203 protein-coding genes (1 of these 203 running past the window's edge) are annotated in these 211,924 nt (G+C 61.3%); 106 read left to right on the top strand and 97 right to left on the bottom strand.

Annotated elements, in window-relative coordinates; translation table 11 throughout:
- Both HK439_RS26780 and HK439_RS02680 read right to left on the bottom strand, forming a co-directional pair.
- On the bottom strand, positions 1-346 hold the 5' end (the start) of the coding sequence (locus HK439_RS26780) for a VOC family protein (protein ID WP_235987540.1). Its footprint begins 635 nt before the window's first position; 346 of the gene's 981 nt are visible here — the first part of the coding sequence; its start codon is at positions 344-346; the stop codon falls past the left edge of the window.
- A 26-nt stretch (positions 347-372) separates the two neighbouring features.
- Positions 373-999: a TetR/AcrR family transcriptional regulator gene (locus tag HK439_RS02680; protein WP_190289828.1), complete on the bottom strand. Its 627-nt coding sequence runs from the start codon at positions 997-999 to the stop codon at positions 373-375.
- 222 nt (positions 1,000-1,221) lie between these two features.
- On the opposite strand from HK439_RS02680, the gene HK439_RS02685 reads away from it, so the two are divergent.
- The 3 genes from HK439_RS02685 to HK439_RS02695 are packed head-to-tail and all read left to right on the top strand — an operon-like array spanning position 1,222 to position 4,280.
- A complete protein-coding gene (locus HK439_RS02685; RefSeq protein WP_190289829.1) occupies positions 1,222-2,406 on the top strand; it encodes an aminotransferase in 1,185 nt (394 codons plus the stop codon).
- Positions 2,407-2,418: 12 nt separating this feature from the next.
- Entirely contained in the window at positions 2,419-3,447 is a 1,029-nt protein-coding gene (locus tag HK439_RS02690; RefSeq protein ID WP_190289830.1) for an asparaginase, read from the top strand.
- Between the two features lie 32 nt (positions 3,448-3,479).
- Positions 3,480-4,280 carry a dimethylarginine dimethylaminohydrolase family protein gene (locus HK439_RS02695; RefSeq protein ID WP_190289831.1) on the top strand — a complete coding sequence of 267 codons (801 nt, stop codon included), beginning with the start codon at positions 3,480-3,482 and terminating at the stop codon, positions 4,278-4,280.
- A gap of 31 nt (positions 4,281-4,311) precedes the next feature.
- Here HK439_RS02695 and HK439_RS02700 read toward each other — a convergent pair whose 3' ends face one another.
- From HK439_RS02700 to HK439_RS02710, 3 genes are all read right to left on the bottom strand, one after another.
- On the bottom strand, positions 4,312-4,779 hold the full coding sequence (locus HK439_RS02700; RefSeq protein ID WP_190289832.1) for a copper chaperone PCu(A)C: 468 nt from the start codon (positions 4,777-4,779) through the stop codon (positions 4,312-4,314).
- A 14-nt stretch (positions 4,780-4,793) separates the two neighbouring features.
- On the bottom strand, positions 4,794-5,447 hold the full coding sequence (locus tag HK439_RS02705; protein ID WP_190289833.1) for a cytochrome c oxidase assembly protein: 654 nt from the start codon (positions 5,445-5,447) through the stop codon (positions 4,794-4,796).
- 136 nt (positions 5,448-5,583) lie between these two features.
- On the bottom strand, positions 5,584-6,945 hold the full coding sequence (locus HK439_RS02710) for a TIGR03808 family TAT-translocated repetitive protein (protein WP_190290016.1): 1,362 nt from the start codon (positions 6,943-6,945) through the stop codon (positions 5,584-5,586).
- Positions 6,946-7,152: 207 nt separating this feature from the next.
- On the opposite strand from HK439_RS02710, the gene HK439_RS02715 reads away from it, so the two are divergent.
- Positions 7,153-7,428, top strand: a complete 276-nt coding sequence (locus tag HK439_RS02715) for a hypothetical protein (protein WP_190289834.1) — start codon at positions 7,153-7,155, stop codon at positions 7,426-7,428.
- A gap of 3 nt (positions 7,429-7,431) precedes the next feature.
- Here the strand turns inward: HK439_RS02715 and HK439_RS02720 are convergent, their stop codons facing one another.
- Both HK439_RS02720 and HK439_RS02725 read right to left on the bottom strand, forming a co-directional pair.
- A complete protein-coding gene (locus HK439_RS02720) occupies positions 7,432-8,025 on the bottom strand; it encodes a pyroglutamyl-peptidase I (protein WP_268956865.1) in 594 nt (197 codons plus the stop codon).
- Between the two features lie 169 nt (positions 8,026-8,194).
- Positions 8,195-8,668 carry a YHS domain-containing (seleno)protein gene (locus HK439_RS02725; RefSeq protein WP_190289836.1) on the bottom strand — a complete coding sequence of 158 codons (474 nt, stop codon included), beginning with the start codon at positions 8,666-8,668 and terminating at the stop codon, positions 8,195-8,197.
- Between the two features lie 231 nt (positions 8,669-8,899).
- On the opposite strand from HK439_RS02725, the gene HK439_RS02730 reads away from it, so the two are divergent.
- On the top strand, positions 8,900-9,487 hold the full coding sequence (locus HK439_RS02730; RefSeq protein WP_190289837.1) for a TetR/AcrR family transcriptional regulator: 588 nt from the start codon (positions 8,900-8,902) through the stop codon (positions 9,485-9,487).
- 9 nt (positions 9,488-9,496) lie between these two features.
- On the opposite strand, the gene meaB is transcribed toward HK439_RS02730, so the two are convergent.
- Positions 9,497-10,495, bottom strand: a complete 999-nt coding sequence (gene meaB / locus HK439_RS02735) for a methylmalonyl Co-A mutase-associated GTPase MeaB (RefSeq protein ID WP_190289838.1) — start codon at positions 10,493-10,495, stop codon at positions 9,497-9,499.
- 118 nt (positions 10,496-10,613) lie between these two features.
- On the opposite strand from meaB, the gene HK439_RS02740 reads away from it, so the two are divergent.
- Positions 10,614-11,648 (top strand): phytanoyl-CoA dioxygenase family protein, encoded by a 1,035-nt coding sequence (locus HK439_RS02740; protein WP_190289839.1) that lies wholly within the window; start codon positions 10,614-10,616, stop codon positions 11,646-11,648.
- Positions 11,649-11,669: 21 nt separating this feature from the next.
- Here the strand turns inward: HK439_RS02740 and HK439_RS02745 are convergent, their stop codons facing one another.
- A complete protein-coding gene (locus HK439_RS02745) occupies positions 11,670-12,260 on the bottom strand; it encodes a DUF1131 family protein (RefSeq protein ID WP_190289840.1) in 591 nt (196 codons plus the stop codon).
- A gap of 483 nt (positions 12,261-12,743) precedes the next feature.
- On the opposite strand from HK439_RS02745, the gene HK439_RS02750 reads away from it, so the two are divergent.
- Together HK439_RS02750 and HK439_RS02755 are read left to right on the top strand one after the other, a co-directional pair.
- Complete coding sequence (locus HK439_RS02750; RefSeq protein ID WP_190289841.1) at positions 12,744-13,148, top strand: MerR family transcriptional regulator; 405 nt, start codon at positions 12,744-12,746, stop codon at positions 13,146-13,148.
- 434 nt (positions 13,149-13,582) lie between these two features.
- On the top strand, positions 13,583-13,987 hold the full coding sequence (locus HK439_RS02755) for a MerR family transcriptional regulator (RefSeq protein WP_190289842.1): 405 nt from the start codon (positions 13,583-13,585) through the stop codon (positions 13,985-13,987).
- 56 nt (positions 13,988-14,043) lie between these two features.
- Here the strand turns inward: HK439_RS02755 and HK439_RS02760 are convergent, their stop codons facing one another.
- From HK439_RS02760 to HK439_RS02780, 5 genes are all read right to left on the bottom strand, one after another.
- Positions 14,044-14,625 carry a TIGR00730 family Rossman fold protein gene (locus HK439_RS02760; RefSeq protein ID WP_190289843.1) on the bottom strand — a complete coding sequence of 194 codons (582 nt, stop codon included), beginning with the start codon at positions 14,623-14,625 and terminating at the stop codon, positions 14,044-14,046.
- Between the two features lie 60 nt (positions 14,626-14,685).
- The gene (locus HK439_RS02765) at positions 14,686-16,074 is read right to left on the bottom strand and encodes a dipeptidase (RefSeq protein ID WP_190289844.1); all 1,389 of its coding nucleotides are present in this window, start codon (positions 16,072-16,074) and stop codon (positions 14,686-14,688) included.
- Between the two features lie 88 nt (positions 16,075-16,162).
- A complete protein-coding gene (locus HK439_RS02770) occupies positions 16,163-16,639 on the bottom strand; it encodes a GNAT family N-acetyltransferase (protein WP_235987544.1) in 477 nt (158 codons plus the stop codon).
- A gap of 200 nt (positions 16,640-16,839) precedes the next feature.
- Entirely contained in the window at positions 16,840-18,501 is a 1,662-nt protein-coding gene (locus tag HK439_RS02775) for an acetolactate synthase large subunit (RefSeq protein ID WP_190289846.1), read from the bottom strand.
- A gap of 454 nt (positions 18,502-18,955) precedes the next feature.
- Positions 18,956-20,515 (bottom strand): helicase HerA-like C-terminal domain-containing protein, encoded by a 1,560-nt coding sequence (locus HK439_RS02780; protein WP_190289847.1) that lies wholly within the window; start codon positions 20,513-20,515, stop codon positions 18,956-18,958.
- 169 nt (positions 20,516-20,684) lie between these two features.
- On the opposite strand from HK439_RS02780, the gene HK439_RS02785 reads away from it, so the two are divergent.
- The gene (locus HK439_RS02785) at positions 20,685-21,074 is read left to right on the top strand and encodes a DUF2780 domain-containing protein (RefSeq protein ID WP_190289848.1); all 390 of its coding nucleotides are present in this window, start codon (positions 20,685-20,687) and stop codon (positions 21,072-21,074) included.
- A 462-nt stretch (positions 21,075-21,536) separates the two neighbouring features.
- Here HK439_RS02785 and HK439_RS02790 read toward each other — a convergent pair whose 3' ends face one another.
- Positions 21,537-22,238, bottom strand: a complete 702-nt coding sequence (locus tag HK439_RS02790) for a helix-turn-helix transcriptional regulator (protein ID WP_190289849.1) — start codon at positions 22,236-22,238, stop codon at positions 21,537-21,539.
- Between the two features lie 455 nt (positions 22,239-22,693).
- On the opposite strand from HK439_RS02790, the gene HK439_RS02795 reads away from it, so the two are divergent.
- The 4 genes from HK439_RS02795 to HK439_RS02810 all read left to right on the top strand — a co-directional run bounded on the left by HK439_RS02795 (position 22,694) and on the right by HK439_RS02810 (position 28,116).
- Positions 22,694-24,676: a methylmalonyl-CoA mutase family protein gene (locus HK439_RS02795; protein WP_190289850.1), complete on the top strand. Its 1,983-nt coding sequence runs from the start codon at positions 22,694-22,696 to the stop codon at positions 24,674-24,676.
- On the top strand, positions 24,673-26,838 hold the full coding sequence (gene scpA, locus HK439_RS02800; protein ID WP_190289851.1) for a methylmalonyl-CoA mutase: 2,166 nt from the start codon (positions 24,673-24,675) through the stop codon (positions 26,836-26,838). The genes HK439_RS02795 and scpA overlap by 4 nt, the downstream gene beginning before the upstream one ends.
- 12 nt (positions 26,839-26,850) lie before the next feature.
- Positions 26,851-27,588 carry an MBL fold metallo-hydrolase gene (locus tag HK439_RS02805; RefSeq protein WP_190289852.1) on the top strand — a complete coding sequence of 246 codons (738 nt, stop codon included), beginning with the start codon at positions 26,851-26,853 and terminating at the stop codon, positions 27,586-27,588.
- Between the two features lie 111 nt (positions 27,589-27,699).
- Positions 27,700-28,116 (top strand): cupin domain-containing protein, encoded by a 417-nt coding sequence (locus HK439_RS02810; RefSeq protein ID WP_190289853.1) that lies wholly within the window; start codon positions 27,700-27,702, stop codon positions 28,114-28,116.
- A 9-nt stretch (positions 28,117-28,125) separates the two neighbouring features.
- On the opposite strand, the gene HK439_RS02815 is transcribed toward HK439_RS02810, so the two are convergent.
- The 4 genes from HK439_RS02815 to HK439_RS02830 all read right to left on the bottom strand — a co-directional run bounded on the left by HK439_RS02815 (position 28,126) and on the right by HK439_RS02830 (position 30,730).
- Positions 28,126-28,464 carry a PilZ domain-containing protein gene (locus tag HK439_RS02815; RefSeq protein ID WP_190289854.1) on the bottom strand — a complete coding sequence of 113 codons (339 nt, stop codon included), beginning with the start codon at positions 28,462-28,464 and terminating at the stop codon, positions 28,126-28,128.
- Positions 28,465-28,898: 434 nt separating this feature from the next.
- A complete protein-coding gene (locus HK439_RS02820) occupies positions 28,899-29,396 on the bottom strand; it encodes a hypothetical protein (protein WP_190289855.1) in 498 nt (165 codons plus the stop codon).
- A gap of 138 nt (positions 29,397-29,534) precedes the next feature.
- A complete protein-coding gene (locus tag HK439_RS02825) occupies positions 29,535-30,200 on the bottom strand; it encodes a haloacid dehalogenase type II (protein ID WP_190289856.1) in 666 nt (221 codons plus the stop codon).
- A 101-nt stretch (positions 30,201-30,301) separates the two neighbouring features.
- On the bottom strand, positions 30,302-30,730 hold the full coding sequence (locus HK439_RS02830; RefSeq protein WP_190289857.1) for a VOC family protein: 429 nt from the start codon (positions 30,728-30,730) through the stop codon (positions 30,302-30,304).
- A gap of 299 nt (positions 30,731-31,029) precedes the next feature.
- Between HK439_RS02830 and HK439_RS02835 the strand changes: the two genes are divergently transcribed.
- Positions 31,030-31,887, top strand: coding sequence for a branched-chain amino acid aminotransferase (locus tag HK439_RS02835; RefSeq protein ID WP_190289858.1), 858 nt, complete (start codon positions 31,030-31,032; stop codon positions 31,885-31,887).
- 16 nt (positions 31,888-31,903) lie between these two features.
- Here HK439_RS02835 and HK439_RS02840 read toward each other — a convergent pair whose 3' ends face one another.
- The 4 genes from HK439_RS02840 to HK439_RS02855 form a co-directional block, all read right to left on the bottom strand.
- The gene (locus tag HK439_RS02840; RefSeq protein WP_190289859.1) at positions 31,904-34,564 is read right to left on the bottom strand and encodes a TRAP transporter large permease; all 2,661 of its coding nucleotides are present in this window, start codon (positions 34,562-34,564) and stop codon (positions 31,904-31,906) included.
- Positions 34,565-34,569: 5 nt separating this feature from the next.
- Positions 34,570-35,604 carry a TRAP transporter small permease subunit gene (locus HK439_RS02845; protein WP_190289860.1) on the bottom strand — a complete coding sequence of 345 codons (1,035 nt, stop codon included), beginning with the start codon at positions 35,602-35,604 and terminating at the stop codon, positions 34,570-34,572.
- Between the two features lie 206 nt (positions 35,605-35,810).
- Positions 35,811-37,211 (bottom strand): YbfB/YjiJ family MFS transporter, encoded by a 1,401-nt coding sequence (locus tag HK439_RS02850; protein ID WP_209011523.1) that lies wholly within the window; start codon positions 37,209-37,211, stop codon positions 35,811-35,813.
- A gap of 100 nt (positions 37,212-37,311) precedes the next feature.
- A complete protein-coding gene (locus HK439_RS02855) occupies positions 37,312-37,527 on the bottom strand; it encodes a hypothetical protein (protein ID WP_190290033.1) in 216 nt (71 codons plus the stop codon).
- Positions 37,528-37,596: 69 nt separating this feature from the next.
- Between HK439_RS02855 and HK439_RS02860 the strand changes: the two genes are divergently transcribed.
- The 3 genes from HK439_RS02860 (at position 37,597) to HK439_RS02870 (ending at position 39,785) form a co-directional block, all read left to right on the top strand.
- A complete protein-coding gene (locus tag HK439_RS02860) occupies positions 37,597-38,196 on the top strand; it encodes a superoxide dismutase (protein ID WP_190289862.1) in 600 nt (199 codons plus the stop codon).
- A 202-nt stretch (positions 38,197-38,398) separates the two neighbouring features.
- Complete coding sequence (locus tag HK439_RS02865) at positions 38,399-38,845, top strand: c-type cytochrome (RefSeq protein WP_190289863.1); 447 nt, start codon at positions 38,399-38,401, stop codon at positions 38,843-38,845.
- A gap of 160 nt (positions 38,846-39,005) precedes the next feature.
- Positions 39,006-39,785, top strand: coding sequence for a c-type cytochrome (locus tag HK439_RS02870; protein ID WP_419247572.1), 780 nt, complete (start codon positions 39,006-39,008; stop codon positions 39,783-39,785).
- 33 nt (positions 39,786-39,818) lie between these two features.
- Here the strand turns inward: HK439_RS02870 and HK439_RS02875 are convergent, their stop codons facing one another.
- Both HK439_RS02875 and HK439_RS02880 read right to left on the bottom strand, forming a co-directional pair.
- Positions 39,819-40,949: a CapA family protein gene (locus tag HK439_RS02875; protein ID WP_190289865.1), complete on the bottom strand. Its 1,131-nt coding sequence runs from the start codon at positions 40,947-40,949 to the stop codon at positions 39,819-39,821.
- Positions 40,950-40,953: 4 nt separating this feature from the next.
- Positions 40,954-41,307 carry a hypothetical protein gene (locus HK439_RS02880; protein WP_190289866.1) on the bottom strand — a complete coding sequence of 118 codons (354 nt, stop codon included), beginning with the start codon at positions 41,305-41,307 and terminating at the stop codon, positions 40,954-40,956.
- A gap of 167 nt (positions 41,308-41,474) precedes the next feature.
- On the opposite strand from HK439_RS02880, the gene HK439_RS02885 reads away from it, so the two are divergent.
- Positions 41,475-42,140 (top strand): Crp/Fnr family transcriptional regulator, encoded by a 666-nt coding sequence (locus HK439_RS02885; RefSeq protein WP_209011524.1) that lies wholly within the window; start codon positions 41,475-41,477, stop codon positions 42,138-42,140.
- Positions 42,141-42,270: 130 nt separating this feature from the next.
- Positions 42,271-42,459 carry a DUF2892 domain-containing protein gene (locus HK439_RS02890; RefSeq protein WP_328804093.1) on the top strand — a complete coding sequence of 63 codons (189 nt, stop codon included), beginning with the start codon at positions 42,271-42,273 and terminating at the stop codon, positions 42,457-42,459.
- A gap of 178 nt (positions 42,460-42,637) precedes the next feature.
- On the opposite strand, the gene HK439_RS02895 is transcribed toward HK439_RS02890, so the two are convergent.
- Positions 42,638-44,722, bottom strand: a complete 2,085-nt coding sequence (locus HK439_RS02895) for a S9 family peptidase (protein WP_190289868.1) — start codon at positions 44,720-44,722, stop codon at positions 42,638-42,640.
- Between the two features lie 151 nt (positions 44,723-44,873).
- Here HK439_RS02895 and HK439_RS02900 point away from each other — a divergent pair, with 151 nt between their 5' ends.
- The 4 genes from HK439_RS02900 (at position 44,874) to HK439_RS02915 (ending at position 46,879) form a co-directional block, all read left to right on the top strand.
- Positions 44,874-45,374, top strand: coding sequence for a winged helix-turn-helix transcriptional regulator (locus HK439_RS02900; RefSeq protein WP_190290018.1), 501 nt, complete (start codon positions 44,874-44,876; stop codon positions 45,372-45,374).
- Positions 45,375-45,386: 12 nt separating this feature from the next.
- Positions 45,387-45,710, top strand: coding sequence for a YciI family protein (locus HK439_RS02905; RefSeq protein WP_190289869.1), 324 nt, complete (start codon positions 45,387-45,389; stop codon positions 45,708-45,710).
- A gap of 97 nt (positions 45,711-45,807) precedes the next feature.
- Positions 45,808-46,167 (top strand): potassium channel family protein, encoded by a 360-nt coding sequence (locus HK439_RS02910; RefSeq protein ID WP_190289870.1) that lies wholly within the window; start codon positions 45,808-45,810, stop codon positions 46,165-46,167.
- 160 nt (positions 46,168-46,327) lie between these two features.
- On the top strand, positions 46,328-46,879 hold the full coding sequence (locus tag HK439_RS02915; RefSeq protein ID WP_190289871.1) for a hypothetical protein: 552 nt from the start codon (positions 46,328-46,330) through the stop codon (positions 46,877-46,879).
- 9 nt (positions 46,880-46,888) lie between these two features.
- Here HK439_RS02915 and HK439_RS02920 read toward each other — a convergent pair whose 3' ends face one another.
- Positions 46,889-48,118: an MFS transporter gene (locus HK439_RS02920; RefSeq protein WP_190289872.1), complete on the bottom strand. Its 1,230-nt coding sequence runs from the start codon at positions 48,116-48,118 to the stop codon at positions 46,889-46,891.
- Between the two features lie 168 nt (positions 48,119-48,286).
- Complete coding sequence (locus HK439_RS02925) at positions 48,287-49,135, bottom strand: SDR family oxidoreductase (RefSeq protein WP_190289873.1); 849 nt, start codon at positions 49,133-49,135, stop codon at positions 48,287-48,289.
- A gap of 112 nt (positions 49,136-49,247) precedes the next feature.
- On the opposite strand from HK439_RS02925, the gene HK439_RS02930 reads away from it, so the two are divergent.
- Positions 49,248-49,694, top strand: coding sequence for a winged helix-turn-helix transcriptional regulator (locus HK439_RS02930; protein ID WP_190289874.1), 447 nt, complete (start codon positions 49,248-49,250; stop codon positions 49,692-49,694).
- 11 nt (positions 49,695-49,705) lie between these two features.
- Here HK439_RS02930 and HK439_RS02935 read toward each other — a convergent pair whose 3' ends face one another.
- From HK439_RS02935 to HK439_RS02945, 3 genes are read right to left on the bottom strand one after another with little or no spacing between them, the layout of a single operon-like run.
- Positions 49,706-51,085: a sensor histidine kinase gene (locus HK439_RS02935; protein WP_190289875.1), complete on the bottom strand. Its 1,380-nt coding sequence runs from the start codon at positions 51,083-51,085 to the stop codon at positions 49,706-49,708.
- Positions 51,082-51,765, bottom strand: coding sequence for a response regulator transcription factor (locus tag HK439_RS02940; RefSeq protein ID WP_190289876.1), 684 nt, complete (start codon positions 51,763-51,765; stop codon positions 51,082-51,084). Before HK439_RS02940 ends, HK439_RS02935 begins: the two co-directional genes overlap by 4 nt.
- A complete protein-coding gene (locus HK439_RS02945; RefSeq protein WP_190289877.1) occupies positions 51,765-52,088 on the bottom strand; it encodes a PepSY domain-containing protein in 324 nt (107 codons plus the stop codon). The genes HK439_RS02940 and HK439_RS02945 overlap by 1 nt, the downstream gene beginning before the upstream one ends.
- 129 nt (positions 52,089-52,217) lie before the next feature.
- Here HK439_RS02945 and HK439_RS02950 point away from each other — a divergent pair, with 129 nt between their 5' ends.
- Positions 52,218-52,502, top strand: coding sequence for a PepSY domain-containing protein (locus HK439_RS02950; RefSeq protein WP_190289878.1), 285 nt, complete (start codon positions 52,218-52,220; stop codon positions 52,500-52,502).
- On the top strand, positions 52,502-53,083 hold the full coding sequence (locus HK439_RS02955) for a cytochrome b/b6 domain-containing protein (RefSeq protein ID WP_190289879.1): 582 nt from the start codon (positions 52,502-52,504) through the stop codon (positions 53,081-53,083). The genes HK439_RS02950 and HK439_RS02955 overlap by 1 nt, the downstream gene beginning before the upstream one ends.
- A gap of 62 nt (positions 53,084-53,145) precedes the next feature.
- Here HK439_RS02955 and msrB read toward each other — a convergent pair whose 3' ends face one another.
- Together msrB and HK439_RS02965 are read right to left on the bottom strand one after the other, a co-directional pair.
- Entirely contained in the window at positions 53,146-53,577 is a 432-nt protein-coding gene (gene msrB, locus HK439_RS02960) for a peptide-methionine (R)-S-oxide reductase MsrB (protein ID WP_235987547.1), read from the bottom strand.
- A 121-nt stretch (positions 53,578-53,698) separates the two neighbouring features.
- On the bottom strand, positions 53,699-54,673 hold the full coding sequence (locus tag HK439_RS02965; RefSeq protein ID WP_190289880.1) for a GGDEF domain-containing protein: 975 nt from the start codon (positions 54,671-54,673) through the stop codon (positions 53,699-53,701).
- A 571-nt stretch (positions 54,674-55,244) separates the two neighbouring features.
- Between HK439_RS02965 and nhaD the strand changes: the two genes are divergently transcribed.
- Together nhaD and HK439_RS02975 are read left to right on the top strand one after the other, a co-directional pair.
- Positions 55,245-56,735 carry a sodium:proton antiporter NhaD gene (gene nhaD / locus HK439_RS02970; RefSeq protein ID WP_190289881.1) on the top strand — a complete coding sequence of 497 codons (1,491 nt, stop codon included), beginning with the start codon at positions 55,245-55,247 and terminating at the stop codon, positions 56,733-56,735.
- A 401-nt stretch (positions 56,736-57,136) separates the two neighbouring features.
- On the top strand, positions 57,137-57,553 hold the full coding sequence (locus HK439_RS02975) for a MucR family transcriptional regulator (protein WP_190289882.1): 417 nt from the start codon (positions 57,137-57,139) through the stop codon (positions 57,551-57,553).
- 147 nt (positions 57,554-57,700) lie between these two features.
- Here HK439_RS02975 and HK439_RS02980 read toward each other — a convergent pair whose 3' ends face one another.
- Together HK439_RS02980 and HK439_RS02985 are read right to left on the bottom strand one after the other, a co-directional pair.
- Positions 57,701-58,132, bottom strand: a complete 432-nt coding sequence (locus HK439_RS02980) for a SufE family protein (protein ID WP_190289883.1) — start codon at positions 58,130-58,132, stop codon at positions 57,701-57,703.
- 331 nt (positions 58,133-58,463) lie between these two features.
- Positions 58,464-58,934, bottom strand: a complete 471-nt coding sequence (locus tag HK439_RS02985; protein WP_209011525.1) for a DUF5330 domain-containing protein — start codon at positions 58,932-58,934, stop codon at positions 58,464-58,466.
- A 322-nt stretch (positions 58,935-59,256) separates the two neighbouring features.
- Here HK439_RS02985 and HK439_RS02990 point away from each other — a divergent pair, with 322 nt between their 5' ends.
- The 3 genes from HK439_RS02990 to HK439_RS03000 are packed head-to-tail and all read left to right on the top strand — an operon-like array spanning position 59,257 to position 62,294.
- Positions 59,257-61,056 (top strand): sensor histidine kinase, encoded by a 1,800-nt coding sequence (locus HK439_RS02990; RefSeq protein ID WP_190289884.1) that lies wholly within the window; start codon positions 59,257-59,259, stop codon positions 61,054-61,056.
- 13 nt (positions 61,057-61,069) lie between these two features.
- The gene (locus tag HK439_RS02995; protein WP_190289885.1) at positions 61,070-61,858 is read left to right on the top strand and encodes a peptidoglycan-binding protein; all 789 of its coding nucleotides are present in this window, start codon (positions 61,070-61,072) and stop codon (positions 61,856-61,858) included.
- Positions 61,859-61,907: 49 nt separating this feature from the next.
- Positions 61,908-62,294 (top strand): DUF1491 family protein, encoded by a 387-nt coding sequence (locus tag HK439_RS03000; RefSeq protein ID WP_190289886.1) that lies wholly within the window; start codon positions 61,908-61,910, stop codon positions 62,292-62,294.
- Between the two features lie 28 nt (positions 62,295-62,322).
- Here HK439_RS03000 and HK439_RS03005 read toward each other — a convergent pair whose 3' ends face one another.
- The gene (locus tag HK439_RS03005; protein ID WP_190289887.1) at positions 62,323-63,954 is read right to left on the bottom strand and encodes a peptide ABC transporter substrate-binding protein; all 1,632 of its coding nucleotides are present in this window, start codon (positions 63,952-63,954) and stop codon (positions 62,323-62,325) included.
- A 193-nt stretch (positions 63,955-64,147) separates the two neighbouring features.
- Here HK439_RS03005 and HK439_RS03010 point away from each other — a divergent pair, with 193 nt between their 5' ends.
- Positions 64,148-65,449 (top strand): mechanosensitive ion channel family protein, encoded by a 1,302-nt coding sequence (locus HK439_RS03010; RefSeq protein ID WP_190289888.1) that lies wholly within the window; start codon positions 64,148-64,150, stop codon positions 65,447-65,449.
- 17 nt (positions 65,450-65,466) lie between these two features.
- Here HK439_RS03010 and HK439_RS03015 read toward each other — a convergent pair whose 3' ends face one another.
- Complete coding sequence (locus HK439_RS03015; protein ID WP_190289889.1) at positions 65,467-66,624, bottom strand: DUF2336 domain-containing protein; 1,158 nt, start codon at positions 66,622-66,624, stop codon at positions 65,467-65,469.
- Positions 66,625-67,073: 449 nt separating this feature from the next.
- Here HK439_RS03015 and HK439_RS03020 point away from each other — a divergent pair, with 449 nt between their 5' ends.
- Positions 67,074-67,943, top strand: coding sequence for a hypothetical protein (locus tag HK439_RS03020; protein WP_209011526.1), 870 nt, complete (start codon positions 67,074-67,076; stop codon positions 67,941-67,943).
- A gap of 3 nt (positions 67,944-67,946) precedes the next feature.
- On the opposite strand, the gene HK439_RS03025 is transcribed toward HK439_RS03020, so the two are convergent.
- Genes HK439_RS03025 through HK439_RS03035 form a run of 3 tightly spaced genes read right to left on the bottom strand, consistent with a single transcriptional unit; the run spans position 67,947 to position 71,490 of the window.
- Positions 67,947-68,570, bottom strand: a complete 624-nt coding sequence (locus HK439_RS03025) for a hypothetical protein (protein ID WP_209011527.1) — start codon at positions 68,568-68,570, stop codon at positions 67,947-67,949.
- Positions 68,567-69,241, bottom strand: a complete 675-nt coding sequence (locus tag HK439_RS03030; protein WP_190289890.1) for a DUF1214 domain-containing protein — start codon at positions 69,239-69,241, stop codon at positions 68,567-68,569. Before HK439_RS03030 ends, HK439_RS03025 begins: the two co-directional genes overlap by 4 nt.
- Complete coding sequence (locus HK439_RS03035) at positions 69,238-71,490, bottom strand: penicillin-binding protein 1A (RefSeq protein ID WP_190289891.1); 2,253 nt, start codon at positions 71,488-71,490, stop codon at positions 69,238-69,240. Before HK439_RS03035 ends, HK439_RS03030 begins: the two co-directional genes overlap by 4 nt.
- Before the next feature lie 89 nt (positions 71,491-71,579).
- Here HK439_RS03035 and HK439_RS03040 point away from each other — a divergent pair, with 89 nt between their 5' ends.
- Both HK439_RS03040 and HK439_RS03045 read left to right on the top strand, forming a co-directional pair.
- Complete coding sequence (locus HK439_RS03040) at positions 71,580-72,089, top strand: YcgN family cysteine cluster protein (protein ID WP_190289892.1); 510 nt, start codon at positions 71,580-71,582, stop codon at positions 72,087-72,089.
- A 286-nt stretch (positions 72,090-72,375) separates the two neighbouring features.
- Positions 72,376-73,860, top strand: coding sequence for a methyl-accepting chemotaxis protein (locus HK439_RS03045; protein WP_190289893.1), 1,485 nt, complete (start codon positions 72,376-72,378; stop codon positions 73,858-73,860).
- An 86-nt stretch (positions 73,861-73,946) separates the two neighbouring features.
- Here the strand turns inward: HK439_RS03045 and HK439_RS03050 are convergent, their stop codons facing one another.
- Positions 73,947-74,168 carry a hypothetical protein gene (locus HK439_RS03050; protein ID WP_190289894.1) on the bottom strand — a complete coding sequence of 74 codons (222 nt, stop codon included), beginning with the start codon at positions 74,166-74,168 and terminating at the stop codon, positions 73,947-73,949.
- Positions 74,169-74,541: 373 nt separating this feature from the next.
- Positions 74,542-76,170 (bottom strand): FMN-binding glutamate synthase family protein, encoded by a 1,629-nt coding sequence (locus HK439_RS03055; protein WP_190289895.1) that lies wholly within the window; start codon positions 76,168-76,170, stop codon positions 74,542-74,544.
- Between the two features lie 213 nt (positions 76,171-76,383).
- Here HK439_RS03055 and HK439_RS03060 point away from each other — a divergent pair, with 213 nt between their 5' ends.
- On the top strand, positions 76,384-76,800 hold the full coding sequence (locus HK439_RS03060; protein WP_190289896.1) for a secondary thiamine-phosphate synthase enzyme YjbQ: 417 nt from the start codon (positions 76,384-76,386) through the stop codon (positions 76,798-76,800).
- A gap of 723 nt (positions 76,801-77,523) precedes the next feature.
- On the opposite strand, the gene HK439_RS03065 is transcribed toward HK439_RS03060, so the two are convergent.
- Both HK439_RS03065 and HK439_RS03070 read right to left on the bottom strand, forming a co-directional pair.
- Positions 77,524-77,808 (bottom strand): YdcH family protein, encoded by a 285-nt coding sequence (locus HK439_RS03065; RefSeq protein WP_419247571.1) that lies wholly within the window; start codon positions 77,806-77,808, stop codon positions 77,524-77,526.
- Positions 77,809-77,949: 141 nt separating this feature from the next.
- The gene (locus tag HK439_RS03070) at positions 77,950-79,200 is read right to left on the bottom strand and encodes a HupE/UreJ family protein (protein WP_190289897.1); all 1,251 of its coding nucleotides are present in this window, start codon (positions 79,198-79,200) and stop codon (positions 77,950-77,952) included.
- Between the two features lie 187 nt (positions 79,201-79,387).
- Between HK439_RS03070 and HK439_RS03075 the strand changes: the two genes are divergently transcribed.
- Entirely contained in the window at positions 79,388-79,759 is a 372-nt protein-coding gene (locus tag HK439_RS03075) for a VOC family protein (RefSeq protein WP_190289898.1), read from the top strand.
- 10 nt (positions 79,760-79,769) lie between these two features.
- Positions 79,770-80,465 carry a helix-turn-helix transcriptional regulator gene (locus tag HK439_RS03080; RefSeq protein WP_190289899.1) on the top strand — a complete coding sequence of 232 codons (696 nt, stop codon included), beginning with the start codon at positions 79,770-79,772 and terminating at the stop codon, positions 80,463-80,465.
- Here HK439_RS03080 and HK439_RS03085 read toward each other — a convergent pair.
- Positions 80,450-81,142: a DUF1194 domain-containing protein gene (locus HK439_RS03085; RefSeq protein ID WP_209011528.1), complete on the bottom strand. Its 693-nt coding sequence runs from the start codon at positions 81,140-81,142 to the stop codon at positions 80,450-80,452. The genes HK439_RS03080 and HK439_RS03085 overlap by 16 nt on opposite strands.
- Before the next feature lie 322 nt (positions 81,143-81,464).
- On the opposite strand from HK439_RS03085, the gene HK439_RS03090 reads away from it, so the two are divergent.
- From HK439_RS03090 to HK439_RS03130, 9 genes are all read left to right on the top strand, one after another.
- Positions 81,465-81,719, top strand: coding sequence for a PepSY domain-containing protein (locus tag HK439_RS03090; protein ID WP_209011529.1), 255 nt, complete (start codon positions 81,465-81,467; stop codon positions 81,717-81,719).
- A 95-nt stretch (positions 81,720-81,814) separates the two neighbouring features.
- Complete coding sequence (locus HK439_RS03095; RefSeq protein ID WP_190289901.1) at positions 81,815-82,483, top strand: response regulator transcription factor; 669 nt, start codon at positions 81,815-81,817, stop codon at positions 82,481-82,483.
- Positions 82,473-83,879, top strand: coding sequence for an ATP-binding protein (locus HK439_RS03100; RefSeq protein WP_209011530.1), 1,407 nt, complete (start codon positions 82,473-82,475; stop codon positions 83,877-83,879). The genes HK439_RS03095 and HK439_RS03100 overlap by 11 nt, the downstream gene beginning before the upstream one ends.
- A gap of 153 nt (positions 83,880-84,032) precedes the next feature.
- The gene (locus tag HK439_RS03105) at positions 84,033-84,476 is read left to right on the top strand and encodes an RT0821/Lpp0805 family surface protein (RefSeq protein ID WP_190289902.1); all 444 of its coding nucleotides are present in this window, start codon (positions 84,033-84,035) and stop codon (positions 84,474-84,476) included.
- Positions 84,477-84,685: 209 nt separating this feature from the next.
- Positions 84,686-86,161, top strand: coding sequence for a hypothetical protein (locus HK439_RS03110; protein WP_190289903.1), 1,476 nt, complete (start codon positions 84,686-84,688; stop codon positions 86,159-86,161).
- Positions 86,162-86,251: 90 nt separating this feature from the next.
- Positions 86,252-87,703, top strand: coding sequence for a c-type cytochrome biogenesis protein CcmI (gene ccmI, locus HK439_RS03115; protein ID WP_190289904.1), 1,452 nt, complete (start codon positions 86,252-86,254; stop codon positions 87,701-87,703).
- Between the two features lie 73 nt (positions 87,704-87,776).
- A complete protein-coding gene (ccmE, locus tag HK439_RS03120) occupies positions 87,777-88,217 on the top strand; it encodes a cytochrome c maturation protein CcmE (protein ID WP_190289905.1) in 441 nt (146 codons plus the stop codon).
- Between the two features lie 64 nt (positions 88,218-88,281).
- Positions 88,282-90,273, top strand: coding sequence for a heme lyase CcmF/NrfE family subunit (locus HK439_RS03125; RefSeq protein WP_190289906.1), 1,992 nt, complete (start codon positions 88,282-88,284; stop codon positions 90,271-90,273).
- A 5-nt stretch (positions 90,274-90,278) separates the two neighbouring features.
- Positions 90,279-90,779 carry a cytochrome c-type biogenesis protein gene (locus HK439_RS03130; protein WP_190289907.1) on the top strand — a complete coding sequence of 167 codons (501 nt, stop codon included), beginning with the start codon at positions 90,279-90,281 and terminating at the stop codon, positions 90,777-90,779.
- 16 nt (positions 90,780-90,795) lie between these two features.
- Here the strand turns inward: HK439_RS03130 and HK439_RS03135 are convergent, their stop codons facing one another.
- Positions 90,796-91,791, bottom strand: a complete 996-nt coding sequence (locus HK439_RS03135; protein WP_190289908.1) for a DUF2336 domain-containing protein — start codon at positions 91,789-91,791, stop codon at positions 90,796-90,798.
- A 207-nt stretch (positions 91,792-91,998) separates the two neighbouring features.
- On the opposite strand from HK439_RS03135, the gene HK439_RS03140 reads away from it, so the two are divergent.
- Positions 91,999-93,231 (top strand): alpha/beta fold hydrolase, encoded by a 1,233-nt coding sequence (locus tag HK439_RS03140; protein ID WP_190289909.1) that lies wholly within the window; start codon positions 91,999-92,001, stop codon positions 93,229-93,231.
- A 32-nt stretch (positions 93,232-93,263) separates the two neighbouring features.
- On the opposite strand, the gene HK439_RS03145 is transcribed toward HK439_RS03140, so the two are convergent.
- Entirely contained in the window at positions 93,264-94,343 is a 1,080-nt protein-coding gene (locus tag HK439_RS03145; RefSeq protein WP_190289910.1) for a DUF2336 domain-containing protein, read from the bottom strand.
- A gap of 250 nt (positions 94,344-94,593) precedes the next feature.
- Here HK439_RS03145 and HK439_RS03150 point away from each other — a divergent pair, with 250 nt between their 5' ends.
- The 6 genes from HK439_RS03150 (at position 94,594) to HK439_RS03175 (ending at position 102,722) form a co-directional block, all read left to right on the top strand.
- Entirely contained in the window at positions 94,594-94,848 is a 255-nt protein-coding gene (locus HK439_RS03150) for a hypothetical protein (protein WP_190289911.1), read from the top strand.
- A 27-nt stretch (positions 94,849-94,875) separates the two neighbouring features.
- A complete protein-coding gene (locus HK439_RS03155) occupies positions 94,876-95,559 on the top strand; it encodes a glutathione S-transferase (RefSeq protein ID WP_209011531.1) in 684 nt (227 codons plus the stop codon).
- Positions 95,560-95,740: 181 nt separating this feature from the next.
- Positions 95,741-97,291, top strand: coding sequence for a Do family serine endopeptidase (locus HK439_RS03160; protein WP_190289912.1), 1,551 nt, complete (start codon positions 95,741-95,743; stop codon positions 97,289-97,291).
- 329 nt (positions 97,292-97,620) lie between these two features.
- Positions 97,621-98,307 (top strand): response regulator transcription factor, encoded by a 687-nt coding sequence (locus tag HK439_RS03165; RefSeq protein ID WP_328804098.1) that lies wholly within the window; start codon positions 97,621-97,623, stop codon positions 98,305-98,307.
- 4 nt (positions 98,308-98,311) lie between these two features.
- Entirely contained in the window at positions 98,312-99,745 is a 1,434-nt protein-coding gene (locus HK439_RS03170) for a sensor histidine kinase (protein WP_190289913.1), read from the top strand.
- Positions 99,714-102,722: a bifunctional [glutamine synthetase] adenylyltransferase/[glutamine synthetase]-adenylyl-L-tyrosine phosphorylase gene (locus tag HK439_RS03175; RefSeq protein ID WP_190289914.1), complete on the top strand. Its 3,009-nt coding sequence runs from the start codon at positions 99,714-99,716 to the stop codon at positions 102,720-102,722. The genes HK439_RS03170 and HK439_RS03175 overlap by 32 nt, the downstream gene beginning before the upstream one ends.
- A 7-nt stretch (positions 102,723-102,729) precedes the next feature.
- Here the strand turns inward: HK439_RS03175 and HK439_RS03180 are convergent, their stop codons facing one another.
- The 4 genes from HK439_RS03180 to HK439_RS03195 form a co-directional block, all read right to left on the bottom strand.
- Positions 102,730-102,822, bottom strand: coding sequence for a thioredoxin family protein (locus HK439_RS03180; protein WP_209011532.1), 93 nt, complete (start codon positions 102,820-102,822; stop codon positions 102,730-102,732).
- 23 nt (positions 102,823-102,845) lie between these two features.
- Positions 102,846-105,230, bottom strand: coding sequence for an ATP-binding protein (locus HK439_RS03185; RefSeq protein ID WP_190289916.1), 2,385 nt, complete (start codon positions 105,228-105,230; stop codon positions 102,846-102,848).
- Between the two features lie 334 nt (positions 105,231-105,564).
- Positions 105,565-108,210: an aminopeptidase N gene (pepN, locus tag HK439_RS03190; protein ID WP_190289917.1), complete on the bottom strand. Its 2,646-nt coding sequence runs from the start codon at positions 108,208-108,210 to the stop codon at positions 105,565-105,567.
- A 50-nt stretch (positions 108,211-108,260) separates the two neighbouring features.
- Positions 108,261-109,106 (bottom strand): alpha/beta hydrolase, encoded by an 846-nt coding sequence (locus HK439_RS03195; RefSeq protein ID WP_190289918.1) that lies wholly within the window; start codon positions 109,104-109,106, stop codon positions 108,261-108,263.
- A 238-nt stretch (positions 109,107-109,344) separates the two neighbouring features.
- On the opposite strand from HK439_RS03195, the gene HK439_RS03200 reads away from it, so the two are divergent.
- The 7 genes from HK439_RS03200 to HK439_RS03230 all read left to right on the top strand — a co-directional run bounded on the left by HK439_RS03200 (position 109,345) and on the right by HK439_RS03230 (position 113,066).
- The gene (locus HK439_RS03200; protein ID WP_190289919.1) at positions 109,345-109,647 is read left to right on the top strand and encodes a hypothetical protein; all 303 of its coding nucleotides are present in this window, start codon (positions 109,345-109,347) and stop codon (positions 109,645-109,647) included.
- A 32-nt stretch (positions 109,648-109,679) separates the two neighbouring features.
- The gene (locus tag HK439_RS03205) at positions 109,680-109,982 is read left to right on the top strand and encodes a hypothetical protein (RefSeq protein WP_190289920.1); all 303 of its coding nucleotides are present in this window, start codon (positions 109,680-109,682) and stop codon (positions 109,980-109,982) included.
- Between the two features lie 67 nt (positions 109,983-110,049).
- Complete coding sequence (locus HK439_RS03210) at positions 110,050-110,343, top strand: hypothetical protein (RefSeq protein ID WP_190289921.1); 294 nt, start codon at positions 110,050-110,052, stop codon at positions 110,341-110,343.
- Between the two features lie 58 nt (positions 110,344-110,401).
- The gene (locus HK439_RS03215; RefSeq protein WP_190289922.1) at positions 110,402-110,695 is read left to right on the top strand and encodes a hypothetical protein; all 294 of its coding nucleotides are present in this window, start codon (positions 110,402-110,404) and stop codon (positions 110,693-110,695) included.
- Positions 110,696-110,804: 109 nt separating this feature from the next.
- Complete coding sequence (locus HK439_RS03220) at positions 110,805-111,296, top strand: class I SAM-dependent methyltransferase (RefSeq protein WP_190289923.1); 492 nt, start codon at positions 110,805-110,807, stop codon at positions 111,294-111,296.
- Positions 111,297-111,334: 38 nt separating this feature from the next.
- Positions 111,335-112,507, top strand: coding sequence for a CaiB/BaiF CoA transferase family protein (locus HK439_RS03225; RefSeq protein WP_190289924.1), 1,173 nt, complete (start codon positions 111,335-111,337; stop codon positions 112,505-112,507).
- A gap of 244 nt (positions 112,508-112,751) precedes the next feature.
- Positions 112,752-113,066 (top strand): hypothetical protein, encoded by a 315-nt coding sequence (locus tag HK439_RS03230; protein WP_190289925.1) that lies wholly within the window; start codon positions 112,752-112,754, stop codon positions 113,064-113,066.
- A gap of 228 nt (positions 113,067-113,294) precedes the next feature.
- On the opposite strand, the gene HK439_RS03235 is transcribed toward HK439_RS03230, so the two are convergent.
- The 4 genes from HK439_RS03235 to HK439_RS03250 form a co-directional block, all read right to left on the bottom strand.
- Positions 113,295-114,044 (bottom strand): DUF6969 family protein, encoded by a 750-nt coding sequence (locus HK439_RS03235; RefSeq protein ID WP_190289926.1) that lies wholly within the window; start codon positions 114,042-114,044, stop codon positions 113,295-113,297.
- An 850-nt stretch (positions 114,045-114,894) separates the two neighbouring features.
- Positions 114,895-115,635, bottom strand: coding sequence for a fused DSP-PTPase phosphatase/NAD kinase-like protein (locus HK439_RS03240; RefSeq protein WP_190289927.1), 741 nt, complete (start codon positions 115,633-115,635; stop codon positions 114,895-114,897).
- Between the two features lie 14 nt (positions 115,636-115,649).
- The gene (locus HK439_RS03245; protein WP_190289928.1) at positions 115,650-116,303 is read right to left on the bottom strand and encodes a DUF6691 family protein; all 654 of its coding nucleotides are present in this window, start codon (positions 116,301-116,303) and stop codon (positions 115,650-115,652) included.
- The gene (locus HK439_RS03250) at positions 116,300-116,815 is read right to left on the bottom strand and encodes a YeeE/YedE thiosulfate transporter family protein (protein ID WP_190289929.1); all 516 of its coding nucleotides are present in this window, start codon (positions 116,813-116,815) and stop codon (positions 116,300-116,302) included. Before HK439_RS03250 ends, HK439_RS03245 begins: the two co-directional genes overlap by 4 nt.
- Before the next feature lie 376 nt (positions 116,816-117,191).
- On the opposite strand from HK439_RS03250, the gene HK439_RS03255 reads away from it, so the two are divergent.
- Positions 117,192-118,469, top strand: coding sequence for an NAD(P)/FAD-dependent oxidoreductase (locus HK439_RS03255; protein ID WP_190289930.1), 1,278 nt, complete (start codon positions 117,192-117,194; stop codon positions 118,467-118,469).
- 24 nt (positions 118,470-118,493) lie between these two features.
- On the opposite strand, the gene HK439_RS03260 is transcribed toward HK439_RS03255, so the two are convergent.
- The 3 genes from HK439_RS03260 to HK439_RS03270 form a co-directional block, all read right to left on the bottom strand.
- Entirely contained in the window at positions 118,494-119,105 is a 612-nt protein-coding gene (locus tag HK439_RS03260; RefSeq protein ID WP_190289931.1) for a DNA-3-methyladenine glycosylase I, read from the bottom strand.
- Between the two features lie 282 nt (positions 119,106-119,387).
- Positions 119,388-119,675, bottom strand: coding sequence for a YciI family protein (locus tag HK439_RS03265; protein ID WP_190289932.1), 288 nt, complete (start codon positions 119,673-119,675; stop codon positions 119,388-119,390).
- A gap of 20 nt (positions 119,676-119,695) precedes the next feature.
- Positions 119,696-120,271 carry a TetR/AcrR family transcriptional regulator gene (locus tag HK439_RS03270; RefSeq protein WP_190289933.1) on the bottom strand — a complete coding sequence of 192 codons (576 nt, stop codon included), beginning with the start codon at positions 120,269-120,271 and terminating at the stop codon, positions 119,696-119,698.
- Between the two features lie 425 nt (positions 120,272-120,696).
- On the opposite strand from HK439_RS03270, the gene HK439_RS03275 reads away from it, so the two are divergent.
- The 6 genes from HK439_RS03275 (at position 120,697) to HK439_RS03300 (ending at position 129,490) form a co-directional block, all read left to right on the top strand.
- A complete protein-coding gene (locus HK439_RS03275) occupies positions 120,697-122,580 on the top strand; it encodes an adenylate/guanylate cyclase domain-containing protein (RefSeq protein WP_190289934.1) in 1,884 nt (627 codons plus the stop codon).
- Between the two features lie 176 nt (positions 122,581-122,756).
- Positions 122,757-124,640: a dipeptide ABC transporter ATP-binding protein gene (locus HK439_RS03280; RefSeq protein ID WP_190289935.1), complete on the top strand. Its 1,884-nt coding sequence runs from the start codon at positions 122,757-122,759 to the stop codon at positions 124,638-124,640.
- Positions 124,637-126,538: an ABC transporter substrate-binding protein gene (locus tag HK439_RS03285; RefSeq protein ID WP_190289936.1), complete on the top strand. Its 1,902-nt coding sequence runs from the start codon at positions 124,637-124,639 to the stop codon at positions 126,536-126,538. Before HK439_RS03280 ends, HK439_RS03285 begins: the two co-directional genes overlap by 4 nt.
- A gap of 92 nt (positions 126,539-126,630) precedes the next feature.
- Entirely contained in the window at positions 126,631-127,656 is a 1,026-nt protein-coding gene (locus HK439_RS03290; RefSeq protein ID WP_190289937.1) for an ABC transporter permease, read from the top strand.
- A complete protein-coding gene (locus HK439_RS03295; RefSeq protein ID WP_235987549.1) occupies positions 127,653-128,828 on the top strand; it encodes an ABC transporter permease in 1,176 nt (391 codons plus the stop codon). The genes HK439_RS03290 and HK439_RS03295 overlap by 4 nt, the downstream gene beginning before the upstream one ends.
- A gap of 68 nt (positions 128,829-128,896) precedes the next feature.
- Positions 128,897-129,490 (top strand): class I SAM-dependent methyltransferase, encoded by a 594-nt coding sequence (locus HK439_RS03300; RefSeq protein ID WP_190289938.1) that lies wholly within the window; start codon positions 128,897-128,899, stop codon positions 129,488-129,490.
- A gap of 84 nt (positions 129,491-129,574) precedes the next feature.
- On the opposite strand, the gene HK439_RS03305 is transcribed toward HK439_RS03300, so the two are convergent.
- On the bottom strand, positions 129,575-129,862 hold the full coding sequence (locus tag HK439_RS03305) for a DUF1330 domain-containing protein (protein ID WP_190289939.1): 288 nt from the start codon (positions 129,860-129,862) through the stop codon (positions 129,575-129,577).
- 98 nt (positions 129,863-129,960) lie between these two features.
- Here HK439_RS03305 and HK439_RS03310 point away from each other — a divergent pair, with 98 nt between their 5' ends.
- Complete coding sequence (locus tag HK439_RS03310; protein WP_190289940.1) at positions 129,961-130,851, top strand: LysR family transcriptional regulator; 891 nt, start codon at positions 129,961-129,963, stop codon at positions 130,849-130,851.
- 6 nt (positions 130,852-130,857) lie between these two features.
- On the opposite strand, the gene HK439_RS03315 is transcribed toward HK439_RS03310, so the two are convergent.
- The 5 genes from HK439_RS03315 to HK439_RS03335 form a co-directional block, all read right to left on the bottom strand.
- Positions 130,858-131,565, bottom strand: coding sequence for an ABC transporter ATP-binding protein (locus tag HK439_RS03315; RefSeq protein WP_190289941.1), 708 nt, complete (start codon positions 131,563-131,565; stop codon positions 130,858-130,860).
- The gene (locus HK439_RS03320) at positions 131,562-132,317 is read right to left on the bottom strand and encodes an ABC transporter ATP-binding protein (RefSeq protein WP_190289942.1); all 756 of its coding nucleotides are present in this window, start codon (positions 132,315-132,317) and stop codon (positions 131,562-131,564) included. The genes HK439_RS03315 and HK439_RS03320 overlap by 4 nt, the downstream gene beginning before the upstream one ends.
- Complete coding sequence (locus HK439_RS03325) at positions 132,314-133,267, bottom strand: branched-chain amino acid ABC transporter permease (RefSeq protein WP_190289943.1); 954 nt, start codon at positions 133,265-133,267, stop codon at positions 132,314-132,316. The genes HK439_RS03320 and HK439_RS03325 overlap by 4 nt, the downstream gene beginning before the upstream one ends.
- Positions 133,264-134,148, bottom strand: coding sequence for a branched-chain amino acid ABC transporter permease (locus tag HK439_RS03330; protein WP_190290029.1), 885 nt, complete (start codon positions 134,146-134,148; stop codon positions 133,264-133,266). The genes HK439_RS03325 and HK439_RS03330 overlap by 4 nt, the downstream gene beginning before the upstream one ends.
- Before the next feature lie 111 nt (positions 134,149-134,259).
- Entirely contained in the window at positions 134,260-135,435 is a 1,176-nt protein-coding gene (locus tag HK439_RS03335; protein WP_190289944.1) for an ABC transporter substrate-binding protein, read from the bottom strand.
- 398 nt (positions 135,436-135,833) lie between these two features.
- Between HK439_RS03335 and HK439_RS03340 the strand changes: the two genes are divergently transcribed.
- The 3 genes from HK439_RS03340 to HK439_RS03350 all read left to right on the top strand — a co-directional run bounded on the left by HK439_RS03340 (position 135,834) and on the right by HK439_RS03350 (position 138,942).
- Positions 135,834-136,901, top strand: coding sequence for an SH3 domain-containing protein (locus HK439_RS03340; protein WP_190289945.1), 1,068 nt, complete (start codon positions 135,834-135,836; stop codon positions 136,899-136,901).
- Between the two features lie 161 nt (positions 136,902-137,062).
- Positions 137,063-137,572, top strand: a complete 510-nt coding sequence (locus tag HK439_RS03345; protein ID WP_190289946.1) for a hypothetical protein — start codon at positions 137,063-137,065, stop codon at positions 137,570-137,572.
- A gap of 182 nt (positions 137,573-137,754) precedes the next feature.
- Entirely contained in the window at positions 137,755-138,942 is a 1,188-nt protein-coding gene (locus HK439_RS03350) for a lytic murein transglycosylase (protein ID WP_190289947.1), read from the top strand.
- A gap of 26 nt (positions 138,943-138,968) precedes the next feature.
- On the opposite strand, the gene HK439_RS03355 is transcribed toward HK439_RS03350, so the two are convergent.
- Positions 138,969-139,535: a cupin domain-containing protein gene (locus HK439_RS03355; protein ID WP_190289948.1), complete on the bottom strand. Its 567-nt coding sequence runs from the start codon at positions 139,533-139,535 to the stop codon at positions 138,969-138,971.
- A 54-nt stretch (positions 139,536-139,589) separates the two neighbouring features.
- Complete coding sequence (soxR, locus tag HK439_RS03360) at positions 139,590-140,072, bottom strand: redox-sensitive transcriptional activator SoxR (RefSeq protein ID WP_190289949.1); 483 nt, start codon at positions 140,070-140,072, stop codon at positions 139,590-139,592.
- Between the two features lie 83 nt (positions 140,073-140,155).
- Here soxR and HK439_RS03365 point away from each other — a divergent pair, with 83 nt between their 5' ends.
- The gene (locus HK439_RS03365; protein WP_190289950.1) at positions 140,156-140,539 is read left to right on the top strand and encodes a VOC family protein; all 384 of its coding nucleotides are present in this window, start codon (positions 140,156-140,158) and stop codon (positions 140,537-140,539) included.
- A 117-nt stretch (positions 140,540-140,656) separates the two neighbouring features.
- Here the strand turns inward: HK439_RS03365 and HK439_RS03370 are convergent, their stop codons facing one another.
- The 5 genes from HK439_RS03370 to HK439_RS03390 form a co-directional block, all read right to left on the bottom strand.
- Positions 140,657-141,424, bottom strand: coding sequence for an SDR family NAD(P)-dependent oxidoreductase (locus tag HK439_RS03370; protein ID WP_190289951.1), 768 nt, complete (start codon positions 141,422-141,424; stop codon positions 140,657-140,659).
- Positions 141,425-141,645: 221 nt separating this feature from the next.
- Positions 141,646-143,028 (bottom strand): adenylate/guanylate cyclase domain-containing protein, encoded by a 1,383-nt coding sequence (locus tag HK439_RS03375; RefSeq protein ID WP_209011534.1) that lies wholly within the window; start codon positions 143,026-143,028, stop codon positions 141,646-141,648.
- 103 nt (positions 143,029-143,131) lie between these two features.
- On the bottom strand, positions 143,132-143,956 hold the full coding sequence (locus HK439_RS03380; protein WP_190289952.1) for an MBL fold metallo-hydrolase: 825 nt from the start codon (positions 143,954-143,956) through the stop codon (positions 143,132-143,134).
- An 11-nt stretch (positions 143,957-143,967) separates the two neighbouring features.
- A complete protein-coding gene (locus tag HK439_RS03385) occupies positions 143,968-144,423 on the bottom strand; it encodes a cyclic nucleotide-binding domain-containing protein (protein ID WP_190289953.1) in 456 nt (151 codons plus the stop codon).
- 89 nt (positions 144,424-144,512) lie between these two features.
- Positions 144,513-147,107 carry an ABC transporter transmembrane domain-containing protein gene (locus HK439_RS03390; protein WP_190289954.1) on the bottom strand — a complete coding sequence of 865 codons (2,595 nt, stop codon included), beginning with the start codon at positions 147,105-147,107 and terminating at the stop codon, positions 144,513-144,515.
- A gap of 217 nt (positions 147,108-147,324) precedes the next feature.
- Here HK439_RS03390 and HK439_RS03395 point away from each other — a divergent pair, with 217 nt between their 5' ends.
- The 5 genes from HK439_RS03395 to HK439_RS03415 are packed head-to-tail and all read left to right on the top strand — an operon-like array spanning position 147,325 to position 152,947.
- Complete coding sequence (locus HK439_RS03395; protein WP_190289955.1) at positions 147,325-148,545, top strand: glycosyltransferase family protein; 1,221 nt, start codon at positions 147,325-147,327, stop codon at positions 148,543-148,545.
- Between the two features lie 60 nt (positions 148,546-148,605).
- The gene (locus tag HK439_RS03400; RefSeq protein WP_190289956.1) at positions 148,606-149,826 is read left to right on the top strand and encodes a glycosyltransferase family 4 protein; all 1,221 of its coding nucleotides are present in this window, start codon (positions 148,606-148,608) and stop codon (positions 149,824-149,826) included.
- A 58-nt stretch (positions 149,827-149,884) separates the two neighbouring features.
- Complete coding sequence (locus HK439_RS03405; RefSeq protein ID WP_190289957.1) at positions 149,885-151,027, top strand: glycosyltransferase family 4 protein; 1,143 nt, start codon at positions 149,885-149,887, stop codon at positions 151,025-151,027.
- A 4-nt stretch (positions 151,028-151,031) separates the two neighbouring features.
- A complete protein-coding gene (locus tag HK439_RS03410) occupies positions 151,032-152,186 on the top strand; it encodes a glycosyltransferase family protein (protein WP_190289958.1) in 1,155 nt (384 codons plus the stop codon).
- Positions 152,186-152,947, top strand: coding sequence for a polysaccharide deacetylase family protein (locus HK439_RS03415; RefSeq protein ID WP_190289959.1), 762 nt, complete (start codon positions 152,186-152,188; stop codon positions 152,945-152,947). The genes HK439_RS03410 and HK439_RS03415 overlap by 1 nt, the downstream gene beginning before the upstream one ends.
- Positions 152,948-152,952: 5 nt before the next feature.
- On the opposite strand, the gene HK439_RS03420 is transcribed toward HK439_RS03415, so the two are convergent.
- Both HK439_RS03420 and HK439_RS03425 read right to left on the bottom strand, forming a co-directional pair.
- On the bottom strand, positions 152,953-153,420 hold the full coding sequence (locus HK439_RS03420) for a GyrI-like domain-containing protein (protein ID WP_190289960.1): 468 nt from the start codon (positions 153,418-153,420) through the stop codon (positions 152,953-152,955).
- Between the two features lie 90 nt (positions 153,421-153,510).
- Positions 153,511-154,512, bottom strand: coding sequence for an LLM class flavin-dependent oxidoreductase (locus tag HK439_RS03425; protein WP_190289961.1), 1,002 nt, complete (start codon positions 154,510-154,512; stop codon positions 153,511-153,513).
- Positions 154,513-154,621: 109 nt separating this feature from the next.
- On the opposite strand from HK439_RS03425, the gene HK439_RS03430 reads away from it, so the two are divergent.
- Both HK439_RS03430 and HK439_RS03435 read left to right on the top strand, forming a co-directional pair.
- Positions 154,622-155,233, top strand: coding sequence for a TetR/AcrR family transcriptional regulator (locus HK439_RS03430; protein ID WP_190289962.1), 612 nt, complete (start codon positions 154,622-154,624; stop codon positions 155,231-155,233).
- 102 nt (positions 155,234-155,335) lie between these two features.
- Positions 155,336-156,436, top strand: a complete 1,101-nt coding sequence (locus HK439_RS03435) for an alkene reductase (RefSeq protein ID WP_190289963.1) — start codon at positions 155,336-155,338, stop codon at positions 156,434-156,436.
- A gap of 139 nt (positions 156,437-156,575) precedes the next feature.
- On the opposite strand, the gene HK439_RS03440 is transcribed toward HK439_RS03435, so the two are convergent.
- Complete coding sequence (locus tag HK439_RS03440; protein WP_190289964.1) at positions 156,576-157,814, bottom strand: GGDEF domain-containing protein; 1,239 nt, start codon at positions 157,812-157,814, stop codon at positions 156,576-156,578.
- A 313-nt stretch (positions 157,815-158,127) separates the two neighbouring features.
- On the opposite strand from HK439_RS03440, the gene ilvD reads away from it, so the two are divergent.
- On the top strand, positions 158,128-159,972 hold the full coding sequence (ilvD, locus tag HK439_RS03445; protein WP_190289965.1) for a dihydroxy-acid dehydratase: 1,845 nt from the start codon (positions 158,128-158,130) through the stop codon (positions 159,970-159,972).
- A 77-nt stretch (positions 159,973-160,049) separates the two neighbouring features.
- Here the strand turns inward: ilvD and HK439_RS03450 are convergent, their stop codons facing one another.
- A complete protein-coding gene (locus HK439_RS03450; RefSeq protein WP_190289966.1) occupies positions 160,050-161,591 on the bottom strand; it encodes an MDR family MFS transporter in 1,542 nt (513 codons plus the stop codon).
- A gap of 129 nt (positions 161,592-161,720) precedes the next feature.
- Here HK439_RS03450 and HK439_RS03455 point away from each other — a divergent pair, with 129 nt between their 5' ends.
- Entirely contained in the window at positions 161,721-162,230 is a 510-nt protein-coding gene (locus HK439_RS03455; protein ID WP_190289967.1) for a MarR family winged helix-turn-helix transcriptional regulator, read from the top strand.
- A gap of 51 nt (positions 162,231-162,281) precedes the next feature.
- Here HK439_RS03455 and HK439_RS03460 read toward each other — a convergent pair whose 3' ends face one another.
- Positions 162,282-162,683: a PRC-barrel domain-containing protein gene (locus HK439_RS03460; protein WP_190289968.1), complete on the bottom strand. Its 402-nt coding sequence runs from the start codon at positions 162,681-162,683 to the stop codon at positions 162,282-162,284.
- Between the two features lie 502 nt (positions 162,684-163,185).
- On the opposite strand from HK439_RS03460, the gene HK439_RS03465 reads away from it, so the two are divergent.
- Together HK439_RS03465 and HK439_RS03470 are read left to right on the top strand one after the other, a co-directional pair.
- Entirely contained in the window at positions 163,186-163,737 is a 552-nt protein-coding gene (locus HK439_RS03465; protein ID WP_190289969.1) for a PAS domain-containing protein, read from the top strand.
- Between the two features lie 46 nt (positions 163,738-163,783).
- Positions 163,784-164,944 (top strand): methyl-accepting chemotaxis protein, encoded by a 1,161-nt coding sequence (locus HK439_RS03470; RefSeq protein ID WP_190289970.1) that lies wholly within the window; start codon positions 163,784-163,786, stop codon positions 164,942-164,944.
- A 35-nt stretch (positions 164,945-164,979) separates the two neighbouring features.
- Here the strand turns inward: HK439_RS03470 and HK439_RS03475 are convergent, their stop codons facing one another.
- The 7 genes from HK439_RS03475 to HK439_RS03505 all read right to left on the bottom strand — a co-directional run bounded on the left by HK439_RS03475 (position 164,980) and on the right by HK439_RS03505 (position 170,848).
- Complete coding sequence (locus tag HK439_RS03475; RefSeq protein WP_190289971.1) at positions 164,980-165,204, bottom strand: hypothetical protein; 225 nt, start codon at positions 165,202-165,204, stop codon at positions 164,980-164,982.
- Between the two features lie 33 nt (positions 165,205-165,237).
- Positions 165,238-165,462 (bottom strand): hypothetical protein, encoded by a 225-nt coding sequence (locus HK439_RS03480; RefSeq protein WP_190289972.1) that lies wholly within the window; start codon positions 165,460-165,462, stop codon positions 165,238-165,240.
- Between the two features lie 32 nt (positions 165,463-165,494).
- Positions 165,495-165,740, bottom strand: a complete 246-nt coding sequence (locus HK439_RS03485; protein ID WP_190289973.1) for a hypothetical protein — start codon at positions 165,738-165,740, stop codon at positions 165,495-165,497.
- A 67-nt stretch (positions 165,741-165,807) separates the two neighbouring features.
- Positions 165,808-166,404 carry a hypothetical protein gene (locus HK439_RS03490; protein WP_190289974.1) on the bottom strand — a complete coding sequence of 199 codons (597 nt, stop codon included), beginning with the start codon at positions 166,402-166,404 and terminating at the stop codon, positions 165,808-165,810.
- A gap of 457 nt (positions 166,405-166,861) precedes the next feature.
- Positions 166,862-167,206, bottom strand: a complete 345-nt coding sequence (locus tag HK439_RS03495; RefSeq protein WP_190289975.1) for a hypothetical protein — start codon at positions 167,204-167,206, stop codon at positions 166,862-166,864.
- Between the two features lie 76 nt (positions 167,207-167,282).
- Positions 167,283-169,460 carry an anthranilate synthase component I gene (locus HK439_RS03500; protein ID WP_190289976.1) on the bottom strand — a complete coding sequence of 726 codons (2,178 nt, stop codon included), beginning with the start codon at positions 169,458-169,460 and terminating at the stop codon, positions 167,283-167,285.
- Positions 169,461-170,011: 551 nt separating this feature from the next.
- Positions 170,012-170,848: a DUF4238 domain-containing protein gene (locus HK439_RS03505; protein ID WP_190289977.1), complete on the bottom strand. Its 837-nt coding sequence runs from the start codon at positions 170,846-170,848 to the stop codon at positions 170,012-170,014.
- Between the two features lie 211 nt (positions 170,849-171,059).
- On the opposite strand from HK439_RS03505, the gene HK439_RS03510 reads away from it, so the two are divergent.
- Entirely contained in the window at positions 171,060-172,091 is a 1,032-nt protein-coding gene (locus tag HK439_RS03510; RefSeq protein WP_190289978.1) for an LLM class flavin-dependent oxidoreductase, read from the top strand.
- 11 nt (positions 172,092-172,102) lie between these two features.
- On the opposite strand, the gene HK439_RS03515 is transcribed toward HK439_RS03510, so the two are convergent.
- On the bottom strand, positions 172,103-172,864 hold the full coding sequence (locus HK439_RS03515) for an FKBP-type peptidyl-prolyl cis-trans isomerase (RefSeq protein WP_190289979.1): 762 nt from the start codon (positions 172,862-172,864) through the stop codon (positions 172,103-172,105).
- Positions 172,865-173,026: 162 nt separating this feature from the next.
- Entirely contained in the window at positions 173,027-174,229 is a 1,203-nt protein-coding gene (locus HK439_RS03520) for an alpha/beta fold hydrolase (protein WP_190289980.1), read from the bottom strand.
- Positions 174,230-174,390: 161 nt separating this feature from the next.
- On the opposite strand from HK439_RS03520, the gene HK439_RS03525 reads away from it, so the two are divergent.
- Positions 174,391-174,624 carry a hypothetical protein gene (locus HK439_RS03525; protein ID WP_190289981.1) on the top strand — a complete coding sequence of 78 codons (234 nt, stop codon included), beginning with the start codon at positions 174,391-174,393 and terminating at the stop codon, positions 174,622-174,624.
- A 25-nt stretch (positions 174,625-174,649) separates the two neighbouring features.
- Here the strand turns inward: HK439_RS03525 and HK439_RS03530 are convergent, their stop codons facing one another.
- Both HK439_RS03530 and HK439_RS03535 read right to left on the bottom strand, forming a co-directional pair.
- Positions 174,650-175,540 (bottom strand): ROK family protein, encoded by an 891-nt coding sequence (locus HK439_RS03530; protein ID WP_190289982.1) that lies wholly within the window; start codon positions 175,538-175,540, stop codon positions 174,650-174,652.
- 2 nt (positions 175,541-175,542) lie between these two features.
- Positions 175,543-176,247: a class II aldolase/adducin family protein gene (locus HK439_RS03535; RefSeq protein ID WP_190289983.1), complete on the bottom strand. Its 705-nt coding sequence runs from the start codon at positions 176,245-176,247 to the stop codon at positions 175,543-175,545.
- A gap of 452 nt (positions 176,248-176,699) precedes the next feature.
- Here HK439_RS03535 and HK439_RS03540 point away from each other — a divergent pair, with 452 nt between their 5' ends.
- Both HK439_RS03540 and HK439_RS03545 read left to right on the top strand, forming a co-directional pair.
- The gene (locus HK439_RS03540) at positions 176,700-177,392 is read left to right on the top strand and encodes a hypothetical protein (protein ID WP_190289984.1); all 693 of its coding nucleotides are present in this window, start codon (positions 176,700-176,702) and stop codon (positions 177,390-177,392) included.
- Between the two features lie 235 nt (positions 177,393-177,627).
- Entirely contained in the window at positions 177,628-178,584 is a 957-nt protein-coding gene (locus tag HK439_RS03545; protein WP_190289985.1) for a DUF6030 family protein, read from the top strand.
- Here HK439_RS03545 and HK439_RS03550 read toward each other — a convergent pair.
- The 3 genes from HK439_RS03550 to HK439_RS03560 all read right to left on the bottom strand — a co-directional run bounded on the left by HK439_RS03550 (position 178,565) and on the right by HK439_RS03560 (position 181,197).
- A complete protein-coding gene (locus tag HK439_RS03550) occupies positions 178,565-179,488 on the bottom strand; it encodes a pirin family protein (RefSeq protein WP_190289986.1) in 924 nt (307 codons plus the stop codon). The genes HK439_RS03545 and HK439_RS03550 overlap by 20 nt on opposite strands.
- Before the next feature lie 121 nt (positions 179,489-179,609).
- Positions 179,610-180,221 carry a thioredoxin family protein gene (locus HK439_RS03555; protein ID WP_190289987.1) on the bottom strand — a complete coding sequence of 204 codons (612 nt, stop codon included), beginning with the start codon at positions 180,219-180,221 and terminating at the stop codon, positions 179,610-179,612.
- A 94-nt stretch (positions 180,222-180,315) separates the two neighbouring features.
- Positions 180,316-181,197: a LysR family transcriptional regulator gene (locus HK439_RS03560; protein ID WP_190289988.1), complete on the bottom strand. Its 882-nt coding sequence runs from the start codon at positions 181,195-181,197 to the stop codon at positions 180,316-180,318.
- A gap of 164 nt (positions 181,198-181,361) precedes the next feature.
- Between HK439_RS03560 and HK439_RS03565 the strand changes: the two genes are divergently transcribed.
- The 9 genes from HK439_RS03565 (at position 181,362) to HK439_RS03605 (ending at position 192,479) form a co-directional block, all read left to right on the top strand.
- Positions 181,362-182,861, top strand: coding sequence for a CoA-acylating methylmalonate-semialdehyde dehydrogenase (locus tag HK439_RS03565; protein WP_190289989.1), 1,500 nt, complete (start codon positions 181,362-181,364; stop codon positions 182,859-182,861).
- Between the two features lie 763 nt (positions 182,862-183,624).
- Positions 183,625-185,394, top strand: coding sequence for a thiol reductant ABC exporter subunit CydD (gene cydD / locus HK439_RS03570; RefSeq protein ID WP_190289990.1), 1,770 nt, complete (start codon positions 183,625-183,627; stop codon positions 185,392-185,394).
- Complete coding sequence (gene cydC / locus HK439_RS03575) at positions 185,391-187,073, top strand: thiol reductant ABC exporter subunit CydC (RefSeq protein ID WP_190289991.1); 1,683 nt, start codon at positions 185,391-185,393, stop codon at positions 187,071-187,073. Before cydD ends, cydC begins: the two co-directional genes overlap by 4 nt.
- Positions 187,074-187,232: 159 nt before the next feature.
- Positions 187,233-188,834, top strand: a complete 1,602-nt coding sequence (locus HK439_RS03580; protein ID WP_190289992.1) for a cytochrome ubiquinol oxidase subunit I — start codon at positions 187,233-187,235, stop codon at positions 188,832-188,834.
- A 4-nt stretch (positions 188,835-188,838) separates the two neighbouring features.
- Complete coding sequence (gene cydB / locus HK439_RS03585; protein WP_190289993.1) at positions 188,839-189,996, top strand: cytochrome d ubiquinol oxidase subunit II; 1,158 nt, start codon at positions 188,839-188,841, stop codon at positions 189,994-189,996.
- An 11-nt stretch (positions 189,997-190,007) separates the two neighbouring features.
- Entirely contained in the window at positions 190,008-190,121 is a 114-nt protein-coding gene (gene cydX / locus HK439_RS03590) for a cytochrome bd-I oxidase subunit CydX (protein WP_190289994.1), read from the top strand.
- A gap of 352 nt (positions 190,122-190,473) precedes the next feature.
- Positions 190,474-191,805, top strand: a complete 1,332-nt coding sequence (locus tag HK439_RS03595; RefSeq protein WP_190289995.1) for a sensor domain-containing diguanylate cyclase — start codon at positions 190,474-190,476, stop codon at positions 191,803-191,805.
- A gap of 147 nt (positions 191,806-191,952) precedes the next feature.
- On the top strand, positions 191,953-192,039 hold the full coding sequence (gene cydX, locus HK439_RS26625; RefSeq protein ID WP_235987570.1) for a cytochrome bd-I oxidase subunit CydX: 87 nt from the start codon (positions 191,953-191,955) through the stop codon (positions 192,037-192,039).
- Positions 192,040-192,173: 134 nt separating this feature from the next.
- Positions 192,174-192,479 carry a hypothetical protein gene (locus HK439_RS03605; RefSeq protein WP_190289996.1) on the top strand — a complete coding sequence of 102 codons (306 nt, stop codon included), beginning with the start codon at positions 192,174-192,176 and terminating at the stop codon, positions 192,477-192,479.
- Between the two features lie 66 nt (positions 192,480-192,545).
- Here HK439_RS03605 and HK439_RS03610 read toward each other — a convergent pair whose 3' ends face one another.
- The 3 genes from HK439_RS03610 to HK439_RS03620 all read right to left on the bottom strand — a co-directional run bounded on the left by HK439_RS03610 (position 192,546) and on the right by HK439_RS03620 (position 195,834).
- Positions 192,546-193,091, bottom strand: coding sequence for a peroxiredoxin (locus tag HK439_RS03610; protein ID WP_190289997.1), 546 nt, complete (start codon positions 193,089-193,091; stop codon positions 192,546-192,548).
- 311 nt (positions 193,092-193,402) lie between these two features.
- Positions 193,403-194,944: a fused MFS/spermidine synthase gene (locus HK439_RS03615; RefSeq protein ID WP_235987551.1), complete on the bottom strand. Its 1,542-nt coding sequence runs from the start codon at positions 194,942-194,944 to the stop codon at positions 193,403-193,405.
- Positions 194,945-194,952: 8 nt separating this feature from the next.
- Positions 194,953-195,834, bottom strand: a complete 882-nt coding sequence (locus tag HK439_RS03620) for an NHL repeat-containing protein (protein WP_190289998.1) — start codon at positions 195,832-195,834, stop codon at positions 194,953-194,955.
- A gap of 190 nt (positions 195,835-196,024) precedes the next feature.
- Here HK439_RS03620 and HK439_RS03625 point away from each other — a divergent pair, with 190 nt between their 5' ends.
- Entirely contained in the window at positions 196,025-198,115 is a 2,091-nt protein-coding gene (locus HK439_RS03625) for a trypsin-like peptidase domain-containing protein (RefSeq protein ID WP_190289999.1), read from the top strand.
- On the opposite strand, the gene HK439_RS03630 is transcribed toward HK439_RS03625, so the two are convergent.
- Complete coding sequence (locus HK439_RS03630; protein ID WP_190290000.1) at positions 198,106-198,453, bottom strand: hypothetical protein; 348 nt, start codon at positions 198,451-198,453, stop codon at positions 198,106-198,108. The genes HK439_RS03625 and HK439_RS03630 overlap by 10 nt on opposite strands.
- Positions 198,454-198,692: 239 nt before the next feature.
- Between HK439_RS03630 and HK439_RS03635 the strand changes: the two genes are divergently transcribed.
- Entirely contained in the window at positions 198,693-199,472 is a 780-nt protein-coding gene (locus tag HK439_RS03635; protein WP_190290001.1) for a hypothetical protein, read from the top strand.
- A gap of 453 nt (positions 199,473-199,925) precedes the next feature.
- Here HK439_RS03635 and HK439_RS03640 read toward each other — a convergent pair whose 3' ends face one another.
- Positions 199,926-200,195: a hypothetical protein gene (locus tag HK439_RS03640; RefSeq protein ID WP_190290002.1), complete on the bottom strand. Its 270-nt coding sequence runs from the start codon at positions 200,193-200,195 to the stop codon at positions 199,926-199,928.
- A 406-nt stretch (positions 200,196-200,601) separates the two neighbouring features.
- Here HK439_RS03640 and HK439_RS03645 point away from each other — a divergent pair, with 406 nt between their 5' ends.
- Complete coding sequence (locus HK439_RS03645) at positions 200,602-204,729, top strand: methionine adenosyltransferase domain-containing protein (RefSeq protein WP_190290003.1); 4,128 nt, start codon at positions 200,602-200,604, stop codon at positions 204,727-204,729.
- 7 nt (positions 204,730-204,736) lie between these two features.
- Here HK439_RS03645 and HK439_RS03650 read toward each other — a convergent pair whose 3' ends face one another.
- On the bottom strand, positions 204,737-205,213 hold the full coding sequence (locus tag HK439_RS03650; protein ID WP_190290004.1) for a hypothetical protein: 477 nt from the start codon (positions 205,211-205,213) through the stop codon (positions 204,737-204,739).
- Positions 205,206-205,502 carry a DUF5132 domain-containing protein gene (locus HK439_RS03655; protein ID WP_190290005.1) on the bottom strand — a complete coding sequence of 99 codons (297 nt, stop codon included), beginning with the start codon at positions 205,500-205,502 and terminating at the stop codon, positions 205,206-205,208. The genes HK439_RS03650 and HK439_RS03655 overlap by 8 nt, the downstream gene beginning before the upstream one ends.
- Positions 205,503-206,001: 499 nt before the next feature.
- On the opposite strand from HK439_RS03655, the gene HK439_RS03660 reads away from it, so the two are divergent.
- The 6 genes from HK439_RS03660 to HK439_RS03685 form a co-directional block, all read left to right on the top strand.
- The gene (locus HK439_RS03660) at positions 206,002-206,733 is read left to right on the top strand and encodes a GntR family transcriptional regulator (RefSeq protein ID WP_190290006.1); all 732 of its coding nucleotides are present in this window, start codon (positions 206,002-206,004) and stop codon (positions 206,731-206,733) included.
- Between the two features lie 138 nt (positions 206,734-206,871).
- Positions 206,872-208,281, top strand: a complete 1,410-nt coding sequence (gene ligM / locus HK439_RS03665) for a vanillate/3-O-methylgallate O-demethylase (RefSeq protein WP_190290007.1) — start codon at positions 206,872-206,874, stop codon at positions 208,279-208,281.
- A 391-nt stretch (positions 208,282-208,672) separates the two neighbouring features.
- Positions 208,673-209,680, top strand: a complete 1,008-nt coding sequence (locus tag HK439_RS03670; protein WP_209011536.1) for a TRAP transporter substrate-binding protein — start codon at positions 208,673-208,675, stop codon at positions 209,678-209,680.
- Between the two features lie 9 nt (positions 209,681-209,689).
- Entirely contained in the window at positions 209,690-210,208 is a 519-nt protein-coding gene (locus tag HK439_RS03675) for a TRAP transporter small permease (RefSeq protein WP_190290008.1), read from the top strand.
- Positions 210,205-211,509: a TRAP transporter large permease gene (locus HK439_RS03680; protein ID WP_190290009.1), complete on the top strand. Its 1,305-nt coding sequence runs from the start codon at positions 210,205-210,207 to the stop codon at positions 211,507-211,509. The genes HK439_RS03675 and HK439_RS03680 overlap by 4 nt, the downstream gene beginning before the upstream one ends.
- A gap of 279 nt (positions 211,510-211,788) precedes the next feature.
- Positions 211,789-211,924: PIG-L deacetylase family protein (locus tag HK439_RS03685; protein ID WP_190290010.1), on the top strand; the 136-nt coding region annotated here is incomplete at its 3' end.

A 211,924-nucleotide genomic window follows, 5' to 3' on the forward strand; every position in this document is an offset into this window, starting at 1 on the left:
CCTCCGTGTCGGAGAGGTCAACGTAGCCGGTCATGAACGGGTTGGGCGCCGGGACAAATCCTTCCGCGTAGGCGTCGGTGAAGACGAGCCGCTCGCCCGGTTTGATCTCCAGGCAAACCCCCTTGTTGTCCATCCGTTCGCCGTTCGGACCGACCATCACTGTATTCATGCGGCCGCCCGGTTTCAGGTCGAATTCGGCCTCGGCAACCGACCAGGGCTTCGGGCAGAACCACTGCCTGAAAAGGTCCGGTTCGCTCCAGCAGCGCCAGACCGCGCTGCGCGGCGCCTTGATGATGCGCTCGATTTCCAGGCTCAGGTCGGTATTGCGGAATTGCACTTCACTCATGAGACTTCCTCCCTTTGAACAAATGACTAAGCGGGCAGATTGAAGAGAAGCCGGACATAGCGTGTCAGGTGGTCGATGCTGTCGATGGCCTGTTGCGGCTCGTTGCGCGCCTTGGCGACGATGAAACCGCCCTGGATGACGGCCTGGGTGTGAAGCGCCAGGCTTTCCGCGCTGCAGGGCAGGGTGATCCTGTGACGCTCCGCGGCCGCGGCGATATCGGCAACGAGCGTGTCCGCATGTCCGCAGATGCTGTCGGCGCAGGCCTCCCGGATGGCGGGGCTGGTGTCGTAGACTTCCTGCGTCATGGTGCCGACAAGGCAGGTGAACTCCGGAACCGAGCCAGCAATCAGCGCCTTGCGGAAGTCCAGATAGCCGAGAAGCCGGTCGAGCGGGTCTTCATGATCATGATAGGGGGCCCCTTTAAAAAGGGCGCCGGTGACCTGCGACCAGTAGTCGGCGGCGGCGACGGCCAGATCGTCCTTCGTCTTGAAATGGTGAAAGAAGGCGCCCTTCGTCACGCCGGCGGCCCTGCACAAGTCGTCGACGCTGGTAGCAGCGTAACCTTGGGCACGGATGACGCTGAGCGCCGCCTCCAGCAGCTTGGTGCGGGCTACCGCTTTTCTCTTGTTTTTGGGTTCGGATGAGCTTGTCATGCTTTAACATACCAACCGGTTGGTATGTGAGTCAATCGGTATGGATCCTGTTTCGGTTTTCTGTTTTTCTGACCCTGCGGGAGGTTCCCGGCAGCGGACCGTCGATTGCGCCCCTCAGCCGGGGAAAGAAAAGGCGGTGCAAACACCTCTCGACGCGCCGGAAAACCGGCGCTACAAGCCGATTAGCAAAAAAAGAATTCGGGTGGTCCGGGGAGGGCCGTGATGAAAGCGACAAATCCCGTCTTTACCGGTCTGGAAACGACCATCTTCGAAACCATGTCGCGGCTCGCCATGACGCACAAGGCGGTCAATCTGGGTCAGGGCTTTCCGGATGTGGACGGTCCGCTCGATATCCGCCAGGCTGCGGCCGATGCGTTGATTTCCGGCCCGAACCAGTATCCGCCGATGCTGGGCCTGCCCGAATTGCGCCAGGCGGTGGCCGCTGCCAACAAGCGTTTCTACGGTCTCGACATCGACTGGCAGAGCCAGGTGATCGTCACTTCGGGTGCCACGGAAGCCCTCGCCGACTGCCTGGTGGCGCTGGTCGAGCCCGGCGACGAGGTGATCCTGATCGAGCCGCTGTATGACTGTTATCTGCCCATGGTGAAGCGGGCGGGCGGGATACCGGTGCGGTTGCGCGTCACCCCGCCGGAATGGGCGCTCGATCTGGATGCGCTGGAGCGCGCGTTCAACGACCGCACCAAGGCAATCCTGATCAACAACCCGATGAACCCGACCGCCAAGGTCTTTTCCGATGAAGAACTGCAGGCGATCGCCGACCTGTGTGTCCGCCACGATGTCTTCGCCATTTGCGACGAGGTCTATGAGCACCTTCTGTTCGACGGCGCCAGACACCGGCCGCTGATGACCTTCGACGGCATGGCGGACCGTTGTGTGCGTATCGGCTCCGCAGGCAAGACCTTCTCGCTGACCGGCTGGAAGGTCGGCTACATCACCGGCGCGCAGGAGTTGATCGACCCGATCGCCAAGGCGCACCAGTACGTGACCTTCACCACCCCGCCGAACCTGCAGAAGGCCGTCGCCTTCGGGCTGGGCAAGGACGAGAGCTACTATGACGGCCTGTCGGCCGAGCTCCAGGCCAAACGCGATTTGATGGCTTCCGGACTGGAAAAACTCGGCTTCGGTGTTCTTCCCTGCGCGGCCACCTATTTCCTGACCTGCGATATTTCCGGTCTCGGCCTCGGCGACAATGACATCGAGGTCTGCCGCAAGATGGTGGAAGAAGCCGGGGTTGCCGTGGTTCCGGTTTCCGCCTTCTATGGCGACGAGGCGCCGGGGAATTTCATCCGATTCTGCTTCTGCAAGCAGGACAGCGTGATCGAAGAGGCCATCGCGCGTCTGTCCGACTGGATGGCACCCGTTGCCGCCGGTGCCATAGGGAATTAGGAGCCTTTTTGCATGACAAACCCCGTTGCCGTCGAAGTCACGCGCGGAACGCTGGTCGAAAGCTTTCATCGGGGCACCGTCGCCGTGGCCGACACGACGGGCAGGCTCGTCTGCGCGATCGGAAATACGCGCGAGCGGGTCTTTCCGCGCTCCGCCATCAAGGCGTTTCAGGCCTTGCCGCTGGTGGAATCGGGAGCGGCCGATGCGCTCGACTTCGACGATGCGGAGCTGGCCCTTGCCTGTGCCTCCCACTCCGGCGAGGCGGTGCATGTCAATGCGGCGCGGGTGATGCTGATCAAGGCGGGGCTTTCCGAAGACGACCTGGAATGCGGCTCCCACTGGCCCCGGCGCATGGAAGATATCGCCGACCTGATCCGCGCCGACGAGACGCCATGTCCCTTGCACAACAATTGTTCGGGTAAGCATGCCGGTTTTCTTGGACTGGCAAAGGTTATGGGCGTGCCGACGCGAGGCTATGTGCTGCCCGATCATCCGGTGCAGCAGGAAATCAAGGCCGTGCTGGAACAGTTGACCGGCGACACGCTGACCTCGGACATCTGCGGCACCGACGGCTGTTCGATCCCGACCTATGCGACCCCGCTGGAAAGCTTTGCCCGGGCCTTTGCCTGTTTCGGAACCGGCGAGGGACTGGACCCTGAACGGGCCAAGGCAGCGGAACGGATCTACGAGGCCTGCGTCAACGAGCCATTCATGGTGGCCGGCACCGACCGGTTCTGCACCGATGTGATGGCAGCCTTCAACGGCCGGGTCTTCGTAAAGACCGGGGCGGAAGGCGTGTTCTGCGGCGCCGTTCCCGAACTCGGTCTCGGCATCGCGCTCAAATGCGACGACGGCGCCACCCGCGCCTCGGAAGTGATGATGGCGGCCGTTCTGGAAGCCATGCTCGAGATGAACGAGGACGAAGCCAGGACCCTCGACCGGCTGGTTAATCCGCCGGTGCTGACCCGCCGCGAGGTTCAGGCCGGCGAAGTCCGTCCGGGCAAGGATTTTCTGGCAAGTCTGAAATCCGCACTGTCCTGAAGTCCCTGCCCTCCAGACACAAGGGATCTGTGATGCCCCGCCGCGAAGGCCTGTCCTGGCGCTTTACCCATGCCATCACCCGCACACCCGCCGACAGCGTGGCAAACGGTTTGCGCGCGGTTGATGCGGGAGATCCGAGCGGCGCGGCGTTTCGGGCCGAACATGCGGCCTATGTGCAGGCGCTTGAAGCGGCCGGCCTGACCGTGGATGTCCTGCCGCCGCTCGAGGCCTATCCCGACAGCTGTTTCGTCGAGGATCCGGCATTCTGCTTGCCCGACGGCGCGATCCTGCTGCGGCCCGGCGCGGAAAGCCGGAAGGGGGAGGCAGAAGAAATCCGCGCGGCGCTGGAAAGCCGTTTCGACCGGGTTGTTGAAATCCCGGGCAGCGGTCATGTGGACGGTGGCGACGTGCTGACGCTCGACGACGAGATCCTCATCGGCCTGTCCGCCCGGACAGACCGGGAGGGCGCTGAAGCCTTTGCCGGTTTGCTTGACCAATGGGGCTATAACGCCCGCGTCGCCGAAACGCCGGAGGGCGTGCTGCATTTCAAGACAGCCTGTTCCACCCTCGGAGAGGGCGTGATCCTGGCAACGAAGGTGATGATCGACAGCGGCTTTTTCGGCAGCCGCAGAACGATCGCCGTGCCGGACGGTGAGGACTACGCGGCCAATGTCATCCGCGTGAACGACGTGGTTCTCGTCCCCGAAGGCTATCCGGAAACGCAGGCTGCAATAGAAGCAGGCGGGTTCCGGACAGTGACCGTGCCGACCCACCAGGCGCGCAAGGTGGACGGCGGCCTGTCCTGCCTGTCGCTGCGGTTCTCAAAAGCCTGACAGAGATCCTGGTCCGATCCCGGAAGACCAGTCAGTGATTGGCGCTCTTTTCGACGACGACCTCGACCGGCAGTTTGCCGGCGCTGCCGAAATCGAGAACGACTTCGAACTGGTCGCCTTCCTTGACCGTCTTCTTCAGACCGGACAGCCAGATGTGCTCCCGCCACTTGGCCATACCGAACGGCTTGTTCGGGCGCAATTCGATGCTGTCGGGCCAGCTCACCGCGCCGTCCTTTGAAATCCGGAACCGGGTTTGCTCCGCAATCGGGCTGGAAGCGCCGACAAGCTGGAGGGCCTCGGCTCCGGTGTTGAGGATCGGGCCATAGACCGCGATCCCGTCTTCGCCGTCGGCGGGCGGCGGCGCCCAGACATGGCCGACCATGATGCCGTGCAGGTTGTAGCTGTGCGCCTTGGCGCGGTCAGGCAAATGCCCGATCGCAAGGGCCAGGATGGCGGCAGCCAACAGGAGCGGAGCACGGGACAGGGAAAGATGTCGCATCGTCAAAAGCCGTTTCATTGTCTGGGGGCGTCGTTTTCGAACTGGGCCGAGGCCGTGCTCTTCAGCTTCGCGTCCTTTTCTTCCGACCCGGCCTTCAGGTCGCGGGCCGCTGCGACCTCTTTCGCCGACAGGTTCTTCTGGCGGAAGAACGTATAGGACAGGGTGATGTCATGGGCGTCCTTGGCGTCGCTGTCCTTCAGCATTTCCTCGTCGACATAAAAGACGAGCGGCATGCGGGCACTCTCGCCGGGACCAAGCTTTTCCTGGGTGAAGCAGAAGCACTCGATCTTGAAGAAATAGGGCGCGGCCTGATACGGCGTGACGTTGTAGGTCGCCTGGGCGATCTGCGTCTCGTCGCTGTTGTTCTTGGCGTAGTAGTAGACCTTCGTCGGCTCTTCGATCCGGGCCTCGACCTTGTGCTGTTCCGGACGGAACTCCCAGGAGAGACCGGGGGCCACATTGGCGTCGAAGGAGACGGTGACTTTTTCATTGGACGTCTTGGTGTCCGATTCCTTGGCGACTGCGCGCTGCACGGTTCCGCCGTAGCCGGTCAGATTGCAGAACATCCGGTAAAGGGTCGGAGAATAGCTCACCAGCCCGGTCGGTATCGCCAGCAGGATTCCGGTGACCGCGAGAATCTTTGCATGTCGGAAGCGTTTGTCGCTCATTCCACCCGTCCTGATACCAATTGCAATTGGTATAGCTCCCCAACTGCGGGAGTCCTAACATAGGTTGAGATACCGATGCCGCGACAACACCGCGCACGCGATCGGGCCCCGGTAAGGTTGTTGGCGCAGCCGCCGGTCAGGCCGCGACCTGGTTGCCGCTGACGGTGAGATTGGGCCAGTCGGTCGAGCCGTTCAGTTCGCCGGTCGCCTTGTCGAGCCAGCGGTAGCCGTTGATCGCGCCGGTCCGGCTGCCCTGCACGATATTGTTGCTGATGACCGCCGATCCCGCGCCCTCTACGACGGTAACCGCAATCCCCGTGCCGCAATCGCGCAGCATGTTCTGGGACGCGATGATGTTGCGCATGTAGGGACCCCAGCCGAGCAGCAGGCCGAATCGCGGCGCGCCCTCGATCACGTTTCCGGTAATCGTCGTGTCCGCCTCGGCGGCGATGCCGATGCCGAAGCCGGCGACCTCCGGCGGATAGGGGCCGACATCGGTCAGGTTGCGAATGAGATTTCCCGAACAGACCGCAAGCCGTCCGCCGTCCATGAAATTGGCGATGGAAACGCCGGTGGTCGCCCCGTCGATCAGATTGTTGGAAATCACCGCGCCCTGAAAGGTGAATTCGGAATAGATCGCCACTTCCCCGGAGCGCAGGCAGGAGTTGCCGGTGATTTGCACGTTGGAACCGGTGTTGGACCGGATCGCGGAAAAGGCGCAGTCGGCGATCCGGTTGCCCGAAATCACCACGCCATGGGCGCGGAATACGTTGATGCCGTTGCCCCACTGGCCGGTGCCGCCGTGCTTGGCGCCGATTCGTTCCACCCGGTTGCCGGAAACAAGCGTGCCGTCCTCGCCTTCGCTCCACCGGTGCACCCAGATGCCGCCGTTGGCGCAGTCGGTGACCACATTTCCGGTAAGCGCCAGGCCGTCGGCTTCGTTGGAGACGATGCCGGCCTCCGCCGCGCCCGACACGTGGCTATCGGTCACCCGGCCCGAACAGCGATCCATCAGCAGGCCGGTCCGGCTGGAGCCGGTTACTTCGCAATTCTGGATGGTGAGCTGGCGCACGCCGATGAAATGCAAAAGCCCGTCGGTCTCGTCGCCGATCGACCGGTTGGCTCCGTCGAAAGTGATGCCGTTGAGCCCGACATTGTTGACGCCCTTGGCCGTGGCCAGCAGTCCGCCGCCGCCCTGGTAGATCAGCCGGGTGCGCCCGGGAATGCCGACGATGAGGGTCCCGGAGGGAAAATTCAGGTTGGAGACCGGATAGGTGCCGGCCGGAAGAAACAGGGCGCGGCCCTTTTCCGCGGCCCGGTTGACCGCGTCCTGAAACAGGGCGCTCTGGTCGCTGGAAGCATTCGGATAAAGACCCAGATCGGTCGCATCGATCGATCCGCGCAGTTCGGCGACCTGGACAAGGGCGCTTGCGGCCGTGCCGGAAAGGCACAGCGCCGTGCCGCCCATTGTCCCACCAAGGAACGCCCGGCGGGTCATTCCGGCGCTGAACCTTCGGGAAACACCGGGCGTACCGGTGCAATCTGTCCCGGATTTGGAAATGCGTTTGCTCATGCCCATTCTTGAGCAAACATCGTGCCGATTAGGCGCAAACGCGTTACCCGATCCATGGTCCGCCATTGACGCCGGTCAATGTTTTCATTCCGACCATGGGCATAATCGGCTGAGGAGGAAGGGAGGCGGAAGATGATCACGATAGAGGATTGCATCGGCCTGAGCGATCTCAGGGAAGACGAAATCCTGGCCCTTGCCGAGCACGAACATATCCCTGAAATCGCGGCGGCCGCGCTGGGCGCCTATCTGCTACACGAAGACCATGGCCCCGAAAAAATCAAGGCTATGATCGAGGACGATATCCGCGCAGCCGTCGCCCGCGGCGACCAGATGCATGCGGCCGAACTGTTCATGGCTTTGCGCCACTTCCTCTATGACCACAAGGACGTGCTGACCGGCCAGAACTGAAGGTCAGATGCGCCGCCGGGTCTCTTCAAGGATGAGGATGGCCGCCTTCTCGATCTGCTGCAGCGACGGTCTTGTGTCGAAACGCCCGCGGGGCAGGGGCGGCACATGAACGAAGACGGACGGGATGCCGCTGCCGATACTGTCCCACAAGGTCGCGTTGCACAGGTAGGTGCCGGCATCGCGGGAAAGAGCGACAGGAAGGCCTGACCGCGCGGCAGCCTCGTAAAGGGCCCTGAAAGGCAGGGTGGAGGTTCTGGCCGTTTCCGCGCCGGCCTGAAGCGGAGAGGTTTCGGCATGGGCGCCGCCGGCATCCGGTTTCACCCGTGTCGCCCGATTGACTGCCCGGGTTTCGATATTGATGGTCCGGCGGCTGCCGTCGACCCCGAAATGCACGATGGCATCGGGCGAAAGGTCACGGCGCAGCCTTTCAGCGACTTCGAACCGTCCGGTCCAGGTCGTCGGCAGGATTTCAAAAAGGAAACGGGTTCCGCGAACCTCGGGGATCAGCCGCCGCGGCAGCCGCTTCATGAGGAGCGCTGTCGGGTTGACCGGCATTCCGGGGAAAGGCTCGAAGCCTGTGACAAGAACGGTTTTCAGGGGCGGCCTCCCGGAAGCTGTAAAGAGCTTGAGGGTTTGAAGAGTTTCGGCCGCAGGATCGCTCCGTTTGGAGCTTCGGACAACAGCTATTCGAAAACGGATTGCGGACGAGGCGGTGGCGCGCCTCGTCCGCAGCGAGCAGATGCAGCAGCTTGGTTCAGGAGGCTTCTTACTGCAGGTCGCTCGGAGCCTTGTCTGCGATCGCCTGCCACTTTTCATTGGCGGTCTTGATGTAGCCGGGGACGTCTTCGTTCCAGCGCTTGGACACGGCCTTGGACAGGTTCAGGTAGAGCTTGTCATCGACGATCTTCCAGACATGCGGGTCGCCGTCGAACTTGTAGCCCATGGCGGTGCCGAATGCGCAGAAGCCGCCAAACTGCGGGGCGTATTTGGCCGGATTTGCCTGGAAGGCTTCCTGGTTTTCCTTGGTTGCAAAGCGATAGGTGGCGCCCTTGTAGTCGGCGGTCAGGTTGATGTCCCCGGCCTGGGGTTCCCCGGCCTTGAAATAGGATACCGGGTCATAGCCGCGAAGCGCGAGCCCGGTGGTCGTGGCATTGACATCGACCCCGGCGGCCAGGGAATTTGCCGCAAACGCGACAAGGAGGAAAACCGCGGCAATGCCGCCGCGAATGAAGGTCGTCATGGAATGTATCTCCCTTGTAGAATGGCGATCCGGCGACGCAGAGTCGATTGAGATGACGGTTCGAATTGTGTACCATTTGGTTCCCAATCGGCCGAACCAGTCGCTGTGTCACCGGCAAGGGAAATCTAGAGTTTGGAACCGATTGGTACAAAACACATTGAGGTGATTGCCGGGTGATGAGGAACAGTCGGATCAGGACGGCTCGATCTGGGGTACAGGAGGTCGGAAAAAATGGCGCGGCCGCGTGAATTCGATCCGGACACGGCCATAACGGCTGCCATGCACCTGTTCTGGGACCATGGCTACGAGGATGCCTCTCTGGCCTGCCTGCTGGAGGCCATGAAGATCACCAAGGGGTCGTTCTACAAGGCCTTTGCGGACAAGAAATCCATCTATCTCAAGACCCTCGACTATTACGATGACAAGGTGATCGGCCGGACGGTCCGGAACCTGATGGATACGGATCAGGGAAGCGGAGCCGATCGCATCCTTGCCCTGTTTGAAGCCGTTGCAGCATCCGCCAGGACCGACGGCGACCGCTCGGGCTGCTTCCTGTGCAATGCCCTCATTGACCGCGCCGCACACGATGCAGAGATCGAGGAACGGCTGCAGGCAATGGTGTTCCGTCTTGAAAACGGGTTCAGGGCCGCGCTTGAAGACAGGCCGCATCGGCCGGATCCGGAATGGGTTCGGGCAACCGCGCGCGGTGTGCTTTCAAGTTATTTCGGATTGCGTGTGCTCGGAAAGGCCGGCCTGTCGAAGACCATGGCCGATGATTGCGTCGCCCAGGTCCGGCGGCTGATTGACCCGAAAATCTAGGCCCCGGCCTCAAATGCCGATCAGACCCGCGATCTCCTCCACCGCGATCGACACCGCCGTCTCGCCTTCGCGCACGGACGTTTCGAGGGCTTTCAGGCGGTCCGCGGTCCGCTTGTCGTTTTTGAGCGCTTCCATCATGCGCTGCTGCAGGAGATCCCACATCCAGGCAACCTGCTGGTCGGCGCGGCGGGATTGCCATTCGCCGCTCGCGGTCATTCTGGTCCGGTGCAGTTCGACCTGCTCCCAGAGCGCGTCGAGGCCTTCGTTGGCAAGGCCGGAAATGGTGATTACCGGCGGGGTCCAGGTCGGCGATTTCGGCGCCAGGATATGAAGCGCTGCCCGGTAGTCCGACGCTGCCGAGCGAGCCCGCGTGGCGCCTTCGCCATCCGCCTTGTTGACGGCGATCATGTCGGCGATTTCCAGGACGCCTTTCTTGATTCCCTGCAGCTCGTCGCCGGCGCCGGGCAGCATCAGCACGAGAAAGAAGTCGACCATGTCGGCAACGGTGGTCTCCGACTGGCCGATGCCGACGGTTTCCACAAGAATGATATCGAAGCCTGCCGCCTCGCACAAAAGCATGGTTTCCCGGGTCTTGGCCGCGACCCCGCCGAGCGTGCCCGCAGACGGGGACGGGCGGATGAAGGCATCCTTGTCGACGGCAAGCCGGGCCATGCGGGTCTTGTCGCCGAGGATCGAACCGCCGGTGCGCGTCGAGGACGGGTCGACCGCAAGCACCGCCACCTTGTGGCCGGCGGCCGTCAGGTTAGAGCCGAGCGTGTCGATCGTCGTTGATTTGCCGACGCCCGGAACGCCGGTAATCCCGACCCGAAGGGCCCTGCCGGTCCGGGGCAGCAGTTCCTGGATCAGCTCCCGGGCAATCCTGCGGTGCTCCGCCTTGCGTGATTCCACCAGGGTGATGGCGCGGGCAAGGGTCGCCCGGTTGCCGGACCGGATGCCTTCGGCAAGGGTTGGAACATCAAGGACCGGGCGGTTTGCTGGTTTCGTCATGCCCAAGGCTTAGCGGAGGAATCGCTGGCCGTCACGGTCGATCTTGGTAGAAGGCGGCAGGTAGGGTAATGATAATCAGAAGACCCGAGTTTCCAGCCTGACGTCGCGAGCCTTATCGATGAATGCCCTGTCTTATCTGAATGCGCCGATCTGGCTTCTGGGGGTCTTCGGGACGGAAAAATCCTATCGAAAGAATCCCATCATCGGCAGCCCGAAGCTGAACCGCTGGGGCCTTCACCGGAAACGGGTGCAGGTGGCAGCCGCCCTTGCCGCCTCCAGGCGCCGGCGTCTGGCTGCGTCCGTGCCTGACGAGGAGCGCCGGTTTTTCGATGAAAACGGTTATTTTCTTGTCCGCAATTTCCTGCCCGATGATCTCTACAAGGCGCTGACGGAAGAAGTCACGAGCGGACCGTTCGAAGCCCGGGAGATGCGCCAGGGCCAGACCGTGACGCGCATGACGCCCCTGCCGCCGAACGTGCTTGCCGCCAATCCGGCGCTGGCAAAAACCGTGCGGGATCCGCGGGCCAGGGCGATGATCCATTATGCCGCCTCCCAGGGCGGCCAGCCGCAGATGTTTCTGCAGACGGTGATCGCCGAACCGCAGCGCGGCAAGAAGGATCCGCAGACGGATGTCCATGCCGACACCTTCCATGCCACATCGAAGGCCTGGCTGTTCCTGCAGGACGTCGGCGAGGAGGACGGGCCGTTCTGCTTTGTGCCCGGGTCGCACAAGGTCACGCCGGAGCGCCTGGAATGGGAGTATCAGTGCTCGCTGACGGCCAGCACCGACGGGCGCAACCACCACGCCAGCGGCTCGTTCCGCATCCGGCCCGAAGAACTGGATGCGTTGGGTCTGCCGCAGCCGGTGAGGATGGCGGTGCCGGCGAACACGCTGATCGTGGCCGATACCTTCGCCTTCCACGGCCGCACGCCCTCTGACCGGCCGACCACGAGGGCCGAGGTTCACTGGCACATGCGCCGCAATCCGTTCCTGCCCTGGACCGGCCTCGACCCCTTGGGCCTGCCCGGTATTCGGGAGCGGGAACTGAAGCTTCACCTGGCCTATTCGGACCTGCGCGAAAAGGTCCTCAAAAAGCGCAACGTCTGGCGGCCGGTCGGGTCGGTGGAACTCCGCTCAGGTCCGCATATCTAGGCCCGACAAGATCCGGCCAGATCAACTCTTCGGCGGGAACCACAGGATGCGCTGGAGGCCTGCATTGCGCAGCTCGTCTTGCGGTGCAAGCCTGTCGAACGGGCCCGGATATTCGGGAATGGCGAAGACCAGTTCCACGTTCGGGGTCCCCTTGGCCTTGCAGATCGCCATCCCGCGCCACAGGTTCTTGCCCACCCGGCAATCGCTGCGCGAGGTGCCGACCTGGGCGAAGGTCATGCCGATCCGCTCGCCGTTCGGGCCCTGCAGATGGTGGGTGACACCGTGGACGGCGCGAACCTTGCCGTCCTTGCCCTTGAAGACCTGAAGAACCTGGAAGCCGTCAGAGTTGAACGCGCCGATGGCCCATTCCGTGGTGTTTTCTTCCGCCGTCTGGATCCCTTCGGCGGTGAAGCCGGGCAGGGCGGCTTCGATCGCCTTCGTGCCGTAGCGGGTATCCGCCGTAATGCCGCCGACACTGTCCCTCGAGATTTTCACCAGCGTCACATCGGATGTCTGCGCCACCAGGACCGGCCCCGTATCGTCGAGCGTGGGGGAGCAGGCGGCAACGAGATAACCGAGGAGGCAGACAATCGGGAACAGCGGCGGGCGCATGGAATAAGGTGACTCCGGCAAAGCTTTGTCCGTATTGGCAAAATGGACAGTCCGGCGGACATAGCACCGGGTGCACCCGGATGCAAAGGACCGCAGGTTGTTTGATCCAAGCCTCTTGTGCACAAGAGCGTCGATCCGCGCCCGGACATGAAATGGATCACGGCCTTCATCCGGACCGGGCAGGGGCGATGCGGCAGCCTGATTTTCTCAATTTCATCAGCGAAACGGCGGCCGTCTTACCGAGTTCATTCCCTTGAGTAAGGTGAAAAAGATATATAAAACAATTGATTATATGTCGTGTGAAAAAAATTAGACCAAATGAAAAAATTTTCTTGATTTAATTCACCGTCTGAATTAATAAATGCGCAGGTTCGTGAGGCTTGGACCTCCGTATGGCTTCAGCGTGGAAGCCCAATAGTTCGTTTCAAACATCGAAAATCGGATTTCGGCGCCTTTCGGCAAGGGGCCGGACAGGAGTTGCTCGTGGTCAGTCAATTCAAGCCACGGCCGCTACTGCGGTCAGAGAACTATACCATTTCGGATCTGGTCGAGCGCTACGATACCTCGCTCAGGACACTCCGTTTCTATGAACAGCACGGCCTGGTGCAACCTGCACGGCCAAAGCCCAATACGCGGGTCTATTCGCGGGCCGATGTCGAACGGCTCGACTTCGTGTTCGATTGCCGCCTCACGGGCATGTCGGTCCGCGCCATCGCATCGCTTCTCCGTCTCCGCGACACACTTCCGGGCAGGGACTTCGATAAGGCGCACGCCCGCGAATTGCGGAACCGGCTGTCCGAGCTGTTGCAGGAACGGGAACAGCTCGAAGAACAGAAACAGGCGCTGGAGCGCGGCCTCGGCCTGCTTGAGGAACGGCTGGCGAGCTGAGTATTCCCCGGCGTTTTCATGCACGAGCGCCGGATTCAAAATGCCTTGTGGATGCGGCCACATGTGTCGAAGGGAAATCAACAAAGCCCCGGACGCGCGCCGCATATGGCCCGGTGACATAACAACAAGGCCGGGTTACCTCCATCGACCCAAGGCAGAGCACCGCGAACCTGGTTCGCGGTGCTTTTCTTTTGCTCAGGTCCTTCCTGATCCATTTCGGCATCGATGGCGGTTCGTAGCGGTGGAATAATTATTTGTAGTGAACTAAAAAATTTTAAGAAATAAAAAATTTTGTTTGACTTCAATCTCCCGCAAGGTAATCTCTCCTGCAAGAAGGGGCGTCGACCTCTCATGGCTTCCAAACGGAAGCACGGCTGATAACCGGAAAAACTCGGACCGGGGCAATCAAAAAGAACCCGGCCAGGAGTGTGCACGTGAACAACCAGTTTCAAAATCGTCCGGCTTTGAAGTCGGGGAATTACAAGATTGCCGACCTGGCGAACCGTTACGACACGTCGTTGCGGACATTGCGCTATTACGAGCAAAGCGGATTGGTGCGGCCCCATCGACCCAATCAGCATACCCGCTTCTACTCGGAAGAGGATGTCAGCCGCCTCGATCTGGTATTCGATTGCCGGCGTACGGGAATGTCTGTTCGCGAGATTCGCGACCTCTTGCGCCAGCGCGACGAACTCGCCGACCGTGATTTCAGCAAAGCCTATGCCCGTGCCTTGAGAAAGCGGATGGCCCAGTTGCTGGAAGAACTGGAAGAGCTGGAGCGGCAAAAGACGTTTCTGAAACGCGATCTTGCCGCCCTCGACGCGTCCGATGCCGCCTAGTCGGTTCCGGTGAACCATATTCACCGGAATTACCTTTAGAATTCAGTGCCGTTGGGTCAGGTTTCGTCTTTCTTGATCCACTTCGGCGTCGATGGCGGCTCGTAGGCGCGAAAGAGATCAAGCAGGTCGCCGGGCGAACCTGCGACCTTCACCATGTCGCGCATGACCGGCTTCATGAAGCCTTCGACCGTCTGATGGTCGAAAAACGCAATCAGCTGATCATAATACCCGTCCGCATTCAGGAAGCCGCAGGGCTTTCCGTGCAGCCCGAGCTGCCCCCAGGTCCAGACCTCGAAGATTTCCTCCATGGTGCCGGCCCCGCCGGGAAGGGCTATGAAGCCGTCCGAAAGGTCGGCCATCTTGGCCTTGCGCTCATGCATGGAAGAGACGATATGCAGCTCGCTCAGTTTTTCGTGGGCGAGTTCCTTCTCCTGAAGAGCAACCGGCAGCACGCCGATCACCTGGCCGCCGGCGGCAAGGGCCGCATCCGCGACCGTGCCCATCAGACCGACCTTGGCGCCGCCATAGACCAGGGTCAGGCCCTGTTCGGCGATGATCCGGCCGGTTTCCGCTGCGACGTCGGCATAGGCCGTGCGTGCACCGAAACTCGATCCGCAAAAAACACAAACCGCTTTCATGGCATTCAATCCGCATAAGTGAAAAAGGCAGGGACCGGATGCCGGCCCCTGCACGGCAGGTCAGTCGTTCGCGAGCGCATCCAGGACCCGGGCCCAGGAGCGGATGCCCTTGTGGAAGCTCTTCTGATTGTATTTTTCATTGGGCGAGTGGATCTGATCGTCGTCGAGGCCGAAGCCGATCAGCAGGGAATCCATGCCGAGCATGCGCTTGAAGTCGCCGACGATCGGTATCGAACCGCCCATGCCGATCAGCGCTGCAGGCTTGCCCCATTCATCGGAAAGCGCCTTCCGGCCCTTTTCCAGGGCCGGCATGTCGAAATCGAGCCGCAGCGCCCGGCTGCCTTCCTTGCCCAGGAATTCGACCGAACAATCGGCCGGCACCTTGGAGCGGACATAGGCGCGGAAGGCTTCGCGGATCTTGTCCGGATCCTGGTCGCCGACGAGGCGGAAGGTGAACTTGGCGTGTGCCTCCGCGGGAATAACGGTCTTGGAGCCCGGGCCCTGGTAGCCGCCCCACATGCCGTTCACTTCCGCGGTCGGGCGGGTCCAGATGTGTTCCAGCGGCTGACGGTCCCTTTCGCCGCGCGGATATTTCAGGCCGATCTCGCCCAGGAATTCCTCCGACGAAAAGCCGAGCTCGTCCCACATCTTTGTGACCTCTTCCGGCATTTCGATGACGCCGTCATAAAAGCCGGGCAGGGTGATGTGGCCGTTTTCGTCATGCAGGCCGGCAATGATGCTGGCGACGATGTGGTTCGGGTTCTGCGCGGCGCCGCCATAGCTGCCGGAGTGCAGGTCGCGGCTGGCCGCCCTGACGATGATTTCGTCACCGAGCAGGCCGCGCAGCATCACCGAGATCGCAGGCGTATCGGCGTCCCACATGCCGGTGTCGCAGACGAGCGCCAGGTCGCAGGTCAGTTCGTCCTTGTTGGCGGTCAGGAACGGATGCAGGGACGGGGAACCGGATTCCTCCTCCCCCTCGAACAGGACCGTGACGTCCACCGGCAGGTCGCCGGTCTCTGCAAGATAGGCGCGGGCGGCTTCGACGAAGGTCATCAGCTGGCCCTTGTCGTCGGCGGAACCGCGGGCGACGATGATCTTGGTTCCGTCAGGACGGGTAACGATCCGCGGTTCGAACGGATCGGTGTCCCAAAGATCGAGCGGATCGACCGGCTGGACATCGTAATGACCGTAAAAAAGCACGTGCGGGCCCGCCTTGCCCGTCTTGCGGTGGCCGACAACCATCGGGTGGCCGTCGGTTTCGCGCACGCTCGCCTCGATGCCGATACCGGTAAGTTCCTTCGCCAGCCATTCCGCGGCAGCGCGGCAGTCCTTGTTGAAAGCCGGATCGGTGGAAATGCTCTTGATCTTCACGAGTTCGAACAGGCGCGCCAGGCTGTTGTCGAGATCGGTGTCGATCCGCGCGAGAACCTTGTCGATGGTACTCATCGGTAATTCCTATGGTTTTTGCGATTGAATTTCAGGACAGAAGCGGTTGGCCGTCAATCCGCCCCGAACCTTGGATGCCGGGCATGAATCATGGCCTTTTGTCCACATTATGCCCGCCAATTGAACTGGTCACCAGCTTCCGCCGGAAAAAGAGCGTTTCGGCGACCGGCGTATCGTAATAGCGCTCCATTGGCTCAAAACCGTGTCGTTCATAAAGCGATATCGCGCTCTTCATGGAGGGCAGCGTGTCGAGCCGCATTTCGCTGTAACCGGCCCGCTCCGCCACCTGGAGGATCGCCTCGACCAGCCGGTTGCCGAGGCCGAGGCCCCGGCCTTCCGGAGCCACGTAAAGCCGCTTCATCTCGCAGACGCCTTCCGGTTCGATCGGGCGCAGGCCGACGCAGCCGACCGCCTTTCCGTCCCCGTTCAATGCAAGCAGGATTTCGCCCTTTGGCGGCGCGTATTTGCCCGGCAGGGCTGCCAGCTCCGCCTCGAAGTCCTGGTAGGAAAGATCGATGTCCAGCCAGTCCGCATAGGCGCGAAACAGGTTCGCGGCAGCGGTCATGTCATCGGGCGTTCTGGCCGGGCGGATGAGAGGTTCGGAGGTCGGTTGCATAGGCGAAGTGGTGGGGGGTCGGGAGCAAGCCGTCAAGACCCGTTGGCGTTGCCGGTTCATGGAGTGCCGATACACTGCCGGTCAATGCGGCAATTCCGGAACGCCGAAAGAGCGCAGCGGCTTTCCTTTAGGAAAACCGCCACGCAGTCTCAGATCAGGCAGACCCTTTGCGCAAGTTCGTCGATCAGCACGCGCTTGTTTTCCGAGTAGTCGACCGGAACGGCAACCAGATGCACGCCGCCGGCCTCATAACAGGCGTTCAGGGTCGGAACGAAGTCTTCCGTCGCCTCGATCCGATGACCTTTCGCACCGTAGGATTCGGCATATTTCACGAAGTCAGGGTTTGAGAACGTCAGGCCCCAGTCGTCGAAGCCGCCCACCGCCTGTTTCCAGCGGATCATGCCGTAGGAACTGTCATCGAGGATCAGTACGACGAGGTTGAGACCGAGCCGGACCGCGGTTTCCAGTTCCTGGCTGTTCATCATGAAGCCGCCGTCTCCGCACACCGCCATGACGCGCCGGTCCGGGTGCAGCATTGCCGCGGCCATGGCCGAAGGCAGGCCCGCGCCCATCGTCGCAAGCGCGTTGTCCAGCAGGACCGTGTTGGCGACGACCGTCCGATAGTTGCGGGCGAACCAGATCTTGTACATGCCGTTGTCGAGGGCAATGATGCCGTCGGCGGGCATGACCTTGCGGACATCGGCGACGATCCGCTGCGGAATGAGCGGGAACCGCGGATCGTCCGCGCCCTCCTTGAGGTGTTCCATCACCTCCGCGCGGACCCGTTCGAAATAGGAAAAATCATGGTTCGGGGACGGGCTGAGCCGGTCGGTGAGCTTGGCGATGGTCGGTCCGATATCGCCGACGAGTTCAAGCTGCGGGAAATAGACCTCGTCCACCACGGCGGTGTCGAAGTTGACGTGGATGACCTTCTTTCCGCCCGGTCTCATCAGGAAGGGCGGTTTTTCGACCACATCGTGCCCCACATTGATCACGAGATCGGAGCGGTCGATGGCGCAATGGACATAGTCGCCGTCCGAAAGCGCCGCGGTCCCGATGTAACGGTCGCTTTGCCCCTCGACCACGCCTTTGCCCATCTGGGTGTTGAAGAAGGGAATGCCCGTTCTGGCGACGAATGTGGTCAGTTCCTGGATCACCCGTCTCCTGTTCGCGCCGGCGCCCACAAGAAGCAGCGGATATTTCGCCGCCTCGATCATCTCGACCGCTTCGTCGATCGGCCCGTCCGAACACACGGCGTAGCGCGGTGTCGTCGGCGGAATGAGCGAAGGGGCATGCACCGTCTCTTCGGCAATGTCCTCCGGCAGTTCCAGAAGGACGGCCCCCGGGCGCTCCTCGCGGGCAAGGCGGAAGGCTTCGCGCACGAGCGCGGGAATGGCGCCCCCGTTGACGATCTGGCGGGCGAACTTGGTCACCGGCCGCATGGTTGCGACCACGTCGACGATCTGGAACCGGCCCTGCTTGCTCTGCTTGATCGGCTTCTGGCCCGTAATCATCAGCATGGGAAAGGCACCGAGATCGGCGTAGGCGGCCGCGGTCATAAAGTTCGTCGCGCCCGGGCCGAGCGTGGACAGGCAGACGCCGACCTTTCCCGTCAGCCGTCCGTAAGTGGCGGCCATGAAGCCTGCGGCCTGTTCGTGCCGTGTCAGGACCAGGCGGATACTCGATTTGCGCAAGGATTCGAGGAAGTCGAGATTTTCCTCTCCCGGAATCCCGAAAATATAGTCGACGCCCTCGTTTTCCAGGGCTCTTACGAGCAGGTCCGACGCCTTAACATCCCTTGTCCCGTCCATCTGGATATTCCTTTTTCTTCAAAAACACATCGAAATGAACGCTGATGATGCCGGCGCAGGTGCCCCCTGTTTTTGGCGCCAGGACAGATCAAGGCAAAAAAATGAAGCCCCGGTCCGATACGGCCACATCAGCCCGGGCGCATCACGCCGGGGCGATTTCAGCAGTTAAAAACAACTTGCCGGGTGCAATGGCATCAAAGAGTACGCAAAGGCCATGACGCCCGGAAACCCGGGCAAGTACCTGCAGGAAGCAGTTTCGGTAGCCCGGCATGGTCCCATTGAGGCACAGAGACTGCGCCGTTGTCACGTATTACGTTACGGAGGGGAGGAATTCCGGACGGACTGCGTTGCCTGTTGTCCAAACGCGAACGTACTGGAACGTACGGCGGACGGATGTGGAATCGGCCGCGTCAAACACGGGTACGCCGGACATCCGGCGTCCCGGGCCCAGGGATCAGGAACCGCGCTTGATGCTGCCGAGCAGACCGCGCACGAGCGCCCGTCCGAGCGATGATCCGAGGCTGCGCGCGGCCGATTTCAGGCCGGCTTCGAGCACGGAGTCGCGGTTCGATCTGCGCGTGGAGCGCTGGCGCATGCTGTCGCGGCGCGGCCGGTCGTCCCGTCCGAAATCCGGGAGCTGGAAGCCGGAGCGGGTCCGGCGCGGCTCGCCGCGTTTTTCGGCATAGCGTTCTTCTTCCTGCCGCTGCCGTTCCTCCTGGCGCAGTTTTTCCTCCGCCCGTTGCGCCAGCATTTCATAGGCAGAGACCCGGTCCTTGGTCCGCTCGTAATGGCCGAAAACCGGGCTGGACTGGATCATTGTGCGCCGTTCCGCATCGGTGATCGGGCCGAGCCGCGATGACGGCGGGCGGATCAGGGTGCGCTGGACGATGGAGGGAATGCCCTTGCCTTCCAGCGTGGACACAAGCGCCTCGCCGACGCCGAGTTCGGTAATCACCCGTTCCGTATCCAGGTCCGGGTTCGGGCGGAAGGTTTCCGCGGCCGCGCGGACGGCCCGCTGGTCGCGCGGCGTAAAGGCGCGCAGTGCATGCTGGATCCGGTTGCCGAGCTGCGACAGCACCGTTTCGGGAACATCGAGCGGGTTCTGGGTGACAAAATAGACCCCGACCCCCTTGGAGCGGACCAGCCGGACCACCTGTTCCACCTTTTCGATCAGCGCCTTCGGTGCGTCGTCGAACAGCAGGTGCGCTTCATCGAAGAAGAACACCAGCTTCGGCTTTTCCGGATCGCCGATTTCCGGCAGTTCCTCGAACAGTTCCGACAGCATCCACAGCAGAAACACCGCATAAAGCCTTGGTGAACTCATCAGCTTGTCGGCGGCGAGGATATTCACCATGCCCCGCCCGTCGGGAGCCGTCCGGATGAAATCGCGGATGTCCAGCGCCGGTTCGCCGAACAGATTGTCTCCGCCCTGGCGCTCCAGCACCAGCAGGCGCCGCTGGATCGCGCCGACGGAAGCCTTGGACACGTTGCCGTACAGCTTCGACAGTTCCGCCGCCCGGTCCGAGACATGGGCAAGCATGGAGCGCAGGTCCTTGAAGTCGAGCAGAAGCAGGCCTTCGTCGTCGGCCAGTTCGAACAGGACGTTCAGGACGCCTTCCTGGGTGTCGTTGAGTTCCAGCAACCGGGCCAGAAGCAGGGGGCCGACCTCGGAGACGGTGGTGCGGATCGGGTGGCCTTGTTCGCCGAACAGATCCCAAAAGACGGCCGGGAAGGCCTCGTAGGTGTATCTGTCGGAAAAACCGATATCGGCGGCGCGTTTTTCCAGAAAATCCTTGGAAACGCCGGCTTCCGCAAGACCGGAAAGATCCCCCTTGATATCGGCGCAGAAGACAGGAACGCCGGCGGCCGAAAAGCCTTCCGCAAGGATCTGCAGCGAAACGGTCTTGCCGGTGCCCGTGGCGCCCGTGATCAGTCCGTGCCGGTTGGCGAGTTTCAGCGTGAGGGTTTCTTCCTTGTTGCTTGTTCCGATGTAGATCGTGTCGTTGCTGCTCACCCTTTGCCCCACTTTACTTTCATCCAGCGCCCGGAATGGGCTTACCAATAAAAAACAGTTCACACGACGTTACGTGACCCATCGACGCCGTGATCCCTCTACGTGTATAGCCTGTTGTACGATTTTATGGCCCTAAAACTTCATGCGGGCGCAAGATTGGGAGAAAGACATGGAAGAGCTTATCAACCGGATCGTTGCAGCTTCAGGTGTCGGCGAGGAACAGGCCCGTGAAGCCATCGCAATCATCCTCAAGTTCCTCAACAAGGATGGGCCGCAGGAACAGATGCAGCAGATTTTCGATGCCCTGCCGGGTGCGCGCGAACTGGTCGCGGAACGTGAAGGCAAGGGCGGCGGCGGACTGCTCGGCGGTCTGGGCAGCATGATGGGTGGCGGAATGGGCGCCATGGCGGCGCTGAACGAACTGACCTCTGCCGGTCTCGATATGGGGGAAGTCCAGTCCGTGACTAAGGAACTGGTTGCCTACGCCAAGGAAAAAGCCGGTGACGAAGTGGTCGACGAAGTGGTTTCGCAGATCCCCGGCCTGAGCCAGGTTCTCTGAAACCCGGTCATCTGAGCACCACGGAAACGGTCTTGAGGCGAAATCGCCCGAACCCTTCCTGACCTGGTGAGGCGGGCTGACCTGGTGAGGCGGGGCAGGATGCCGCGAAACAGGGGGCGAGGCGCACGTGTCTCGCCTTTTTCGATTCCTGCAGGCACGCTGGAGATGGTATCGGAGAAAAAGAAGCCTGGACCGCCTTTGGCCCAGCGAGCCATCATTGGCTCGTAGAGGCATTCTCATTCCAAATGCGTCGATTTCGCGACGTCTTTCTATCTGCACAGTTTTTCTAAAGCCGCGCTCCAGGCGCGTTTCTCTTTCTTTTCTCCCCGAGCCGGGGAGATGGTGGCCCCTTGGGGCCTGGCGCCGGCGGTGTCGTCGGCGCTTTCCTTTGCCCTCTCGATCGTTCGGAGTGTCCAAACGAGGGTGCTTTTCCGTCCCTAGACGTTGAAAACCTGACCGGTCTTAGACCCGGATCTGGCCGTAGCGCAGGGCTTCGATGACCGTGTGGGTCTTGTTCGAAGCATTGAGCTTGACGCTGGCGTTCTGCAGGTGTGCATGAACGGTCCGCTGTGAAATATCAAGAACGTCTGCAATTTCACTTGCGGTTTTGCCGTAAGCGGTCAGCTCCAGCACTTTCCGTTCGCGCGTGGACAGGGCACCCGGGCGTTGACCCGAAACGGCACCAAGATCCCGCAGACGCGAGAAGGCGGCAGCTGCGAGTACCTCAAGTCCGGCCAGGTCCCATTTGCTTGCGTGCAGCGAAGGGCCGCTTGCGAAGACAAATGCCTGGAACGGATGAAGTTCGGTTACCGGAACGACAATGACTTTATTGCCTTCTCCGGCAGCCGCCAGAAGGTCGGAATGCTCCATGTCACCGGCGGTGATGGTCCATTCGGTCGCACGGTTTGACGCCAGACCGAGCATCAGGGCGCTGTCGGTCGCCGAAAGCGAGGTGCTTTCGATGCCGTCATTGCGCTGATCGGGCCAGCGGAAACGATGGACGAGATTATCGATGGGCCGGTTTGGCATGGGAAGGCCGGTCACCAGAATATGGGTGGCTCCCATCCGCCGAAGGTTGGATTCAAGAATATCCAACACGTGATGAGCTGCATTCGCCTCTGAGATAGCTCTCAGCTTGTTTTTCAATTCCGTCTGATCAAGCATTGTGCACATCCATTTTTTATGCAATCTGTGATTGCTTTTTTCGAAGCGTCAGGTTGCGTTTTTCGCTTATGCCCTAACGCGCCGCCGATGGGATTTTGTAGTTGTTGTCAGCTCCTTTCTTCTTCTACAGATCGTTTGCAGAGAATCTGCGTGAATGGGATTGTGAATTTCCCATACGGCAGTTCGTTTAAATTACAATATAATCGCGCAACATACCAATGGGGAAATTGGCATGATTTGGCTTATCACGCCAGAATCTTGTCCGGTTGTTTCCGTTAGCGCGGTTTTGGAACGGACTGGAGAACTACTGCCGATTGTGAAGGTAAACGGGCAATTAATGCGCGAATCCGGAATTTTTGACTGAACGGTCGGATTATGGGTGTGTTTGATATTACCCAATCTGGCTAGTTGCCTTCATTCCTCGGGGAGGAATAAATAGGTGTCAGGAGATAAGAATGCCCCTGATACTGCCTGAAGACTTTTTGAGTTTCGACGAAAAAGCGTGGCTTGAAGCCGTTGATCGTGCCTTGAAAGGTGCGCCCAGATCGCGGCTCACCGGACGGACCGGCGATGGGCTGGAGATTCAGCCGCTGTATCGGCAGCGCAGTGATGCCCGCCCGCTGGCGACGCGGAAGGCGCAAACACCCTGGACGATCATCCAGAGGATAGATCTGCCGGATCCGGCAGCGGCCAATGCGCAGATCCTGGAAGATCTGAAGGATGGTGCGGACGGTATTGAAATCGTGCTGGCCACTTCTACCATCGCGGGCGGACAAGGCGTTCGGGTGGACGACCTGTCCGGAATGGACCAGTTGTTCGATGGGGTTCTGCTCGACCTGATCCGGCTCCGGCTCGGCGCCGGCCATGAAACCTCATCGATCGTGACGATGCTGATAGCCTATGCGGAACGCAAGGGCATCGATCCGGCAAAGCTTCAAATAAGTGCAGGGCTGGATCTTTTCGGCTGGGTTGCGCGGCGCGGCCGGTTCCGTTCGGACTTCGAGCGGGTCGAGGAGCGCATCTTCGATCTGCTGCATTTCCTGAAGGGCCAAAATCTCAAATATGAGTTCTTCTGCGCGGACGGGCGGGTCTGGCACGGGGCCGGGGCAACCCCGGCGCAGGAACTGGCCTGCGCCTTCGCGAATGCCCTTTACTGCCTTCGTTTTCTGGAGCGGGCGGGAATCGATCCGTCCGATTGGAGCGACTGGATCAACTTCACCCTGATCGCCGATGCCGACCAGGTCGGTACGATTGCCAAGGCAAGGGCGGCGCGGCGGATCTGGGCCCGGATCCTGGAGGCGTGCGGCCTGCCCCAGAAACCGATGTCGCTTCATATGCCGACGTCGCGGCGCATGATGACCTGCAATGATCCCTGGGTGAACCTGCTGCGCACGACCGTCGCCGCCTTTTCCGCTGGTGTCGGCGGCGCTGACAGCGTGTCGGTTCTGCCCTTCACCATGGCAATCGGCCTGCCCGACGGATTTGCCCGCCGCCTGGCCCGCAACACCCAGGCGATGCTGATCGAGGAAAGCAATCTTCATCAGGTCGCGGATCCGTCGGCGGGATCGGGCGCGATCGAGGCCCGCACAGATGGCCTGGTCGAGGCCGCCTGGGCGCAGTTGCAGGAGATTGAAGCCGAAGGCGGTATCTGGAAAAGCCTCGTGGACGGGAAAATCCAGAGCCGCATCGCCGCATCCCTTGCGGTTCTGAAAAAAGAGGTGGCGACGCGACAAAGGCCGATTACCGGCGTCAGCGAATTCCCCGACCTGAAGGAAACACCGGTTCCGGTTCTGGACGACAAGCTGGATGATATCGCGCCATTGAACGATCATGTCGATCTGCCGCCTCCCGGCAAGGGAGAGCGGACGGCCGCCATGAAAGAAGCCTTCCTGGGCGGGTCTTCGCTGACGGTTGCAATCGCGACGCATCCGCACGCCGAAACGCCGGTGCCTGTCGACAGGGTTCCGCAGGTTCGCCTGTCCGAGGAGTTCGAGGAGCTGCGTGAGACCGCGGCCGTTTCACGGGCCGGGACGCCGCCGATCGTGTTTCTTGCCTGCCTCGGTCCGCTTGCGCAGTTTACCGCCCGCGCGACCTGGACGGGCAATGTGTTCGCGGCCGGCGGGATCGCTTCAGTCGGCGGAGAGGCACGGTCGGATCTCGATGACCTGGTCGCCGCCTTCAAGTCGTCCGGTGCGAAGCTTGCGGTTCTGGTATCCTCCGACAAGATTTATGAAAGCGACGCCGAGGAGGCCGCGCGTGCGCTGAAGGGCGCCGGGGCGGACTATCTCTATCTTGCCGGAAAACCCGGCGACATGGAGGACAGGCTGCGTGCGGCGGGTGTCGACACGTTCGTCTATGCAGGCTGCAATGTGCTGGACCTGCTGCACGAGGCGCAAGCGCGGATCGGCCTGGTCGATTTTGAGGAGGTGCCGGCATGAGCAGGATCCCCGATTTTAACCGCGTCGGGTTCAAGGATGTCCTGGCCGAGGCGGACACCGGGAAAAGCACTTCCTGGGAAACGCCGGAGGGAATTGAGGTGTCCGGGGTTTACACGTCGGCGGATACGGCCGGTTTGAGCCACATCGACACCTGGCCCGGCCTGCCGCCCTTCCTGCGCGGCCCCTATCCGACCATGTATGTCCAGCAGCCCTGGACCGTGCGCCAGTATGCGGGCTTTTCCACGGCGGAGGAATCCAACGCCTTTTACCGGCGCAATCTGGCCGCAGGCCAGAAAGGCCTGTCGGTCGCCTTCGACCTTGCCACCCACCGCGGCTATGACAGCGACCATCCCCGGGTCGCCGGAGACGTCGGCATGGCGGGCGTTGCCATCGACAGTATCTATGACATGCGCACGCTGTTTTCCGGCATTCCGCTGGACAAGATGAGCGTGTCCATGACCATGAACGGCGCGGTGCTGCCGGTCCTGGCGCTTTATATCGTTGCAGCGGAAGAACAGGGCGTTGCCCAGGCGGATCTGTCGGGAACCATCCAGAACGACATTCTGAAGGAGTTCATGGTCCGCAACACCTATATCTATCCGCCGAAGGCCTCGATGAAGATCATCTCCGATATCTTTGCCTTCACGAGCGCGAACATGCCGAGGTTCAACTCCATCTCGATTTCCGGCTATCACATGCAGGAAGCCGGTGCGACGGCAGATCTGGAACTCGCCTACACCATTGCCGACGGCATCGAATATGCCCGGGCCGGCGTGGCCGCAGGCATGGACATCGACAAATTCGCGCCGCGCCTGTCCTTCTTCTGGGCAATCGGCATGAACTTCTTCATGGAAGTTGCCAAGCTGCGTGCCGCCCGCCTGATCTGGGCGAAGCTGATGCAGGAGAACTTCCAGCCCCAGAACGCCAAGTCGCTCAGCCTGAGGACCCACTCGCAGACCTCCGGCTGGTCGCTGACGGCGCAGGACGTGTTCAACAACGTCGTGCGCACCTGTGTGGAGGCCATGGCGGCAACCCAGGGCCATACCCAGTCGCTGCATACCAATGCGCTCGACGAGGCGCTGGCGCTGCCGACGGACTTTTCCGCCCGGATCGCGCGCAACACCCAGCTCTTCCTGCAGCAGGAATCCGGCACCACCGCGCCGATCGACATCTGGGGCGGATCCTTCTACGTCGAAAAGCTGACCAACGATCTCGCCGAGAAGGCGCTCGCCCATATCCAGGAAGTGGAAGAACTGGGCGGTATGGCCAAGGCCATCGAGAAAGGCATTCCCAAGCTCCGGATCGAGGAAGCCGCGGCCAAGACCCAGGCGCGCATCGACTCCCGCGCCCAGACCGTGGTCGGCGTCAACAAGTACAAGCCGGAATCCGAAAAGCCGATCGACGTCCTGAAGGTCGACAATGCCGAAGTCCGCGCCCAGCAGCTGGCCAAGCTGGAGCGGCTGAAGGCGGAACGCAACGAGGCCGATACGCAGACCGCGCTCGAAGCGCTGACCAGATGCGCCGAGACGGGCGAGGGCAATCTGCTCGACCTGTCGGTCAAGGCTGCGCGCGCCATGGCCACCGTCGGAGAGATCTCCATGGCCATGGAAAAGGTCTTCGGACGCCACAAGGCGGAGATCAAGTCGATTGCCGGGGTCTACAAACGGGAGGCGGGCGCCATGTCCGGAGCCATCCAGAAGGTCCAGAAGATGGTCGAGCAGTTCGAAGAAAACGACGGTCGCCGGCCGCGTATCCTCGTCGCCAAGATGGGCCAGGACGGTCACGACCGCGGCCAGAAGGTGATCGCCTCTGCCTTTGCCGACCTCGGCTTCGACGTCGATATCGGGCCGCTGTTCCAGACGCCGGAAGAAGCCGCCCGTCAGGCGGTCGAGAACGACGTCCATGTGGTCGGCGTGTCGTCGCTTGCCGCGGGTCACCTGACACTCGTTCCCGCGCTGAAAAAGGCGTTGGCCGACGAGGGTCGCGAGGACATCATGATCGTCGTCGGCGGTGTGGTGCCGCCGCAGGATTACGACGAACTCTACCGCTCCGGCGCGGCTGCGATCTTCCCGCCCGGAACCGTGATCGCTGAAGCCGCCGTCGACCTGATTAACAAACTGAACGCCGAGCTTGGCTATGAGCCCGCCCAGGCTGCGGAATAAGGGGCAGCTGTCGTGGAAGTCCACTTTGTCGGATGCGGTGACGCATTCGGCAGTGGCGGGCGCTTCAATACCTGCTTTCACGTCACCGGCGAGACGGCCAATTTCCTGATCGACTGCGGCGCATCCTCCCTGGTCGCGCTGAAGCGGGCGGATGTTGTTCTCAATGACATCCGCGTCATCCTGATCACCCATTTCCATGCCGATCATTTCGGTGGCATCCCGCCGTTCATGCTCGATGCCCAGTTCTTTTCCAGGCGCACCGCGCCGCTGACGGTCGCCGGTCCGCCCAGTTTGAAGGACTGGTTCGTCAAGGCGATGGAAACGGCCTTTCCCGGATCGTCGAAGACGAAGCCGAAGTTCGATCTGGAGCTTATGGAACTGAACGAGAAAGAGACCGTCCGGATCGACGGTCTTGCCGTCACGCCCTGGCTTGTCCGTCACGGCCCTGCGGGCGGGCCGTTCTTCGCCTATCGCATCGAGGTGGAAGACCGGATCATTGCCTATACAGGCGACACGGAATGGACCGATGCACTGATCGAGGCGGGCCGGGAGGCGGACCTGTTCGTTGCCGAAGCCTATTTCCGCGACAAGAAGGCGCCGCTGAACCTCGACCTGGCGTCGCTGGAAGAACATCTGCCGGAAATAAGACCGAAGCGGCTGGTGTTGACCCATATGTCGGAGGACATGCTTCGCCAACAGGCCGATGTGCCTTACGAATGCGCCGGGGACGGTTTGCGGATTGTCATCTGACGGTCAGCGGGAACGAGCTGTGCCAAACCCCCGCAAACAGGGGCGCGCAGGATATCGGCACGGGTATCCCTATGGTAAAAAGTGACAAGATACGATTGGGAGGAAGCGTTCATGTGGAGCCAGGCTGAACGAACCGGACTGAAGAAAGCACTCGCCGCAATTTGCGTGGGCTTGCCTCTCATGGCCGTGCCGGCCCATGCGGAAAGCCAGCTCGTTCGCACCGAACTCAGCCGGGACGACCTTTCCGGGTCGGACAAGATGGAAGTGATCGTGTCACGGCTGGAAGTCCCGCCGGGAGCAAAAATCCCGCTGCATACCCATTTCGGCGACGAGCACATGGTCGTGTTCGAAGGCGGGGACATGACCGCGCCCAACGGCAAGGTGATCACCTTCAAGGCGGGAATGACCGGCTTTTTTCCGGCCGGCAAGGTTCACGGCGGCCTGACCAACAGCAGTGACAAGCCGATGGTCGTCTACACCACCCATATCCTGGAAAAGGGCAAGCCGTTCAGCACTCCGGCGCAGTAAGCAACGCGGCTAGTCGCCTTCGACGACTGCGTAATAGTTGTATTGAAGGGCCTGCAGGCGCTGGGCCTTGAACATGGAGACCGGCGCCGGCGGGATCTCGAAGGCGACGCCGAGCTGTTTGCCGTCCCGCCAGGCGACGCGGGCAAGCGCAATGGTCTTGTCCAGGTCGTCGAAGATCAGGATTTCCTCAGGCAGCGCCACGTGGCCCGGGACCAGCAGCCGGCAGCCGCCCTTGGACAGGTCGAAAATCGTGCATTCGCTTAAGAAACGGTCGGTCAGGTCGGCGACCTTGCCGCCGCGCAGACGTGTCTTGCGTCTGGGATGGGCGCGTTGTTCTCGTTTCGGCATCGTCTCGTTACCCTCAGTTTAGGTCACGGACCCATAAATTGGGATGGAATGGTTTGAGGCGGATTGCTCCTCATCAAGGAGCGGAAGTGCAGGAAATGTGGTTCATTTTCAAACCTTTCGCGACGCAGAGGAGGAGCAATCCGGTCAAATCCGAAGGACATGGAAATGGCTTCACCTCGCAGTGTCAGGGCGCTTGACCGGGCAATGAGCCCGCTCTGCGCGCCCTTCCTCCCGATGTTTCGCCATTTCCCATGCCATTCCGCCCCAATTTATGGGTCCGTGACCTAGGGCGGCAACTGACCGGGCTATCGGGCAGGGAATGAAAGGACCGGTCAGTTGCCAACCCCGGTTCGTCGGGGGAAGGCAACCATGGAAGACGAAGGTTGCGCGAGGCTTGCCGGACGTATGCATTGCGTTGCGGCGCTGGCCGGCGTTCAGTTCGCCGGACCGGGAAGCTGCCGTTTCAGGACCGCGATCATCCTGTCGATCTCGTCCGGCGTCAGGCGCCCGTGGCCTTTGAGGAAGTCGCCGGTGTTTTTGCCTGAATACCGGCCCACGAGCAGGCCGTCCTTCACGATCAGCTGCGACCGGGCCAACTCGACCGCGCGGTCATGGCAGGTAAGGCATTTGTCGTGAAACAGCTGGCCGGACCGACGGATGGCAATCAGTTGATCGATGAGGATCTGCCGCTCGGCTTCCGCAAGCCCGCCATGGCCTCCGGCCAGGAACGTCTCGACGTCGCGGCCGGAGGCTTTGCCGACGAGCCGGCCCTCCTTGAGGTCGAGCCTGTTATGGACGAAATCGCCCGCATGGGCCTCGTGGCAGCGGGCGCAGCCTTGTTCGTAGATCGCATGGGGGTCGGTTTCCTGCGCAAAGGCGGGCGTTGTCGCCGCCAGGGCAATCAGGAAAAGAAATGCCGTCAGCCGTTTCATCGCGTTGGCCTTCCGCATCACAGGTGCGCATACTGGGGACGGATACCCTGTAAACTGACGAGGTGTCAGTCAGGCTTCCGACCGGAAATACCAATAACGCGAACCGGACCGCGGCGCGTTGACCTGCCGCAATGGCGCTTAACCCAGTGCCTGCAGTCCGCTCAGGTCGTTCAGGACCGCGGCGGGGGAGAGGTCGAGATACTCGTCCGGCATGCCGGTGCGGTTCATCCACACGGTGCGGAAGCCGAAGGCGGTCGCACCCGCTACGTCCCACCGGTTGGACGACTGGAACGACACCGTGTCCGGATAGATCCGGTAATGGGTGGTCACCATCTCGTAGACCCGGGGATCGGTCTTGTAGGTTTTCAGTTCGTCGACGGAAAACACGTCGTCGAAGAGATCGCCCAGGTTGGCGGCACTCACCGCGGCTTCCAGCATGGCCGGCGAACCGTTGGATAGAATGGCGATCTTGGCGCCGGTGGCCTTCAGGTTGGTCAGCACCTGGGGAACCTCCGGATAGCAATCGAGCTTCCAGTAGGCGTTGAGAAGATCATCGCGCAGGGATTTGTCGGCGCTCGGAACCAGGGCAAAGGCGGTGTCGAGCGCCTGCTGGGTCAAGGTCCAGAAATCCAGGTACTGGCCGCCCATCAGGGCGCGGATCCAGGAATACTCCAGCTGCTTCTCCCGCCACAACGACGACAGGCGCTGGGAATCGGGACCCAGTTTCTCCGCATGTTTGCGCACGGCCGCATGCACGTCGAACAGGGTGCCATAAGCATCGAAAACATAAGCCGCGTGGGCCATTGCACTCTCCAGACCAGTCCCGACAAAAGGGTGGCTGCAGAAAACTACCTATAATTTGGGCCGTCAAGGCGCTCTACATAGCCCAATGGTCGCAATCGAGACTATTTGATCGGGATAGCGATGTTTCCATCCCCATCGATCGGCCAGAACGGGTTGTAGGCGATCTCCAGGAGGTGGCCGCCGGGAATGGCGACATAGGAAGAGTATCCGCCCCAAAAGGCCTTCTCCGGGCGCTTGACCGGTTCTGCGCCGGCATCGACCGCCTGCTGAAAGGCCCGGTCCACCTCCGCCTCGCTGCGGCCGTTCCAGGCAATGGTCATGCCGCCCAGCGTGTCGGCGGGCAGGGCGCGGCCGATCTCCTCTTCCAGGGATTTGCGCGCATAGAGCGCCAGGATGCTGCCGCCCGTCTGATAGAAGGCGACATCGTCTTCGCCGCCGGACCGGGTCCAGCCAAGACCGTTCTCGAAGAACGCGGCGACGGCGCCGACATCGTCGACGGCGAGGGTGACAAGGCTGATCCGCTGTTCCATTTCCGGCTCTCCCATAAAAATCCAAGAAAGGAACATAACAGGAACATTTGTCTGTTTCCATAAGAGATCTGAAAATTCGGAACATGCTTGCAGCCGAACCTCTGACCGACCGGCACGACGCAAACTGATTTGTCAAAAATCTTCCGGGATCAGGAGGAAAATGAAAAATATCGTTCCCGATGACGGTCAATCGGAAAAGGTTTCGGGCATTCTTCCCGCCCCCCTGAGAAGGTGTTGACTGGGGCACATGAAAGTCGTTTTTTGCCGTACGACAAAAGCATGTGATGAGGAAACCGACCATGAGCGGCTGGAGCGAAACCTGGACCTGGATCGATGGCACCTGGCACGAGGGCAATCCGCCGATGATGGGCCCGCGCACCCATGCCTCCTGGCTCGGCTCCAGTGTCTTCGACGGCGCCCGCTATTTCGAAGGCACCATGCCGGACCTGGATCTCCACTGCAAGCGGGTGAACGATTCCGCCCTCGCCCTTGCCCTGAAACCGACCATGCAGGTCGGCGAGATGATGGAACTCGCCCTGGAAGGGGCGAAGAAGTTCTCCTCCGACAAGCAGCTCTACATCAAGCCCATGTACTGGGCGGAAGGCGACGGCGTCGGAGTCATTGCCGGCGATCCGGAGAGCACCCGCTTCTGCATGTGCCTGTTCGATGCGCCCATGGCCGGCAAGGAGGCCGCCAGCGCCATCACGCTCTCCCATTTCCGCCGTCCGACGATCGAGTGCATGCCGGTCAACGCGAAGGCCGGCTGCCTTTACCCCAACAACGCCCGCGCCATGACAGAGGCGAAGGGCAGGGGGTTCGACAACGCGGTCGTGCTCGACATGCTGGGCAATGTGGCCGAACTCACCTCCGCCAACATCTTCATGGCCAAGGACGGCGTGGTGCATACGCCGGTGCCCAACGGCACGTTCCTGGCCGGGATCACCCGTTTCCGGGTGATCAAGCTCCTGCGTGACGCCGGTTATGCGGTGCACGAGCGTACGCTGACCTATGACGAGTTCCTGGACGCCGACGAGATCTTCTCCACCGGCAACTACAACAAGGTCGTCCCGGTCAACCGCATCGAGACGCGCGATATCCAGCCCGGTCCGATCGCGGCGAAGGCACGCGAACTCTACTGGGACTACGCCCACGCCTGATACGGGCGCAGCCTACTCAGAAATACAGGAAGATATGGCGCGGCGAGGCCACGCAGGCCGCGACCGTGGCCGCGATTGACTTGGGCAGGTGCTCCTGGCTGCGCAGGCCGATCGTGCCGGCAATGGCCGCCCTGTAGGTCTTCAGCCCGCTGAGCAACGCGCCGCCGGCGGCTTTGCGCCAAACCTGTTCGGACTCGACCTGCGCCATGGCATCGGCCAGCGCGGACTGTGCCGCTTCCCGGTCCGGGGACTTTGCCCGCAAGGCCCGACGGGCCTTGCTGAGGGCAGTGTGGATGCCGGACGTTCCGGCGATATCGCTAAGCGTCGAGCGCACCGTTTCGATCCGTTCGACCAGATCTGCGGGCGGTTCGCTTTGTGCGGCGTCTTCGAGGGAGCGCAGATCAGCGGCGAATGCGGGCAGCTTGTCGCCATCTCCGATAAGCGCGATCAGCTCCGTCACCGGCTGATAGGCCTCGTCAACATCCCGGCGATAGGCGCGCCGCGCCGTGCTTTCGGCGGTCTGTATCGCGGCGAAGTCGCTGTGAAGAGCATCCCAGTCGGACGGCACCTCCGCCAGGATCGCCTCGCGCCGGGCGGTCAACTCGGTCAGGCGGTCCCGTGCCTTTTGCGCGGCCTCCTCGCTCACGGTACGCCCCGCGCGGGAGACGATCGTCTCGAGTTTCGAAATCTCCTTGTCGATCTGCCGGGCGTCCCGCTGCGACTGGCGCACGCTTGCATGGACCGGCGCATAGTCCGGCGCCGCTTCGGCCACGGACGCTTCGCTGGCTTTGATCGCGCCCATGAGCTGGAAAGCCTGCCCGGCCTTGTCGAAGGCCTTGGTCATCTCCGCGCGATATTTCGGCGGTAGCGAGGCCAGGTCCAGGGACCGCGCCCGGTCAATCGCGGCGCGGATGGTATCGCCGTTTTCCCGGAACCGGCCGGCCACATAATTCTCGATGCAATATTGCAGGCGCGGGGTGGACGTCGGCGGGGCGTTGTCCGATTGCAGCAGGATCCGGTTCGGCAGATAGGTGACCAGCGCCGGATAACCGCCGACGACGGCCAGCGCCAGCAACTGCAGGGCGATGAAAGGCACCACGCCCTTGTAGATGTCGAGGGTCCTGACGCTGACCGGCGCGACGCCGCGCAGGTAAAACAGCGCAAAGCCGAAGGGCGGGGTCAGGAACGAGGTCTGGATGACAAGCGCGATCATCACGCCGAGCCAGACGGCGGCGATATTGGCGGACGGGTCGGCGAGCAGGATCGGCGCGACGATGGGCACGACGACCACGGTGATCTCGATGAAATCGAGGAAAAAGCCGAGCAGGAAGACGATCAGCATCACGATGGTGAACTGACCCCAGAAGCCGCCGGGCAGGGTCTGCAGGAAGCCTTTCACCAGTTCCTCGCCTCCGAAGCCGCGAAAGGCGGCCGTCAGCATGACCGCGCCGAGCAGGATGGCGAAGACGAGCGACGTGGTCTTCAGCGTCTCTTCCATCACATACTGCATCGTCCGCTCGATCTTCAGCGTCCGCCATCCGCTCCAGAGGAGCGAGGCCGCGAGCGCCATTGCGGCCAATACGGACAGGACCAGGCCAACCACATCCCGGGAGGAATAGATCTTCCTCAGATTGACATCGAAATTCTGCAGGATCACGGCGATGGCCATCAGCGAACAGAGCGCAAGCAGGGTCGGCGCGAAGGCGCCTCGCTTGCCCTTGTACAAACGATAGCCCGCCATGATGGTCGCACCCGCGGCGCCGATGGCCCCGGCCTGGTTGACGGTCGCGACCCCGGTGACAATCGAGCCCAGAACCAGAAGGATCAGGGTAAGCGGTGGAACCAGCGCGACGATCACGCTGAGGAACAGGTTTCGCCCGTTCGTCTCGTCGCGCGGCATGGTCGGGGCAAGGCCGGGACGCAGCAGGGCGACGCCCGCCACGTAAAGGATATAGAGGCCGACCAGCACCATGCCCGGCACGAAGGCGCCCATGAACATTTCGCCGGCGCTGACCGAAAACACATCGAACTCGCTCGGCATGGTGAGTTCGCCGGTCGCCACCTTGTAGAGGGCGCGGCGGCCGGCATTCGCCTGGTTGACGGCGGTTGTCAGCTGATGAACCAGGATGAGCAGCACGATCGACGGCGGAATGATCTGGCCGAGCGTGCCGGTTGCCGCGATCACGCCGGTCGCAAGAGGTTTGGAATACCGGTTCCGCAGCATCGTCGGCAGCGAGATCATGCCCATGGTCACCACCGTGGCGCCGACGATGCCGGTCGTCGCGGCCAGAAGCGCGCCGACGAGGATAACGGAAATGCCGAGCCCGCCCCGGATCGCCCGGAACAGCTGCGCCATCGCCAGAAGCAGGTCTTCGGCCACCTTCGACCGTTGCAGCATCAGGCCCATGAAGATGAAAAGCGGGATCGCGATCAGCGTATCGCCGGAATCGGACCGGTAGTTGCCGCGGAAATTCAGGACCCCGGCAGACAGCCACGCATCGGGGCCGCCGCCGTGCACAAAGAACGCATCGATATCCCCGGCATAAAGATAGCCGCAGAAAGCCGCGATCCCGATCGCCAGGATCGCCGATCCGGGGATGGCGAAGGCCGCCGGATATCCCGATCCGAGCGCGCATGCGAGTACGACCACCAACAAGACGAGAAAGAAGAGTTCCATGGTCCTTACGCGTCTCTTCCTGCCGGGTGGCTGTCTGTATCTGCAGCGGGATCGCTGCCGCCGGCTTCGCCGAGGTAATCGGCCGTGCCGTCGAACAGGAAACTCACGAACGCGATCAGCATCGTGATTGCGAACAGTCCCATGAAGACGGTCATCAGGTAGAGGATGTAGAGACCGTCGCCGAGCCCCTCGATTTCGTAGGTCAAAAGGGCGCTGTTGATGACGCCGGTCTTTCCCGAGGTGCCGACGATCAGGATCAGCCAGCAGAACGGCATGCCCAGAAGCAGCGTGCCGAAGGCATTGACCAGTCCCTTGGTCCGTCGCGAGAAGCCGGCATAGAAGACGTCGACCCGGACATGCCCGTCCTGGCGCAAGGTATAGGCGCATCCGAGCAGGAACAGCGCGGCGTACCAGAAGCGCACCAGATCGGTCATGTAGAGCTGTTCATAGGAAAACATGAAACGGAACATCACAATCAGCAGCTCGGCGACGACTATGAGCAGGGCGAGCCACGTGACACCGATTGTCCGTGTCAGCGAGGCGATCACGATCCCAAGCGCGATCAGGGGCATATGCACGTAGGCCCCGCGGATTTCGGACCGGAAGAGCTCGAAGGCGAGTGTCTTGCCGGCAAGGCCGTCGATCAGATCTTCACCGCGCAGGAAGGCCAGGCTGATGTCGACCAGACCGATCAGCAGTACGGCCCAGAAGGCCGCGCGGATGAGAAACCCGTTGATCCTGTCGACCCGTTGGCTCTCGTCCCGCAACGGGCGTTCCCGGTGTCGCAGGACGTGCCAGGCAGCTGCCGGCAGGACGGCGGCATAGAGCCCGGCCTGAAGCCAGGAGCGCACATCGACCGCACCGGCGTTGAAAGTCGCGGTCCCCGGCCATCCGAGCCAGTAGACGAGAAAATCGTTGAAGAGAAAGGCGGTCAGGCAAAACAGGGTGGCCCAGCCGAAGATCCGCACCATGATCGCAACAGCACGGCCATCCGTGGTTCCGCGGGTGCCGTCGGCGGCAATTCCGTCGGTAGAGGTCATTCGAACGCTCCCCAGACGGCGGCCGGTCTTGTCCGGATTGCACGGGTTCCGGATGTTGTTCTATCGTTGCCGGTCATCGATCGCCGTATCTGCCTCCCACAGAACTGCGCCTGTTCGATACGGGGATGATAAAACCTGTAGTGGCTAGAGCTTCAAGCCTGCCTTGTCATTTTTTCCATGACAGTCGTTTGCGGGCTGTCGCAGGCTTAGTTTTCAGGCCCGTCGAGATAGCCGTTTTTCCGCAATTGGCGGATGGCGTCTATCTTGCCGCCTTCGGCCCTCAGCGTCTCGATGGCATCGACAAGGTCCGCCTTGCCTTCCGACAGAAGCTGGGCCCGCAGGCTGTCCCAGTCGGGAACGACCGGTCTGGGACTTTCCTTCAGAACCGTTTTGGTGCGCATGAGAACCAGCCCGGCTGCGACCACCAGGGAAATCGCCGCGGCAAAGGACGGGGCCTGGAAGTCGCCGGTCATTTCGTGAAGCAGGCCGGCAAACCAGGGGCCGACAACCTGGCCGAGGCCGAAGCTTGCGGTCATGATCCCCAGCGCCTGCCGCGGATCGCCGGTTGTCAGCCGGCGCGCCTCGATCAAGCCGAGCGCGGAGATCGCCACGAAGGTGCCGCCCACCAGGGCAGCCGCCACGATGATCAGGGCCGGGGTGTCGGCGGTGACGCTCAGGCCGACGCCGACGGCTTCGGCCAGACAGGCTGCGGCGAAGGCTCTGGTCGGTCCGTATCGTCCGGATAGCCGGTTCCAGACATAGATCGAAGGGGCTGCCGACAGGCCGACGGCGAGCCACACCACCGCTTCCGCCTCATTCAGTTCCGGTGTCTGCCGGGTGATGACGGAGATGAAGGTGGTCGTGATCACGTAGCCGAAACCGAACAGGCCGTATGCGATGACGAGCCGCAGAAGGTCGCCCGAATACCGGCCGCTCTTCCGGCCAGATTGGGTGTCCGGTGTTTCGATGGACCCGAATTCCTTGCGCGGTCGTGGGACGAGCCAGGTGATGGCGATCAGAAGGCCGAGCGTCGTCAGACCGCTTGCAAACCATAGTTCCTGCCAGGAAAACCCGTTTCCGCCAAGCACGGCGACCAGGATCGCGGAGAGCGCGATCCCCGAGCCGACGCCGGCAAAATGCAATGCCGAAAGGCCGGCGCGTCCGGTCATGGCAAGCTGTTCAAGGACGAGAGCCGATGCGAACACCAGCACGAAGGCACTGGCAACGCCGCCGAAAAACCGCAAAAGCAGGAACACGGCCAGATGATCCGTCAGGCCCATGGCGATCGTTGTGACGGCACTGGCGAGAAGCGCCGACAGGAACCAGCTCCTTTGGCTTCCCGGCAAGCCGCCGAGAGAGCCTGCAAGGGCGCCGACCAGATAGCCTAGAAAATTCGCCGAGGCGATCAGTCCGGCATTGGCCGCCGACAGCGGGATGCCCTCCGCCATGAACGGCAGGATCGGCGTATAGACGAACCGGCCGATCCCCATGGCGGCAGCAAGCGCAAATGCACCACCCAGGGCAAGGCGTAAGGGTGCCGTCTTGGCGGAGGGGGGATGGGGCGAGCCGGACAACGGGTTTCTCTGAGAGGCTTTGGAGAGCGGCACTCTAGATGTCCGATCGCGGAAGCGGCAAGCGTAAATGTGCCGGCGTGCATTCACATCCCCGGGTCGGCCCCTGACACGGCGGGAAGACTGGCCTGTCGCGTCACATTGACCGGCAGGCACAAACACGAGCCGCGGCGTCATGCTCTATAAAAAACAATAAAAATATTTTTTTATTTGCCGCTTCGGCGTTGCCCGAAGCGGAGAAGGCTCCTATGTTGCCCTCGAAGCGGGCCGCAATTCTACCTATGTCCCGCTTGCCGCATCCGGCGTTCGAACGAACGCGGACAGGATGCTCTAACAGTTTGAAATCGATCAAATTTTTGCCTTCATCTGCGAGCAGATGGAGGTGGTTTGATCCAGAAGCTGCCCCACAGGAGGACGTGCCATGTCATTTGAACTTCCAGATCTCCCCTACGCCTATGATGCCCTCAGCCCGTACATGTCGGCTGAAACGCTTGAGTACCACCACGACAAGCACCATCAGGCCTATGTGACCAACGGCAACAACCTGCTGAAGGACAGCGGCCTGGAAGGCAAGTCGCTGGAAGACGTCGTCAAGGAAAGCTTCGGCAAGAACCCGGGCCTGTTCAACAATGCCGCCCAGCACTACAACCACATCCATTTCTGGAAGTGGATGAAGAAGGACGGCGGCGGCACCTCCCTGCCGGGTGCGCTGGCTTCCAAGATCGACAGCGATCTGGGCGGTTACGACAAGTTCCGCGCCGATTTCCTCGCCGCCGGCGCCACCCAGTTCGGGTCCGGCTGGGCCTGGCTTGCGCTCAAGGGCGGCAAGCTGGAAATCATGAAGACCCCGAACGGCGAAAACCCGCTGGTTCACGGCGCGACGCCGCTGCTCGGCTGCGATGTCTGGGAACATTCCTACTACATCGACTACCGCAACGCGCGGCCGAAGTACCTTGAGGCCTTCGTCGACAACATGATCAACTGGGACTACGTCCTGGAGCTTTACGAAGCTGCTTCCTGATCGGAAACGAGCGATCGCATTGTAAACCCCGGCCCGGGCTTCATGCCTGGGTCGGGGTTATTTTTGGCAGTTTGTTTCCCCTTCGTTGACAGTGCGTCAATCTGTTCCGCCCGACCTCACAGGGCCGTGATTTCAAATCACCGGAGAGATAGTCCTCAATGGGGCCGGGTGGGGATCGCAAGCGTTTGAAGAGGAGAGGAACATGCGTAAGCTTGTACTTGGTGTCGCGGCTTTGTGCCTGACTGGAATGGCGGCGATGGCGGCCGATGATCCGATCGCGATCCGCAAACACATCATGGATTCCGTAGGCGCCGCGGCCGGTCTGAGCGGCGGCATGATGAAGGGGGAAGTTCCCTATTCGCCCGCGGCGGGCAAATCCGCGATCGCGACCATGGTGGCCGCTTCTGCCGCTTACGGCTCGTTCTTCCCTGAAGGGACGGACAAGGGGGATACCACCGCATCTCCGAAAATCTGGGAAGATGCCGCCGGCTTCCAGAAGGCGCTCGACAAGTTCGCTGCCGACGCGGGTTCCGCCATGGCGGCGTCCGGAAAGGACGGCCCGGCCGACCTCGACGCCTTCAAGGCGGCGATGGGACCGGTCTTCGACAATTGCAAAGCCTGCCACGAAGCCTATCGTGTGAAGAAATAGGATTTTCAACAGGTACAACATGTTCAGAAAGCTTGTCGCTGCAGTCGTCGTTCTTGGAATTGCCGCAGCAGCGGCAGGCTGGTTTCTGTCTGCGCCGGACCGCCTGCCGGAATCCGTCATCGCAAGTCTGCCGGCCGGCGATGCGGACAGGGGCGAACTGATCTTCTGGGCCGGCGGCTGCGCCTCCTGTCACGCGCCGGCCGGCGCCAAGGGGGAGGAGAAGCTCGGCCTCAGTGGCGGACAGCGTCTGGAAACGCCGTTCGGCATCTTCGTCGCGCCGAATATCTCCAGTGACCCTCAGGACGGGATTGGCGCATGGACTTTGGCCGATTTTGCCAATGCCATGCTGAAGGGCACGTCGCCAAATGGCGAGAACCTCTATCCCGCCTTCCCCTATACATCCTATGCCCGCATGAAGGTGCAGGACGTTTCCGATCTTTTCGCCTTCATGCAGTCCCTGCCGCCGGTCAGCGGCAAGGCTGCCGGCCATGAACTCGGGTTTCCGTTCAATATCCGCCGGGGCGTGGGCCTCTGGAAACGGCTTTATCTCAGCAGCGCCCCGGTTATTCCCGAGGACCAGCTGCACGGAGACACGGACCTGAGCATCCTGAACCGTGGCCGGTATCTGGTGGAAGGGCCCGGGCATTGCGGTGAATGCCATACCCCGCGGAACATGATCGGCGCGGTGAAAAAGAACCTCTGGCTGGCGGGAGCACCGGCTGCCGTGGGTGACGGGAAGGTGCCCGACATCACATCGGGCAAGAACGGAATTCCGGGCTGGAGCGCTTCTGACATCGCCTACTATCTGGAAACCGGCTTTACGCCCGACTACGACAGCGTCGGTGGTGAAATGGTGTCCGTCCAGGAGAACATGGCAAAACTTCCTGCCAGCGACCGCGAGGCGATCGCCGCCTATTTGAAGGCCGTTCCGTCCCACTGAAGGCCTTGAACCTTGCACTGGCGTCGGGCGTTTTCAGCCCCGTGTCAGCGTGAGGGTATTATCCGTATCGAGCTTCAGGTGGGAGCCGAAACGCTTGCCCTCGCGGTTCAGAACCCCGCAGATCCATTCCGTATCGTCTTGACTTGCCCGGTGAAGCCGGAATTTGCGGATCCGGAAGGGGACAAGACGGAGACCTTCAAGCGTTCCGTCTTCCAGCCGGAGCCGGGGCAGATACATGAGCACGAGATCGCTGCGATAGGTCTCATGGCCCGTGATGCCCTCATAGTCGTTGATGAAGTCGCCGCAGCCGTAAAGGATCAGCTTCTCCTTGTAGACCTCCATGGCGCGCGGATGATGGGACGAGTGGCCGAAAACGAAGTCGGCGCCGCCCGCATCGATCAGTGCATGGGCGAAGGCAACATGTGCCTCCGGAATGTCATGTCCCCAGTTGTCGCCCCAGTGCAGCGACATTACGACCACGTCTCCCGGCTGCCTGAGGGTCGACACCTGCGCGGCGATGGTTTCCGCTGTCCGGGCACAGGGATTTTCCAGGAAATGGATGCCGGGCCGGGTTTCGCTCGCCGCCGTCTCGGCGGAAACACCGCTTTCCGGAGTGCCGTAGGCAAACACGAGCACACGCCCTTCGGGCACGGGCAGAATGGCCGGCGCTGCGGCTTCGGCGAGGGTTCGCCCCGCACCGGTCCATTTGATGCCTGCTTCGTCAAGCGTTCTCAGTGTTTCGAGAAGTCCCTCCCGCTGCCAGTCCATGACGTGGTTGTTGGCAAGCGTACAGCAATCCAGTCCGGCAGCGGTGAGCACCCCGGCATTCGCCGGGTTCATCTTGTAGTGGATACCTTTCGGGGCAGGCCGTTTCGCCGTGGTGATCGCCGTCTCGAGATTGACGATCCGCAGGTCCGGCGCCCATCGCTCCAGTTCGGCCAGGGCATCGCCCCAGATGTAGGGGAAACCGACCGGCGCCGGAATCCGCCCGTTCATCTGTTCGGCAAGATGAACGTAGTCGGTTGCCCGTTTGACAAAATGTTCGTGGAGGCGCGGATCGTCCGGGTGGGGCAGCACCTGGTCGATGCCGCGACCGGTCATCACGTCGCCGGCGAGAAACAGCCGGACATGACCGGGCAGACTGTCCGTCCTCCCGGCCGTCATGTCATTACCGCCGCGGGAACGGATCGCAGCCCGCGTAGGTGGTGAAGTCGAAATAGCCTTGCATGTAGGTTATGAACGTCTGGCATTCCTGCCGTGTCTGGAAGCAGCCGGCACGCGAGCGAACGATGACGTGTTCAAAGTCGTTGATCCTGCCGCTGACGATCCCCTTCCAGCCGGTCTTGCCCGCCGCTTCGAAAGCCCTGCAGTCGTACTGGGTGCCGTAGGTCTGGGGAACCTTGGTCGGGTCATAGGTCGGCCCGAAAAGAAGATCCCCGAGAAAGCCGGCCTGGGCCATTGGAGCGGACGCGGTAAAAGCCATGAACGCGCCTGCCAGAACTGCAGCCATGCGTTTTTTCATCGGGGAGCTCCTTGTAAAATGACCTGACACCGGTCTTCTCCGATCCTCGTATCATATCGTTCGGACGGTGCATTTGATATATGCCTTGTTTCACGGAAGTCTATGCGATTGCTCGTAAATGAGGTCTTATCTGTGACCGGAAAGGAACAGGGGGCGGGATTTCTGAAATGATCGATGCAGCGGTGATAGACCGGCTTTGCCTGTCGGACCTGCCGGAGGGCGAAAGACGGCACGTGGCCGGGGCCCTGCGTATTGTCGATCTGCCCGCGGGCGCGACGGTTTTTTCACCCGGGGCGGTTTGCGCGGGCTGGATCATGGTCGAAGAAGGGTCGGTTCGGGTCGTCATGACCTCAGATACCGGCCGAGAGATCCTGCTTTACCGGGTGGCAGCCGGTGAAAGCTGTGTGCTGACGACCGCATGCCTGTTCGGCGAAGACCCTTACGCGGCAACCGGTGTCACGGAAATGGCGACGCGGGCCATTCTGGTTCCCGCCGCGACCGTGTTCCGGCTGATCGACAGGTCCGATGCCTTCCGCAAGATGGTGTTCCGGGGCTTCGGTCACCGGATCACCGATATCCTGCACACGATGGAGGATGCGGTCTTCCACCGGCTCGACGCGCGTCTCGCCGCGCTCCTGCTGGAGCGGGCCGGGGAGGACGGGACCGTGACGGCCACCCAGGCGGAACTGGCCGCCGAACTGGGCTCCGTGCGTGAGGTCGTGACCCGGAAACTCGGGAAATTGGCGGACGCCGGCGTCCTTGAGCGTCAGCGCGGCACCATTCGGGTGATGAAACCGCAGGCACTCCACCGGATGCGGCAGATCAGCGATTAGAAATTCCCTTTGCGGGTGACTAAGTCACAGACCCTTATTCAAAAACCGGATAGGCATGAGCCATAACGGCGGGGGCGGATCTGTTCGGTCCGGGCCCGGCTCAGTCAAGAGGGTCTTCACGATGAAAAACATGGGTTCTGTCGACCGCATCCTGCGTCTCATTGTCGGGATCGCATTGGTGCTCTTTGCCATTTTCGGCCCGGCCGATATCACCTGGAAATGGGTTGCCTGGATCGGCGTTGTTCCGATCGTCACCGCCCTGATCGGCTGGTGTCCGGCCTATACGGTGCTGGGCATCAAGACCTGCAAGTCCGTCTGAGAACGGACGGCCTGTCAGCCTGACGCACAGAGGCATAAGCCTCTCGTCAGGGTTTGAGTGGCCCCATCCCGCGGACCGGTCGGCCCGCGGAAACGCCTGTCAACTTGCTCTGACGGGCCGAAGCCAGCGCCTGCGGCCCCACCACTCGGCGCTGGCTCTCTTTCGCGAAATTCCGCCGTCAGGCCTTTCCCGCCACCATCAGCGCAAAGGCCTGGACGAGCGCGACTTCCTTCAGGCTTTCGAAACGGCCGGATGCGCCGCCGTGGCCGGCCTCCATGTTCGTCTTCAGCATCAAGACGCTGTCGCCGGTCTTTTTGGCGCGCAGCTTGGCGACCCATTTCGCCGGCTCCCAGTAGGTGACACGGGGATCGGTCAGGCCGCCGACGGCGAAGATCGCCGGATAGTCCTTAGCCTCCACATTGTCGTAAGGAGAATAGGAGGCGATGTACTTGTAGGCCGCTTCATCGGTGATCGGATTGCCCCATTCGGGCCATTCCGGCGGGGTGAGCGGCAAGGTGTCGTCGAGCATCGTGGCAAGGACGTCGACAAAGGGCACTTCCGCAATGATGCCGGCGAATTTCTCCGGCGCCATATTGGCGACAGCCCCCACCAGCTGCCCCCCGGCGGATCCTCCCTGCGCGATGATCCGGTCGTGGGAGGTGAATGTCTCCGCCACAAGGTGATCGGCCGCCGCGATGAAGTCGGTGAAGGTGTTCTTCTTGTTTTCCCGCCGGCCGGCCTTGTACCAGGCGAAGCCCTTGTCCTTGCCGCCGCGGATATGGGCAATGGCATAGACGAAGCCCCGGTCCACGAGCGACAGGGCGCCGGTGCTGAAGCTTGCGGGAATGGACATGCCGTAAGCGCCGTAGCCGTAAAGCAGGCAGGGCGCGGAGCCATCGAGCGGCGTATCCTTGTGATAAAGCAGGGACACCGGCACGGTCTCGCCGTCCGCCGCAGGCGCATGCAGCCGGCGCGTGACATAGTCCTCCGGATTGTGCCCGGACGGCACTTCCTGTTCCTTGCGCAAGGTCCGCTCTCGGGTTTCGACATTGTAGTCGTAGACCCGCGACGGCGTGGTCATGGACGAATAGGAAAAGCGGATCTCGGTCGTGTCGAACTCATAGCCGCCGCTGAGCCCGAGCGAATAGGCTTCCTCGTCGAAGGCGATCCGGTGCTCGATATTGTCCGCCAGCCGGTGGATGACGATCCGCGGCAGGCCGTCCTCGCGTTCGAGCCGGACCATGAAGGTCTTGTAGACGTCATGGGACAGGATCAGCCGGCCCGGCTTGTGGGGCACGAGATCGGTCCAGAACTCCCGGCCCGGCGTCGCCTTCGGCGCGGTCACGATCTTGAAGTCTTCCGCTCCGTCGACGTTGGTCAGGATATAGTAGAGGTCGCCGTTGTCTTCGACGGAGTATTCGACTCCGGTGTCGCGCGCTGCGATCAGGTGCGGCGGATCCAGCGGGCTGTGGGCCGAAATCGTCCGGACCTCCGAGGTCTCGTGATCGTGGATATGAACCAGGACCGTGTCGCCCGACTGCGTCTTGCCGACGCTCATGAAGAAGCCCGGATCCTGTTCCTCATAGACGAGGACATCGGTGGCCGGATCTTTGCCGATTTCGTGGCGATACAGCTTCGACGGACGATGGTTCTGGTCCTGGCGGACATAGAACAGATACTTGCCGTCCGCGGAAAAGACCCCGCCGCCGAACGTATCCTTGAGGTCGTAGTCCGCATCCTTGCCCGTCGTCAGGTCGCGCAGGCGCAGGGTGTAGAATTCCGAGCCCTTGTCATCGAAGGACCAGGCGAACATCCCGTGGTCGGTGGAATGGCTCGCGCCCGCGATCCGGAAATAGGCCTTGCCTTCCGCTTCCTTGTCGCCGTCCAGCAGCAGCGTCTCGTCCGACCCGTCCCGGCTGGTCCGCACGAATTGCGGATGCTGGCCGCCGGTGACGTATTTGATGCCGTAGGCATATGGCCCGTCGGGGGAGGGCACGGAACTGTCGTCTTCCTTGATCCGTCCGCGCATTTCCGCATAGAGCGTGTCCTGCAAGGCCTCGGTCGGCGCCATGATGGCTTTCTGATAGGCGTTCTCCGCCTCCAGGTAGGCGCGGATGTCGGCATTCAGAACCGACGGGTCGCGCATGACCTCCTGCCAGTTGTCATCCCGCAACCAGGCATAGTCGTCCTGGCGTTTGATTCCGTGGGTTTCAAGGGTGAGAGGCCGCGCTTCGGCGCGCGGAGGAAAAGGCATTTTTGTCATGATCCCGAGGTAGGGTTTTCCGGCGAAGAAGGCAAGGGGAACGGTTCACAGACCAAGCCGGATGGCCCGTTATGGAATTCCGATTGCAAAGTGCAATCAGAATCCGTTAGATTTATCCAGTTGCAATATGCAATTGGATTGGCGGGCGGCGATGGATCAGCGTTCTGGATGTCCGATAAACCTGGCAACGGAAATGCTCGGCGATCGCTGGAGCATGGTCATCTTGCGCGACGTGATGTTCGGAGACCGGCGCACTTTTACGGACATCCTCAACAATTCCCTTGAGGGGGTCGCAACCAACATTCTTGCCAGCCGGCTGAAAAAGCTGGTCGTGGATGACATGCTGACGGGCAAACCCGATCCAAATCACAAGCAACGCACAATCTACAGCCTGACCGAGAAGTCCATCGCGCTGCTGCCGGCGTTGATCGCCCTCGGTGCCTGGGGGAGGCGTTTCCTGCCGGCGACGCCGGAGCTGACGATCCGAAACCAACTGCTCGAAGAAGGCGGGCCGGAACTGCAGGAGGCCTTCATGGCCGAATTGCGCGAGCGGCATCTCGGCGTTCCGAACCCCCGGGAAGGCCCGTCGGTGTCGGCACAAATGCAGGCGGCCTATGAGACGGCAGTAGCCCGCACGCAGAAAGACATCTGAAAGGAGGCTAAAATGCCGAAATTCCTGACCATCGGATATGGCGACCGGGCCGGATACGACCGCACCTCGCAACCGGTCCGCGACGCCGCCCATGCGCAGGACGCAAAACTGCGTTCAGAGGGCGCGCTGATAGGAATCGCCGGAACGCCGGTGCAGGTGCGCAATCCCGAAGCCGCGGGTACGGAAACGCGGGAGGGCCCATTCATGTCGTCGACCCTGCCGGTAGCCGGTTTCGCCGTCATCGAGGCGGCCGACCTCGCGGAGGCGGTCGAGAAGGCCTCGGGCGTTCCCTGTGCGGTTGCGCATGGTGTCGTCGAAGTGTGGCCGTTGGAGTAGGCAACTGGCTTCTCAGGAATAATTCCTGCAAATTGTTGCGGGGCGCGGGATCAGTAGCGCCGCGAAATTTATTTCCCGGGTCGGCAAGGAGAAACGAATGCCTACTTTCCTGCCCAGATTTCGGCGCCTGCTGAATTGGATCCGCGACGAGTGGTACAAGACTCCGCTTCGCTACGCCGTCGGCATCCTGATTCTCGTCCTGATCGGCGGGATGTTCTTCTATCACAGGGTCGAAGGCTGGAGCCTGTTCGACAGCCTGTATTTCTCGATCATCACGCTGGCGACCGTCGGTTATGGCGACTTCTCGCCCCGGACCGACGTGGGCAAGCTCTTCACCATGGTTTATGTCTTCGTCGGCATCGGGCTCTTCGTCGGTGTGGCGACCGCAATCGCGCAGCGCTATAGCCAGCCGCATCACAAGCCGCACAAGAATGACGGGAACGACAAAGAGACTTAAGTCCTATGCCACAGCCGTCCTGTCGCTTTATTGCGTGGGATACAAGGGTGACGGGACGCGCATCAGCGCGCGGGGGAGCAGATCATAAAATCTGAGTGCACGCTTTTAAGAAATATATAGGATTGCATCATAGAAAAAAACAACTTTACAGGGAGTCTTGATGCTTAAATATCCTATCGATTATTTCATGATCGTCGTTGTTGGATTTGCGATTGGCTTTGGGACGATGTTTGTGGTCCGTCCCCTGACGCCAAGCGCAGAAATCCCGACTTTTAGTGAATTGCAGGAGAAGATTGCCGCAGGTGAGGTCGACCCGGAACCGGAGCCTGCGCAAAGGGGAAGCGTGAGAGCCACCTACACATGGCTTGAGGACACTTCCCAATTCTACGACGAAGTCGAGTATCTCATGGAAGCAAATTGTTCCGACCATGCCATGAGGGAATACGGCCGTTTTTTGAGCAGTCTGGACACGGGTGGTTTCGACCCGGAAACAGGTCGTTTGATCGGAGCAGGGGGGCATCCAATCAACTATTTCACCATGAGGAAACTGGTGAATGCGCTACTGCCGCTGCAGCCTCTGGCTTACATGAAGGATGAGTTCGTGCCGGATAATTTCAAGCCGGTGATGCAGAACGTCAGCCGCAAGAAGGACTGGACGACCTGCAAATTCAACATGCCAATGGCCGCCTTGAGAAGCCTCCTGATGAAATAGTCGGTGGGATCAGGCGACGGCCGCCCTCGGCCGTCCCTTGAACAGGATGAAGGTCATGATCGAGATGTTCATGATGTTCCAGCCGATGCCGTTCAGGAAGGCGGCCTGATAGGACCCGGTGAGATCGTAGATCCAGCCGGACATCCAGCCGCCGAGGGCCATGCCGAGAATGGTCGCCATGATGACGAGCCCGACCCGCTGGCCGGCTTCTCGGGCGGGCAGGTATTCGCGCACGATGATCGCGTAGGAGGGCACGATCCCGCCCTGGGACAGGCCGAAGATCAGCGACACAAGGTAAAGCGACGCGAGCCCGTTGAAGGGCAGGAACAGGAACAGGGCGAGGCACTGGGCCACGGAGCTGATCAAGAGGGTTTTGACGCCGCCGATGGCATCGGCCAGGAAGCCGGAAAGAAGCCGGCTGACGACGCCGCCGCCGACCATGATTGCCAGCATGTCTGCTCCCCGGGCGACCCCGTAGCCGAGGTCGACGCAATAAGAGACGATATGCACCTGCGGCATGGACATGGCGACACAGCAGCCGAGCCCGGCAAAGATCAGCAGGATCTGGAGCGAACGCGGCGACAGGCCGGCGGAGAGAGCGCCGAATTTTCCCGAGGCCGGCATGTCGGCCGACTTCGCGCTTTCCGGCGCAGGCCGGCGCAGCATCAGCGCCAGCGGAACCATGGCGACGATGCAGATCGCGGCAATCATGAAATAGGTCGTGCGCCAGTCGTTTGAGCCGAGCGACCATTTGATGAAGGACGGCCAGAGCGCGCCGGCGAGATAATTGCCGCAGGCGGCTGCAGCGACTGCAATACCCCGGCGCTTGTTGAACCAGTGGGACAGGTCGGCGATCAGCGGTCCGAAGGTCGCGCCCGTCCCGGCGCCGACCAGAACCCCCTGCGCCAGGGAAAAGGTCCAGATTCCCGAGGAAAGGCCGGCAAGGGCGAATCCGGCGCTCAGGGCAGCAGCCGAGCCGATCACGGGCCAGACGATTCCCCACCGGTCGACCAGACGGCCGACGAAGACATTGCCGGCGGCAAAGCCGAGCATGGTGAACGTGTAGGATATGGAGGCATCGGCCCGGTCGACGCCGAAATCGGCCTGAACCGCAGGCAGGACGACCACCACGGCCCAGATGCCCGATCCGCCGAGGGCGGACAACAGTATCGAGATCGCCAGACGGAACCAGGCATAGGCGCCATCCTGGGCATAGGGGTCTGCGTGTGCGGATGTCATGAGCGGCTCTTGAAATCGATATATCTGCGTATCAGATGCCGATATCTCGCACTAATAAAAAACTTTTATACATTCCTCTTACGGCGGGAATGAATGATTTTTTCGTCTGCAGGGTCCGATGTCCCCGGCAGGAACTGGGCTCCGGCCGGGGCTTCAGAACCGACGGGGTCAGCCGACTTGAACTTGCACGAAACCCTTCAAGGTCTCGCTCGGGTGCCCGATCAAACCTTCCAGGTCCTTGCTGTCGCTGTAAAGTGCGCCCCCGGCCGCTGCCATGTCCGAATCGGCGAGGATATCCGCGAACGCCTGCGGCAGGCCCGCCTGGACCAGAATGCCCGCATAAACATCCGCCGGCAGGTTGTTGAACGGGATCTTGCGCCCGGTCTGTGCCGAAATTTCGCCGGCCAGGTCGGCAAGGGTGAAGGCGCTGCTGCCGGCCAGCTCGTAGGTACGGGTCGAGGTGTCATTGCCGGCAAGGACCGCTGCCGCGGCCTCCGCATAGTCGCTTCGTCCGGCGGCCGCGATTTTACCGGTTCCCGCACTGCCGGCCACCGCACCATGTTCCAGCGCTGCGGCGACCGTTCCGGCGTAATTTTCCAGGTACCAGCCGTTGCGCAGCAGGACGTGCGGGATACCGGAGGCTTTCAGCGCGGCTTCGGTCTCCCGGTGTTCTTTCGCGAGGATCATCGGCGATTTGTCGGCATTCAGGATGCTCGTATACGCGATGAAGGAGACGCCGGCCTTCTTCGCCGCATCGATCACGGCCTTGTGCTGGCGCGCACGCTGGCCGATTTCGCTGCCGGAAATGAGCAACAGCCTGTCGACCCCCGCCAGCGCAGGGGCCAGGGTTTCGGGTCTGTCATAGTCGGCTTCGACGACGGAAACCGTCGGGCCGGAAAGATCCTGAGCCTTTTCCGGGCTGCGGACGAGCGCGCGGATACCGGCTGCGCCGGCCTTGTTCAGATGGTCTATTACGAGCCGGCCGAGCTGGCCGTTGGCGCCTGTCAGGGCAATCATGGACGGGTCTCCTTTTTATAAAAGATGTCTGACGTCCCCGATATGGCTTGCAAACTTACTTTTAGTAAGTACATACAAAAATGTAAGTTTGAAAAAAAATCTGGAGACCGACATGACTGGCGACCCGGAAATCACGTCACGGGATGAGGAAAACGGCGGTATTCCGCTATCGGAACGTCTCCACCAGCGTGGCGTGGTTTTCAGCGACAAATGTCCGTCGCGGGAAATTCTGAAACACCTGACCAGCCGTTGGGGCGTGCTTGTGCTGATGGCTCTCCTGGGTGGTCCGCACCGGTTTTCGGCGCTACGCAGGAAGATTGCAGGCGTCAGCGAACGCATGCTGGCCCAGACGCTGCAGGTTCTGGAGGCGGACGGCTTTGTCGACCGGCGTGCCTATCCGGTTGTCCCGCCCCATGTGGAATACACGCTCACCCCGATCGGCCGGGAGGCAGCGGAGAAGGTGCGTGAATTTGCCGATTGGATCGAGATCAACATCGGCCGGATACTGGAAGCCAGGAAGGAACATGAGGAAGACGGCCCGGCGGCGGCTGCCGAATAGCCCCGTCCCGTTCAGGGTATCTGGTCGTCGTCTGTGCTGTTGCCGATGGTATGGAAGCCGAGTTCGACGGCAAGGCCCGATTTCAGCGGGCGGAGCCGGAAAGTGCCGCCCCAGGCGTCTGCGATCTCCTGGACGATGGCCAGGCCCAGGCCGGCGCCGCTTGCCGACTGATCCAGCCGGCCGCCGCGCTCCAGCATTTTTTCGATCTGGTCTTCCGGAATCCCCGGGCCGTCATCCTCGATGCGGATCGTGATGCAGCCGTCGTCGGAAATGGTCCGGACAGCGACACGGGACCGGGCATGCCGGGCTGCATTTTCCAGGAGGTTGCCCAGGGCCTCTGCAAGGTCGTCCGGGTCGATCACCACACTTGCCTGCCCGTCCACGTTAAGAGCCCAGTCGAGCACAGCGCCTGCCGGGGTTCTGGACACGACGGAAATCACCCGGTCGACCGCCTCGCGGATGTTTGAGACGGCCTGGCCGGTGCCGGTTGCCAGCCGCGCGCGCGCAAGTTCGCGCTCCACATGGCGCTGCATGGTATGGGCCACGTTTTCGACATCGTCAGCAATGTCGTTCAGGCCTGCCGAGCGGAGGCGTTCGACATCGCCGAGAAGGACCTGCAGCGGCGTTTTCAGCCCGTGGGCCAGGTCGCCCGCCCGGGCCCGGGCCTTTTCGATCCGGGTCTGCCGGTCCGTCAGCAACGTGTCCATTTCGAGCGCCATCGGCTCGATTTCCTGAGGGAAGTCGGCGGTGCCGAAGCGGGCATCCGGATCCTTCCGGATGGCCCGGAGCCTCTGGCGGATGCGGTGCAGCGGCCTGAGGCCGATGCTGACCTGAATATAGGCCGCGCCGATCAGGAACAGCGCGAGCAGGATCAGGTAGGGCAGCATGTCGAAGGCAAAATCCCGGGTCGCGGACCGGACATCGCTAAGAGAAATGGCGGCGGCGACCCGTACCGTCTGGCCCCCGACGCGCGGCGAAAGCCTGACGCTGCGCTCCAGGGTCAGGAGGTCTCCGGAAACGGGGCCGGGTATGACATGCCGGTGCAGCGCGCCATGGGCCAGTTCATCGTCCGGCAATTGCAGCACGTTGTCCCACAGCGACCGGGAGCGCAGCACCGTGTCGTCGAAGGAAACCTGCCAGTAGAGGCCGGAAAGCGGCACCTCGAACCTGGGGTCGCTCGGCGTGCGTGTGAGTTCAAGCGCGCCTGTTTCCTTGTTCTGCGCAAGTCCCGAAACGATCTGGTCGAGAAACACACCGAGTTCGGTGTCCACACGCCGCTCGACGTGGCGATAGAACAGGACCGTCAGGCCCGTGGCCGAAAGCGCAAGCGCCAACAGGATGGAAATGGCTCCCGCCAGGAGCAGCCGGAGGCGCAGGGAGCCTCTCGTCATCGCGCGCTTTCTCCAGCCGCCTCTTCTCCTGCGATTGTATAGCCGAAACCGCGCCGGGTTTCGATGGCACCCGAACCGAGCTTCTTGCGCAACCGCGCCATCACCGCCTCCAGGGCGTTCGGATCGCGGGCGTCGTCGTCGCCGTAAAGATGTTCCAGCAACTCTGTGGGCGGAATGATCCGCTCCTTGTGGTGCATCAGGTAGGCGACAAGGCGGTATTCCAGCGGCGTCAGCGCAATCGGCACGCCGTTACGGGCCAGCCGCATCTGCTTCACGTCGAGGCTGAGAGGCCCGGCTTCGATGACCGGCGTGCTGATGCCTGCCGAGCGCCGGATCAGCGCGCGGGCCCTTGCCAGCAGTTCCTCCATGCGGAAGGGCTTGGGCAGATAGTCGTCCGCGCCTGCATCGATGCCCTCGACCCGTTCCGACCAGGCTCCGCGCGCGGTCAGCACCAGCACCGGCATGTGACGGTCTTCCGCCCGCCAGCGCTTCAGCACCGTCAGCCCGTCGAGACCGGGCAGGCCCAGATCCAGGATGATCAGGTCATAGGTTTCCGTGTCGCCGAGAAACCAGGCTTCCTCACCGTCGGAGACGGTATCGACCACATAGCCGGCCATGCCCATGGTGGTGACGATGTCGTCCAGGATCCGGGGTTCGTCTTCAACAACCAGAATACGCATCAGTCCGCCTTGTCTTCCAGGATTTGTGCTGTCAGGGCATCGACATAAACTTCCTGCATCTGCCCGTCCGGCGTCACGGTCTTGATTTCATAGAAATACTGGCCGTCTTCGAGTTCGAACTCGATACCGATAGTCCGCCCGCCGAGTTTGGGACGGATCTTTTCCAGGATTTGCGCCAGCGGCAGGGCCTTGTGCTGCTTCAGCGCTGCCCGGGCCTGTTCGTGGTCGTCATCGTCCGCGCGCACGTGTGATGGAAACGCGGCGACGATGAGCGCACTGGCCGTAACGATGCTGAGCAGGAGCGGGCGAAATCGGGTTTTCATGGCTTTTTTATATAGAAATGAAACTGACAAAACCCTGACATTCGACGGAAGCGGGCTGTCAGTGGCCATCGTGCATTGTCTCTTCATCGGACGGCAAGTCGCCGTTCTGCCCTTGAATGGAGTGACAAGATGAAAAAGACCCTGACCGCACTGACCCTGGCCGCTGCCCTGTCCGGTTTTGCCGGTGCCGCACTTGCTTCCGAAAGCCATGCCAACATCGACGCGCCGCGCGACCAGTGGATGTCGACCGACCAGATCTCCCAGAAGCTGACGGCCGAAGGCTACAAGGTCCGTCGCGTCAAGGAAGAAGGCGGCGCCTATGAAGTCTACGCGCTGGATGCCAAGGGCAACCGGGTTGAGGCGATTGTGAACCCGGTGACCGGCCAGATCCTGGGCAACGATCAGGACGACTGATGTCGGCGCCCGATACATATGCCGAAGCCGGTGGCGTTGAGCCGCCGGCCGCCGGGCAAAAGGCCGGCGGGGTCCGGGTTTGGGACCCGCTGGTGCGGATCTTCCACTGGTCGCTGGTTGTCCTGTTCGCGACCGCATGGCTGACCGGTGACGAGATCCGGAAAATCCACGAACCGGCCGGATACGCAATCGCGGGCCTGCTGACCTTCAGGATCCTTTGGGGCCTCGTCGGCACCAAATATGCCCGCTTTACCGATTTCATCTACCGGCCTTCGACGGTCTTTGGCTATCTGCGCGATGCGATGAAATTCCGCGCAAAGCGGTATCTCGGCCACAACCCGGCCGGGGGCGCGATGGTCCTGACGCTGATTGCCGTCATCGGCGGCACGGCGGTGACCGGCTACATGATGACCACCGACGCCTATTGGGGTGTCGAATGGGTCGCAGAAACACACGAGCTTTTGGCCAATCTGGCGATCGCCCTGGTCGGCCTGCATGTTCTGGGCGTTGTTTTCGCAAGCATTGAGCACGGCGAAAACCTTGTCCGGGCAATGGTGACGGGAATTAAAGACCCCCAATAGACCGTCACCTCGGACCGGAGGGCAGTTCGCTGCCCTCCGGTTTGCTTTTTTAGGTCCATGACCTATTCCTGATCCTGCGTAAAGCTCATCGCGTGGCCGTTCAGGCAATAGCGCAGACCCGTCGGCGGCGGACCGTCGGGGAACACATGGCCCAGATGGGCATCGCATTTCGAGCAGCGGATTTCGGTCCGGACCATGCCGTGGGTGCGGTCCTCGATCTCCGTGATTGCATCCGGGGAAACGGCCTCGAAGAAACTGGGCCAGCCGCATCCGGCGTTGAATTTCGTGTCCGACTTGAACAGCGGCTGCCCGCAGCAGACGCAATTATATTGCCCGTGCTCGAAACTGTTCCAGTAAGGCCCGGTAAACGGCCGTTCCGTCCCGCTCTGGCGCGTGACGTAATACTGCTCCAGCGTCAGCTGATCCCGCCATTCGGCCTCGCTCTTGACGATCTTGCCCATTCCGCCCGTGTTTGCCGTGTCCGTATCGCCCATGGGTGCGCGCTCCTGCTGCGTTGGGTTTTCCCGGAAATAGGCCCGGAAAGCCATTGGGGCAAGGGATGGCTGGTCACGAGTGGGAGAGGGGTCGGCCCTTCGGAGAACAGGGGGTCGGTTTTCAGGCCTCTTTCTTCTCCAGCACCAGCATGGAGAATTCCACCCGGTTGCGTCCGGCGTTTTTCGCCTTGTAGAGCGCCCGGTCCGCGATGCCGAGCAGGGCGTGATGGGTCTCCGGGCGTGACGGGTCGAGGCACAAGGATGTGGCCACACCGACGGAGGCGGTGGCCACCTGGCCGTGGTCCCGGTTCAATGCGTGCGGGATATGAAGGTCCTCGATCGACTTGCGGATGTGTTCGGCAATCGCTCGGGCGCCCTCTTCATGGGTGCGCGGCAGGATAACGGCGAGTTCTTCTCCGCCGTAGCGCGCCGACAGGTCCGCCGGACGGTGAATGGCAGATGTGATGACCCTGGCGACCTCCCTCAGGCATTCATCACCGGCCTGATGTCCGTGACGGTCGTTCAGAAGTTTGAAATGATCGAGATCCGCGATCAGCAGGCTGAGGTGGGTTTTTTCGCGCCGGGCGATCGCCCATTCCTGTTCCAGTGTTTCGTCGAAAACCCGCCGATTGGCCAGCCCGGTCAATCCGTCGGTGCGCGCCTGCCGTTCGAGTTCGGCCTCGAGCTGCTTGCGGACGGAAATGTCGCGCAGGGAGACCACAAGCCCGTTCGGCCGGCCGTTGCAATCGTAGAGCCGGCGTCCGGCCCCTTCGACCCAGACAAGCGCTCCCGATTTCGTGCGGACACGAAAGGAGGAGCGGCTCTCCTCGCGCTCGCCGGAATTCAGCTGACGGCTTGTTTCGAGCAGCCACGAGCGGTCTTCGCTGTGAATAATGTTCCAGTGATGCTCGAGAAGTTCCTGATGGCTCCAGCCGAGCAGATCGGTAGCGGATGGCGAAATATAAAGCAGGTCGCCGGTCGATCCCAGCTGCAGGACGATGTCGGAGCTGCATTCGGCCAAGGCCCGGAAATCGATTTCCGGGCATTCCGTTCCGTCAATTATCTGGTCTTTCTGCGCCTGGATTAGAGCGGACATTCGTGTTCCGGTGTTGGTCATCCTCAGTAATTATAAACTTCAAATAGAAACAAAGTGTAACCTGAAAAAAGGGGCGGTGGATATTGGTTTGATACTTAACATCGGGTGAAGTATTGGTGTTTTTTACAATGAATCGGTTCGAGTGCGGCCGATATAAAAAGAAAAAATTGCAGGGAGTGGGTTGCCGGGTGGCCAATTTCCAAATGGGGTTGCTGCGCTGTGGTTAGATATTTTCGCTCGCGACGAAGCAATCACGGGGCGATTACTTGTGCTGGAAACAATTTTCTAACCCTTGCGTGTCACATACGATCCACCTAAAAGGCCATCGTTTCCAAGGAGTTTACCGAATCGTTAAAATCCTCGGCAACATCAGCGAATTCTATATCCGGGCAACCGGAAACGAGGGGAGTACTTGTGGACGTGTCCATCAAACCGATCTCCCCTTGTCTGGGACGACACTGACACGGACGGCTTTGGATAATTGGTCCTTCTGGAGCCGGGACTTGTTTCCGGTAACCGAATGAAACTCCGGATCGACCGACAGAAGACTGACCCGAAAAGGAAGTACTTGATGAGGTTTTTGTTAGCTTTGGCTGTCCTCCTGAACTCGTCGCTCATGGCGATGGCTGCGGAAGGCGGCAATGGTGGCGGCATGACGGTTGTCGACCTGACCAATTATCCTCTGTCATGGATGGTCATCGTCGCACTCGTTGTCGCTTACGGCTTTGTCGTATGGGGCGAACAGCACCATCTGGAAAAATCGATTCCGGTTCTGATCGGCGCTGGCGTCATCTGGGCCATCGTTGGGATCGTCACTCATCTGCAACCGGATCATGTCATCGTCGAGCAGGCTGAGTTTGGTTTCGAACATTCGATCATCGAAATCGGAGAGCTGACCTTTTTCCTCGTGACAGCGATGACATATGTCGTCACGTTGCAGGAGCGCAACGTTTTCGAGATGGTGCGGTATAAATTGCTCGGCGCGGGTCTGTCGCAGCGGGCAATTTTCTGGGCGACCGGTCTTGCCGCCTTTTTGCTGTCGCCGCTGCTCGACAACCTGACCACCGCCCTTGCGCTTATCAGCGTGGTTATCGCGGTCGGTGCCGCGACGCGGGACAGGATGTTCGTATCGCTGGCTGCAATCAACCTCGTCGTTGCCGCCAATGCAGGTGGTGCGTTCAGCCCGTTCGGCGATATCACCACCCTGATGGTCTGGCAGGCGGGCAAGGTCGAGTTCTTCGAATTCTTCTCCATCTTTGTGCCGTCCCTTGTGAACTGGCTGGTGCCGGCCGTGATCATGTCGTTCGCGATCAAGTCCTCTGACGTGGAAGCCTACAACGAGCCGGTCGTGCTGAAGCGCGGCGCGCGGCGGATGATTGCCCTGTTCGCGCTGACCCTCGTCATGGCCGTGTCTGCCCACATCTTCCTGGAACTGCCGCCGGTGATCGGCATGACCACCGGCCTCGGCTTCCTGATGCTCTACGGCTATTTCCTGTCCCATCACGAGCATGAGCATTTCGAAGCGCCGGTTCTGCCGGACGGGATTCAGGATGACATGCTTGCCGTGCTGGAAACGCACTACAAGCTGAAGCACAAGCCGTTCAATCCGATGACCAGCATCAAGCGGCTCGAATGGGACACCCTGCTGTTCTTCTTCGGCATCCTGATGGCGGTTGCCGGCGTTTCCCAGCTCGGCTTCCTGTTGAAAGTGTCCGAATACATGTACGGCAACCTGGGTCCGACCTTCACCAACTCCTTTGTCGGTGTTCTGTCGGCCGTCGTCGACAATATCCCGGTCATGTCGGCGGTCCTGAAGATGGATCCGAACATGGTGCACGGGCAGTGGATGCTGGTGACGCTGACTGCCGGTGTTGGCGGCTCGCTTCTTTCGGTCGGTTCCGCTGCCGGTGTTGCGCTGATGGGGGCGGCCAAGATGGAAAATGAAGAGGGACGGTATGTATCCGTCTACACCTTCATGGGTCATCTCAAGTGGACCTGGGCCGTAGCCCTTGGCTACGCCGCCAGCATCTGGGTGCATACCCTTTTGCATCAGATGTACTGATCGTCCCAGACCAGACGTGAAATCAGGCCCGGCAGTTCCCGAACTGCCGGGTTTTCACTTTTCGGGGATACGGGAGTGTGACAAGCGCACCGGATTTTCCGGAAAATGAGTGCGCTTGGATGGTTATTTTACTGACGGTTCTATTAAAATGACTGAGGACTAGATTCTCGCCATTATTTTCTCATAATTTTGTTTAATTGGAAAAATACTGTAATTCTCGTTTTTTGGGGGTTGTCCGCTTCGAATGCCGCGTATATAAAAACGCAACCGTTGCCTGCAAAGTAGAATCATTTTTGATTTGGCGGCACGCAAGTATCTATCTATTTAGGATACTTTATGCGTTAAGCAGCTTGCGTGGCTTCAAGAGAGATATTTCCAAATCGGATAAGAATGGGTGAGAGATGACTGATAGTCCAGTAGATGCGAACCTTATTGACCTTACGGCTGACATTGTGTCCGCATATGTAAGCAACAACACTGTTGCTTCGACGGACCTCCCGAACTTGATCAATGAGGTTTATGGTGCCCTGCAGCGGACATCCACCTCCGCTCAGGAACCTGAGCCGGAGCCGTTGAAGCCGGCCGTTCCGGTCAAGAAGTCGGTCATGCCGGACTACATCATCTGTCTGGAAGACGGCAAGAAGTTCAAGTCGTTGAAGCGTCACCTGCGCACCCATTACGACATGACGCCGGAAGAGTACCGGGAGAAGTGGGATCTGGGCCCGGACTATCCGATGGTCGCGCCGAACTATGCCGCTGCCCGCTCCGAACTCGCCAAGAAAATGGGCCTGGGCCAGCAGCGCAAGCGCTCCAAGTAAGCGGCTGACTGAACGGTTCTCCGTTCCGGCCGGACCACGCGCAACAACAAAAGCTGTCCGCTTGCCGGGCAGCTTTTTTATTTGTCTGAGCAGTACTTTGCGGGACGATGCCGGTTATCGAAAATACGGTACCAGGACCGTTTCCGCTCAGGCGGCCGCCAGCGCCTCGCGGGCATCGGACTGGATCCGCGCGACCATGGATTTGAGGCCGTTGGAACGCTGCGGCGTCAGATGTTCCTTCAAGCCGAGCCTGGTGAAGACGCCGTCCACATCGGTGTCGAGAATTTCCTGTGCCGTTTTGCCTGAATAAAGGGCCAGCACCACGGCAACCAGGCCCTGAACGATCAGGGCATCGCTGTCGCCGTTGTATGTGATGACCGGTTCCCCGGAAGAGGAACGGCTGACATCCGTCACAAGCCAGACCTGAGACACGCAGCCGCGCACCTTGTTGGTGTCGTTCTTTTGTTCTTCAGGCAGGCCCGGAAGCTCTTTTCCAAGATCGATCAGGTACTTGTAGCGGTCTTCCCAATCGTCGAGGAAATCGAAGGATTCAAGAATATCGTCAAGGGATGTTGTCATGGCCTGCCAGCAAATTCGGACAATTGAGAAGTCATATAGCTTGGCAGGGGCACAATTTAAACCGGCGCGGCGCAGACAGCACCAAAAGACATGCCCTTCGGGCCGGCATTGAAGCAATAATTCGGGGAAAATCGCGAAACCGGAAAGGAAAAGACGCCGCAGGCGAAGTGGGCAGCTAATCACCTGCGGCGCAGCGGCATGTACCGCCTAAGTAGAGCCGTCGGTCCGGTCCGGGAAGGGCCAGAGGGCCTTTGCCGGTCCGGGCAAGCGGGGGCGCAAACAGCCGTTCATTCGTCCCGGAAGCGACCAGGCTCGAACAACGGCCCCGTGATCAGGTTCGAGAACCCGACCGCGGGTTGGGCCGCGGAACCGGCCCAACTCCTGTCTCCTTTGCGGAGACGGTTTTATCGTGGCCCTGCCAGGGCTGGGCCAGATCCTGTGCAGTCAAAGTGCCATTGGAAATGGCTCCGGTGATCAGGTCGCTGTTCGGATCAGTCTGCGGATGGCCGGCAGCGTCCCTCTCAGCGATCTGCGTATCCAGAAACTCGTAGACGATCCGCGCGCCGTCCCGGGCGCGGGCGCCGATCATGGCAATGGCGTTGCCGCCGGTCTCGCAGGCCTGCGGATTGCGCTTGCAGAACCCGCTGATGTCGCTGACCGCAGCCGATGCCGCAGAATAGGCCGCGACTGGGTCGACCTTGGTTGTCTCGCTTTCGCCCTTGCCCGATCCGAGCGGGATCAGAACCAGAACGAGTGTCAGCCAAAAGGCTGTCCTGAGAAGAAAGAACATGCTGCTACCCATTTATAGTTCATTCGCTTCCAGCGAGCTCGTCTGCCCAGACGGCATCGCTTTTGTTATGGCTCGCACTGTAGCAGCGACATTGAAACGCCCTGTTTCCTCGCGCGGGCGCTTTTTCATCAAATAAAACAGAAGTTTGAGGCAAATTTTCCGAGCATTTGATTCAAATTTTATCCTTTGCCCGCCAAGTGCCCGCGGGCTCATATTTTTTTCCGGAAATTCGCCCCGGCGACTTATCCTTTATCGTTCCTTAAGTGGTCGGCTGGAAAATAAAGTCTCAGACAGGGTTCCAATTCGGCCGCGTATCAGGCCTGGCAGTAGTGTAGTGCGTAACTTTCTGATCCAGCTCGCAGACGATTTGCGAAATTTCTACGGACAGCTGGATGGGTTTCTCCATCCCTCCGTTGCCGATGATCCGTGGCAGCGGCCGCGTCACAAGGCGTTTCTTGCCGGTTGCTTCCTGAGTGGAACCGCTGCCCTTGTCGTCTTGCCGCTGCACCTGGCGCTTGCCGGCCCGACGTCCCCGGCGCTGACCTTTCTGTTGGCGTTCATGCTCGGCCAATGGCCGCTGGCCCTCTATCTCCTCCAGTCCGGTAACCTGGAACGGGCGTACGGGTTTTCGTCGGCCCTGTTTGCCGCTTTCCTCGCCGGACTTTGCGCAATAACCGGCGGATTGTCCTCCTTCGCGCTGGTCTGGTTCGCGGTGGTGCCGATGGAAGCGGCGCTTTCGGGGACGCGCCGAATCATTCTGGCGGTATGTGCGGCTTGCGCCGGGCTGCTGACGCTTCTGGCCTTTCTTCCCGAATTCCCGGCCTTAAATGCAGTGTCTGATCCCGCGTCCATGCTGTTATCCGCCCTTGCTGCCTGCGTCTACATGACGGTCCTGGCGTTGCGCCTGGCGCTTGAGCAGCGCCGGGCGAGGGGGCTGATCGCCGCCGGCGAAGGCCGCTGGCGGCAACTCAACGACAGCACGCAGGAGATCGCCTGTCTGTGCCTTGCCGACGGCACGGTCAAGGTTCTCGGTGGACCGCTTGAGGATCTTCTGGGCCTGACCCAACGCCAGATTTCCGGCGACTGGCTGTTTCAGCGCCTTCTTGTTTCCGACCGGCCGCAGTATCTGACCGCCCTGGCCGAAGCCCGGGCAGGGACCGCGCCGGTTCATCTCGACGTGCGCCTGAGAAAGGGCGGTAATCGCCCGGGCGAGGAAGGTCTGGCCGAGTATGTCCGGCTGGGCCTGCAGATCAGAAAACCGGCGTCGGCATCGGCAAAAGCCGCCGCAACCCCGGCGGATACGGACAACCTGATCCTGACGCTGAAAGAGGACCTGCCGGCGGAAAGCCGGAACGCTGTCGAAAACGACAACGGAAACGACAACGGCGCCGATCGCTGGACCGGCAATATCGCTGATCTGGAAGGTCCCCTTGCCGACATCGTCAACTACGCGGATCTCCTCCGCAAATCGGCTCAGGGAAAAACCGGCTGGGCGCAGGGGTGCGAATATGCGGACCTGATTCACCGCTCAGGCGTGGAAATGCTGCAGACGGTGCAAAAACGGGACGGAGCGGTTCGCATCGAGGCCGGGCCGCGTGCGCTTTCGATCGAGCCGGTCGATCTTGAAGGAATACTGGAAAGCTGCCGGGCCATGCTCGCTCCTGTGGCCGACAGACGGAATATCGTGCTGGACATGTGCGGCAATTTCGACCTGCCGCGAATCCCCGCCGACCGGAAGGCGCTCCGGCAGATTGCGCTGGATCTCATGACCTACGCCATCCAGTCGGCCACGGCGGACGGCACCGTTCTCGTAACCGGTCAGCGCGAAGAGGGCGCTGTCCTGATTGAGCTGATCGTGACGCAAAAGGGTGCCGAACCGGCTTACGGACCGCAGGATTTCAGGACCGTGCGCGGGCAGGGGACCGCCGGGCTCCTTGATGATGCCGCCGGCGGTGAAGACCTTGCCATCGCGGCAGGGCTTGCCCGCCTTCACGGTGGCAGCCTGTCCTGCCAGGTTCGCGCAGAGGAGGGGCTCGTCATAAGTCTCAGGCTCCCTACAGGCGCTGCGAAGAGCAGTGCCCGGACCCTGATCGCGCAGGCCCGGGATGTCCCGCGGCGCAGGGCGAGCCTATGACGGAGCGGGACTCATGAGCCGGCAACGCCGTCAACAGGAACAGGAAGAAGAAAGCTCCATGGCCGGTCGCGTCGGAGGAATCGCCCGTGACAATCCGGTCGCCGCAGGCGGCACGGTGGTCATGGCGCTGACCGGGTGTCTCATCGTGGCCAATGCCCTTGGCCTGCAGTCCGGTCGCCACCCCGCACCCCTGTTCATGACACGGGACTGGGCCAATGACACGCCTGCGATGATCGAGCCGGAAGATCGTCGCGGAACGGCAATGCCGCAGGCCTCCCAGCTTGTGCTCGATCTGCAGACGGCCCTCCGCCGTCAGGATCTCTATAACGGTCCGTTGGACGGGATCAGCGGTCCGGCGACGGAACAGGCAATCCGCATGTATGAACGTGCCCAGGGGCAGGTCGAAACCGGCGAGCCGACGGAAGCCTTGCTGGCGCGGATTACGCTGCAGGGCGCCGCGCCGGTCCCGGCCGTAATTCCGGTTCCCCGGAAAAAACCGTCAGCCGACGGAGGCGAGGTCCTGGAAACGGTAAAAACCGACCCGGCTGCGCACACGCCGGAGGCCGCATCCGGGGCCGCGCCCGATACCGCACCCGAAACCGATCCGCAGATCGTTCAGATCCAGAAACTGCTGTCGGACCTCGGTTACGGTCCCTTGCAGGCCGACGGCGTCATGGGCGAAAATACGGAAATTGCGATCAAGCGCTTCCAGCTCAACTGGGATCTGCCGATTACCGGAAAGGTGTCGCCGGATCTTGTTGCCCGGCTGGAAAGTGTCAGCGGGCGCAAGATCGGAAACTGATCCGCTCTGTCGGCGGATTCCACCCGTCGTCTGGAAGATGAAGGCCTGCATGCGCGTCACATCCGATTTTTTCGTGAGCGCCCTGGTGCGCAAAACCTTCACCGGCAACGGTTTCGCTGCCGTCTCAAAACGCGGGTCCGCCGAAGCCGGTGCAATCTTCATTGTCGTCGACCGGCTCGACGGAACCTACGATTTTTACGGGCCGGCCCCGCAGGCGATGTTTTCCGACCAGCCCCAGGGCCGGCTGTTCGAGAAGATCCTGGAACGAACGGACCGGACGGGGATCGACGACCGCCTTGCCCGCGAAGCGCGCATGGATCCGGACTACTGGGTGGTCGACATCGAAGCCCGCGACGGCGCTGTCGACCTGCCCCTGGCAGAGGATGAAGGCGGGGAAAGCAAGGACGATCCGGCGAAGGGACTGTTCAGGTTTTGAAGGCACGCCGCATATCGAAGCCGTCGCCTCAGCGGGCGATCTTGTAGAGGTTCTTTGAATACCAGTTCTGCTCTACGTTTTTCACCGGCCAGTTCTTGAGATCGCTGCTCAGCAAGTAGCTTCCCGAGTAGTGATAGATCGGGATCACCGGAACTTCGTCAGCGAGGATCTGTTCGATTTCCGTATAGAGCGGAGCCGGGTTGTCCGCAGTCTTTGCCTCGCTCAGCAACGCGTCGACCCGCGGGTTGGCGTATTTGCCGTCATTGTAGCCGGAACGGCTGTCGAGCAGATCGAGGAAAGTCGAAGCCTCGTTATAATCGCCGCACCATCCGCCCCGGGCGAGGTCGAAATCCTGGTGGCCCCGGGTTTCAAGGAACGTTCGCCATTCCACATCGGCGATGTTGACATCCACCCCGAGTTTCTCGCGCCACATTTGCGCGATTGCCTCGCTGATCCGCTTGTGGGCGGCCGATGTATTGTAAAGATAGGTGAAGCTCAAGCGGTGACCGCCGGGCCCGTAGCCCGCTTCGGCAAGCAGCGCCCTGGCCTTGCTGTCCCGCTCATCCTGGGTCATCCAGAAAATGTCTGTGTCGGGCGGCTTGAACCCGGCCACAAACGGCGGGGTAAACGTATAGGCCTCGGTCTGTCCGCCACCCAGGATCTGATCTGTAATGACCTCACGGTCGATCGCAAGCGACAGCGCCTGGCGCACGCGTTTGTCCTTGAAAGCTTCTGGGCCTTTGTCCGACAGGTTGAAGGTCACATAGTAGTTGCACAGACGCGGAAAGCTGACCGTCTCGTCCGGATACCGTTTCTGGAGCTTTTGGAATATGCCCATGGGGACATCGGTCCGATCGAGATCCCCGGTAAAAAACCCGGTGATGGAGGTTTTCTCGTCGCTGATGACATGGGCTTCGACCCGGTCGAGTATGGTATGGGCGTTGTCCCAGTAGAGCGGATTGCGCACGCGCACCACGCGCTTGCCGGGCTCATGTGCGCTCAGCACATAGGCCCCGTTGGAGACGATGTGTTCCGGCCTGGTCCAGTCGCTCCCGAACTGCGCGATTATGTCCCCCGGAACGGGAAAGGTGACGGTATGGACCGTCATCTGCGGAAAATAGGGCAGGGGCTTCTCGAGGCGGACTTCAAGCGTGCGGTCGTCTATCGCCGAAACGCCCAGGTCCTCCGGCGGCTTGAAGCCTGCGCTCACGGCGCCGTTATTTTCCAGCGACATCAGCTCCATGAACCATTGATAGGGAGACTTTGTCGCCGGGTCGGCCAACCGGCGCCAGGCATAGACGAAATCCCGGGCGGTGACCGGGGCGCCGTTCGACCATCTGGCCGTGTCGCGCAGGTGGAATGTATAGGTCTTCTTGTCGGGCGAAAGATCGAAGCCGGTGGCCACACCAGGCACCAGTTCGCCGTTTTCATCCTGATTGAACAGCCCCTCGAACAGGTCGCGGACGATTTCGGCGCCCGCGACATCCTCGGTCATTTGCGGATCGAGCGAACTCGGCTCGTCCAGGATCCGGTATGTGAAACTCTGATCGTCGGCGAGCGGTTCGCCCGTGACCGGATGCGTGCCCTTCGCAAGCGCCGGTCCCGCAGCAAGCCCGATCCAGATGAGGAACAACAGCGCGGTTCGGGAGATACTGGTCATCTGATTGGCCGGGGCTTGGTATGACGTTAGGGAAATGATCGCGCGTCTTGCTCCCAAGATCAAGCAGGGCGCCCGGGCACCGGCAGTGGCCGCTAAGCCAAATCCTTGATAGTATTAGGGCAACTTGGATGGCGTGGACGGACACCAGCCCGGTGTTTTCGTGTCAATGAGCCACCTGCACCGGATGCTTCGAATGGAAACCCAAGGGGTCATCGGCGAGATACTGTACTGGGCGCGCGCGCTGCTCGATTATCTGCTGACGCCCTGGTTCTTCTACCAGGCAGCCATCATTGCGGCGCTGTTCCTGATTGCGAGGGTTCTGAGCTGGCGCGTCGAACCGAAGCTGGAAGAACGCGCGCGCACGATCAAGGGCAGGCCCGGCCTGCTGCGGGTCGTCATCGCCCTGCTACGGCGTGTCGACTGGATCCTGTTCAATGCGTTCCTGTTTGCAGCCCTTGCCATCATGCGAAGCCTCACCTGGCCGAGCCGCAGCCATTTCATTTACCTGACGTTGTCCCTGTCGTTCGCCTGGCTGTTCGTCTCCGTCCTGTCACGGGTGATCCGCAATCGCCTCCTGGCGCGAGTGCTCAGCTGGCTCGCCTGGATCTACGTCGCTCTGATTGTTCTGAATCTTGACGACGAGGCCTTTACCTTTCTCGACAGTCTCGCCCTGACCATCGGCCAGATGCGCCTGTCGGTCCTGTTGGTCTTGAAAGCCGCCCTGTTCCTGTTTCTCGCCGTCTGGCTGGCCGTGGTCGTCGGGCGCTTCCTCGACAACCAGGTTCAGAAGTCGGACGAACTGACGCCGTCGATCCGCGTCCTGACAGGCAAGATCGTCAAGATCGGCCTGATACTCCTTGCCGGAACCGTTGCCCTGTCCGCCGTCGGCATCGATCTGACCGCCCTGACGGTCTTTTCCGGGGCCGTCGGTCTGGGGATCGGTTTCGGCCTGCAGAAGGTGATCTCCAATTTCATCTCCGGCATCATCATACTGCTCGACAAGTCGATCAAACCCGGCGACACGATTTCCCTGGAAGGCACCTTCGGCTGGATCCGGGAACTGCGGGCGCGGTTCGTTTCCGTGGTCACGCGCGATGGCCGCGAATACCTCATTCCGAACGAGGATTTCATCACCCACCGGGTGATCAACTGGTCGTTCAGCGACGAACTGGTCCGGCTCGACGTTGAATTCGGCGTCTCCTATGACGCCGACCCGCACAAGGTCTCCGAGCTGGCGATCGCGGCCGCCAAAACCGTTTCGCGCGTCGAGGCCGCCCGGTCCCCGGTCTGCTGGCTGACCGGCTTCGGCGATTCGTCGCTGGATTTCGTCCTGCGCTTCTGGATCGACGATCCCCAGAAGGGCCTGACCAATGTCCGCGGCCTCGTGCTGCTGGCCCTTTGGGACACCTTCAAGGAAAACGGCATCGGTATTCCTTATCCGCACCGCGAGATCATCATGAAGGACACCGCGTCAGACGCGGGTCCGCAGTCCTGATCACCGGGAAATCCCGCTTACGCCCGCTTTTTGAAGTCCGCCACGGTTCCGGTTTCCTCCGGAACCGTCTCGCGTACCGGTGCCATTGTCTGAACGGGTTTCTTCTGTTCCGCGTCCTGGTAGACCGGTGCGGATGTGCCGGCGGGAAGGCCAAGGGTTTCGCTGGCGACCCAGCGGCGAACCATCAGGCGGGCCGCCCCATCGCTGATCGTGGAGGCGATCTGCACCAGACGCCGGATCTCGTCCAGGGTATGGGTCTCGCCGATCAAACGGATCAGCAGCGAAGCGGTCCGGGCTCCGTTGAAGCCGAGGGCCTTGAAGGCGATGGCGAGCGTTTCGCCCCCGTCTTCGGTCAACATGCGGGCAGCCGTTGCTTCCGGCAGGCCGAGTGTGAAAGCGAGGTCGGTGGCAAACTGGCTTGCCGATCCGGTCATGGCCGATTTTTGCAGCATGTCGAGCAGATGCGCCTTGAAGACCGGTCTCGGCGCCCGGCCCGGCCCCTGGCTTGCCATTTCCACCAGGCTGGCCAGCTCGGCACAGGCAATGGCCTCGGCTTTCAGTTCCCGGGTCAGATGCAGGAAGTTCGACATCAGCCGGTCCGCGCTGAGGGCGCCCCGGGCCGCCAGATCTCCGCCCAGCTCCGCCATGATCTCGCCGCGGTTTTCAACGGCGGCAAGAAGCTGCCCCTCGAGAGAAACGTCCTCCCGCTCCATGAGCATGCGGATAATGTCGGGACCGCCTTGCGCCGCAAGTGTTCTCACAAGCGATTCGCTCAAGCTGGCCCTGTCCGCGATGGCTCTGCGCAGGCTGTCCGGTCCCCGTTCGGCCTGCATGATCAGGATATCCTCAGGTATCGCAGGGGCATGGCGAAGGACCGGATAAGCGGTCAGCGGATCGCGGTCGCCGGCGAGCCGGGCAAGGATGTTGTCGGGCGTATCCGGATGACGCGCCAGCAGACAGGCGATCCGGCGTCTGTCGCGGTCGGGCGTAGTTGACAGAAGGTTTTCACTAAGCTCTTGAAAAACTGAGATTTCCTTGCGGTCGTGCTTTTCGATGCTGACAAAAAGTTCCACCGCGCTGAGCAGCAGGCCGTCGCCTGCTGCCGGGGCAGGCCTGACGCGACTATGATCGGGAGAATGAGGCTCAGCCTCTAAAAGAAACGGCTCGTGTTTCATGGCACTCGTCTACGCACAACAAAATGACAAGTCGGCCTTCCGGCTCTGTTTCGGAAAATTAGAATGAAAGCGTTAGCATCCTGTTAACCCTGAGAAACTCCTAATTGATCCGTCAGGAGTAATGCGTCGCCCGTTTGACCCATGCCGGCTCCAGTAAACGCCGGCTCGGAACAGAAGGAGTAGACGATGGGCACCTTGTTGGATTTTGCGTCCGCGCCGAGGCCCGCTTCGCGCGTTGGACCCCATCGAAACAGCGCCGGCTCGTCCAAGCCGGAACAGCGCGGGGAGGTCATCCTCTTTCCCGGTGTGCGTTACGAGAGGTTGGCACTTGATCTGTCGGCGCGAATCGGGACCATCGGTCATAAGGCCGGACCTGCCGTTCCCGATCGCGATTAACGGATAACAAGTCTCCGGCCGAGGCCATCTTCCTAAGGTGCGGAGACCGCCCGATGGGCATGAAAAATATGGGCCAGGCGGGTTCTGCGCGCCTGAGGAAGCGGGAGCCGGTACGGTCCGGTGTCACGCGCTGTGCCCATGTAGCGACCGCGCTCCTGTGTGCACTTGTTGCCGGCTGCTCCCGGCCGACCGGTGATTTCGACCGGGCCCGGCCATCGGTCATCCACGACAGGGTTATGCCCGAGGCCGGTGAGCTTGCCGCACGCAATCGCGGCGACCCGGTCTCCAAGTTCAATTACACCAATGACGAAAAGCTGCTGCGCGACCGCGGCTGGACCCTGATCCGTCCGCCCTGGACGAAGGACTGGATCGGCGGCACCGTCGTGGAATTGTCCCGTACGCGCGTTCTGCCGGAGGTGGAGGGCCGTGTTCCGCCGGACCTCTATTACATCTTCCTGAGGTCCGACAAGTTCCAATCCAGCGATGCCCGCTACGACCGGATCATCGCCGACGCCCGGGGCGATACCAAGCTGGTCTGGCCGTTCTGCGAAGTCGCACTCAGGGTCACCGAGGCGGACAGGGAACGCATTCGCACCCTGGAGGCCAAGAGGCTGACGACCGAGGAGCTCTACACGGGCGCCAAGGCCCGAGTCTGGGAAAACCAGGTGATGATCAAGTGGGTCTCCCAGGCTCTTCGTTACCGGATCAAGGCCTACCGGACAGCGCTCGACAGCCTGGAAATCGAAACCCCGTCCGGCGACCGTCTCTGGCAGGTCAACACCGCCATCAAGAAGATGGAAACCGAGGTGATCCTGGCCGAAAACGGCTGCCAGGTCGAAGACAGGTATGGTCTGGAAAAGAAGCCGAAAAGGTCCCGGATCTATAGCGGCTGGGGCACCGAACGTCCGCCGCCGGTGAAGTAGGACCTAGCCCAGCGCTCCGCAGCTTGCCGCCTGCAGCGCCTTGCCGACCAGTTTCGCCTCGCTGGGATGGGGCACGTAGGCGCGCAACAGGGCGAAGCCTTCCGTGTCTTCGGTTTCGATCACAATCAGTTCGTCCAGGTTTTCCGGCGGGTTCTCGCGCAGGATCGACAACTGCTCCGTGGTCAGCACCAGCATGGACAGGGTTTCGGAGCCGGCGGTGCGGTTGTTCAGGCTGTAGATGGTATCGCCCCTGGTGTTGAACAGACCCATCGACCAGAACGGAACCGGGATGCTGGCGGTGAACAGGACCGGGCCGTCGTCGAGCTGATAGCGGCATAGCGCGTGTTTCATCGCCGGGTCCAGGCCGGGCAGGGGCTCTGCCCCGGGAACAACGTCCGGCAGCAGGTTGAACGCGCGGTCCGGCCCGAACCGGGCCGCGTTGCTGTAGGCGCTGTGGGTGGCGTTTTGCGGGATCGTGAGCACCACCAGAATGTGCACGATCGCGGCAAGCGACACGACCGCCAGAAGTCCGGCAATCAGGTTTCCCGAGCCGCTTCGGCGGCTGCGGCGCAAATCTGCGAAACGGGACAGGGCGCTTTTCGGCTTGCTCATGCGGGACAGGATCATAGGCAGTCGATCCTGTCGATGGCGGGCATGGTAACGCCTTTCATCGCCGAGCCGGTCGAGACCGGAGCGTCGTAGAGCCTCAGATTGAATCGCAACCCGTGCGTGGTGAACGGGTCTTCGGCGAGCGGGAGCCAGTTGCCGGGCTGCGGCGTGGTGGAGGCGACGATCTCGAAACTTCCATCCGGATTGCGCAGCAGTTGCCGGCTGGTGAGATTGCTCCGCCCGGGCAGCGTTTCCACCAGCCGCCCGGAGCCATTGGTTGCCGTCAGTGTCCACAGCCGCGCGGTGGGCGTCTGGCCGTGAATTCGGTAACGGCACATGGGCTGCAGCGTATCTCCGCCGCTGTCCGTGCGGGCGATCAGCTCCACGCCTTCCCCGGACGCGAGCGGGATTTTCGCGCCCCGGGTGTAGATGGCAACGGAATAGGGATCGGCTTCGGCCGTTCCGGCGTAAGGATAGGTCTCCCACGGACCGATCCTGACCGCCATCAGCGGGCGTTCCCGCTCAATGATGAAATAGGCGGACGATATCCCGATCAGCGAGCCGGAAAACAGGACCAGGGCAAGGATCGCCAGCGCTCTCAAGGGCCGCGGGCGTTGCGGCCTCAGGATCGGCGGCAGGTCCGTTTCGTACCAGTCCGCCTCGCCGAATTGCTTCAAGGGCGCTGTCATTGCACGGCCGCCACGCTGGTTGTCGGACGGGATGCCTTTTGCGGATCGGTTGCGGCTGCCACCGGTTTGAGCGCCTTCAGTTCCTTGCCGATATTTTCCAAAAGTTCCTGGGTCTCCCGGGTCAGCAGCCGCGGTTGGGCGCGTGTGTCTTCGTCCTCATTCGCCTTTGCGACCGGAATGCGTTTCAGGCTCTCGGCATCCACGCCGGGCATGGGCACAAGTTCGACATTCTCATGGGCATAGGCCATGAATTTTTGCCAGATCATGGCCGGCAGGCTGCCGCCGGTGACCCGCCGCGTCGAAGAGAAGTCGTCATTGCCCATCCACACGGCGGCGGTGAAATTTCCCGTGTAGCCGACAAACCAGGCGTCCCGGTAGGCGGAGGTGGTGCCGGTCTTGCCTGCGGCCACGACACCGTCGATCCGCGCCCTGCGGCCGGTGCCGGCCTCAACCACGTTGACCAGGATCTCGTTCATCTCCGCAACCTTGTCCGCCGGCAGGACCCTCTTGGGCGGCGGCTCGTCGCGGGCATGGTCGTAGAGCACTTCGCCCTTCGTGTTCCTGATCTCCTCGATCGCATAGGGCGTCGCCTTGAAGCCGCCGTTGGCAAAATCCGAATAGGACCCCGCCATGTCGATCACCGAGACCTCGGACGATCCGATGGGCAGCGTCACCACATCTTCCAGTTCGTGGGTCAGTCCCATCTTGTAGGCGGTTTCGATGATCTTCTTGCGGCCGATGGCCTGGGCCAGGCGCACCGGGACAACGTTTATCGATTTGGTCAGCGCCAGTTTCAGGGTCACCGCGCCGCGATAGCTGCGGCCGTAGTTGCGCGGGCACCAGTTGCCGATACAAAGCGGAGCATCCGGCACGATACTGTCCTTGTCGTAGCCGTTCATGAAGGCGGTGATGTAAACGAAGGGCTTGAACGACGACCCGGGCTGTCGCAACGCGTAGACGGCCCGGTTGAACTGGCTTTCGCCATAGGAGCGCCCGCCGACCATGGCGACCACGGCACCGTCCGTCTGCATCGCGACCATGGCCGACTCGCCGACATCGCGGGCCTTGCCGTTTTCCCTGAGGATGGTTTCCACCGAAAGATCCGCCTGTTTCTGCAGGGCCGGATCAAGCGTGGTTCTGACAGTGACGATCCTGTCGCGCGCCAGGGCGGGATGGCTGCGTGCAAGCTTCTTCACCTCGTCCAGGGCCCAGTCGAGGAAATATTCCGGCAGCTGATCCTTGCTGCGGTCGACAGCGACGGCCGGATGGCGCCTGGCTCCGATCACCTGTCCTTCGGTCAGAAAGCCTGCCTGGACCATGTTGGTCAGAACCTCGTTGGCGCGGGCGCGCGCCGCCGGCAGATTGACGTGCGGCGCGTATTTCGCCGGCGCCTTGTAGAGGCCGGCCAGCATGGCGCTTTCGGCCAGCGTAAGTTCACGCACGTTCTTGTTAAAATAGAATTCCGACGCCGCCGCCACACCGAACACGCCACCGCCCATATAGGCCCGGTCGAGATAGAGCTTGAGGATTTCCTGCTTGGTGAGGTTCGCCTCCAGCCAGAGCGCCAGATAGGCTTCCTTGATCTTCCGGGCGAGTGTGCGTTCGTTGGATAGAAACAGGTTTTTGGCGAGCTGCTGTGTGATCGTGGACCCGCCCTGGACGACGCCGCCGGCCCGGGCGTTTTCCACCATGGCGCGGAAGGTGCCCATGACGTCGATGCCGATATGGGAGAAAAAGCGCCGGTCCTCCGTGGCAAGCGTCGCCTTAATCAGGCTGTCGGGGATCTCGTCGAGCGGGACCGTATCGTTCAAGACGATGCCGCGCTTGCCGATTTCCTTGCCGAAGCGGTCGAGGAAGGTGACTGCGAAATCGTCTGTCGTGCGCCAGTCCGAATGACGGGTCGCCTCCATCGCCGGCTGGGCGAAGGCGAGCATGACCACCAGCCCGGCCAGACCGTAGGTGAGGCCGTCGCAGGCCAGTTCGTTGAGCATGCGCCAGATGCCGCGCGCGCGGAACCGGCGCAGGAAAACATCATACCGCTCATAGCCGCGGCGAAGCGTGGTCAGAAAGTGCCAGAGAAACGTGTCGACCCAGGCGTCGGCCGACAGGAAAAACATCGAAAGCGACCGTCTCCGGGACGGCTTTGCCGGATCGGGCAGGCCATTCTCCGCACGCCGCTCGCCAGGGCGAACCTCCGGAGCCGGCGCTCCATGGGGCAGTTTTTTTCCGGACTTGTCGTCGCTCGCCATCGGATCCTGCTTGCTGGCGCTTTCAATTCGATGCTAGGTCGACCTGGGTCGCGCCCGAGATTTTACCGTAAAGGAACTAGAAACGGCAGATGAAATCAATTGGCTTGCCGCAAAATCCCGAAGATCCGCCGTTCTGGCGGGTGAAGCGCCTGGACGAGATGAGTCCGGCGGAATGGGAATCACTGTGCGACGGCTGCGCCCGTTGCTGCCTGAACAAGCTGGAAGACTGGGACACGGGCGAGATCGTGTGGACCGATGTCGCCTGCGAGCTGCTCGATTGCGACACCTGCCGCTGCAAGGACTACGAAAACAGGGCCAAGACGGTTCCCGATTGCATTCAGCTCACGGTCGAGGAGGTGAATACCCTGACCTGGCTGCCGCCGACCTGCGCCTATCGCCTCGTGCGCGAGGGCAAGGACCTGTACTGGTGGCACCCGCTGGTTTCGGGCGATCCGGAGACGGTCCACGAAGCCGGCGTTTCCGTGCGCGGCCGCGCCGTCAGCGAAACCGGCATGCGCATCGAGGAATACGAGGACCATGTCGTGACCTGGCCCGGCGAAGTGCCTGAGTCAGAAGAATTTCATCACGACAGTCGGTAATGGCTGTCCAACGTCACAACATACGCTCAGCCGAACAGCGTTCCGGCCAGCTTTATTGTAAGCACTGATGCGATATTGATATTTTTAACTAGTTTCGAGGTATTGCGCTTAAGAATTGAGATGTGCATATTCTTCTATCTTTGATAAATAAAATATGGATGTTTACATATAAGTGTTCAAGTTAAGCAATTTTAAATACGAATTTAGCTATCTTATCCCCTGCGTCATATTTGGCTGATTATACGTCCCGAGGGCAAATGTGACCGCTATGATTTTGGGGAAAGAAATGAAACTGGGTTCCATACTTCAAAGAGGTGCGGATGCCATCTGGGCGGCGCTGGGCAAATCGAGTGCGACAATCGAATTCAAACCGGACGGCACCATCCTTTCCGCCAACGAAAACTTCCTCAAGGTGATGGGATATGGCCTGGAGGAGATCCGGGGAAAAAAGCACAGTATGTTCGTCGATCCGGAATATACAGCCAGTCCCGAATATACCGCGTTTTGGGAGGCGTTGAGGCGGGGAGAGTATCAGTCCGCGGAATTCCGCCGTATCGCCAAGGGCGGGCGGGACGTCTGGATCCAGGGGTCTTACAATCCGGTACTCAACGCGGCCGGAAAAGTGGTCAAGGTGGTGAAGATTGCGGTCGATACGACCGCCGAAAAGTTGCGTGAGGCCGAAATTCAGGGGCAGATCGACGCCATCAGCCGCTCTCAGGCTGTCATCGAGTTCGAACTCGATGGCACGATCATTACCGCCAATGACAATTTCCTCTCCGCGCTTGGTTACCGTCTCGACGAGATCGAGGGGAAGCATCACCGCATCTTCATGGATCCGGCCGAAATATCCACGGCAGAATATGCGTCGTTCTGGGAGGAATTGCGCAACGGGAAATTCCAGTCCGGCGAATTCAAGCGCATCGGCAAGAATGGAGAGCCGGTCTGGATCCAGGCGACCTATAACCCGATCTTCGACATGAAGGGCAATCCCCGAAAGGTGGTCAAGTTCGCGATCGACATCACGAACCAGATGAAGGAACGGCTGCGTCGCCGCAAGGTGCAGGAAGGCATCGATGCCGATCTCGCCTACATGGCGGACGCCGTTACGAAGACCAATGGTCAGGCGGCAAGCGCCTCCAGCGCGTCCACGCAGGCAGCCTCTAGCGTTCAGACCGTTGCGGCGGCCTCCGAGGAACTGGTTGCGTCGATCCAGGAAATCGGCCGCCAGGTGACGCAGGCGATGAAGATCTCCGAAAGTGCGGTCGACAAGGCCGATAGCTCAAGCCGGATCATGTCGAGGCTTGCCGATGACTCCCAGAAGATCGGAGAGGTGATCGAACTGATCGAAAGCATTGCCAATCAGACCAATCTGCTCGCCCTGAATGCCACCATCGAGGCCGCTCGTGCGGGCGAAGCCGGCAAGGGGTTCGCGGTGGTGGCGTCTGAGGTGAAAAGCCTCGCGTCCCAGACCAGCCGGGCGACCGAAGACATTCGGGGCCAGATCGAATCGGTGCAAAGTTCCACGACCCATTCGGAAGAGGCCATCGCCTCCATCCTGGAGATCATCCGCGAGCTGCGTGACATTTCCTCAGGCATCGCAAGCGCGGTCGAGGAACAGTCGACGGTAACCCAGGAGATTTCCGGCAATATGCAGATGGCGTCCCAAGGCGTGCAGTCCATCACGCAAAATCTGACGGAGATTTCCGGTTCCACAAACAGCGTCGAATTGGCCATGAACAAGGTGCGCGACGCGTCCAGAACACTCGTCTAGTTCGGTCTGATCCGAAGCCGGATACAAAAAACCGGACTGTCTCTTGAGGCAGTCCGGTTTTTTTGTGGTGTCAGGGAACAAGCCGGTTAGCCGGTCGTTTTGAACTGGGAGGGTGCCTTGCAGTAAACCTTCACGATTTCGCCGTCGTGAACGATGCCGGATGTGGCGGCGTACTGTTGTCCATGGACCATGCAATAAGACAGGGGGTACTGCCCCGGCGCCACCATCCAGTCGAGCGCCGTATCCCGATTGCAGTCCTGGACCGATACGGATGCAAGGCACACGGCGACGTAGGCAGTGTACAGCATGTGGTCTGGTCCTGTTTTGTGGCACCGCATGGGAGGGTGCGGTGCACCACGAAATTGATTTTAAGAAAAAATGGCTGCGAGTCGATTCTGTTTCGATAAAAACAGAGAAAATAGTGGGAAAATCACGAATTTTTCGAAAACGTATTGTAAATAAACATGTTTTCAAAAAGAAGGACTATGGTAATTCTACGAAAGGCAGAATTTTTTATTTCAATCTGCGGTCGTGTCGGCAACCGGACGTGAAAATTTTCGTTGATGCTGATGCATCCGCGGTCATGACACGGAATGATAGATTTCAGGCGTGACCCGTCCGCCTGTCCCATGCCCTGGCCTGGCAGTTGCCTGTGCGGTCTGAAGCAGGCAGACCGGTAGTTCAACTGTCGGCTTGCTTGATCTCCGACACCGTCTTGACCGGCTCGAAGCTTTCCGCCTGGGCCATCATCCAGTAGGTGGTGAAACCGGGAATATCCTCGTCGTCGAGCAACTGCCCCTCCCGCAACCAGGTCAGGGCGGCGCTGGCCGGCAGGACCTGGCGGTGGCCTTCCCGCAGATAAATGAATTCGGGCCGGAATTCCTTGGGGTGATGGAGCCCGGCAGCCGCGGTGAATTCGGCTACGGCCTTCAGCGTGTTGCGGTGGAAGTTGTAAACGCGCGTCGCCTTGTCAGGCACGACCAGCGCTTCCTGGCGCTTCTTGTCCTGGGTGGCGACCCCCGTCGGGCAGCGGTTGGTATGACAGCTCTGCGACTGGATGCAGCCGAGTGCGAACATGAACCCGCGGGCGCAGTTGACCCAGTCGGCGCCGAGCGACAGGGCGCCGGCAATGTCGAAGGCGCTGATCAGTTTCCCGCTCGCGCCGATCCTGATGTCGTCGCGCAATCCGGTGCCGACCAGCACATTGTGGACGAAGGTCAGGCCCTGGCGGAGCGGTGTGCCGAGCCGGTTTGTGAATTCCACCGGCGCCGCCCCGGTACCGCCCTCGGCCCCGTCGACCACGATGAAGTCCGGTTTGATGCCGGTCTTGAGCATGGCCTTGGCGATGGCCATGAATTCCCAGCGGTGGCCGAGGCAGAGCTTGAAGCCGACCGGCTTGCCGCCCGAAAGCTTTCTAAGCGTCGCGATGAAGTCCATCAGTTCCAGGGGCGTGGAAAAGGCCGAATGGCCTGCCGGCGAGATGCACTCCACACCGACCGGGATGCCGCGGGCCTCGGCGATTTCTTCCGTGACCTTCGCAGCCGGCAGGACGCCGCCGTGGCCGGGCTTCGCGCCCTGGCTGAGCTTGATCTCGATCATCTTGATCTGATCGCTTTTGGCCTGGGCTTCGAATTTTTCCGGGTCGAACGTGCCGTCATCGGCGCGGCAGCCGAAATATCCCGAACCCAGTTCCCAGATCAGGTCGCCGCCGCCCTGGCGGTGATAACGCGACACGCTTCCCTCTCCGGTGTCATGGGCAAATCCCCCCATCCGGGCGCCGGTGTTGAGGGCAAGGATCGCGTTGGCCGACAGCGAGCCGAAGCTCATGGCGGAAATGTTGAACAGCGATGCCGAATAGGGCTGGGTGCACTCCGGGCCGCCGATGGAGACCCGGTAGTCACTGTTGCCATTGTGACAGGGCGCCACGGAATGGTTTACCCAGGAATAGTCGACGTCATAGACGTCATATTCGGTGCCGAAGGGGACATTCCCCTCGATATCCTTGGCCCGGTCATAAACCAGGGATCGCCTTTCGCGGGAAAACGGCGTGCCGTCCTGATTGCTTTCAAAGAAGTACTGGCGCATTTCCGGCCGGATCGCCTCGAACAGGAAACGGAAGTGCCCGGTGACCGGATAGTTGCGCAGGATCGAGTGGCGCTTCTGGATCAGGTCGTGGATGCCGACAACAGACAGCGACGCAAGGATCAGGAACGGCCACAAGAAATGCCAGCTCACCACGAGCATCAGGAAAAAGGAGACAGCGGCAAGAACGAGGAGGCAGAGAAAGACGGCGTAGCGGGCTCGAAACATTGCGATAGGGTCCTGGCAATCAGTCTTGCAGACGAATTTAGGGCATATTTCTTTCGAAAAGAGAAAGCGCAGGCTCAGGACGATCGAGGGCGTTTCGTCTGCCGGCATAGGCAGTCAGGTGTAGCGCGATTTACACGACCGGGGGCGGCCAATAGAACGAAAGGGGTTGGAACCCGTCCCTCTTACCGGCACCGCAAAGGCTTGAACGACACCATGCAGACCGTATTCGCGCTTCAGACCCGGGGGGCAGGCCTCTACGAATTCACCGGCACCGTGGCCGGGTGGCTCGAGAGCGAAGGCGCACGCGATGGTCTGCTCACGTTGTTCGTCCGCCACACATCCTGTTCCCTGCTGATCCAGGAAAACGCCGACCCGGACGTGCAGCGCGATCTCAACGCTTTTCTGGAACGCCTGGTTCCGCCGGCGGGCGATCCGTCCATGAGCTATCTGGTCCACACGCTCGAAGGCCCGGACGACATGCCGGCCCATATCAAGGCGGCGCTCCTGCCGGTCTCGCTCTCCATCCCGGTCATGAACGGCCGGATGGCGCTCGGCACATGGCAGGGCATTTATCTGTTCGAACACCGTGCCCGTCCGCACCAGAGACAGGTCGCTGCGCACTTTGCATGAGCGTTCAAGAGAGGTTCGCCTGCTGCCTGGATCTGCAGCCGACCGACTGGCGAATTTAACGTTCGCTCGACGGTACAACCGGTGCGATGGCGGCAAAGGCGATGATGGCTGACGTGATGATGGTGCGGAACATGGGTCTCTCCTCCGTTGTTGAAAGACCCTAGGCGAGATCCGGTTTGCCGGATGTGATGCCCATCACGCCTTTGCTTTTCGTTCCACCGGCGGCCCTGACCGCAAGGAATCGATTGAATCAACGTCTGAACCACTTGAATCAATTTGCCAGCGCGTTGAATCAATCTCTCAAGGAACGGGAAAAGAGGCGAAACATCAGACTGTTAGCCAAGGCATTTGAATCACCTTTCCATCGCTCTGACTCGGCGGCACTTGAAGAAATATCCGCTCGGAAATCTCGTCCGCCTGGCAGATGGAAAGCGGGGACTGTCGCAAGGTAAGCTTCGCGTAAGCTGCGGAGGGCATGGTGCAGTCAACACACCCGTTGTGTTGCTCATGCCTCCCAGGACTGATGCCGGGTTCTTCCAAAAGAGCCCGGCCTTTTTTTGGTCCGGCATGGCATGTGCGGCCGCTGCCGGCCGCGTCCGGGTCAACGATGGAATGAAAAGAAAAGGGATAGGCGCTGCACTGGAGCGCCTATCCCGAAAAGAGTGGCCCGCGCCGTCGGACGGGGACGACGCGGGCTCCAACACCGGCCTGAAAAGGAGGGGCTCAGGAGCCGGTGCTCTCGCTCGCTGCCAACAGGGCCGCGATCTCGTCTTTCAGCTGAAGACGCTGTTTCTTCAAACCTTCCAGCGCTTCATCCGAAGCAGGTTCGATCTCGGTCTCGATGCGGTGAATTTCGCGGTTCACACTGTGATAGTCTTCGGACAGTTTCGCGAAATGAGCATTGTTCATTTTCAATGCATGCAACGCATCCGCCTGATCGGGAAATTCCTCATGCAGTTCGTGGGGAACGTGACTCATAAACGTTGTCTCCTTTTCGTGTTCCAACATGGCGATGCCGGTGGTGTACCACCTTGAGGCAGATCAAAGAGCGGGTTTTCTTGAAGAAGTTTTTTATTGCAGGCCACCGGCGCGGATCATTTCCTGCGAGCTAAAGGCAGGTGTCGACGTGGATGGAAGTTGGGATTGGTCCTAAACCACGACCATCATTCGTTCCACGACCCACCAGGCGGACAGAAACGCGATGCCGGACAGCGCGCCGACCCGAAGGGGCCGGACCGCCGGTTCGGACAGTCTCGTTACCGCATAGACGATGCCGAGCGTCGTCGCCAGGATTGCGATCTGGCCGACTTCGATGCCGATGTTGAAGGAGGCAAGAGCCAGGATCAGGTCGGGCGCGTTTCGGCCGAGAATATCGCCGAGCACGAAGGAAAAGCCGAGGCCGTGCAGCAGGCCGATGGCGCCGAAGACCAGGATGGATCCGGACCGTCTCAACAGCGCGGCAACGGCCGCATAGAGCACCGAAGCGGCAATGGCCGCCTCCACCAGAGGAATGAACCAGGGCCAGGACGGTGTCAGGCCGAGGAAACTCGCAATCAGCGTCACCGAATGGCCGAGCGTGAAGGCGGTGACCAGCCAGATGAGCTTCCGGGTCGCTCCGACGCCCAACGCAAGCGCCACCACGAGAAATACATGGTCCAGGCCATCCAGGATGTGCAGCGTTCCCTGATGGATGAATTCAATGGCGGTGGCGAGGTGCGAGCCGTTGATTTCCACGCCGTCTTCGAGCTGGCCGGGTCTGGTGGAGGAAACCGGCGGGGAAATGCGGGCATCGACCAGATGATTTTCGATGGACACACCGGGCCCCGGGATCAGCGGATCGTATCCTGCTTTCACGGTAACCGCTGCATCGGGCGCCGGGGCCTGCAGGGCGATCCTGAAATCGATCACGGCGGAGCCGAACTGCGGTTCCGCTTCGGTTCCGCTCGCCGCCAGAGCCGAGCGGGCGCTGTCGCCGGTGTTGAATTCGTCGTCCGGCATGCGTTCGCGTATCCGGAAGCCGGTCACCGTGGCCTTGAGATCCGCGCCCGACTGGGAAAACGCCAGGCTGCCGGCAAGGCGGTCCGAAAATGCCTGTGAGTCAGCTTCTATTCCTGCCAGATCAAGCCGGTAGCTGCCGCCGGTCGCCGTCGTCTCGTAGCTTAGATACGGCGAGTGAAGCGGCTCGTCCTGCGTCTGGGACCGGACTACCAGGTCGGAAAACACCAGCGGCGCCGGCGTGCGGATATAAGCGGCAAGCGCCCCGTCCTCTATGGTGAGCAGGATCGTGCGCAGCTTCGTCCCGTCGGAAAAATGCGCGCCGGCGTTACCGGTAACAGCGAGTACGCCCGCAAGGACAAGCAGGAAGATGTGAAGCGATTTCTGAAGGCGTCCGTGCAGCACTGGATTTGGAACTCACTTGGAAAGGCAGATAGGCAGTTCATCCGTCGCAAGGTGTCATTGTCGGTACGATATTGCCAGATCAATTCCTGTCGAACTTTTTTCGAACCTGCTGACGTCCTCCTGACAGAAAGCTGTCAGGAGGGGGGCAGTATCTTCTCCTCGTCGTCATTCGAACGAGGGACTAACGATGACTTTCAAACCCGATAATTTCACTGTCTGGATCGAATTGCCGGTCACCGATCTGGACAAGGCGATTACCTTCTATAACGATGTCTTCCAGACCGAGTTGATCAGGGAAGACATGGCCCCCAATCCGATCGCGATGTTTCCCACCGCCGACGGCAAGGGGAAGGCAGGGCACCTTTATCCCGGCAAGCCGCCGGCGAAGGGAACGGGCCCGACGGTCCATCTGACCTGTCCGGACGCCCTTGAAGCGACCATGGAGCGTTTCGTGAAGGCCGGTGGCGAAATCGTTTCCGACCCGATCACGATCCCGGCCGGCCGGTTTGCCTATGGCCTCGACCCCGACGGCAACTCCGTCGGTCTGTTCCAGGTGTAAGGAAGTACTGATGAGACGTGCCGACCGCCTGTTCCAGATCGTGCAGTATCTGCGTGGCGGCCGGCTCGTCCGCGCGAGGCAGCTTGCCGAATGGCTCGAGGTGTCCGAGCGGACTATTTATCGCGACATCGCCGATCTCCAGTCGTCCGGCGTGCCCATCGATGGCGAGGCCGGGGTCGGCTATATCCTGCGCGACGGCTACGACCTCCCGCCGCTGATGTTTTCCCGTGACGAGATCGTGGCCCTGGTCGCAGGCGCCCGGCTCATTCGCGCCTGGGGCGGGGCCGAAATGGCCCGGGCCGCGGAAGAGGCGCTGATCAAGATCGACGCAGTCCTGCCGGACAAGGCGCGCACCAGGAGCAACCAGGTCGAGGTTCATGCCTTCGCGCCGGAAATGACACCGGACGTGCGCGAACGGATCGACCGGCTGGAGGAAGCCGCCGATCTGCGCAAGCGCCTGTCGCTTTCTTATCTCGATGCGAGCGAGGCGAAGACCGAACGAACGGTCCGGCCGCTCGGGCTGTGGTTCTGGGGCAAGGTCTGGACGCTGGTCGCCTGGTGCGAACTGCGTGAGGATTTCCGCATGTTCCGTCTCGATCGGATCGCCGGCATGACCGAGACCGGCGACACGTTCCGCGCAGAACCGGGCACGACCCTCAGGGACTTCTACCGCAATATGGAAGAAACGGGCTACCGCAGGTCTTGAACACCCTTACGGGGCTGAAGTTCCGTGTAGTAGCTGGTGCCGACCTCCCGCAGGAGCTTGCGTTTCATCGCGCTGGCATAATCATCGAAATTGTTGGCCACCTCGACGAAGGAGCCGGGGCCGCGGATAACGCTGTGGCGGTAATAGGCGACCGGATCGGGTTTTGCGCCCTTGATGGCCAGCCCGTTGACGACGATTCCCTCGAAGGGAAAGGCATGATAGGCGCTGGCCGGTCCGAAACCTTCATTGTTGACCCCGTCGCCCGCCACATCGATGACCCGGCGCGCGCATTTCTCCGGGACCTTGTTCAGATGGATCGCGGCATATCCGAGCGCGTAGCCGAGGGCGGTCGGGAATTCGTTGAAGCTCCGTCCCGAACGGGCGAGCTTGGCCGCAGCCGCCTTCGCGCTTTCCTCTCCGTCGAGAAACGACCAGTCCACCTGCATGACCTGCTGATAGCGCCCGCTCCACTCGAAGCTGGAAAACCAGATGCCGCCGACGGACGAGATCGCGTCGACGACCTCCGGATCCTGCAGCGCATGGGCAAGTCCCTGAAGCTGAAGCGCGTGCTCGCGCGCATCCACGCTGGATGAGCCGTCCATGGCGATGATGAGGGCGAGCGGACAGGCAGACGCAGGCCCCTGCACCGTAACGGAAACAAGACCGAGGACTGTCACCGGTGCAAGAACACGGCGGAGAAGCGTTCGTCGAAGACTGTTCCACGAGTGCGGCATGAGGCGTTACGAAGCTCCTGTCTATGCGGTGTTTTCCGGTCCTGGCGTGTTTCCGCCCCTGGGCGCGGGGCCTGTCATAATTTCGGATAGGGAAGATTAGCGCTGTTTTGCCGGCGTCTGCAAACGGAGCGCGAAATTACGTTTGCACGCCGGATGAACCCTGTGTTCATGTTGCATTCAGTTGGCCCCGGCTAAAAAGAAGCCAACATTGCCGGTGAAGTCGTGTCGCCGGCGGACGCAAACCGCAAATGAAGGGATATGTCCCTTGAAACGTCTAGCCATCCTTCTGGTCCTGTTGCTCGCCGCAGCGGCGCCCGCCAATGCCCAGTGCCTGTCCCAGGCACAGGCACGCGAAGCCGTGGCGAGCGGAAAGGCCATGCCGCTCGGATCGGTCGCAGGGGCCGCGGGCGGCGAAATCGTCAAGGCCGAGCTCTGCCAGCAGGGCGGCGGCTATGTCTATCGCCTGTCCGTGAGAATAAACGGCCAGGTGGTGACCAAAACCGTGAACGCCAGCCGCTGAAGCGTGCCGCACACTCTGTGGTCGGGATCACATTTTTCCCCCGGAACTCCGGCTAATGTGGTCCCGGTTCGAAATGTCTTGTGAGAAGAAACGTCATGCGAATTCTTGTTGTCGAAGATGATGCCGACCTCAACCGCCAGCTGGTAACGGCGATGACGGAGGCCGGATATGCGGTCGATACCGCCTATGACGGCGAGGAAGGGCATTTCATGGGCGATACCGAGCCCTATGACGCGGTCGTTCTCGACCTCGGCCTGCCCACGCTCGACGGCCTGTCGGTGCTGGAAAACTGGCGCCGGGACGGGCGGACCATGCCGGTCCTTATCCTGACCGCGCGCGACCGCTGGTCCGACAAGGTCGCGGGTATCGATGCCGGTGCCGACGACTATGTCGCCAAGCCCTTTCACATGGAGGAAGTGCTTGCCCGCGTCCGCGCGCTCGTGCGCCGGGCCGCCGGTCATGCCTCCAACGAAATCACATGCGGGACGGTGCGTCTGGATCTGCGCGCCGGGCGCGTCACGGTGGACGGAACGCCGATCAAGCTGACGAGCCACGAATACCGGCTCCTGTCCTATCTGATGCACCACCAGGGCAAGGTGATCTCGCGCACAGAGCTGACGGAGCATCTCTACGAGCAGGATTTCGACCGGGATTCCAACACCGTCGAGGTCTTCGTCGGGCGCCTGCGCAAGAAGATCGGATCGGACATGATCGAAACCATCCGCGGTCTCGGCTACCGGCTGGGAGAGGCCGTTGACGGCTGAACCGCAAGCCGAATCCCCTGCGAACGCGCCGGTCCGCCAGCGCTCCCTTGCCGGCCGGCTGGTGCTTGTTGCCGCGGTCTGGTCGACGCTTGCCCTCGTTATTGCCGGTTTCATTCTCGTCGGGCTTTACCGGGCCGCCGGGGAGCGTGCCTTCGACAGCCAGCTGGAAGTGCATCTGAACACGATCCTCGCCGAAATGGTTGCGCCCGATACGACCGGCGGCGCCACGCCCGGCGTGCAAAGGCCGGAAAATCTCCCCGAACCGCGCTTTTCCCTGCCCCTGTCCGGCTGGTACTGGACCGTCCGCAAGGCGGATTCGACCAATATCCTGTTCGCCTCGCCCTCGCTTGTCGGCGATCCGCTGGTCCTGCCGTCCATTGGCGACAAGGAAAGCCTGAGCGGTTTTGCGCAAGGACCCCGAAAGGAAGAGGTCCGCTTTCTGCAAAGCCGAATCACCATCGAGAATATTTCTTATGTGATTGCCGTGGCTGCCGAGACCGCCGGGTTCCGTGAGGAGGTCAGCCAGTTCGCGCGCCAGGTCGGCCTGACGCTGCTGGCCTTCGGTGCCGGGCTTGTCGGCGCGATTTTCCTGCAGGTGCGCGTGGGGCTCCGACCGCTGTCGCGGCTGCGGTCTTCCCTGTCCGCGGTGCGTATGGGCGATGCGGAAAGCATCGATGAAAACCTGCCGCGCGAAATCGCGCCGCTGGCGGTGGAACTCAATGCCCTGATCCTGTCGAACCGGGAGATCGTGGAGCGTGCCCGTACACATGTCGGCAACCTGGCCCATGGCCTGAAAACGCCGCTATCGGTGATTGCCAACGAGGCGCGAGCCAACCCCGGACCGCTTGCCGACAAGGTCGGCGAACAGGCAGCCGTCATGTCGACCCAGATCCAGCATCATCTGGAGCGCGCGCGAATGGCGGCGCAGCGGCGGGTGATCGGCGTTTCCTGCGAGGTCGAACCTGTCCTGAGCCGCCTCGTGCGGGCGATGGACAAGATCTACCAGCGCCGCGGCATTGCGTTGCAATCGTCCGTGCCCGGCGGAATCCGGTTCCGCGGCGAGCAGCAGGATCTGGAGGAAATGTCGGGCAATCTGATCGACAACGCCTGCAAGTGGGCATCCTCGCAGGTTTCGGTCACGGTTCGCCGGCTTCAGGAAGGCGGCTCGGCCCGGTCCCTGTTCGAGATTGTTGTCGAGGATGACGGCCCGGGTCTGAGCGAGGAGGAGCGCAAGGAGGCGGTCAAGCGCGGGCGCCGTCTGGACGAGACTGTCCCGGGAACGGGGCTCGGCCTGTCCATCGTGGCCGACCTGGCGGCTCTGTACGGCGGGCGGCTGGAGCTGGAACGCGCCGGAATCGGAGGCCTGAAGACCCGTTTGGTACTTCCGGCCCTTTAATTGAAACCCGCTCACGCCTATTTTAATTGAGGCGAAAGAAATATTGTGGCGAAGTTTTCCAGTTCTTGGCCAAGTTCAGCCATAAACATCGCCTAATTCAAGATCGCGGGCCGGGTGATTCGGCAAACCGGCCGTAGATCGACGGAGTGATGCATGCGCCTGCGCAACACATCGATACTCGTTCTTGTCCTGGCTGGCCTGACTGCCTGCAGCAGCACGCCTGGCACGGGAAGCCATGACCTTGGCTTCTGGGGCTCTTCCCTGGGCTCGCCGAATTCGGTCGGACGGAGCGAGGCAAGTGCTGCGATCGCGCTATTGCAGAGCAACGAGTTCGGCCAGTCGCTGGACCCCTCGGACCGCAGGGCCGCTGCCGAAGCCCAGCGGCGCGCACTGCGCGCCAATGGCGTCGGCGTGACGGTTTCCTGGGAGAATGACAAGACCGGCCGTAGCGGCCAGGTTCGCCCCGGTCCGGTCTATCAGGTCAACGATACCTCCTGCCGCGAATTTACCCATGAGATGACCCTCAACGGCTCCGTCATGACGGCGCGTGGCACCGCCTGCCAGGAGGAAGACGGCTCGTGGCGAACCCTGAGCTAATCCGTTACGACAGCCTGGCTTTTTCGTAAAAATCGCTTGCATTTTTGGTAAAACCGAACGGGCTGAACAGGGCGTTCCGTTAAGCTATTGCGCCAAAAGCAACTTTCAGCCCGACTTTGGGAAAGTGATAAGCATTCCTTCAACCATTGTTTAAGCGTTCTGCATTTAGGGTGCGATCTAATCGGAATCTTTCCGGCCGATCGCGGATCATGACTGAAACGGAATTGCTGACAAACAAGATCACCACATACCTGCAGGGGCTAAGTCCGCAGGCGGTGGAAAATCTTGTCCGCAAACTGGAAAAATCCAGGGATTCCGGACTGAAAGATCCTCACCTCGAGCTGATTTTGGCCGCCTCCCTGAAGCTTCTGCGCAATCCGGACGATGCAGCCGCAGAGGTTTCGCGCGGCGGCATCCTTCGCCGTAACCAGGTTCAGCGGATGTTTTTCACGCCGCTGGAAGAGTTCCTGATCAACGAGAACCTTCCCAACCGCCAGGAAGGCCGGGTCTACCGGCCGAACCTGGATCGGGTCTGGCAATGGATCGGCCGGGATGTGCTCCCCGGCGATGTCCGCCGGGTTCTGGAGGAGGCCGAGAAGGAAACGGTCAGCGAGGAACGGCTCGACAATTTCGTTCATGCCCTGCGCCGGCGGGCCGTCGACGCGGTCGGGTCCGCTCTTGAGCGCGTCGACCAGTCCGACAAGGATCGCCGCCGCCTGTCCATCGAGATGGGCGGTGAGCGCGGGATTGCGGACCTGAAGGATATTCACAAGATTCTGGCCGCCGAACGCTGGCTGATGCCGTTCTTGAACATGGTTCCCGAAACCCTCAGCGAGAACCGCATCAAGGTCGACACCGACGTGTTCAACCTGGTCGATAAATGCTCGGCGAAATATCCCGATCACATTTCGGTCGTCGCGGCCGCCCTTCTGGAACGGGCGGACACACCGTCCGCGCTTTGCACATTTGCCGGCCGGCTCGCCCGGACCAACGATCCGAAGCTGATCAGTTCCTCGCAATTTGCCCCTTTCGTCGACGTGGTCATGAGCGAGGCGGAACGGCTGAACGTTCTGGCGCTTGAGCACCGCAATCACAATCCGGATCCGGTCGCCTTTTCCCAGGCGCTGTCCGAATACCACAGCCTTGTGCGTGGCGTGGAACTGGACATGGACCTGTCGCAGACGGGCGACTGGCACAAGCGCCTGTCGGGAACCAAGCGCAATATTTCCGAAGTGGTGACCCGCGAACTGAACAATGCCCACGGCGCCGTGCGCCGGGCGTTGCAGGTTCCCAAGTGGAGCAAGGACGGCACGCTCGATCAGGACAAGGTATCCATCGACGATGCGGTCCGGTCGTTGCGCGTGGTCGTCATGGTGCGAAACGCCTCGCAGACCTTTGCGGTCAACGATGTCGGCAAACGGACGCGCCAGGCGGTCGAGCAGACCCTGGAAATCGTGACCCGGTCCCTGATTACGGATCTGGGCAAGACCGTCGGCAAGCAGAGAGAGGCCCATCTGTCCGCTGTCGATGTGGCGATCATGCTTTCCGAAATTTATTTCGGTGCGGATTATGCCGCACAGTTGCGCCGCAGCCGTCAGTCGGCACTGGCACGCATGCCGAAAGACGACGGTATGGCAAGCCTGCGCAAGCCGAGGCTCATCACCGCAGGCGGCGGAGCCCAATAGGTTCACTGGTAAGTTTGCGCCAGCCGCGACGGCAGGTCACATAACTGTGCGCTTGCCATTCTGCTCCGGCCAATGTCTATAGTGCTCCCCATGACGCTTTGGATCCTAATCGCCGTGATGACGGCTGTCGCCGCTTTGTCCATCCTCGTGCCGATGTCGAGGAAACGGCCGCCGGAGGACGAGACTGTCGGGCAGACGGCCGATGAAGCCGTTTACCGCCAGCAACTTGACGAGGTCGAAAAAGACCTGGAACGCGGCCTGATCGATGACGAGGCCGCGAATGCCGCGCGGACTGAAATTGCCCGCCGGTTGCTGGCTGCGCACGAGCGCGCGGAAAAGGCAGACGCCGCTCCGAAGGCCTCCTGGCCGCTGCGCTTCGGGCAGATCGTGGCCATTGCGGGTCTGCCGCTCGTCGCGCTCGGCGTTTATCTGTTCATCGGCTCGCCGGATCTTCCGGACCAGCCGCTTGCCGCCCGCATGTCAGCGCCGCCGCAGGACCAGTCGGTCGAAATGCTGGTGGCCCGTGTTGAAAAACACCTGGCTGAAAACCCCCAGGACGGCCAGGGCTGGGATGTGCTGGCGCCGGTCTACATGCGGCTCAACAAGCCCAGGGAAGCCGCGGGCGCCTATCAGCATGCCATCCGGCTGCTCGGCCCGAGCGTCCGGCGCATGACCGATTTGGGCGAAGCCCTGACCGTGGCCAATGACGGTATCGTTAGCGCCGATGCCCGAGGTGCGTTCGAGCAGGCCATAAAATTGGACAAAACCGCTGTTAAGCCGCGTTTCTTCATTGCTCTGGCGCTCGGCCAGGAAGGCAAGAAGGACGAAGCGATCGCCGCCTGGCAGGACCTGCTGAAGGATGCCGATCCGCGTGCGGCCTGGGTTCCGGTCGCACGGCAGAACCTGGCGGCTCTCGACGGCACGGTGCCGCCGATGGCCGAAAACCTGCCGGGCCCGAACCATGAGCAGATGGCCGCGGCCGCCGACATGAGCGCGGCGGACCGCAACCAGATGGTCGCCGGCATGGTGGGCCGGCTTGCCGAACGTCTCAATTCGCAAGGCGGCACACCTGCGGAATGGGCTCGGCTGATACGGGCCTATACGGTGCTGGGCAAGAAGGACGAGGCGCAGGCTGCCTTGCAGAAGGCGTCGGCCGCATATGCCGGTGATCCGGCCGCCATGGGGCAGATCGCGCAAATCGCGGGGCAGCTCGGCCTTGCAGCGCCTGAAGGCATGGCGCCGCCGATGGCTGAAAATCTGCCCGGGCCGAACCGCGAACAGATGGCCGCGGCCGCCGACATGAACGCGGCAGACCGCAACCAGATGATCGCGGGCATGGTGGGCAAGCTTGCCGATCGGCTCAATTCGGAGGGCGGCAGCCCTGCGGAATGGAGCCGGCTGATCCGGGCCTACACGGTGCTGGGCAAGAAGGATGAGGCACAGGCTGCCTTCAAACAGGCGTCGGCCGCATATGCCGATGATCCGGCTGCCCTCGGGCAGATCAAGGAAACTGCGGGGCAACTGGGGCTGAAAACGGAATAGGCTTTAAGCCTTTGATGCTAGAGGGCCCTTGTCGCTGGGGGGGAGCGGCCGGGCTGGGACGGACGAACAGGAAATGACGCGAAAACAACGACGCCTCACGCTGATCGGGATTGCCGGTGTGGTTCTGGCCGGCGCACTCGGATTGATCCTTTTTGCACTGAACGACCAGATCGTATTCTTCCAGTCGCCAACGGATATTGTTGAAAAGGGCGTCCCGCCCGGTCAGCGGATCCGTCTTGGCGGTCTGGTGGAAGACGGGTCCGTCGAGCGGTCCGGTGATGCCAATGTCCGCTTCAAGGTGACGGATACGGCCAACGCGGTTACGGTCACCTATACCGGGATCCTGCCGGATCTGTTCCGGGAAGGGCAGGGCGTTGTCACGGAAGGCACCGTGGGCCCCGACGGTGTATTCGTCGCCGACAGCGTTCTCGCCAAGCATGACGAGAATTACATGCCCAAGGAAGTGGCCGAGGCCCTGAAGAAGCAGGGCGTCTGGCAAGGCGCGCAAAATTAATCTGGCGAATGAAAATCAGGCCTGCTGGCCTGGGTGAAAGTCCTTTCAGGACGCGGGAGAGCACATGATCGTAGAACTCGGACATTACGCCCTGGTACTGACCTTCGCGCTCGCGCTGGTGCAGTCGGTAGTGCCCGTCTGGGGCGCGCTGCGCGGTGACGACAGGCTGATGGCGATCGCGCCGCCGGTTTCCATCTTGATGTTTCTGTTGGTGCTGGTGTCTTTCGTCGCCCTGACGATTGCCTATGTGACATCCGATTTCTCGGTCGTGAACGTCTGGGAGAACTCTTACTCGGCCAAGCCGTTGCTCTACAAGATCACCGGTGTCTGGGGCAATCACGAGGGTTCCGTCCTGCTCTGGGTGTTGATCCTGGTGTTCTTTGGCGGGCTTGTCGGCTATTTCGGCCGCAACATTCCGGCACCGCTGCGGGCAACCACCTTGAGCGTTCAGGCCTGGATCACCGCCGGCTTTACCCTGTTCATGCTGGCGACCTCCAATCCCTTCGCCCGTATCGCCAATCCGCCGGTCGAGGGCAACGGCCTGAACCCGATCCTGCAGGACATCGGTCTGGCCGTCCATCCGCCGCTTCTATATGTCGGTTACGTGGGCTTTTCGATCACCTTTTCCTTCGCCGTCGCGGCCCTGATCCTCGGCCGTCTCGATGCGGCCTGGGCGCGGTGGGTCCGGCCATGGACGTTGCTTGCCTGGGTGTTCCTGACGCTCGGCATCGCCATGGGATCCTACTGGGCCTACTATGAGCTCGGCTGGGGTGGCTGGTGGTTCTGGGATCCGGTCGAGAACGCCTCCTTCATGCCATGGCTTGCCGGGACCGCTCTTCTGCATTCCGCCATCGTCATGGAAAAGCGCGATGCCTTGAAGGTGTGGACGGTTCTTCTGGCGATCTTCACCTTCTCGCTGTCGCTGCTCGGCACCTTCCTGGTCCGCTCCGGCGTATTGACCTCGGTCCACGCCTTTGCGACCGACCCGGCGCGCGGCGTGTTCATCCTGGTGCTGTTGTGCCTGTTCATCGGCGGATCGCTGTCGCTTTACGCCTGGCGCGCGCCGGTACTGAAGCAGGGCGGTCTGTTTGCGCCGATCAGCCGCGAAGGCGCGCTGGTCTTCAACAACCTCTTCCTGACGGCAGCGGCGACCGCGGTGTTCGTCGGCACGCTTTATCCGTTGGCGCTCGATATCGTCACCGGTGACAAGATTTCCGTCGGCGCGCCGTTCTTCAATCTGACCTTCGCGCCGCTGATGGTGCCGCTTCTGCTTGCCGTGCCTTTCGGTCCGGTCCTCGCCTGGAAGCGGGGCGACCTTCTGGCTGCCTGCCAGCGCCTCTACGCCGCCTTCGGCATTGCGATCCTCGCTGTCCTGTTCACGCTCTGGCTGTGGGGGGTGGAAAACGTCCTTGCCCCCCTCGGCGCCGGGCTCGCCGTGTGGATCATGGCCGGATCGGTGTCCGAGATCGTCACCCGCGTGAAGCTGTTCGAGATCGGCCCGTCCCGCGCCCTCAGCCGGCTGTGGGGACTTCCCGGCTCGGCCTGGGGCACCGCCGTCGCCCATTTCGGCGTCGGCATTACCGTGCTCGGCATCGTCACCGCGTCGGCGTTCCAGGAAGAACGCATCCAGACGATGCATCCCGGCGAGTCGGTCGAACTGCACCATTTCGAAGTCACTTTCGATGGATCGGCACCGCGTACCGGTCCCAACTACACCGAGGACGTCGGCCATTTCACCGTTCGTAGCGGCGGCGTCGAGGTCGCGGCGATGGATCCGTCGAAACGGATCTATACGGCGCGGAAGATGCCGACCACGGAATCGGCCATTCTGACCTCCGGCCTGTCGCAGCTTTATCTCTCCCTCGGAGAGGTTCACCAGGACGGCAGCATGGACGTGCGCGTCTATTACAAGCCGCTGGTGACCTTGATTTGGGGCGGCTGCCTGATCATGGCGTTCGGCGGGATGCTGTCGATTGCGGACCGCCGTTTGCGGGTGGGGGCGCCGAAACCGGCGGCCAGACGCAAAATGCCTTCAGCACCGGCGCCGGCGGAGTGAGCAAAATGTCCCTGAGATCCCTGCCGACACAGGTCTTCGCCGGATTGTTGCTGATTGTCTCGTTCATCGGGCCCGCCCTGGCGGTGGCGCCTGACGAGGTTCTGGACGACCCGGCGCTTGAGGCCCGCGCGCGTGCGCTGTCGGCTCACCTCCGCTGTATGGTGTGTCAGAACCAGTCCATCGACGACAGCGATGCGCCGCTTGCCAAGGATCTCAGGATCCTGCTGCGCGAGCGTCTTGTGGCCGGTGACACGGACGAACAGGTGGTTGACTATCTCGTCGACCGCTACGGCGAATTCGTGCTGCTGAAGCCGCGCTTCGCGCTTCACAATCTCATCCTCTGGGCGGCAGCACCCGTCGCGCTGATTGCCGGACTGATCGGGATATTCCTGGCTGTCAGGAGGCGCAAGGCCGCGTCCGGCACCCTTGCGTCCCAGCCCCTGAGCGAGGATGAAAAGGCGCGTCTCGACGCGCTTTTGAAAGACGGCAGCCCTGACAAGGTCTGACCCCAGGAGGCGGACTCTAGGCGGCTTCGGCCTGCCGGTTTTGCAGCTTGAATTTCAGGAGGCCGAGCAGGCGCTTGGCGTCTGTCGGGTCGAGAACGTGGTAGTTCGTGACCCACTTGCTGCCCGTCGATTCGGGAAATTTCAGGTGATTGCAGCGCGCCTTGCAGATCAGGGCATATTCGCCGTCCGGAATGCCGATGGCGCGGCACAGGGTGGCAATTCCCGTTGAATCGTAGCGGATCATCATGTTGATCACATGCGTGTGGTCCAGTCCCGAAGCGACGGACAGAAGAACCGTGACGTCATAGAGGTTCTTTTCGAACGCCAGTTGGGAAATCGCCTTGTTGAGCGTCACGTGCCCCTGGCGGATGCCGGCGATCCATTGGCGGACATCAATGCGCGCTTCCTTTTTCTCCAGCGGTTCACCGGCCATGATTTCTTCCGGGTCGCGGAACAGATCGTGGATCAGCTCCTCGTTGGACTTGCGCAGGTGACGGATCCGCTCGCCCATCTGTTTTGGCAGTTCCTTGATGACCTTTTCGAAATCCTCCAGGGACATGTCGGCCCCCAGATTGGCGGCCAGGGACTTCTTGACTTCCTTGCTGCCCCGCTCGACCAGCTTCTTCGAGACGCTGGCATCCAGCTGCTCCCTCTTGGAAAGCGCGAGCAGATGCCCCTGGCTCTGGGTCGAGGCGATCTGAATCAGGTGGGCGTCCTGCAGAGCCTTTGAACGCTCCAGAAACGGTTTGGCGATGGCCAGATTTTCCTGGGCCAGCTTGAAAGCCAGATTGGCCGAGGTAGCCTTTACATTCGACAGGCGTTCGGAGATCTTCTGCTTGTCATCCTCATCGAGGGTGTCGAAGACCCCTTCAAGAAGCTCGTTGAACGTGGCGATTTCTTCGGGCCGGTTCTTGTGTGCCCGTGCAGCAAAGAGTTCGGTCACATGGTCCACGAGTTGACGGCGCTTCGTCGTGGAGCTGTCCTTTGCAAGTTCAATCAAAGCGTCGAGCATTGTCAGGCCGTTCCGAGGTTTTGCTGATTATGTCTCGGAAAGTCTTCACATTCGCCTAATAAATAAAAATTCTAGCATGTTATTTGTTCGCTCTTGCGAATGTACAACTTCCCAAGCGTCATCAATTGTCGCCGGTTTCGTCGATTGCGCGATATGCTCCAAGAGAACGAAACCGGCCCCGATAAGGACCAGTCAGGAGAGGATCGAATGTCCGGACGCGCGTTGAAGGTTGAATTCGAAGGCGCTCAAGGCGCCAGACTGGCGGCCCGCCTGGATCTGCCGGCCGGAAAAATCCGCGCATTCGCGCTCTTTGCCCACTGCTTCACCTGTTCCAAGGATATTGCGGCTGCGCGCAACATCGCCGGGCCCCTGACGAAAGAAGCCATCGCCGTCCTGCGTTTCGACTTTACGGGGCTTGGCGGCAGTGGCGGAGATTTCGCCTCCACCGGGTTTTCCACCAACATGGAAGACCTGAAACGGGCAGCGGCCTATCTGAAGGACCATTTCGAGGCGCCGCAACTGCTGATCGGCCATTCCCTGGGCGGGGCCGCTGCGCTTTCGGTCGCTGCCGATCTGCCGGAGGTCCGGGCCGTTGCCACCATCGGTGCGCCCGGCGATGCCGCCCATGTCTTGAAGAGCTTCCATGGCGACCTGGAGACGATCCGCTACAACGGGCAGGGCACCATAGACCTTGCCGGAAGGAGCTTTAAGATCCGCAGGGAATTTCTGGACGAACTGGAAGAACATGCCCTGCACGAGAAGGTCAGGCATCTGAAGAAGGCGCTCCTGGTCCTGCATGCACCGCGTGACGAGGTCGTCGGCATCGACAATGCAACGGAGATCTTTGTCGCGGCCAGGCATCCGAAAAGCTTTGTCTCTCTGGACAACGCCGATCACCTGCTGTCGCGCCCGGAAGATGCGGCCTATGCCGCACGGGTGATCGCCGCCTGGGCGAGCGGCTATCTTGACCCGTCTGAAAAGCCGGAAACGGCTCCGGAAGCCGGACATGTGGAGGTTATGGAGACCGGGCTCGGGAAATACCAGGCGATGATTGCCAGTGGAAAGCATCGTCTGATTGCCGACGAGCCGGAGGGGGTGGGGGGCCTGGATTCCGGCCCGTCACCCTACGACTACCTGTCGGCGGCGCTGGGCGCGTGCACCGTCATGACCCTGCGCATGTATGCCGACCACAAGAACCTGCCGGTGACGAAGATCTCGGCGACCGTACGGCACGGCAAGGTCCATGCGGCCGATTGCAAGGATTGCGGCGAGGACGTCAGGCAGAACGGCGGCCGGATCGACCGGTTCGAGCGCCGGATTGCCATCGAGGGCGACCTCGACGCGGCGACGCGCGCAAGACTGCTTGAAATTGCCGACAAATGCCCGGTTCACAAGACGCTGACGAGCGGAGCGGCCATCGTCACGAAGGCAAGTGGGTAATCGCCTCGAAGGCTCTTCGCCAGCCCTGTGCCTTACGCCGCTCTTTGCTCCAGGGCCTTCAGGCGGACCTTGACGAATCTTAGGACCCTCTGGGAATCCGCCTCCGTCAGAATGCGGTAGTCACTCAGCCATTTCTCCGAGACATTTGCAGGAAGACCGAGAAGCGAGCAGCGGGCCTTGCAGAAGGTGGAAAACTCCGTCTCGCCGATCTCCAGCGCCCTGCACAGGATTGCAATACCGTCGATTTCGGGCCGCAGGATCGCGTTTAAAACGTACTTCTGATCCAGATCGGCGAGTTCTGCCAGGAGATAGGACAGATCCAGTAGGCGGTTGGAGAGCGTGTGTTCGACAAATGCCTTGTCGAGTGTCTTTGTGCCTTTTCTGATTTCTCTTATCGACCCCTTGGTGTCGATCCTGGTGTTCTTCCGCTCCAGCTTGCTTTTCGCGACCAGGTTGCCGGCTTCGTGAAACAGTTCCTCGGCGAGCTTCTCGTTGCTCATGTAGAGGTGGCGCATCTTCTTGCCCTGTTCCTCGGGCAACTGGTCGATCAGACGGTCGAAATGTTCCGGCTTGAGATCGCTGCGGTCGATCATGCTTTCGCGCAGGGTCGGATCCTTCTCCGCGATCTTGACCAGGAATTTCGTTCCCCAGTCGGAGAGTTCGGCTCCAGGGTTGGCTGCCACTGACCTGCGGACCGGCTGCTCACCGCGCTCGATCAGCACATCGGTCAGGCGGGCTGCCAGGTGTTCCCGCTTGGAAATCGCCATAAGGTGCCCCTGGCCCTTGACCTTGGCGAACTGCATCAGGTCATCCAGGGTCAGGACCGTGGAGTACTGCAGCATGTATTTGGAGATGACCAGGTCCTCGTTGGCCAGCTTCAGAACGAGTTCGCGCGGCGTCGTCGGTACTTCGCAAAGCTGTTCGGAGAGCTCTTCCTTGTCCTTGTCTTCCACGAGGTCGACGAGACGGTTCAGTACGCCGTTGAACAATGTGATTTCTTCACTGGAGTATTTTTCCGCACCCATGACGAAAAGGGATGCCATATGACCCATGAGCTCGCGACGCTTGTCGCTGCTGCTTTCTTTGGCGAGGTCAACAAGTGAAGTAAGCATAGAGATCCTGCCCGGTTTTCCGATGCCTGATTATTAGAAAAATATCTTTAATTTGACCTAATGTAATGATCGAAAGGTCGTAGTAGTTTTGCATACGTTGTGATTTTTGGAAGAATTTATTGTAAAAAATGCGGATATTCAAAACGGTTATTTTGAATGCTGATGATCTTCTGGAAGCAGAAACGGATATCTGGCAGGGCGACGTGTCTGCTTTGCTCTCCGTTGAAAGGAACCCCGAGGGAGAAGGATCATGTCCGTCGCATCGGCAATTGAGATCATGAGCGGATTTTCGCCAGGGCATTTGGCTGGATACCGGCAGTCGTCTCTCGATGGTATCGAAGCAGACGAAGCAGACGAAGCAGACGAAGCGGATGGAATGACCGATTGCCCTGAGATGCCGGCCGCTCATGACGATCTCCCGAATGCGCGCGACGAAAACGATATTGGATCATCCCGCAACCCGCGCGCTGAACCGGAAAAATCAGATGACGAGCAATCGCGGTGATGTTCGCACTTGACGGACGGGGAGGCGATGGCCGACATCGGGTCCATGTCCGCTTTGCCAGTTCTCTACTCCTTCCGCCGCTGCCCCTATGCCATGCGTGCACGCCTGGCGGTGCTTGCAAGTGCCACACCGGTGGAACTGCGCGAGATCGTGCTGCGCGACAAGGCGCCGGAATTCCTGGCCGCCTCTCCGTCTGCGACCGTGCCCTGCCTGGTCACCGGCGAAGGGGAGGTTGTCGACGAAAGCCTGGACATCATGCTGTGGGCGCTGCGGCGGCACGACCCCGAACGCTGGCTGGCCCCCGATGCGGCCGCGCTTCAGGACATGCTGGCGCTGATCGGCGAGATCGACGGGCCTTTCAAGCTTCATCTCGATCGCTACAAATACGACACCCGGTATCCCGACGCTGTCCGTGAACAGGAAAGAGCCGGTGCGTCCCGGTACCTGATGGCGTTGAATGACCGGCTTGCCGCCATGCCATGGCTGTTCGGTTCGCGGCCGTCCCTGGCCGATTACGCCATCCTGCCCTTCGTCCGCCAGTTCGCCAATACGGACCGCGCCTGGTTCGATGAGCAGGACTGGCCGAACCTCCTGCGCCTGCTTCAGGACTTCGAGGCCTCCGACCGCTTCGCCGCCATCATGGTGAAATTCGAAAGATGGCAGGCCGGGGCCGTGCCGGCGGTTTTCGGCGGTCCGCCTGCCGGCGGGTGAAACGGCGCGCCGGAGCGGTTCCGATTGCATCGTCCACCGCTCGGCCAACCTTACGAAGGTTTAATCTTCCCGACAGACGCCTGTAAGGCAGGCATCCCTATCTTCAATCGTGACACGGCAGGGAGTTCCCCCGCGTACCTGCCGGCAATCTGATCCGTCAGTCACGAGAGGAAGAAGTAAGATGCAAAAACAGTCCCCCGAAACCGGCAAGGTTATTTCCTGGCGTGCGCGCCGTGCCGGCCTGCTGGCAGGCGCCATGGCGCTCGGCGTTGCCGGCGTGCTCACCGCCCAGACCGCCATTCCGAACCAGGCAGCACTGGCCGATCCGGTCAAGGTCGAAAGCGCCGGTCCGGTCGACTTCACCAACGTCGTCAAGGCCGTTCAGCCTGCGGTTGTCAGCGTCCGCGTCAAGGAGGAAATCCAGCCGCAGATGATGGGCTTCAACGGTAACGGCAACAGCGGCAACTTCGATGACTTCTTCAACAGCCTGCCGAAGGATTCGCCGCTGCGTCGTTTCTTCAAGGATTTCGGCGGCCAGGGACAGAGCGAAGGCAAAACGCCGCCGCGCAGGCATCAGTACGGTATGGCCCAGGGCTCCGGCTTCTTCATCACCGAAGACGGTTATCTGGTGACCAACCACCATGTGATCGACAATGGTACCGAATTCACGGTCATCGACAATGACGGCAAGGAATACAGCGCCAAGCTGGTCGGCGCCGACAAGCGCACCGACCTGGCGCTCCTGAAGGTCGATTCGGACCACAAGTTCACCTATGTGAAGTTCGCCGACGACGCGCCGCAGGTGGGTGAGTGGGTCGTTGCCATCGGCAACCCGTTCGGCCTCGGCGGCAGTGTCACCGCAGGGATCGTCTCCGCCCGCGGCCGTGATATCGGCGCAGGCCCCTACGACGATTTCATCCAGATCGACGCGCCCGTGAACCGCGGCAACTCCGGCGGTCCGGCCTTCAACATGAAGGGTGAGGTGATCGGTGTGAACGCCGCCATCTTCTCGCCGTCGGGCGGCAACGTCGGGATCGCCTTCGCTATCCCTGCCTCCACGGCAAGCGGCGTCATCGCGGATCTTGAGCACGGCGGCAAGGTTGTCCGCGGCTGGCTCGGCGTACAGATCCAGCCGGTGACCGACGATATCGCCGAAAGCCTCGACCTGAAGGATACCCACGGTGCCCTGGTCGCCCAGGTTCAGGACGACAGCCCGGCGAAAGCGGCTGGCCTTCAGACCGGCGATACCATCCTGTCCGTTGACGGCAAGAGCATCAAGGATCCGCGCGAACTGTCCCGCGTGATCGCGGCCTACGATCCGGATACGGAAGTGAAGGTATCCCTGTGGCGTGACGGTCAGCAAAAGGATGTCGAGGTCAAGCTCGGCCGTCTGAGCGATACCGCCAGCGCCGACACCCCGGCGAGCCAGGTCGAGCCGTCCAAGGCGACCCTCGATGATCTGGGCCTTGCCCTGACGACCGCCAAGGAAGCCGGTATGGACGGTGACGGCGTGGTCATCGCCGACGTCAACCCGGACGGTCCGGCCGCCGACAAGCAGCTCAATCAGGGCGACCGGATCCTGGAAGTGGCGGGCCAGAAGGTCTCCACGCCTGAGGATGTGGTCGCGGCGATCGACGCAGCGAAGAAGGACGGCCGCAAGGCGGTTCTGTTCCGGGTGGAACGTGGCGACAACTCCCGCTTCGTGGCCCTGCCGATGAAGAAGGTCGGCTAAGCGAAGCAAGTACCCCGTTAGACACGGCCGGCTGATCCCCCTCTGCCCCCCGCAATCGGCCGTGTCGCACCAGCTGGCGGCAGCCCGGACCTTCCGGACTTGCCGCCAGCCGCGTCTTTGGCATTTGCCACTACTGCCTAGTCACCCGAATCTGAAGTTCGTCTCAATTCTCGGAATACTCTGAACGAACTTTAGATTCAAAAGGGTGACTAGCAAGCATATGTTTCTATTGTGGTTTTCTAATTTGAAATACGCTCTGACGGTTGTTGCTGAAATGAGGCGTATTTCAAATTAACCACACTAGCGCCATTCTTCTGTAAAAGGAGGTCATGTTGCGGATTCTCATCATTGAAGACGATGCCGAGGCCTCGGCCTATCTGGCCAAGGGTCTGAAAGAGCTGGGTCACCTGGCGGATCAGGCCGCCGACGGCGAAGCCGGTCTCGAACTTGCCATGTCGAGCACCTACGACGTTCTGATCGTCGACCGGATGTTGCCCAAGCGCGACGGGCTGTCGGTGATCGAGACACTGCGCAAGGCCGGAAACCACACGCCGGTGCTGATCCTGTCGGCCCTTGGACAGGTCGACGACCGGGTCAAGGGGCTGAAAGCCGGCGGCGATGACTATCTGCCCAAGCCCTATGCCTTTACCGAGCTGCTGGCGCGCATCGAGGCCCTGTCCCGGCGCCCGAAGGCGGGTGCGGAAGTGGAGACGACCTATCAGGTGGGAGACCTCGTCCTCGACCGCCTGTCCCATACCTGCAGGCGCGGTGAAGAGGATATCCCGCTGCAGCCGCGGGAATTCCGCCTGCTGGAATATCTCATGCAGCATGCCGGCCAGGTGGTGACCCGCACCATGCTTTTGGAAAACGTCTGGGAATATCATTTCGATCCCCAGACCAACGTCATCGACGTGCACATCTCGCGGCTGAGAGGCAAGATCGACAAGGGCTTCGACGTGCCGCTGCTGCATACCATCCGCGGTGCCGGGTACACGATCCGTGACGCGTCTAGCTAGAATAATGCGCACGACAGCCTTCAAGCTGTCGCTGCTCTATATTGCGGTCTTCACCGGACTGTCCGGCTTTCTGCTGGTCTATATCTCGCGCAACACCAATCAGCTGATGGCGACCCAGGTCGTGCAGACCGTGGACGCGGAAATTTCCGGCCTGGCCGACGAATACGTCCGCGGCGGCGTCCGCGCCGTCGTGGAAAGCATCGACCGCCGGGCGCGCCGTCCGGACGCAAGCCTTTATCTCCTGACCGATTTCGCCGGCCTGACCATCGCCGGCAACATTGCCCGGCTGCCGACGGTTGTTCTGGATGAGACCGATGGCGATATCCGCCGGGTGAAATATGCCCGCGTGGAGCCCGGCGGCGAGGTTCAGCGCGAAGCGCTGGTGCGCACGTTCGAACTGCGCGGCGGTTACCGGCTGCTGGTCGGCCGCGATCTCGGCGAGCAGCAGCGTTTCTCCGGCCTTCTGGGCGAGGCGCTGCGCCTCTGGCTCGGCGTGGTCGTGGTCATGGCGGTGATCACCTGGCTTTTCGTCAGCCGCCGGGTGCTGAAACGCATCGACGGCATTGCCGCCACCAGCCAGACCATCATGCACGGCAACTTGTCCGGCCGCCTGCCGGTTGCCGGAAACGGCGACGAATTCGACCGGCTGGCAACCAATCTGAACGAGATGCTCGACCGCATCGAACTCCTGATGCAGGGCATGAAGGACGTCTCCGACAACATCGCACATGACCTGAAGACCCCGCTGACCCGGCTGCGCACCCGCGTGGAAACCGCGCTGCGCGAGGCAAAGACGGATGAGGACTACCGCTCGGCCCTCGATGCGACCCTGGAGGACAGCGACACCCTGATCCGCATCTTCGACGCGCTGTTGCGGATCGCCCGTGTCGAGGCGATGGCCCCGGAATCGGGCATGGACGATGTCGATCTGAAGGCATTGGTCGAGGAAATGGCGGAGCTTTACGAACCCGTGGTGGAGGACGAGGGCGGGCGTCTGGAGGTTCAGGTCTCCGACGCCGTCATGGCCCGCTGCAACCGGGAACTCGTCGCCCAGGCCCTCGTCAATCTGATCGAAAATGCGCTTAAATACGGCAAGCCCGCCGAGGGCGACCTCGTGATCTCCATCAAGGCCGAACGGCAGGAGGATCGTATTCTCCTCAACGTGTCGGACAACGGGTCCGGCATTCCGGCGGAAGATGCCGACCGGGTGCGCCGGCGGTTCGTGCGTCTCGACGCGAGCCGCAGCGCGCCGGGCTACGGTCTGGGCCTCAGCCTGGTCAATGCGGTTGCCCGCTTGCACGGCGGTTCGCTGGTCCTGCAGGATGCGGAGCCGGGACTGTCGGCCGGCATCGATTTGAAATGGGCCGGAGAACCGGGGGATAAAAACGGGGGGGACAAGAACGCGCATGACGAGCAACCAGGAAGCCAGCCAGGCTGAAGAGAATGCGGCGATCCTCTGCGACCGGTTGACGGTTATCCCCCGGGCGCTGGAGCCTGAGCGGGCCGGCCTGTTTCTGGATGATCTTCTGGAGAAGGCCGACCGGAGCGAGGAGGCTGCCGGTCTGCGGGCGTTGCTGGACGCCCGTGACGACGTTCGCACCTGTATCCTCGGCATTTTCGCGAATTCCGCCTATCTGCGCGACCTGATGCTTGCCGATCCGGTGCGGCTGATCCGGATCCTGAACGATCCGCCGGAAGTGCGTATCGCCCGCCTGATCGAAGGCGCACGCACCGCTGCCGCGGAAACCGAAGCCGATCTGATGCGCGACCTGCGCCACCTGAAACACGACCTGGCCCTGACGCTCGGGATCGCCGACATCGGCGGCGCCATCGGCCTCGATCAGGTGACCGGCGCGCTTGCCGGGTTTGCCGATGCGGCGCTGACCGCCTGTATCCGCTTCTGCCTGACCGATCTCGCGGCAAAAGGCAAATTCGAGCCGAAAGACCCCGAACATCCGGAAGTGGACTCCGGTTTCATCGTTCTCGCCATGGGCAAGCATGGCGCCAACGAGCTGAATTACTCTTCCGATATCGACCTGATCGTTCTCTACGACCCTTACAAGGCGCCGATCGCCGGCAATGCGGAAGCGCCGGTGGAATTCGTGCGCCTGACCCGGCGGCTGGTGAAGATGATGCAGGACCGCACCGCCGATGGTTACATCTTCCGCACCGACCTGCGCCTGCGTCCCGACCCGGGCGCCACACCGCTTGCCATGTCGGTGCCGGCGGCCTTGTCCTATTACGAATCCCTCGGCCAGAACTGGGAGCGGGCGGCGCTGATCAAGGCGCGCCCCTGTGCCGGCGATATCCCCGCCGGCGAGGCGTTCCTGAAGGAGATCGTCCCCTTCATCTGGCGCAAGTATCTCGATTTCGCAGCCATTGCAGATGTGCAGTCGATCAAGCGCCAGATCCACATGCACAAGGGCCACGGCAAGATCGCCGTTGCCGGCCACAACGTGAAGCTCGGCCGCGGCGGCATCCGCGAAGTCGAATTCTTCGTCCAGACCCAGCAGCTCATTGCCGGCGGCCGCAATCCGGCGCTGCGCGGCCGGCGGACGCTCGACATGCTCGACGGTCTGCTGGAGGCCGGCTGGATCAAGGAGGACGCCCGCGACGAACTCAACGAGGCCTATGTCTTCCTGCGCTCTGTCGAACACCGCATCCAGATGCTCAACGATGAGCAGACCCAGTTGCTGCCCAAGGACAACGAAGGCCTGACCAAGGTCGCCTTTCTGATGGGCTTTGAAACCCTAGGGGCGTTCGAGGAAGCTCTCTTAAAGCGGCTGCAGACCGTACAGGGCCACTATGCCGGCCTGTTCGAAGACGAACCGGAACTGGCCTCCAACCTGGGCAATCTGGTCTTTACCGGCGACGACCACGACCCGGACACGCTGGAGACGCTCTCACAGCTCGGCTACAAGCAGCCGTCGGAGGCGGCCAATATCATCAAGTCCTGGCATTTCGGCCGTTATCCGGCGACCCGCTCCACCAAGGCGCGCGAACGGCTGACCGAACTGCACCCGGTGCTGATCACGGCACTTGCGGAGACCGACAACGCGGATGCGGCGCTGAGGGCCTTCGACAGTTTTCTAGGGAAACTGCCGGCGGGCGTGCAGCTCTTTTCCCTGCTCAAGTCCAACCCGCAACTCCTGACCCTGCTTGCCACGGTGATGGGCTCCGCGCCGCGCCTGGCGGAAACCGTGTCGCGCCGGATCCATGTGCTCGACACGGTGCTCGATCCGGCCTTCTTCGGCGCCATGCCGAGTGTCGACGAATTCCGCGAAGGTCTGGACCGGACCCTGGCCCTGGCGCGTTACTACGAGGAGGCGCTCGACCGCGCGCGGATCTTCGCCCAGGAACAGCAGTTCCTGATCGGCCTCAGGCTCATCTCCGATACGCTGGGCGCCGATAAGGTCGGTTTCGCGCTGGCCCGCCTGGCCGAAGTCGTGGTCGACCGGGTGCTGGCCCGCGTCGTCGATCACGTCGCCGAAAGCCACGGTGTGGTGCCGGGTGGAAACCACGCGGTGCTTGCCATGGGCAAGCTCGGCGGCCGGGAAATGACCGCCGCCTCCGACCTCGACCTGATCCTGCTCTACGAGGCGCCGGCCGACGCCAAGCAGTCCGATGGCGGGCGCCCTCTGGCGATCTCGCAATATTACATCCGCCTGACCCAGCGGCTGGTGACGGCGCTGAGCGCCCCGACCGCCGAGGGCAGCCTCTATGAGGTCGATTTCCGCCTGCGCCCCTCCGGCAACGCCGGTCCGCTCGCCACCAATCTGGACGGCTTCGTCGCCTATCAGAACAAGGAGGCCTGGACCTGGGAGCACATGGCGCTGACCCGCGCCCGGGTCATCAGCAGTTCATCCCAGGCCTTCGAGGACAAGATCGACACCCTCCTGCGCGAAACCCTGGCCACCAAGCGGGACAAGGCGAAACTCGCCGACGACGTCCGCTCCATGCGCGCCCGGATCGAAAAGGAAAAGGGCACAAAAGAGGTCTGGGACCTGAAGCAGGCAGCCGGCGGACTGGTCGATATCGAGTTCCTCGCCCAGTTCCTGCAACTGGCCCATGCCCATGACCATCCGGAAGTCCTGGCCCAGGGCACGGAAGACGCCCTTGAAAACCTGCGTGCGGCGAAGCTCCTGGAACCGGGGGACGCCGACCTGCTCCTGCAGGCGCTCCGCCTCTATCACCGCCTGACCCAGGTGCTCCGGATGGCGCTGTCGGGCAAATTCACCGCCGCCGAGGCCCCGCGCGGCGTCATCGACCTCCTCACCCGCGCCGGCGGCGCCCCAAACCTCGCCCACCTCGAACTGGAACTCGCCGATATCCAGAAATCGGTCCGGGCGAAGTTCGAGGAGATCGTCGGCAAGGTGGAGATGGGGGAGGGGGCTGAAAAGGCGTCGGGGACCTGAGATCCAATCACCCCGCCAGCCAGGCTTCCAGCTTCTTCCCGTCCGGCAGGCCGCCCGAGTGAACCAGCTTGCGGTCAATCGCTATGCCCGGGGTGGACATCACGCCGGCCATGGCGATGGCGCTCAGAGCAGTTCCGCTTGCGCCGGAACGGAGGTGCTGGAGGCCGCCAGGGTGAAGCTGACGGTCGTGCCCTTGGAGACTTCGGAAGCAATCTCCAGTTCGCCACCGTGCAGCTCGATCAGCGAGCGGGCGATGGCGAGGCCGAGGCCGGAGCCCTTGTGGGACTTGGTGAACTGGTTTTCCACCTGGACGAACGGTTTGGCGAGGCGCTCGATGTCGGCTTCGGCAATGCCGATACCGGTGTCCTCGATGGTAAAGCGGATCCGTTCGTCGGTCTGTTCGGCGGTCAGCGCCACCATGCCGCTTTCCGGGGTGAACTTGACCGCGTTGGCGAGCAGGTTGAGCAGGATCTGCTTCAGCGCCCGGCGGTCGCCGCGAACCGTCAGGTCCTCTGCCACGTCGCAGCTGACCGTGATCGCCTTTTCGGCTGCGGCGGCGGTGATGATCCGGGCCGCATCGGCGGCTGCCTCGGCCGCATTGATATCCTCGGCGGCAATGGACATGCGTCCGGCCTCGATCTTCGACATATCGAGAATGTCATTGATCACATTGAGGAGATGCGTGCCGCTTTCGTGAATGTCGCGGCTGTATTCGGCGTAGCGCTCGCCGCCGAGCGGGCCGAACATTTCCTGGGTCATGATGTCGGAGAAGCCGATGATCGCGTTGAGCGGGGTTCGCAGTTCGTGCGAGATATTGGCCAGGAATTCCGACTTCGCCTTGTTGGCCTCTTCCGCCTTGGTCTTTTCGTGGGCGTATTTGTCGGCCAGTTCGACAAGCTGCTGCGCCTGGACTTCGAGCGTCTGCCGGGACTTGCGCAGGTCGGTGATCGTCGCCTTCAGCTTGCGCTCGCTGTCCATCAGCTTTTCTTCGTGGCGCTTGAGCGCGGTGATGTCGGTACCGACGGAAACGAAGCCGCCGTCCTTGGTGCGGCGCTCGGAAATCTGCAGCCAGCGGCCGTCATCGAGCTGGACCTCGTAGCTGCCGTCGGCCGTTCCGTCCCGCTGGCTGACGGTCATCGCCTGCGGCGCGATCTGGGTGTTGGCCGCGGCGCTCATCACGTCCTGATAGGGCGTGCCCGGCTTGATGACGTTCGCCGGCAGGCCGTGCAGGGCCTGGTAATTGGAATTGCAGATCACCAGCTCGTTGCGGGCGTTCCACAAGACGAAGGCTTCGGAAATGGTCTCGATGGCATCGCGCAGGCGCAGGTCCGCGGTGCGGCTCTGTTCGGCGAGTTCATGCTGCTCGGTGACGTCGATGCAGATGCCGATCAGGTGCGGTTCGCTGCGCCCCGGCTCGCGCTGGATTTCGCCGCGGGCGCGCAGCCACACCCAATTGCCGTCCTGATGGCGCATGCGGAACATCTGGTCGATCATGGTCTCGCCGCTCTGCAGCAGGTGCTCGGCCAGGGCCAGCAGATCGACGTCGTCCGGGTGGGCGATCGCGTTGACTTCGGAAAAGCTCAGGATGTCGTCCTTGGGCTCGCGCCCGAGCAACTCGTAAAGCGAGGCGGACCAGAACATCCGGCCGCGCGACAGGTCCCAGTCGAACAGGCCGCAGCGGCCGTGGGTCAGGGCGGTGTCGATCCGGCCCCTGGTCGCCGCATACATCTCGTCGGCCTGTTCGGCGCGGGTGGCCTGGGCGAAGAAGGCGTAGATCAGGACCAGTAGAACGGAGGCGGTGCCGACGAACAGCGTCACATTGGCCGACACGTCCGCATGCCAGTCGGCGTAGATGTCCTCTTCCGGCTGCAGCACGGCAATCATGCCGAGGCGGCCGTCCAGGTGATGCACCGTGGCCATCGTGTCCTCGCCGACACCGCTTCTCAGGAGCGCGGCCTTCACGGTAAGCACGCCTGCGCGGGCGCCGAACACGGTGAGCGGCTGCGACGCGCTGAAGATGTCGGTGATCTGCATCCCTTCGAGCATCGGCTGCAGCGGCGCGCTGGCGACGATGGTGCCGTCCTTGTCGGCGACGAGGATGGTGCGTCCGTTGCTGGTGGCCCCGGCCGGCAGGCTGTCGGCCAGCACGCGCTGCAGCGCCGAGCGGTAGCCGAGTTCGGGAAGGTTGGTTTCCTCGCTGGCCAGGTGAGAGGAGATCACGGTGGCGGTCAGGGCGATTTCGTCGCGTGCCTGACGTTCGGTCGCCTGATGGTCGTAATAGAGCTCAAGGCTCCGGTAGACCGCCAGGCTGGCGATGAAGACCAGGCAGAGGGCCGGGATCAGCCGGCGCATGAACGGTTCGGACCGCAGCAGGCGCTGATAGGTGGGTTCGGCGAGCAGGCGCAGGTGGCCGGTCAGCGATTTGCGGTCGCCGTTCTGGCCAAGAAGCTGTCCCCTGATTTGGGCAAGGCGTCGCATGGACGCGCTGCCGGCAAATGCCCGCGCCATCGGAAAGGTGTCCCGAATGTTTGTGATTTCCCCGTTCAGGCGAATTCTGTCGCCCGAATCACTTTCATTTGAATCCAGCTTTCGGGATTTGTCCAGAGGCTTTGAAGAAAAAAATGGTTAACGGATCAAGCAGTTGAACGGCTTTACGTTAACCTTTTCCAGTCACCCGGATCTGAAGTTCGTCTTACTTCTCAGTTAGCTCAGAACGAACTTCAGATTCAAAGGTGTGACTGGCAAGTATATGCTTCTGGTGTGGTTTTCGAATTTGAAATACGCGCAGGCGGTTGCTGCAGAAACAAGGCGTATTTCAAATTCACCACACCCGTATAGCCAACTATTGCAGGCATCTGTCGGCGATATCCTGGCTGTCGCGGGACAGATTATCGGCCTCCGAGATGCGCAAAAGCGCCGCTTCCGCAAGGGCCGCACGTGCCGGTTCATAGGCGCGCCAGGAGCGGAAGCACGTCAAAAGCCGGGACGCCACCTGCGGATTGCGCGCGTCGAGCGTCAGCACATTGTCGGCGACGAAATCGAAGCCCTTGCCGTCGCTCCGGCCGAACTGGGTAGGGTTGCCCGTGGCAAAGGCGTGAATGAGGGACCGGGCCCGGTTGGGGTTGGAAATGTCGTAAAGCGGGTCGGCGGTCAGCGCCTTGACCTTCTCCAGCCCGTCGGGGAGAGGGGCGGTGGCCTGAACCATGAACCATTTGTCCATGGCAAGCGACATTTTCTCGTAGCGCTTGCGATAATCGCGCAGCGCCTCTTCCGCCCCGGCGAGCCCCTGATGGACCAGCACGGTCAGCGCCGCCAGCAGGTCCGTCATGTTGGTCGCGTCATGATAGCGCCGTTCGATGAGCGCTTCCGCCGTATCGGCTCCGCTCAGCGCATAATAGGACAGTGCCCGGTTGGCGAGAGCCCGCCGGCCCGCAGAGGCGGCATCCGGCGAAAACGCCGTTTCCCCTTCCGTTTCTTCTGCGAGCGTCAGGAACGTATCGGCATGGGCTCTGGCCACGGCTTCGCGCAGGGCGTTGCGGGCGCCGTGGATCGCGTCCGGATCCACGTCGCGGCCGATATCGCGGGCAATGTCGGCTTCGCCCGGAAGATCGAGCACCTGCGCCTTGAAGGCAGGATCCAGTTCGCGGTCGGCGAGAATAGCGCCGAAAGCGGTCACCAGCGCCCCGTCCGCTTCCGGCTTGCGGCCGGCACGGATATCGGATGTCAGCTGGATCAGGTCGCGGCTGGCGAGCGACTGGACCGCCTGCCAGCGGTTGAACGGATCGCTGTCGTGGCTCGCCTGGAACAGGAGGTCGTCGGTGGTCTGGTGGAACTCGAGGCGAACCGGTGCGGAAAACCCGCGCAGCAGGGAGACCACCGGCCGGTTCGGGACGTCCGAGAAGGTCACCTTCTGGGTTCCCTCTTCGAGCACCAGAACGTCGTCCTGCACCTTCGCGCCGGTGACCCGGCCAAGGGGCATGTCGGAGCCGTTCGGGCCGATCAGGCCGAAGCGGATCGGAATGACCGACGGATCGGCCTTGTCCTGGCCCGGCAGCGGCGGGATCGCCTGGGAGAGTTCGAGCGTCAGCTCGCGCGCCGTCTTGTCGTAATGGCTCTTGACCTCGACATGCGGCGTGCCCGCCTGGTCGTACCAGCGGGCGAACTGGCCGAGATCCGTCGCCGTTGCTTCCGAAAAGCAGGTCAGGAAGGCCTCGATGGTGGTCGCCTCGCCGTCGTGACGCTGGAAATAGAGATCGATGCCGGCGCGAAAGCCGTCGTCACCGAGCAGCGTTTTCAGCATGCGCACGACTTCCGCGCCCTTTTCGTAGACGGTCGCCGTGTAGAAGTTGTTGATCTCCCGGTAGCTCTGCGGGCGGACCGGGTGGGCGAGCGGTCCGGCGTCCTCGGGGAACTGATGGGATTTCAGGAGCCTGATGTCGCCAATGCGCTTCACCGGCCGGGAGCGCTGGTCGGAGGAGAATTCCTGGTCGCGGAAGACGGTCAGGCCTTCCTTCAGGCACAACTGGAACCAGTCGCGGCAGGTGATGCGGTTGCCGGTCCAGTTGTGGAAGTATTCGTGGGCGATCACGGCCTCGATATTGGCGTAGTCCTGATCGGTCGCGGTCTGCGGATCGGCCAGCACGTACTTGTCGTTGAAGACATTGAGGCCCTTGTTCTCCATCGCGCCCATGTTGAAGTCGGAGACGGCGACGATGTTGAACACGTCGAGATCGTATTCGCAGCCGAACACCTCCTCGTCCCATTTCATGGAGCGCTTGAGGGAATCCATCGCCCAACCGCACCACGGCTCGCGACCGTGTTCGACATAGATCTTCAGGTCGACCTTCCGGCCCGAGCACGTGGTGAACGTGTCGGCCACATGGCCGAGATCGCCGGCGACCAGCGCAAACAGATAGGAGGGCTTGGGGAACGGGTCGTGCCAGACCGCAAAATGCCGGTCGGTGCCTTCGATGTCGCCGGCCGCCACCGGGTTGCCGTTGCCGAGCAGGACCGGGGCTTCCGACTTCCGCGCCTCGATCCGGGTGGTATAGACGGCAAGCACGTCCGGGCGGTCGAGGAAATAGGTGATCCGGCGGAAGCCTTCCGCCTCGCACTGGGTGCAATAGGTGCCGGACGAGCGGTAAAGCCCCATCAGCTCGGTATTGGCATCCGGATCGATGGTGGTGCGGATTTCCAGTTCGAACGGGTTTTCCGGCGGTTTTCTGATTTCCAGCCGGTCCGGCGTCGCCGTATAGGCGTCGTCGCTTAAGGGGAAGCCGTCAAGCGCCAGGCCTGCAAGCGCCAGCCCGTCACCGTCCAGCACCAGCGGGGTGCCGGGGGTTGTGCCTTCCTGGCGGCGTACGGACAGCCGGGCCGTGACCGTCGTTGCCTTGGGGGCAAGGCGGAAGTTGAGGTCGACCTTGTCGATCAGGTAGGGCGCGGGTGTGTAGTCGTCCAGGCGAATGACTGGGGCCGCTTCCGGGCGCATGGGAATCTCCTGATCGGATGAGGACAACAGAAACTGGGATACGGAGGGACTTAGGCGACGCCCGGCGATGCGGCAAGGGCAAGAGCGCATAATACGGTCACCAATTCGCTTTGCGGATCGGCGAGCGGGTTGAGCACCGTGAAGTGGTCGGCGCCTTCCTGGATGTTCAAAGTGCCTGCAAGATCCGGTCCGGTCCAGGTGTCGACCAGCATCCGGCTCTGGCGCAGGAACTCGCCCGATTCGCTGCCGCCGACAACGGCGCAGAAGTGCCCGCTTTTCGGCTGCGGCCACAGGATCGGCGAGGCGTCCCGGGCCGTCTCCGCCGTCATTCCGATCGCCTTGTTGATGCTCGTTTCCACGAGCGGCTCCAGTTCGAACACGCCGGAAATGGGCATGGCGGCGGCAACGAGATCTGCGGGCAGACCGCGTTCGGTCCAGTCCGTTGCCATCAGGGCCGCCGTCAGGTGACCGCCGGCGGAGTGGCCGTAGACGAGAAGCGGCTTGCCGAAGGTATTGTAAAGATGGTCCGCAAGGTCCTGCATTTCCGCGATGATGTCGGTGACGGCGACCGCCGGACACAGGCTGTAATTGGCGGCGGCAACGTCGAACCCGTGGGCATTCAGGCCCCGGGCCATATGGGAGAACGCGCTCTTGTCGAGAGATTGCCAGTAGCCGCCGTGGATAAACAGGGCAAGCAGGGGCTGCCTGGGTTCTGAGGACGCGGGAAAAAGATCGTAGGTGTTGCGCGGCGCCGGCCCGTAGGGCTGGTCGAAAACAGCGTTTTCCTGTCCTTCCCGATAGGTCTCGGCGTCTTCCTGCCAGGCTTCGAAGATGGCCGGATGTTCGGGAACCCGCGCCCTGTTGTTATATTCCACTTCCATGTCGATCGTGGTCATTCCGTTCCTCCCCAGAAGCCGGCCTGAAGCCGGAATCCTCTTCAAACATCACCGGCGCGATCTGGCAAGCCGGAAGCGGTTCCAATGTGCGGGGAACGGCGCTGCGGCCGGATGCGGGTTTTGCCGGAAAACAGCGCGCGAAAATGTGATCGCTGCAAGAAATCACGCTTCTTTAAACGTTGTTGATGAGCCCTAGATTCAGAAATCCGTTATCACCTTCCGTAGGGGGATTTAAAGCATGGTTTCCTTCAATCGTATTGTTCTGACCGCTGGTTCGGTCCTGATGCTGGGCAGTGTCGCTGCCGAAGCCCGTCCCAGTCTCTACACCATGTCCTGTGCCCAGGCGCAGGCATTTGTCCAGAGGCAGGGCAGTGTGGTCGCCAACACCGGTCCCATGACCTATGAGAAGTTCGTTTCAAACGGAAAATACTGCGACCGGACCCAGAGAGCCGTTTCGGCGCATATCCAGACCCGCGACAATGCGCAGTGCCGGATCGATTACAAATGCGCAGGTCTGCCGCGGGACACGAGAGGACGTTAAGGCCACGAAAAGGCACATGGAAGAAGAAACCCATGCAATCGGCGACCACAACCGTGACCGTTGCGGTGCTGGCGATGCTGGCGGCGTCTCCGGCCAGCGCCCGTCCAAGCGTCTATACGATGACCTGCGCCCAGGCGCAGGCCTTCGTCAAGCAGCGCGCCGCGGTCGTGGCCAACACCGGCCCGCAGACGTTTCAGCGGTTCGTTACCGATCAGCGCGGCTGCGACCGGCAGCAGGTGGCGTGGCCGGCCTACGACAGAACCCGTGACAATCCGCAATGCCTGATCGGAATGAAATGCATCGACGCGCCAGAGGCCATCGGTGATCCGCGCTAGGATTTTTTGTAAGATAACGACGCTGCCGTCGCATCCGGCGGCAAGCGTATCGAAAGGGAGAGTGTTCATGCGATCGATAGCCGGCACCGTGATCATCGCGGGCCTGACCGTTCTGGGTGCGAGCGCCGCGCAGGCCCGTCCGAGCCTCTACACCATGACCTGTTCCGAGGCCAAGGCCTTCATCAAGAGCAAGGGAGCGGTCGTCGCCAACACGGGGCCGCAGACCTCCGCCCGGATCGTGGCGAACGCCAGTTATTGCGACCGCATGCAGATCATAAAGGCCTTCGTCGGCAAAACCACGGACAATCCGCAGTGCCAGATCGGCTTCCGCTGTGCAAACGATCAGATGAGTGTGGAATGACGTCTGTTCAGGCCTTTTTCCGATGAATGGACGATCGGGAACGAAAGGGAGGCCGTCCGTGCAAACGACAGTTGCATCGGTGATCGTCGCGGGCCTGACCGTTTTGGGCGCGAGCGCCGCCCAGGCCCGTCCGGGGCTCTACGCCATGACCTGCTCCCAGGCCCAGGCCTTCGTCAAGAGCAAAGGCACGGTCGTCGTCGACACCGCTCCGAATGTCACTGTGCGGGCCGTTGCCAATGCAGGCTATTGCGACCGATTGCAGAAGACGAAACCGCTCTTCGGCAAAACCACCGACAATCCGCAATGCCGGATCGGCCTCCGCTGCGCCACGGAAACGATGAGTGCGGAATGAAGGCCTTCTCCCGGCCGGATTGCCTGCGAACTTTGACGCGGCTTCCCTGCCGGGCTATGAGACTTCCCTCACCGAATTGCAGACCTGAGCGAACAGCAGGGATATCTCCATGAGCCGCCTCGACAGCTTCATCCGCCGTCTGAAAGCCCAGAAAGCCCTGCTTGAGGACATCGCAGGGCGCCTCGGCGATCTGGAGGGGCCGGTTCTGGAGCTCGGCCTCGGCAACGGCCGGACCTATGACCACCTGCGCGAAATTCTGCCCGATCGGGAGATCTTCGTGTTCGACCGGGACCTGAACTGTCACCCGAGCTGCATTCCCGATGCAGACCACATGATTTTCGGCGAAATCCACGACACGCTCGCCTTCTGCGGACCGCGCATCGGCTCCCAGGCGGCCCTCATCCATGCGGATATCGGCTCCGGCGATCCGACCACCGATCTCGCCACGTCCTCATGGCTGTCGCCGCTGGTCAGTATCCACACCAGGGCCGGCGGTTACGTGCTGTCCGGCCTTGCGCTGGACCTGAAGGACTTTAAAGAGCTGGACCTGCCCGAGGGCATCCGCCCCGGACGCTATCACATCTATCGCAAGGTCGACTGACAGGCGTCGGTCGTCCTTCCTTTTCAGGAGAATACCCCATGGCAGCCCCGCTTCACGGCGTGAAGGTCGTCGAATTCGCCCGCATACTGGCGGGCCCCTGGATCGGCCAGACCCTGGCCGACCTCGGCGCCGATGTCATCAAGGTGGAGGCGCCGCAGGGCGACGACACCCGCGGCTGGGGCCCGCCCTTCGTGGAGGGCGAGAACGGTGAGCAGCTCGATGCCGCCTATTTCCATTCCTGCAACCGGGGCAAGCGCTCGATCACCGTCGATTTCCGCACCGAGGAAGGCCAGCGGGTCGCCCGCAAGCTGGTTGAGGGCGCCGACATCCTGATCGAGAACTTCAAGGTCGGCGGGTTGGCCAAATACGGCCTCGATTACGACAGCCTCAAGCAAGTCAATCCGCGCCTGATCTACTGTTCCGTCACCGGCTTCGGCCAGGACGGTCCCTATGCGCACCGGGCCGGCTACGATTTCATGATCCAGGGCATGGGCGGCATCATGGACCTGACCGGGGATCCGGACGGCGAGCCGCAGAAGATCGGCGTCGCCTTCGCCGACATCTTCACCGGCCTTTACGGCGTGATCGGCATCATGGCGGCCTTGAGGCGGCGCGATGAGACGGGGACGGGCGAGCATATCGACATGGCCCTGCTCGACAGCCTCACCGGCGTGCTCGCGAACCAGGCGCTCAACTATTTCGTCTCCGGCAAATCGCCGAAACGCCTCGGCAACGCCCACCCCAACATCGTGCCTTATCAGGTCTTCGCCGTCAGCGACGGCCACATGATCCTCGCCGTGGGCAATGACGGCCAGTTCAAAAAGCTCTGCGCCATTTTAGGGCGGCCGGAACTGGCAGAAAACCCGGCCTACGCCACCAACGCCGCCCGCGTCGCCAACCGCGCGGATCTGGTGCCGATCCTGGAAGCCGAAATCGCCAAATATACCCGCGACGACTTCCTGAAGGCGCTGGAGGAAAAGGGCGTCCCCGCCGGCCCGATCAACTCCGTCGCCGACGTCTTCGCCGACCCGCAGGTCAACCACCGCCACATGAAGGTCGACCTGCCCGCCACCGGCGTCAAGGGCGGCACCATCCCCTCGGTCCGCACCCCTATCACCTTCTCCGACAGCGAGCTTGTGCTGGAGCACGCGGCCCCCTCGCTGGGCGAGCATACGGCGGAGATCTTGAGGGAAATCGGGGAGGGGGAGTGATTGAGTTTCCGGTTTTTCGCACAGGGACCTTTTATGGAAAATGGCTAAGCTCTGGGAATTAAATAGGTCGTTCGTTATAAATACAGCGAATGTCTGGTTTGAGCCCAAAGTGCACTGTGAACGCCATCCCAAAACATCAGTTTTTAAGCCCAAATCAGCGAGATCTCCTGACTTTCAATGAATTTTGAAGCCGCGTATCTTGGGCAAGTGAAAAGATGGAAACTCTATTAGCGACGAGAAACCAATGGCGATACCAAGAAAAGGAAGTCGCAAGATTACCGTTGAGGGCGAAGACTATCGTTGGTTGGTGAGGAGAAAGGCGACCATTTCTCAAACGGATTATGGGTCCGGCAAAATTCACGTTGCGATTGAACACGCTACGGAAAAAGGCGCTACGCTCCACATTGAATCCGGCCGCCACCCCCACCCCAAAGACTGGGGCACGCTTTCTGTTGAGCCCGTCACACCTTCCGATATCGCACGTTGGATTTCAGTGGCGATCCAGCAGGGATGGGAGCCAAAGAACGCAGGCCCAACGTTCAGAATTGACGAGAAATGATCCCGTAGGCTCTGAAATGCTCGAACCAAGCTAATTTTGTCAGTGCGGACCAACCGAGCAAGAAGGTCTGTTTTGTCCGCGTCACGGCTAATCGTGCATGGAAAATCGGAGATTCGCTTTGCTCCTACTCGTAGGATTTGCATAACCTGCAATATGTAAATTCATTTCGTGCAAAACGGGTTGAATTTTCAGCGTCCGCAAGGTGGATTCGAACCGGCGACGTTATTCCTATACCCCCAACGCCCCCTCAATCGCCTCGATCTGCTTCACCGTATCGACGAACACCTCGCTGGTGTTCTGCAACGCCCTGTCCTCGAGCACCTCCGAGCCCGGATGCTCCTGCACGAAGGCCTCCAGCGTGGCGTCGCGGGCTCTTAGAAGCGCTTCCAGTTGCGGGCGGTAGAGGGGGACGAGATTCGTGAGCCATCGGTTCACCGCGCGGCTGGGCTTCTCGACCTCAATGGCAAAATGATCGAGCAGGGGGATTACATCCTCGGCCCGGTAAAGCGTCTCGTTGGTGACCCAGCGGTTGGTGGTGAAGAGCCGGATCATCCGGCCCTGATTGTCGACACTGATCGCGCCGATATGGGCGAAGCGGGCGGCCGGGTCTTCGGGGACGACGGCGCCGGGCAGCCGCCAGGGTTCCAGGTCGGGCGCGATTGCCGCCGGGCGCACGAACAGGTGGAAGTGGCCGTTCTCGCCGGCGGCCATCTCGTCGGCCACATGGGCGTGATAGAAATAGTGGCTGTGGTTCTTAAGGTCGAACAGGTCGCCCTTCGGATACCGCTCCCAGATCAGGAAGTCGCCCTGGTCGCGCAGCACGTCCATGACAACGCTTGAGCCGGTTTGTGCAAGTTCCCGTTCGCACTCAAGCACCGCCGCCGCCGCATCGTGCATGGCTTCCAGCTTGTCCTCGGGAAGGCCGGAGAGATCCGCCGGGAAGGGCAGTTTCGGGGCTTTGGTTTTCGTCTCGCTCATCGGTTCGATCCTTAGCGATAGCTGGTAGGTCTCGTTCGTCCGGCCACGTCGGCATTTGCCGGTATCTCTAAATTCTCCATCGTCATGCCACGGCTCGACCCACTGTTGTCTGGTTTAGGTTGGGGTGGTAGTTAAACAAAACAATCACCTCTCCGCCTTGTCATCCCAGCGAAGGCTGGGATCCAGTAAACACAAAGGTTTGCGGCCCTAACCGACACCGGGGTTACTGGATCCCGGCCTTGTCGCTTTGCGCCAAACCGGGATGACAACCGAGTGGGAAACCCGTGTCCCCAAGCGCAGCAGGCGGTAGCCCGCAATTTTAAACCGGACACCAGTGGGCTCGACCATGGCATCCATGCCGCTTCCTCGCCATATCCTGAGGCTTTCTTTCTGGCACTGTCACGGCATGGATTACCCGGTCAAACCCACTGCTGTCCGGCTTAATGTTGGACTTCTCATATATCTCATTTGAAAGATTGGGGAATTTCAGATCATTCCGCTTAGAGACACGCGATGGACGTCCCGCTTGTCATTCCGGTTTGACGCGGCAGCGGCAAGACCGGGATCCAGTACTCCGTGTGGCCTGCGAGTGGAAAAGATAGCAAATTCAATAGATTAATGGATCCCTGTCTGCGCAGGGATGACAACAAACTCTCCGATTAGGCGGATCGCCCTATTCGGGCAAATTTAAACCGGACAGCAGTGGGTCAAGCCCGGTAATGACGGAGGTGGAGGAAGAGCGTTGCTTTGCATTGTGCGCTCCCGCCCTTGGCAAACGATGTCTATCCCGAAACGAAATCGGGGCCGGCTTTTGGCCGGCCCCGTTGTCATGTCTTGCCTCGGCCGGCGGTCAGGCCGGCGGCATGCCGAGCATCTTGCGCACGGCCGGCTCGCGGCTCTTCAGACCGACGGTCCGGCCTTCCTCGATGGCAATTTCGTTCGGCACGCCCTTGGAAGCACGATAGAGCGCCCACATGGCGCCGACGCGGTTGGAGGATTCGCAATGCAGCAGGATCGGATAGTTGTTCGGATCCTCGGCAACCTTGGCGAATTCGGCGACCTGCTCGCTGGTCGGCGCCTTGGTGGACACGGCGATGTTGACGTAGGTCATGCCCGCCTTCTGGACCAGCGCCCCTTCTGTGGTCGCGCCCTGTTCGGCGGTGTTGAGGTTGACCACCGTCTTGAAGCCGAGCGTGGCCAGGGTGTCGATGCCGGTCGGGTCGACGTTGCCGCCGGTGCCGATGAACGGCGTCGCGCGCAGATAGTTGACGACGATGTTCGGCATCATGTTGCCGTAAGGCGCTTCCTTGGCCTTGCTGGCGACGTCGTAAAGGCCGGTCGCCATGGGGGCATCGGACTTTGCGGCGGGTGCCGCGGCCGGCGCGCACGGATTGGCGGCAGGCGAGGCCGCCGGGGCGCACGGGTTGACCGGACCGGCTGCCGGCGCACACGGATTGACCGGGCCTGCGGCCGGAGCGCAGGGGTTGGTCGCCTGGGCAAACGCGGCGGACGGGACAGCGGCGCCGACGGCAATGGCCGTGACCGGCATGATGGCGGCGCTCAGCAGGCTCTTGCGGATTTTCTTTTTCATGGGTCGTTTCCTCGTTAGGCCTTCAGGGCATATGTGGGGTGCGAGGCAGACGTCTCATCGCTGCTCCCGGCTTCGGGCGCGCAGACGTCCTTGGCGGTGAAGGGGCCGCCGCGGGCGCGTTCAAGCCTGGAACCGAGAACGAAACCGCCCATCGCGATGACGATCAGCGCAGCCAGGATCAGCCATTCCGGCAGACCCAGAAGGTCCGGCAGCCTCTGGGCGTCCGGACCCTTGGCCGCGAAATAGAAGCTGGTCAGCGGATCGAACAGATAGGCGAACAGGGTCGTGCCGGCGATCATGCCGACGACGAACACCACCGCATCGAAGCGGCCCGAGGCGACACCGACGACCGAGGTGCCCGGGCAATAGCCGCCAAGGGCAAAGCCCGCGCCGATCAGGATGCCGCCGGCGGCGACCGCCCAGAAGAACAGGGTCGGGATGAACACCGCATTGTCGGCGATCACGCCGCCGAGCCGGAGCAGATAAAGACCCACGGCGGTCACCAGAACCGCGGTGAACATCACCTTGAACACGGCGAAGTCCTTCAGCGAAAACTGGCCGGTCAGCTTGCGCGGGCTGCCGAAGCCGGCGGCTTCAAGCACATAGCCGAACAGGATGCCCGACAGGAGACCTCCGGCGATACCGCCATCGTAAAACGGAATGCTCATTGCCAGACCCTCCGTGCAAGCATGCTGACGACGAAGCCGGCGATGAAGAAGCCGGCCAGGAAGACGAAACCGGCAACCGCCAGGGTGGCGCCGCCGGACAGGCCGATGCCGCTGGTGCAGCCGCGCGCCAGGCGCGCGCCGAAGCCGACGAGGGCACCGCCGATGAAGGCGTAGACGAGGCGCTGGCCGCGCGAAGTCTGCGGACCGCGCTCGACCTGGACGCTGGAGCGGCCGGCGCTGCGGGCGCCCACATAGGCGCCGATCAGCACGCCGATGACTTCCCAGGTGATCCAGGAGGCAAGCGGGGCGCCTGCCTTGATGAAGGGGCCGAAATAGGTATTGGAAGCGGTTGCGGCGGGCGCGAGCCATTCGCTGATCTGGGCGGCAAGCCGGGTGATGAAGCCCGAGGCGCCGAGGCCGTGGCCTGTGATCAGAAAGGTGGCCAGCAAGGCGATTCCCAGCGCAAATCCCGCGACCAGAGGCGGCCAGAACGGGCGTGGACTTGTGGTCATGGGCGTTCTTCTCCCTGAAGAAGTTTCATTACATTCGAATTTTGCAATATACAACGTCGAGCCTCGGGATCAATCGGTTTGATCCCGGATCCCGGCCGGAGCGCATCTCCGGTTTGACGAAGGATCCGCAGCGCATACCGGAAGCTACTTAGTTGGTATTTGCCTGATATTTCATTATATACAAATATATGAATATATTCCCGCCGGCTTTGAGTTATCGCAAAGACACAACTTAACGGCGGGTAATATTATTACCGATGCTTTGGGCTGCGGCCTACGGACCGCTGAAGCAGCCGCCGGGCAAATGTACAACGACCTGATCGCCGGTCCAGAGGAGGGCCGGGCGGTTCAGGGAGGTCTGAGGAGGAAATACCTGATGGCTCATATCGTCATTCTCGGTGGCGGCGTCGCCGGCGTTTCGGCGGCCTACGAAGTGCGCGAGGCGCTGGGCAAGGCCCACAAGGTGACCGTCGTTTCCAAGGCGCCGTATTTTCAGTTCACCCCGTCGAACCCGTGGGTGGCGGTCAAGTGGCGCACCAAGGACGACATCACCGTCGATCTGGCCAGCACCCTGCCGCGCCATGGCGTCGACTTCGTCCATGCGTCGGCGGAAAAGGTTCTGCCGGAGGAAAACAAGGTCGAACTGTCGACCGGCGGGCCGATCGAATACGATTACCTCATCATCGCAACGGGACCGGAACTCGCCTTTGACGAGATCGAGGGACTTGGCCCTGAGGGCTTCACGTCTTCGGTCTGCGACGTCGAGCATGCGGTCAAGGGCGCTTCCAAATGGGAGGACTTCTGCGCAAATCCGGCGCCGATCGTGGTCGGCGCGGTGCAGGGCGCGTCCTGCTACGGCCCGGCTTATGAATTCGCCATGATCATGGACACCGACCTGCGCAAGCGCAAGATCCGCGACAAGGTGCCGATGACCTTCGTCACCGCCGAGCCTTATGTCGGCCATCTGGGCCTGGGCGGGGTCGGCGACACCAAGGGTCTGCTCGAAAGCGAGATGCGCGAGCGTCACATCCGCTGGATCACCAACGCCAAGGTGGACAAGGTCGAGGACGGCAAGATGACCGTCTCCGAGCATGACGAGGACGGCAAGGTCAAGAAGGCGCACGAACTGCCGTTCGGCTATTCCATGATGCTGCCGGCCTTCCGCGGCATTCCGGCGGTGCGCGATGTCGAGGGCCTGGTCAATCCGCGCGGCTTCGTCATCGTCGACAAGCACCAGCGCAATCCGAAATACCCGAATGTCTTCGGCGCAGGCGTGTGCATCGCCATCGCCCCGCTGGAGGCGACGCCGGTCCCGGTCGGCGTGCCGAAAACCGGCTACATGATCGAGAGCATGGTGACGGCGATCGCCCAGAACCTGAAGGAGATCGTCGCCGGCAAGGACCCGACCCACGAAGGCACCTGGAACGCCATCTGCCTGGCCGACTTCGGCGACGGCGGCGTGGTCTTCATCGCCGAGCCGCAGAACCCGCCGCGCAACGTCAACTGGTCGTCGAGCGGCAAATGGGTGCATCTGGCCAAGATCGCCTTCGAGAAGTATTTCCTGCGCAAGATCCGCAAGGGCACCACGGAGCCCTATTACGAGAAGATCGTGATGCAGACGCTCAACATCGGCGGCAAGCTCAAGTCCAAGTAGCCGCTGGACAATCGCCGAAGGCAGTTATGCCTTCGGCCGCTCAAACGCTGTCCGCGCCGCCTCGACCTCGGCGCGGACGGCGCATCCTTCCGCATGGTCGTTGATCAGCCCCATGGCCTGCATGAAGGCATAGACCGTGGTCGGGCCGACGAATTTCCAGCCGCGTTTCTTCAGGTCTTTCGACAACGCAACCGAGGTTGCCGAGGTGGATGCCGTCTGCGGTGTACCGGGATCGGCGGGATCGGGTTCATGGCGCCAGATATAGGCGGCGAGTGAGCCCTCTTGCGCGATCAGCTCCTGCGCCCGTCTGGCATTGTTGATCACCGCCTCGATCTTGCCGCGGTGGCGGATGATGCCCGCATCCTGCAACAGCCGGGCGATATCGGCCTCGTCGAATTGGGCGACATGATCGAAATCGAACCCGTGGAAGGCTTTGCGGAAGTTCTCCCGCTTGGCGAGGATGGTGCGCCAGCTCAGGCCCGACTGGAAACTTTCCAGCGACAGCTTTTCGAACAGGCGCCGGTCGTCGGAGACTGGAAAACCCCATTCCCGGTCGTGATAGGCGAAGAATTCCGGCGCTGCGGCGCACCAGCGGCAACGCGGGCGCCCGTCCGGGCCCGGTATGGTCGTGTTCATCTCGGCGTCGCTCCTGATAGGGCTACTAAATCACGCATTTTCGCTCTCCTGGCCGTTTGATCGATGCGAGTGGATTGCCCGGACTTCGCCGTGCAATGACACGGGGGAAGTGGCAAGGCTCGCCCACACACACTGCGTCATCACGCGGCGAAGTCCGGGTGATCCAATCCACCTCGCCACATTTTCGGAAGGCCGGGACGGTTCCCATCCCGATCGACCCGGTTCGGCTGGAGTGGAAATGAAAGGTGTGAATGTCGTTCCTGAAAGGGAGAGGGAAGGGCGTCAGCTCAGAAGAAAGGCCAAGCGGTCGTCGGCCTTGGAGGCCGCCATGTCGAGGATTTCCGCGGTCACCACATTCTCGGCGACAAACGGGTCCTCCCCGACGCGGGTCTCGATCTCCTCAAGCGTTCCCCCGCCCGCCAGAATACCGCCGCCGACGCCGGGTTGGAGCGTGCCGGCCAGCAGGAACACGCCGTCATCGAAACCGCGCTGAAGCCAGGCCCTGTGGCCGTCCATGAAGTCGCCGGCCCGGGCCTTGTTGTCCGAAAATCTGAGCAGCACGATAAACATGCCGTTTCCTCCCTTTAAGGCTAGTGTTCTGTTGAAATCACGCCGTCCAGCCAGGCGCACATCTTGTCGACTTCTGACGTGACGAAGGCCTCGTCGTGAAAGGCATTGGCGAGCGTGGCCGCACCCTGGCTGCGGGAAAGCAGATGCATCGCCAGCTGATCGGCGTCCGCTTTCCGGCCGAGGGCGGTGAACTGTTCGGCGAGCCACTCCCGGAACAGGGTGAACAGTCTGCCGGCATCGGACTGGGCCGGATGTCCGAGCTTGGCCAGCTCGCCGGTCAGTGTGCCGACCGGACAGCCGTAGGCCATGATTTTCGACTGGTTGGTGATCAGGATCTTGATGAAGCACGTGATACGCTCGGCAGGCGTGGCGCCGTCGGCTTCCCACTGGTCGAGCATCGCCCGTGTGTTCTTGAGACGCTGCGCGATCACCGCATCCAGGATCTCGTCCTTGGTCTTGAAATGATAGTAGAAATTGCCGCGCGAGATTTTGACCGCGCCGGCGATGTCGGAAAACGACGTGTGCTCGTAGCCCTGCCGGTAGAACAGCTGATCGGCCGCCTCGACGATCTGCTCGCGCGTTTTCTGACTGCTCATGATCTTCGTTGCCTGCTGATCGATTTACGGCCGGACCCGCGTCACATGCCATGGGGTGAAAGATTGAACCTTATAGGACAATCGTCCTAAAAGAGATTGGGACAAGCGTCCTAATCTGTCAAGACCCGAAAAATCCGTGGATTTGAAAGCTGAGCGGACCGTCATGGCGGTCTCAATGCCTCGGCCGGCAGCCCGGAAACGTCAATTCCTGATGCGAACTGGCCTCGGGCCGGGCAGAGGAAAATTCACTTTGCGGCCCGCTCGTTTCCGCCGGGATTTGCGCCGCCAGCCCGTGATTGCCATATTTCAATGCAAGACAGTCCGGATTCGGACTGCGGCCTGCCTTGCCGTACCGGCGTTCGCAAGCAGGGGCAGGGGGAGCCGGCGTGATGTATGATGTCGCGACTGAGTGAAAGAGAAACGGCATGGTCAAGCTTCCGAAGTCACGACGCCATTTCAGGATGCCGCTCACCCGTATCGTCGGGCTTGGGTTCGGCGCCTTCGTGGCGATCGTCCTGGCGCTTGTGCTGGTCATGTCGGTCTCGGCGAATTTCAAGAACACGTTCTCGCTTCTCAACGACAAGGCGATCCTGATCACCCGGTCGATGGAAAACCAGGTCCGCCGGTATCTGGATGCGGTGGAACGGGCGGTCATCGCCATCAAGCCCTATTTCGACAATGGCTCGCTCGGGTTCGACAAGATTGACGAGGCTCTGGAAAACCTGTCTGTCGCCTTGTCGTCAAACCCGGTTCTGACAGTTCTGGTCGTTACCGATCTCAATGGCGAAAGGTACGGCGTTTACAAGGCGCCCAACGGTAAAATCTGGCCATTCACGCGCGATAACCCGACCAGCGGTTATGAAATGTATGTCCTGCCGGAACTGGACAAGGACAGCGGACCGGTCTGGGGACCGCTTATTTCCAATAAGTTCGGGCAGTTTGCCAATGTGTCTGTCCCGCTCGTCCGCGACGGGGCCAAGATCGGGACGCTGACGGCGGCGAGTTCACTGGCGGAACTGGGGCTCAGCATCCAAAATCTGGATGAGGGCGCGGATACCACCAACTTCATCATCGCCAACGGCGATGAAGTCGTGGTTCATTCCGACATGACCGGCTTCCAGACCGGAGAAAAACCGGCCGTCGAACTCCCGGCAAAAAGAGACGCGCTCGGCGATCCGGTTCTGGCCACGAATGCCAAAACCGAGGCCATGACGACCTTTCAGAAGGCGGCCAAATTCGGCATTGACGTCGCGAGCGTCGACGCGGAGGGCGAAGAGTTCATCATGCTCAGCGTCTCGGTGCCCGGCTACAGCGATCAGCCATGGATCGTCGGCGAATACATCCGCAACACCTCGATTTCGCGCGAGGTCCGCCGTCTGGCCGGGTCCGCATTCGTCGGTTTTGCAGCGCTTGTCGTCTCCGTGCTTGTTGCCGTCTGGCTGGGCAAGCGGGTCGCCCGTCCGCTGAAGGCGCTGGCGGAGCAGTCGGAAAAGGTGGGCAACCTGTCCTTGTCCGATGTGGAGCCGCTGCCGCGCAGCCGGGTGAGCGAACTCGATCAGGTGGCGCAGGCCTTCAATTCCATGGTGGAAGGCTTGCGCGCCATGAACACCTATGTGCCGCGGTCCCTGTTCATCAAACTGATGCGTCTGGGCGGCAGTTCGGCGGCCAATGCCCGTGAGGCGGAACTGACGATCCTGTTCACCGACATCGTCAGTTTCACATCCCTGTCGCAGAATATGAGCGCGGCGGAAACCGCGCGTCACCTCAATGAACATTTCGCCATTCTGGTGGCGGCCGTGGAGGCCGAAGGCGGGACCGTCGACAAGTTCGTCGGCGACGGCATGCTTGCGTTCTGGGGTGCGCCGGACGAACGGCCCGACCACGCCGAAGCCGCGGTGAGGAGTGCGCGGCATATCGCCAGGGCGCTCCATGCCGCAAACCTTGTCGCGTCCCAGCACGGCGGTCCGCAATTCCATGTGCGCATCGGCATTCATACCGGCCCGGCCGTGGTCGGCAATGTCGGCGCGCTCGACCGGTGGAACTACACCGTTGTCGGCGATACCGTGAATATTACCGACCGCCTGCAGTCGCTCGGCCGCGAAATCGGTTCGGAAGAGGAGATCGTGATCCTCGCAAGTGCCGAGACCGTGGCCCGTCTTCCTCATGAAACGGACAAGACGGCGGTCGGTTCGGTCAGTCTGCGCGGCCGCACCGGCGCCCTTGATGTGTGGAAACTGGATCCCTTCGCAACTCCCGAACATGCACGGGGTACGGATCTGGAAAGCGCGTCGACTTCGGCGGCGGAATAGTCCCCATACGGATAGGACCGGACTTTTCGCCGTCGCCAAACTGTGATCTTCATCACATAAAGCCGATTTGCGCGACAGCCATTGCTAAGCAATTGGAAAATGTGGTTGTCTTTTTTCGCGGGCAAAGGCTTAGTGACGGCATGCCAATCCAAGGCAGGGCCGGGAGGGATGTGAAAGTGGATGTTCTGTCGATCGATGGTTTGACGGTCGATTTCAAGACAGCCGAAGGACGTGTCCGGGCTGTCGATAATGTCTCCTTTACCGTCCCCCAGAACAGAACGGTTGCCCTTGTCGGCGAATCCGGATCGGGCAAGACCGTTATTTCCCAGACCGTGATGGGGCTGTTGCCGGCCTCGGCCGAAATCGTCTCCGGGAAGGTGCTCCTGGCCGATCCGGCCAAGGACATTCCGCCGGTCGATATTGCCGGGCTTGACCGCAAGGGTCCGCAGATGCGCCAGCTGCGGGGCAACAATGTCGCCATCATCTTCCAGGAGCCGATGACCTCCCTGTCGCCGTTGCACACCATCGGCGACCAGATCGGCGAGGCCGCGCTCCTGCACCGGAACGTGGACGCCCAGCAGGCCAGGGAACTGACCCGCGAAATGCTGCGTCTGGTCCATTTCCCCGAACCGGACCGCGCGCTGGACTCCTTTCCCTTCGAGCTCTCCGGTGGCCTGCGCCAGCGCGCCATGATCGCCATGGCCATGATCTGCCGGCCGGCGCTCCTGATCGCGGACGAGCCGACAACGGCCCTCGACGTGACGATCCAGGCGGAAATCCTCAAACTGATCAAGGATGTCCAGGCCGAACTGCAGATGTCGGTCCTGATGGTCACGCACGATTTCGGCGTGGTCGCCAACATGGCCGACGAAGTCGTGGTGATCTACCACGGCCGGATCATGGAAAAAGGCACGGCCGAGCAGCTCTTTACCAATCCGCGCCACGACTATCTGAAAGCGCTTCTGAATGCGGTCCCGAGCTTTCACATGGACAAGAACGAGCGGCTGGTGCCGATCCGTCCGATCGAGGTCAAGGCGGAGGATCTGAAAAAGAGCGGCGTCGAATGCAAGGTCGAGCCGGGTGCGCCGCTTGTCGAAATGCGTGATGTGACCAAGCGCTTCACCTTGCGAAAGGGCGGAATTCTCGGAACCCGCCCGAAGACCATGACAGCGCTCGATAGCATCAATCTCACGATCCGCCGCGGCGAGTGCCTGGGGCTGGTGGGTGAATCCGGCTCCGGCAAGACGACGGCCGCCAAGGCGATCCTGCGCGCCATCGATATCGACGACGGTGAAATTCTGTATAACCGCGGGGAAGGCCTGAAGGACGTCGCCCATCTGTCCGGCGCGGATCTGATGGACTACAGGCGCCGCGTCCAGTTCATCTTCCAGGATCCGTTTTCCTCGCTCAATCCGCGCATGACGGTCAACGATATCCTGAGCGAACCCTTGCAGATCCACGACGTCGGAACGCCGGATGAGCAGGCGGAACGGGTGCGCAGCCTGATGAGCCTGGTCGGCCTCGACCCGCGGTTCCTGCGCCGCTATCCGCATTCCTTTTCCGGCGGTCAGCGCCAGAGGATCGGCATTGCCCGCGCGCTGGCGCTCAACCCGGAATTCATCCTGTGCGACGAGCCGACATCGGCGCTCGACGTTTCGGTGCAGGCCCAGATCCTCAATCTGTTGCAGGACCTGAAACGGGACCTGAACCTCACCTACCTGTTCGTCAGTCACAACCTGGCCGTCGTCGATTATATCGCCGACCGGATCGCGGTCATGTGCCGTGGCCGGATCGTGGAAGTCGGCGCCACGCGTGAAGTGGTGTCGAACCCGCTTCATCCCTACACAAAGGCATTGCTGTCGGCAGTGCCGGAGCCGGATTTATCCGCGCCTCTCGATTTCGCCGCGCTGGGCGACAAACGGGCATCCGAGCCCGCTGCCTGGCCGGAACCGTTCCGGCTGGTGGACGGTATGGTGCCCGCGCTGGTGGAAATGGAAAAAGAACACTTTGTCTGCGCACCCGGCCTGGAAACCGGTGCGATCAGGGGGACTGCAGCATGATATCGTTGAAATGTCGGAGCTGGAGCGTCTTTGGCGCAGTGGCTCTGGTGGCGGCATCACTGGCCGCCGCGCCTGTCAAGGCACTCGACTACAAGGAAATACCCGGCCTTGAATCGAACCTGCCGCCGACGGCGGAACGCCTGCCCGCGGAGCCGCTTGTCGTCGATCTTGAAGCCAAGGGCCGGGCGACCGGAAAGAACGGCGGGACGCTTCATACCCTGATCGGACGCTCCAAGGATGTCCGCCTGATCAACGTGTGGGGTTACGCGCGCCTGGTCGGTTACAACGAGGCGCTCGACCTCGTGCCGGATATTCTTGAAAGCGTCGATGTCGAAGACGGACGCATCTTCACCCTGCACACCCGCAAGGGCCACAAATGGTCGGACGGCGAACCGTTCGGCGCGGAGGATTTCCGTTACTTCTACGAGGACATCGCCCTCAACAAGGAGCTGACGCCGTCCGGCCTGCCGCCGTTCCTGCTCGCCAACGGCAAGCCGCCGAAATTCGAGGTTCTGGACGAAACGACGGTTCGGTACACATGGGAAGACCCGAACCCGCTGTTCCTGCCGGAACTCGCAAAGGCGCGTCCGCCGTTCATCTATCGTCCGGCGCATTACCTGAAGAAGTTCCACGAAAAATACGGCGATCCCGCTTTCATCGAGGCCGAAGCCGCCAAGACCAAGGCCCGCGGCTGGGCGCCGCTGCACAATAAAATGGACGACATGTACAACGCGCGGAACCCGGATCTGCCGACGCTGCAGCCGTGGATGCTTGCGCCCGGCGACAGCGACCGCAGGTTCACCCTGGTCCGCAACCCTTATTATCACCGGGTCGACAGCACGGGTCAGCAGCTTCCCTATATCGACAAGGTCGTCATGACCGTTGCCGACGGCAAGCTGATCGCGGCCAAGACCCAGGCCGGCGAGAGCAACCTGCAGGCCAGAAACCTGAGCTTCTCCGACATTACGGTTCTCAAGCAGGGCGAGGCGCAGCAGCATTATACGACGGCGCTCTGGCCCAATTCGAAGGGGTCGGAAATTTCGATCCTGCCGAACCTGACCGTCAAGGATCCCGTCTGGCGCGAGCTTCTCAGGGACACCCGGTTCCGCCACGCCTTGTCGCTCGGCGTCGACCGGACCCTGATAAACCGCACGCTCTTCTTCGGCCTCGGCAAGGAAGGCAACGACACCGTCCTGAGCCAAAGCCCGCTTTATGAGGACGAATATCGGACCGAATGGGCGAATTACGATCCGGAGCAGGCGAATGCGCTGCTGGATGAAATCGGACTTACCAAACGCGACGGCAGCGGGACACGCCTGTTGCCCGACGGCCGTCCGCTTGAAATCATCCTGGAAACCTCCGGCGAACGGCAGGTCGAGGAGGATGCGCTGGAACTTGTCGGTGAGAACTGGAAGGATCTCGGCATCAAGCTGTTCGTCAAGCCGAGCCAGCGCGACAATCTGCGCGAGCGGGCGATTTCCGGCGATCTGGTCATGTCGGTCTGGACCGGGTTCGAAAACGGCATTCCGACGTCCGAGATGCCGCCGTCCGACTATGCGCCGACCCGCGGTGACGATCTGTCGTGGTTCGCCTGGGGCGACTACTACGAAACCGCAGGAAAGGGCGGCGAAAAGCCGGACTGGAAGCCTGCGGCGCGCCTGATGGAACTCTACGAGTCCTGGCTCAAGTCGACCTCCAAGGAGGAGCGGACGGAGATCTGGGAAGAAATGCTGCAGATCCACGCAGATGAGACCATCCACATCGGTCTGGTCTCGGAAGTCCCGCAACCGGTCGTCATCAACGGTGTGCAGAATGTGCCCCTGACGGCAATCTACGGCTGGGATCCGGGCGCACAGTTCGGCATGCACCGGATGGACGAGTTCTTCATGGCCGATTGAGGCCCGCTGAAGCCAGGAGATCGATCAGGGTCCGGCCCGCCGGGCCCTGGTTGGAATGAGGAAGGCGCACGGGGGCGCCGGGGGCAGTCTTTATGATCTATTACATAGTGCGCCGGATCGTGACCATGATACCGACGCTGTTTGTAATCAGCTTTTTGATTTTCTTTATCATTGAACTTCCTGCCGGGGATTACATCTCCAACCAGGTCGCCGCCCTGAAGTCGTCCGGGGAATCCGCTTCGATTGCCAAGCTGGAGTTCATGCGCAAGGAATTCGCGCTCGACCGTCCCTTCTTCGAACGTTACCTGATCTGGGTCGGGCTCTGGTCCGGACCCCATGGTTTCGACGGACTGCTGCAGGGCAACTGGGGCTGGTCGTTCGAATTCGCCAAACCGGTCGAGGAGGTGATAGGCCCGACCTTGCCGCTGACCGTCATCTTGAACTTCGCCACGATCCTGTTCGTTTATGTGGTGTCGTTCCCGATCGGCATCTATTCGGCGACCCGGCAATATTCCTGGGGCGACTACGGCTTCACCTTCCTGGGCTACATCGGGCTCGCCACGCCGAATTTCCTGCTCGGCCTGATCATGCTCTACCTGTTTAATATATGGTTCGGCCTGTCGGTCGGCGGCCTGATGGCGCCGGAATATATCGACCAGCCCTGGAGTGTGGCCAAGGGACTATCGGTTCTGGCGCACCTGATCGTGCCGACCGTCGTGATCGGCACCTCCGGAACGGCGGGCATGATCCGGCGCCTGCGCGCCAACCTGCTCGACGAACTCCACAAGCAATACGTGACGACCGGCCGGGCGAAGGGGCTGAAGGAAGGCCGGCTCCTGGTCAAGTATCCGCTCAGGATGGCGCTGAACCCGTTTATCGCGGATATCGGCAACCTGATCCCGTCCCTGGTCTCCGGCTCGGTCATCGTGTCCGTGGTTTTGAACCTGCCGACCGTCGGTCCGGTGCTTCTGTCCGCCCTGCAGTCGCAGGATCAGTACCTGGCGGGGTTCATCCTGCTGTTCGTCGCCGTTCTGACCCTGATGGGCATGCTGGTCTCCGATCTGCTGCTTGCGGTGCTTGATCCCCGAATCCGTCTCGGGGGGAGGGCCGCGTCATGACCGGAACCCGCATGGAAAACGAAAATACGGTCGAGCACTACGTCGACCCGGCGCCGTTCAATCCGGCAACGACCGAAGCGCTGACGCCCGAGCAGGAACGCTACTACCAGGCGTCCCAGTGGAAGATCATGTGGTGGAAATTCAAGCGCCACAAGATCGCCGTCTGGTCCGGCGTCGTGCTGATCCTGTTCTATCTCTGCGTGCCGTTTGCCGAAGTCATCGCGCCCTACACGCCGAACACCCGCGACAGCCAGCATCTTTATGCGCCGCCCCAGCCCTTGCACCTGTTCCATGAGGGCAAGTTCGTCGGCCCCTTCGTCTACGGCATGAAATCCGAGATCGACATGACCGTGATGAAGTGGGTGTTTACGCCCGATCCCGCCAAGGTTCAGCCGATCCGCTTCTTCTGCCGGGGCGACGATTACATGTTCTGGGGCCTGTTCAAGGCAGACTTCCACCTGTTCTGTCCGGCCAAAGGCGGAACCCTGTTCCTGGCCGGCACCGACCGGCTGGGCAGGGACCAGCTTTCGGGCCTGATCTACGGCGCGCGCCTGTCGCTCACCGTCGGTCTGGTCGGCGTGGCGATCTCCATTGTGCTGGGCCTGTTCTTCGGCGGGATCGCCGGCTATTTCGGCGGCATTCTGGACAGCGCGATCCAGCGTCTCATCGAGATCATGCGCTCCCTGCCGGAACTGCCCTTGTGGATGGCGCTGTCGGCCGCCCTGCCGGTGACCTGGAGCCCGGTCTGGATCTATTTCGGCCTGACCATCATCCTGGGCCTGCTCGACTGGCCGGGCCTTGCCCGCGCGGTGCGTTCCAAGCTGCTTTCCCTGCGCGAGGAGGAATATGCCAAAGCCGCGGTCCTGATGGGGGCAAAGCCCGGGCGCGTGATCGGACGCCACCTGCTGCCCGGTTTCACCAGCCACATCATCGCCTCCGCGACCCTGTCGATTCCCTCCATGATCCTCGGGGAAACGGCGCTGTCGTTCCTGAACCTGGGGCTCAGGCGGCCGTCCGTCTCCTGGGGTGTCCTGCTCAACGAGGCGCAGAACATCTCGGTCGTCACCGTCTATCCGTGGCTGATGGCGCCGGTCATTCCGATCATCATCGTCGTGCTCGCCTTCAATTTCCTCGGCGACGGTTTGCGCGACGCGGCAGATCCCTATAAGTGATCGTCTGACACCTTGACCGCACCCGGACAGGCTTCTGGCTGCCGGGCGCCATGAGAACCGGAGAAACCATGTCGAAGAATGCGAGTACCGCCGAAGGTTGGGACGAGGAATACGAAGCAGGCCGCTGGGCCTTTCTGCGCTCTCTTCCCGAAAGCGGCCGCTACGGCATCATCGGCATGTGGCTGAGCCTGACAGATACGTTGTCCGACGTGCTTGATATCGGCTGCGGCGAGGGACTGCTCTACGAACGCCTCGCGCCCATGGGGCTCAAGCGCTACGTCGGCATGGACCTGGCGCCGGCTGCCCTTGAAATCGCCAATGTCGACCCGAAGATCGCCGCCCTTCGCGCCGGCGACATGCACAGCTTCGAGCCGGAGCCGGGCGAGACCTTCTCGGCTATCGTCTTCAACGAGGTCCTGCATTTCGCCGAGGATCCGGGCGCGGTTGTTGCCCGCTACGTGCCGTTCCTGAAGGAAGACGGCGTCATCGCGCTTTCCATGTATTCGCCCAAGCGCCCTGAAAGCGGCGCCAACAAGCTGATTGCCCGGCTGTGGGAAGCGACCGACGATACGACGAAGTGGGACGTCCTCGACGATTACCGCCTCGTCTCCGACAAGAAGGGCGTCACCTGGCGCATGCGGCTGGTCAAGCCGGTTCGCTGACGCTCCCTGAGCGGTCTGAATACGATGGAAATCCGATGGGGAAGGGGCGCACTGCGCCCCTTCGTTTTGTTCGTGCTGCCGGGATCAGTTCGGCAGAACAATGATGGTGGACCGGCCGCCCGCATTGCGCAGGGCATGGATCTCGGCCAGGGCCGGATCCTGACGCCATCCTTTCGCAGCTTCCACACTCGGAAAGCTCAAGAGGGCCGTCATGTCCGGCACGTCGCCGGCCGCTTCCAGAACGACGGGCTGCGGATCGCCGGCCAGCACCTTGCCACCGTGCCGGGCAAGGGCCTCTGCGGCGGCTTCCCGGTATTTTGCAAGGGTTTCCCGGTCGGTGACTGTAATCATGGCAAGAGCCTGGACACTCATGGAATTTCCTCCTGTTTGAGAGAGAGGAAACATAGGCGCGTGTGTCGATGATAAAAATTCCACAAATATGGAAGCATCCTGTGCAATAATGCACAGCCATGGAGAACTGGGACGATCTGAAATTCGTACTGGCCGTTGCCAGGGCCGGCGGACTGTCGGGCGCTGCCAGGAAACTGGGCGTCAATCACTCCACCGTTTCCAGACGTCTGTCGGCTCTGGAGACCGCACTCGGCACACGGCTCTTCGAGCGTCTGCCGCTTGGACTGGTAACGACGGCCGCCGGCACGGAGGCGGTCGAGGCCGCCAAAAAAATCGAGACGGAACTTCTGGCGCTCGATACCCGCATCACCGCCCAGGATGCCGACCTGGAAGGCCCGTTGCGGGTGACTGCGGCCCAGCTCATATTCCAGGTTCAACTGGCGGAAATCGTCGCCCGCTTTGCGGAACGCCATCCGCAGATCGAGCTGTCGATGATTGCGGCCAATGAAGTTCTGAGCCTGCAGCGCGGCGAGGCGGATGTCGCGGTCCGGGTCACCGACCGTCCGGATGACACCCTGTTCGGGCGCATGGCGACAGGGCAGAGCCGGGGCTTTTACGCATCGAAAGCCTATCTGCGGACCCATGAAGAGGCCTTGTCGAAGACATCCGATCCGGCGGAAATTGCCTGTGTCACCTTCAAATGGTGGGACCAGGGGCCGCCCAAGGAAATCCGCGAGCGGTTTCCGAACGCCTACGCTTCGGTCGTCTGCGACGACATGATTGCGCTTCATGCCGCTGTCCGGGCCGGGCTCGGCATTGGCCGCTTGCCCTGTTTTCTGGGCGATCCCGACCCGGACCTCGATCGCGTCCCGGGGTTCGAGCTTGCCCGCTACCTGGATATCTGGATCCTGACCCATCCGGACCTGAAGCATGTGGAACGCATCCGCCGCTTCATGCGCTTTGCGGCGGATGCGTTCAAGGCGAATGCCGGGCTCTACCTCGGAAGGTGAAGGGCCTCAGGTGCTCAGGAAGCGCGCCTTGACGGTCGGGTCTGCCGCAAGCTCCTCGCTGGTGCCGGTCCAGACCGTGTTGCCCTTCTCGATGACCACGTGCCGGTCGGCGAGCCGCTCCAGGGCCGAGACCGTCTTGTCGACCACCAGGATGGCCTGGCCGTGGCTTTTGAGCCCTTCCAGGCAGGACCAGATTTCGGCGCGGATGAGCGGGGCGAGGCCTTCGGTCGCCTCGTCGAGGATTAAAAGCTTCGGATTGGTCATCAGCGCCCGGCCGATGGCAAGCATCTGCTGTTCGCCGCCGGAAAGCTGGGTGCCGAGATTGCGCCGGCGCTCTTCGAGCCGGGGAAAGAGACCGTAGACGGTCCTGAGCGTCCATGCGCTTCCCGCACGCCGGGCAGCGGTCGCAACGAGATTTTCCTCCACCGTCAGGGTCGGGAAGACCTGCCGGCCTTCGGGAACCAGTCCGAGACCCGCCTGTGCGACCCGGTAGGACGGTTTTCCGGCCATGTCCGTGCCGTCGATCCGGATGGCGCCGGCGGATGCCTTGAGCATGCCGAGAACCGTCTTGATGGTCGTCGTCTTGCCCATACCGTTGCGGCCCATAAGGGTCACGACCTCACCCGGGTGAACGGAGAGCGAGACATCGAACAGCACGCGGCTGTCGCCGTAGCCTGCCTGAAGGTTCCGGACGTCGAGAATTGGCGCGCTCATGCGGTTTCGTCCTCCCCGAGATAGGCCTCGCGGACCTTCGCGTCGTTCCGGATTTCGTCCGGCGTTCCGGTCGCGACGATGCCGCCATAGACGAGGACGGAAATCCGGTCGGCGAGCTGAAACACCGCATCCATGTCATGTTCCACAAGGAGCATGGGAATGCTTGCCTTGAGGGACTTCAGTACCTCCACCAGGTTCCGCGTTTCCTCCGGTCCCGTGCCGGCCATGGGCTCGTCCAGAAGCAGAAGCTTCGGCTCTCCGGCCAGTGCAATTGCCAGTTCCAGCACCCGCTTCTCGCCGTGGCTGAGATTGCCCGCACGCGCATCCGTCCGGTGAGACAGGTTGACCGTGTCGAGGATCGCGCGCGCCTTGCTGTTGAGGCTCTCGTCGGTAGCGGCCGGTTTGAAGAAATGGAACGAATGTCCATGGTGCGCCTGCACGCCGAGCGCCACGTTTTCCAGAACGGAGAACTCGGGCAGGATTGCCGTGATCTGGAACGAGCGGCCGAGGCCGAGTTGCGCCCGCCTTGCCACGGGAAGGGCCGTCACGTCGCGGCCGGCAAAGAAAACCTTGCCGCTGTCCGATTGGACATTGCCCGCGATCTGGCCGATCAGCGTGGTCTTGCCGGCGCCGTTCGGACCGATCACCGCATGGATTTCGCCCGGAAAGACCTCAAGCGACAGGTCTTTCGTCACCTGCAGGGCGCCATAGGCCTTGTTGAGGTTTTTCAACTGGAGTGCGGGAGCGGTCATGACTTGTCGCCTCCCTTGATCAGGCCGAGAAGGCCGCCCTTGCCGTAAAGCACCACGAGGATCAGGAGCGGTCCGAAGATCAGCCGCCAATGCTCGGTATAGCCGGAGAGCACTTCCTCCATCGACAGGTAGGCGACCGCGCCGAGAATGGCGCCGTGCAGTGAGCCCAGCCCGCCGAGGATGACCATGACGAGGATCTCGCCGGAGCGTTGCCAGGACATGTAGGCGGGCGAGACGAATTCCGACTGGTTGGCCATGAGCGCACCGGCAAGCCCGGCGATCATCCCCGCAATGACATAGGCGGCCAGCCGGTAGCGGTAGGGATCGATGCCGATGGCGTGAAGGCGCGCCTCGCTCTGCTTCGCTCCCTTGAGCACCCGCCCGAAGCGCGATCCGGCAATCTGCTTGAGGAGCAGCGTAACGGCGAGCAGGACGCCGAAGACCAGATAGTAGAACGATGTATCGTCGGAAAAGAGCCCGGTGTCGAAGAACTCGCTGCGGCTCCAAAGCGTCAGGCCGTCATCTCCGCCATAGGCTGAAAGCGATGTGGCGGTGAAATAGGCCATCTGGCCGAACGCGAGCGTGATCATGATGAAATAGACGCCGCGGGTCCTTAAGGAGATCGCCCCGGTCACCAGGGCGAACAGGCCGGATATCAGGATTGCCACCGGAAAGGATATCCAGGCCGCCCAGATGTCGCTGTCGGCCAGAATGCCGACCGCATAGGCGCCGAGGCCGAGATAGGCGGCGTGCCCGAAGCTTACCATGGCTCCGATCCCGAGGATGAAGTCGAGGCTGACGGCGGCAATAGCCAGCACCAGGATGCGGGTGACGAAAAGCAGGATGAACCGGTCATCCGTGAAAGCGGCATAGGCAGGCACCAGGGCCAGCAGCGCAAACAGAAGGATCGGCACGATCCGGTTCCGGAAGAGGAATGCGGTACCGGTCATGCGGTTCTCACAGGAAACAGGCCGCTCGGGCGGAAGAACAGGACGCCGGCCATGAGGATATAGATCAGCATGGAGGCAATGGCCGGACCGACGTCATTGGCGGCCGATGGCGGCAGCAGCATGCGGGCGATGTCTGTTGCGAACGAGCGCCCGAGCGTATCGACCAACCCGATCAGGAGGGCTGACAGAAAGGCGCCGCGGATAGAGCCGATGCCGCCGATGACGATCACCACGAAGGCGAGGATCAGGAGATTGTCGCCCATGCCCGGTTCCACCGACAGGATCGGCGCGGCCATGATGCCGGCAAAGCCCGCGAGCATGGCGCCGAAACCGAAGACGATCATGAACAGTCTGCGGATATTCACCCCGAGGGCTGCAACCATCGGCGCATTGCTGGCGCCGGCCCGCACCAGCATGCCGACGCGTGTACGGGTCACCAGCACATAGAGCAGGGCCGCCACGCCAAGGCCCGTCCCGAGCAGCGCCACCCGGTAGACCGGGTAGTTGAAATTCTCAAACAGCCGGATCGAGCCGTTCAGCAGTTCCGGCACCGGAACGGACAGGGGGGCGGCACCCCAGATCACCTTCACGGCCTCGTTGAGGAACAGGATCACGCCGAAGGTGGCGAGCACCTGGTCGAGATGATCCCGATCGTAAAGGTGGCGGAAGACAAGGAACTCCAGCAACAGGCCGCAGGCAAGCGCCGCCAGCAGGGCCAGCGGAAGCGCCAGCCAGAAGGAGCCGGTCAGCTTGTAGGCGGCCACCGCCAGATAGGCGCCGAGCATGTACTGGACGCCATGGGCGAGATTGATGAAATCCATGACGCCGAAGACCAGCGTCAGCCCGGCCGCAATCAGAAACAGGAGGATGCCAAGCTGCATTCCGTTCAGGGTCTGAACGGCCAGAAGAGTCGTGCTCAAAACGAAATGTCCGGTCGAAAGTTGTCGTGTCGGGGAGAGCCCGGACGGAAAGTCCGGGCTCCCGTACGGCGGTTAGTTCATGCGGCAGGAGCCGGCATAGGCATCGCCGAAGTCGTCAAAGACCTTCTCGACGGCTTCCGTCACATAGCTGTTTCCGTCCTTGACCGCCTTCGTCAGATAGAAGTCCTGGATCGGGAACTGGTTGGTGTTGAACTTGAAGTCGCCGCGGACGCTTTCGAACGGAGCTGCGTTCAGGGCCGAGAGGAGGGCGACCTTGTCCTTGATGCCGGCCATGCCGACTGCCCCGTCGATCAGCTGTGCCGCGTCATAGCCCTGGGCGGCGTAGAGCGACGGTGCGTAGCCGTATTCCGCCTTGAAGTCGCGAACGAACTTGGCGTTTGCCGGATTGTCGAGGTTCGGAGCCCATTCTGCCCCCGAATAAAGACCGACGGCCAGATCCTTGGTGGCGGGAAGCGTCGTCTCGTCGACGGTGAAAGTGGACAGGAACGGGATGACGTCCTTGAGACCGGCCTGGGAGTACTGCTTGACCAGGTTCACGCCCATGCCGCCCGGCATGAAGGTGAAGATCGCGTCCGGCTTCAGATCGGCGATCCGGGCGAGTTCGGCGGAGAAATCGAGCTGGCCGAGCTTGGTGTAGATTTCGGCCGCGACTTCACCGGTGTAATGGCGCTTGAAGCCGGCGATGGCATCTTTGCCCGCCTGATAGTTCGGCGCCATGACGACCATCTTGCCGTAGCCCTTCTGGCTGGCATAGCGGCCCATGACCTCATGGTTCTGATCGTTCTGGTAGGATGTGGAGAAGAAATACTTGCTGCAGCCCTTGCCGGCGATCGGAGACGGGCCCGCATTGGCACCGATGAAGATCGTTTCGGACTGAACGATCGGCTTGTAGACGGCCATCATGACGTTGGAGAAGACGACGCCGGCCATGATGTCGACCTTGTCGCGCTCCAGGAGCCCCTGGACCTTGGTCAGGGCCGCATCGGGCTTCAGTTCGTCATCGACCACGATGACATCCGTATCCATGCCGCCGAGTTTGCCGCCGGCCTGTTTGACGCCGAGCAGGAAGCCGTCACGCATGTGCTGGCCGAGCACCGCGGGCGGACCCGACAGTGTGGCAAGGAAGCCGATCTTGAGGCCTTCGGCGCTGGCGGGCGCAGTTGCTGCGCCGAGACCGGCAAGGCCGATGGAGGCGCCAACCGCGACCGCTGACAGAATTTGCTTCATTGTAGTCGTCCCCTCGTGACTTTCGGATTGGGCAGTTTCCCGATTCATTTGTTTTTCTGCGGGATACCGCCGGTTCGGTGCCAGATTAATAGCAAGCCGGTACGGCACACAATCACTCAGGCCTTGTAAACGGCGAAACCGGTTACTGCCTGATCGTACCTTCCCGGCCTTACCCTCCTTTTCCGGCATCCTGGAATTCCTTTAAGCTTAAAATAATTTTTGAACGCTCCGCAAGCTTTCTGTCGTCCGGGTCGACAGAAAATGTCATGCGATTATCAGATGCTCGCCCAATTTCGGTCCGGATACCGCCACATAGGCGCGAATTAATGAGGATACGGGCAGGGGAAATGGCGTTCGGGCGCAATGTAATTGCGCTCGTTATGTCCACGGAGGGCACCATGTTCAAGTATTCTATGCCATCCACGCAGCCGATCGTTGCGGCTGAGTTTCACGGTATCCCGGAGTTTTCGGAAGAACGGGAAGACGAGGTCCGGGACCGTCCGGATCTGACGATTGTCCGGGCCCCTTCCGCAGCGCCGCCCCGTCTGCGCGGTGTGGAGGCGGAAGACGACGGAGATCTGATGATCCCGGATATTCTGCGAAAGCCGCCGGATATTCACGTCGATCAGGACCAAGAAACCGCCTGGCACGGACCTGCGGAAAGAAACTTCCGCCTGCTTCCGGTCGCGGCTGCATCGGCGGCCGGTCTCCTGCTCGTTCTTGCCGGAGGCGCGATGATCTATGCTGCCGGTACACTATCGAACCGGGACACCGGGACCGTTTCCGTAAAAACGATCTCCCTTGAAGGACAGACGTCAGCCGGTTCGGACGGGGATGCCGGCCCGCAGGCATCTGCTCCTGTAAAGGCACAGGCGTTTGACCAGTCGGGCTTCGACCTGCGTTTCAATTCCGCAAAGGCTGCGGATACCCATCCGGGCTCGCTCAAGATCAAGAGCCAGGACCGCATCGCGAAAATACCGCTGGAGAAGACCGGAAAGGCCGGAGCAGGGGAGCTTTCGTCGCGCCCCGGATCCCGCTCTCATCTGCCGGTCCTCGGCTATGCGTCGGTTCCGAACCCCCATGTCGGATGGGATGAAGGCCAGAAGGCGATTTCGTCCGCTGCCGACAGGGCGTCTTTGAAAGACGCCAGAATTGCTACTAATCAGCCGGCTGATGCAGTGCCGGCCGGCGGGACTGATGACGGGACCGACGTTGCAGCCTCGGCACCGGCCGTCACGCCTGCCGCCCCGGGAAATACGCTCGATCCCGGAGAAATGACGGAAACCTCCACTGTTACTGCGGATGTCAACCTTCGCAGCGCGGCAGAAAAGGATGCGCCTGTTCTGACGGTCGTGCCGAATGGAACGTCGGTCGGTGTCGGATCCTGCGATCGCTGGTGGTGCGCCGTCAGCTTCAACGGCCGGACAGGTTTCGTCGGCAAAAAGTTCGTCGACGGCAAGAGTTGACGGGATCAAAGGGCCGCAGAGGCCGCTTCGGACCGGAAGGTATCCGGATGTTAGGATTTGAAGCCTAACATCCGGCTCTCAAGTTCCTGCGAAAGACAAGCGCCAGGCAAGCCGGAGCGGATACGTTCGGGCAAGACTGACGCACAAGTCGAGAGGTTCCCATGATCGGCCCCGAACCGTGCCACCGCCCTCTTGCCCGAACCGACAAACGCCGTTTCGGCGCGCTTGCCGTTCTGCTCGCTGCAACATCGATCGTGCTCTCCCCGGGGCAAAGCTATGCCGGCGGCAGCCTCTCAACTTGTGAGGACTATGCGCGCGATTATGCCGATGCCCACGCGGGCAGTGGCGACCCGACGGGCGATATGGTCGACGAGGGCATGCGCGGTGCCGTTGCCGGTGGCGCCTGGGCCGGTCCCGGCGGCGCAAGGCGCGGTGCCCGGGCCGGAGCAGCCCTGAGCGTCCTGGATAATCTGGGGTCGACGCCGGAAGGCTGGCAGTCGCTTTACGACATGGCCTACCAGATGTGCATCAATGAAAACTCGCCGGCGAATTACCGGCCGGACCCGACGGTAAGCCCGAATGTCACCCCCGATTGCCGGTCTTCGGCGACCACCCAGCCGATCCCGCCATTGCCCGATGGCACGATCCGCGCGGGAAGCGGCTGTCCCTGAGCCAGAAACCGGATGCAATCCCTCTATTCAGCGCGCCTCCCTCGTGGAGAAGCCTTGAAAGCCTGTTGACGTCCGGGATACGGCAACGTCAACTGTGCCCGGTAATTTTGGTCGTAAACTTATTAGACGAGTCCACGACCCGACCCGTGTTGCCCTGAAAGTCGATTGATCAGAGAGCGCCCATGAACTTGTCCACCCGCATCGCCGTTTCCCTCATTTCCGGCCTTATGGTCGCCGTTGCGTCGCCTGCCTTTGCCAAAGTCCCGTGCGGCGGCGATTTCGGTCAGTTTCTGGAAGGCGTCAAACAGGAGGCAATTGCGTCCGGCCTTTCGGCGCGCGCTGCGAACCGCGCGCTCGCCGGGGCGCAGATCGATCGCAAGGTTCTGTCCCGCGACCGGGCGCAAGGGGTTTTCAAGCTGGATTTCCTCACCTTCTCCAAGCGCGCCATCTCAAGCTACCGGCTGAAAAACGGCGCGGCCAATATGCAAAAATGGTCCAGGGTCTTTAATCGGGCGGAAAAGGACTACGGCGTTCCCGCCCCCGTGATCACGGCCTTCTGGGCGCTTGAGACCGATTACGGCGGGTTCCAGGGCGATTTCAACACCGTGAATGCGCTGGCGACGCTGTCCCACGACTGCCGCCGGCCGCACCTGTTCCGGCCGCAGCTGATCGCCGCGATCGAGATGGTCCAGCACGGCGATCTAGACCCGCGCGGCACGACAGGGGCCTGGGCCGGGGAGATCGGGCAGGTGCAGATGCTGCCCGCCGATATCATCCGCTTCGGCGTGGACGGCGACCATGACGGCCACATCAACGTCAAGGCGAGTTCCGCCGATGCGATCCTCACGGGCGCGAAGTTCATTCAGCATCTGGGCTGGAAACGGGGCGAACCCTGGCTGCAGGAAGTCTCCGTGCCGGCCAACTTTCCGTGGGAAACGACCGGCCTCGACCAGCGCAGGAACGGCAGCGAGTGGGCCCGCATGGGCGTGAAGGCGCGCCAGGGCAAGATCGCCAACGTGCCCGCGGCGCTGATCCTGCCTCAGGGCCGCAAGGGGCCGATTTTCCTGGCCTACCGGAACTTCGACATCTATCTGGAATGGAACCAGTCCTTCGTCTACACGACGACGGCGGCCTATCTGGCGACCCGTCTCGGCGGCGCGCACGTCTATGACCAGGGCAATCCGGATCCGGGCCTGAGCGACCCGCAGATGAAGCAGCTGCAGAAGAAGCTTGAAGATCTCGGCTACGACGTCGGCAAGATCGACGGCATCCTCGGCTCGGGCACACGCCATGCCGTTCAGGAAATGCAGAAGAAGCTCGGCATGCCCGCCGACGGCTGGCCGACGGAGGAACTGCTGGCGCGGCTGTAAAAGCCGCGCGGCTTGAGACCCCCCGTTTACTGCGAGCCGCTTGGTGCTTTTTCCGGGATCGTCGGCTTGTGGCCGTCTCCGGTGAGAAATACGGCCAGGATACGCACCGGGGTCGTGCCTGTGTTGTGTCCCTGATGGGTCACGTGCATGGCTTCCAGAAAACCGTCGCCCGGTTTGTAGTGGCGTTCGCCGATGCCTTCATAGGTCACCGTCAGGTCCCCTTCGAGAATATATGCGTAAAGGGGCGTGCCGTGCTGGTGCCAGGCGGTCTTCTCGCCCGGTTCCATGGTGACGATCAGGGATTTGATACCCGGATCCTTCGCAGGAAAGACGACTTTCTCGCCGGCAATGGTGGAGTCGCCGGTGAAGACGTCGACGACCTTCTTGTAGGGCGTCTCGGCGGGCGCATCGGCGGCCTTTTCCTCCGACGCGACCGGCTTCGGCTTGGCGACGACCGGCGCGGCCGGCGACTTCGGCTTTGCGACCGGCGAAATCGAGACATCCGCAGCGAATGACGGCGATGTCAGCGCCGGCAGGCCCGGGATGGAAAGAACCGCGACGGCGGCCAAGAGGCGAATGTGATTGCAAACCATGTTTTGTCTCCCGCTCTGTTGGCAGAAGACTAGCCGCAGACAGGAAAAAAGAGGTTACCGTCCGGGCTCTTCCGTGTCGGAAGGCGAGGGCGCGATCACGAAGCGTGGGCCCGTGCCGCTGTGGCCGGCGCGGTCTTCCGGGTTATAAAGCGCGCAGCTTTCAAGCGACAGGCAGCCGCAGCCGATGCAACCGTCGAGCCGGTCACGCAGCCGGCGGAGGGTGGTGATCTTTCTGTCGAGATGACCGCGGAAGGTCTGGCTGATCCGCGTCCAGTCCCGCTTCGTCGGCGTCCGGCCCTCCGGCAGAGACTTCAGGTAGCCGGCGATCTCGGCGATGGTGAAACCGAATTCCTGGGCAATCAGCACGAAGGAAAGCCGGCGGATATCGGAGCGCAGGAACCGGCGCTGGCCGCCGGCGTTGCGGGCCGGTGTCACCAGTCCCTTCGTCTCGTAGAAGCGGATCGCGGAAACGGACAGGCCGGTACGTCTTGCCAGGTCGCCGATCGACAACAGGTCGTTGCCTCTTGTCCTTGCCATGTTTTTTATCCCAAACCCTTGACCTCAAGTAAGGTTGAGGTTCTAGATCAGGAACCTGTTCAAGTCAAACAGGAGGTAGGCCAATGGCCGATGCGTTTCTGGAACACGTCAACATCACCGTCAGCGACCCGGTGAAAACCGCGCAAAGGCTCGCCGACCTGTTCGGCTGGCATATCCGCTGGCAGGGCGAAGCCAAGGCCGGCGGTTACACGGTTCATGTCGGCAACGACAACTCCTATGTGGCGGTCTATTCGCTCGGGCAGCCGAAGGACGGCCCGGACAGCTACACCACCCGGGGCGGGCTCAACCATGTCGGTGTGGTCGTCGACGATCTGGAGGCAACCGAGGAAAGGGTCAAGGCCATGGGCTACACACCCCACAGCCATGCCGATTACCAACCCGGCCGCCGGTTCTACTTCGACGGCGACGACGGCATCGAGTTCGAGGTGGTGAGTTATCCGTACTGAGTGGATCTCCGTGCCGGACACGGTCGCGATGCGCATGCAAAAGGCGGCTTGAGGACAAGCCGCCTTGGACACTGATTTTATTATTCATCATCGGGCGATGCAGCCCGATGCAGCAGCCTACCGGGGCGCCATGCGGATGGCGCCGTCGAGGCGGATGGTTTCGCCGTTCAGCATGTCGTTTTCACAGATCGACCTGACGAGCTGGGCATATTCCGTCGCCCGTCCGAGGCGGGACGGGAAGGGAACCTGCTGGCCGAGGCTGTCCTGGACTTCCTGGGACAGGCCGAGCAGCATCGGCGTTTCGAATATGCCCGGGGCGATGGTCATGACACGGATACCGGCCTTGGACAGGTCCCGGGCGACCGGCAGCGTCATGCCGGCGATGCCGGCCTTCGAGGCCGCGTAGGCAACCTGGCCGATCTGGCCGTCGAAAGCGGCAACGGAGGCGGTGGATACGATCACGCCGCGGGCGCCGTCCGCGTTCAGCGGCTCAAGTTCGGCCATGGCGGTGGACGAGAGCGCGATACAGCGGAACGAGCCGACCAGGTTGACGGCAATCACCTTCTCGAACATGTCCATCGGATGGGGTTCGCCGCGAGACGTGGTCTTGGCGACCGGCGCGATCCCGGCGCAGTTGACCAGAATGCGTTCCGTCCCGTGAGCGGCCCGCGCCGCCGCAAAGCCGGCCTCGACGCTTGCCTGGTCGGTAACGTCGACACTCACGAACAGGCCGCCGATTTCCTTTGCGACCGCTTCGCCCTGCGTCTGGTCGCGGTCGAACAGCGCCACCTTGACGCCCTCGGATGCCAGCATGCGTGCCGTAGCGGCACCCAGGCCGGATGCGCCGCCGGTAACCACCGCGGCAATTTTGTCATTCAGTTGCATGTAGCCTCCGCATTCATCGATGTAAAATATTGATATTACGTCATATTTTTTATTCTTTTGACTTTGACGTAAACTGAAGAACGGAAACTGGCCTGAAATATCCGCAAGGTCAAGAGCAGATATGCAACGTTAATGCATCGGGCAGGGTGAAGATGGCCGGGGAACGTGCAGGGCGGCGGCTTCAGGCCATGGGAAGGGGAGGAACCGAGCTGTGAATGGCCCTATGCAAGCACCTTGAGGTCCAGCGGTGCGGCAAGACCGCTGATCGGGCGCGCAAGGCGATCCTGCGCGGGCAATCCGTCATAGCCCTGGGCAACGGCAAGGTCCCAGGTCACCGCATCTGTAAGGGCCTGGGAGGCTTCCTGCTTGTTGGCGTCTTCCAGCTTTGCCGCCCGGTTCACCGCATCTCCGATGACGGTGAATTCCAGCCGGTCGTGTGATCCCACGACACCCACGGTGACAGGTCCCGCCGCAACGGCAGTACCGATCCTGAAATCGCCCGGCCAGCCGGCGGCCTGAAAAAGGTCTTTTCTGTCCTGAATGGCCACAATAACCGCCATGGCAGCCCTCAAGGCATCGGCGGCGTAAGTCTTTGAAGAATGGATCGCGCCGAAGGTTGCGAGGATCCCGTCGCCGAGGAACTTGTCCACCCGTCCGCCCGCCCGCTCGATCACCTCGACTGCCGTGTCCTGATAGGCGGCCAGCACCGCCATGACCTTTTCCGGCGGCATGTGGTTGGCCGTCCGGGTGAAACCCCGCACATCCACATAAAGGATGGCGGCCTCCCGAACGACGCCTTCGCCGGCCTGCAGCCGGGCCTCTGCTCCCGTGATGGAGGCGGCGACCTCAGGCGCGAAGAAGCGGCGGAGATCGCTCGCCGCCGTCTGTTCGCGGATGGAGATCATCATCATTTTCCGGCCCCGGTAGAGGGCCGCAGTCAGGATCGCGGTCACGGTGATAATGACCACGGTCTTGTCCAGTTCCGCACCGATCAGGATGGAATTGCTGGTCAGGTATTCGACATAATTTCGCGTGATCCGCATGCTGCCCATGTCCGAGAAAACGGCATAGAGCACCAGGCCGATCCAACCGCACACCGCGACGAAGCCGGTGGTCAGCACGAACCTCGGATCGAACCGCAGGGCGCGAAGACTGATGAAGATGAACATGTACATCAGCGTCGGCGCCTTCAGATAAAAGGTCGGATGCTGATTGTACTGGATGTGAAAGGAAAAGATCAGGCCGACCAGGAGCGCCATGTCGACGCCGATGGAGACGACCAGATACCAGTTCGGCAGGATGATCCGGTAAGACAGGACCAGACGGACGAGTGTGAACAGGAAATAGATGCCAAGTCCGATCGGAACGAAATTGAACCCGGCCGTTCCTTCCGCACGCGGGGCAATGGCGTAAAGGGAGGAGAAGAACAGGACCAGGGCGAGCTGAACCCAGCCGATCAGGCGCTCCGATTCCGCTTCGCGCTGCCGGAACTCGTTGCGGACCCGTTCGGGTATACCCGCTTCCGGCAGTCCGCCGCGGAAAACTGACCTGATTGTCTCGCGAATCCCCGCCATCGCCGTCTCGTTTTCTTCGTTTGGGGGCATGATACGGTAAGTTTGTCCGGAATTGGACGGTTCCCCGGGCGACAGCAAGCCTTCCTCAGGCTTTGTGATCCGGCGTGATCGGTTGTGTCCTCCTACTGTGCCCCTAGGGCTTGAGCAGCATGCCCTCGCTCGCGACCAGCGTTCCCGGGTAGGCAGCGTCCGCCGCCATGCCGATTTCATCGAGTTCGTCGTCAGACCGGCGCGGGTCGTGGTGAAACAGCACCGGCACCTTAACATTCGCTTCCCTCGCCAGCGTAACCGCCTTCTGCCAGGTGGAGTGGCCCCAGCCCTTATAGCCTTCATATTCGTCGTCGGTGAACATGGCGTCGTAGATCATGAAATCGGCGCCTTCCACAAACCTGCGGACGTTGGCGTCGATCTCCGGATCGCCGTGTTCGTGGTCGGTGATGATGCAGATCGATTTGCCGCCGTAGTCGAACCGGTACCCGCAGGCCCCGCCCGGATGATTGAGGCGCACGGTTCTGATCACCAGGTCGTCATTGCGCGGCAGGATATCGCCAGCCTGGAATGTGCGGAAGTTGACCGCCTTCAGGGTCTTGGCGGCAACCGGAAAGATCGGGGGCGACATGATCCGTTCGACGATGTCCACCAGGCTGGTTTCGTCGAGGAAGTGGCCTGCCCAGGCATTCACCTCGAAACGGGGATCATAGGCGGGCTTGAAGAACGGCAGTCCGCAGATGTGGTCCAGGTGGGTGTGGGTGAACAGGAGGTCGAAGGCGACCGGCTCGCACTTGCACAGATCCGCCCCGAAATTGCGCGCGCCCGAGCCGCAGTCGACCAGCACGAGGGAATTGCCGGCGCGAATTTCGAAACAGGTCGTTTCTCCGCCGTAGCGGAGCGTGCTGGCGCCAGGCGTCGGTGTCGAGCCGCGCGCACCCCAGCAACGAAGCGAAAACTGGTCGGCCACTCAATACTCCTTCAAGCAGCCGCGCCCGAGCGGGCCGCGGCAAGATCGCGCGTGGTCTGTTCGAGTCTGAGGGCAAGGGTGCGCATGACTTCAAGGGCCATATCGGGAAATTCCTTCAGGAGTTTCAGAAAATCGTCCTTGGAAACCGTAAGCACATCCATATCGTTCGCCGCGACGAGGGTCGCGGTTCTCGGCACATCGCACAGGATGGCGATTTCCCCGACGATGGAGTTGGCCTCGACCTTTGCCACGGCTTTTTCCCCGTCGGGCGTATTGACCAGAACGTCCGCAGATCCTTTCAGGATGATAAAGGCCGAATCGCCTTCTTCTCCCTGGGTGCACAAGCGCTCTCCGGTCTTGTACTCCATCCGGTCGCTGATGAAGGCAAGAAGGCGCAGCTTTGTATCGTCGATACCCCTGAACAGGGGAACCTTTCTAAGGGCCCCGACTTCGCTTTCCAAAGACACACTAACCTCCTTTGCCGTCGGCGACGACGAGAAATCTGCCGGCCTTTGCCGGTATGCGGGTTTCAGAAAAGCATCTTGGTTGCCGATCCTCAAGCATCCTGAGTGCCTTTCGATGCGATCCGCCCCTGATCGAGGATAACCGCATGATCGAATTCGGCGGCAACCTCTTCGTTGGGAGTGCCGAACAACAGGGTCCGGCCGTCGAGAACTGTCCGGATAGACTGGCGCAATGTCCTGTCCTCATCGCTGAGGCCCGTGGCGATGTCGTCAAGAATGGTGACCTTCGCATTCTTCAGAAGTCCGCGGACAAGCGCCAGGCGCCGGCGTTGCTGGGCCGACAGGCGCGAGCCGGAAATGCCAACATGATAATTGAACCCGGCATAGGTGATCGGTTCGCGCAAGCCTGTTTCCTCAACCACCGAGCGCAGGACCTGGTCGATCCGCTGGCGTGCATCCCTTCGATCGACACGGGGGCGGCCGAACAGGAGGTTGTCTTCGATGGTCAGCGGCGGCAGATAGAGGTTCGGGTCGATCGCAAGGAATTTGTCGTCCTTATCGACCACCTGATCGCGGAACTGGGTGCGGGACGCAATGATCTCCGACTGCAGTTCGTCGGTCATGATGCCCAGACGATGGCGGGCCGGAACCAGCTTGAAGGCCAGCGACAGAAGCCGAACCTTGTCATTTTCCGAAAGCCCCGGTTTCTGCTGTTCGGACCGCACGACCCGGATCATGCGTTCGAAGTCCGGCAGCTCATCCTGGGTAATGAACGAGTAGTTGCCGAGCAATCCGCTGTCGCCGCTGACGTTCGCAAACAGTTCGACCATGGTTTCGGCGATCTTGATGCCGATCGACAGGAACTTCTTGTCAAGCCCGGTGCTGGCCAGGAATTCCTTGACCTCCGGAATCTCCGGCATCATGTCCGGAGTGATCTCCGGGTCCGTCGGCACCGCGAAGAACAGGTTTTCCGCAAGGCTGGCGCTGGGATTGAATGTCTTGATGTCCCACAGTTCGACCAGGTCCTTGAGCTTGGGGTCCTGGGCGATCCGTTGGGTGAGTTCCCTGCGGACGGCCAGTATTCGTTCGGCAAAGGCCTCGTTCATACCCGGATCGAAGCGGGACTGGAGGCCCAGCCGGTAGACATCCGCATCCAGGCCGACTGCGCCAAGCAGCTTGAGAGCTTCGGCATCCAATGCCTCCTCGCTCGCAGCACCGGTCGCCGACAGATCGTCCCACAGAGCCTCGATGTCATAGGTCGGGTTCTGGGTTTCCTTGGCTTCGAGAAGCCGGCGGCCGTACTCCCGCAAGGCATCTCCCGTGCGCTCCGGCGTTGTGATCGGGCGATGGCGCAGGCCGTAATAGAGGTTGTCCCGGATGGTTCCGGTCCAGATATGGATCGCGCCGCCGACATAGGCGATTTCCCGGCCGAGGGTCGCCGCCGTCAGCCGGTCGAGATCCTGGTCGCCGATTTCGACACGGCCCGAAGACGGACTGACGAGGCCGGCAGCGAGCTGCAAAACTTCCGACCGGCCGGACCCGTCCTGACCGACGACCGCGCAGGACTGCCCGGCCGGCACGGTCATGGTGATATCCATGACCTCCTGCCCGGCGGCTCCACCGGAAAAGGAGACATTCTGGAGGGTCAGGTCGCCGGACAACTCGATGTGTTCGTCGGAGGTCAGGCGCTCGACCGGGTAGATGTCGGGCGGATCGAAATTCTCGACGACGGTCTGATATTTCACGTCGACGTCGGCCACGATCTGGTAATAGGCGAGCAGCTCTTTCCAAGGACCGGCAAGGTCCTTGTAGGCGGCAATCACCGCGAGCAGCGCGCCGATGCTCATGTTGCCTTCAATCACCAGATAGCCGCCGATCAGGTAGAAGAAGAACGGCGTAAGTTGGTTCATGAAGTTGTTGAGAAACTTGATGAAATATTTCCGATTGAAAATCTCGTAGCGGATCTTGAAGTTTTCGTAGAGCCGGTCGGAGAAATCCGCCGAATGCCAGGCCGACGTGTCGTTTGCATGAATTTCCGGCACACCGGAAATGCTCTCGCCGATCTTGTCGGAGATCAGCCGGACGTTTTTCACCCGCTTGCGCGCCAGAAGCACCACCTTGCGCTGCAGCTTCGGGATCACATAGCCCTGGATCGGATAGGAACTCACGGCGGCAAGGCCGAGCAGCGGGTCCTGCATGAAGATGAAGCCGAGCTGCACGATCAGCATCCCGCCCTGATAGGCCGGCAGCGCGATCGCCTCGCCGATGAAACCGCCAACATCCTCGACTTCGGCCGTGATCATCGGAATGATTTCACCGGAGCTCACTTTCCGGAAATGCGGCAGCCGGAAGCGCAGAACCCGCTGGAAAAGGTCGAAACGCAGCCTGCGGAGCATGCGCTCGCCGAGCCGGCCCTTGAACACGTTGATGTAGAGCTTCAGGCCGTTCGATGTGACGACGAGGGCCAGGAAAGCGGAGCACAACAGAAACAGATAGGAAATCTGGTCGAATTCCAGGCCGAGAATGACCCGGGGAAAGCCGTCGCCCTGAACCGCGTCGTTGACGATCAGCTTCGGCAATTCGAGGAGAATATAGGTGATCGGATAAGAGATGACCGTAATGAGAAGAATGAAAATCTGCTGGCGTGCACTGAATTTCCAAATGAAGCGAAACAGGCTCTTTTCCATGTCGGCATCCAAATTGATAAAGCGCAACTGTGTGCACACACAGCCGGAATAGTATATTAACCAGGCAGCAGGGATGTGCTACCGGTGAATGACAAAGTCTTAAACGGAAATGACACACCAGCAAAGAAGCTGATTATTTCTGCGAGACTCTGCGTGACAAACGGACCTTCGGTGGGACATAAAACCCCGAGCAAGCAGGCGCACGTAACGGGGAAGTATGCGTTCCAACTCACCGAAGATCCTGATTTACAGCCATGATTCTTTCGGGCTTGGACACCTGCGTCGCTGCAGGGCCATCGCGCATTCCCTGGTGGGGATGTTCGACACCCTGTCGGTCCTGATTCTGTCCGGTTCTCCGATCATCGGCAGCTTCGAGTTTCGTTCCCGGGTCGATTTCGTGCGAATCCCCGGGGTGATCAAACTGCGCGACGGCGAATATACGCCGCTGTCCCTGCACCTGAATATCGATCATACCCTGGCGATCCGGTCATCGATCATCGAGCACACGGCGGAAGTGTTCGCGCCGGATATCTTCATCGTCGACAAGGAGCCGCTCGGTCTCCGCGGCGAGGTTCTCGGAACCCTGGAGGCTCTCAAGAATACCGATACGCGCCTTGTGCTGGGACTGCGCGATGTCATGGACGATCCGGAAATCCTGAAACAGGAATGGGAGCGCAAGAACGTCTTCCCGGCGCTGAAGGACCTTTACGACGAAATCTGGGTCTATGGCCCGGAGGGCGTGTGCAACCCGCTGGAGGGGATGGACGTTCCGCAGACCGTTCTCGACAAGGTCCGCTATACCGGATACCTGCGCCGGGATCTGCCGGAAGGGGCGGAGAACCTGCCGAAGCCGGCGCCCTTCGGCGACGAGCCCTATATTCTGGTTACGCCCGGCGGCGGCGGCGACGGCGTGGAAATGGTCGACTGGGTGATGCGCGCCTACGAGGCCAGAAAGCGCCCCCTGTTTCCCGCACTGATCATTCTGGGTCCGTTCATGCCGGCAGCCCATGTGGCCCATTTCGCCGAACGGGCGGAAAACCTGCGCGATGTGTCGATCCTCCGCTTCACGCCGCAGATCGAACCCTATCTTGCCAATGCCACCGCGATCGTGGGCATGGGCGGCTACAACACATTCTGCGAGATCCTGTCCTTCGACAAGCCGACGCTGATGGTGCCGCGCATCATACCGCGCCGGGAACAGGCGATCCGCGCTGACCGGGCGGAGCAAAGCGGCATCCTCACGGTGCTGCCCATCGAGCGGTATCCGGATCCGGGCCTCATGGCCGACGCCCTCGCCAGATTGCCGAAAAATCCGAAGCCTTCATCGGCCGGCATCGACAATCTGCTCGGCGGGCTGGATATCATCGGCGCCAGGGTTGGCGAAATCTTCCAGGAAAACCGCACGGCCCGCATCGACACCAAACGGGCTGTTTTGTAAACGTCGCCCGCACCTCACATCCGAACATCCCGTTAGAGTACGCTGAGCCTGAGAAACCGCATGTCCCGTATCGCCGTCGTGGTCAAAGGCTATCCGCGCCTGTCCGAAACCTTTATCGCGCAGGAAATTCTCGGTCTCGAACAGCGCGGCGTTCCGATCCTGATCGTGGCGCTGCGCGAACCCTACGATCCCTATATCCACGAGTTGCACCGGCAGATCTCGGCCGAGGTGCTCTATCTGCCGGAATATATTTCCGACGATCCGGCGCAGGTCCGGCGGGCGCGGCGCTGGGCCGAGCAGCAGCCGACCTACGAGGCGTCGAGAGCGCTTTTTGAAGCCGATCTGAAGCACGAGAAGAACCCGAGCCGCTACCGGCGCTGGGCGCAGGGCTGCGTCTTCGCCCACGAACTTCCCGAAGACGTCACCTGGATCCATACCCATTATCTGCACACGCCGTGTTCGGCCGCGCGCTATGCGGCGCACCTGTCGGGCAGGGGATGGTCGTTCTCCGCCCACGCCAAGGACATCTGGACCAGCCCGGAATGGGATCTGAGGACCAAACTCGACGATGCCGCCTGGGGCGTAACCTGCACCGGGGTCAACGCGACTTACCTTAAGAGCCTGAGCCGGGATCCGGACAAGATCGAACTGGTCTATCACGGACTGGACTTCACCGGCTTTCCGATGCCTGAGGGCGGCCATTCCACGCGAGACGGGTCCGGCGAACCGGTGCGCCTTCTTTCCGTCGGCCGGGCGGTGGAAAAGAAGGGCTACAACGATCTTCTGACGGCGCTGTCGAAGCTGCCGCAGGACCTGAACTGGCACTTCACCCATATCGGCGGCGGACAGCTCGCCGATAAGCTGAAAGCCCGCGCCGGGAAACTGAAACTGTCAAACCGGATCACCTGGCGCGGCGCGCAGCCGCGGGAAGAGGTCATCAAGTCCTGCCAGGAGGCGGACCTGTTCGTTCTGCCGTCCAAGCTTGCGAAAACCGGTGACCGCGATGGTCTGCCGAATGTGCTGATGGAAGCCCAGTCGATGGGGCTTTGCTGCCTGTCCACGGACGTCTCCGCCATTCCTGAACTTATCGCGGACGGCGAAACGGGACGGCTGGTGCCGCCCGGCGAACCGGTTATGCTGGCAAAGGCGATCGCAGACCTGATCCGGGATCCGGCGGAACGGAACCGGCTCGGAATCGTTTCGTCAAAACATGTGCGAAAACATTTCGCCACCGAGCCGGGCCTCGATCTTCTGGCGGGTAAATTCAGGAAAGTCCTTTAGGTCGCAAACCCGTTCATGAGTTTGCGACCTGAACCAACGGGAAACGGAATCCGGCACCTTGAGAATTGCCTTCACAGCACCGATGAAGCCGATCGACGATCCGGTGCCCTCCGGCGACCGGACCATGGGCCGGCTGATCGTCAAGGCGCTGGAAACCGCCGGCCACGAGGTGCGGATTGCCAGCCGTTTCCGCTCCTGGCGCAAGGACGGCGGCGACGATGTGCTGACGGCCCTCCGTAAAGCAGCCCTGGAAGAGGCGGAGCGCGTTGCCGAAAGCTGGACCAAGGAAGGCTACCGGCCGGATCTGTTCCTGACCTATCACCTCTACCACAAGGCGCCCGACTGGATCGGCCCGGCGCTTGCCGACCGCTTCGGGCTGCCTTACGTGATCGTCGAGGCGAGCCGGGCCCTGAAGCGCAAGACCGGCCCCTGGGCGCTCGGCTTTCAGGCCGCTGACGAGGCGCTTCACCGCTCGGACGCGGTCGCGGCGATCCATAACTGGGACCGGGAACGGCTCCTGCCGTTCTTTACCGATCCGGAAGATCCCCGTCCGGGCGTGCTGCTGCCGTTTCTCGACAGCCATGCGTTTGAAGAGGCTGCGAAAACGCCACGTCCGCCCGTGCAGGCGCCGCTGAAATTGCTTGCCGTCGGCATGATGCGCGAGGGCGACAAGACCCGCTCCTACGAGGTGCTCGCCGAGGCACTCGGCCTCGTCCGGGATCTGCCCTGGCAGCTCACGATCATTGGCGACGGTCCGACGCGGGATCATGTCCTGGACCTTTTCCCCGCCGACCGCATCCGCTGGATCGGCGCGCTGCCGCCGGAACAGCTTCCGGCCCAATATGCCGCCCATGACCTGTTCGTCTGGCCCGCCATCCGCGAGGCCTTCGGCTTCGTCACCCTGGAGGCACAGGCGGCGGGGACCGGTGTCATTTCGGGCGATGCGCTCGGCGTGCCGGAAATCGTTCAGGACGGTGTCACCGGTCTTCTGGCGCCCGAAGGCGACGCGAAGGCGTTTGCTGACCGTCTGCGCAGCGTTTTGAACGATCCCATGAAAGTCCGCGCGTTCGGAGCGGCCGCGGCGGCGCATATCGCGGAAGCCCATTCGCTCGAAGCCGGCGCCGCACGCCTTGACGCCTTCCTCAAAGCCGCGCAAGAGCATTATAGATGCGTCCGTTCCAAGCCAAAGCAGGACAGTTGACCCCATGACCCAGACCGCCTTCATCTATGTCCAGCACCTTCTGGGAACCGGCCATGCGGTACGCGCGGCCGCCATCGGCAAGGCGCTGGTGGCACGAGGCGTCGAAGTGACCCTGGCCACGGGCAACCTGCTGCCGCCGACCCTCGACACCACGGGCCTCGAAATCGTCCAGCTGCCGCCGGCCAAAAGCGCGAACGCCGCCTTCAGCCGGATCATCACCCTCGACGGCAACGACATCGATCCCGCATGGAAGGAAATGCGTACGGCCGCCACGCTGAAGGCTCTGGCGGCGAAGCCCTACGATCTGCTTCTGACGGAAACCTATCCTTTCGGCCGCCGCCAATTCGAGTTCGAGCTGGCTAGCGTTCTGGATACGGTAAAGGCGCTTGATAAGCCGCCCCTGATCGCTTGTTCCGTCCGCGATATCCTTGTCCCCAAGAACGAGCTCTGGAAAGAGGAGTGGATGGCCGACAAGGCGCTCGCCTATTACGACCGCGTGCTCGTCCATGCCGATCCGGATTTCATCACCCTGGCCGACAGCTTCCCCTTCGCGCACAAGGTGGAGAAACTGGTGCGCTACACCGGCTATGTGATGCGCGCCGGGGACCGGCCAGAGCCGCCGGAAGGCGACGGCGAGGACGAGGTGATCGTCTCCTGCGGCGGCGGGGCGCTGGCGGAAGCGTTCCTGAGCGCCGCAGTGGATGCCCGTCCGCTGTCGCGCCGGGCAGGGGACTGCACTTGGCGCATTCTGGTCGGTCATAATATTTCGGAAGAGGATTTCCAGGACTACCGCAAGAGGGCGGGCGAAGGCGTCATCGTGGAGCGCGCGCGGCCCGACTTTACCGGCATGCTGAAACGGGCCCGCCTGTCCGTCAGCCAGGCCGGCTACAACACCATTCTCGACATTCTGGATGCCGGGGTTCCCTCCGTGCTCGTGCCCTTCGCGCAGGCGACGGAAACCGAACAGGCGCAGCGCGCCAAGGCCCTTGCCGCCCGCGGCCGGGTGGTGGTTGCCGAAGAGCATAACCTGACCACGGAAAAGCTCGCCCAGGCCGCCGACGACGCGCTGGCGCTGCCGCGCTCCCATCATCATGTGCTTCTGGGCGGCGCGGAGAAAAGCGCGGATATCCTCATGGAAGACCTGAAGGCGCGGGGCTGATGGATGAGGGCCTTGCAAGGTTCCGCTCGGACCTGACCGCGCACCTCGACTGGTTTGCGGAGCGGGGACGGAAGGTCCGGTTCTGGTGGCGCGACGACGATGCCATCGAGCCGACGGAGGACCTCGACCGGCTGCTGTCGATCGCGAACGAACACGATGTCGACGTGGCGCTGGCCGTCATTCCGAAAGACGCCACGCAGGCTCTCGCCGACCGGCTGGCCGACGAACCGCACGCGATCGTCCTGCAGCATGGCTGGCAGCACAAGAATTTTCAGCGCAAGGATCTCGGCGAAGGGGCCGCAGAGCTCGGCACCCGCCGTGACCCGGACCAGCTGATGGGCGAACTGGCGGAGGGCAAGGCAAAACTGGAAGCCCTGTTCGATGGCCGGTTCGTTCACGCCATGGTGCCGCCGTGGAACAGGATCGCGCCGGAGATCTCGCAGCGCCTGCCGAAAATCGGGCTGCCCGGCCTGTCCACCTTCACCTGGATGAATTTCCCGCGGACGCATCAGGTGCAGACCCACCTCGACATCATCCGATGGAAGAAGGACCGCCGCTTCATCGGCTGGAACAGCGCCGCCATCCGCCTCGATCTGCAGCTTTGCCGGCGCCGCACCAACCCACGTGAGCCGCTCGGTATCCTTTCCCACCATCTGGCGCACGAAGAAGGCTGTTACGCCTTCCTTGAAGAGTTTATCAGCATCGCCGCGCACCATGACGGCGCCGAATGGCCGCCGGTGAAGGACCTGTTCACGGAATAGGTTTATCAGGCGAGCGAGACGAACACGTCGGTCAGCAATTCGTCTTCCGGCGTCTTGGTCGGGTCGTTCAGATAGACCTCCCAGGTCGGCGCGCCGATCCGGATGCCCTCTTTCTCGACATGGGCCATCATTTGCCCGTAGCTGTCGCGCAGCTTGGAATAGGGCCCGGTATGGCGGAAGTGAAGAATCTGTCCGGCCGGCGTCGTGGCATATCGCGTGGGGTCTTCCGCGCTTGCCTCCGCTTCAGACTCAACCGAAAAGCCGGAGCGAAAGGTCATGCGCTCGGGATCGATGGACTGGTAGACGGTCAGCGCCTTGCCTGTCGTTGCGACCCCGCTTTCCAGCAGGAAGTCCCAGACCTCCTGGAACGCCCCGCTCATGGCCGCATTGACTTCCTCCGGCGCCATGCCACAACTGCGCTCCTGATAGAAATAGGGAATTTCGGCAACGTCGACGAGCTTGAACTCCAGCATGATGCGCTCCGGCGGCAGATCGAGGATATCCGACCGGAACTATAGGCCGGTTGGGCTGAGATCCCTAATCGTGCCGAACCCGGTCCCTTTTCAAACCGTCTCCGCGTTCAGCTCCTTCATCGCATGAGCGGCAATCCGGAAGGAATTAAGCCGAGAGATGTGATCGTGGATCTGGCCGGTGATGATCACCTCGTCCGGCTGATAGATCGATGTCAGCTCCGCCAGCTTCGCCTTGACCGTCTCCGGCGCCCCGACGGCGGAAATGCGCAAGGCATCCTCGACCATTTCGATGGCGACCGGCCCGACGAGGGCCTCAAGGTCTGCGACGGGAGCGGGCAGGGGACCGGGGCGCCCGGTCCTGAGATTGATGAAGGCCTGCTGCATGGAGGTTCTCAAGTAGGCGCCTTCTGCATCCGTTGCCGCGGCGAACACGTTGATCGCCATCATGAAATGAGGCTTGTCGAGGTATTTCGACGGCTGGAACTTGCGCCGGTAGATCTTCGAGGCATTGGAAAGTTCCGCAGGCGCAAAGTGCGAGGCGAAGGCATAGGGAAGGCCGTAAAAGGCCGCCATCTCTGCGCCGTAGAGGCTGGAACCCAGGATCCAGACCGGCACCTTGGTGCCCATGCCCGGAACCGCGCGGATTTTCGCGCCTTCCACCGGATCGTCGAGATAGGCCATCAGCTCCATGACGTCCTGCGGGAAGGTGTCGGTCTGGTCCATGGACCGGCGCAGGGCCCGTGCGGTCAGCATGTCGGTCCCGGGCGCGCGGCCGAGCCCGAGGTCGATCCGGTCCGGATAGAGTTCGGCCAGCGTGCCGAACTGTTCGGCGATCACCAGCGGTGAATGGTTCGGCAGCATGATCCCGCCGGAGCCGACCCGCATCGTCGAGGTGGCGCCGGCCACATGACCGATCAGAACGGACGTTGCCGCACTGGCGATGCCGCGCATGTTGTGGTGTTCGGCCAGCCAGTAGCGCTTGTAACCCCAGCTCTCCGCATGTTGGGCGAGGTCCTTGGTGTTGGCCAGCGCCTCGCGGACCGTATGGCCTTCGGGAACCGGGGAAAGGTCGAGAACGGAAAAGGGGATCATGCAAAAATCACTGCGGTTGATTGCTGTTAATGGCTAAAATAGGAACGTCCGGTCCAAAATGTAACCCGGCTCTATTGAATTCCGAACCGCATGGTCCAATATCCACATTATGACCCGGGAACACACCCATACCATTGCCTCCGCAAAAGGCAGTCCGAAAGCCCATGCCGGACCCGGGCGACCGCGTTGCTATGACGAGGCCGAGGTGCTCGACAAGGCGCTGCAGGTGTTCTGGCGGCAGGGTTACGAGGCGACGTCGGTCGATGACCTGACGGCCGCCATGGGCCTGTCCCGGTCGAGTTTCTATTCCGCCTTCGGCTCCAAGCATGGCGTTCTGATCGCCGTGCTCAAGAGTTATTCCGATGCCGCGCTGCAGGCACTGGAACACCTGGCCGAAGGCCCCCGTGACCAGGCGGTCAAGGCCATGCTGGACGCCCTGTCCGATCCGGCGGGCGGGCCGCGCGGCTGCATGCTGGTCAACTGTATTACCGAACTGGCGCCGCAGCACGAGGAGGTCGCCGAACTCGGTCGCCATCATCTGAAGCGGATCGAGGACCTGTTTTCCAGGGCCTTGTCGCCCGATAACCCGGATGCGGCGCGCGACAAGGCGCGGGCGCTTGCCGCCCTTGCCATCGGAACCCTGACCCTTCGAAAGTCCGGCGTGCCGCCGGAAAGCATTTCCACAGCCCTTGAGGCGGCCAGGACGATCCTGGCCACTTAAACCTGAAGGGCGGAATACCCGCCGCGGCTCTGATCCCAGGCAGTGTTGCGGCTATTTTTGGACTGAATAGTCCGTATTTATCAAGCCTCCGAGGAGAGCAAAATGAGCGAAGTGAAGCTGTTTACACCGTTGAAAGCCGGCGCCATCCCGTTGAAGAACCGGATCGTCATGGCGCCCCTGACCCGCAACCGGGCAAGGGCCGAAGACGACACGCCCTATGACATCCACGTCGATTATTATTCCCAGCGCGCCGGCGCCGGTCTGATCGTGACCGAAGGATCGCAGATTTCGCCCCAGGGGAAAGGCTATGCCTGGACACCGGGCATTTATTCCGACGCCCAGGTCGAAGGCTGGAAAAAGGTGACCGACGCGGTGCACGCCAGGGGCGGCAGGATCGTCATCCAGATCTGGCATGTCGGCCGGATTTCCCACCCGGTGCTGCAGCAAAACGGGGAGGCGCCGGTCGCCCCGTCCGCGATCGCTGCGAATTCCCGCACCTTCGACGGCACCGGTTTTGTCGAGACGCCGACCCCGCGGGCGCTTGAGATCGATGAAATCCCGGGCATTGTCGAAGACTATCGCAAGGCCGCGGCCAATGCGATCAGGGCCGGGTTCGACGGCGTCGAGATCCATGCGGCGAACGGCTACCTGATCGACCAGTTCCTGCGGGACAGCTCCAACAGGCGCACCGATGCCTATGGCGGTTCGATTAAGAACCGGACCCGGTTTTTGAACGAGGTCCTGGAGGCGGTCGTCTCCGAAATCGGCGCAGACAGGACCGGTATCCGTTTCAGCCCGTTCTCCTCGGCCAACGACATCTCCGACAGCGACCCGATGGCGCTTTTCGGCCATGCCATTGATATCGTGAACGGCTATGGCCTTGCTTACCTGCATCTGGTCGAAGGCCAGACCGGCGGTCCGCGCGATCTGCCGGAAGGCGCGAGCCTGGAAGCGCTTTACGACCGGTTCAACGGTGTCCGGATGGGCAACAACGGCTATACGCGGGAAATGGCCATCGAAGCGGTGGAAACCGGCAAGGTGGATCTGGTCGCCTTCGGCAAGCTCTTCATCTCCAATCCGGATCTGGTGGAACGTCTTGAAGCCGACGCGCCGATGAACGAATGGGACCAGTCGACATTCTACGGCGGCGGCCGGGAGGGCTACACCGACTATCCGACGCTTGAAGAGACCAAGGCCGCCTGAAGCGGCAACCATTAATCCGGCTGCGCCTGCTTCCGCCGCGGCCTCTTTTTGAGGCCAACCGCAGGCGCGGCCCGACAGACGGCCGGCGCGGAAAGCCTCCTCCGCCCGGCCGTTTCAGTCTGTTTTCCAGCGTGAATGGCTACCCGGTCGCCTGCTGACGGGTCGCGAAGGGCGAGAGAACGGTTTCCGGGTGAAGCGGACCGGGCTCCAGCGTGCCATTCACGACAATCCGGTTGCCGCCTTTGGCTCTTGCCTTGCTCAAGCAATGATCGGCGACTTCAAGGGCGCGGTCGAACGGCGTGCTCATATCTCCGCAGAAAATACCGCAACTGACGGTTACGGTCAGACGTTTGCCAGCCGCACGTGTGCTTTGCACTGTCAGTGTCCGGCTGATTCTTTTGGCAATTGCGCCCGCTTCCGTCTGGTCCGTTTCAGGCACGAACAGACCGAACTGATTTTCCCGGATGAGGCCGACCTCGGCGCGGCCTGGGGGCGTCTCCTGGCAAATACGCCCCAGCAATCGCATCAGGGCCTCGCCCATGGAATGGCCGAACCGGTCGTTGATGCTCTGCAAACCGTCGATCTCCAGCGTCATGAGGGCATAAGTCCCGGCACCGGCCCTGAGAGCGTCGAGCTTGCCCTGCGCCGAACTTTCGAACGCCCGGCGGTTGGGCAGGCCGGTGAGCGCATCCACCAGGGCCTGTTCCTTGTACTGGCCCTTCATTTTCTCGAAAACCGCGATGCCCAGTCCCACGATCTTGAAAACGATGGCAACGAGGAGCACCACCATGCTGAATTGCAGGGACGGGGTCTGGAACGCAGCCTTGAAGTTCGCAAAATGCGTGTTGAAATTCATCAAGATCAGGTTGAGGCGCAGCAGGATATCGACAGCGAAAACGCCGATCAGAAACCAGGAGCTGATGAATTGCACCTTGTGCTGAAGCCAGCATTCGCGAATGCACAGCGACATTGCCAGAACGCTGAAGGCGTTGATGTACAGGACCCGCAGGATCAGGTCGTCGCGGAACCAGGGGACCTGATAAAGGGCAAGCCATCCGAAGAGCCCGGCGATCAGCAGCCAAAGATAGCTGAGCCGTCCCGCATTCAGCAGGCTGAGAGCGTTGGGCCGGATGCCGAAACCGATAATCATCAATGCGTTTGCGACGCCGATGCTGACGAAGTCGGGGACGGTCCCGCGGAGGCTGACCAGCGAGGCGCAGGTTCCCGACAGCAGCATCGCAACGGACCAACCGGCCCAGCTCAGCCGGACCGTTTTCGGCAGGGATTTCAGGGCGAATGCCATGATCCCCAACACGAGCGCTCCGGTGTAATAGGCAACGGTAATCGCCGCGAGAAGCGTCGGTGTATCCAGATGCATCGATTGAAAACCTTGAAGAATATGAGCCGGGAGTATGGTGAAGCGCTCCTTAACAAACTCCTACGCCCTTGTTTGAAATACCGAGAGAAGCAGGCAATTTCGATGTGGCCGCACTGAATTCCGGGCCTCCGGAAGTGGCCTTGCGGCAGGTGCCGTACCGCAGCGTACTGTTTTTCTCCAATCCGCCCTTTCGTTTCGCCGAAAAAGCTGACAAAACGGAGCACAATGAACCCTAAGCCGTGCCGGGAAATCCCGAGGGAGAGCGGCAGTACCGGGTGCCAAAGCCCCGGAAAAGACCAAAAAGGACGGAAAGATGCCCCCGTATCGTTCAAGAACGTCGACCCATGGACGCAACATGGCCGGAGCGCGCGGATTGTGGCGCGCCACCGGCATGAAGGACGGCGACTTCGGCAAGCCGATCATCGCCATTGCCAACTCCTTTACCCAGTTCGTGCCGGGGCACGTGCACCTGAAGGACCTGGGCCAGCTGGTCGCCCGCGAGGTGGAAAAGGCCGGCGGCGTCGCCAAGGAATTCAACACCATCGCAGTCGATGACGGCATCGCCATGGGCCACGACGGCATGCTCTATTCGCTGCCCTCGCGCGAAGTAATCGCCGATGCTGTCGAATACATGGTCAACGGCCACTGCGCCGATGCACTCGTGTGCATTTCCAACTGCGACAAGATCACGCCCGGCATGCTGAACGCCGCCATGCGGCTCAACATTCCGGTCGTCTTCGTTTCCGGCGGACCGATGGAAGCCGGCAAGGTCGTGCTGGAAAACGGCGAGGCGAAGTCTATCGACCTGATCGACGCCATGATCGCGGCCGCCGACGACAACGTGTCGGATGCCGACGTGCTGACCATGGAGCAGAACGCCTGCCCGACCTGCGGGTCGTGCTCGGGCATGTTCACCGCCAACTCCATGAACTGCCTGACCGAAGCCCTCGGTCTGGCGCTGCCGGGCAACGGCTCCACGCTGGCCACCCACGCCGACCGCGAGCGGCTGTTCGTTGAGGCAGGCCACCTGATCGTCGATCTGGCCAAGCGCTACTACGAGCAGAACGACGAAAGCGTCCTGCCGCGCAACATTGCGACCTTCAAGGCGTTCGAGAACGCCATGACGCTGGACATCTCCATGGGCGGCTCCACCAACACGGTGCTGCACCTGCTGGCGGCGTCCTTCGAAGGCGAGGTCGGCTTCACCATCAGCGATATCGACCGCCTGTCGCGCCAGGTTCCGGTACTGTGCAAGGTCGCGCCCTCGGTCGCCAACATCCACATGGAAGACGTCCACCGTGCCGGCGGGATCTTCGGCATTCTGGGCGAACTCGACCGGGCCGGCCTGATCGACAGCACCGTTCCGACGATCCACTCCAACTCCATGAAGGAGGCGCTGACCCGCTGGGACGTCAAGCAGACCAATTCCGAAAGTGTGCACGACTTCTACCGCGCCGCCCCGGGCGGTGTGCCGACGCAGGTTGCCTTCTCGCAAAACCGCCGCTGGGACGATCTGGATCTCGACCGGGAGAAGGGCGTCATCCGCAACGCGGATCATGCCTATTCCAAGGACGGCGGCCTGGCGGTCCTGTTCGGAAACATCGCCGAGGACGGCTGCATCGTGAAGACTGCGGGCGTCGACGAGTCGATCCTGAAGTTCTCCGGTCCGGCCCGCATCTTCGAAAGCCAGGACAGCGCGGTTTCCGCGATCCTGACCGGCAAGGTCAAGGAAGGCGACGTGGTTCTGATACGTTACGAAGGTCCGCGCGGCGGTCCGGGCATGCAGGAAATGCTCTATCCGACCAGCTATCTGAAATCCAAAGGCCTCGGCAAGGCCTGCGCTCTGATCACCGACGGCCGCTTCTCCGGCGGTTCTTCGGGGCTTTCCATCGGTCACATCTCGCCGGAAGCCGCCGAAGGCGGCGCCATCGGCCTGGTGGAGGAAGGCGACACCATCGTCATCGACATCCCGAACCGGGTAATGAAGGTGGATCTCACCGACGCCGTCCTGGCTGAACGCCGCAAGGCCATGGAAGCAAAGGGCGCGGACGCCTGGAAGCCGGTCGAAAAGCGCTCCCGCAAGATCACCACGGCCCTGCGCGCCTATGCTGCGCTGACGACCAGCGCCTCGAAGGGGGCCGTCCGGGAAGTCAAGTAAGGCGACTGCCTGGACCGAACGCTTAAAAAAGCCGCCTCGATTGGGCGGCTTTTTTTCTGAACGTTCAGCGGCGGATTTTAGTCGCGCTGGTACTGGGTTCCGAGCTGCACGTTCTTCAGGCTCAGGGCGGCAACGAAGCCGATAAAGCCGAGGAAGGCCGCCGCCAGGAACAGCGGGTGACAGGCAGCCGCATAGATCTGGCTGATCTGATGCTGGGCGTCCACGGGGAGGGTGCCGATCTGCGCAGGCGTCAGCTTCTCGAAGTTCTCCACGCCGGGGATCGAACCGCTGAAATTGCTGATTCCGGAAGAAACGATCGCGCCGTAGATCGATATGCCGATGGACGCGCCGCCGATCCGGGTGAGTGTGGTTGCCCCTGTCGCTGCCCCGACGTCGCGGTGGGGGGCCGCATTCTGAACGCCGAGCACCGGCACCTGCTGCCCGACGCCGACGCCCAGGCCGTGGATGAAGCACAGCGGCAGGAGCAGATAAAGGCTCGTCTGCGCGTCGACGAAGAAGAACATGGCGGTGGCGAGCGTGGTGACGCCGGTGCTGAGGATGGAAAAGATCTTGTAGTAGCCGGTCCGCGACATGATCTTGCCCGCATTGAGCGAACCGGCGGCAATGCCCACGGTAATCGGTATGAAAAGAAGGCCGGCCATCGACGGTGTCATGCCCAGGCCGGTCTGGAAGAACAGGGCGAAATAATTGACGAGGCCGATGCCGAGGCAGCCGCTGACCATGGTGATGACGAGCAGTAGGCGGATCGTCGGGCTCCTGAACAGGCCAAGCGGAACGACTGGTTCCTCCACACGTTTCTCAACCGCAATCCACCCGAAGACACAGGCAATGCCCAGGGCAACGATCATGAGGCTTTGCGGGGCAATCAGGCTGCCGAAAAGTTCCGAACTGTCGGCCCACAGAACGACACTGGCGATGGCCCCGGCCAGAAGAAATGCCCCCAGGAAATCCACCTTCGGCTTGCGTTCCGGGCGCTTGTAAGGGAGCAGGAAGGCCAGGGCGACAAGAACGAGAATACCGATCGGCACGTTGACCAGAAAGATCGAGCGCCATCCGAACAGGTCGGTCATCAGGCCGCCGAGGGTCGGGCCGATGGCGCCGGACAGCATCAGCACCAGGCTGGAATAGCTCTGGTAGCGCGCGCGTTCGCGCGGTTCGAACAGATCGGCGTTGATGGAAAAGATGGTGACCATGATGCCGCCGCCGCCAAGAGCCTGCAGAACGCGGGCCGCGATCAGCGTGTTCATCGAAACGGCCAGGCCGCACACGACCGACCCGAGCGTGAAAATGAAGATCGTCGCCATCATCACGTATTTGCGGCCGAACAGGTCGCCGAGCTTGCCGTAAAGCGGCATCACAGCGCTGGAGGTCAAAAGGTAGGCGGATCCGACCCAGCTGAACCGCTCCAGGTGTCCGAATTCGCCGACGATGGTCGGCAGGGCCGTGGAGACGATCTGGTTGTCGATCATCGCCATGAAAACGGCGGTCATCAGGGTCAGGAAGACGAAGAGCCGCAGGCGTTTGTCGGTAATCAGCGGAGCGTGGCGGGGCTCACCCCGTGGCTCTGAGGGGGTATCGGATAGAGTATCGGCGGTCATGAAATGTCCTGAAGCCCGGAACGGGAATATTTCGCATGCTTGACACATATATATGACACAAGCATAAATATGACCAGAGCATATATTGTGCAGAGCCGGAAATTTCCTTGGGAGGAGGAAGGGAGCGTCATGGCTTTCGACCGCTGCGAGAGTGACCTGACAGACGATACGCTGCCGGACATTTCCCGGATTTCACTGGCCATGTCCCGCATGCGGGTTCTGATCAAGAACCGTGCCATCGGACAGCTCATCATGAGTGCTGCTGCGCCGGACCTGGATCTGGCCCATGTTGATGTGATCGAGCTCGTCCGGCGCGGGGCCCGCGAGGGCGAAGTCACCATTGGCCTGATCGCGGAGAAAATGTGCATGGATCCCTCACGGGCGAGCCGTGTGGTGGCCCATCTGGTCGATCAGGGCATCCTGCGCCGTGCCGTTTCCCAGGCGGATGCCAGGCGCGCGGTGATCGTTCTGACCGATAAGGGGCAGGCGATCCTGAAGGAAAAGCGGCGCGTGAAACTCGAAATGCTGGAAAAGATCCTGTCGGGCTGGACCGAAGAGGAGGTCACGCAGTTTGCCGAACTCTTTGCGCGTTTCGTCGACGAGTTCGAAAAACTTGCCTTGCCTGGTCGGGACGGATGATCTTCCCGCCCCGTCTCCGGCGTTGAAGGGGATCGCCTCAACCGGAGAGGCTTATCTTGCCATCCGGTTGACCTCGTCCTCGGTCTTGGCAAGCACGACCACGCCGTCCGATACGGCGAAGTCACGCGCGAGAACCGTGATCGTCGTCTCGCCGATCCCGAGGAAACCGCCGATTTCGGCATCGATGGACGACAATTCTCCGTTCGGATCCGTCCGGACCAATGACACTTCGCCGACGGTCGTTCCCTCCAGCGTCACGACGGACTTTCCGATCAGTTCGCCAGGCACGGCGACAACAGCCTTCGTACTCATGCCGGCGTCGGCGTCTGCTCCGCGCTTCGTTTGCGCAGGGTTCGGTTCCTGCGCGAGGGTCGCGCCGTATGAGGCGGTGTAGGCCGTCAATCCGAAGAGTACGGCTGTGGTCACGACCAGGGTTTTCGCAGCATTCTGCATCGTGTTTCTCCTCCTTCGTCGCAAGGCAAACGGTCGCTGTGGTGCCGTGATGGAAGCGATATTAGTAGATGCGAGAAATCCGGCCATATAAAGGTTGTGGCATCTGCGCGAACGCAACCTAACCTAAAATATTGAATTAAAAAGACAATTCCGGAAAGTTGGCTCCGGGTGGCGACCATCGCCGCTTGCCTGTACCAATCCACATGGCGATTATGGGGCGGACAGTCAACGGTGTACATGGCCACGGCTTGCATAGACCACAGGCACTAGGTGTCGATGGAATATCTGTAATTATGCCAATGATATATTTCTGTAATGCAAAATATATCGATATGTATAATGACATAAATATTATCGATTTTAGTTTTGATATGTAAAAATGCTTAAGCATCTCAATTTAATACACGTTTAATATATTATATAGCATTATGCATCCATTGAATTCATTCGTGTTCGATCATGGGAGTGTCGAACGTTCTCATCTGCTAGCGAGAATTTGGATATGCCAAAACCGGTGTTCCTCACAGGGGTCGAGAGAACCTTTCCTGACGACGACATTATTGTCAGTAAGACGGATTTGAAGGGGCGCATTACCTACGCCAACCAGGTTTTCCTCCAAATCGCCGACTACACGGAACAGGAGGTGCTTGGTCAGCCCCATAGCATCATCCGTCATCCGGCAATGCCGCGGTGCGTCTTCAAGCTGCTGTGGGCGACCATCGAGGCCGGGCAGGAAATCTTCGCCTATGTGATCAATCGCGCAAAGAACGGCGATCATTACTGGGTCTATGCACATGTGACGCCGAGCTTCGACAATGCCGGTCGTATCATCGGTTACCACTCCAACCGCCGTGTCCCGGACCACAAGATCGTCGATGACCACATCGTTCCGCTCTACCAGGCCCTTCGGGAGGAGGAGGCCCGCCACCAGAGCCGCAAGGACGGCATGATGGCGGCCGAGCAGATGATCTTCGATGTGCTCGCCAGGCAGGGTGTCGCCTATGACGAATTCATCGCGACCGTCGGCCAGGAGCGTCGGCGTGGCTATCGCTGACCGCTGGTTCGCACCACTATTCCGGTAGACCTTCAGGAAGATCGACATGTTTTCAGGCTTGAAAAAATCGTCACTGAGAAAAGCCACGGCCGTGTGCAAGGCGGTGGCGAATGGCGATTTCGAAGCGCGGATCACCAATATCACGGAGACGGGTGAGGCCGCGGAGCTGATGCATGCGATCAACCTGCTGATCGACCGGACCGATGCCTATCTTCGCGAATCCAAGGCCTGCCTCGACTATGTCAGCCGCAACCAGCATTTCAGGCTGATCGCCGAAAAGGGCATGGTCGGCAGCTTCCAGGCGGCCGCGCGCAGCATCAACACGGCAACCTTCAAGATCAAGGAAAAGCACGACGGTTTCTGCAAGGTCGCTGCCGATTTCGAACACCAGCTGAAGGACGTTGTCGATGCGGTGAGCCATTCCGTCAGCGACCTCAACATTGTCTCCAAGAATGTGGCGGACTCCTCCAGCCAGGTGAGCGAACAGTCCCTCGTGGTCGCCGCCGGTGCGGAGGAAGCGTCCGCCAACATGCAGAGCGTTGCCGCCTCGACCGAGGAGCTGACCGGCTCGATCGCCGAGATCAACCGCCAGGTCATGTCCGCTGCCGAGATCGCGGCCGGAGCCGTCACCAAATCTCAGGCCATGAGCAAGGAAATCGACAGCCTGTCGAGCATGTCGATGAAGATCGGCGAGGTTGTGCAGCTCATCAACGATATCGCCGCGCAGACCAACCTTCTGGCCCTTAACGCGACCATCGAGGCCGCACGTGCCGGCGAAATGGGCAAAGGCTTTGCCATTGTTGCCCAGGAGGTGAAGGCGCTCGCCAGCCAGACGGCAGGGGCCACGGAAGAAATCAACATGCAGATTTCCGGCCTGCAGGAGGTGACCTCGAAGGCGGTCGGCGCCAATGCCGAGATCAGCGAGGCGATCGAGCGGGTCAGCGAGATTTCAACGGCAATCGCGTCTGCCGTCGAACAACAGACGACCGCGACCGGAGAAATCGCCCAGAATGTCGAGGAGGCCGCGAACGGCGCGACCGACGTAACGCAAAGCGTCGTCGGCATTCAGACAGCATCTGCGGGAACCAGGGAAATCAGTGCACGCGTCGTCGAAGCCGCCGGCAGCCTGCATGACCAGGAAGCTCACCTGCAGAAGCTCCGCGACGAGATGAACGCATTCCTGGCGACGGCAACCAAGGTCGGCTAGGGGTCGGTCTATCCGGATTTCTGCAATTCGCGCGGTTATTTGATCGGCGTTTTCACGGTAGTGACCTTATGGGTCGCTTCGCCACCGATCTTGCCGCAATCGTCCGCGGTGGCGGCCAGAACCGTGACATCCTTGACCTTGCACAATACGCCGGCGGCGACGTCATCGGCGCTCAATATTGCCGCAATAGCTTTGTCCGAAGATGCCTGGGCTGCGACCGGGAACGCTAGAAATGCGAGTGCCAGGGCGACTTTCTGCATGGATTTCCTTCCTTTCCGATTAGCGGATGGTCGTTAATTCACCGGCGTTTTTGTTATTGTGACAGTGTGGATGGCCTCGCCACCGATCTTGCCGCAATCGTCCGCGGTGGCGGCAAGTACGGTGACATCCTTGACCTTGCACAATACGCCGGCGGCGACTTCTTCGGTTCCAAACCAGGTGTCATTGAGAAGCGAATATGCGGCAGCCACAGTCGTGGCAAATATCAGCGTTGCGAATGCCAGGGCGATTTTCTGCATGGCGCGTTTCTCCTTCCGATTTTTGGCGGTCGTTACTTCGAGGGCGTTTTGGTTGTCGTCACGGTGTGTGTCGCTTTGCCGCCGATCCTGGTGCAGTCGTCAGCCGATGCAGCAAGCACGGTGACGTCCTTGATCTTGCACAGGACGCCGACGTTGATGTCGTCTGTTCCAAGGCCGAGCCAGCCGGTCGTTGGCGCGGATATCGTAGCAGCGAGAGCTTCATTGCTGACTGCGGAACAGAAAAGCGCGATCGTGGCGAATAGAATTCGTTGTTTCATTTGAATGACTTCCGTTTTCTTCGGCAGGAACCAGGTGCCTGGCATTATCGCCGGAACCGGCCGGGCCCTATTCAAGGTTCATGTGAGCAAGAATCCCGTCCGGGTCATGGACGGTGGGCTGCTGGTCACAGCTGTTCGCGCGAAAGCCCAACTTCTCCAGTTCCAGTGCCTTCTTCCGGCAGATCGGAATGGCAGCCTTTTCGGTTGCTGCCACTGCACGCATAACCGCATCCTCCAAGTGGCCTTCCGTGGATTGAAGACTTAAGCCGAATTGTTCGGTGAACAGGCCCATGGAACCGTCTGCGGCGAAATTGGCGACTTGATCGAATTTCGCAGATGTCACCACAGCTTCAGGCCGGGACGGATCGTCATCGGGATGGTTCCGCAGGAAAAGCGGCGTGATTGCGCCGGATTCACAGGCATCGAACATTACGACAACCTCGCCGGCCGGCACCTTGTGGACCATGCCGGCGAATTCCGCAGCGGTGATCCAGACACCTCCGGCAACCGCAAACGCCCGGACTTCGGGTTTCTTTTCCGACCACAGAATAATCGCATCATTGCCGGGACCGGCGGGTTTTGACGGATCGATCGCACCGGAGTGAACATTGGCATAGATGATCAGCCGGTCCGTGGGGCCCAATTGCGCGGCAAGCGCCGCCATTTCCGACTTCAGGCCTGCGGTGGTGCCGTCTTCATTGATTATCTGCAGATGATTTTCCGGCGCGATTGCGAGCCGTTTGCCCAGGGCTGTCGCGATTGCCTCCGCGCCATTTCGACAGACGCTGGCTGGCTGAGGTTTCCAGGGCGGACAGATGCCTATCGTCAAGAGATGATTGGTGAAGGGAGCGCTATCTGCTCTCGCTACCCCGTGGACAAATAGAATTGCCGGAAGGGTCAGGCAAATGAAAAGCAGTTTCATGCGCCACTTGAATATGCCGCAGATCATCCCGCCCCCGCGCGATAGTAATTGCCCGATATTTTAGCGAAAAGATATGAAGGAAGACCTAAAATACCCGTGTTAAAACTTTCAGGGTGTGGTCGCAGTCATTGCCAATCGCGCTGGGACAAAGGGCGGGACAGTGGTAAGGCATCCCGCCCAAGTGCCGGGCTTTCTGAAATCAGCGTCCCCACAGGAAGGGGATGAGGACCAATAAGACTGCCGGCAGCGCGCCAGCCAGGAGCCGTGCGCCCCAGCGGGCGTTCGATTCCGGATATTGGATAAGCGCTCCGCCAACAATGCAGACGAACACGCTTCCTGCCGTAAGCAGATAATATCTGACAGGAACATCTGCCGAGAAGTGGAATGCACCGTTCTCGTCACGGCCGCCGAGTGCCGATATGCCATAGAGCAAAATGACATAGTTGATCACGCCGACAATCGTAACGATCGTCGTCTGGATCGTCGGGTCACGACCGAGGCCGAGGATCCCGAAAGGGACGGTTTTCTTTCTGTCTTCAGGCATGGCACTCTCCAATTTCAGGGAGAGTGCCATAAAAATCAATACCTACAGGTTGTAATTTTTGTCGAGGGTAAGGCCGTCACGCCGTTTCCGCGACCTTCGCCCGGACAAGTTTCGCCACGACATTCTCGATGATCTTGTGCCCGGCGTCCTGATCGAGGGACATGATGCTCTCGGGATGGAACTGTACGGCGGCGATCGGTTCGTGATCGTGTTCGATCGCCATGACCACGCCGTCGTCGGTTTCCGCGGTCACGCGCATCTCCGCCGGCAGGGTGTCCCGTTTGGCGAAGAGCGAGTGGTAACGCCCGACGATCACCGGCGCCTGCAGGCCTTCGAACAGGAGCGAGTTGCCCGAGATCGTGATCGGAGACGGCTTGCCGTGCATCGGGATATCGAGCTGGCCAAGTTCGGCGCCGAAGCTTTCCGCCAGCGCCTGTAGTCCCAGACAGACACCGAAGATCGGCAGGCCCCGGGACCGTGCCCGGCCGATGGTGGCCGCACAGTCGAAGTCCTTCGGATTGCCCGGTCCGGGCGACAGCACCACCAGGTCCGGATTGACGTCGTAGAACACGTGATCGGCCACGGGCGTGCGGTAGGTGACGACCTCGGCCCCGGTCTGGCGGAAGTAGTTGGCCAGCGTGTGGACAAAGCTGTCCTCGTGATCGACCAGCAGGATTTTCATGCCCGCACCCGGTTTGGGCTTCAGGGCCTTGTCTTCCGCCTGCAGGGCCAGACCGGCTTCGCGCACGGCGGCCCGCATGGCTTCCGCCTTCAGTTCCGTTTCGGCTTCCTCGTCTTCTGGAACGCTGTCGTAGAGAAGGGTTGCCCCGGCGCGGATCTGGGCGACACCGTCCTTGATCCTGACGGTCCTGAGCGTCAGGCCGGTGTTCATGTCGCCGTTGAAGAGCACGGCACCGATGGCACCGCCGTACCAGGCGCGCGGGCTTTTCTCGTTCTCCTCGATGAATTCCATCGCCCAGCGTTTCGGCGCGCCGGTCACCGTCACCGCCCAGGTGTGGGACAGGAAGGCGTCCAATGCGTCCATGTCCTCGCGCAGGGTGCCCTCGATATGATCCACGGTGTGGATCAGGCGGGAATACATCTCGATCTGGCGCCGGCCGATGACGCGCACGGAGCCCGGCACGCAGACCCGGCTCTTGTCGTTGCGGTCCACGTCGGAACACATGGTCAGCTCCGCCTCGTCCTTGGCCGAGTTCAGCAGCTTGCGGATCTGCGCCTCGTCCTCGATGGCGTTCTTGCCGCGCCGGATCGTGCCGGAGATCGGGCAGGTCTCCACCCGCCGTCCGCCGGTGACACGCACATACATCTCCGGCGAGGCGCCGACCAGGTATTCGCGGTTACCGAGGTTGAAGAAGAAGGAGTAGGGGGAGGGGTTGATCTGCTGCAGGCGGCGGGAGACGGCGGACGGCGGGTTGGGGCAAGGCTCGTAGAAGGTCTGTCCCGGCACGGTCTCGAACAGGTCGCCGCGGCGGAAATAGTCCTTGGCCTTCTCCACCAGCTTTGCGTATTCGCCGGGCTCGTGATCGCCCCGGCCCGGATCCTCGTTCGCCGGCGTGTACTGGCTCTTTTCGCCGTCGCGCGGCAGGCCGGCGGTCGACTTGCCGTCGACTTCGAAGTCGTATTCCAGCACATGGGCGCGCTTGCCGTGGTGGTCGACGATCAGGATCTCGTCCGGCAGGAACAGCACCACGTCGCGCTGGTCGTCGGGCCGTTTCAGCTTCAGGTCGATCGGCTCGAACTGGAACGCGATGTCGTAACCGAAGGCACCGTAAAGGCCGAGCTGGTCGTCGCCGCAGGCAAACAGATCCTTCAACGCCCGGACGATGGAAAAGGTCGAGGGCTGGCGCGAACGTTCCTCTTCCTGGAACACCCGGTCGGGCTTTTTCACGGTCAGGTCGATGCGGGAGCCGTCGGCGGAAAAACTGGCCACATCCGGATGGGTTTTCAGCGCTTTGGCAATGGCCGGGATCAGGATCCGGCCGCGGTCGTTGAGCGCCCGGATCTCCACCGCGCGGTCGGCGGCTTCCATGACCAGCGGCGGGTTGACCAGCGCCATGTCCCAGCGGGTGTAGCGGCCCGGATATTCATAGGAAGACGACAGGACGGCGCCGCGCTCCGCGTCGAGCCGGTCGATCCACTGGGAAGTCCCAGCCTCATAGTCGGAAGGCCGGGAAGAGCGGGTGATCGTGATCCCGCCGTCCGTTTCAAATGTCTGTTCCGCCAGTGCCGGCATGAAATCTGTTCCCTTTACGCATCGGGCGTTTCGCCCACTGGGTCACCTCGAAAATTCCGCCAGAAAGACCAAAGGCCGCCTGCGGTGTCCCGCGGCGGCCTTTGGTCTACTTCGATCACGTCAAGACATGAGAGTGCGCTGGCCGCCTTTAAGCGTCCCGCCACCACCAAGTCTGGGTCATGATCTTGTTCATGGCATTTTGAATAGCGGAAGAGGGCGGGGGAGGCAATGGCAAATCTTTATATTGCATCCATTTTCTATTTTCTTAGTAATGGGGATTTTTTGGGAAGTAAAAATAGAAATTATTTACCTAAACAATTTTTGAATTTTTATTCAAAATCGTATTTCCAAGAATTAGCCACTTCTGAAGGCCGGCCGAATTTCCATCCGATTTTGTAAACATGCCCATCGTCAACAATCGATTTTTTATAAGATGGAACTGGGCATAAATCACCCCTCTTTGAGAGTGATGTACTTAGAATTTTATTTTCTGAAAATATAAACCTGTAGGAAAAGTAAGCGATAATATTATTAATTTCTGAAATTATATCTTAGTCGTCGATTGTAACGTGTCGCTCTTTTGTTTTTATGAAATTGTTATTCACAATTGCAATGTTTGACGAAATGGGGAATATAAAAATAAAATTTTTTGCTTGTTTTGATGAATATGGGACCGATTCCTTGATGGTGCGATTTCTATTGAAATAACATACAGGATTGTCAGACGATATGAATGGAAGATCAGTTATATTGTGAATCAGGAAAGGTCCGCCAAACGCAAAGTTTTCTTGGAATATATCTATATTATTTACTAGAAGCGGCATCGACGATAGTCGTCTATGAGGGTCGATATTTAGATCGATTATTCCTGAGCGTACCAAGTTTGAGAAATGAATAGGGCCTACGGATTTATTTGAATTTCTTTCTCGATACATATCACAAAAGATTTTGAGATTCGGATCGTCAGAGGCCAAGCCGATAGTTTCTTCGTATTGTCCAATAACGCTTTCTCTAAGTAGGAATAATATTGCATCAAGTACTATTGGTGTGCGGGTGTGCAAAGAGCAAATAAATTTTACAATATTTACCCAATCATAAGCGGAAACTGGCTCTTTCCTTTTTAATCTTTCAAAAGCTGGTGTCCATGCGGATTCGACATAGTTGGAAAAGCCTTTTTCGAGAGCGGTGTCAAATCTTTGTTCAGCGTGATCAGGTTGCCTATATAAGTAATTGATAGCAAGTGCTTTCTCAGGCTTTTGGGGGAAGTAATGATTTTGATTCCATGTATCTACTAAATGTATGTATCCACCTTTGTCTGTAAAATTCTTAGAATAACAAACGGGAATATAATGATGTTTTTTAGGGTCTTCAGGATGGGTAGGATGCATGCTGCCGTATATTGAAAATTGAAATTTGCTTAATTCATAAGCTGTTCTGCTTTACGGTGATATCATGAACTTTATGTTCGAATCCGGTGAGCAAACTTGCCTTTGTAAGAAGCGAACGAACTATCTACATATTCTATCGCATAGTTCTCATCATAACACGGCTCGCTCCTAATTATGTCGGCGAACCCATACACATGCGATAGGTTTTTAAATGTCCAAACCGCTCGAACTCGGCCTCGACACCTTCGGGGATATCACGCAAGGGCCGGACGGCCGGTCGCTTCACGAAGCGGAGGTGCTGCGCAATCTGGTCAAACAGGGCGTTCTGGCCGACGAGACCGGTGTCGATTTTTTGGGGCTGGGCGAACATCATCGCGCCGATTTCGCCATCTCCGCCCCCGAAATCGTGCTCAGCCATGTCGCTGCCCTGACGAAGCGCGTGCGGCTGGGGACGTCCGTTACGGTGTTGTCGTCCGACGACCCGATCCGCGTGTTTCAACGCTTTTCGACGCTGAACGCCCTGTCGAACGGCCGGGCGGAAATCACCGTCGGCCGGGGGTCCTTCACCGAGAGCTTTCCGCTGTTCGGCTATGATCTCAATCTCTACGAGGAACTGTTCGAGCAGAAGCTGGACCTTCTGTCCGCTCTGGTAGCCGACGAAATCGTCACCTGGGAAGGCGAACTGCGCCCGCCGCTGAAAAAACAGCGGGTGTTCCCGCGGGTGGAAGACGGATTTCTGGTGGTCTGGGTCGGGGTCGGCGGCACGCCTCAGTCGGTGGTGCGCGCGGTCGCCTATGATTTTCAGCTGATGCTGGCGATCATCGGTGGCGACCCGGCCCGGTTTCGGCCACTGGTCGATCTCTATTATCGCGCCTGCGAGCAGATGGAGCATGCCGTCAAGCCGATCGGCGTGCATTCACCGGGTCATATCGCCGAGACCGACGAACAGGCGCTGGAAGAACTGTGGCCCCACTACAAGGCCTTCCATGACCGGCTTGGCCGGGAGCGGGGCTGGTCACCGATAGTCAAGGATGCCTTCGTGTCGGAAGCCCGGCACGGGTCGATCTATGCCGGTTCGCCGGAAACGGTCGCAAAGCGGATCGCGAAGACCGCGAAAACGCTGGGCTTGTCCCGTTTCGACATGAAATACGCCACCGGCGCCATGCCGCATGCCATGCTGATGAAGAGCATCGAGCTTTACGGCACGAAGGTCATCCCGCTGGTGCGGGACATGCTGAACTGAGGGGGCCGCCCTCAGCAGAGCCAGCAGCTTTCCGGCAGGGAGGCTTGCGTCACTTCGTTGCCGGCCGCGATCCACTCGGTAATGCCTTTCTCGACATTGTCCACATTGGTGAAGCCGGCCTTGCTTGCGAGGTATTTCGACAGGGCGGAACTGCGGCTACCGGTCCGGCAGATGAAGACGACCTCGTCTCCAGGGCCCGAGATGACCTTCTGCAGCTCCGAACCGAAGCCTGGGTTCACATTGCCTTTCTCGTCGAAAAAGGTGATCAGGTGGCTGCCCGGAACGACGCCGGTCTGTTTCCATTCGTCCGGACGGCGGATGTCGATCACCGGAACGCCCGCTGCGATCTTCTGCTTCAGGTCGTCATTCGACAGATCCGAATACTTCTTGCCCTTGACCGCCAGCAGTTCCACTTCGAATTTCAGCGTCGCGTTGGGCGGGATGATGCCACCGGCTCCGTTTGCGCCATAGGCGAGTTCCGGCGGAATGATCAGTTCGCGCTTGCCGCCGACCTTCATGCCGACCACGCCCTGTTCCCAGCCCGGAATGACCCGCCGCTCGCCGAGCGTGAAGGAGAACGGCTGATTGCGGTCGTGGCTGCTGTCGAACTTGGTGCCGTCCATCAGCCAGCCGGTGTAGTGAACCGTGACCGTCTTGCCGACGTCGGCTTCCTCGCCGGTGCCTTTGACGATGTCCTTGATCTGAACTTCACCCGCTATGGCGGGTATCAGGAGCAGGGCGGAAAATAGGGCGGCAATCATGGGCCTGATCATGTCTTCCTCTTGGGGTTCTGGAGACGTGCGTTTCTTTGACAGGGACCACGCCTGAGCTTCAAGGCGAAGTCAAGGCGACGGCCGTGAAAAGGGAACCGGTGCGGCATCCGGTCCCGCGAAAGTGATGACGCGCGAAATCCGGTGCGACGCGTACCGGTATAATCAGCAGACGAAGCGTTCGATTTCGGCAAAAAACGTTGCCCATGCCGGCTCTCCTTCCAGAACGGCGTGATTGGCGCTTTCCAGCATCAAAAAGTCAGCGTCCTTTATACCGGCAGCAAGCTGGATCCCCTGATCGAGCGGTTGAACCCCATCGCCGCGCGCATGCAGAACGAGGGTCGGGACTTCGATCTGGCAAAGAAGGTCTGAAACATCGAATGCATCTACCGCGCGCCGCAACTTGGCAGCATTTTCCGGACTGGTGGTCTTGCGCTGCAAATCGGTGAGGCAGGCAATCTGGTCGCGGCTGCCTTCGGGGATATACATCGAGGCGAAAGCCTGCTGAAAGGGACCGGGTTTCCCCCAACCGTGGCGGATAAGTGTCAGCCAGGCCTGACCATTCTCCCGTTCATCGCTGGTTCCCCGGATCAGCCGGCCCTTGACGTATCCACCGTGCAGGATCAGGCGGCTGACGCGGTCGGGATGTTTCGCCGCGTAGGCAATTGCAATCGGCGCGCCTTGTGAGGTTCCGTATAGAGCGAAGCGATCCGGTACACCGGCCGCGGCCGCCACTGCCTCCAGGTCCTCAACGCAACGCTCGAGCGAGAAATCCGAGACCTCCCAGTCGGACAGGCCGTTTCCTCTCTGATCATATCTGATCAGCTGGAACCGTTCGCTGAGAGCTTGCAGGAAGGGATGCCAGAGCGGGCTCTGCCAGTCATGTTCAAGATGGGTGAGCCAGTGTGCGGCACGAATCACGGGATATCCGGCGCCAATCGTGGCGAAGGCGATCCGGGTGCCGTCTGCGGAATGGCAAAAGCGGACCCTTTGGGTCAACTCCTGCTCGTTCGCAGGATGGGCGTCGCCGCACTTCGTACTCGTGTCACCGTTGGTTTCAACCGTCGTGACATTGGCAACAAAGCGGAACCCCCGTCGAGCAATGGTCTTGATCAGCTTCTGTTCGGTTCCGTTGTCACCAATCGCGGACCTGGCTGCGCTGATCCGCGCGCTGATTGCGGAATCCGAGACAATGCGCCCATCCCAGATCGCTTCCACGAGCAGGTCCCGGGTGATCAATTCCTGCGGATGCTGCGCGAAAAACATCAGCATATCAAAAACTTGCGGCTCGACATCGACGTGCCGGCCATCGATCAGCAATTCGTGGCTCTCAGGACGCAGTTCGCAATTTTCAAAGAAATACCGCATGCCGCTTTTTACCACAGCAAACCCGTTTTTGGGGACGCGTGAGCGGGATCAGGAAAAAATCACAACTTCACAAGAGTTTCCAAAGCTCTTCCTCAAGCGCGACCGGGCGCGGTTTGAGACAGTTCGGCCATCGACATCATCCAGCCATCAGGAGACCAGCGATGACCGAGCATGAAACTGAAATCCGGCGCCTGCCGAACGGTGCAATCGATACGGACTTCTACATTCGCAAGTGCCATCGCGAACGCAGCGAGCGCGCCCATCAGGCTGTCGGAAAACTGGCACGCTTCTCGGGTCGCTGCGTGGGGGCGTTGCGGATGGCCGCCAAGGCTCTTGCATCAAGGAGCGCCCGGAGCGTCTGGTCCGGAACAGCGAGGCAACTGCCGCAAGCCTGAGCGCACTGTTTCTGGCTGGCGCCGCTTACCAGAGCCAGGCGGCGCCCCGGACACCCGAACTGTCCCCATGCCGCGCTTTTCGGATCGGCACCTCGTACACATCGGAAAAGACGTAAGGCATCATTGCGCCGGGCAGGTCGTCATAGAGCTCGTCGATGTTTGACATGCCGCCGCCGAGCACGAACACGTCCGGATCGAGGAGATTTGCCGACATGGCCAGTGCGCGCGCGAGCCGGTGGACGTAGGCCTCGTAGGCGGCGACCGCCATCGGCTCTCCGGCGCGCTTGCGCGTCATGATTTCATCGCCTTTCAGAAGCACGCCCGCGCGCTCCTGGTAATCGAGCTGAAATCCGGTGCCGGAACACCAGCGGTCGATGGCGCCCCTGTGACCGGTCCAGCTTTCCGGGCCGGGGAATTCATCGGCCGTCATCCAGGGTACAGGGATCGCGCCCCATTCGCCGCCGATGCCGTTGGCGCCCCGGTGGGCCTTGCCGTCGATCGCAATCCCGGAGCCGCAGCCGGTGCCAATGATGATCGCGTGAACCAGATGGGCGCCTGCGCCTGCGCCGTCGGTTGCCTCGGACACGGCAAGGCAATTGGCGTCGTTTTCAATGCGCACCGGCCGGCCGAGCCGCGCTTCGAGGTCCTTGTCGAGCGGCATGCCGTTCATCCAGGTGGAATTCGCGTTCTTCACGAGACCGGTTCCGGGCGAAATCGAGCCTGGAATGCCGAGGCCGATAGTGCCGGTCTGCCCGGTTTTCGCTTCGGCGCCGGTAATCAGGTCGGCGACGGTTTCGATACAGCCGCGGTAGTCGTCGCGCGGGGTCGGAACGCGCTTGCGGTAGATCTCCGCACCCGTTTCGCCAAGCGCGATGATCTCCATCTTGGTGCCGCCCCAGTCGATTCCGAGCCGCATGATCAGGCTCTTCTCACGGGCAGGTCGAAGGCGGCGCCGTGGGCGGCATCCATCTCGTCCGGCTGCTTGCCGTAATTTTTGAACTTCCGCAGGATCTCCGTCATTTCTGTTTCGCCCAGAATGTCCGGTTCGCCGACGGACAGGGCCGAAAGATACTGGTCGGCCAGTTCCTCCACGCCGTCCGCGACGCCAAGCGCCTTCTTCAGGGTCGCCCCGCAGGCGATCTGGCCGTGGTTTGCGAGCAGGCAGGCGCTACGGTCCCCGAGGGCCGCGATCATCACCTCGGAAAGCGCTGCCGTGCCGAAGGTGGCATAGGGCGCGCAGTCGATCCGGTCGCCGCCGGCCAGCGCCACCATGTAGTGAAAGGCCGGGATGCCCCGGTTGAGGCAGGCAAGGGCCGTCGCCCGCGGCGAGTGGCAGTGGACGACCGCACCTGCCTCCGGCTTGGCCTTGTAGATATCCATATGCATCCGCCACTCCGAAGAGGGCAGGGTATCGCCGGAGTAGGTTCCCGCCAGATCCATCGCCACAATCAGCTCTTCGGTCAGGTCCGCATAGGGAATGCCGGACGGCGTGACCAGAAACCCGTCCGCCGTGCGGGCGCTGACATTGCCTGACGTCCCCTTGGTCAGGCCTTTGATCGGCAGGGCACGGGCGGTTTCGATGATCTCCCGGCGGAGCGCCGGCGTGTCGGTCGGGAAGGGCAAGTGCGGAATCCAAGGCTCAGAAACTGGAGATGCATCATGTAAACGGCAGCGGGTTGACCGTGCAAGGGGCGCTTTCGCCGAAATCGCCCGCAGGCTCCTGCCGGTAAAAAGTGACTTTACGTTCGTTATTTAGGGTCAGGACTCATTAATTTTGCACATTCTGTTTGCCAGGGAAGGTTGGAATGAGCGTAAAAGCGAGCGCAGGACAGGTTTGTCCCTATCCAAGCTCGATTTTACGGTCAGGCCGGCCTTCCCTGGCAAACCCGAAGGGCGGGGCGTCTTTGCCCCCTGACAGCGTTAGAGACCCTTGAAAACCGATTGGTTTCCTTCGGCTCTCTGCCTTGTCAGCAGACAAAGCCACTCCCGCAGAATGCGTAAAATTAATGGGTCCTGACCCTAAGGTTGTGTTTGTGCTATACTGCGCGCTTTCCCGATCCTGTATGGAGGGAAGCATGAACGGTGCAGGACGTTTTTTCATCGGCGTGCTCGGCGGACTGGCCGCCTCCGCGTCGAAGGTTCTGGCTCTCGATGTCGAGCGCCTCGGCCGTCTGGTCGAAACCGGAAATTTCGAAAACATGAGCGATCTCCTGGGCACCATCTATATCGTGACGCCGATATTGATGTTTCTGGGGGGGCTGATTGCCTGGGCTTCGGCCGAAAACCATCGCATGAAGCTTCTGGCGATCGGATGCGCGGCGCCGGCAATGATCGCTCCGTGGACGGCTGCAAAACTGGATCCCATGAAAACGAGCTTTGTGCCGGAATTGGTCACCTCGGCCTATGCCCAGACGAAAGTCGAGACAAGGCAGTCGGGCACCTATGTGACCGGTCTTAAGGCGCTGCTGGGGCTCGAGACCCCGAAAAACAACCGTTATTGGGTGGTCGTGGGATCGCGAACGGATCTCGGCGAAGCCCGGAAATACGCGGCCATGATCAATGCCATCGATCCGGGCATGAAGGCGTTCGTAGGGGAAAAGCGGCCGGGTAACGAGTTTTACCCGATCATCGTCGGCGGGCCCGAGGCCTTCTATCCCCTGGACAAGGCCAACGATCTGAAAAACCGGGCCACCAAAATCAGCATCATTCCGGACGATGCCTATTTGTCCAACTATGTAACGCCGATACCGAGGCCCGAAGCCCGATAGAAAACGGCCGGACCGTGTTGCGGAGAAACGCGTCTCTCCACGCCCGGCCGTGCCGCGTATCCGGGCCCGCACAACGAGGCCTGTCCGACTGCGCGTTTGCGGCCGCACAGCCTGAAAAGCCGGTTCTTTCTGTTCATCTTCCCGCGCCGGTCAGAGGCAGGGGATGTTTCTCGGCCGCAAGACAGGGTAATACGGTGCGGGGCGTCGAGACAGCGTGCATATGAAACGCGGGTTTATGAAATTGTTGCAGGATCGGCTGGTCAACTGGACCCGGCCGCGCGGGGCCCCGGACAAAACGGCCAGGCGGATCTATTCTGCGCGTTTCCATGCCGACCGCCAGCGGTTGCGCTGGGGGCATGAGGAGGAGGCCGCGCTCCGGTCGAAGACCGGTTTGAAACCGGGACCGAAGCTTGCCGGGCGGTTCGGCGATTCGCGGTCATGGCTTCCCGACCGCAGGAAAACGCTTTTCTACGGTCTGCCGCTCTTGATTTGCGTTGCCGCCGTCGCAGTTCTGTTTGCGATAGGGCGCAGGGAACCGGCCCCGCCGCCGGTTGAAAAAAAAGCAAGCCTGCCGGATCCGCTCGCCGGCTATCCGGAGAAGGTGAAGCGGGAACTTCTTGCCCCGGAAGCACGCGTGCCTGCGACCCTGAAATTGACCTTCACCGGAAAGCCGGAGGACCTGTGCAAGGAGCTGGCGGCTCTCGGGCTTGAAAACAACGGCTGGCGGCGCGCCGCCTTTTCCGGTGACCGGTGGCAATGCAATTCAGACCTGGTGGCGCTGACGACGCCGAGCGTCGACTACGGGCCGGCCACGCTGTTTTTCCTGATGCGCGGGCCGGATGCCGAAACGGTCGATTATTTGCGGCTCAAGCTCAATGTCGAGGACCCGAAGCAAATGAAAATCGGCCAGGATGCGGTCCGGCTCGTGATCCGGGCCCTGTCCGACCGATATGCCTGGGCCGTTCCGGACAAGGTTCTGGACGCCATTGCGCATTTCAAGCGGCTGGAAATGACGGACAGGGGCGTCCGCCTTTCGGTCGCGCCGGAGGATCCGGACCTGACGGGCGATCCGGCAGCCCGCCAGCGGCTCAATATCATCATCGATTTCGGCAAGCCGGATCTGATCCGCGCGGCAAAGGAATTCGAACGGCCGCCGCAAAAACGGCGCGGCCCTATTCCGGCAGTGGAATGAAATCCTTTTCGTCGCCCGGAACCGTATCGAAGCGGCCCTGGCGCCAGTCTTCCTTGGCCTGTTCGATCCGTTCCTTCGACGAGGAAACGAAGTTCCACCAGATGTAGCGCTTCTCGCCCATGGCTTCGCCGCCCAGGAGGACGAAACGGGCCGGCTCCTGTCCGGTATTTTCGATCACCAGCCGGTCGCCCGGCTTGAATACGAGAAGCTGCGCCGGATCGAATGCCTGTCCGGCAATCGTGACCTGGCCCGAGATCGTGTAGAGGCCGCGCTCCTCATGGGCAGCGTCCATCGGCATCCGGGCGCCCGGATCCAGCCGGACATCGGCGTAGAACATCTCCGAGGCGGTGTTCGCAGGCGCCTTGTGGCCGAAGAGATCTCCGGCAATCAGCTTGACCGCGGCTCCGCCATCGGCAAATTCGGGCTGCGCCTCGCTCGGCAGGTGTTCGAAGCTCGGGTCGCCCTCTTCCAGGTGTTTCGGCAGCGCGACCCAGCTTTGCAGTCCGAACAGCGGTCTCGACGCCGCCTTGCGTTCGGGGCGTTCGCGTTCCGAATGCACGATGCCCTTGCCGGCGGACATCCAGTTGAGCGCGCCCGGGGTGATCGCCTGTTCGGTGCCCAGGCTGTCGCGGTGATAGACCTCGCCTTCGAACAGATAGGTCAGCGTCGCCAATCCGATATGCGGATGCGGGCGGACATCGATCCCGCCGCCGACCAGCAGTTCGGCGGGCCCCATCTGATCGAAGAAGATGAAGGGTCCGACCATGCGGCGGCGGACGGAGGGCAGGGCTCGGCGCACTTCGAACCCGCCAAGATCGCTGGTCCGAGGCACGATAATGGTTTCAATCGGGTCGCAAGAGGTCGGGTCTCCCGGGATCGGGTCCGGTCCGTTAATCCAGCTCATCGTGTGTCTCCAATAAACATGTTGAGCTGAATCTAGGGCACGTACCGATCCTTCGCCACTGAACGGATTGTTCAACGGGCATCATGATGCGGCAGGAATCTTATTCTTGCGGAATCATCCGTCACCAGATGTCGACGTCCTTGCCTTCCGCCCTGAGCCTGGCGGCTCGGTCGTCCAGATAACGCTGGAAGTCGCCGCCGTTTTCATAGGCATCTTCGGCGATGAAATGCATCATCGTGTCGAAGTGGAACGGCTTGAAATAGCCGGGCATCACTATGACCGCCCGCTCTTTGGCGTTGCCGGACCCGTCGATCGCCTCCTTCGGGATGAAGATCAGCGTCGGGGTAAAGGTCACGCCCCATTTGCGCACCAGGGCGCGCTCCTCCATCGCGGTTCCGTCCATGTCGGTCACTTCGCGGGAGCCGCGCATGTCGAGTTGTTCGACCAGGTAATTGGCTTTCATGTAATCGACGATTTGCGGAATGCGCAGGTTGACCTGGTGCATCTCCCGGCAGTAGGGGCAGCCGGGCTGTTCGACGATGATAAGAAGATCCTTGCCTTCATCGGCGGCCGTTGCCAGGTCGTCTTCCAGTTCCAGAAAGCCCTCGTAGAACCAGTCCTGAATGTGCAGGCCGTTGTCGCCGAGCTTCGGTTCGGGCAGGCGGTCTGAAGCTGACGCGCCGGTTGCGAATAAAAGGCCGGCGATCGCGAAGAATGAAGTGAGAATGCGCATGGCAGCTCCTCCTGTGCCACGGTTTTTCTCATCCTAACTCATACAGGCGGCCTCTTCGGATCACATTCCCGCGCGCGGCGTTGCCTCAAGACGCCTAAACGAAAATCTGCCTTTCCCGCGCGACCAGTCCGCCGATGAATTCCAGCACCGCATTTACATGCCTGAGCGGCCGGGTGCTTTCGTGCGACACGGTCCAATAGGCCCGGTTGATCACCTTGTCGGGCAGGACCTGTTCCAGTTCCGGATCGCCCTTTGCGATGAACGTGTGCAGGATGCCGATGCCCGCGCCCGACCGCACGGCTTCCGTTTGTCCCAGCGCCGAGGCGATCTCGAACCGTGCCGGCCACTCCTTGAAGATCTCCGCGGCGTAGTTGAGCGAGGGCGAATAGACCAGGTCGTCGACATAGCCGACAAGCTGATGGGACATCAGGTCGGCGGGTGCCTGCGGGGTGCCGTTGGCGGCGAGGTAGGTTTTCGAGGCATAAAGGCCGAGGGAATAGTCGACGAGTTTCCGGGCAACCAGCCGGCCGTGTTCCGGGCGGTCGACGGTAATCGCGATATCGGCTTCCCGCCGGGACAGGGAGAACGAGCGCGGCACCGGTACCAGTTGCACCGTGATATCCGGATAGGTCCGGCTGAGCTCGCCGAGCCTCGGGGCGAGAAAGGCGACGCCGAACCCGTCCGGCGCACCGATCCGGACCGTTCCGGAAATGGCGACGTTGGTGTCGGCAATCTGTGACTGGGCGGCCAGCATCTCCGCTTCCATGCGTTCCGCATTCACGAGAAGCTGCTCGCCTTTTGCGGTCAGAACGCAGCCCGAGGTCGAGCGGTCGAAGAGTTTGGTCCGCAGATCGCCTTCCAGCGCGGTCAGGCGGCGGGCGACGGTGGCATGATTGACGCCGAGCCGCCTGGCGGCGGCCAGGATCTGGCCGGAGCGGGCCACGGCGAGAAAGATGCGAATGTCGTCCCAGTTCATGGCAGACTGTGGGTGAGAGCTATCATTGCTTTAGTTTTTGCACATTGGGTGCGGAAATCATACGCTTGTTTGCGACAAAAATAAAAGGCAATAAAGGCAAAGACAATTTGGCGCCCGTTTAATCTCGATATGGAATACGGAGCGCCTGTTCAGGGAGAAACGCTATGCAGACCATTGGGCATTTCATCGGCGGCAAGCTCGTAGAGGGCACCTCCGGCCGCTTTGCAGACGTCTACAATCCGGCAACCGGCGAAGTTCAGGCGAAGGTCGCGCTGGCGTCCAAGGCTGAAATGGATGCAGCCGTCGCCAATGCGGCCGCCGCGCAGCCGGCATGGGCTGCGACCAATCCGCAGCGCCGCGCCCGCGTGCTGATGAAGTTCGTCGATCTTCTGCATCGGGACATGGACAAGCTGGCCGAAGCGCTGTCGCGCGAACACGGCAAGACGCTGCCGGACGCCAAGGGCGACGTGATCCGCGGTCTGGAAGTGGCCGAGTTCTGCATCGGCGCGCCTCATCTGCTGAAAGGCGAGTTCACCGAAGGCGCCGGTCCGGGCATCGACATCTATTCCCTGCGCCAGCCGCTCGGCGTGGTCGCCGGTATCACCCCGTTCAACTTCCCGGCCATGATCCCCATGTGGAAGTTCTGCCCGGCCATCGCGGCGGGGAATGCCTTCATCCTGAAGCCGTCCGAGCGCGATCCGTCCGTGCCGATCATGCTGGCCGAACTGATGATCGAAGCCGGCCTGCCGGCCGGTATCCTCAACGTCGTCAACGGCGACAAGGAATCTGTCGATGCGATCCTGGACGATCCGGAAATCCAGGCGGTCGGTTTCGTCGGCTCCACCGCGATTGCTGAATACGTCTATACCCGCGGCTGCGCCAACGGAAAACGCGTGCAGTGCTTCGGCGGCGCCAAGAACCACATGATCATCATGCCGGATGCGGACCTGGATCAGGCCGCCGATGCCCTGATCGGCGCCGGTTACGGCGCGGCCGGTGAGCGCTGCATGGCGATCTCCGTGGCCGTTCCGGTCGGTGAGACGACCGCCAATGCGCTGATGGCAAAGCTTGCTCCACGGGTCGAAGCCCTGAAGATCGGCCCCTATACGGCCGGCGACGATGTCGACTTCGGTCCTCTGGTCACCAAGGAAGCCCTTGCCCGCGTGAAGGGCCTGGTCGACCAGGGCGTCAAGGAAGGCGCCAACCTGGTCGTCGACGGCCGCAACTTCACCATGCAGGGCTATGAAAACGGCAACTTCATGGGTGGCTGCCTGTTCGACAACGTCACCAAGGACATGGAGATCTACAAGACCGAGATCTTCGGTCCGGTCCTGTCGGTTGTGCGCGCAGGCGATTATGAAGAAGCGCTCGATCTGGCCATGAGCCACGAATACGGCAACGGCACCGCGATCTTCACCCGCGATGGCGACACCGCCCGCGATTTTGCCTCGCGGATCAACATCGGCATGGTCGGCATCAACGTGCCGATCCCCGTGCCGCTGGCCTACTACACCTTCGGCGGCTGGAAGCGTTCCGGTTTCGGCGATCTCAACCAGCACGGCCCGGACGCCTTCCGTTTCTATACCCGGACGAAGACCGTCACTTCGCGCTGGCCGTCGGGGCTCAAGGACGGTGCCGAATTCGTCATTCCGACGATGAAATAAACCGAACGAATAAAATTGAGGCCATCCTCCCGGCCTCACCCTCTGGAGCGGCAGGTTTCTGCCGCTCTTTTTTTATCCGGCTTCGCAATTTTTATGAGACGCACAAAAAAAAGCCGGCGGGGGGACGCCGGCCTTGTGAAGTGGTGCAAATACCCTGGTGACGTACGCATATCCCCAAGGCGAAATCTCCCTGTGGCCGTCTCAATGAGAAAGCCGCGAAGGTGATCCAGAGTCTCGAAAGGTCGTGAAATGGAACTTTCGAGAACGTATGCATAACAGCATACGTCATTTAGGTTTTCACCCCTACGAATTAGGGGGTATTCGTCAGGAAATTGAGTCTTGGGTTGTGACCCTAGGACGTCAGGTCGCAGTCTCCGGAATGAAATCGGATCGTATCGCGCGGGGTTCAATGGCGCGCGTGCGCCAGAAGCCTGACAAACATATTCAATATCAATTGTTTATCCTGTTTAGGTCGGCCGAAACCTTATCATTCCTGCAATCGGGGGATAGTCCCGTTTCATCCGGAGCCGGTGTCTCCGTTCCCGTTATCCGGACAGGCGAACCTTCCAATTGCCGTGTAAATATGCTGAAAGGCCACTGGAGGGCAAAGAAGCCGGTCTTCGATCCGGTTTCAGGGGCATGAGCCGGCAATGAAAACGAGGGACGGACGATTGACGCGGAGACTGGCCCCCTTTGGCGCCCAAGGGCTTCACGATGCGCCACCCTCGAGAAACAAAAGACCTGCGTCGGGCAAGAGACAGGCATGACCGGTTCCGCAGCAAAAGGCGCCGCCGACACCGAGGGGCAGGAAGAACCGGTCGCCGACCTGGTTCCCGCCGAAAAGCGTCTTGTCCGCAGGGCCGGATGGTTGCTCTCGATCTCCGATCTGTTGTGGATCGGGCAGGCTGCCTTGCTGAGCCTGGTCATTTCCGAATTCGTCGCCGGCAGGCCTCAGGCCGGACTTCTCACATTGGTCGCACCGGCAGCCGTCGGTTTCATCGCCCTGGCCGGGGTACGGCAGTGGCTTGGACTGAGAGCGGCGTCCGCCGCGCGGTCGGCTGCCCGGGCCGTGAAGACAAGGGTACGGACCACGCTGCTCAACGCCATCGCACACAGTTCCCCGGCAGCGTCCCTGCCGTCCAGCGGCCATGTGGCGGCCATGCTGGGCGAACAGGTCGATGCGCTTGGCCCCTACCTCGGCAACTTCTATCCGCAGCAGTTCCGGTTGAAGATCGTCCCGCTCGGCATCCTTGCGGCAACGCTTTGCGTGAGCTGGCTGGCTGCGGTCATTCTCATGGTCGCAGGACCGGTCATTCCGCTGTTCATGGCGCTGATCGGGATCAGGGCGAAAGCGGCGAGCCAGGGACAGCAGGAAGAGCTGACCCGCATGAGCGGTTTTCTGCTCGACCGGGTGCGCGGCCTGGAAACCCTCCGGCTGTTCGGCGCGCTCGGCCGGACCGAAGCGGAAATCGGCCGGGTCGGCGAAGCCTTCCGGACCGGCACGATGCGGGTTCTCAAAATCGCCTTCCTGTCGTCCACAGTGCTGGAGCTGTTCAGCGCCCTGGGCATTGCCTTCGTCGCCGTCTATGTCGGCTTCTCGCTGTTGGGCAGCGTGACTGCCGGCACCTGGGGGGCGCCGCTGACCTTCGGCGGCGGCTTCTTCGTTCTGCTGCTGGCGCCGGAATTCTTTGCGCCGCTTCGCGCTTATGCCGCCGCCTATCACGACCGGGCCGCGGGCCTGGCGGCAAAGGAAAAGCTGCAGGAGCTCTATTCCGGGATTGTCGCCCAGGGCCTGCAGTCGGGACCGCCAGAGGGCTCAGCCAAGGCGGATGAAAAGCCGTCCGCGCCGGCGCCTCGGCAAACCCATGCACCCGAAATCAAGCTCGATCACGTGTCTGTCACGTTCGGCGGCAAGAGCATCATTCGGGATTTCTCACTCGAAATACCATCCGGTGAGACCGCGATCCTCACCGGGCCAAGCGGTGCCGGCAAGACGACGCTTCTCGACTGCCTGCTCGGTCTGCATCGACCCGACAGCGGGCGGATCTTCATCGACGGCAAGGACCTCCTGACGCTCGACCTTGGGCGTTGGCGGCAGGAAATCTGCTGGATCGGTCAGCACCCGCGCCTGTTCCACGGTTCTTTACGCGCAAATCTCCTGCGTGCGGATCCGGATGCCTCGACCGAGGACATGATGCTGGCGGTCCGTCTCGCGGGAGCCGCCGCTCTGGTGGAAAGCCTGCCGCGCGGTCTGGAGACGATCATCGGCGAAGACGGCTTCGGCCTGTCCGTCGGCGAGAAACGCCGGATTGCACTGGCGCGGGCAGCGCTCAGAAAGACCGCCGGCCTGATCCTGGCCGATGAGCCGACCGCGGGCCTCGATGATCAAACGGCAATAGACGTCATTGCAGGCCTGAAAAAGATGGCGGCTGGCCGGACGCTGATCCTTGCAACCCATGACCCGAAGCTTATGTCTGTTCCGGGCACCCGGATCGAGCTGGACGCCGCCCATCTGTCGGAGGCAAGCGCATGAGCCCACTCCGCCGGATCGTCGTATGGCAATGGCGCCATTCGCCCGCAGCCTTCCTGTCGGGAATCGTCATCGCACTGATCCCCGCCCTTGCCGGCATTGCACTCCTCGGCGTGGCCGGATGGTTCATCACGGCGGCGGCTCTTGCCGGGCTTGGCCTGTTTGCTTTGAACGTCTTCATGCCGAGCGCGCTGATCCGGGCGTTGGCAATTGCGCGCACCGCCGGCCGCTACGGCGAGCGCATCCTGACCCACGACGCCACCTTCCGCTTCCTGACCAACCTGAGAAAGCGCATTTTCCAGGGCCAGGCGGCCAGGATCGGCGACGGGACCCGCCCGGCGCGCAGCGGCGCGGCCCTCAATCGGCTGACCTCGGATATCCAGGCGCTGGATGCGGTCTACCTCCGCCTGATCGTCCCGGCGGTTCTGTGTCTGGTCACCGGGCTTCTGGTGATCGCATGGGTCCTGAAGCTTGCACCCGTCGCCGGTCTCGGGATTGCGGGCTTTGTGGTCTGGGGGGCGGCCTTCTGCGGCTATCTTCTGAAAAACCGTCATGTGGAGGCCGCGCGCCGCCAGGAAGCAGCCCACGAAGCCATGCGGCTCAGAAGCGTCGATCTGGTGGCCGGGCGAAGGGATCTGGCGGTCTACGGCGGACTTGAGCAAAGCGCGCATGCGATCTTGAAGGCGGAAGAACGGCTGGCGGCCGCGGGCGAGGAAATCGAGGCGCGAACGGCCCGCTTCCTGTCCCTGCATGGCTTCGCGGGGCAGTTCTTCCTGGCTGTGACGCTGGTGCTGGTGAGCGCCCTGATGATCCGCGGAAACCTTGCGCCGGTCTGGGGCGTGACCCTGATCCTGGTCGCGACCGCGCTTCCCGAAGTGCTCGGCGCGTTGGTGCCCGGACTGGCCAACCTGCAGAGGACACGCCTTGCCGCAAGACGGGCCGCCGACGGCGCCCACGAGAGCGATAATGCCGGTGGGGCGGAAGTTGCATCGATTGACCGGAAGACCGTGACGGACCCCGTCCTGTCCTTCAGGTCGGTAACCTTCGCCTATCCGGGGGCGGAAACCCCGGTCCTGTCGGATTTTTCCTTCGACATTGCAAAGGGCGAGACGCTGGCTCTGACCGGCAGGAGCGGTTGCGGCAAGTCGACGGTGTCCGCCATCGCATCGAGGCTTCTCAATCCGCAGGGCGGTTCGGTGACGCTTTGCGGACAGGATCTGCAGACCATTCCGGAAGAAGAGCTGCGCAGCACGATCACGGTCCTGGGGCAGAAGCCCTATCTCTTCAACGACACGGTCGCGGCCAACCTGAGGATCGCGATGCCGGCGGCCACGGATGATGAATTGTGGGCTGCTCTGGACATGGCGGCACTGGGCGCGCGGATCCGCGGCAGCGAAAGCGGCCTGGAAACGGTTCTGGGCGAGGGCGGCCTGGGTCTGTCCGGCGGCGAACAGCGGCGCCTCGGTCTGGCGCGCGCCTACCTGACCCGGCCGGTGCTCTTCATTCTCGATGAAATGACGGAAGGCCTGGACGAGAAAACCGCGAAGGACGTTCTCGACCGCTTCGAGGAATTCCGCGGAGACGCCAGTGTTCTGATGATCGCGCACAAGCGGATGGAGATTGACCGCGCCGACCGGGTCCTGGGACTCCGTGACGCGGAAAAGAGTCTGGCCGCCGAATAGGCGCGGCTTTATTTGTTAGTTTCAATAAGGCGAAACAAGCGCCTTCGGGAGGAAGCAGTCCCGCTGCGGTCGGCACACGCAAAGTTTGCAATCTGACCGCAGTATGATCTTCTGTTGCCGGATTCGGAATCCCGCTCCGGCCAAACCCGAGGTATCGCAATGGAACTTGATATCGTCAGCCTGTCCAGGCTGCAGTTTGCGATGACGGCGCTCTACCATTTCCTGTTCGTGCCGTTGACCATAGGCCTTTCCATCCTGCTTGCGACCATGGAGACGGTCTACGTCATGACCGGGCGCGAAGTCTGGAAACGCATGGTCAAATTCTGGGGGACGCTGTTCGGGATCAACTTCGTGCTCGGGGTAGCCACGGGCCTGACCATGGAGTTCCAGTTCGGCATGAACTGGAGCTACTACAGCCAGTATGTGGGCGATGTCTTCGGCGCGCCGCTGGCCATCGAAGGGCTGATGGCCTTTTTCCTGGAGGCGACCTTCGTCGGGCTGTTCTTCTTCGGCTGGGACAAGCTGTCGAAGCGTCAGCATCTGGCGGCCACCTGGGCGGTCGCCATGGGCACCAACCTGTCGGCGCTGTGGATCCTGATCGCCAACGGCTGGATGCAGCATCCCGTCGGCAGCGAATTCAATCCGCAGACCATGCGCATGGAAGTGACCAGCTTCTACGAGGTGCTCTTCAATCCGGTGGCCCAGGCCAAGTTCGTGCATACGGTTTCGGCCGGCTATGTCACCGCATCGCTTTTCATTGTCGGCATATCGGCCTGGTATCTGCTGAAGGGCAGACATATCGAGATCGCGCGGCGTTCGATCGCCGTCGCCGCCGCCTTCGGTTTCGCCTCGGCCCTGTCCGTCGTCGTCCTTGGAGATGAAAGCGGTTACGAGGCGAACCTGAATCAGAAGATGAAGCTGGCGACCATCGAGGCCATGTGGGAGACCGAGCCGGCTCCGGCGTCCTTCAATCTCATCGCCATCCCGGACATGGAGGCGAGGGACAACAGCTTTGCCATCGAGGTCCCCTATGTCATGGGACTGATCGCCACCAGGTCGCTGACCAAGGAAATTCCGGGCATCAAGGAACTGGTTGAAAGGTCGAAGGACCGGATCCGCCAGGGTGTCATCGCCTGGGAGGCCTTGCAGAAGATCCGCGCGGCGGACGATGCGGGGCAGACAGTCGACGAGGCGGTGCGCAACGATTTCGTCATAAACCAGCACAATCTCGGCTACGCCTATCTTTTGATGCCCTTCGCCAAGGACCTGACGAAGGCCACTAACGAGGAGATCGACGCGGCCGCCTGGTCCGCCGTTCCGAACATCTGGCCGATGTTCTACGGTTTTCGGATCATGGTTGCCTGCGGCTTCTTCTTCATCCTGCTGACCGGCGTGTTCTTCTTCCTCGCCTCCACGGGCAAGGTGGAAGGCCTGCGCTTCAAGGGGCGCTGGCTGCTGCATGTCGCGGTCCTGTCGATCCCGCTGCCTTGGATCGCCTGCGAAATGGGCTGGTTTGTCGCCGAATACGGCCGCCAGCCCTGGATCATCGAGGGCATGCTGCCGACACATGCGGCCGTTTCCAGCCTGTCCGTCACCGAGGTTCTGCTGACACTGGCCGGCTTTGTCGCCCTCTACAGCACGCTTCTCGTGATCGAGGTCTCCCTGATGCTGAAATACATCCGAAAAGGGCCCGACGACGGCGGAGAGCCCGAAGCGATGCCGGCCCGGACCGGCGGCATGTCCTCTATCGCAGCGGAGTAGACCGATGATCCTTCATGAACTGATCGACTATTCGACGTTGAAGCTGATCTGGTGGCTGCTTCTGGGTATCCTTCTGATCGGCTTTGCCGTAACCGACGGCTTCGACATGGGGGTCGGCACCCTGCTGCCCTTCGTGGGCGAAACCGATACCGAGCGCCGTGTGGCCATCAATTCCATCGGCGCCACCTGGGAAGGCAACCAGGTCTGGTTCATCCTTGGCGGCGGTGCGATCTTCGCCGCCTGGCCGCCGCTTTACGCCATCAGCTTTTCCGGCTTCTACCTGGCGATGTTCATCGTGCTGGCGGCAATGATCCTGCGGCCCGTGTCGTTCAAGTACCGCTCCAAGCGGCCCGACCCGTCCTGGCGCAACGGCTGGGACTGGGCGCTGTTCGTCGGCTCCTTCGTGCCGGCGCTGGTGTTCGGGGTGGCGGTCGGCAACGTCCTTGAAGGCGTGCCCTTCACCCTCGACCGGGACTTGAGAATGACCTACGAGGGCTCGTTCTTCGGGCTGTTCACGCCGTTCTCGCTACTGTGCGGCCTCTTGTCCGTTTCCATGCTGGTCATGCACGGCGGGGCCTGGCTGGGGTTGAAGACCGACGGCATCGTCGCGGTCAGGGGGCGCCGCTACGGCACGGTTGCCGCCTTCGCCGCCCTGGTGCTGTTCGCCCTCGGCGGCTATCTGGTCTATTCCGGCTATGTCGAAGGCTACCGGATCACCTCCGAGATCGACCCCAACATGCCGGCCAATCCGCTGTTCAAGAAGGCGGTGATCGAGGGCAGCGCCTGGATGGCAAATTATTCCACCTATCCGTGGATGATGATCGCGCCGGCGCTGGGCTTTTTAGGCACGTTCGGTGCGCTGATCGGGCTGCAGACCCGGCTGGAGATGCTGACCTTCGCCTGCTCCAAGCTGGCGGTCTTCGGCATCATTTCCACCGTCGGCGTCTCGATGTTTCCCTTCCTGCTGCCGAGTTCGGTACAGCCGGATGCGAGCCTGACCGTCTGGGATGCATCGTCGAGCCACCAGACCCTGTTCAACATGCTGGTGGCGACGGTGATCTTCCTGCCCCTGGTGCTGGCCTATACCGCCTGGGTCTACAAGGTCCTGTGGGGCAAGGTCGACGAGGCCACCATCGAACGCGACAACGACACGGCATATTGAGGAGAAACGACATGTGGTATTTCGCCTGGATCCTAGGCATGCCGCTGGCATGCTGCCTCGCGGTTCTCAATGCCATGTGGCTGGAACTGCGCGCCAAGGACGAAGAGGTCCGTAACGGCCGGTAGATTTGGGACGCCCACACGCGAGGCGGAAAACAAAGGGCTCGCAGACTTAGTGTGCTTATCGCAGATAAGGTTCGTAGTGTATTGCGCCACGAGCCAATTAATTTGGCTGCCGCGCCTGTTGCAGAGCATTTGGTTTTTTACTGTTGTTCAATTTTTTCCGGCCGCGTATCCAGGACACATCATGCTGCGAATTTGAAAGGCATTGGAATGGTGGCCGGCAAGATTAATTTTATTAAAATTAGAATTAACAATGTAAATTTTTTAAAAATGGAGCGCGTAACCCTTAAATATATTTTAAAGGTATGTTTGTTCAATATTTTTGTAGTTTGCCGGAAGAGTCCAGGGGGTCGTTTTGTTACGTTTATTGAAAGCCAAATCTTTCCGATTTTGGATTGGGCTTGGTGCATTTTTTGCCCTGGCACCTCTCATTTTGTCGGCCGTTGGTGGCTATACGCTGCTGAATTATGGTGTCATCGCTGCTTTTCAGGACGTTGCGGAGCGCCAGCGGGTGCAGGTCGTTCCGGTGCAGAACTTACGCATTTTGCTGTTGGACACGCTCGCGCCGGTTGATGAGTTCTTGGACGGAGCCGATGCGACGCGGCTGGAATACCGGGCGCTTCGAACGCAGATCGAAACCGGCTTCTCTGCTCTCGACAAGAGCCTTCAGTCCGAACCTGAGGCCAGGGACCTGCTGGCGCGCGCGAGAGAGGACTGGAGTGCTGCGGACGATGACGCCAACGAATTGATTTCAGTGTCCGTTCAGGCCGGAGATGCCGATGCCCTCGTGCAGGTGCAGCGTTTTCACGGTCAGATTGCATCGGCAACCGATAAACTGATGGCGGTCTACCGGCAACTTTTCGAAAAGATCGAAAATGATCACGACGGGGCACATTTGTATTATGAGCGATCGCTATGGATCGCTGGTATCGCCGGCGGGGTTTCTTTGTCGATGGTCATCGGCGGTATTGCCCTCGTAAGTCGGATAATGGCAACCAGCGTTGATCGTCTAGTTGATGGTGCGGAACGGTTTGCCGGAGGGGACCGGGACTATCGGATCGAGGTTCAAGTCCCGCACGAACTACACCGTGTCGCGGAAGAATTTAACCGCATGATTACGCGGATTCAGGACTATGAAGTCACCCTTGCCGATCTGGCGCACACGGATAGCCTTACCCATTTGCCCAATCGCCGCGCCTTCGATGCGGCTCTGAATGAGGTGCTCGCTGAGGCGAAGCAGATGGGTAAAACTTGCGCCCTGATGATATTGGATATCGATTACTTCAAGCGTATCAACGATACCTATGGCCATGCGGCTGGTGACGCGGTCCTGCGGGAACTTGGGTTGGTCATGGCCAGGCACCTGCGACCGTCCGACAGATCTTTTCGCATTGGTGGCGAGGAATTTTCAATCCTTTTGCCTGGTGCGGATTTGACGACAGGTATCGCAACCGCTGAACGTCTTCGTCAAGCAGTCGAATTACATGATTTCACTTACAAGGATATTTCAATAAAATTGACGGTCAGCATCGGAGTTGCGGACACAAATGACTGCTTCGATAGCCTTAGCCTTGTCGAAGCAGCTGACGCAAGGCTCTACGAGGCTAAGCGCTCCGGCAGGAACCGGGTTTTGGCAAGTCCGGAAAACCCTGTGGAAGCAGGGCGCCGCAGTGGTTCAACTTTATAAAAAATAGGGAACCGGCGGCCCGACATCGCGCATGCACAAGTTGCCGACGTAATATCATGCCGGTTCAGTAACAGGTGTTCTTTGCTGTCTGGCTGCGGAGGATCCCCGCACAAAGAAAATCGATACGGCATATTGAGGAGAAATGACATGTGGTATTTCGCCTTTATCCTCGGCATGCCGCTGGCATGCAGCCTCGCGGTCTCAACGCCATGCGGCTGGAATTGCACGCGATGACGAAAAGCCCCCCAACGGCCGCCAGGCGGGGATTCGGCTGCCAAACGAAACGGGGTGGAGTGTTTGGGAACTGCAAGGGCTATCGATAGTCGGCGTTTGGACGGTTTGGCCGCAATTTTGGGTGGTTGCCGCATATGCAACTGATCAAGCCTTGGGAAAGCGTGGAAGAAGCACCTGAGAGCGCGGATTATTGCCGCTCTTGGGAGGAAGAATTACAGCGCGAAATTGGTCCGAAGCACTGTCTGTTCGGATGCCAGGTGAAATTGATCGGGCGCCGATACGACACGGATGATGCACTTTTCCTGCTTGAAGACGGCAGGGTGGCCGAGGTGCATCTGACTTGGAGCGGGCATCAGGAGCCCGACCCGAGATGGCCGGGGACATCGATCTTCGCGACATTGGAAGAATGGCAATCAATGTCGTCAAATGCGGATTATTAGCGAGACAGAAAAAACCCCGGAGCCGTTAAGCTCCGGGGCTTTGATTTTTCAGGCTTTGCCGAAGGCTCAGGCGGCTTCGGTGGAAGCGGCGGCCTTCAGGTTTTCCAGAATGTTCTGTGGGGAGGAGACGCCGTAGGGGTCGCTCTCGCAGTTGTCGGAGAAGCCTTCTTCCTCGAACCACATTTCGATGACGCCGTTGTTGATCACGGCGCCATAGCGCCAGGAGCGCATGCCGAAGCCGAGATTGTCCTTGGCGACCAGCATGCCCATCTTGCGGGTGAATTCGCCGGAGCCGTCCGGAATGACCTTCACCTTGTCCACGCCCTGCGCCTTGGCCCAGGCGTTCATGACAAAGGCGTCGTTGACGGAGACGCAGTAGATCTCGTCGATGCCTTCGGCCTTGAACGCGTCATAGAGCTTTTCGAAGTCGGGCAGCTGATAGGTGGAGCAGGTGGGTGTGAAGGCGCCGGGTAAGGAGAAGAGAACGACGCGCTTGCCGGCGAAATAATCGTCGGAGGTCTTGTCCTCCCAGCGGAACGGGTTCGGGCCTTCGATGGACTCGTCGCGCACGCGGGTGCGGAAGGTCACGTTCGGTACTTTCTTGCCGATCATGGTCAACTCCTGGAATTGGCTGTTCTGGGGCGCCCTGCCGCGCAGGTCCGAACACAGAGGGAAAGGACCAGCGGGAGGGCGGTCCGATCCGGATCGAAACTGCACCGAGAGCGGCGCTTGTTTTCCGGTAGCGCAATTATTGCGCCGCAGCAAGATCGAACCTGCCGTTGTCCGCGGGTTTGGCCGTATTTTAGGCGCGGTACCGGGGAAATATGCAATTACGAATTGCTAAGTGATTAGTATATATACGTATTTTGGTTATTGCGGAAATTCGCTGATCAAGCGGAAACGCGCGCATTTCTGCCGTAAGGTCATTCTTGCAGTGCCATAAGACGGTCGATCGGAGCGTAGTCGTCCGTCAGGATCAGGGCATGCTCGCTGGTCGTCAGACGCCGCACCGTATCCTGCGTGAGCCGTCCGGCCTCATAAGGCTCCGGATCGAGCCCCTCCAGCCTGGAGGTCTTCGAGCGGGAATTGCCGGCGGCAAGGATGAAGACCTGCCGTCCCTCCAGCGGCTGGCCGGTGTTCTGGACCCAGATTTCCACTTCCGGAAAGACGGACCGGAGTGTTGCCGTGATCGCTTCCAGCGCCTGCAGCCGGTCCGCATGGTCGATCACGTTCATCAGGTAAACGCCGTCGTCGGTCAGGCGGCTTCTGACCAGTTCGAAGAACTCCTTGGTGACCAGGTGCTGCGGCACGGTGATGTCGGTAAAGGCATCGCCGATCACCACGTCGTATTTGTCGGGCCGGGAGGCGAGCGCGCGCCTGGCGTCCTCGTGGAAAATCCGGGCAACCGACGGATCGAACCAGAAGTATTTTTCCGCCATCTCGGTGACCGCCGGATCGATCTCGGCAACGGTGACATCGATCTGCGGCTTCGGCCCCCAGGACCGGGGGATTGAATAGGTGCCGCCACCGATGAAAAAGGCGGAAAACGGCCGGTCTTCCATCCGGGTTCGGCCGATCAGCTCCAGCATGGAGGCATGCAGCGTGAACATGACCTCCGGATAGTCGCGCGCGGAAACGCCGTGGGCGAGATGGTCGAGCACCATCAGCCGGACCGGTGTTTTCACCTCCGGCGAGATATCCACGACCCGGATGCAGAAATAGTTGCTTTCCCGCTTGCACGGATTTTCCGCCGCCAGTCCCGAGCCGGCAATGGCGAGCGCCGCGACGAGCACGATGGCTGCCGGAACGATCACCGGGGTCTTGCGGCGGGCAAGGCCAAGGAGAAGGGCCGCGCAAAGGGCATAGGTGACGGTGACGGCGGCCAGGGTGCCGATGGAGCCCAGGTAGGAAATGAAGACAAAGCCGGCCAGCAGGGTCCCGGCGATGGCGCCCAGGGCGCCGGCGGCAAACATCGCGCCGAGGGCCCGTCCGGCTTTTGCGCGGTCCGCGTCGACGGCAATACGCGCAAGGACGGGGGCCGGAATGCCGGCGAAGAACGACGGCAGGAAGAAAACGATCATGGAAAGCACCGTGATCGAGGCAATCGGGGCCGTCAGCGCGGTGATGATCGGCTCCGCACTCCAGCGCAGAAGGAAAACGGCGGCTGCGGTCGTGAGCGCCGCCCCGACCAGCCCGAGCCCGGTCGCCATCAGGCCTGTGGAGGACGGCCGTTCGGCAAGCCGCCCGCCGACCCAGTGACCGGCCGAAAACCCGGCCAGCACCACGGCAATGATCGAGGTCCAGGTGTAAAGCGACATGCCGACGTAAGGCGCCAGCATGCGCCCTGCGACGATCTCGACCACAAGGCTTGCAGCCGACACGACCGCCTGCAGGAAAACCAGCAGATAAACCGGAGGCAATTTGGGGGGATGTGAACTGGCCGGGTGGGAAACGGGTTCTTCCAAGGGTTTTCCTAATTCGTGACGATCGTATAGCGCACAACGCGGTTGTTGCCGGAATCGGAGATATAATAGTCGTTGCCGCGGATGGCGACGCCTTCCGGATTGGCGAACTTGTTCGCTCCTGCTCCCGGAGACCCGTCCCCCAGCACGCCCAGAAGCGTGCCGCCGTCCGGCCCGTCCGGATCGATCAGCAGAACCCTCTGCGCGTCGCTGTCGGCAACCACCAGCCGGCCTCTGGGATCGATATCGAGATATCGTGGGGCGCGAAAACCGAATTTCGGCTGATCGAGAACCTGAAGTTCCTTCAGGTCCGGACTGTATCTGACCAGCCGCCGGTTGCGGGTGCAGGCGACCCAGATGCTGCCGTCGGGGGCTTCGGCCACGTCATGGGTTCCGAACAGTCCTCCGACGGAACCGATTTCCTCGCCGTCCTGAAAGGCGACCAGCCGTCCCGTCGCTCCGGTCGTGGCGTAGATCCGGCCGTTGGAATGGGCGAGCACTCCTTCCGTGCTGGAGGCAGGCAGGAAGTCGAACGCCTGCGGCTTCTCGCCTTCCAGCCGGTCGAAGATCAGCACCGCGCCGAGGCCGGTCGCTGCGACTGCGGCGTCACCGTTCTTGCCGAAGGAGATGTCGTGCACGTCGGGCACCTGGCCGGAGGCAACCGATTCGACAAGGTTCAACGTTTCCGGGTCGAGCACCGCGATCCTGTCGCCCCGTTTGTCGGCAACATAGAGCCGTCCGTCGGGCCCGAAGGCCAGGTCAAACGGATCGTGCAGGATCGAGGGACCGGCCATGTCGAAGGCCGCAAACGGCCTCGGCCTGTCCCCCGCCGTGGCGGCTTTCGCCAGACCAAGGCCAAGCAACAGAAAAACAAGGCATGTCGAAAGACGCATGGACCTCCTCCCGGTCAACCTGAGCTTATCATCCGCAGCGGTTCCGTCCAGAAGAAGAAATGCTGACACGGTCCATGAAATGCAGTGAGAATTGGACGCCGGGCGGCAGGTGTTCCCTTTTCCTTGGCTTTTCGCCGAAAATGTCCATGTTTTCGGGAACTGGCTTCCCGATCGATCCGGAGCAGGACCAATGTTTTCGCAGTTGTCGTCGTCCCTTTTGCGCAATTGTCTCGTGGTCGTACTGGCGTTCGTCTGCCTGCTTCCGGCCGGAAGCGGACGGGCGGAGGCCTTTACCGAAAAGACGCTGCAATCGGTTGTTTCCGTTCTGCCGCTCTGGCCCGGAAAGCCGCAGGGCGGAGGGGGAACGCCTGCCGGCAAGGCGCCTGAGGGCTCCGGCGTTGTCATCGGCAAGGATGGCCTGATCGCCACCGCCTACCATGTGGTGCAGCCGGCCACCCGCAACCCGGAACCGCGCATTGACGTGCGCCTTGCCGACGGGCGGATCCTGCCTGCACGGCTGACGGCCTTCGACGAGGCATCGGATATCGCTTTGCTGGACGTGGATGCGGAGCTGCCCGTGTTTACCTACGCACCGGAACCGTCTCTCGCCGAACCGGTCTGCATCGTTTCCAATGCCTATGGCCTAGACCTGTCGGTGACCTGCGGCGTGGTCTCCGCCCGCCATGTCGCCAATGCAGGCTTCAACAGGATCGAGGATTTCATCCAGACCGACGCCGCGGCCAATCCGGGCAGTTCCGGCGGCGCGCTGGTAGACGCAGACGGCCGTCTTGTCGGCATGATGTCCGCAATATTTGCGTCGGCTGCCGACACAAATATCGGCGTCAATTTCGCGGTCTCCGCGGACCTGCTCAAACGCGTGGTGGAGGGCCTCAAGGATGATGGGCAGGTCGACTATGTGTCGGCCGGCTGGGGGCTGGAACTGCCGCCGCGGTCGGAACTGGCGATCCGGGCCGGCGTCAAGGTTGCTTCACTCTCTGACGGACCGGCGTCAAAGGCGGGACTTCAGGTCGGCGACCTGCTGGTTAAGGTCGCCGGCCGCTCCGTCCGCCACCCCCGCGACGTTATCAGTGCACTGGCGCTCGTTCGTCCCGGCGGAACGGCCGAAGTCGCCTATGTGCGCGCCGGACAGGACGCCAAAGCGCTCCTTTCCTTCGGCGCCGTAGCGCCGTCTTCGCCCGACTCCGATGCGTCGGTAACCGGAACACCCGATTGCCCCTACGCGGCGGCGGTCTGCAGGACACGGCAGGCTGTGTTCCCGGTGCAAAGTTTCGATCCGCTGGCGAGCGCCGTTCGCATCGGAAAGACACTTCTGGTGACAAGCCGTCACGTGGTCGCCGACAGCAGCGACGTGACGGTGTTCACGCCGGGCGGTCCGTTGAAAGGCAAGGTGGTGCCGTCCGCCTACAGGGGCGATCTGGCGCTGATCGAAGTCGAGGGCTTGCCCGAAGACGGTCTTGTTCTCAAACCCGATACGGACGCCGACCTGAACGCGGCTCTCTATGCGGTCGGCGCCGACGTGGCGCAGCGGCAGATCCGGGTGTTCCAGCCGGGCGCGATGCTTCTGCCGCCCGATCCGGCGGCGGATCTCGGGCGGCTTCAGGTCACGAGCTTCATGCAGCCGGGTGTGAGCGGCGGGGCGCTTGTCGATGCCAACGGCCGGCTCGCCGGAATTGCCGCTGGAGGCGGGGAGGGGCGTTTCGAGGCCCTGCCGGCGCGGGACGTGCGAAACCTGCTGCAGGGCCGGAGCGCATCGGATGCCGCAACGGTCCAGGGAGAACTTGGCAAGGCACTGGCGGAGTGTGAAACGACGCTGGAGGCGATTGCATCGGCCGAAGCCGGACAGGCCGCCGTCACGCTGATCGAAAAGCTCCGCACCGCCTGCATGTCGGCGGAAAATGAAGGTCTCTATCTCGATGCCGGTCGCACGCTGGCGATGGCCGGCTTGTTTGACGATGCGGTCATTCTGCACCGGGCGGCGGTCGATCAGGTCCCCCACTCCCTGAATGCCCGGCTATCCCTGCTGGTCTCTTTGCAGCTGGCAGGACGGTTCAAGGCCATGCTGCCGCATGCGGAGTTCATCCTGAATGCGCTGCCGGAGGATCCGCAGGCGTTGCGGCTGGCCATTCAGGCCGGTGTCCGCGGCGGCAGGCCAGACCTGGCCGAACGGGCCTATGCGCTGATGGAAAAAGCCGATCCGCGGCAGGCTGCCGCGGCCCGGCGTTTCATCGATGCTCCGCCGCCTGCGCCCCCTCAGAAATAGACCTCCCAGCTGTCGTCATCTGCACTTGCTTCGGGGAGAAGCTGGCGCAGGGCCGCGATTGCCTCCGGCTTGCCGTAGACCACATGATCCGTCCCTTTCAGGTGGATGGCTTCCATCCGCATCCCCGTGACCTGCTGCGTCTCCTTGCCGTCCTGGTCGACGATCAGGCTGCGCAGCGGGGCTTTGGCGCTTTCGTAGAATTCGACCTGGGAGGCCAGCGAGCGCAGGCATTTCCCGACGACATCCGCCACGGATCTCAGCCGCTCGTGGCCGAGTTCCTGAAGGCCTTCCTCGAGCTTGCCGAGTGCGGACAGTGCGTTTTGTACGGAGGCGGTCATTATACGAATCCCTCAGTTGTGTGCTGCAGGGACTCTCATATCAGAACGTGTGACCGCACAGGCTGGTAAATCTGTCTTGGTCAGTGGCCGCGCGTCATGCGGTTTGACGGTGAGGGTAGTTCCAATCGCTTCCGGGCCGGATTTCGATCGCCGCGGATGATCGGATTTGCGACGGGGACAGTGCGGACCGGGAGCAGAGAGATGCGTTTCTCACGCATCTGTCCGCATGGAGAAAAGTGATGACTATTCAAGATGTCAAAGCATGGAATACCAGGATTGCCGCAGCCGAAACGGAGCGGAAAGGGCTGAACACCCTGGACCTGTCCAGAGCGGTGATTGCGCTTTGCGGCAAACTGACGGAGCTCGGCGTTGCCGAGCTCCGCTGGCATGAGACGGTCCCCGGCTATACCGCGGCCGTGGCGGAATCGAAGAAGCGGATTGTCGGCGAATATTTTCGCGATGATCTGAATACGTTGCCGCCGAGCCGTTTTTTCGGCGTCACCGGACATGACGAAGCCGGCCGGACGGTCTGTACCACCGCCAACCGGTATGACGACGTGGCCGGCTGGGACCTGCGGGACTACATCCAGCGGTTCTGGTACCGGAATTACCGGGCGGACGGGGGCGGACATGCCCGCCTGTCGCCGGCTTCCGTCCCGTTCGCGGCAGGTCTGACCGGGCCGTTCGCCTATATCGGCGATACCTCCGTGGACCCCGCCCTGGCGGGATCGGATGTCGCGGCCTATCTGGTGCGCCTGTGTATTCTCGGATGTTACCTGGAATGGCGTCCGGCCAACATTTACGGCTGGATGGCACGCCACCACGCAGCCAAGGGCCTGCCGTTCCGCTGGGGGTTTCCGATTGTCTGGCCGAGCGGCTTTATCTGGGATGCAGCGCCGGAAAACAGGGCATATTCTGATTTATGCTTCCTGCTGTGTCCGCCTCAGGGAGTTGCGATTGTCGCGAATTCGCCACTGGATATCGGTGTGGCTCCAAATCCAGCGAATAGCAAAGAGTGAACCGGGCGCCTTGATCGGTGAACACCGGCAGGAGCAGCCGGTGATAGGTCTGCTGCTGATATTCGCCTGAAACCATCGGCCGGGACACCCGGACCAGATCGAATATCGGCTGCATGTCCGATGCCGTATCGAAATAGGCCTGGGCGCACATGCGACGGTAGTCCGCGGAAAAATCGTTTCGTTTGATCTGCGGACTGTCCGTCACCGGGGTGTTGCCCAGATTTCGCTTGAGCAGCGAATTGACCCCGTGGAAGAGCACTTGCGGTGAATCCGTCTTCTGCGGCTGTCCGTCCAGGATCACGAGTTGATCGGTATATCCGGCGATGTCGTCGCAAATGCGCCCACCGTTGGTGCGCCATATGTCCAGCAGCGTGCGCGCCGTATCATCGGCGCCGCCGCGGAAAATGTCGTCCAGATCGAAACGTACAACAAAATCATTCGCCATATCGGCCGTCACGTATGGGATTCCAGCTGGGACTTCGCACAGTATACGAGCTCGCTTACGGCTTCTATCAACAATTCCGCTTGCCAGCCAACCAGCTTTTCAGGCTGCGTATGATCGAACATCTGACCGCAGATGGAACGGACGAACGGATCGACATTGCTTTTTCGGGCTTCCGCCAGAATGTCCGCGAGCTGTTGCTCTATGCTGGCGGCCGCCTTTCCCCAATAGGCATCGGCGTTGAAGGAGTCGCTCAGGGCGTTCTTATCGTCTTTGCTCATCGCAGTCACTTTCCTGGAAACCGCCTTCAACTTCGAACCAATAGCACTGGTTGTGCATTTTCGAGCCAAACGGAAAGGTAGTTTCGACTGTATCCCTGACGCAAGACAAAATTAACGCTGTTTTTGAACGCGCGGTGAGCTGATGTCTTCTGCGGATCCGGGGGGAACATAAAATTGTCATAACCGCGCCGTGCCCCTGAATCCAGCCGTTCCCGGTTGCAACACGATTTCATCCAAAAGGGAATTTGCCTTATCCGTCCGGCCAATTGCGGACGATCATGAAATCCGATTCAGGCTCGGTTTTGCAAAACACTGATCTGAAAGCGCTTTTGCGTTCCTTGCTTGAGCCTTGTCAAATATCTGCAGCGAAAATGCGATAAGCTGGTCCGATCGCGAAGGACCGTCCGTGACGCTCAATGCCATGATGCCGGAAATCGTACATTCTGCCGTTCCCGGCCGTTTGCGCCTGAAGATCCCGCCGATTCTGGACAGGCCGGCGCGGGCGAGAAATCTTGTGCATCATGTCCTCGGCCTGGCCGGGGTTACAGGCGCCACCGCGCGCAGCACGACCGGCAGCCTGATCGTGACCTACGATTCCACGATCGCCGCGGACGACATTCGCAACCAGGTCTCCGGCATTCTGGGTTTGATCGACGAGCCCGTACCGCACGTCTCGGCATCCTATGCCAAGTATCGAAGGCAGGGCGGCGACCGGCAGGAGACGGCTGTTCGTTCGCCGCCGCGCGCAGCGCCCGACTGGCACAGCCGGTCTGCGGGAGACGTGGTGGCGAAACTGCGGACCGACGAAAGTGCCGGTCTCGGCAGCCGCGAGGCGGAGGTGCGGCTGAAACGTCACGGCCCGAATATCCTGCCTCATGAAGCCGGCCCGTCCAATCTGGCTTTGCTTGCCAAGCAGTTCGAAGGCTTGCCGGTGATGATGCTCGTGGGCTCCGCAGCGGTTTCCCTGGCGACCGGAGGTGTGGCCGATGCGGTCGCCACGCTGTCCGTCGTCGCCCTCAACGGCGTGCTGGGCTACGTGACCGAGGGACAGGCGGAGCGCAGGATCCATGCGCTTACCGGTCAGAGCGAGCATCCCGTGCGGGTCCTGCGCGACGGAACGGTTCTCGGCTTGCCGTCGAGCAGGCTGGTCTCGGGGGATGTGGTTCTGGTTTCCGCCGGAAGCCTGGTCCCCGCCGACGCCAGGCTCCTCGCCATCGAGGGGCTCATGGTGGACGAATCCGCCCTGACCGGCGAAAGCATGCCCGTGCCCAAGTCGGACGCGGACCGTCTCGGGCAGGATACCCCGATCGGCGACCGGTCGACGATGCTCTATGCGGGCACCATCGTGGCGGAAGGCCGGGGGCGGGCGGTCGTGGTCGCCACCGCCGGCGATACGGAGGCAGCCCGCCTGCAACGCCTGTCGAGCACCGCAACCCGTCCCCAGGCGCCGGTGGAAGCCGAACTCGACCGGCTCGGCAGCAAGCTTGCCATCGCCAGCCTGGCAGCCTGCGGCGTCTTTGCCGGCGTCGGGCTTCTGCGCGGCTATTCCGCGTCCATGATCCTGAAGGATGCGCTGGCACTCGCGGTCGCCGCCGTTCCGGAAGGCCTGCCCATGGTGGCGACGACGACCCTCTCCCTCGGTCTCGGCCGAATGCAGCGCAAGGGGATCCTGATCCGGCAGTTGAGTGCGGTCGAGAGCATGGGCGCCCTGCAGGTGCTTTGTCTCGACAAGACCGGCACGCTGACGCAGAACCGCATGAAGGTGGTGACCGCGGTCGCCGGTGGGGAAGAGGTGTCGCTCGACCGAAGGGCGGAACTCGGCACGCTCGCGGAGCTGGCCGTGCTCAACAACGATGCCTCGGTCCAGGATGGGGCCGCAAACGGATCGTCCCAGACGGAACATGCCATCTTGGGCTTTGCGCTTTCGCAAGGGATCGATGCCGGCCAATTGCGGCAGCGCTATCCGAGAAAGGGAACGATTGAACGCAAGCCGGGCCGGCCGTGGATGGGTACGCTTCACGCGGATGCCCCGGATTACGTCCGCGTTAACGCCCTTGATGGCCGTGGCCGTCTGCTCCTGACCCTGAAAGGATCTCCGGAGGAGGTTCTGAGCCGGTGTGGCCGGCTCCTGACGAGCGAAGGCTCCGTGTCGCTGGACGCCTCGGACCGCAAGAGGATCATCGAACTCAACGAACGCCTTGCCGCCCGTCCGGCCCGCGTTCTTGCGTTCGCACGCGGATATGCCGACACGCCGGACGCGGAACCGGAAGACCTGGAGTTCGTCGGCATGCTGGCCATGATCGATCCGGTGCGGCCGGGAGCGAAGGCGCTCATCCGGAAGATCCGCCGTGCCGGCATCCGGCCGGTGCTGATCACCGGCGATCAGGCGGCCACGGCCGCGGCCGTCGCGGCCGAGGTCGATTTGAGCGGCGGCAGTGCGCTGCGTGTCATCGACTCGACATCGATTTCCAATCTGTCGCCGGACCTGCTGGCGGGCCTTGCCCAGGACACCCATGTGTTTGCCCGTGTTGCCAGCCATCAGAAACTTGCCATCGTCAAGGCGCTTCAGGCGACCGGCAGGGTCGTCGCCATGACCGGAGACGGGGTGAATGACGCGCCGGCGCTGGCGGCGGCAAATATCGGTATCGCCATGGGCGAGAGCGGGACCGAACTTGCCCGGGATGTCGCCAATGTCGTCATCCGCGACGACAATCTGGAAACCCTCGTAGAGGCGATCGCGCAAGGAAGAGCCATTTACCGGAACATCCGCCGCTCGCTGGAATATCTGGTGACCACCAACATGTCGGAAATCGCGGTCTCGATCCTGGAAGCCCTGCATGGGCCGGGAGAACTCGAAACGCCGATGGAACTCTTGTGGATCAATCTGGTCACCGATGTGTTCCCAGGTTTGGGCCTCGCGCTCGCCGACCCGGATCCGGACGTGATGGAGCGTCCGCCGCGAAAGGCGGGCGAACATATCGTGCCGGAGCGCGATTTCGCCCGCATGGCGCAGGACAGCGGCGTGATCGCGTTTTCCGCGCTCCTGTCCCATCTGGTCGGGCTTTCCCGCTACGGTCCGGGTCCTGAAACCCGGGGCATGACCTTCTTGACCCTGTCCCAGGCCCAATTGCTTTACACGCTCGTCTGCCAGCGGACCGATCCGAGAAAGCTCCATCCCGAGAAGCTGTTTGAGAACCGGACGCTTGACCTTGCGCTGCTCGGATCGTCGCCCTGGGCGCCTTGCCGTTCTTCTCGCCCTTCCTGCGCCGTCTGCTCGGCATTGCGCCCTTGCGGGTTTCGGACATGGCATTGTCGTTCGGGGCCGCGGCCATCCCCCTGGCGACCGTGCTCGCGCGGCGCAGCATTCAATTGCATCTGGATCCGGAGGACCCGTCCCATGCGTGATTTCGTTTTGATGTCGGAGGCGGTCACCGCCGCCCACCCGGACAAGCTTTCCGACCAGATCAGCGATGCGATTGTCGATGCCTGCCTGAAAAGCACTCCGGCTGTTGGGTGCGTTGCCGAATGCGCGCTGGCTAGCGGCGTGGTGTTTCTGTCGGTGCGTCACGGCGCGCCGCTGTCCTTCGATCCCGCCGGTGTCGCGCGGCGGGTCCTGGCGGAGGAGGGCTATGCCCAGCCGGACGGCGAGGCGCCGACGACCGTTATTCTGGATCTGGTGGAAACGCCGGAGCTGGTCGGTCCGGTCGCGCTCGCGGACGCCGTCGCGACCCGGATGACGACCGCCTTCGGCTTTGCCTGCGACCAGACGCCGGAGCGCATGCCGTTGCCGATCGTCTGTGCCCGTGACATCTGCCTGGAGCTGGAAAAGGCGGCAAAGACAGGTTTCTCTTCCTGGCTGGCCGCCGATGCCCAGGCGCAGGTCGCGGTCCGGTTTGCAAACCGCAAACCTTTGGAAGTCACGGGCATCGCGCTCGGAATTTTCACATGCGGGGAGGAGCGAACCGCCGAAGACGAACTGGCGGCAAAGCTTCGAGCCGGAATTGTCGACCCGGTCATGGCCGGAAGGGATCTGGAACCGGCTGGCGATATCCGCTTTTCGGTTCATCCTGTGCCGGGAACAGGCGGTCCGAAAGCTCATGCGGGGCTGACCGGACGCAAGACGGCCAGCGATTTTTACGGCGGCTATGCCCGCCAGAGCGGATCGGCGTTGAGCGGCAAGGATCCGTCACGCATCGACCGCATCGCCGCCTATGCCGCCCGCCAGGCGGCCGTGAGTGTCGTTGCTGCCGGTCTTGCCCGTGAATGCGAGGTGCAACTGTCCTACGTTCCCGGCGAGCCGGGACCGGCCAGCATCGAGATCGACTGTTTCGACACCGCCGTGAAACCGGAACAGTCCATATCGGCGCTGCTTGCGGAAAAATGCGATTTCAGGGTCGGGGCGATCATCGAGCAACTGGGCCTGTGGACGCTGCCGGCATCTTCCGAAAACGGATTTTACCGTCCGCTTGCCCGCTACGGTCATTTCGGCCGGAGCGACATGGACTTGCCCTGGGACCGGCCCCTGTCTCTCTAATGACCGTCTAGCGTGGCCTGGACCCGCTTTCCAGAAGGGCCAGCGCATTGACCAGAAGCGTCGCGGTTGGGCCGAAAACGCGTCCCCGTCCGAGTTGAACCACTGCCGCCACCAGAAGAATGGCGCCAAGCGCCGTATGCAGATTGAGTTGTCCGAAGGTCCCCTTGCGAACCTGTTCGTCGGTCTGCAGCACGCCGAGCTGCAATGCCATGCCAAGGGGAGGGACGGGCGGTTTCGGTTTCAGTTTCAGGAAATCCGCAGTCTCCAGAAGCTCCCGAAGCGCCGCTTCCGCAAGATCGCCCTCGATGATCAGGCTTCCCGTATTGGGGCGCGCAAGGGTCCGGGTGATGCCGGGCAGAACCGCCAGGGCATTCAGGGCGGAATGCCACGCGTCGTCCGATGGTTTCCCGACCGCCCGCAGCCGGGCCCGCCCGTCTGTGGCATGGGCGATATAAACGGGAAAGGGGGACGCCGTCTCAGGCACGGTCCGGCCCCGGAGCCGCATCGGGCGCAGCGTGGGCGGTGTCTTCCGCCGTGGCGGCTTCCTCCGGCGTTCCGCTCATCTCCGCGCGGACTTCGGCCGCCATATCCTCGAAATGTTCGTAAGCCTCGGCCCCGGCCTTGCGGAATTCGTCATAGGCCGTTGCGCCGGTTTTCATCGCCGCGCGCATGACCGGCCGGCCGGCACGGGCCACAGCGGCGGCGACGCCTGGAACCAGCATCAGGCCGGCCGCAGCGGCAGCAGCCCCGAGAAGAAATCCGCGACCCGACATAGAAACCTCCACTGCTGTCTAGGGTCAGGACCCACTAATTTTGCTCATTCTGTTTGCCAGGGAAGGTTGGAATGAGCGTAAGAGCGAGTGCAGGACAGGTTGTTCCTATCCAAGCTCGATTTTGCGGTCAGGCCGGCCTTCCCTGGCAAACCCGAAGGGCGGGGCGTCTTTGCCTCCTGACAGCGTTAGAGACCCTTGAAAACCGGATGGTTTCCTGCGGCTCTCTGCCTTGTCAGCAGACAAAGCCACTCCCGCAGAATGTGTAAAATTAGTGAGTCCTGACCCTAAACACTAACAACGGTAATGCCAGCCCTCCGTGACATTTATCAAACATCTCGCGGGTTTACGAACAATTCGGTTCATCCGGCTTTGGCCCAGGAATCCCGACGGAAAAGTCGCCGTCGTGGAAATTGCGATGAATCTCACCCAAGCGCGACATGTTATGTATACTTGCCGCAAATTTTCATCTGCATCGGGAAACAGGAGTAGCGGTAAGGGAATGTCGGACACAGGGGGAAGCAGCCACACGATCCGGGCGTTGACGGAACTTCGGCAACGGATCTTGAGCGGGGAATTCAAGGGTGGCGAACGCCTGTTCGAGGTTCCCCTTGCCGAGATGCTGAACATCTCCCGCACACCGGTCCGCGAGGCGATGTCGCGCCTTGCGGAAGAAGGTCTGCTCGAGCGGGCCAAAAGCGCCGGCTTCGTTGTGCGGGAATTCGGTCTGGATGATGTGATCGATGCCATCGAATTGCGCGGTGTTCTTGAAGGAACGGTCGCCCGGCTGGCCGCGGAGCGCGGTGTCGCGTCGGAAGATCTCGCCAGGATCACGGACGTCGTCAATGAAATCGACGCCTGTTTCAAAGACAATGGCGATGTCGATTTCGACAGTTATTCCAAGCTGAATGCCGAATTTCATGAAAAGCTTGCAGCGCTTTCGGGCAGCAGGATCATCCAGCGCGAACTGGAACGTGTGGTTCATCTGCCTTTCGCGTCCCCCTCCGCTTTCCTGCCCGACAAGATGCAGATGGAAAGCCGGCGGGGGTCGCTGGAGCTCGCCCAGGCCCAGCACCGTGAATTGATCGCGGCGATCAAGAACAGGGAGGGGGCGAGGGCCGAGGCGCTTGCCCGCGAACATGCGCGTACCGCCCGGCGGGATCTGGAATATGTCATGAAGGAAAAGGCGGGCATGGTCCAGAACGTGGCAAGCCTGGCGCTCATCAAGACCTGAATCCGGGGGGATAAGGGCGCCGGTTGCCAGGACGCGCCGCAGAGGCAAAAGCATACATTCTGAAAATTCTTCTGGCATTCAGCGCGTTTTTTGATAAGGAATGTATACATCTAGTTTCTGTCCCAGGGAGGAAGAATTATGTCTGCATCCAGCCTAGAAGCGGTTTTGTCCCAAAGCGGCGGTGCCGTGAACCTGCTGCGCAATTCGAAAATCGGGATGTATGTATACCCGGTCGTGGCTCCGGAGTTCAGCAACTGGCGCGACGAGCAGAGGGCCTGGCGCGAGTCGGCAGTCCTTTTCGATCAGTGCCATCACATGGACGAACTGATCGTCGAAGGTCCCCAGGCAGAGGCGTTCCTTGCTCATCACGGCATCAACGCGTTCGGGAACTTCAACCTCAACCGCGCCAAGCACTTTGTGCCGGTGACCCCGAACGGTCATGTGATCGGCGATCACATCATCTTCCGTGAGCGCGAGGACAAGTTCATCCTCGTCGGCCGTGCGCCGACCTCGAACTGGCTGCAGTTCTGCGCCGCATACGGCAACTGGAATGTCCGCATCAAGCACGACCCCCGTTCGCCCTCCCGTCCGGACGGAGAACGCGTTCTGCGGACCCACTACCGCTATCAGATCCAGGGCCCCGACGCGCCGAAGATCTTCGAGAAGATGAACGGCGGCCCGGTTCCGGACATCAAGTTCTTCCACGTCGACTGGATCAACGTCGGCTCCAAGAAGGTTCAGGCCCTTCGCCACGGCATGTCCGGTGCACCGGGTCTGGAAATCTGGGGTCCCTACGAGGACAAGGCATACATCCACGCCACGATCCTGCAGGCGGCTCGGGACGCAGGTGTTAACCTGGTTCTGTGCGGTAGCCGTGCCTATTCGACCAATACCCTGGAATCCGGCTGGATTCCGTCGCCGCTGCCTGGCATCTACACCGGCGACGGCATGCTGGCCGAATACCGCCAGTGGCTCGGTGCGGATTCCTACGAGGCGGCCGGTTCCATCGGCGGCTCGTTCGTCTCCGACAACATCGAAGACTACTACGTCAATCCGTTCGAACTCGGCTATGACTTCTACATCGGCTGGAAGAAGGACGACTTCATCGGCAAGGCCGCGCTCACCAAGATGAAGGAACAGACCAACCGCAAGAAGGTCACCTTCGAGTGGAACCGGGACGATGTCCTCAAGGTCATCGCCTCCGGCTTCGAAGACGGTACGCCCTACAAGTGGATCGATTTCCCGCAACCGAACTACGCATCCACCAGCGCCGACATGATCATGAACGGCGACAAGATGGTCGGCATGTCCATGTTCAACGGCTATTCCTTCAACGAACGCTGCATGTTGTCGCTTGGCATCGTCGATGCCAGCGTCCAGGAGGGCGATGTCCTCACCCTGATCTGGGGCGAGCCGGAAACCACCGGCAAGACGTCGACGGAAAAGCACAAGCAGGCGGAAATCCGCGTCCGGATCGCTCCGACGCCCTATGCCCGCGAAGCCCGCGAGAACTACGCCGACAGCTGGCGTACCAAGGGCACCAAATAAGCAGCATCAGATCGCCGGACTCCGGTCCGGCTGCTGTTGGCTGGAGAAGAGGCGCTGCGGAGAAATCCGCAGCGCCCGTATTTCGTGATAAATTTTTTCTTTTGCGCGGAACAGAGCTGGGCACGTCGCCATCAATTTGCTGCGTAAGCAAATGTTCGAAAAAAGATATATAAATATCAAATAATTAATTAGAAAATTCTGAAGGCGTTCAAGTTTCCGGAGGCGGTCTCCGGCGGATTTTGATTATGGCTCTGGTGCGAGATCAATAACTATTACTTATGATTTTCACTTAAAACGAATTCGTCAAGCGCGCGTTTTTAGCGTAATCTCTCCTTATCCAGGCCGTCTGTGCAAAGGGCGGCCCTGTGTCTGAGTAATGGGAGGTTACCATATGTTCAATCGATCCCTGCGCCGCATTCTGATGTGCGCCGCGGCCGCCGGTGGCGTGGCTATGATGGCTGCGGCAGTTCCGGCAAAGGCTGAAACCCTGAAGCTGGCGCACTGGGTGCCGCCTGCGCACACCCTGACCAAATCGACCGTCGAGCCGCTGAAGAACGGTGTCGAGGCCGAAACCAACGGCGCTCTGACGATCGACGTCTATCCGGGCGGTGCGCTCGGCAAGGGTCCGCTGGAGCAGTATGTCCGCGCCGTCCAGGGTGTTGCCGACATCACCTGGGGCCTGGAAGGCTATACGTCGTCCCAGTTCCCCAACACCATGATCTCCGAGCTGCCGGGCGTGCTGAAGCCGGGCGAAACCGGCTACGACGCGATCTGGAACGCCTATGACGCCGGTCTGCTGGACCGGGAGTTTCCGGGCACCGTGCCGCTGGCACTGTGGCTGTCCGAGCCGAACATCTTCATCATGAAGGACCGGGATATCCGCAAGCCGGAAGATCTCAAGGGCCTGAAGATCCGCGTGTCCGGTGCGGCGGCCGCTTCCGTCATTGAAGCGCTGGGTGCAACACCGGTGCAGATGCCGGCCGGCGAAATCTACAACTCGCTGCAGACCGGTCTGATCGACGGTGTCGTCACCGGCGCCAGCGCCGTCGGCGACTTCAAGCTCGACGAAGTGGCCAACAGCTACACCATCGGCGCCCCGCTCGGCCGCATTTCCTTCTACCTTGTGATGAACAAGGAACGTTTCGACGGCCTGAAGCCGGAGTTCCAGAAGGCGATCATGGACAACAGCGGCCGGAAGCTCTCCAAGAGCGCCGAAGACGGCTGGAACGCACGAGCGCTTCAGGTGATCGATTCCCTGAAGGCGGCCGGTGACAACAATGTCATCGAGCTTTCCGACGACGAAGCCGCAGCCTTCGGCGCGATTACCCTCCCGGTCACGGACAACATCGTGAAGGGCCGGAATGCGGAAATCGTCCTCAAGACGATGCGCGGGGAGTAACACGTCGCCGTGTATGCGCATTTGACACGCTGGGCGGACAGGCTGATCAGCCTGTCCGCACTCGTCGGTACCCTCGGTCTTCTGACCGAGGTCGGCGTCATTCTGGCCGATGTCATCGGCCGGTATTTCGGCTCGCCGCTGATCGGGGCGCAGGACATCAGCCAGATGGCCATGGTTCTGGTCGTGTTCGGCGGCATGGCGCTGTGCGACAAGGTCGGCGGGCACGTTTCCGTCGATGTGTTCGAACGGATGTTTCCGGCGCGCGTGTTGTGGATCGGCGATGTCCTGGCGCCCTTGCTCGGCGCCGTGATCTTCTGCGCGATTGCCTGGACGGTCTGGGAATCTGCCGCGCTGTCGCGGATGCTCAATCTTGCGACCAACATCATTTATCTGCCCAAGGCGTGGTTTCAGTACGCCGTCGTGGCGATGTCCCTCATCACCGCGCTCGGGATGCTGATCCGCGGGTTCGGAATCGCGGTCAGCGGTAAACCGATCCAACATATGCAGGAGCGGGAAGAAGTTTTATGAGTGCGTCCCTCATCGGCCTGATCGGCATGGCCGTCCTTCTCATCCTCATGGCCCTGCGGGTGCCTGTGGCCTTTGCAATGTTTTCGGTGAGCCTGGCCGGCATCGCCGTTCTCGACAGCACGAAATCGGCGCTGAGTTCGCTGGCTTCCAGCAGTTTTACCGTCGCGTCGTCCGCGGAACTGGTCGTGGTGCCCCTGTTCATTCTGATGGGCAATGTGGCGACCGAAACCGGAATGAGCCGACGGCTCTATGACGCGGCCTATGCCATTATCGGGTCCGTCCGGGGCGGGCTCGCCTCGGCAACCGTGATCGGCTGCGGCGGCTTTGCGGCCCTGTCCGGCTCTTCCGTTGCCTCCGCCCTCACCATGGGCAAGGTCTCGCTCGGCGAAATGGACCGGTTCAACTACGATCCGCGGCTGTCGACAGGCGTCGTGGCTGCAGGCGGAACACTGGGCATCCTGATCCCGCCGTCCGCGGGTTTCGTGATCTATGCCATCCTGGCGCAGGAATCCATCGGCCGCCTGTTCCTGGCGGGCGTTCTTCCCGGCATTCTGCTCCTGACCATGTTCGTGCTGACCATCTCGGTGCTGTGCTGGATCAATCCCAAAATGGGGCCCTCCGGACCGAAGACGACCATCTCGGAAAAGGCGAAGGCTCTGGTCGGGGCCATGCCGATCCTCGTGGTCATCCTTCTCACCATCGGCGGGATCTACGGCGGTCTCTTTTCGCCGGTTGAGGCAGCGGCCGTCGGTGCCGGCCTGGTGATCATCTACGGCGCCTTTTCCCGGACCCTGACCTTGCGCCGGCTGTGGAACGCCACACGCGATTCCGTGGTGACCACCGCCACGGTGATGCTGATTCTGATTTCGGCTTACCTGATCAACCAGTTTTTGGCCCTGAGCCACATCCCGCAGGCGATCGGCGATCTGCTTGGCAGCATGCATCTGCCTGCAATCGGCACGCTGATCCTGATCCTGGCCTGCTACATGGTGCTCGGGTGTTTTCTGGAAGGCCTGGCCATGCTGGTGCTCAGCATGCCGGTTTTCTTCCCCGTGATTACCCAGCTGGGTATCGATCCGATCTGGTTCGGCGTGCTGGTGGTTCTCACTCTGGAAATGGGGCTGATTTCTCCGCCCGTCGGCGTGAACGTCTTCATTGTGAAGTCGGTCGCCAAGAATGTTCCCCTCGGCACGATTTTCAAAGGGGTGATGCCGTTCTGGCTCGCCATGCTGGCGACGCTGGCGCTGCTGGTGGCTTTCCCGCAGATCTCGCTCATCCTGCCAAACACGATGATCAACTAGGTCCGGGCCGGGCGACGGCCCGGCGCGGATCATCAGGAAGGTCAGAATGACGGAGCCCTGTTTTGACGTTGCCCATCCCGGCCACGTTGAACCGCTGAGGAAATGTGCACGGAACGTCCGTTCCGTCTGACGATGCGAGGCTAGTAGTCCGGCGGGCGAGATTTGCGCCTGACCGGGAAGAGAACCGCAAGAAAGGCCAGGCCCGGGGCCTGAAGACAATCGAAGTTTCCATACCCACGGCGCTTTGCCGGTTGGAGAGTTAAGAGAAAGGGACTGACCATGTCCGACAAGAAAACGGCATTGGTAATCAGTGCGCATTCGGCAGATTTTGTGTGGCGGTGCGGGGGTGCGATCGCGCTGCACGAGGAGCGCGGCTACGACGTGACGGTGGTGTGCCTGTCCTACGGCGAGCGCG

Source organism: Roseibium aggregatum (assembly GCF_014692675.1).
Taxonomy (GTDB): Bacteria; Pseudomonadota; Alphaproteobacteria; order Rhizobiales; family Stappiaceae; genus Roseibium; species Roseibium aggregatum_C.

What these genes read in the sequence shown, in the direction of transcription:
- HK439_RS02680 (WP_190289828.1), bottom strand. Translation starts at nt 999, where the DNA reads ATGACAAGCTCATCCGAACCCAAAAACAAGAGAAAAGCGGTAGCCCGC.
- HK439_RS02685 (WP_190289829.1), top strand. Translation starts at nt 1,222, where the DNA reads ATGAAAGCGACAAATCCCGTCTTTACCGGTCTGGAAACGACCATCTTC.
- HK439_RS02690 (WP_190289830.1), top strand. Translation starts at nt 2,419, where the DNA reads ATGACAAACCCCGTTGCCGTCGAAGTCACGCGCGGAACGCTGGTCGAA.
- HK439_RS02695 (WP_190289831.1), top strand. Translation starts at nt 3,480, where the DNA reads ATGCCCCGCCGCGAAGGCCTGTCCTGGCGCTTTACCCATGCCATCACC.
- HK439_RS02700 (WP_190289832.1), bottom strand. Translation starts at nt 4,779, where the DNA reads ATGCGACATCTTTCCCTGTCCCGTGCTCCGCTCCTGTTGGCTGCCGCC.
- HK439_RS02705 (WP_190289833.1), bottom strand. Translation starts at nt 5,447, where the DNA reads ATGAGCGACAAACGCTTCCGACATGCAAAGATTCTCGCGGTCACCGGA.
- HK439_RS02710 (WP_190290016.1), bottom strand. Translation starts at nt 6,945, where the DNA reads ATGACCCGCCGGGCGTTCCTTGGTGGGACAATGGGCGGCACGGCGCTG.
- HK439_RS02715 (WP_190289834.1), top strand. Translation starts at nt 7,153, where the DNA reads ATGATCACGATAGAGGATTGCATCGGCCTGAGCGATCTCAGGGAAGAC.
- HK439_RS02725 (WP_190289836.1), bottom strand. Translation starts at nt 8,668, where the DNA reads ATGACGACCTTCATTCGCGGCGGCATTGCCGCGGTTTTCCTCCTTGTC.
- HK439_RS02730 (WP_190289837.1), top strand. Translation starts at nt 8,900, where the DNA reads ATGGCGCGGCCGCGTGAATTCGATCCGGACACGGCCATAACGGCTGCC.
- meaB (WP_190289838.1), bottom strand. Translation starts at nt 10,495, where the DNA reads ATGACGAAACCAGCAAACCGCCCGGTCCTTGATGTTCCAACCCTTGCC.
- HK439_RS02740 (WP_190289839.1), top strand. Translation starts at nt 10,614, where the DNA reads ATGAATGCCCTGTCTTATCTGAATGCGCCGATCTGGCTTCTGGGGGTC.
- HK439_RS02745 (WP_190289840.1), bottom strand. Translation starts at nt 12,260, where the DNA reads ATGCGCCCGCCGCTGTTCCCGATTGTCTGCCTCCTCGGTTATCTCGTT.
- HK439_RS02760 (WP_190289843.1), bottom strand. Translation starts at nt 14,625, where the DNA reads ATGAAAGCGGTTTGTGTTTTTTGCGGATCGAGTTTCGGTGCACGCACG.
- HK439_RS02765 (WP_190289844.1), bottom strand. Translation starts at nt 16,074, where the DNA reads ATGAGTACCATCGACAAGGTTCTCGCGCGGATCGACACCGATCTCGAC.
- HK439_RS02770 (WP_235987544.1), bottom strand. Translation starts at nt 16,639, where the DNA reads ATGACCGCTGCCGCGAACCTGTTTCGCGCCTATGCGGACTGGCTGGAC.
- HK439_RS02775 (WP_190289846.1), bottom strand. Translation starts at nt 18,501, where the DNA reads ATGGACGGGACAAGGGATGTTAAGGCGTCGGACCTGCTCGTAAGAGCC.
- HK439_RS02785 (WP_190289848.1), top strand. Translation starts at nt 20,685, where the DNA reads ATGGAAGAGCTTATCAACCGGATCGTTGCAGCTTCAGGTGTCGGCGAG.
- HK439_RS02790 (WP_190289849.1), bottom strand. Translation starts at nt 22,238, where the DNA reads ATGCTTGATCAGACGGAATTGAAAAACAAGCTGAGAGCTATCTCAGAG.
- HK439_RS02795 (WP_190289850.1), top strand. Translation starts at nt 22,694, where the DNA reads ATGCCCCTGATACTGCCTGAAGACTTTTTGAGTTTCGACGAAAAAGCG.
- scpA (WP_190289851.1), top strand. Translation starts at nt 24,673, where the DNA reads ATGAGCAGGATCCCCGATTTTAACCGCGTCGGGTTCAAGGATGTCCTG.
- HK439_RS02810 (WP_190289853.1), top strand. Translation starts at nt 27,700, where the DNA reads ATGTGGAGCCAGGCTGAACGAACCGGACTGAAGAAAGCACTCGCCGCA.
- HK439_RS02815 (WP_190289854.1), bottom strand. Translation starts at nt 28,464, where the DNA reads ATGCCGAAACGAGAACAACGCGCCCATCCCAGACGCAAGACACGTCTG.
- HK439_RS02820 (WP_190289855.1), bottom strand. Translation starts at nt 29,396, where the DNA reads ATGAAACGGCTGACGGCATTTCTTTTCCTGATTGCCCTGGCGGCGACA.
- HK439_RS02825 (WP_190289856.1), bottom strand. Translation starts at nt 30,200, where the DNA reads ATGGCCCACGCGGCTTATGTTTTCGATGCTTATGGCACCCTGTTCGAC.
- HK439_RS02830 (WP_190289857.1), bottom strand. Translation starts at nt 30,730, where the DNA reads ATGGAACAGCGGATCAGCCTTGTCACCCTCGCCGTCGACGATGTCGGC.
- HK439_RS02835 (WP_190289858.1), top strand. Translation starts at nt 31,030, where the DNA reads ATGAGCGGCTGGAGCGAAACCTGGACCTGGATCGATGGCACCTGGCAC.
- HK439_RS02840 (WP_190289859.1), bottom strand. Translation starts at nt 34,564, where the DNA reads ATGGAACTCTTCTTTCTCGTCTTGTTGGTGGTCGTACTCGCATGCGCG.
- HK439_RS02845 (WP_190289860.1), bottom strand. Translation starts at nt 35,604, where the DNA reads ATGACCTCTACCGACGGAATTGCCGCCGACGGCACCCGCGGAACCACG.
- HK439_RS02860 (WP_190289862.1), top strand. Translation starts at nt 37,597, where the DNA reads ATGTCATTTGAACTTCCAGATCTCCCCTACGCCTATGATGCCCTCAGC.
- HK439_RS02865 (WP_190289863.1), top strand. Translation starts at nt 38,399, where the DNA reads ATGCGTAAGCTTGTACTTGGTGTCGCGGCTTTGTGCCTGACTGGAATG.
- HK439_RS02875 (WP_190289865.1), bottom strand. Translation starts at nt 40,949, where the DNA reads ATGACGGCCGGGAGGACGGACAGTCTGCCCGGTCATGTCCGGCTGTTT.
- HK439_RS02880 (WP_190289866.1), bottom strand. Translation starts at nt 41,307, where the DNA reads ATGAAAAAACGCATGGCTGCAGTTCTGGCAGGCGCGTTCATGGCTTTT.
- HK439_RS02885 (WP_209011524.1), top strand. Translation starts at nt 41,475, where the DNA reads ATGATCGATGCAGCGGTGATAGACCGGCTTTGCCTGTCGGACCTGCCG.
- HK439_RS02890 (WP_328804093.1), top strand. Translation starts at nt 42,271, where the DNA reads ATGGGTTCTGTCGACCGCATCCTGCGTCTCATTGTCGGGATCGCATTG.
- HK439_RS02895 (WP_190289868.1), bottom strand. Translation starts at nt 44,722, where the DNA reads ATGACAAAAATGCCTTTTCCTCCGCGCGCCGAAGCGCGGCCTCTCACC.
- HK439_RS02900 (WP_190290018.1), top strand. Translation starts at nt 44,874, where the DNA reads ATGGATCAGCGTTCTGGATGTCCGATAAACCTGGCAACGGAAATGCTC.
- HK439_RS02905 (WP_190289869.1), top strand. Translation starts at nt 45,387, where the DNA reads ATGCCGAAATTCCTGACCATCGGATATGGCGACCGGGCCGGATACGAC.
- HK439_RS02910 (WP_190289870.1), top strand. Translation starts at nt 45,808, where the DNA reads ATGCCTACTTTCCTGCCCAGATTTCGGCGCCTGCTGAATTGGATCCGC.
- HK439_RS02915 (WP_190289871.1), top strand. Translation starts at nt 46,328, where the DNA reads ATGCTTAAATATCCTATCGATTATTTCATGATCGTCGTTGTTGGATTT.
- HK439_RS02920 (WP_190289872.1), bottom strand. Translation starts at nt 48,118, where the DNA reads ATGACATCCGCACACGCAGACCCCTATGCCCAGGATGGCGCCTATGCC.
- HK439_RS02925 (WP_190289873.1), bottom strand. Translation starts at nt 49,135, where the DNA reads ATGATTGCCCTGACAGGCGCCAACGGCCAGCTCGGCCGGCTCGTAATA.
- HK439_RS02930 (WP_190289874.1), top strand. Translation starts at nt 49,248, where the DNA reads ATGACTGGCGACCCGGAAATCACGTCACGGGATGAGGAAAACGGCGGT.
- HK439_RS02935 (WP_190289875.1), bottom strand. Translation starts at nt 51,085, where the DNA reads ATGACGAGAGGCTCCCTGCGCCTCCGGCTGCTCCTGGCGGGAGCCATT.
- HK439_RS02940 (WP_190289876.1), bottom strand. Translation starts at nt 51,765, where the DNA reads ATGCGTATTCTGGTTGTTGAAGACGAACCCCGGATCCTGGACGACATC.
- HK439_RS02945 (WP_190289877.1), bottom strand. Translation starts at nt 52,088, where the DNA reads ATGAAAACCCGATTTCGCCCGCTCCTGCTCAGCATCGTTACGGCCAGT.
- HK439_RS02950 (WP_190289878.1), top strand. Translation starts at nt 52,218, where the DNA reads ATGAAAAAGACCCTGACCGCACTGACCCTGGCCGCTGCCCTGTCCGGT.
- HK439_RS02955 (WP_190289879.1), top strand. Translation starts at nt 52,502, where the DNA reads ATGTCGGCGCCCGATACATATGCCGAAGCCGGTGGCGTTGAGCCGCCG.
- msrB (WP_235987547.1), bottom strand. Translation starts at nt 53,577, where the DNA reads ATGGGCGATACGGACACGGCAAACACGGGCGGAATGGGCAAGATCGTC.
- HK439_RS02965 (WP_190289880.1), bottom strand. Translation starts at nt 54,673, where the DNA reads ATGTCCGCTCTAATCCAGGCGCAGAAAGACCAGATAATTGACGGAACG.
- nhaD (WP_190289881.1), top strand. Translation starts at nt 55,245, where the DNA reads ATGAGGTTTTTGTTAGCTTTGGCTGTCCTCCTGAACTCGTCGCTCATG.
- HK439_RS02975 (WP_190289882.1), top strand. Translation starts at nt 57,137, where the DNA reads ATGACTGATAGTCCAGTAGATGCGAACCTTATTGACCTTACGGCTGAC.
- HK439_RS02980 (WP_190289883.1), bottom strand. Translation starts at nt 58,132, where the DNA reads ATGACAACATCCCTTGACGATATTCTTGAATCCTTCGATTTCCTCGAC.
- HK439_RS02985 (WP_209011525.1), bottom strand. Translation starts at nt 58,934, where the DNA reads ATGGGTAGCAGCATGTTCTTTCTTCTCAGGACAGCCTTTTGGCTGACA.
- HK439_RS02995 (WP_190289885.1), top strand. Translation starts at nt 61,070, where the DNA reads ATGAGCCGGCAACGCCGTCAACAGGAACAGGAAGAAGAAAGCTCCATG.
- HK439_RS03000 (WP_190289886.1), top strand. Translation starts at nt 61,908, where the DNA reads ATGCGCGTCACATCCGATTTTTTCGTGAGCGCCCTGGTGCGCAAAACC.
- HK439_RS03005 (WP_190289887.1), bottom strand. Translation starts at nt 63,954, where the DNA reads ATGACCAGTATCTCCCGAACCGCGCTGTTGTTCCTCATCTGGATCGGG.
- HK439_RS03010 (WP_190289888.1), top strand. Translation starts at nt 64,148, where the DNA reads ATGGAAACCCAAGGGGTCATCGGCGAGATACTGTACTGGGCGCGCGCG.
- HK439_RS03015 (WP_190289889.1), bottom strand. Translation starts at nt 66,624, where the DNA reads ATGAAACACGAGCCGTTTCTTTTAGAGGCTGAGCCTCATTCTCCCGAT.
- HK439_RS03020 (WP_209011526.1), top strand. Translation starts at nt 67,074, where the DNA reads ATGGGCATGAAAAATATGGGCCAGGCGGGTTCTGCGCGCCTGAGGAAG.
- HK439_RS03025 (WP_209011527.1), bottom strand. Translation starts at nt 68,570, where the DNA reads ATGATCCTGTCCCGCATGAGCAAGCCGAAAAGCGCCCTGTCCCGTTTC.
- HK439_RS03030 (WP_190289890.1), bottom strand. Translation starts at nt 69,241, where the DNA reads ATGACAGCGCCCTTGAAGCAATTCGGCGAGGCGGACTGGTACGAAACG.
- HK439_RS03035 (WP_190289891.1), bottom strand. Translation starts at nt 71,490, where the DNA reads ATGGCGAGCGACGACAAGTCCGGAAAAAAACTGCCCCATGGAGCGCCG.
- HK439_RS03040 (WP_190289892.1), top strand. Translation starts at nt 71,580, where the DNA reads ATGAAATCAATTGGCTTGCCGCAAAATCCCGAAGATCCGCCGTTCTGG.
- HK439_RS03045 (WP_190289893.1), top strand. Translation starts at nt 72,376, where the DNA reads ATGAAACTGGGTTCCATACTTCAAAGAGGTGCGGATGCCATCTGGGCG.
- HK439_RS03050 (WP_190289894.1), bottom strand. Translation starts at nt 74,168, where the DNA reads ATGCTGTACACTGCCTACGTCGCCGTGTGCCTTGCATCCGTATCGGTC.
- HK439_RS03055 (WP_190289895.1), bottom strand. Translation starts at nt 76,170, where the DNA reads ATGTTTCGAGCCCGCTACGCCGTCTTTCTCTGCCTCCTCGTTCTTGCC.
- HK439_RS03060 (WP_190289896.1), top strand. Translation starts at nt 76,384, where the DNA reads ATGCAGACCGTATTCGCGCTTCAGACCCGGGGGGCAGGCCTCTACGAA.
- HK439_RS03065 (WP_419247571.1), bottom strand. Translation starts at nt 77,808, where the DNA reads ATGTTGGAACACGAAAAGGAGACAACGTTTATGAGTCACGTTCCCCAC.
- HK439_RS03075 (WP_190289898.1), top strand. Translation starts at nt 79,388, where the DNA reads ATGACTTTCAAACCCGATAATTTCACTGTCTGGATCGAATTGCCGGTC.
- HK439_RS03080 (WP_190289899.1), top strand. Translation starts at nt 79,770, where the DNA reads ATGAGACGTGCCGACCGCCTGTTCCAGATCGTGCAGTATCTGCGTGGC.
- HK439_RS03095 (WP_190289901.1), top strand. Translation starts at nt 81,815, where the DNA reads ATGCGAATTCTTGTTGTCGAAGATGATGCCGACCTCAACCGCCAGCTG.
- HK439_RS03105 (WP_190289902.1), top strand. Translation starts at nt 84,033, where the DNA reads ATGCGCCTGCGCAACACATCGATACTCGTTCTTGTCCTGGCTGGCCTG.
- HK439_RS03110 (WP_190289903.1), top strand. Translation starts at nt 84,686, where the DNA reads ATGACTGAAACGGAATTGCTGACAAACAAGATCACCACATACCTGCAG.
- ccmI (WP_190289904.1), top strand. Translation starts at nt 86,252, where the DNA reads ATGACGCTTTGGATCCTAATCGCCGTGATGACGGCTGTCGCCGCTTTG.
- ccmE (WP_190289905.1), top strand. Translation starts at nt 87,777, where the DNA reads ATGACGCGAAAACAACGACGCCTCACGCTGATCGGGATTGCCGGTGTG.
- HK439_RS03125 (WP_190289906.1), top strand. Translation starts at nt 88,282, where the DNA reads ATGATCGTAGAACTCGGACATTACGCCCTGGTACTGACCTTCGCGCTC.
- HK439_RS03130 (WP_190289907.1), top strand. Translation starts at nt 90,279, where the DNA reads ATGTCCCTGAGATCCCTGCCGACACAGGTCTTCGCCGGATTGTTGCTG.
- HK439_RS03135 (WP_190289908.1), bottom strand. Translation starts at nt 91,791, where the DNA reads ATGCTCGACGCTTTGATTGAACTTGCAAAGGACAGCTCCACGACGAAG.
- HK439_RS03140 (WP_190289909.1), top strand. Translation starts at nt 91,999, where the DNA reads ATGTCCGGACGCGCGTTGAAGGTTGAATTCGAAGGCGCTCAAGGCGCC.
- HK439_RS03145 (WP_190289910.1), bottom strand. Translation starts at nt 94,343, where the DNA reads ATGCTTACTTCACTTGTTGACCTCGCCAAAGAAAGCAGCAGCGACAAG.
- HK439_RS03150 (WP_190289911.1), top strand. Translation starts at nt 94,594, where the DNA reads ATGTCCGTCGCATCGGCAATTGAGATCATGAGCGGATTTTCGCCAGGG.
- HK439_RS03155 (WP_209011531.1), top strand. Translation starts at nt 94,876, where the DNA reads ATGGCCGACATCGGGTCCATGTCCGCTTTGCCAGTTCTCTACTCCTTC.
- HK439_RS03160 (WP_190289912.1), top strand. Translation starts at nt 95,741, where the DNA reads ATGCAAAAACAGTCCCCCGAAACCGGCAAGGTTATTTCCTGGCGTGCG.
- HK439_RS03165 (WP_328804098.1), top strand. Translation starts at nt 97,621, where the DNA reads ATGTTGCGGATTCTCATCATTGAAGACGATGCCGAGGCCTCGGCCTAT.
- HK439_RS03170 (WP_190289913.1), top strand. Translation starts at nt 98,312, where the DNA reads ATGCGCACGACAGCCTTCAAGCTGTCGCTGCTCTATATTGCGGTCTTC.
- HK439_RS03175 (WP_190289914.1), top strand. Translation starts at nt 99,714, where the DNA reads ATGACGAGCAACCAGGAAGCCAGCCAGGCTGAAGAGAATGCGGCGATC.
- HK439_RS03180 (WP_209011532.1), bottom strand. Translation starts at nt 102,822, where the DNA reads ATGTCCACCCCGGGCATAGCGATTGACCGCAAGCTGGTTCACTCGGGC.
- HK439_RS03185 (WP_190289916.1), bottom strand. Translation starts at nt 105,230, where the DNA reads ATGGCGCGGGCATTTGCCGGCAGCGCGTCCATGCGACGCCTTGCCCAA.
- pepN (WP_190289917.1), bottom strand. Translation starts at nt 108,210, where the DNA reads ATGCGCCCGGAAGCGGCCCCAGTCATTCGCCTGGACGACTACACACCC.
- HK439_RS03195 (WP_190289918.1), bottom strand. Translation starts at nt 109,106, where the DNA reads ATGACCACGATCGACATGGAAGTGGAATATAACAACAGGGCGCGGGTT.
- HK439_RS03200 (WP_190289919.1), top strand. Translation starts at nt 109,345, where the DNA reads ATGGTTTCCTTCAATCGTATTGTTCTGACCGCTGGTTCGGTCCTGATG.
- HK439_RS03205 (WP_190289920.1), top strand. Translation starts at nt 109,680, where the DNA reads ATGCAATCGGCGACCACAACCGTGACCGTTGCGGTGCTGGCGATGCTG.
- HK439_RS03210 (WP_190289921.1), top strand. Translation starts at nt 110,050, where the DNA reads ATGCGATCGATAGCCGGCACCGTGATCATCGCGGGCCTGACCGTTCTG.
- HK439_RS03220 (WP_190289923.1), top strand. Translation starts at nt 110,805, where the DNA reads ATGAGCCGCCTCGACAGCTTCATCCGCCGTCTGAAAGCCCAGAAAGCC.
- HK439_RS03225 (WP_190289924.1), top strand. Translation starts at nt 111,335, where the DNA reads ATGGCAGCCCCGCTTCACGGCGTGAAGGTCGTCGAATTCGCCCGCATA.
- HK439_RS03230 (WP_190289925.1), top strand. Translation starts at nt 112,752, where the DNA reads ATGGCGATACCAAGAAAAGGAAGTCGCAAGATTACCGTTGAGGGCGAA.
- HK439_RS03235 (WP_190289926.1), bottom strand. Translation starts at nt 114,044, where the DNA reads ATGAGCGAGACGAAAACCAAAGCCCCGAAACTGCCCTTCCCGGCGGAT.
- HK439_RS03240 (WP_190289927.1), bottom strand. Translation starts at nt 115,635, where the DNA reads ATGAAAAAGAAAATCCGCAAGAGCCTGCTGAGCGCCGCCATCATGCCG.
- HK439_RS03245 (WP_190289928.1), bottom strand. Translation starts at nt 116,303, where the DNA reads ATGAGCATTCCGTTTTACGATGGCGGTATCGCCGGAGGTCTCCTGTCG.
- HK439_RS03250 (WP_190289929.1), bottom strand. Translation starts at nt 116,815, where the DNA reads ATGACCACAAGTCCACGCCCGTTCTGGCCGCCTCTGGTCGCGGGATTT.
- HK439_RS03255 (WP_190289930.1), top strand. Translation starts at nt 117,192, where the DNA reads ATGGCTCATATCGTCATTCTCGGTGGCGGCGTCGCCGGCGTTTCGGCG.
- HK439_RS03260 (WP_190289931.1), bottom strand. Translation starts at nt 119,105, where the DNA reads ATGAACACGACCATACCGGGCCCGGACGGGCGCCCGCGTTGCCGCTGG.
- HK439_RS03265 (WP_190289932.1), bottom strand. Translation starts at nt 119,675, where the DNA reads ATGTTTATCGTGCTGCTCAGATTTTCGGACAACAAGGCCCGGGCCGGC.
- HK439_RS03270 (WP_190289933.1), bottom strand. Translation starts at nt 120,271, where the DNA reads ATGAGCAGTCAGAAAACGCGCGAGCAGATCGTCGAGGCGGCCGATCAG.
- HK439_RS03275 (WP_190289934.1), top strand. Translation starts at nt 120,697, where the DNA reads ATGGTCAAGCTTCCGAAGTCACGACGCCATTTCAGGATGCCGCTCACC.
- HK439_RS03285 (WP_190289936.1), top strand. Translation starts at nt 124,637, where the DNA reads ATGATATCGTTGAAATGTCGGAGCTGGAGCGTCTTTGGCGCAGTGGCT.
- HK439_RS03290 (WP_190289937.1), top strand. Translation starts at nt 126,631, where the DNA reads ATGATCTATTACATAGTGCGCCGGATCGTGACCATGATACCGACGCTG.
- HK439_RS03295 (WP_235987549.1), top strand. Translation starts at nt 127,653, where the DNA reads ATGACCGGAACCCGCATGGAAAACGAAAATACGGTCGAGCACTACGTC.
- HK439_RS03300 (WP_190289938.1), top strand. Translation starts at nt 128,897, where the DNA reads ATGTCGAAGAATGCGAGTACCGCCGAAGGTTGGGACGAGGAATACGAA.
- HK439_RS03305 (WP_190289939.1), bottom strand. Translation starts at nt 129,862, where the DNA reads ATGAGTGTCCAGGCTCTTGCCATGATTACAGTCACCGACCGGGAAACC.
- HK439_RS03310 (WP_190289940.1), top strand. Translation starts at nt 129,961, where the DNA reads ATGGAGAACTGGGACGATCTGAAATTCGTACTGGCCGTTGCCAGGGCC.
- HK439_RS03315 (WP_190289941.1), bottom strand. Translation starts at nt 131,565, where the DNA reads ATGAGCGCGCCAATTCTCGACGTCCGGAACCTTCAGGCAGGCTACGGC.
- HK439_RS03320 (WP_190289942.1), bottom strand. Translation starts at nt 132,317, where the DNA reads ATGACCGCTCCCGCACTCCAGTTGAAAAACCTCAACAAGGCCTATGGC.
- HK439_RS03325 (WP_190289943.1), bottom strand. Translation starts at nt 133,267, where the DNA reads ATGACCGGTACCGCATTCCTCTTCCGGAACCGGATCGTGCCGATCCTT.
- HK439_RS03330 (WP_190290029.1), bottom strand. Translation starts at nt 134,148, where the DNA reads ATGCAGCTTGGCATCCTCCTGTTTCTGATTGCGGCCGGGCTGACGCTG.
- HK439_RS03335 (WP_190289944.1), bottom strand. Translation starts at nt 135,435, where the DNA reads ATGAAGCAAATTCTGTCAGCGGTCGCGGTTGGCGCCTCCATCGGCCTT.
- HK439_RS03340 (WP_190289945.1), top strand. Translation starts at nt 135,834, where the DNA reads ATGTTCAAGTATTCTATGCCATCCACGCAGCCGATCGTTGCGGCTGAG.
- HK439_RS03345 (WP_190289946.1), top strand. Translation starts at nt 137,063, where the DNA reads ATGATCGGCCCCGAACCGTGCCACCGCCCTCTTGCCCGAACCGACAAA.
- HK439_RS03350 (WP_190289947.1), top strand. Translation starts at nt 137,755, where the DNA reads ATGAACTTGTCCACCCGCATCGCCGTTTCCCTCATTTCCGGCCTTATG.
- HK439_RS03355 (WP_190289948.1), bottom strand. Translation starts at nt 139,535, where the DNA reads ATGGTTTGCAATCACATTCGCCTCTTGGCCGCCGTCGCGGTTCTTTCC.
- soxR (WP_190289949.1), bottom strand. Translation starts at nt 140,072, where the DNA reads ATGGCAAGGACAAGAGGCAACGACCTGTTGTCGATCGGCGACCTGGCA.
- HK439_RS03365 (WP_190289950.1), top strand. Translation starts at nt 140,156, where the DNA reads ATGGCCGATGCGTTTCTGGAACACGTCAACATCACCGTCAGCGACCCG.
- HK439_RS03370 (WP_190289951.1), bottom strand. Translation starts at nt 141,424, where the DNA reads ATGCAACTGAATGACAAAATTGCCGCGGTGGTTACCGGCGGCGCATCC.
- HK439_RS03375 (WP_209011534.1), bottom strand. Translation starts at nt 143,028, where the DNA reads ATGCCCCCAAACGAAGAAAACGAGACGGCGATGGCGGGGATTCGCGAG.
- HK439_RS03390 (WP_190289954.1), bottom strand. Translation starts at nt 147,107, where the DNA reads ATGGAAAAGAGCCTGTTTCGCTTCATTTGGAAATTCAGTGCACGCCAG.
- HK439_RS03395 (WP_190289955.1), top strand. Translation starts at nt 147,325, where the DNA reads ATGCGTTCCAACTCACCGAAGATCCTGATTTACAGCCATGATTCTTTC.
- HK439_RS03400 (WP_190289956.1), top strand. Translation starts at nt 148,606, where the DNA reads ATGTCCCGTATCGCCGTCGTGGTCAAAGGCTATCCGCGCCTGTCCGAA.
- HK439_RS03410 (WP_190289958.1), top strand. Translation starts at nt 151,032, where the DNA reads ATGACCCAGACCGCCTTCATCTATGTCCAGCACCTTCTGGGAACCGGC.
- HK439_RS03415 (WP_190289959.1), top strand. Translation starts at nt 152,186, where the DNA reads ATGGATGAGGGCCTTGCAAGGTTCCGCTCGGACCTGACCGCGCACCTC.
- HK439_RS03420 (WP_190289960.1), bottom strand. Translation starts at nt 153,420, where the DNA reads ATGCTGGAGTTCAAGCTCGTCGACGTTGCCGAAATTCCCTATTTCTAT.
- HK439_RS03425 (WP_190289961.1), bottom strand. Translation starts at nt 154,512, where the DNA reads ATGATCCCCTTTTCCGTTCTCGACCTTTCCCCGGTTCCCGAAGGCCAT.
- HK439_RS03430 (WP_190289962.1), top strand. Translation starts at nt 154,622, where the DNA reads ATGACCCGGGAACACACCCATACCATTGCCTCCGCAAAAGGCAGTCCG.
- HK439_RS03435 (WP_190289963.1), top strand. Translation starts at nt 155,336, where the DNA reads ATGAGCGAAGTGAAGCTGTTTACACCGTTGAAAGCCGGCGCCATCCCG.
- HK439_RS03440 (WP_190289964.1), bottom strand. Translation starts at nt 157,814, where the DNA reads ATGCATCTGGATACACCGACGCTTCTCGCGGCGATTACCGTTGCCTAT.
- ilvD (WP_190289965.1), top strand. Translation starts at nt 158,128, where the DNA reads ATGCCCCCGTATCGTTCAAGAACGTCGACCCATGGACGCAACATGGCC.
- HK439_RS03450 (WP_190289966.1), bottom strand. Translation starts at nt 161,591, where the DNA reads ATGACCGCCGATACTCTATCCGATACCCCCTCAGAGCCACGGGGTGAG.
- HK439_RS03455 (WP_190289967.1), top strand. Translation starts at nt 161,721, where the DNA reads ATGGCTTTCGACCGCTGCGAGAGTGACCTGACAGACGATACGCTGCCG.
- HK439_RS03460 (WP_190289968.1), bottom strand. Translation starts at nt 162,683, where the DNA reads ATGCAGAATGCTGCGAAAACCCTGGTCGTGACCACAGCCGTACTCTTC.
- HK439_RS03465 (WP_190289969.1), top strand. Translation starts at nt 163,186, where the DNA reads ATGCCAAAACCGGTGTTCCTCACAGGGGTCGAGAGAACCTTTCCTGAC.
- HK439_RS03470 (WP_190289970.1), top strand. Translation starts at nt 163,784, where the DNA reads ATGTTTTCAGGCTTGAAAAAATCGTCACTGAGAAAAGCCACGGCCGTG.
- HK439_RS03475 (WP_190289971.1), bottom strand. Translation starts at nt 165,204, where the DNA reads ATGCAGAAAGTCGCCCTGGCACTCGCATTTCTAGCGTTCCCGGTCGCA.
- HK439_RS03480 (WP_190289972.1), bottom strand. Translation starts at nt 165,462, where the DNA reads ATGCAGAAAATCGCCCTGGCATTCGCAACGCTGATATTTGCCACGACT.
- HK439_RS03485 (WP_190289973.1), bottom strand. Translation starts at nt 165,740, where the DNA reads ATGAAACAACGAATTCTATTCGCCACGATCGCGCTTTTCTGTTCCGCA.
- HK439_RS03490 (WP_190289974.1), bottom strand. Translation starts at nt 166,404, where the DNA reads ATGGCGGCGCTTGCCGCGCAATTGGGCCCCACGGACCGGCTGATCATC.
- HK439_RS03495 (WP_190289975.1), bottom strand. Translation starts at nt 167,206, where the DNA reads ATGCCTGAAGACAGAAAGAAAACCGTCCCTTTCGGGATCCTCGGCCTC.
- HK439_RS03500 (WP_190289976.1), bottom strand. Translation starts at nt 169,460, where the DNA reads ATGCCGGCACTGGCGGAACAGACATTTGAAACGGACGGCGGGATCACG.
- HK439_RS03505 (WP_190289977.1), bottom strand. Translation starts at nt 170,848, where the DNA reads ATGCATCCTACCCATCCTGAAGACCCTAAAAAACATCATTATATTCCC.
- HK439_RS03510 (WP_190289978.1), top strand. Translation starts at nt 171,060, where the DNA reads ATGTCCAAACCGCTCGAACTCGGCCTCGACACCTTCGGGGATATCACG.
- HK439_RS03515 (WP_190289979.1), bottom strand. Translation starts at nt 172,864, where the DNA reads ATGATCAGGCCCATGATTGCCGCCCTATTTTCCGCCCTGCTCCTGATA.
- HK439_RS03520 (WP_190289980.1), bottom strand. Translation starts at nt 174,229, where the DNA reads ATGCGGTATTTCTTTGAAAATTGCGAACTGCGTCCTGAGAGCCACGAA.
- HK439_RS03525 (WP_190289981.1), top strand. Translation starts at nt 174,391, where the DNA reads ATGACCGAGCATGAAACTGAAATCCGGCGCCTGCCGAACGGTGCAATC.
- HK439_RS03530 (WP_190289982.1), bottom strand. Translation starts at nt 175,540, where the DNA reads ATGCGGCTCGGAATCGACTGGGGCGGCACCAAGATGGAGATCATCGCG.
- HK439_RS03540 (WP_190289984.1), top strand. Translation starts at nt 176,700, where the DNA reads ATGAACGGTGCAGGACGTTTTTTCATCGGCGTGCTCGGCGGACTGGCC.
- HK439_RS03545 (WP_190289985.1), top strand. Translation starts at nt 177,628, where the DNA reads ATGAAATTGTTGCAGGATCGGCTGGTCAACTGGACCCGGCCGCGCGGG.
- HK439_RS03550 (WP_190289986.1), bottom strand. Translation starts at nt 179,488, where the DNA reads ATGAGCTGGATTAACGGACCGGACCCGATCCCGGGAGACCCGACCTCT.
- HK439_RS03555 (WP_190289987.1), bottom strand. Translation starts at nt 180,221, where the DNA reads ATGCGCATTCTCACTTCATTCTTCGCGATCGCCGGCCTTTTATTCGCA.
- HK439_RS03560 (WP_190289988.1), bottom strand. Translation starts at nt 181,197, where the DNA reads ATGAACTGGGACGACATTCGCATCTTTCTCGCCGTGGCCCGCTCCGGC.
- HK439_RS03565 (WP_190289989.1), top strand. Translation starts at nt 181,362, where the DNA reads ATGCAGACCATTGGGCATTTCATCGGCGGCAAGCTCGTAGAGGGCACC.
- cydD (WP_190289990.1), top strand. Translation starts at nt 183,625, where the DNA reads ATGACCGGTTCCGCAGCAAAAGGCGCCGCCGACACCGAGGGGCAGGAA.
- cydC (WP_190289991.1), top strand. Translation starts at nt 185,391, where the DNA reads ATGAGCCCACTCCGCCGGATCGTCGTATGGCAATGGCGCCATTCGCCC.
- HK439_RS03580 (WP_190289992.1), top strand. Translation starts at nt 187,233, where the DNA reads ATGGAACTTGATATCGTCAGCCTGTCCAGGCTGCAGTTTGCGATGACG.
- cydB (WP_190289993.1), top strand. Translation starts at nt 188,839, where the DNA reads ATGATCCTTCATGAACTGATCGACTATTCGACGTTGAAGCTGATCTGG.
- cydX (WP_190289994.1), top strand. Translation starts at nt 190,008, where the DNA reads ATGTGGTATTTCGCCTGGATCCTAGGCATGCCGCTGGCATGCTGCCTC.
- cydX (WP_235987570.1), top strand. Translation starts at nt 191,953, where the DNA reads ATGTGGTATTTCGCCTTTATCCTCGGCATGCCGCTGGCATGCAGCCTC.
- HK439_RS03605 (WP_190289996.1), top strand. Translation starts at nt 192,174, where the DNA reads ATGCAACTGATCAAGCCTTGGGAAAGCGTGGAAGAAGCACCTGAGAGC.
- HK439_RS03610 (WP_190289997.1), bottom strand. Translation starts at nt 193,091, where the DNA reads ATGATCGGCAAGAAAGTACCGAACGTGACCTTCCGCACCCGCGTGCGC.
- HK439_RS03620 (WP_190289998.1), bottom strand. Translation starts at nt 195,834, where the DNA reads ATGCGTCTTTCGACATGCCTTGTTTTTCTGTTGCTTGGCCTTGGTCTG.
- HK439_RS03625 (WP_190289999.1), top strand. Translation starts at nt 196,025, where the DNA reads ATGTTTTCGCAGTTGTCGTCGTCCCTTTTGCGCAATTGTCTCGTGGTC.
- HK439_RS03630 (WP_190290000.1), bottom strand. Translation starts at nt 198,453, where the DNA reads ATGACCGCCTCCGTACAAAACGCACTGTCCGCACTCGGCAAGCTCGAG.
- HK439_RS03635 (WP_190290001.1), top strand. Translation starts at nt 198,693, where the DNA reads ATGACTATTCAAGATGTCAAAGCATGGAATACCAGGATTGCCGCAGCC.
- HK439_RS03640 (WP_190290002.1), bottom strand. Translation starts at nt 200,195, where the DNA reads ATGAGCAAAGACGATAAGAACGCCCTGAGCGACTCCTTCAACGCCGAT.
- HK439_RS03655 (WP_190290005.1), bottom strand. Translation starts at nt 205,502, where the DNA reads ATGTCGGGTCGCGGATTTCTTCTCGGGGCTGCTGCCGCTGCGGCCGGC.
- HK439_RS03660 (WP_190290006.1), top strand. Translation starts at nt 206,002, where the DNA reads ATGTCGGACACAGGGGGAAGCAGCCACACGATCCGGGCGTTGACGGAA.
- ligM (WP_190290007.1), top strand. Translation starts at nt 206,872, where the DNA reads ATGTCTGCATCCAGCCTAGAAGCGGTTTTGTCCCAAAGCGGCGGTGCC.
- HK439_RS03670 (WP_209011536.1), top strand. Translation starts at nt 208,673, where the DNA reads ATGTTCAATCGATCCCTGCGCCGCATTCTGATGTGCGCCGCGGCCGCC.
- HK439_RS03680 (WP_190290009.1), top strand. Translation starts at nt 210,205, where the DNA reads ATGAGTGCGTCCCTCATCGGCCTGATCGGCATGGCCGTCCTTCTCATC.